203 protein-coding genes and 1 riboswitch (1 of these 204 cut by a window edge) are annotated in these 230686 nt (G+C 67.8%); of the genes, 88 read left to right on the top strand and 115 right to left on the bottom strand.

The features are described from left to right. The 7 genes from pap to ING98_09465 all read right to left on the bottom strand — a co-directional run. On the bottom strand, positions 1-1139 hold the 5' portion of the coding sequence (pap, locus tag ING98_09495; GenBank protein MCA3102097.1) for a polyphosphate:AMP phosphotransferase. It extends 358 nt beyond the left edge of the window; 1139 of the gene's 1497 nt are visible here — the first part of the coding sequence; the start codon lies at positions 1137-1139; the stop codon falls past the left edge of the window. Between the two features lie 72 nt (positions 1140-1211). After that, the gene (locus tag ING98_09490; GenBank protein ID MCA3102096.1) at positions 1212-1664 is read right to left on the bottom strand and encodes a histidine phosphatase family protein; all 453 of its coding nucleotides are present in this window, start codon (positions 1662-1664) and stop codon (positions 1212-1214) included. Positions 1665-1685: 21 nt separating this feature from the next. After that, positions 1686-3311: a CHAD domain-containing protein gene (locus ING98_09485; GenBank protein ID MCA3102095.1), complete on the bottom strand. Its 1626-nt coding sequence runs from the start codon at positions 3309-3311 to the stop codon at positions 1686-1688. A gap of 32 nt (positions 3312-3343) precedes the next feature. Then, entirely contained in the window at positions 3344-5473 is a 2130-nt protein-coding gene (ppk1, locus tag ING98_09480) for a polyphosphate kinase 1 (GenBank protein MCA3102094.1), read from the bottom strand. Positions 5474-5535: 62 nt separating this feature from the next. Further along, positions 5536-5808: an oxidative damage protection protein gene (locus ING98_09475; GenBank protein ID MCA3102093.1), complete on the bottom strand. Its 273-nt coding sequence runs from the start codon at positions 5806-5808 to the stop codon at positions 5536-5538. 129 nt (positions 5809-5937) lie between these two features. After that, complete coding sequence (argA, locus tag ING98_09470; protein MCA3102092.1) at positions 5938-7266, bottom strand: amino-acid N-acetyltransferase; 1329 nt, start codon at positions 7264-7266, stop codon at positions 5938-5940. Continuing rightward, the gene (locus ING98_09465; GenBank protein MCA3102091.1) at positions 7263-8084 is read right to left on the bottom strand and encodes a 16S rRNA (uracil(1498)-N(3))-methyltransferase; all 822 of its coding nucleotides are present in this window, start codon (positions 8082-8084) and stop codon (positions 7263-7265) included. The genes argA and ING98_09465 overlap by 4 nt, the downstream gene beginning before the upstream one ends. Before the next feature lie 171 nt (positions 8085-8255). On the opposite strand from ING98_09465, the gene ING98_09460 reads away from it, so the two are divergent. Genes ING98_09460 through ING98_09450 form a run of 3 tightly spaced genes read left to right on the top strand, consistent with a single transcriptional unit; the run spans position 8256 to position 12061 of the window. Then, positions 8256-9089 carry an inositol monophosphatase family protein gene (locus ING98_09460; protein ID MCA3102090.1) on the top strand — a complete coding sequence of 278 codons (834 nt, stop codon included), beginning with the start codon at positions 8256-8258 and terminating at the stop codon, positions 9087-9089. 52 nt (positions 9090-9141) lie between these two features. Beyond that, positions 9142-10563 (top strand): Trk system potassium transporter TrkA, encoded by a 1422-nt coding sequence (gene trkA / locus ING98_09455; protein MCA3102089.1) that lies wholly within the window; start codon positions 9142-9144, stop codon positions 10561-10563. A gap of 40 nt (positions 10564-10603) precedes the next feature. Then, complete coding sequence (locus ING98_09450; GenBank protein ID MCA3102088.1) at positions 10604-12061, top strand: TrkH family potassium uptake protein; 1458 nt, start codon at positions 10604-10606, stop codon at positions 12059-12061. Between the two features lie 82 nt (positions 12062-12143). On the opposite strand, the gene ING98_09445 is transcribed toward ING98_09450, so the two are convergent. After that, on the bottom strand, positions 12144-13076 hold the full coding sequence (locus ING98_09445; protein MCA3102087.1) for a TRAP transporter substrate-binding protein: 933 nt from the start codon (positions 13074-13076) through the stop codon (positions 12144-12146). 226 nt (positions 13077-13302) lie between these two features. Here ING98_09445 and ING98_09440 point away from each other — a divergent pair, with 226 nt between their 5' ends. Genes ING98_09440 through ING98_09430 form a run of 3 tightly spaced genes read left to right on the top strand, consistent with a single transcriptional unit; the run spans position 13303 to position 19320 of the window. Then, positions 13303-16488: an efflux RND transporter permease subunit gene (locus tag ING98_09440; protein MCA3102086.1), complete on the top strand. Its 3186-nt coding sequence runs from the start codon at positions 13303-13305 to the stop codon at positions 16486-16488. 37 nt (positions 16489-16525) lie between these two features. Then, entirely contained in the window at positions 16526-17845 is a 1320-nt protein-coding gene (locus ING98_09435; protein MCA3102085.1) for an efflux RND transporter periplasmic adaptor subunit, read from the top strand. Further along, positions 17842-19320, top strand: a complete 1479-nt coding sequence (locus ING98_09430) for an efflux transporter outer membrane subunit (GenBank protein MCA3102084.1) — start codon at positions 17842-17844, stop codon at positions 19318-19320. The genes ING98_09435 and ING98_09430 overlap by 4 nt, the downstream gene beginning before the upstream one ends. Positions 19321-19332: 12 nt before the next feature. Here the strand turns inward: ING98_09430 and ING98_09425 are convergent, their stop codons facing one another. The 12 genes from ING98_09425 to ING98_09370 all read right to left on the bottom strand — a co-directional run bounded on the left by ING98_09425 (position 19333) and on the right by ING98_09370 (position 33445). After that, positions 19333-20313 (bottom strand): hypothetical protein, encoded by a 981-nt coding sequence (locus ING98_09425; protein MCA3102083.1) that lies wholly within the window; start codon positions 20311-20313, stop codon positions 19333-19335. 18 nt (positions 20314-20331) lie between these two features. After that, positions 20332-21252, bottom strand: a complete 921-nt coding sequence (locus ING98_09420) for an arginase family protein (protein ID MCA3102082.1) — start codon at positions 21250-21252, stop codon at positions 20332-20334. Between the two features lie 73 nt (positions 21253-21325). Continuing rightward, positions 21326-22321 carry a tripartite tricarboxylate transporter substrate binding protein gene (locus tag ING98_09415; protein MCA3102081.1) on the bottom strand — a complete coding sequence of 332 codons (996 nt, stop codon included), beginning with the start codon at positions 22319-22321 and terminating at the stop codon, positions 21326-21328. 111 nt (positions 22322-22432) lie between these two features. After that, positions 22433-23842, bottom strand: a complete 1410-nt coding sequence (locus ING98_09410; GenBank protein ID MCA3102080.1) for an MmgE/PrpD family protein — start codon at positions 23840-23842, stop codon at positions 22433-22435. Positions 23843-23884: 42 nt separating this feature from the next. Beyond that, positions 23885-24838, bottom strand: a complete 954-nt coding sequence (locus tag ING98_09405) for a tripartite tricarboxylate transporter substrate binding protein (GenBank protein ID MCA3102079.1) — start codon at positions 24836-24838, stop codon at positions 23885-23887. Between the two features lie 76 nt (positions 24839-24914). Beyond that, positions 24915-26084, bottom strand: coding sequence for an NADH:flavin oxidoreductase/NADH oxidase (locus ING98_09400; GenBank protein ID MCA3102078.1), 1170 nt, complete (start codon positions 26082-26084; stop codon positions 24915-24917). Between the two features lie 88 nt (positions 26085-26172). Next, positions 26173-27147 (bottom strand): tripartite tricarboxylate transporter substrate binding protein, encoded by a 975-nt coding sequence (locus ING98_09395; GenBank protein MCA3102077.1) that lies wholly within the window; start codon positions 27145-27147, stop codon positions 26173-26175. A 52-nt stretch (positions 27148-27199) separates the two neighbouring features. Next, positions 27200-28762 (bottom strand): NAD(P)/FAD-dependent oxidoreductase, encoded by a 1563-nt coding sequence (locus tag ING98_09390; GenBank protein MCA3102076.1) that lies wholly within the window; start codon positions 28760-28762, stop codon positions 27200-27202. 373 nt (positions 28763-29135) lie between these two features. Next, positions 29136-30644, bottom strand: coding sequence for an AMP-binding protein (locus ING98_09385; protein ID MCA3102075.1), 1509 nt, complete (start codon positions 30642-30644; stop codon positions 29136-29138). Positions 30645-30961: 317 nt separating this feature from the next. After that, complete coding sequence (locus ING98_09380) at positions 30962-31375, bottom strand: hypothetical protein (GenBank protein ID MCA3102074.1); 414 nt, start codon at positions 31373-31375, stop codon at positions 30962-30964. Between the two features lie 36 nt (positions 31376-31411). Continuing rightward, entirely contained in the window at positions 31412-31855 is a 444-nt protein-coding gene (locus tag ING98_09375; GenBank protein MCA3102073.1) for a hypothetical protein, read from the bottom strand. Positions 31856-31975: 120 nt separating this feature from the next. Further along, positions 31976-33445, bottom strand: a complete 1470-nt coding sequence (locus ING98_09370) for a deoxyribodipyrimidine photo-lyase (GenBank protein MCA3102072.1) — start codon at positions 33443-33445, stop codon at positions 31976-31978. Between the two features lie 120 nt (positions 33446-33565). Here ING98_09370 and ING98_09365 point away from each other — a divergent pair, with 120 nt between their 5' ends. From ING98_09365 to ING98_09330, 8 genes are all read left to right on the top strand, one after another. Next, on the top strand, positions 33566-34132 hold the full coding sequence (locus ING98_09365; GenBank protein ID MCA3102071.1) for a YqgE/AlgH family protein: 567 nt from the start codon (positions 33566-33568) through the stop codon (positions 34130-34132). Next, positions 34125-34550, top strand: a complete 426-nt coding sequence (gene ruvX / locus ING98_09360) for a Holliday junction resolvase RuvX (GenBank protein MCA3102070.1) — start codon at positions 34125-34127, stop codon at positions 34548-34550. Before ING98_09365 ends, ruvX begins: the two co-directional genes overlap by 8 nt. Next, positions 34547-35116 carry a bifunctional pyr operon transcriptional regulator/uracil phosphoribosyltransferase PyrR gene (gene pyrR / locus ING98_09355; GenBank protein ID MCA3102069.1) on the top strand — a complete coding sequence of 190 codons (570 nt, stop codon included), beginning with the start codon at positions 34547-34549 and terminating at the stop codon, positions 35114-35116. The genes ruvX and pyrR overlap by 4 nt, the downstream gene beginning before the upstream one ends. Before the next feature lie 44 nt (positions 35117-35160). Continuing rightward, positions 35161-36117, top strand: coding sequence for an aspartate carbamoyltransferase catalytic subunit (locus tag ING98_09350; GenBank protein ID MCA3102068.1), 957 nt, complete (start codon positions 35161-35163; stop codon positions 36115-36117). Between the two features lies 1 nt (position 36118). Next, complete coding sequence (locus ING98_09345) at positions 36119-37447, top strand: dihydroorotase (GenBank protein MCA3102067.1); 1329 nt, start codon at positions 36119-36121, stop codon at positions 37445-37447. Positions 37448-37467: 20 nt separating this feature from the next. Next, positions 37468-39546 carry a M3 family metallopeptidase gene (locus ING98_09340; protein MCA3102066.1) on the top strand — a complete coding sequence of 693 codons (2079 nt, stop codon included), beginning with the start codon at positions 37468-37470 and terminating at the stop codon, positions 39544-39546. A 26-nt stretch (positions 39547-39572) separates the two neighbouring features. Next, positions 39573-40304, top strand: a complete 732-nt coding sequence (locus tag ING98_09335; GenBank protein MCA3102065.1) for a glutaredoxin family protein — start codon at positions 39573-39575, stop codon at positions 40302-40304. Between the two features lie 67 nt (positions 40305-40371). After that, a complete protein-coding gene (locus ING98_09330) occupies positions 40372-41220 on the top strand; it encodes a serine protein kinase RIO (GenBank protein ID MCA3102064.1) in 849 nt (282 codons plus the stop codon). Positions 41221-41260: 40 nt separating this feature from the next. On the opposite strand, the gene ING98_09325 is transcribed toward ING98_09330, so the two are convergent. Next, on the bottom strand, positions 41261-42076 hold the full coding sequence (locus ING98_09325) for a formate/nitrite transporter family protein (GenBank protein ID MCA3102063.1): 816 nt from the start codon (positions 42074-42076) through the stop codon (positions 41261-41263). Positions 42077-42329: 253 nt separating this feature from the next. Here ING98_09325 and ahpC point away from each other — a divergent pair, with 253 nt between their 5' ends. Next, positions 42330-42893 (top strand): peroxiredoxin, encoded by a 564-nt coding sequence (ahpC, locus tag ING98_09320; protein ID MCA3102062.1) that lies wholly within the window; start codon positions 42330-42332, stop codon positions 42891-42893. Between the two features lie 159 nt (positions 42894-43052). Continuing rightward, a complete protein-coding gene (gene ahpF, locus ING98_09315) occupies positions 43053-44633 on the top strand; it encodes an alkyl hydroperoxide reductase subunit F (protein ID MCA3102061.1) in 1581 nt (526 codons plus the stop codon). A 59-nt stretch (positions 44634-44692) separates the two neighbouring features. On the opposite strand, the gene ING98_09310 is transcribed toward ahpF, so the two are convergent. From ING98_09310 to ING98_09300, 3 genes are read right to left on the bottom strand one after another with little or no spacing between them, the layout of a single operon-like run. Beyond that, on the bottom strand, positions 44693-46675 hold the full coding sequence (locus tag ING98_09310) for a Gldg family protein (protein ID MCA3102060.1): 1983 nt from the start codon (positions 46673-46675) through the stop codon (positions 44693-44695). A 12-nt stretch (positions 46676-46687) separates the two neighbouring features. After that, positions 46688-47458: an ABC transporter permease subunit gene (locus ING98_09305; GenBank protein MCA3102059.1), complete on the bottom strand. Its 771-nt coding sequence runs from the start codon at positions 47456-47458 to the stop codon at positions 46688-46690. Then, a complete protein-coding gene (locus ING98_09300; GenBank protein ID MCA3102058.1) occupies positions 47455-48444 on the bottom strand; it encodes an ATP-binding cassette domain-containing protein in 990 nt (329 codons plus the stop codon). The genes ING98_09305 and ING98_09300 overlap by 4 nt, the downstream gene beginning before the upstream one ends. 301 nt (positions 48445-48745) lie before the next feature. On the opposite strand from ING98_09300, the gene ING98_09295 reads away from it, so the two are divergent. The 4 genes from ING98_09295 to ING98_09280 all read left to right on the top strand — a co-directional run bounded on the left by ING98_09295 (position 48746) and on the right by ING98_09280 (position 53542). After that, positions 48746-49711: a tripartite tricarboxylate transporter substrate binding protein gene (locus ING98_09295; GenBank protein MCA3102057.1), complete on the top strand. Its 966-nt coding sequence runs from the start codon at positions 48746-48748 to the stop codon at positions 49709-49711. Between the two features lie 1213 nt (positions 49712-50924). Further along, positions 50925-51347 carry a hypothetical protein gene (locus ING98_09290; protein MCA3102056.1) on the top strand — a complete coding sequence of 141 codons (423 nt, stop codon included), beginning with the start codon at positions 50925-50927 and terminating at the stop codon, positions 51345-51347. 543 nt (positions 51348-51890) lie between these two features. Beyond that, complete coding sequence (locus ING98_09285) at positions 51891-52739, top strand: GIY-YIG nuclease family protein (GenBank protein ID MCA3102055.1); 849 nt, start codon at positions 51891-51893, stop codon at positions 52737-52739. Between the two features lie 65 nt (positions 52740-52804). After that, positions 52805-53542, top strand: coding sequence for a hypothetical protein (locus ING98_09280; protein ID MCA3102054.1), 738 nt, complete (start codon positions 52805-52807; stop codon positions 53540-53542). Here the strand turns inward: ING98_09280 and ING98_09275 are convergent. Both ING98_09275 and ING98_09270 read right to left on the bottom strand, forming a co-directional pair. Beyond that, the gene (locus tag ING98_09275; GenBank protein MCA3102053.1) at positions 53503-53733 is read right to left on the bottom strand and encodes a transposase; all 231 of its coding nucleotides are present in this window, start codon (positions 53731-53733) and stop codon (positions 53503-53505) included. The genes ING98_09280 and ING98_09275 overlap by 40 nt on opposite strands. Positions 53734-53928: 195 nt before the next feature. Beyond that, the gene (locus ING98_09270) at positions 53929-55455 is read right to left on the bottom strand and encodes an IS3 family transposase (GenBank protein ID MCA3102052.1); all 1527 of its coding nucleotides are present in this window, start codon (positions 55453-55455) and stop codon (positions 53929-53931) included. A 99-nt stretch (positions 55456-55554) separates the two neighbouring features. Between ING98_09270 and ING98_09265 the strand changes: the two genes are divergently transcribed. From ING98_09265 to xth, 3 genes are all read left to right on the top strand, one after another. After that, on the top strand, positions 55555-56565 hold the full coding sequence (locus ING98_09265; GenBank protein ID MCA3102051.1) for an IS21 family transposase: 1011 nt from the start codon (positions 55555-55557) through the stop codon (positions 56563-56565). After that, positions 56562-57347 (top strand): AAA family ATPase, encoded by a 786-nt coding sequence (locus ING98_09260; GenBank protein MCA3102050.1) that lies wholly within the window; start codon positions 56562-56564, stop codon positions 57345-57347. Before ING98_09265 ends, ING98_09260 begins: the two co-directional genes overlap by 4 nt. A 731-nt stretch (positions 57348-58078) precedes the next feature. Further along, on the top strand, positions 58079-58843 hold the full coding sequence (xth, locus tag ING98_09255; GenBank protein ID MCA3102049.1) for an exodeoxyribonuclease III: 765 nt from the start codon (positions 58079-58081) through the stop codon (positions 58841-58843). Between the two features lie 54 nt (positions 58844-58897). Here xth and ING98_09250 read toward each other — a convergent pair whose 3' ends face one another. From ING98_09250 to glnA, 5 genes are all read right to left on the bottom strand, one after another. Next, positions 58898-60490 carry a malate synthase A gene (locus tag ING98_09250; protein MCA3102048.1) on the bottom strand — a complete coding sequence of 531 codons (1593 nt, stop codon included), beginning with the start codon at positions 60488-60490 and terminating at the stop codon, positions 58898-58900. Positions 60491-60590: 100 nt separating this feature from the next. Then, positions 60591-61994 (bottom strand): nitrogen regulation protein NR(I), encoded by a 1404-nt coding sequence (gene ntrC, locus ING98_09245; GenBank protein MCA3102047.1) that lies wholly within the window; start codon positions 61992-61994, stop codon positions 60591-60593. 7 nt (positions 61995-62001) lie between these two features. Then, positions 62002-63192 carry a PAS domain-containing protein gene (locus ING98_09240; GenBank protein ID MCA3102046.1) on the bottom strand — a complete coding sequence of 397 codons (1191 nt, stop codon included), beginning with the start codon at positions 63190-63192 and terminating at the stop codon, positions 62002-62004. A 79-nt stretch (positions 63193-63271) separates the two neighbouring features. Then, positions 63272-63787 (bottom strand): DUF4124 domain-containing protein, encoded by a 516-nt coding sequence (locus ING98_09235; protein MCA3102045.1) that lies wholly within the window; start codon positions 63785-63787, stop codon positions 63272-63274. Between the two features lie 204 nt (positions 63788-63991). Continuing rightward, complete coding sequence (gene glnA / locus ING98_09230) at positions 63992-65404, bottom strand: type I glutamate--ammonia ligase (protein MCA3102044.1); 1413 nt, start codon at positions 65402-65404, stop codon at positions 63992-63994. Between the two features lie 361 nt (positions 65405-65765). Between glnA and ING98_09225 the strand changes: the two genes are divergently transcribed. Beyond that, positions 65766-66224 carry a rhodanese-like domain-containing protein gene (locus ING98_09225; protein ID MCA3102043.1) on the top strand — a complete coding sequence of 153 codons (459 nt, stop codon included), beginning with the start codon at positions 65766-65768 and terminating at the stop codon, positions 66222-66224. A gap of 34 nt (positions 66225-66258) precedes the next feature. On the opposite strand, the gene ING98_09220 is transcribed toward ING98_09225, so the two are convergent. Further along, positions 66259-67056, bottom strand: a complete 798-nt coding sequence (locus ING98_09220; GenBank protein ID MCA3102042.1) for an undecaprenyl-diphosphate phosphatase — start codon at positions 67054-67056, stop codon at positions 66259-66261. Between the two features lie 437 nt (positions 67057-67493). On the opposite strand from ING98_09220, the gene ING98_09215 reads away from it, so the two are divergent. The 6 genes from ING98_09215 (at position 67494) to ING98_09190 (ending at position 81076) form a co-directional block, all read left to right on the top strand. Then, positions 67494-71129 (top strand): DEAD/DEAH box helicase, encoded by a 3636-nt coding sequence (locus ING98_09215; GenBank protein MCA3102041.1) that lies wholly within the window; start codon positions 67494-67496, stop codon positions 71127-71129. Between the two features lie 303 nt (positions 71130-71432). Further along, a complete protein-coding gene (locus ING98_09210) occupies positions 71433-72599 on the top strand; it encodes an efflux RND transporter periplasmic adaptor subunit (protein ID MCA3102040.1) in 1167 nt (388 codons plus the stop codon). A 7-nt stretch (positions 72600-72606) separates the two neighbouring features. Continuing rightward, a complete protein-coding gene (locus ING98_09205) occupies positions 72607-75783 on the top strand; it encodes a multidrug efflux RND transporter permease subunit (protein MCA3102039.1) in 3177 nt (1058 codons plus the stop codon). Then, positions 75780-77153, top strand: coding sequence for an efflux transporter outer membrane subunit (locus ING98_09200; protein MCA3102038.1), 1374 nt, complete (start codon positions 75780-75782; stop codon positions 77151-77153). Before ING98_09205 ends, ING98_09200 begins: the two co-directional genes overlap by 4 nt. Before the next feature lie 221 nt (positions 77154-77374). Beyond that, positions 77375-79072, top strand: a complete 1698-nt coding sequence (locus ING98_09195) for an aspartate-alanine antiporter (GenBank protein MCA3102037.1) — start codon at positions 77375-77377, stop codon at positions 79070-79072. A gap of 1029 nt (positions 79073-80101) precedes the next feature. Beyond that, positions 80102-81076 carry a tripartite tricarboxylate transporter substrate binding protein gene (locus ING98_09190; protein ID MCA3102036.1) on the top strand — a complete coding sequence of 325 codons (975 nt, stop codon included), beginning with the start codon at positions 80102-80104 and terminating at the stop codon, positions 81074-81076. A gap of 40 nt (positions 81077-81116) precedes the next feature. Here the strand turns inward: ING98_09190 and ING98_09185 are convergent, their stop codons facing one another. Further along, entirely contained in the window at positions 81117-82133 is a 1017-nt protein-coding gene (locus ING98_09185) for a haloacid dehalogenase-like hydrolase (GenBank protein MCA3102035.1), read from the bottom strand. 158 nt (positions 82134-82291) lie between these two features. Further along, positions 82292-84160: a phosphomethylpyrimidine synthase ThiC gene (gene thiC / locus ING98_09180; GenBank protein MCA3102034.1), complete on the bottom strand. Its 1869-nt coding sequence runs from the start codon at positions 84158-84160 to the stop codon at positions 82292-82294. A 99-nt stretch (positions 84161-84259) separates the two neighbouring features. Then, a riboswitch (TPP riboswitch) is annotated at positions 84260-84374 on the bottom strand. A 114-nt stretch (positions 84375-84488) separates the two neighbouring features. On the opposite strand from thiC, the gene ING98_09175 reads away from it, so the two are divergent. From ING98_09175 to ING98_09160, 4 genes are all read left to right on the top strand, one after another. After that, complete coding sequence (locus ING98_09175; GenBank protein MCA3102033.1) at positions 84489-85142, top strand: protein-L-isoaspartate O-methyltransferase; 654 nt, start codon at positions 84489-84491, stop codon at positions 85140-85142. Continuing rightward, a complete protein-coding gene (locus ING98_09170; protein MCA3102032.1) occupies positions 85142-85465 on the top strand; it encodes a sulfurtransferase in 324 nt (107 codons plus the stop codon). The genes ING98_09175 and ING98_09170 overlap by 1 nt, the downstream gene beginning before the upstream one ends. A 42-nt stretch (positions 85466-85507) precedes the next feature. Continuing rightward, complete coding sequence (locus ING98_09165; GenBank protein ID MCA3102031.1) at positions 85508-86131, top strand: 5-formyltetrahydrofolate cyclo-ligase; 624 nt, start codon at positions 85508-85510, stop codon at positions 86129-86131. A 65-nt stretch (positions 86132-86196) separates the two neighbouring features. Then, positions 86197-87195 (top strand): tripartite tricarboxylate transporter substrate binding protein, encoded by a 999-nt coding sequence (locus tag ING98_09160; protein ID MCA3102030.1) that lies wholly within the window; start codon positions 86197-86199, stop codon positions 87193-87195. A 45-nt stretch (positions 87196-87240) separates the two neighbouring features. Here ING98_09160 and ING98_09155 read toward each other — a convergent pair whose 3' ends face one another. From ING98_09155 to ING98_09145, 3 genes are read right to left on the bottom strand one after another with little or no spacing between them, the layout of a single operon-like run. After that, a complete protein-coding gene (locus tag ING98_09155; GenBank protein ID MCA3102029.1) occupies positions 87241-88257 on the bottom strand; it encodes an NADPH:quinone oxidoreductase family protein in 1017 nt (338 codons plus the stop codon). 41 nt (positions 88258-88298) lie between these two features. Then, the gene (locus ING98_09150) at positions 88299-92450 is read right to left on the bottom strand and encodes a translocation/assembly module TamB domain-containing protein (protein MCA3102028.1); all 4152 of its coding nucleotides are present in this window, start codon (positions 92448-92450) and stop codon (positions 88299-88301) included. Next, positions 92450-94252: a BamA/TamA family outer membrane protein gene (locus ING98_09145; GenBank protein ID MCA3102027.1), complete on the bottom strand. Its 1803-nt coding sequence runs from the start codon at positions 94250-94252 to the stop codon at positions 92450-92452. Before ING98_09145 ends, ING98_09150 begins: the two co-directional genes overlap by 1 nt. 357 nt (positions 94253-94609) lie before the next feature. On the opposite strand from ING98_09145, the gene ING98_09140 reads away from it, so the two are divergent. Continuing rightward, positions 94610-96037, top strand: coding sequence for an MATE family efflux transporter (locus ING98_09140; GenBank protein MCA3102026.1), 1428 nt, complete (start codon positions 94610-94612; stop codon positions 96035-96037). Positions 96038-96113: 76 nt separating this feature from the next. Here ING98_09140 and phnE (ING98_09135) read toward each other — a convergent pair whose 3' ends face one another. Genes phnE (ING98_09135) through phnC form a run of 3 tightly spaced genes read right to left on the bottom strand, consistent with a single transcriptional unit; the run spans position 96114 to position 98766 of the window. Beyond that, positions 96114-96950 (bottom strand): phosphonate ABC transporter, permease protein PhnE, encoded by an 837-nt coding sequence (phnE, locus tag ING98_09135; GenBank protein ID MCA3102025.1) that lies wholly within the window; start codon positions 96948-96950, stop codon positions 96114-96116. A gap of 4 nt (positions 96951-96954) precedes the next feature. Beyond that, positions 96955-97854, bottom strand: a complete 900-nt coding sequence (gene phnD, locus ING98_09130) for a phosphate/phosphite/phosphonate ABC transporter substrate-binding protein (protein MCA3102024.1) — start codon at positions 97852-97854, stop codon at positions 96955-96957. 48 nt (positions 97855-97902) lie between these two features. Continuing rightward, positions 97903-98766 carry a phosphonate ABC transporter ATP-binding protein gene (gene phnC / locus ING98_09125; GenBank protein ID MCA3102023.1) on the bottom strand — a complete coding sequence of 288 codons (864 nt, stop codon included), beginning with the start codon at positions 98764-98766 and terminating at the stop codon, positions 97903-97905. A 61-nt stretch (positions 98767-98827) separates the two neighbouring features. On the opposite strand from phnC, the gene ING98_09120 reads away from it, so the two are divergent. Next, positions 98828-99835 (top strand): hydroxyacid dehydrogenase, encoded by a 1008-nt coding sequence (locus ING98_09120; GenBank protein MCA3102022.1) that lies wholly within the window; start codon positions 98828-98830, stop codon positions 99833-99835. 103 nt (positions 99836-99938) lie between these two features. Here ING98_09120 and ING98_09115 read toward each other — a convergent pair whose 3' ends face one another. The 6 genes from ING98_09115 to ING98_09090 form a co-directional block, all read right to left on the bottom strand. Beyond that, positions 99939-100613, bottom strand: coding sequence for a DinB family protein (locus ING98_09115; GenBank protein MCA3102021.1), 675 nt, complete (start codon positions 100611-100613; stop codon positions 99939-99941). Between the two features lie 104 nt (positions 100614-100717). After that, the gene (locus ING98_09110) at positions 100718-101116 is read right to left on the bottom strand and encodes a RidA family protein (GenBank protein ID MCA3102020.1); all 399 of its coding nucleotides are present in this window, start codon (positions 101114-101116) and stop codon (positions 100718-100720) included. Positions 101117-101159: 43 nt separating this feature from the next. Continuing rightward, a complete protein-coding gene (locus tag ING98_09105) occupies positions 101160-101852 on the bottom strand; it encodes a DUF1989 domain-containing protein (GenBank protein ID MCA3102019.1) in 693 nt (230 codons plus the stop codon). 53 nt (positions 101853-101905) lie between these two features. Further along, entirely contained in the window at positions 101906-102940 is a 1035-nt protein-coding gene (locus tag ING98_09100) for a tripartite tricarboxylate transporter substrate binding protein (GenBank protein MCA3102018.1), read from the bottom strand. Positions 102941-103022: 82 nt separating this feature from the next. Continuing rightward, positions 103023-104258, bottom strand: coding sequence for a hypothetical protein (locus ING98_09095; GenBank protein MCA3102017.1), 1236 nt, complete (start codon positions 104256-104258; stop codon positions 103023-103025). A 20-nt stretch (positions 104259-104278) separates the two neighbouring features. Further along, entirely contained in the window at positions 104279-104707 is a 429-nt protein-coding gene (locus ING98_09090) for a hypothetical protein (GenBank protein MCA3102016.1), read from the bottom strand. Positions 104708-104949: 242 nt separating this feature from the next. Here ING98_09090 and ING98_09085 point away from each other — a divergent pair, with 242 nt between their 5' ends. The 5 genes from ING98_09085 (at position 104950) to prmC (ending at position 109790) form a co-directional block, all read left to right on the top strand. Continuing rightward, positions 104950-106206: an MFS transporter gene (locus tag ING98_09085; protein MCA3102015.1), complete on the top strand. Its 1257-nt coding sequence runs from the start codon at positions 104950-104952 to the stop codon at positions 106204-106206. A gap of 30 nt (positions 106207-106236) precedes the next feature. Next, entirely contained in the window at positions 106237-106389 is a 153-nt protein-coding gene (locus ING98_09080; protein ID MCA3102014.1) for a hypothetical protein, read from the top strand. A gap of 188 nt (positions 106390-106577) precedes the next feature. Further along, positions 106578-107831, top strand: coding sequence for a glutamyl-tRNA reductase (locus tag ING98_09075; protein MCA3102013.1), 1254 nt, complete (start codon positions 106578-106580; stop codon positions 107829-107831). 10 nt (positions 107832-107841) lie between these two features. Further along, entirely contained in the window at positions 107842-108924 is a 1083-nt protein-coding gene (gene prfA / locus ING98_09070; protein MCA3102012.1) for a peptide chain release factor 1, read from the top strand. 2 nt (positions 108925-108926) lie between these two features. Further along, positions 108927-109790, top strand: coding sequence for a peptide chain release factor N(5)-glutamine methyltransferase (prmC, locus tag ING98_09065; protein ID MCA3102011.1), 864 nt, complete (start codon positions 108927-108929; stop codon positions 109788-109790). 43 nt (positions 109791-109833) lie between these two features. Here prmC and ING98_09060 read toward each other — a convergent pair whose 3' ends face one another. Further along, positions 109834-110883 (bottom strand): hypothetical protein, encoded by a 1050-nt coding sequence (locus tag ING98_09060; protein MCA3102010.1) that lies wholly within the window; start codon positions 110881-110883, stop codon positions 109834-109836. 119 nt (positions 110884-111002) lie between these two features. Between ING98_09060 and ING98_09055 the strand changes: the two genes are divergently transcribed. Genes ING98_09055 through ING98_09045 form a run of 3 tightly spaced genes read left to right on the top strand, consistent with a single transcriptional unit; the run spans position 111003 to position 113480 of the window. Beyond that, positions 111003-111905, top strand: coding sequence for a phosphate/phosphite/phosphonate ABC transporter substrate-binding protein (locus ING98_09055; GenBank protein ID MCA3102009.1), 903 nt, complete (start codon positions 111003-111005; stop codon positions 111903-111905). Positions 111906-111912: 7 nt separating this feature from the next. Continuing rightward, positions 111913-112764, top strand: a complete 852-nt coding sequence (gene phnE, locus ING98_09050; protein MCA3102008.1) for a phosphonate ABC transporter, permease protein PhnE — start codon at positions 111913-111915, stop codon at positions 112762-112764. After that, positions 112761-113480 (top strand): ATP-binding cassette domain-containing protein, encoded by a 720-nt coding sequence (locus ING98_09045; protein MCA3102007.1) that lies wholly within the window; start codon positions 112761-112763, stop codon positions 113478-113480. The genes phnE (ING98_09050) and ING98_09045 overlap by 4 nt, the downstream gene beginning before the upstream one ends. Here ING98_09045 and argH read toward each other — a convergent pair whose 3' ends face one another. Next, positions 113481-114944 (bottom strand): argininosuccinate lyase, encoded by a 1464-nt coding sequence (gene argH, locus ING98_09040; protein ID MCA3102006.1) that lies wholly within the window; start codon positions 114942-114944, stop codon positions 113481-113483. 30 nt (positions 114945-114974) lie between these two features. Here argH and ING98_09035 point away from each other — a divergent pair, with 30 nt between their 5' ends. Beyond that, a complete protein-coding gene (locus ING98_09035; protein MCA3102005.1) occupies positions 114975-116102 on the top strand; it encodes a histidine kinase in 1128 nt (375 codons plus the stop codon). Beyond that, complete coding sequence (locus ING98_09030; GenBank protein MCA3102004.1) at positions 116102-116869, top strand: response regulator transcription factor; 768 nt, start codon at positions 116102-116104, stop codon at positions 116867-116869. The genes ING98_09035 and ING98_09030 overlap by 1 nt, the downstream gene beginning before the upstream one ends. Positions 116870-116969: 100 nt before the next feature. Here the strand turns inward: ING98_09030 and ING98_09025 are convergent, their stop codons facing one another. The 19 genes from ING98_09025 to bchI all read right to left on the bottom strand — a co-directional run bounded on the left by ING98_09025 (position 116970) and on the right by bchI (position 136752). Next, on the bottom strand, positions 116970-117881 hold the full coding sequence (locus tag ING98_09025; protein ID MCA3102003.1) for a polysaccharide deacetylase: 912 nt from the start codon (positions 117879-117881) through the stop codon (positions 116970-116972). An 88-nt stretch (positions 117882-117969) separates the two neighbouring features. Further along, positions 117970-118680 (bottom strand): carotenoid 1,2-hydratase, encoded by a 711-nt coding sequence (locus ING98_09020; protein MCA3102002.1) that lies wholly within the window; start codon positions 118678-118680, stop codon positions 117970-117972. Positions 118681-118811: 131 nt separating this feature from the next. Then, on the bottom strand, positions 118812-120437 hold the full coding sequence (gene crtI, locus ING98_09015) for a phytoene desaturase (protein ID MCA3102001.1): 1626 nt from the start codon (positions 120435-120437) through the stop codon (positions 118812-118814). Then, positions 120430-121104 (bottom strand): spheroidene monooxygenase, encoded by a 675-nt coding sequence (locus ING98_09010; protein MCA3102000.1) that lies wholly within the window; start codon positions 121102-121104, stop codon positions 120430-120432. Before ING98_09010 ends, crtI begins: the two co-directional genes overlap by 8 nt. 131 nt (positions 121105-121235) lie before the next feature. After that, a complete protein-coding gene (locus ING98_09005) occupies positions 121236-122612 on the bottom strand; it encodes a photosynthetic reaction center cytochrome c subunit (GenBank protein MCA3101999.1) in 1377 nt (458 codons plus the stop codon). Then, a complete protein-coding gene (locus tag ING98_09000) occupies positions 122612-123589 on the bottom strand; it encodes a photosynthetic reaction center subunit M (protein ID MCA3101998.1) in 978 nt (325 codons plus the stop codon). Before ING98_09000 ends, ING98_09005 begins: the two co-directional genes overlap by 1 nt. A gap of 27 nt (positions 123590-123616) precedes the next feature. Continuing rightward, a complete protein-coding gene (locus ING98_08995; protein ID MCA3101997.1) occupies positions 123617-124441 on the bottom strand; it encodes a photosynthetic reaction center subunit L in 825 nt (274 codons plus the stop codon). Positions 124442-124627: 186 nt separating this feature from the next. Beyond that, the gene (locus tag ING98_08990; protein ID MCA3101996.1) at positions 124628-124816 is read right to left on the bottom strand and encodes a light-harvesting protein; all 189 of its coding nucleotides are present in this window, start codon (positions 124814-124816) and stop codon (positions 124628-124630) included. 12 nt (positions 124817-124828) lie between these two features. Next, complete coding sequence (locus ING98_08985) at positions 124829-125017, bottom strand: hypothetical protein (GenBank protein ID MCA3101995.1); 189 nt, start codon at positions 125015-125017, stop codon at positions 124829-124831. 54 nt (positions 125018-125071) lie between these two features. Continuing rightward, a complete protein-coding gene (locus tag ING98_08980) occupies positions 125072-125215 on the bottom strand; it encodes a light-harvesting protein (protein MCA3101994.1) in 144 nt (47 codons plus the stop codon). 193 nt (positions 125216-125408) lie between these two features. Beyond that, entirely contained in the window at positions 125409-126899 is a 1491-nt protein-coding gene (bchZ, locus tag ING98_08975) for a chlorophyllide a reductase subunit Z (protein MCA3101993.1), read from the bottom strand. Then, complete coding sequence (gene bchY, locus ING98_08970) at positions 126896-128497, bottom strand: chlorophyllide a reductase subunit Y (GenBank protein ID MCA3101992.1); 1602 nt, start codon at positions 128495-128497, stop codon at positions 126896-126898. Before bchY ends, bchZ begins: the two co-directional genes overlap by 4 nt. Before the next feature lie 4 nt (positions 128498-128501). Further along, positions 128502-129515, bottom strand: coding sequence for a chlorophyllide a reductase iron protein subunit X (locus tag ING98_08965; GenBank protein MCA3101991.1), 1014 nt, complete (start codon positions 129513-129515; stop codon positions 128502-128504). After that, a complete protein-coding gene (gene bchC, locus ING98_08960) occupies positions 129512-130450 on the bottom strand; it encodes a chlorophyll synthesis pathway protein BchC (protein MCA3101990.1) in 939 nt (312 codons plus the stop codon). Before bchC ends, ING98_08965 begins: the two co-directional genes overlap by 4 nt. Before the next feature lie 125 nt (positions 130451-130575). Further along, positions 130576-131721 carry a methyltransferase domain-containing protein gene (locus tag ING98_08955; GenBank protein MCA3101989.1) on the bottom strand — a complete coding sequence of 382 codons (1146 nt, stop codon included), beginning with the start codon at positions 131719-131721 and terminating at the stop codon, positions 130576-130578. A gap of 80 nt (positions 131722-131801) precedes the next feature. Further along, complete coding sequence (locus ING98_08950; protein ID MCA3101988.1) at positions 131802-132695, bottom strand: polyprenyl synthetase family protein; 894 nt, start codon at positions 132693-132695, stop codon at positions 131802-131804. Positions 132696-132832: 137 nt separating this feature from the next. Next, a complete protein-coding gene (locus ING98_08945) occupies positions 132833-133753 on the bottom strand; it encodes an alpha/beta fold hydrolase (protein ID MCA3101987.1) in 921 nt (306 codons plus the stop codon). Then, the gene (locus ING98_08940; GenBank protein MCA3101986.1) at positions 133750-135669 is read right to left on the bottom strand and encodes a magnesium chelatase subunit D; all 1920 of its coding nucleotides are present in this window, start codon (positions 135667-135669) and stop codon (positions 133750-133752) included. The genes ING98_08945 and ING98_08940 overlap by 4 nt, the downstream gene beginning before the upstream one ends. Before the next feature lie 3 nt (positions 135670-135672). Further along, positions 135673-136752 carry a magnesium chelatase ATPase subunit I gene (gene bchI / locus ING98_08935; protein MCA3101985.1) on the bottom strand — a complete coding sequence of 360 codons (1080 nt, stop codon included), beginning with the start codon at positions 136750-136752 and terminating at the stop codon, positions 135673-135675. A gap of 141 nt (positions 136753-136893) precedes the next feature. Between bchI and ING98_08930 the strand changes: the two genes are divergently transcribed. Further along, on the top strand, positions 136894-138264 hold the full coding sequence (locus ING98_08930; GenBank protein ID MCA3101984.1) for an MmgE/PrpD family protein: 1371 nt from the start codon (positions 136894-136896) through the stop codon (positions 138262-138264). 30 nt (positions 138265-138294) lie between these two features. After that, the gene (locus tag ING98_08925; GenBank protein MCA3101983.1) at positions 138295-138804 is read left to right on the top strand and encodes a YbaY family lipoprotein; all 510 of its coding nucleotides are present in this window, start codon (positions 138295-138297) and stop codon (positions 138802-138804) included. A gap of 25 nt (positions 138805-138829) precedes the next feature. Here the strand turns inward: ING98_08925 and ING98_08920 are convergent, their stop codons facing one another. Next, positions 138830-139816 (bottom strand): tripartite tricarboxylate transporter substrate binding protein, encoded by a 987-nt coding sequence (locus ING98_08920; protein MCA3101982.1) that lies wholly within the window; start codon positions 139814-139816, stop codon positions 138830-138832. Positions 139817-139995: 179 nt separating this feature from the next. Here ING98_08920 and ING98_08915 point away from each other — a divergent pair, with 179 nt between their 5' ends. From ING98_08915 to ING98_08895, 5 genes are read left to right on the top strand one after another with little or no spacing between them, the layout of a single operon-like run. Then, a complete protein-coding gene (locus ING98_08915) occupies positions 139996-140493 on the top strand; it encodes a hypothetical protein (GenBank protein ID MCA3101981.1) in 498 nt (165 codons plus the stop codon). Positions 140494-140498: 5 nt separating this feature from the next. Further along, on the top strand, positions 140499-141023 hold the full coding sequence (locus ING98_08910) for a CinA family protein (GenBank protein ID MCA3101980.1): 525 nt from the start codon (positions 140499-140501) through the stop codon (positions 141021-141023). 43 nt (positions 141024-141066) lie between these two features. Continuing rightward, positions 141067-142137 (top strand): amidohydrolase, encoded by a 1071-nt coding sequence (locus tag ING98_08905; GenBank protein ID MCA3101979.1) that lies wholly within the window; start codon positions 141067-141069, stop codon positions 142135-142137. Further along, positions 142134-143108 (top strand): zinc-binding dehydrogenase, encoded by a 975-nt coding sequence (locus ING98_08900; GenBank protein ID MCA3101978.1) that lies wholly within the window; start codon positions 142134-142136, stop codon positions 143106-143108. Before ING98_08905 ends, ING98_08900 begins: the two co-directional genes overlap by 4 nt. Before the next feature lie 2 nt (positions 143109-143110). Beyond that, the gene (locus ING98_08895) at positions 143111-143887 is read left to right on the top strand and encodes a Sir2 family NAD-dependent protein deacetylase (GenBank protein MCA3101977.1); all 777 of its coding nucleotides are present in this window, start codon (positions 143111-143113) and stop codon (positions 143885-143887) included. A gap of 22 nt (positions 143888-143909) precedes the next feature. On the opposite strand, the gene ING98_08890 is transcribed toward ING98_08895, so the two are convergent. From ING98_08890 to ING98_08845, 10 genes are all read right to left on the bottom strand, one after another. Continuing rightward, positions 143910-144338 carry a RidA family protein gene (locus tag ING98_08890; GenBank protein ID MCA3101976.1) on the bottom strand — a complete coding sequence of 143 codons (429 nt, stop codon included), beginning with the start codon at positions 144336-144338 and terminating at the stop codon, positions 143910-143912. 48 nt (positions 144339-144386) lie between these two features. Beyond that, positions 144387-145400: a tripartite tricarboxylate transporter substrate binding protein gene (locus tag ING98_08885; GenBank protein MCA3101975.1), complete on the bottom strand. Its 1014-nt coding sequence runs from the start codon at positions 145398-145400 to the stop codon at positions 144387-144389. Between the two features lie 2 nt (positions 145401-145402). After that, complete coding sequence (locus tag ING98_08880) at positions 145403-146353, bottom strand: 2-hydroxyacid dehydrogenase (GenBank protein ID MCA3101974.1); 951 nt, start codon at positions 146351-146353, stop codon at positions 145403-145405. Between the two features lie 3 nt (positions 146354-146356). Further along, positions 146357-147196: a cupin domain-containing protein gene (locus tag ING98_08875; GenBank protein MCA3101973.1), complete on the bottom strand. Its 840-nt coding sequence runs from the start codon at positions 147194-147196 to the stop codon at positions 146357-146359. Positions 147197-147230: 34 nt separating this feature from the next. After that, positions 147231-148202, bottom strand: coding sequence for a tripartite tricarboxylate transporter substrate binding protein (locus ING98_08870; protein ID MCA3101972.1), 972 nt, complete (start codon positions 148200-148202; stop codon positions 147231-147233). Between the two features lie 202 nt (positions 148203-148404). Continuing rightward, positions 148405-149400 (bottom strand): MBL fold metallo-hydrolase, encoded by a 996-nt coding sequence (locus ING98_08865; protein ID MCA3101971.1) that lies wholly within the window; start codon positions 149398-149400, stop codon positions 148405-148407. A gap of 195 nt (positions 149401-149595) precedes the next feature. Next, entirely contained in the window at positions 149596-150870 is a 1275-nt protein-coding gene (locus ING98_08860; protein ID MCA3101970.1) for an MATE family efflux transporter, read from the bottom strand. A gap of 77 nt (positions 150871-150947) precedes the next feature. Next, a complete protein-coding gene (locus ING98_08855) occupies positions 150948-153944 on the bottom strand; it encodes an FAD-binding protein (protein MCA3101969.1) in 2997 nt (998 codons plus the stop codon). 19 nt (positions 153945-153963) lie between these two features. Next, a complete protein-coding gene (locus ING98_08850) occupies positions 153964-154671 on the bottom strand; it encodes a DsbA family oxidoreductase (GenBank protein MCA3101968.1) in 708 nt (235 codons plus the stop codon). Continuing rightward, positions 154671-155357: a GntR family transcriptional regulator gene (locus tag ING98_08845; GenBank protein ID MCA3101967.1), complete on the bottom strand. Its 687-nt coding sequence runs from the start codon at positions 155355-155357 to the stop codon at positions 154671-154673. The genes ING98_08850 and ING98_08845 overlap by 1 nt, the downstream gene beginning before the upstream one ends. Before the next feature lie 333 nt (positions 155358-155690). On the opposite strand from ING98_08845, the gene ING98_08840 reads away from it, so the two are divergent. The 3 genes from ING98_08840 to ING98_08830 all read left to right on the top strand — a co-directional run bounded on the left by ING98_08840 (position 155691) and on the right by ING98_08830 (position 159632). After that, positions 155691-156905: an aminotransferase class V-fold PLP-dependent enzyme gene (locus tag ING98_08840; GenBank protein MCA3101966.1), complete on the top strand. Its 1215-nt coding sequence runs from the start codon at positions 155691-155693 to the stop codon at positions 156903-156905. A gap of 24 nt (positions 156906-156929) precedes the next feature. Then, a complete protein-coding gene (locus tag ING98_08835; GenBank protein MCA3101965.1) occupies positions 156930-158486 on the top strand; it encodes a sulfatase-like hydrolase/transferase in 1557 nt (518 codons plus the stop codon). A gap of 120 nt (positions 158487-158606) precedes the next feature. After that, positions 158607-159632 carry a tripartite tricarboxylate transporter substrate binding protein gene (locus ING98_08830; GenBank protein ID MCA3101964.1) on the top strand — a complete coding sequence of 342 codons (1026 nt, stop codon included), beginning with the start codon at positions 158607-158609 and terminating at the stop codon, positions 159630-159632. Between the two features lie 9 nt (positions 159633-159641). On the opposite strand, the gene ING98_08825 is transcribed toward ING98_08830, so the two are convergent. Next, positions 159642-160100 carry a hypothetical protein gene (locus ING98_08825; protein MCA3101963.1) on the bottom strand — a complete coding sequence of 153 codons (459 nt, stop codon included), beginning with the start codon at positions 160098-160100 and terminating at the stop codon, positions 159642-159644. 165 nt (positions 160101-160265) lie between these two features. Between ING98_08825 and ING98_08820 the strand changes: the two genes are divergently transcribed. The 8 genes from ING98_08820 to ING98_08785 all read left to right on the top strand — a co-directional run bounded on the left by ING98_08820 (position 160266) and on the right by ING98_08785 (position 168768). Further along, positions 160266-161276: a tripartite tricarboxylate transporter substrate binding protein gene (locus tag ING98_08820; protein MCA3101962.1), complete on the top strand. Its 1011-nt coding sequence runs from the start codon at positions 160266-160268 to the stop codon at positions 161274-161276. 157 nt (positions 161277-161433) lie between these two features. Further along, positions 161434-162420 carry a tripartite tricarboxylate transporter substrate binding protein gene (locus ING98_08815; protein MCA3101961.1) on the top strand — a complete coding sequence of 329 codons (987 nt, stop codon included), beginning with the start codon at positions 161434-161436 and terminating at the stop codon, positions 162418-162420. A gap of 129 nt (positions 162421-162549) precedes the next feature. Beyond that, entirely contained in the window at positions 162550-163407 is an 858-nt protein-coding gene (locus ING98_08810) for an oxaloacetate decarboxylase (protein MCA3101960.1), read from the top strand. A 31-nt stretch (positions 163408-163438) separates the two neighbouring features. Next, positions 163439-164398, top strand: coding sequence for a tripartite tricarboxylate transporter substrate binding protein (locus tag ING98_08805; protein ID MCA3101959.1), 960 nt, complete (start codon positions 163439-163441; stop codon positions 164396-164398). 17 nt (positions 164399-164415) lie between these two features. Further along, positions 164416-165486, top strand: a complete 1071-nt coding sequence (locus tag ING98_08800; GenBank protein MCA3101958.1) for an isocitrate/isopropylmalate dehydrogenase family protein — start codon at positions 164416-164418, stop codon at positions 165484-165486. Positions 165487-165703: 217 nt separating this feature from the next. Beyond that, positions 165704-166717, top strand: coding sequence for a tripartite tricarboxylate transporter substrate binding protein (locus ING98_08795; GenBank protein ID MCA3101957.1), 1014 nt, complete (start codon positions 165704-165706; stop codon positions 166715-166717). A gap of 25 nt (positions 166718-166742) precedes the next feature. After that, positions 166743-167750, top strand: a complete 1008-nt coding sequence (locus ING98_08790; protein MCA3101956.1) for a tripartite tricarboxylate transporter substrate binding protein — start codon at positions 166743-166745, stop codon at positions 167748-167750. Positions 167751-167787: 37 nt separating this feature from the next. After that, entirely contained in the window at positions 167788-168768 is a 981-nt protein-coding gene (locus ING98_08785) for a tripartite tricarboxylate transporter substrate binding protein (protein MCA3101955.1), read from the top strand. Here ING98_08785 and ING98_08780 read toward each other — a convergent pair. Continuing rightward, positions 168755-168928, bottom strand: coding sequence for a hypothetical protein (locus ING98_08780; protein MCA3101954.1), 174 nt, complete (start codon positions 168926-168928; stop codon positions 168755-168757). The genes ING98_08785 and ING98_08780 overlap by 14 nt on opposite strands. Positions 168929-168999: 71 nt before the next feature. Then, positions 169000-169185: a hypothetical protein gene (locus ING98_08775; protein ID MCA3101953.1), complete on the bottom strand. Its 186-nt coding sequence runs from the start codon at positions 169183-169185 to the stop codon at positions 169000-169002. Between the two features lie 46 nt (positions 169186-169231). Here ING98_08775 and ING98_08770 point away from each other — a divergent pair, with 46 nt between their 5' ends. Then, complete coding sequence (locus tag ING98_08770) at positions 169232-169789, top strand: YaeQ family protein (GenBank protein MCA3101952.1); 558 nt, start codon at positions 169232-169234, stop codon at positions 169787-169789. Between the two features lie 8 nt (positions 169790-169797). Here the strand turns inward: ING98_08770 and ING98_08765 are convergent, their stop codons facing one another. The 9 genes from ING98_08765 to ING98_08725 all read right to left on the bottom strand — a co-directional run bounded on the left by ING98_08765 (position 169798) and on the right by ING98_08725 (position 178077). Continuing rightward, positions 169798-171654 carry an ABC transporter ATP-binding protein gene (locus ING98_08765; GenBank protein ID MCA3101951.1) on the bottom strand — a complete coding sequence of 619 codons (1857 nt, stop codon included), beginning with the start codon at positions 171652-171654 and terminating at the stop codon, positions 169798-169800. Then, positions 171651-172868, bottom strand: coding sequence for a DUF3426 domain-containing protein (locus ING98_08760; protein ID MCA3101950.1), 1218 nt, complete (start codon positions 172866-172868; stop codon positions 171651-171653). The genes ING98_08765 and ING98_08760 overlap by 4 nt, the downstream gene beginning before the upstream one ends. 10 nt (positions 172869-172878) lie before the next feature. Continuing rightward, entirely contained in the window at positions 172879-173790 is a 912-nt protein-coding gene (gene prmA, locus ING98_08755; protein ID MCA3101949.1) for a 50S ribosomal protein L11 methyltransferase, read from the bottom strand. A 13-nt stretch (positions 173791-173803) separates the two neighbouring features. Next, a complete protein-coding gene (accC, locus tag ING98_08750; protein MCA3101948.1) occupies positions 173804-175165 on the bottom strand; it encodes an acetyl-CoA carboxylase biotin carboxylase subunit in 1362 nt (453 codons plus the stop codon). 6 nt (positions 175166-175171) lie between these two features. Beyond that, positions 175172-175624 (bottom strand): acetyl-CoA carboxylase biotin carboxyl carrier protein, encoded by a 453-nt coding sequence (locus ING98_08745; GenBank protein ID MCA3101947.1) that lies wholly within the window; start codon positions 175622-175624, stop codon positions 175172-175174. Positions 175625-175637: 13 nt separating this feature from the next. Next, positions 175638-176165 carry a type II 3-dehydroquinate dehydratase gene (gene aroQ, locus ING98_08740; GenBank protein ID MCA3101946.1) on the bottom strand — a complete coding sequence of 176 codons (528 nt, stop codon included), beginning with the start codon at positions 176163-176165 and terminating at the stop codon, positions 175638-175640. A 67-nt stretch (positions 176166-176232) separates the two neighbouring features. Then, complete coding sequence (locus ING98_08735) at positions 176233-176754, bottom strand: TlpA family protein disulfide reductase (GenBank protein MCA3101945.1); 522 nt, start codon at positions 176752-176754, stop codon at positions 176233-176235. A gap of 32 nt (positions 176755-176786) precedes the next feature. Further along, positions 176787-177161, bottom strand: coding sequence for a divalent-cation tolerance protein CutA (locus ING98_08730; protein MCA3101944.1), 375 nt, complete (start codon positions 177159-177161; stop codon positions 176787-176789). A 13-nt stretch (positions 177162-177174) separates the two neighbouring features. Beyond that, on the bottom strand, positions 177175-178077 hold the full coding sequence (locus ING98_08725; protein ID MCA3101943.1) for an NAD-dependent epimerase/dehydratase family protein: 903 nt from the start codon (positions 178075-178077) through the stop codon (positions 177175-177177). A 29-nt stretch (positions 178078-178106) separates the two neighbouring features. Here ING98_08725 and ING98_08720 point away from each other — a divergent pair, with 29 nt between their 5' ends. Next, positions 178107-179144 carry a CDP-6-deoxy-delta-3,4-glucoseen reductase gene (locus tag ING98_08720; protein ID MCA3101942.1) on the top strand — a complete coding sequence of 346 codons (1038 nt, stop codon included), beginning with the start codon at positions 178107-178109 and terminating at the stop codon, positions 179142-179144. Between the two features lie 16 nt (positions 179145-179160). On the opposite strand, the gene ING98_08715 is transcribed toward ING98_08720, so the two are convergent. From ING98_08715 to bchF, 19 genes are all read right to left on the bottom strand, one after another. Further along, complete coding sequence (locus ING98_08715) at positions 179161-180195, bottom strand: hypothetical protein (GenBank protein ID MCA3101941.1); 1035 nt, start codon at positions 180193-180195, stop codon at positions 179161-179163. Positions 180196-180265: 70 nt separating this feature from the next. Then, positions 180266-181504, bottom strand: coding sequence for a heme biosynthesis protein HemY (locus ING98_08710; GenBank protein MCA3101940.1), 1239 nt, complete (start codon positions 181502-181504; stop codon positions 180266-180268). Beyond that, complete coding sequence (locus tag ING98_08705; protein MCA3101939.1) at positions 181501-182799, bottom strand: uroporphyrinogen-III C-methyltransferase; 1299 nt, start codon at positions 182797-182799, stop codon at positions 181501-181503. The genes ING98_08710 and ING98_08705 overlap by 4 nt, the downstream gene beginning before the upstream one ends. After that, the gene (locus ING98_08700; protein ID MCA3101938.1) at positions 182796-183599 is read right to left on the bottom strand and encodes a uroporphyrinogen-III synthase; all 804 of its coding nucleotides are present in this window, start codon (positions 183597-183599) and stop codon (positions 182796-182798) included. The genes ING98_08705 and ING98_08700 overlap by 4 nt, the downstream gene beginning before the upstream one ends. Further along, positions 183596-184534 (bottom strand): hydroxymethylbilane synthase, encoded by a 939-nt coding sequence (gene hemC / locus ING98_08695; GenBank protein ID MCA3101937.1) that lies wholly within the window; start codon positions 184532-184534, stop codon positions 183596-183598. Before hemC ends, ING98_08700 begins: the two co-directional genes overlap by 4 nt. Before the next feature lie 166 nt (positions 184535-184700). After that, on the bottom strand, positions 184701-185804 hold the full coding sequence (locus ING98_08690; GenBank protein MCA3101936.1) for a phytoene/squalene synthase family protein: 1104 nt from the start codon (positions 185802-185804) through the stop codon (positions 184701-184703). A 34-nt stretch (positions 185805-185838) separates the two neighbouring features. Then, positions 185839-187434 (bottom strand): phytoene desaturase, encoded by a 1596-nt coding sequence (locus ING98_08685; GenBank protein ID MCA3101935.1) that lies wholly within the window; start codon positions 187432-187434, stop codon positions 185839-185841. A 7-nt stretch (positions 187435-187441) separates the two neighbouring features. After that, on the bottom strand, positions 187442-188275 hold the full coding sequence (locus ING98_08680; GenBank protein ID MCA3101934.1) for a DUF3623 domain-containing protein: 834 nt from the start codon (positions 188273-188275) through the stop codon (positions 187442-187444). A 39-nt stretch (positions 188276-188314) separates the two neighbouring features. After that, positions 188315-189382 carry a magnesium-protoporphyrin IX monomethyl ester (oxidative) cyclase gene (gene acsF, locus ING98_08675; GenBank protein ID MCA3101933.1) on the bottom strand — a complete coding sequence of 356 codons (1068 nt, stop codon included), beginning with the start codon at positions 189380-189382 and terminating at the stop codon, positions 188315-188317. A 16-nt stretch (positions 189383-189398) separates the two neighbouring features. Next, positions 189399-189905, bottom strand: a complete 507-nt coding sequence (locus ING98_08670; GenBank protein MCA3101932.1) for a photosynthetic complex assembly protein PuhC — start codon at positions 189903-189905, stop codon at positions 189399-189401. A 30-nt stretch (positions 189906-189935) separates the two neighbouring features. Further along, positions 189936-190661 (bottom strand): PH domain-containing protein, encoded by a 726-nt coding sequence (locus tag ING98_08665; protein MCA3101931.1) that lies wholly within the window; start codon positions 190659-190661, stop codon positions 189936-189938. After that, positions 190658-191419 carry a photosynthetic reaction center subunit H gene (puhA, locus tag ING98_08660; GenBank protein ID MCA3101930.1) on the bottom strand — a complete coding sequence of 254 codons (762 nt, stop codon included), beginning with the start codon at positions 191417-191419 and terminating at the stop codon, positions 190658-190660. The genes ING98_08665 and puhA overlap by 4 nt, the downstream gene beginning before the upstream one ends. A gap of 51 nt (positions 191420-191470) precedes the next feature. Continuing rightward, positions 191471-192937 (bottom strand): BCD family MFS transporter, encoded by a 1467-nt coding sequence (locus ING98_08655; GenBank protein MCA3101929.1) that lies wholly within the window; start codon positions 192935-192937, stop codon positions 191471-191473. After that, positions 192934-193662, bottom strand: coding sequence for a magnesium protoporphyrin IX methyltransferase (locus ING98_08650; protein MCA3101928.1), 729 nt, complete (start codon positions 193660-193662; stop codon positions 192934-192936). Before ING98_08650 ends, ING98_08655 begins: the two co-directional genes overlap by 4 nt. Positions 193663-193679: 17 nt before the next feature. Beyond that, complete coding sequence (locus ING98_08645; GenBank protein MCA3101927.1) at positions 193680-194606, bottom strand: ferredoxin:protochlorophyllide reductase (ATP-dependent) iron-sulfur ATP-binding protein; 927 nt, start codon at positions 194604-194606, stop codon at positions 193680-193682. A gap of 66 nt (positions 194607-194672) precedes the next feature. Continuing rightward, positions 194673-198596, bottom strand: coding sequence for a magnesium chelatase subunit H (locus ING98_08640; protein ID MCA3101926.1), 3924 nt, complete (start codon positions 198594-198596; stop codon positions 194673-194675). Beyond that, positions 198568-200235, bottom strand: a complete 1668-nt coding sequence (locus ING98_08635) for a ferredoxin:protochlorophyllide reductase (ATP-dependent) subunit B (protein ID MCA3101925.1) — start codon at positions 200233-200235, stop codon at positions 198568-198570. The genes ING98_08640 and ING98_08635 overlap by 29 nt, the downstream gene beginning before the upstream one ends. Positions 200236-200242: 7 nt before the next feature. Then, a complete protein-coding gene (locus ING98_08630) occupies positions 200243-201541 on the bottom strand; it encodes a ferredoxin:protochlorophyllide reductase (ATP-dependent) subunit N (protein MCA3101924.1) in 1299 nt (432 codons plus the stop codon). Next, the gene (gene bchF, locus ING98_08625; GenBank protein MCA3101923.1) at positions 201538-202071 is read right to left on the bottom strand and encodes a 2-vinyl bacteriochlorophyllide hydratase; all 534 of its coding nucleotides are present in this window, start codon (positions 202069-202071) and stop codon (positions 201538-201540) included. The genes ING98_08630 and bchF overlap by 4 nt, the downstream gene beginning before the upstream one ends. Before the next feature lie 192 nt (positions 202072-202263). On the opposite strand from bchF, the gene ING98_08620 reads away from it, so the two are divergent. The 6 genes from ING98_08620 (at position 202264) to ING98_08595 (ending at position 208885) form a co-directional block, all read left to right on the top strand. Further along, positions 202264-203391, top strand: a complete 1128-nt coding sequence (locus tag ING98_08620; protein ID MCA3101922.1) for a cobalamin B12-binding domain-containing protein — start codon at positions 202264-202266, stop codon at positions 203389-203391. A gap of 34 nt (positions 203392-203425) precedes the next feature. Beyond that, a complete protein-coding gene (ppsR, locus tag ING98_08615) occupies positions 203426-204853 on the top strand; it encodes a transcriptional regulator PpsR (protein ID MCA3101921.1) in 1428 nt (475 codons plus the stop codon). A 109-nt stretch (positions 204854-204962) separates the two neighbouring features. Then, positions 204963-205853: a chlorophyll synthase ChlG gene (gene chlG, locus ING98_08610; protein ID MCA3101920.1), complete on the top strand. Its 891-nt coding sequence runs from the start codon at positions 204963-204965 to the stop codon at positions 205851-205853. After that, a complete protein-coding gene (locus tag ING98_08605) occupies positions 205850-207253 on the top strand; it encodes a BCD family MFS transporter (GenBank protein MCA3101919.1) in 1404 nt (467 codons plus the stop codon). The genes chlG and ING98_08605 overlap by 4 nt, the downstream gene beginning before the upstream one ends. A gap of 61 nt (positions 207254-207314) precedes the next feature. Continuing rightward, positions 207315-208592 carry a geranylgeranyl diphosphate reductase gene (locus ING98_08600; protein ID MCA3101918.1) on the top strand — a complete coding sequence of 426 codons (1278 nt, stop codon included), beginning with the start codon at positions 207315-207317 and terminating at the stop codon, positions 208590-208592. A gap of 68 nt (positions 208593-208660) precedes the next feature. Next, positions 208661-208885 carry a hypothetical protein gene (locus tag ING98_08595; GenBank protein MCA3101917.1) on the top strand — a complete coding sequence of 75 codons (225 nt, stop codon included), beginning with the start codon at positions 208661-208663 and terminating at the stop codon, positions 208883-208885. 16 nt (positions 208886-208901) lie between these two features. Here the strand turns inward: ING98_08595 and ING98_08590 are convergent, their stop codons facing one another. The 5 genes from ING98_08590 to purE all read right to left on the bottom strand — a co-directional run bounded on the left by ING98_08590 (position 208902) and on the right by purE (position 213362). Next, the gene (locus tag ING98_08590; protein MCA3101916.1) at positions 208902-209702 is read right to left on the bottom strand and encodes a sulfite exporter TauE/SafE family protein; all 801 of its coding nucleotides are present in this window, start codon (positions 209700-209702) and stop codon (positions 208902-208904) included. Continuing rightward, entirely contained in the window at positions 209699-210742 is a 1044-nt protein-coding gene (locus tag ING98_08585; GenBank protein MCA3101915.1) for a threonylcarbamoyl-AMP synthase, read from the bottom strand. Before ING98_08585 ends, ING98_08590 begins: the two co-directional genes overlap by 4 nt. Next, positions 210743-211624, bottom strand: a complete 882-nt coding sequence (locus ING98_08580; GenBank protein ID MCA3101914.1) for a phosphoribosylaminoimidazolesuccinocarboxamide synthase — start codon at positions 211622-211624, stop codon at positions 210743-210745. 65 nt (positions 211625-211689) lie between these two features. Continuing rightward, positions 211690-212865, bottom strand: a complete 1176-nt coding sequence (locus tag ING98_08575; GenBank protein MCA3101913.1) for a 5-(carboxyamino)imidazole ribonucleotide synthase — start codon at positions 212863-212865, stop codon at positions 211690-211692. After that, the gene (gene purE / locus ING98_08570) at positions 212862-213362 is read right to left on the bottom strand and encodes a 5-(carboxyamino)imidazole ribonucleotide mutase (GenBank protein MCA3101912.1); all 501 of its coding nucleotides are present in this window, start codon (positions 213360-213362) and stop codon (positions 212862-212864) included. The genes ING98_08575 and purE overlap by 4 nt, the downstream gene beginning before the upstream one ends. A gap of 191 nt (positions 213363-213553) precedes the next feature. Here purE and ING98_08565 point away from each other — a divergent pair, with 191 nt between their 5' ends. Continuing rightward, positions 213554-214933, top strand: a complete 1380-nt coding sequence (locus ING98_08565; protein ID MCA3101911.1) for an MmgE/PrpD family protein — start codon at positions 213554-213556, stop codon at positions 214931-214933. A gap of 61 nt (positions 214934-214994) precedes the next feature. Beyond that, the gene (locus ING98_08560) at positions 214995-215954 is read left to right on the top strand and encodes a tripartite tricarboxylate transporter substrate binding protein (protein ID MCA3101910.1); all 960 of its coding nucleotides are present in this window, start codon (positions 214995-214997) and stop codon (positions 215952-215954) included. An 81-nt stretch (positions 215955-216035) separates the two neighbouring features. Here the strand turns inward: ING98_08560 and ING98_08555 are convergent, their stop codons facing one another. After that, positions 216036-217409, bottom strand: a complete 1374-nt coding sequence (locus ING98_08555; GenBank protein MCA3101909.1) for an MmgE/PrpD family protein — start codon at positions 217407-217409, stop codon at positions 216036-216038. A gap of 231 nt (positions 217410-217640) precedes the next feature. Between ING98_08555 and ING98_08550 the strand changes: the two genes are divergently transcribed. The 14 genes from ING98_08550 (at position 217641) to ING98_08485 (ending at position 230173) form a co-directional block, all read left to right on the top strand. Then, complete coding sequence (locus ING98_08550) at positions 217641-218606, top strand: tripartite tricarboxylate transporter substrate binding protein (GenBank protein ID MCA3101908.1); 966 nt, start codon at positions 217641-217643, stop codon at positions 218604-218606. Positions 218607-218616: 10 nt separating this feature from the next. Next, complete coding sequence (locus tag ING98_08545; GenBank protein MCA3101907.1) at positions 218617-219993, top strand: MmgE/PrpD family protein; 1377 nt, start codon at positions 218617-218619, stop codon at positions 219991-219993. A 22-nt stretch (positions 219994-220015) separates the two neighbouring features. Then, positions 220016-221728 carry an acetolactate synthase catalytic subunit gene (locus tag ING98_08540; protein ID MCA3101906.1) on the top strand — a complete coding sequence of 571 codons (1713 nt, stop codon included), beginning with the start codon at positions 220016-220018 and terminating at the stop codon, positions 221726-221728. An 82-nt stretch (positions 221729-221810) separates the two neighbouring features. Next, a complete protein-coding gene (locus ING98_08535) occupies positions 221811-222806 on the top strand; it encodes a tripartite tricarboxylate transporter substrate binding protein (protein ID MCA3101905.1) in 996 nt (331 codons plus the stop codon). A 1-nt stretch (position 222807) separates the two neighbouring features. Then, positions 222808-223212, top strand: a complete 405-nt coding sequence (locus tag ING98_08530) for a hypothetical protein (GenBank protein MCA3101904.1) — start codon at positions 222808-222810, stop codon at positions 223210-223212. Between the two features lie 23 nt (positions 223213-223235). Beyond that, positions 223236-224012 carry a molybdate ABC transporter substrate-binding protein gene (gene modA, locus ING98_08525; GenBank protein ID MCA3101903.1) on the top strand — a complete coding sequence of 259 codons (777 nt, stop codon included), beginning with the start codon at positions 223236-223238 and terminating at the stop codon, positions 224010-224012. Positions 224013-224049: 37 nt separating this feature from the next. Beyond that, positions 224050-224730 (top strand): molybdate ABC transporter permease subunit, encoded by a 681-nt coding sequence (gene modB / locus ING98_08520; GenBank protein ID MCA3101902.1) that lies wholly within the window; start codon positions 224050-224052, stop codon positions 224728-224730. Continuing rightward, on the top strand, positions 224727-225416 hold the full coding sequence (locus ING98_08515; GenBank protein ID MCA3101901.1) for an ATP-binding cassette domain-containing protein: 690 nt from the start codon (positions 224727-224729) through the stop codon (positions 225414-225416). Before modB ends, ING98_08515 begins: the two co-directional genes overlap by 4 nt. Before the next feature lie 48 nt (positions 225417-225464). After that, positions 225465-226145, top strand: a complete 681-nt coding sequence (locus ING98_08510) for a cupin domain-containing protein (protein ID MCA3101900.1) — start codon at positions 225465-225467, stop codon at positions 226143-226145. Positions 226146-226243: 98 nt separating this feature from the next. Further along, on the top strand, positions 226244-226642 hold the full coding sequence (locus ING98_08505) for a VOC family protein (GenBank protein ID MCA3101899.1): 399 nt from the start codon (positions 226244-226246) through the stop codon (positions 226640-226642). 4 nt (positions 226643-226646) lie between these two features. Further along, positions 226647-227117, top strand: a complete 471-nt coding sequence (locus ING98_08500; GenBank protein MCA3101898.1) for a cupin domain-containing protein — start codon at positions 226647-226649, stop codon at positions 227115-227117. A gap of 72 nt (positions 227118-227189) precedes the next feature. Beyond that, the gene (locus ING98_08495) at positions 227190-228182 is read left to right on the top strand and encodes a tripartite tricarboxylate transporter substrate binding protein (GenBank protein ID MCA3101897.1); all 993 of its coding nucleotides are present in this window, start codon (positions 227190-227192) and stop codon (positions 228180-228182) included. Positions 228183-228227: 45 nt separating this feature from the next. Next, positions 228228-229241 carry an amidohydrolase gene (locus tag ING98_08490; GenBank protein ID MCA3101896.1) on the top strand — a complete coding sequence of 338 codons (1014 nt, stop codon included), beginning with the start codon at positions 228228-228230 and terminating at the stop codon, positions 229239-229241. Beyond that, positions 229241-230173 (top strand): 2-hydroxyacid dehydrogenase, encoded by a 933-nt coding sequence (locus tag ING98_08485; GenBank protein ID MCA3101895.1) that lies wholly within the window; start codon positions 229241-229243, stop codon positions 230171-230173. Before ING98_08490 ends, ING98_08485 begins: the two co-directional genes overlap by 1 nt. Positions 230174-230686 lie beyond the last annotated feature (513 nt).

The raw sequence follows: 230686 nt of genomic DNA, 5'->3' as shown, positions 1-230686 counted from the left end.
ACCCGCTCGACCAGCACGCGCCCGTACCATGAGCGGTCGAACAGCGCGAAGCGCCCGCGCCGCGGCAGGTCGCGCCAGAAACGCCACAGGTAGGGATGCGCGCGTTCCTCCTCGTTCGGCGCACCGACCGGTATGCCGTGGTAATAGCGGGCATCGAGCGCGGCGGTGATGCGGCGGATCGCACCACCCTTGCCGGCCGCGTCGCTGCCTTCGAACACCACGACGGCCGCGCGCTTGCGGAACTTCACGTCGCGCGACAGCCGGTTGAGCTGGCCCTGCAGCAATGCGAGCGCCGGCTCGTAGACCTCGCGCGTCATCGGCTGGTCGAGCTCGAGCATCGACAGCACGTCGCGCCGGTCGATCGCGGGCAGCCTCGGGGCAGGCTGCGCGGTGGGGGTGGGGGTGGCAGACGGCGGGTTGGTGCCTGGCCCGTCCAGGCGCTGGCGCATCGCGGCGAGCAGCGTCTCGCCGACGGTCAGCGCGCGGTAGCACTCGTCGACGCCCTCCACCACGATCCACGGCGCGGCCGGGGTGGAAGTCCGCCGCACCAGCAGTTCGGACACCTTGCGGAAGCGGTCGTACTTGTCGAAGCGGTGCCAGTCTTCCCGGGTGACCCGCCAGCGCGTCAGCGGCTCTTTCTCGAGCGCCTTCAGCCGCGCCTGCTGGTCCTTCTTCGACAGGTGGAACCAGAACTTCAGCAGCAGCACGCCCTCGTCGGCGAGCATCCGTTCGAACCGCTCGATTTCCTGCAGCTGCTGTTCGAAGCGGTCGCTGCCTGTACGCCGGTACACCCGGTCGAGCACCGGCTGCGAATGCCAGGCACCGAACAGCATGCCGATGCGGCCGTTCGACGGCAGCACCCGCCAGAAGCGCCACATGCGCGGCCGCTCGGCCTCTTCGTCGGAGGGCGCGCCGAATGCATGGGTGTCGATATGGCGCGGGTCCATCCACTCGTTGAGCAGGTTGACCGTCTCGCCCTTGCCCGCGCCGTCGACGCCGCCGACCACGATCAGCACCGGAAAGCGCTTCAGTGCGCCGAGGTCGAGCTGGGCCTGCAGCAGCGCGGCCCGCAGCGCGGGCTCGCGCTGGCGGTACTCCTCGCGGTCGATGCGATGGCCAACCTCGGCGGATTCGAACATGCGGCGCTCCTCTGCTACCGGGCAGCCCTGCCCGATGCGGCCGATGTTACGCCGGCCGCGCCTGCCCGATGCTCAGAGCAGGTCGGGCGACATCGCGACCCGCAGCGACGTCTCGCCGCCCGCGTCGCGTTCCCGGTACGAGATCCACCACAGTGCGCCCTTGCGGATCGTCCAGCCAGCGGGCTCGCCGGCGAGCACCGTCGCGGCCACCGCGCCCAGCGTCGGCTGGTGGCCGACGACGATCACGGTGCCGCTGCCGTGCGGCCAGTCGACCGCCGCCAGCAGCGACGCGTACGAGGCGCCCGGGTCGAGGTTCGCATCGACCTTGAACCTGTCGGTCAGTGCGCGCGCCGTGTCCTGCGAGCGCCGGGCGCGCGAGCAGAGCACCTTGTACTTGTCGGGCAGCCGTGCCTCGAGCCAGGCGGCCATCCGCTTGGCCTGCCGCTGCCCCTTCGAGGTGAGCGCACGCGCCAGGTCGTTGCTGTCGTCTTCGGCTTCGGCATGCCGCCAGAGGATCAGGTTCATCGTGTCAGGGCTCCTTCGTCGTCACCAGAACCGGTCGGCTTCGCGAAACCGGTTCCACGCGCGGTCGGCATCGTCGAGTACGGCCGTGCACAGGCCGAGGCGCCATCCGGACAGCAGGGCCAGCCCTGCCTCGTCGATCGCACCGTCGAACGGACCGCCCGTCCCGCCCGCAACCAGCGCTTCACCCGTCGCCATGTCGTTTAGGATCCCGAGCGATTGTTGCAGCCATGCCATCGCAGCCAGGTAGGTACCGGCCGCCTTCTCCGACTTGCCGCCCTGCAGGCTGGTGAACGACTCGGCCGCGTAGCGCAGCTTCTTCACCGCGATGCGCAGTTCATGGCGCGCCTCGGCATCCAGCCCGGACGGCCTGCCGCCGATCGCGACCACCGCGCGATGGCGGCGATCGAGCGTGCCCGCCGCGAAGCGGCGGATGCCGGACTTCTGGCGCCGCCCCTCGGCGTGCTCCGCGGCATCCCGACCAGGATCCGCCTTCGCGGGGCCTGGCTTCGCAGCGACCGCCACGACCGCCACGGCGGGTGCGGCGGTAGCGGCAGCAGCGGGCGCGGGCGCAGCCCGCCAGGGTGCACTGTCGATCCAGCGCAGCAGGTGCAGCACGAACGCCGTGTAGCCGGGCGCCGACAGCGCCGCGGCGGCCTGCTGCCGCGCCTGCCGGCGCAGCGTGTCCAGGCGTTCGAACGCACCGGCCAGCCGCGTCGCATGGCCAGCCGCCGCGAGCGGCGCCAGCGTGCCTTCCTCGAACACGTCGAGGTCGCGGGCGGCACCCAGCGCCGAGGCGAGCCGCCGCGCCTCGGTCGAGATGCCGTCGCTGCATGAACGCGGGATCGCGCGCCGGAACGTCACCAGCGTGGAGCGCATCCGGCGCAGCGCGACGCGCGCCTGGTGCACGTACTCCGGGTCATCGCCCAGGCGCGCGCCAGCCGCGTTGCCCTGCAGCTGCGCCAGGCAGTTGAGCATCACAGACACGAATGCCTGTTCCGCCGTCGCTTCGCCATCGAGCTGCAGCTTCGGTGCGCGCATCGGTGCGCGCTTCGTACCGGTCGACAGCATGAATCCGCGGGCGGCCTTGCTGCGCGGCTCGGGCATCAGCGCATGGTCGCGGTTGAGTTCGAGTGCGAAGGCGTACAGCCCGTCGACCGGGCCGCCCTTGAGTTCGAGCTCGAGCTCGAGGATCGGGTCGCTGCGCTCGCCCGCGATCACGTTGCCGCGATCGATCGCGAGCTCGATCGACGTTTCGCCATGGTCGACCAGCGCGCTCGCGCGGGTGAAACGGGTCTCGAAGACAGGGGCCAGGGCCTCGCGATTGCGCGGCTTCGCGAACCAGTCGGCGAGCGGGGTATCGGCGAGCACGTCCAGGTCGAGCACCGCGCGCGGCACCGTCCATTCCCATTCGCCGCGCCGGTGCTCGGGCCCGTCGGGCAGCTCGCACTTGAAGGTCTGCACCCAGCGCCGGCCGACCCGGCGCAGGCGCAGGCCTGCCCGGCGACCGGCAAGCGCGAAGTCGGGTGTGTCGAAGTAGATGCTCGACAGCGGCTGGCGGCGCAACCCGGCAGCGACCCGCGGCTCGGCGAGGATCGCACGCGCGCGTGCGGCGTCGAGCTGGAAGCGCAGTTCGGTTTCGATAGCCATCGGGCCTCCGCGCGCCGCGCCCGGCCGCCGCGCTACCGGCCCGTGTCCGGCAGTGGCGACTGCGCGAGCTCGGCGAGCAGGGCCTGTTGCGCGGAGTACGGCCGCGCACGCGATGCGCTGCGCCGGCGGTAGACGCCGTCGCCGTTCATCTCCCAGGACTGCAGGTTGTCGCGCAGGTACGGCCGCAGCGCCTCGGCGATCATCCGGCGCTTCAGGCGCAGGTCGAGGATCGGCACGCAGATCTCGACGCGGCGGAAGAAGTTGCGGTCCATCCAGTCGGCGCTCGACAGGTACACGTTGTCCTTGCCGCCGGCATGGAACCAGAAGATGCGCGAATGCTCGAGGAAGCGGCCGAGGATGGAACGTACCCGGATGTTCTCGGACAACCCCGGCACGCCCGGGCGCAGCGCGCACACGCCGCGCACGATCAGGTCGATCTTCACGCCGGCCTGCGAGGCCTTGTACAGGGCCTCGATCGTCTGAGGCTCGAGCAGCGCGTTCATCTTCGCGACGATCTGCCCGCGCTTGCCGGCCCGCGCGGCCTTCGCCTCTTCGTTGATCGCCGCGACGATGTTCTCCTGCAGCGTGAACGGCGCCTGCCACAGGTGGTGCAGCCGGCTCGCCCTGCCCAGGCCGGTGAGCTGCTTGAAGGTCTCGTTCACGTCGGAGCAGATCTGCTCGTTGCAGGTGAACAGGCCGAAGTCGGTGTACAGGCCTGCGGTGCGCACATGGTAGTTGCCGGTCGACACGTGCACATAGCGGCGCAGCACGCCCTCTTCGCGGCGCACCACCAGCGACATCTTGGCATGCGTCTTGTGGCCGACGACGCCGTAGACGACATGCGCACCGGCCTGCTCGAGCTTCGAGGCCCAGCCGATGTTGGCCTCTTCGTCGAAGCGCGCGAGCAGCTCGACGATCACGGTCACTTCCTTGCCGCTGCGGGCTGCCGCGACCAGAGTCTCCATCAGCACCGATTCGTTGCCGGTGCGGTAGATCGTCTGCTTGATCGCCACCACCGCCGGATCGGCCGCCGCCTGCCGGACGTAGTCGACCACTGGCGCGAACGACTGGAACGGATGGTGCAGCAGGATGTCGCCGCGGCGGATCGCCTCGAACACATCGGCGCGGCGCACCAGCGTGCTCGGCACGCCCGGCGTGAACGGCTTGAACATCAGGTCGGGACGGTCGACCCAGTCGGGCACCTGCATCAGCCGCACCAGGTTCACCGGGCCAGGCACGCGGTAGATGTCGTCCTCGCCGAGGTTGAACTGCATGCGCAGGAATGCGGTCATCGCCTCGGAACAGTTGTCCGCGACCTCGAGGCGCACCGCGTTCCCGAAGTGCCGCTGCGGCAGCTCACCCTGCAGCGCGATGCGCAGGTTCTTCACCTCTTCTTCGTCGACGAACAGGTCGCTGTTGCGCGTGACGCGGAACTGGTAGGAACCGAGCACCTGCATGCCGGCAAACAGCTCGCGCATGTTCGCGTGCAGCACCGCCGACAGGAACACGAACCCGTTGGGACAGCCGGCCACCTGCGGCGGCAGCCGGACTACCCTCGGCAGCACGCGCGGCGCCTGTACGATCGCCGCGCCGGACTTGCGGCCGAACGCGTCCTTGCCTTCGAGCTCGACCGCGAAGTTGAGCGACTTGTTCAGCACGCGCGGGAACGGATGCGCCGGGTCCAGGCCGATCGGCGTGAGTACGGGCATCACCTCGCGGAAGAAGTACGCGCGCACCCATTCCTGCTGGGCGGGCGTCCACTCGCTGCGGCGCAGGAAGCAGATGCCCTCGGCGGCGAGCCCGGGCAGCAGTTCGTCGTTCAGCAGCCGGTACTGGCGCTCGACGATTTCATGCGCACGCTGCGCGACCAGCGGGAACAGCTGGCGCGGCGCGATGCCGTCGGGTTGCGTACCCACGGCGCCGAGGGTGATCTGCTCTTTCAGGCCGCCGACCCGGATCTCGAAGAACTCGTCGAGGTTGCTCGACACGATGCACAGAAAGCGCAGCCGTTCGAGCAGGGGGTTCTTCCGGTTCTCGGCCTCTTCCAGCACGCGCGCGTTGAACGCGAGCAGGCCGAGCTCGCGATTCAGGAAATGTTCCGGCGGAGGCTGGCGCTTCTTCTTCACCGCAGCGGTGCTCAAGTGGCGCGCTCGTCCAGTCATGGAGAACTCGGAGGGTATGTCAATAGGATTTCAGGCTGATGACACGGCACCGGCGCAAGGTATCAGCCCGCCGGCGGCACGTAGCCCTGGACCTCGTCGGCACCGGCGCCGAAGAAGTGCTCCTCCATCTGCGTGGCGAGGTACTTGCGCGCCTTCGGGTCGGCCAGGTTCAGGCGGTTCTCGTTGACCAGCCGCTTCTGGTGCTCGAGCCAGAACTGCCAGGCTTCCTTGGACACGCTGTCGAAGATACGGTGGCCGAGCGCGCCGGGATACGGCGGGAAGTCGAGGCCCTCGGACTCGCGGCCGAGCTTGATGCATTGGACGGTACGGGGCATGGGTACTCTCGGGGACCTGCGGGATTGCCTGCCAAGTGTAATCGCCGCGCGGCCCTGGCGGACGGCGGCGCGCCCCGGGCGCACCCCAGGCACGCCGATCGGGCCGACGAATGTCCGCCCGCTGGCCTGCTACAGCGACTTCATGAACACCTTGGAGCGCCGCTGCCAGTTGTAGAGCTGGCGCCGCTCGGCCGGCAGCTCGCTGACATCGACCTCGTGGAAGCCGTTCTCGACGAACCAGTGCGCGGTGTGGGTGGTCAGCGCATAGAGCTTGTCGAGCTTCTGGGCGCGGGCGCGCGCCTCGATGTGCAGCAGCAGTGCCTCGCCATGTCCGGCATTGCGGTGGTCGGGATGCACCACCAGGCAGGCGAGTTCGGCCGCGCGCGCCGCCGGGAACGGGTACAGCGCGGCGCAGCCGATCAGCCGCCGGTCGTGGTCGATCACGGTGAAGTAGCCGATCTCGCGTTCGATCCGCTCGCGGCCGCGCTTGACCAGCGTGCCCTCGGCCTCGAGCGGCGCGATCAGTTGCAGCACCGCGCCGACATCGTCGATACGCGCCGGACGCAGCCGCTCGAGCGAATCGCGCGAGATCATCGTGCCGATGCCGTGGTGGGTGAACAGTTCCAGCAGCAGCGCGCCGTCGACATGGCGGCTGACCAGGTGCGCGCGCGCGACGCCGCGCCGGCAGGCGTCGATCGCGGCCGGCAGGAAACGTTCGATGTCGGTACCGCGCCCGACCTTCGACTTCTTCGTGCGCGCGATCCAGGTCTCGGCACTGGACAGGGTCAGTTCGCGCAGCAGCCGGCCGCGGCCGCGCTGCACGCCCGGCCCGTCGATCATGAAGATCAGCTTCTCGGCGGCCAGCGCGGTCGCCACCGAGGTTGCCACGTCCTCGACGGTGAGGTTGAATGCCTCACCGGTCGGCGAGTAGCCGAGCGGGGAGACCAGCACGATCTCGCCGGCATCGAGTCGGCCACGCAGCGCCGGCACGTCGACCTTGCGCACCGCGCCGGTGTACTTGAGATCGATGCCCTCGTACACGCCGCGCGGGCAGGCGACCACGAAGTTGCCGCTGGCGACGTTGACCGCGGCGTTGGCCATCGGGGTGTTCGGCAGCCCGGTCGACAGCAGCGCCTCGATCTCGATGCGTACGATCCCGTTGGCCTGCTTGACGCAGCCCATCACCGCGTCGTCGGTCACGCGCAGCCCGTTCGCGTACTGTGCCTCGATGCCCTGCTGCGTCATCAGCACCTCGAGCTGGGGACGCACGCCATGCACCAGCACCAGCCGCACGCCGAGGCTCGCCAGCAGCGCGACATCGTGCGACAGGTGCACGAGCTGCCCCTCTTCGACGACCTCGCCGCCGAAGGCGACCACGAAGGTCTTGCCGCGGAACGCGTGGATGTACGGCGCGGCCGCGCGGAACCAGGTGACGAACGAGGGAGGCGATGTGTTCATGTCGTGGCGGGGATCGAGGCCTGGCGGGGGTTGGGAGGAACCGGCGGTGAGAAGTCGTCGACGATCGCGCGCAGCGCGGCCAGCGCCGCCAGTGCGGCGGTTTCGGTCCGCAGCACCCGCGGCCCGAGCGTTACCGGACGGTAGCCTGCCGCGCGCGCCAGCGCCGCCTCGACTGGCGAAAAGCCACCTTCCGGCCCGACCAGCAGCACCAGCGATCGTGCCGAGACGCCCGCAGGATTGGCAAGCAGCACCGCCAATTCCTGAGTGAGCGAACGCTCACCTTCGGGGTCGAGCACGCACAGCAGGGCTCCGTCATCATGCGGGCCGGCGCACGCCGCGTCCAGCGCCATCACCGGGCAGACCTCGAGCAGCCGGTTCAACCCGCACTGTTCGCTCGCCGACACTGCCAGCGCCTGCCAGTGGGCAGCCCGTTTCGCGGCCCGTTCGCCGGACAGGCGCACGACGCTGCGCTCGGCCAGCACCGGAGTGAACCGGCGTGCACCGAGTTCGACCGCCTTCTCGACCACCCAGTCCATCTTCTCGGTGGCGACGACCGACTGCTGAACATGTACGTCGATGCGCGGCGCGCGGTCGCCCGCGTGGAACGCGCCGAGCAGCACCTGTGCCGATCTGCCACGGCCGGCCTCGAGAACCGCTTCGTATTCGCCGCCATGGCCGCAGAACACGGCGACCGGCTGCCCTTCACGCAGGCGCAGGACGCGCAGCGCATGATGCGAGGCATCTGGCGGCAGCTCGACCCGGGTGCCGCGGGCGAGCCCGGGGACGGCCTGCGGGCAGTGAAACCGGGGCGTGAGCATCCGTATCCTGGGGTCGGGTCCTGGGGTCGAGACAGGCCGCTTGCAGCGGGACCGCTCCAGCACAATGGTAGAGTCGTCGGATTCTACACACCCGCCCGCGGCGCACGGCCCGATCCGCGCCGCAGCGTCTGCACCCATCGTATCCATCGCACCATCGCCGTGACTTCACCCATGCCCGACCCGGCCGCTCCCCCCGCCAACCGGCCGTCCGCGCTGCTCGCCGCCACCGTGGCGGTGGTGCGCGATGTCGCGGCCCGCGAAGTGATGCCGCGCTTCCTGAACACCCGGCAGTCGCGCAAGGTCGATGGCAGCGTGGTGACCGAAGCCGACATCGCCGCCCAGCATGCGCTGGCACCGCTGCTGCGCGAACTGGTCGACTGCGGTTTCGTCGGCGAAGAGATGACCCACGCCGAGCAGCAGGATGCCTGGGGCGACGGCGCGCAGACGCTCTGGTGCGTCGATCCGATCGACGGCACGTCCAACTTCACCGTGGGGCTGCCCAGCTTCGGCATCTCGGTCGCGCTGGTGCGCGCGGGGCGGCCGGTGCTCGGCGTGATCTACGACCCGGTCGCCGACGAGGCGTTCCAGGCCGAAGACGGCTGCGGCGCGTGGCTGAACGGCACGCCGCTCCCGCTGCAGCGGCGCACGGTCGCGCTGCGCCAGGCGATGGCCGGCATCGAATTCAAGCGCCTCGACCGGGCGCTGGCCGCCCGGCTGACCGCGAAGGCTCCCTATTGCTCCCAGCGCAACTACGGTTCGAGCGCACTCGAGTGGTGTTATGCGGCAGCCGGCCGATTTGACGTGTATCTTCACGGCGGTCAGAAGCTCTGGGACTACGCGGCGGGATGGCTGATCTTTCGGGAAGCAGGCGGGCTCTGTGCATCGCTCGACCACGACGACTTCTGGGGCGGCGAGGTCTGGGAGAAATCCGTGATCGCGGCACTCGACCCCACGGTGTTCGAGGAGTGGAAGGGATGGCTGCGCGCGAACTGGCCGGCGGCCTGAGCTACCGCAGGGCGGCAGCCCCTTCCGGGCACATTCAGGGAACGTACGTCCGATGAAGATCGTCATCCTCGGCGCCGGCCAGGTCGGTTCGACCGTCGCCGAAAGCCTCGTCTCCGAGGCGAACGACATCACCATCGTCGACATGGATGGCGACCGGCTGCGCAACCTCGCGGACCATCTCGACCTGCGCACCGTGGAGGGCAACGCGGCGCACCCGTCGATCCTGCGCGCCGCCGGGGCCGACGACGCCGACCTGATCCTGGCGGTGACGCAGAGCGACCAGACGAACATGGTCGCCTGCAAGCTAGCCGCCACGCTGTTCCATGTGCCCACGCGCATCGCGCGCATCCGCTCGCAGGACTACCTCGGCCACCCCGAGGTGTTCGAAGGCGACAACTTCGCCATCGACGTCACGATCTGCCCGGAACAGATAGTCACCGACTACATCACCAAGCTGATCGAGTTCCCGGAGTCGCTGCAGGTGGTCGACTTCGCCAACGGCCGGGTGCGGCTGGTGGCGGTGAAGGCCTTCACCGGCGGCCCGATGGTCGGCCACCCGCTGTCGGATATCCGCAAGCACATCCCCGAGGTCGACAGCCGGGTGGCCGCGATCTTCCGCGGCGACTCGCCGCTGATCCCGACCGGCGACACGGTGATCGAGCATGGCGACGAGGTGTTCTTCCTGGCCGCGCGCGAGAACATCCGCACGGTGCTGCGCGAGCTGCGCCGGATGGACCGGCCGGTAAGGCGGGTGATGATCGCCGGTGGCGGCAACATCGGCTCACGGCTGGCAAAGGCGCTCGAATCCAGCTACCAGGTGAAGCTGATCGAACTGAACAAGCGCGCCGGCGAGCGCCTGTCCGAAGAACTCGACAGCACGCTGATCCTGATCGGCGACTCCACCGACGAAGAGCTGCTCGAGACCGAGCACGTCGGCGAGATGGACGTGTTCTGCGCGCTGACCAACGACGACGAGAACAACATCATGTCCTCGCTGCTCGCCAAGCGCATGGGGGCGCGGCGCGTGATCACCCTGATCAACCGCAGCGCCTACGTCGACCTGGTGCACGGCGGCCAGATCGACATCGCGATCTCGCCGGCGAACACCACGATCGGCGCGCTGCTCGCCCATGTGCGCCGGGGCGACTGCGCCGCCGTGCATTCGCTGCGCAGGGGCGCGGCCGAGGCGCTGGAAATCATCGCCCACGGCGATACACGGTCGTCGAAGGTGGTCGGCCGCAGGGTCGAGGACATCGCGCTGCCCAGGGGCGCGACCATCGCGGCGATCGTGCGCCGCGCCGTGCCGTCGAGCGACGACGAGATCGCCTGCCCGATCGGCGCTGACGACACGGTGATCATCGCCCACCACGACACGGTGATCGAGAAGAACGACCACGTGATCGTGTTCGCGGTATCGAAGCAGCTGGTGCCGAAGATCGAGAAGCTGTTTTCCGTCGGGGTAGGCTTCTTCTAGGATGGCCAGGCTCCGCTCGCCGGACTTCGCCGCCAGCGAACTGCGGCGCAACCTTTCGGTCGTCAACGCGCTGGGCGTGGTGACGCTGATCTTCGGCGCCACCATGGCCTTCCCGCTGCTGATCTCGTGGTGGACCGGCGATGGAGCCGTATTCGCATACGACGTCGCGATGCTGGTGACCTGTAGTGTCGGTGGCATCGCATGGCTCGCCACGTCGCGATACAAGCGCGAGCTCGAAGTGCGCGACGCCTTCCTGCTGGTGGTCCTGGTGTGGACCGTGCTGCCGGCCTTCGCGACGCTGCCGCTGCTGCGCACGATCGACGGGCTCAGCTTCACCGACGCCTACTTCGAGACGGTTTCCGGCATCACGACCACGGGCGCGACAGTGCTCACGGGCCTGGAGAATCTGCCGGTGTCGATCAACGTCTGGCGCACCCAGCTCGTCTGGATGGGCGGCATGGGCCTGATCGTGCTCGCGGTCGCGGTGCTTCCCCTGCTCGGCGTCGGCGGACGACAGCTGTTCAAGGCGGAGACACCAGGGCCGATGAAGGACACCAAGCTCACGCCGCGCCTGGCCGAGACCGCCAAGGGCTTGTGGCTGGTGTACGGCCTGGTATCGGCCGCCTGCATGCTCGCCTACTGGCTGGCCGGCATGCAGCCACTGGACGCGATGATGCACATGTTCTCGACCATGGGGCTGGGCGGCTTCTCCAGCTACGACGCGAGCTTCGGCGCCTTCGACTCGGTGGCGATCGAGGTGGTCGCGATCGTGTTCATGCTGGTGGCAGGGATCAATTTCGCCACCCATTTCGGCGCGTTCCGGGCGCGTTCGACAACGCCCTACCGCCAAGACGCGGAGGCGCGGCTGTTCCTGATGGTCACGCTCGGCAGCGTGCTCGCGATCGCGGTGTATCTGTGGCAGAAGCAGGTCTATCCGGACTTCGCCACCGCGCTCCGGTTCGCGGCATTCAACACGGTGTCGATCGCGACCACCACCGGACTGGTGAACGCCGACTATGCGCAGTGGCCGATGATTGCCGGCCTGTGGATGCTCTTCCTGTCGAGCTTCTGCACCAGCGCCGGATCGACTGGCGGTGGCATCAAGATGGTCCGCGCAGCGATCCTCTACCAGCAGGTGTATCGAGAGTTCATCCGGATCCTGCATCCGAATGCGTACACACAGGTCAAGTTCGGCGGCACCGTGGTGCCGAACCATGTCGTGTTCGCGGTGCTGGCCTTCCTGTTCGTCTACATCGCGATCATCGTCACCCTCACGCTGGCGCTTGTCGCCAGTGAACTCGACGTGGTGACAGCGTTCACCGCAGTGGTCGCGAGCGTGAACAACACGGGCCCTGGCCTGGGCGAGGTCGGCCCGGCCGGCAACTACCAGGGCCTGACCGACTTCCAGACCTGGGTCTGCACCTTCGCCATGCTGCTCGGCCGCCTCGAACTGTTCACCCTGCTGATCGTCTTCACACCCGTCTTCTGGCGCAAATAGAAACCCGGGTCTGACCCCGGGGTCAGACCCCAGCGTCTGCCACCGGACCTCGGGGGCTGACCCTGGGGTCAGACCCGGAAGTTCAGGAGAGCCAGGCGAGGATCCTGGGGTCGAAGGCGCTGCGGTGGCGGGCGATCACGGGTTCGGCGGCGTCGATGAAGGCCTGGCGTTCATGCGCGGTGGGTACGATCACTTCGTTCTTCGCCGGGTCTAGCTGGGACAGCACGAACGCGTCCTCGGCGCCGGCCAGTTCGCGCTGGTAGACCGTCGCCTCGCGGGCGGCTTCGAGCACGGCCTGCTGCACGTCGGCGGGCCAGCCGTTCCATACCCGCGCGTTCAGGATGAACGCGGTGCCACCGAACAGGTGGCCGGTCAGGGTCATGTAGCGGTGGTAGTCCTGCACGCCGAAGTTGTAGGTGTTGGTCAGGGGATTCTCCTGCGCATCGAAGCGCGGGCCTGCGACCTGCTCGACGAACTCCTTCACGTCGACCGGGATAGGAACGAAGCCCAGCGCGGCGAACAGCTCTTCGTGCAGCGCGCTCATCTGGGTGCGGATGGTCAGCCCCCGGCAGTCGGCCGGCGTGCGGATCGGGCGCACCTTGTTCGACAGGTGGCGGAAGCCGTTGTCCCAGAGGCCGAGCAACCGCACGCCTGTATTCGCATGCATGCCGGCCTCGAGCAGCGCACCGAGTTCGCCGTCGAACGCCGCATGCACCGTCGGCCGGTCGCGCACGATGAACGGCAGCTCGAGCGCGCCGAACTCGGGCACAGGCCGGGTGAAGCGCACCGACGAGATGTAGCAGGCCTCGAGTTCGCCGCTCTCGACCATCGACGGCAGGTCGCCGGATAGCCGCCCGAGGTCGAGCACGTTGCCGATGAGTTCGAACTGCACGCGATCCTCGCCCAGGCGCGCGATGAGCCGTTCGCCGAAGCGCCGTGCCGCCTGGTTGTGGATCGACGCCGGCATCTGGTAGCCGCCGAAGCGGATGCGGATCGGTGTGTTCGACTGCGCCATCGCAGCCTCCTCTCGTGTGGTGTACGCGCCGGGTTGACGAACTGCAAGCAATGGATGCTATCGCAAAGCGATGAGCTGCCCGACGCAGCCATGCGCCGAGGAAAGCGTGCGTTCCCCGGAGCGTTGGGTCTAGAATGCCCCGGTGAACGAACCGACGCCTGCCCCAGCCCCCTCGACCTTCTCCGTCGTCGGGCTCGCGCTCAGGCGGCCGTACACGTTCATCGTGATGGCGCTGCTGATCCTGCTCGCCACACCGTTCGTCCTGCGCAACATGGCGACGGACATCTTTCCCGAGATCGACATCCCGGTGGTCAGCATCATCTGGACCTACAACGGGCTGTCGGCACAGGAGATGGGCCAGCGCGTGGCCAACACCACCGAGCGCGGCCTGACGACCACCGTCAGCGACATCGCGCACATCGAATCGGTGTCGCTCACTGGCGTCTCGGTGCTGAAGATCTTCTTCCAGCAGGGTGCGAACATCCAGACCGCGCTCGCGCAGGTGGTGGCGGCGGTGCAGCCGCAGGTGCGCCAGCTGCCCCCGGGCATCACGCCGCCGCTGATCATCAAGTATTCGGCCTCGAGCATCCCGGTGGTGCAGCTCGCGCTGTCGAGCCCGACGCTGCCCGAGCAGGCGGTATTCGACGCCGCGGTGACCCAGCTGCGCCCGCAGCTGGTGACCATCCCGGGCGCGGCGATCCCGTTCCCGTACGGCGGCAAGATCCGCGTGGTGTCGGTCGACCTGGACATCCCGGCGCTGCAGGCGCGCGGGCTCGCGCCGGCCGACGTGGTGAATGCGGTCAACGCCCAGAACCTGATCCTGCCGGCCGGCACCGCGAAGTTCGGCGACACCGAATACAGCGTGAAGATGAACAGCTCGCCGGATGCAATCACCGGGCTGGGCGAACTGCCGGTGCGCACCACCGGCGGCACCACGGTCTACCTGCGCGATGTCGCAGCGGTGCGCGACGGCTTCTCGCCGCAGACCAACGTCGTGCGCCAGGACGGCAACCGCGGCGTGCTGCTGTCGGTGCTGAAGAACGGTGGCGCGTCGACGGTCGACATCGTGAACGACCTGCTCGCGATGCTGCCCAAGGCGGTGAAGATCCTGCCGGAAGACATCAAGGTCACGCCACTGTTCGACCAGTCGGTGTTCGTCAAGGCGGCGGTGAACGCCGTGGTGGTCGAGGCGCTGATCGCCGCCGGCCTCACCGCACTGATGGTGCTGCTGTTCCTGGGTAACTGGCGCAGCACGGTGATCATCGCGATGACCATCCCGCTGTCGATCCTGGCCTCGATCATCATGCTGCACATCCTGGGCGAGACGCTGAACCTGATGACGCTGGGTGGCCTCGCGCTGTCGGTGGGCATCCTGGTCGACCAGGCGATCGTGACGATCGAGAACATCGAGCGCCACCTGCACCTGGGCAAGCCGCTGGAAGAGGCGATCCTCGTCGGCGCCGGCGAGATCGGCGTGCCGGCCTTCGTCGCCACGCTGTGCATCTGCATCGTGTTCGTGCCGATGTTCTTCCTGTCCGGCGTCGCGCGCTTCCTGTTCGTGCCGCTGGCCGAGGCGGTGGTGTTCGCGATGATCGCGTCCTACATCCTGTCGCGCACGCTGGTGCCGACGATGGTGATGCTGCTGATGCGCGATGTGCACGGCAGGGCTGAGCCCGCCGGCGCCCGGCCGAGCCTGCTGCAGCGGGTCTACCGCGGCTTCGACCAGAGATTCGAGCATGTGCGCCGCGCATACACCATCACGCTGTCGGCCGCGCTGGCCTCGCGCAAGACCTTCGCCGTGGTGTTCCTCGGCTTCTGTGCGCTGTCCTGCCTGCTGTTCCCGTTCCTCGGCCAGGACTTCTTTCCGTCGGTCGACGCAGGGCAGATCCGGCTGCACCTGCGCGCACCCACCGGTACACGCATCGAGCAGACCGCGCGCATCGCCGACCAGGTCGAGACGGCGATCCGCGAGATGGTCCCGCCGGAAGAGCTCGAGACCATCCTCGACAACATCGGCGTGCCCAACAGCGGCATCAACCTGTCCTACAGCAACGCCGGCACCATCGGCACCTTCGACGCGGAAGTGCTGATCGCGCTGAAGAAGGGCCACCGGCCTACCGACGAGATCATCAGCCAGTTGCGCCTGGAACTGCCGAAGCGGTTCCCCGGCGTCGAGTTCTTCTTCCAGCCTGCGGACATCGTCACCCAGATCCTGAACTTCGGCCTGCCGGCGGCGATCGACATCCAGTTCTCCGGCGCACGCATGGAGCAGAACGCGGCGCTGGCCGGCGAACTGGTGAAGTCGATCCGGCAGATCCCGGGCGCAGTCGACGTGCATGTGCACCAGCGGCTCGACAACCCGGCCATCGACCTGCGCATGGACCGCGCGCGGCTGCAGCAGGTGGGCATGACCGCCTTCAACGTCGGCCAGAACGTGCTGATCTCGCTCTCGGGCAGCGCGCAGACAGCCCCGGCGTTCTGGCTCAACCCGGCCAACGGCGTGGTGTACAGCGTGCAGATGTCGGCGCCGCAGTACAGCATCGATTCGCTCGACGGCCTGCTCAACATCCCGGTCGGTGCAGCAGGCGTCGGCAGCCTGGCCGGCAGCGCACCGCAGGTGCTGGGCAACCTGGTCGAGGCGCGACCGGGGCGCAGCCTGTCGATCGTCTCGCGCTACAACCTGTCGCCGGTGGTCGATGTCTACGTGAGCGTGCAGGGCACCGACCTGGCCTCGGTCGCGCGCCAGGTCGAGAAGAAGGTCGATGAGATCCGTCCGAAGCTGCCGCGCGGCAGCGACGTCACGATCCGCGGCCAGGTGCTGACCATGCAGGAGTCGTTCCTCGGCCTGGGCGTGGGCCTGGCGATGGCGATCGTGCTGGTCTACCTGCTGATCGTGGTCAACTTCCAGTCGTGGACCGACGCCTTCATCATCATCATGGCGCTGCCCGCGGCGCTCGGAGGCATCGCCTGGATGCTGTTCATCACCGGCACCACGCTGAGCGTGCCGGCGCTCACTGGCGCGATCATGACGATGGGCGTGGCCACCGCCAACAGCATCCTGGTGGTGTCGTTCGCGCGCGACCGGCTGGCGGCCGGGGTGCCGCCGCTGTCGGCGGCGCTGGAGGCCGGTGCCACCCGCATCCGCCCGGTGCTGATGACCGCGCTGGCGATGGTCATCGGCATGGTGCCGATGGCGCTGGGCATCGGCGAAGGCGCCGAGCAGAATGCGCCGCTCGGCCGCGCGGTGATCGGCGGCCTGCTGCTCGCCACCGTGTCCACGCTGTTCTTCGTGCCGGTGCTGTTCGCCGACGTCCACCAGCGCATCGCCCGGCGCAAGGCCGCGCGCACCGGCACCGGCAACGCGGCCGGCGATGCCGGGCCGCCGTCTTCGCCCGCGCCAGTCGGCACCTGACCTGCAGCGGCATAGCGACACACGGAGCCTCGTCTTCATGCCTGAACAACGCCACCACGACCTCGCGATACATCCGATCGAGGACACCGACCCCGCCGACCTGATGCAGCGGCGCGCGGTCGTCCGGCGCGGCAAGTGGCTGGCCTTCATCGTCGTGCTGCTGCTCGCGGTGGGCGCCGGCCGCGCGGTGGTGATCCGGAACACGAACGCCAGTGCGCTGGAAGCCAGCATCGCCGACCTGTCCAAGGTCTATGTGCGGGTGACCCAGCCGAAGACCTCGGACGCCGGCCAGACAGTGACCCTGCCCGGCACGCTGCAGGGCTACACCCAGTCGCCGATCGGCGCACGCGCCAGTGGCTACGTGAAGCGCTGGCACCGCGACATCGGCAGCCGGGTGAAGGCCGGCGACCTGCTCGCCGAGATCGACACGCCCGAGATCGACCAGCAACTGATCCAGGCGCTGGCCGCGCGCGAACAGACCGCCGCCAGCCTGGCGCTCGCCACGAGTTCGCTCGAACGCTGGGAGGCCCTGCGCCGGAAGGACGCCGTCTCGCAGCAGGAACTCGACGAGCGGCGTAGCAACGAGGTGCAGGCCCGCGCCAATCTGGCCGCCGCGGATGCGAACATCGTGCGGCTGCGCCAGCTGGAGAGCTTCAAGCGGGTGGTCGCACCGTTCTCCGGCGTGATCACCCGGCGCAGCGTCGATGTCGGCGACCTGATCGACGCTGGCGGCGGTGCCGCCCGTGCGCTGTTCGTGCTGACCCAGACCGAGACGCTGCGCGCCTTCATCTCGGTACCGCAGAGCTACGCGCACCTGGTGCGCGCCGGCCAGGAGGTGAAGGTCACCCAGATCGAGTTGCAGGGCCGGGTGTTCGCCGGCAAGGTGGTGCGTACCTCGTCGGCGATCGACCCCGCCACGCGCACGATGCAGGTGGAAGTGAACCTGCCCAACCCGGACGGCGCGCTGATGCCGGGCGCGTTCATCCAGGTCGCGCTGCCGCTGAAGGCGAGCCAGGCGACGACGGTCGAGACGAACACGCTGATGTTCCGTGCCGAAGGCGTGCGGGTCGCAGTGGTCGGCGCCGATGGCGTCGTCAAGCTGCGCCCGGTGCGGATCGGCCGCAACTTCGGTCCGACGGTCGAAATCCTGGAAGGCATCACGACGGGCGACCGGGTCGTGATGAACCCGTCCGATTCGATCGGCGAGGGCGACAAGGTGACCATCGTCACGGTGCCGCCCGGTGGCCGTGACGGCGCGAAGGGCGCCGCCGGCAAGGGTGCGCCCGACAAGGCGACCGGCAAGGATGCGGAGAAGGCAGCCGGCAAGGGCACGGCGCAGGGGCAGCCGAAGTCATGAGAACGGTGCGTCGCCGACCGGATCGACTGCGCCGGCGCACGCTGCTCGCACTGGCCGCGCTGCTGCCCGGGTGTACCGCCGGCCCTGACTACAGGCGCCCGGCGCTGGCGATGCCCGAGGGCTGGAAGGTCGAGGCGCCGTTCCGTGCAGGCACGCCGGATGACGGCGCAGCGAAGGGCCCGTGGTGGCAGCGCTTCGGCGATCCGACGCTCGACGACCTGCAGGGCCGGGCGATGCGCGACAGCGCCACGCTGGAGATCGCCGCCGCGCGACTCGCGCAGACCGGCGCGCTGCTCGAGACCGCGCTGTCGGCGCGTTACCCGCAGGTAGCCGCTGCGCTGCGCGACCAGCGGCTGCGCATCTCCAGCAACCGGCCGCTGACCAACTATGCACAGCGCCAGTTCACGACGGTGCAGGACGACTACCTGGCCGTGCTCTCGGTGTCCTACGAGGTCGACTTTGCCGGCCGGGTGCAGCGATCGATCGAGGGGGCGCGCGCCAATGCGGCGCAGTCGGCTGCCGACTTCGAGAATGCGCGCCTGCTGCTGTCGGCCGATCTCTCCACGGCCTATTTCAACCTGCGCGCGGTCGATATCGAACTGGACGTGCTCGCGCGCTCGATCGCCCTGCAGCAGCGTTCGCTGTCGCTCGCACGTTCGAGGCATGAACTCGGTGCGGCGTCGGGCCTGGACATCGCGCAGCAGCAGGCGCTGGTCGACAGCACACTGACGCAGGTCGACCTGCTGCGCCGGCAGCGCAGCCAGTTCGAACACGCGATCGCGACGCTCACCGGCACGCCGGCACCGCTGTTCTCGCTGCCGCCGCAGGCGCATCCGCTCAATCCGCCAGTGGTTCCGATCGGCGTGCCATCGGACCTGCTCGAACGGCGTCCCGACGTGGCGGCCGCCGAGCGCGCGATGGCCGTGGCCAACGCGCAGGTGGGTATCGTAGAGGCTGCGTTCTATCCGAGCATCGTGCTCGGCAGCACCTTTGGCGGACAGAGCCGCGACCTGTCCAGCCTGTTCACGGTACCCAGCATGGTCTGGTCGATCGGCGCGAGCCTCGCCCAGCCGATCTTCGACGGCGGACGCCTGCGTGGGCTGTCGGCGAGCGCGCAGGCTGGCTACGACATCGCGGTCGGCAACTACCGGCGCGTCGTGCTGACCGCGATGCAGGAGGCCGAGGACGGCATCCTCGGCCTGGCTGCGCTCGAACGCGCGCATGCGCAGGCGCTGAAGGCAGTGGCCAGCGCCAACCGGGTATTCGACATCGCGACCGCCCGCTACGAGGGCGGCATCGCAACCTCGCTCGACGTGATCGTCGCGCAGCAGTTGCAGCTCAACGCAGAACGGCTGGCGGCACAGCTGCTCGGCCAGCGCATGCTCGCCTCGGTGTTCCTGGTGAAGGCGCTCGGCGGCGACTGGCAGGGGTTCGAAAAAGCCGCGTCCAAGTCCGTCCCCACGTCTACCCCCTGAGGCTGCGCCCGCTCAGGCGATCGGCAGGCCCGGCACGGTCGCGCGGCACAGTTCGTCGTGCAGCGCGACCACCGGCGCCACCGCCGGATCGACCGCGCCACCGCCCACGGTCGTGACAAATCGGCAGGCCGCGAAGGCCGCGGCCTTCGCTTCGTAACCATCGATCCATGCCGTGCGCGCCGGCAGCCGCGCGGCATCCACCGGCCACACGCCGGGCCGCGGCCGCAGGCGGTCTTCGATGCCGATGCGCCACGGCTTGGCGGTCACGCGCGCACGGAAGCAGCGCTGGTTCAGGCACATCCGCACATAGACCGGGTCGGCATCGACAGCCTGGAAGAACTTCAGCGCCTCCGGGTCGGCGGGGTCGAAGGTGCGATGGGTCGCGATTACCCGCAGCCCGGCCGGCGTGCGGTAGGTACGCAGGTTCCATCCAGGGTTCGCCGCAAGGAAGCATTCGATCCGGTGCAGCGCGGCCGGCTCCGGGCCGCCGCGCCACCGCACATACAGGCGCACGGCGAACGCAGCCAGCGGCGCGAACACCACCAGCGACACCGACAGCAGCAGGCCGAACAGCAGCCATGACTGCTGGACCAGACCGGCGCACACCGCGCCCAGCGCGAGCACCGCCAGCAGGACCAGGCTCGCCCGCCAGGGCGAGCGTGCCTCGAAATCGATATCCGCGAACAGCACGTCGGGCACGTTCAGGCAGCGTGCGCCATAGCTGTTGCGGGTGACCACCACGCGGCCCTGGCGGCCGGTGATCTCCTCGCGGATCGGCACGCCTGCCGCGCCGTTGTACGGCATCTTCGGTTCGCGCTTCGGAAGCGGCTCGCCGGCGACGATGCGCTGCATCGCTTCCGCCGCGCGCGCATCGGCCATCGCCTGCGCATCGTCCTGGCCTGCATCGGACCAGCCGAAGCGGCGCACCGTGACCTGCCGGTCGCCGGCACGCTGCTGCACTCGGGCCTCGGCCCAGTAGGCGGGTACGATCATGGTGTGCTCAGCCTGTCCTCAGGCGCCAGCCAGTTCGAAGCGGCGCACCTCGCCGGGGAACCGGCGCGCGGCCACCAGCATCATGCCCTCGAACATCATGTTCGCCGCCAGGAACGCCGCCATGCCGGACACATCGTGCGGCGGGCTCACCGTGTTCACGTCGACCGCGACGATGTCCAGGCCGTGCAGCCGGCGGAACATGTCGATGCCCTCGCGCGCAGACAGGCCGCCCCAGCTCGGCGCACAGACACCGGGCGCACACGACGGGTCGAACGCATCCATGTCGAGGCACAGGTAGACCGGCCGGCCTTCCAGCTTCTGCCGCAGGTCGGCCATCACCGCCGGGATGCCGCGTGCCATCAGCTGGTTCATCGTGACGATGTTGTAGCCGAGCTCGTTCGTGTGACCGAAGCCACCGGGCCGGAACACCGTGCCGCGCACGCCGACATGCCAGCTGTTGGTGGTATCGACCAGTTCCTCGACCGCTGCATAGTGGAACTGCGTGCCCGCGTTGTGTTCGTCCGGCCCGGGCGGCAGCGCGCTGTCGGTATGCGAATCGATGTGCAGCACCGCCATGCCGCGGTGGCGCCGGCCGACCGCGCGGATCACCGGCAGCGAGATGCTGCCGTCCGCACCCATGGTGATCGGCACCGCGCCACCGTCGACGATCGCGCCGACCGCGGCCTCGATCTGCGCGAACGCCGCATGCGTCTTCGACGGCACCAGCTTCACGTCGCCCACGTCGACCAGGCCGAGCTTCTCGGCGACCGGGAAGTCGGCGAACTCCGGGTTCCAGTGGCGCATCAGCCGCGACTGCTCGCGGATCGAGGTCGGGCCCTGGCGCGCGCCGACGCGGAACGCATGCGTACCCACGTCGAAGGGGATGCCGAGCACCGCCGCATGGGCACCGGCGATCTCGGTCGCGTAGGGCACGCCCATGAAGGTGTTCGGGCCGCTGCACAGATCCTTCAGCGACACGGACGATGGGGTATTCGATTTCGGGTCGTTCAACTCAGTCTGCCTTGATGTTCGCTTCGCGCGCGATGCGCCGGAAGAGAGCCAGGTCGCCCTCGATGATCTTGCCGAACTCGGCCGGGGTGCTCGACTTCGGGTCGACCGCCAGCGTCGGGAAGCGCTCCTTCGCTTCGGGCGTGGCCACCACCCGCACCAGTTCGGCATTGATCGACTGGATCACCGCCTTCGGCGTCGCACCGGGGGCGATCACGCCCCACCAGTGGTCGGACACCATGCCCTTGATGCCCAGTTCGGCGAAGGTCGGCACATCCGGCTGCGACGGATGCCGGCGCAGGGCGGCGATCGCCAGCACCTGCAGCTTGCCCGCGCCGGCCAACGCTGCGGCCGAGGCGAAGGTCGAGAACACCGCATCGACCTGGCCACCGGCGGCATCGGCCAGTGCCGGGGCGGAGCCCTTGTACGGCACGTGCACGATATCGACGCCTGCAGCCCGCTTGAACAGCTCGACCATGAAGTGGGTGGTGGCGCCGTTGCCGCCGGAACCGATGGTCACCTGCCCCGGCTTCGCGCGGGCAGCCACGGCCAGCGACTGCGCATCGCGATGCCGGCCGCGACCGCTGAACAGGTACTGCGCCGAGGTGCCGAGCAGGCCGACCGGCGCGAAGTCCTTCACCGGATCGTACGGCAGGTTCTGCAGCACGCTGGAGGACGCCGGGAACGCGGTGTCGGCAAGCAGCAGCGTGTAACCGTCGGGATTGGCCCGCGCCACCACTGCATTGCCGATGGAGGTGCCCGCGCCGGGCCGGGTGTCGATGATCACCGGCTGGCGCAACGTGTCGGTGATACGCGCGCCGACGATACGGGCGATCACGTCGGAGCTGCCGCCGGCGGAGAACGGTACGACCATCCGTACTGGCCGGTCGGGCCAGGCCTGCGCGGCCGCGGCAGGCAGGTACGACGTTGCGCACAGCACGGCTGCGGCCAGTGCAACCCGGGCGCGGACGCCCTTCCATTGACTATAGTGTCCGAGCACCGCTGTGCCTCGCCTGCGACCGTTGGAAGCGCCGAGTATTGCGCGCAGGGCGCGGCCGGGCAAGGCGCCACGGCAGCGGCCTCCCGATTTCTCTCGTTGATTCCTCATTGTTCAAGCGGTCGCGCAGAGGGACCGAACGAGCGGCTGAAGGCTCGCGGCGTCTTCGAGAATGCCGACCTGCTCGATGCTGGCCTTGACCTGCACGGGATCGAGGATGCCGGTGCAGCACTCCTCGTACTTGCCTGCAATGTCGCCCCACGTGGCTGGCTGCTCCGGCCAACCGCGGGCGGATGACCGCGCAACGGACAGTCGCCTGCCATCCTTGAGGCTTACTGAAAGTCGCATTTCCCCCCAGTTGACGCCGCCGGTCCACGCACCGTGGTGATGTTTCAGATCGGCTGGGACTCGAACGTCCACCCGGCGCATCAGGGCTTGTACGTCGGCAGAGCGCACACGTTGATCCGTATACTGATCGAGTCCGGCCTTTCGATCGATCAGCGCGATCGCCATGCTGTAGGGCAGGCAGAAGCGGGCCTTGTGCCCGTCATCTGCCTCGCGGTATGAACCCAGCTTCATGGCCTGGGTCGTGCATTCAAGTTCGATGCGTTCGACCTGTTCGGGCAACAGGTCATGCGCCTGCGCGAGATCGACCATCCCGTCGATTGCCGACGAGGCGGCTGTGTGGCCGGGATGCATCCGGACGACGGTCGTGTTGTCTGCGAGCTCCCATGCTTGACCAAGATCCTGCGCCATCTTTTCCAGGCTGTAGTTGCCCGCGCCGTTGAAGGTTTCGGCCAGTCCGAACCGGACATGGCCATCGATGCCGTCGTCGACGCCTTCAATGGCATCCGGGTCGACCTTGAATCCGCGACTGGCCAACAGCGCAGAGAAGATCCCGCAACGAACGGCATGGCCCACATGAAAGGCCTTGCCCATCGAGCCGACGTTCTTGCGGATGCCGGATGCCTCCGAGGCCGTGATCCCGAGTGCCATCCTGGTTTGCATGACGTCAAGGCCGAGCAGGCGGCAACTGGCAGCGGTCACGCCGAAAGCACCGAGCAGACAGGGCGAGTGCCAGCCTCGATCGAACAACTGGGAACCCAGCCCCTTGGAAATGTGCGTCGCGACCTGGAAGCCGATCACGAAGCCTTCGAGCATGCGTCGGCCGGTCAGTCCGGCGTATTCAGCGACGGCCAGTGCGCCGGGTACGAGTGACGCGCTGAGATGCGTCACCCTGCGCGTGTAGTCGTCGTACTCGAGCGCGTGTGCGGCGACGCCGTTGACAAATCCGGCGAGCTCGACCGACGTGCGGTCCGGGCGTCCGATCAGGGTCACCTGGGCGTGGCCACCGAGCAGGCTCGCCGTATCCCTTGCAATCCGTGCGGAGTCATGCCGTGACCCAGCTACGGTCACGCCCAGGGTATCCAGGAAACGCAGCTTCGCCGAAGCGATCGCCGCCGGGGGAATGGACCCGGCAGGCGTTTCCACTATGAACTGTGCAAGCTTTTCGGTTACACCCATGATTGTTCCCTCTCGGCGTCCATTTGCTGCTCGACTGCGGGGTCATTCGGCCTTCATGCGAACCGAACGGATCACGGCCCCCCACTTTTCGTAGTCATTCCTGATGAAGGCAGCGAGTGCCGCAGGCGTTCCTCCGCCGGGCTCGGCCCCGTCGGCCGCCAGGCGCCTTCTCATGTCATCGGTGCCCACGACCCTGTTCAGTTCGGTGTTGAGCCGCTCGATGACAGGTGTCGGAAGGCCCGCCGGGCCCGACACCGCCCACCATTGAATGGATTCGAACCCGGGCAGCCCAGACTCGGATACGGTGGGCACGCCCGGTTCCAGTTCCATCCGCTTCAGGCTGGTGACAGCCAGCGCCCGCAGCCTTCCAGCACGCACCTGAGGGGCCACGCTCGAGTACGCCGCGGTCAGCAGGGTCACGTGTCCGGCAACAGTGTCGACGACAGCCGGCGCGGCGCCCTTGTACGGGACGTGCAGCATCTTGATACCGGCGCGCTGGGCAAACATTTCAGCGGTTACGTGAATGATGGTGCCCACGCCGCTCGAAGCGAAGCTCATGGCGCCGGGACGCGCGTTCGCCATCGCGATGAAGTCCTTTACGTTCTTCACTGGCAGCGAGGGCGGCACGACGATCATCTGCGGCGAAGAGGCGATCAGGGCAATGGCAACGAAACTTGCGACCGGGTCGTAGGGGACCTTGTTGATGTGGGGATTGATCGACATCGGACTGGTCGAGGAGACCAGCAGGGTGTAGCCGTCAGGCGCCGCTCGCGCGACGTTGTCCGTACCGATGGCGCCCCCGGCACCCGAGCGGTTGTCGACGATCACCTGGATTGCCAATGCCTCGCTCAGCTTCTGTGCGGTCAGGCGCCCCATGATGTCGATGGCGCCACCCGGCGGAAACGGCACCACGAGCCGAATCACCTTTTCCGGATAGGTTCCGGCTTGCGGCATTGCTGCGGTCGGCAGCAATGCAACGGATACGACTGCAGCCATCGGAACCACGATCCTTGCTGCTTTCTGCATCGGGCACCTCAAATGTGTTCGTGTGCGCGGAGCATGGGATCCGCGATCACTCCACCGATTGACTGGCGTTTCCATCGATGCCCCACTGCCACGTGGAAGGCCTCGTGCCCGCCCGGCTGGAAGCCCGTTTTCCAAGCCAGTAGGCCAGAGACTCGCCGACGCCTGCAAACGGCGATTCGATGCCGAGCTTCTGTGCGGCGTCTATTGGCCAGTTCGGGTTGTGAAGGAACTCGCGTCCCAGCGCGGTCAGGTCCGCGCCACCGGAACGGATGATCTCGTCTGCCTGATCCGCATGAATGATCAAGCCTACTGCCATGGTCTTTACGCCCGCGCCATTACGGATGGCACGGGCGTATGGCACCTGATAGCCATACCCCGGCGCCTCACCGGTTGCTGCGTCGGACATCCCGCCGGCGCTGCAGTCAATGACATCGACGCCGTATTCCTTCAGCACGCCTGCCACCTTGACGCTGTCCTCGATGCTCCAGCCGGACTCGTCGACGGCCGATACGCGCATGAAGAGGGGCTTGTCTTCCGGCCAGGACTTGCGAACCGCACGGACCACTTCGATGGCGAACCGCATGCGCTTTTCCGGTGATCCGCCATATTCGTCGGTGCGTTGATTGGCGACCGGCGACAGGAACTGGTGTATCAGATAGCCGTGGGCGCCATGCAACTCCAGCACCTGAAAACCGGCTTCGAGCGCTCGGCGTGCGGCCTGTTCCCAGTGTGAAAGCGATTCCTGGATGTCGTCATGCGTCATCTGGCGCGGCATGGAGTACCTGTCGGAGAACGCAATCGCGCTGGGGGCGATCAATTCCCACTCCTCGCCATGGTCGACGCCCGGGCACTGGGCCATCGGCATGCGACCCTCCCATGGCACGCTGCGGCGCGCCTTGCGTCCGGAATGGCCGAGTTGTATGCCCGCCACCGCGCCGTTCTTCCTGATCAGGTCGGTGATCCGCTTCAGCGGCGCGATGAAATCGTCCTTCCAGAGACCCAGATCGCGCGGCGTCGAACAGCCGCGTGGATCAACCTTGGTCGATTCGACAAACACCAGGCCAGCGCCGCCCGCGGCAAACTTTCCGTAGTGCATCAGGTGCCAGTCGTTGACGTGACCGTTGTCGGCGCAATACTGCAGCATCGGTGAAACCACGATGCGGTTCTTCAGCGTGATGCCACGGATCGTCAGCGGCGAGAACAATCGGGAGTCCATGTCTTCGATTCCTTGGGTCACACTGATCCCTGGCGTGCTGCGTGTGGTTGAACGTGAGGGCGCCCGGGGCAATACAGGCAGCAACGCTTCACTCGGGCTTTATCCCGGCGGACTTCACGACACGCGTCCATTTGGCGATCTCGGCTTCGAGGAAGGGCTTCATGGCGGTGAGCGGCATGTCGAACGGCACCGCACCCATGCCGGCAAGGCGCTGCTGCGCGCCTGGCGTCTGCTTCATCTGCGTCACCAGCGCGTTCAGCCTTTCGACGACGCTTGCAGGCGCTTTCGACGGCGCCACCATGCAATAGAACAACAGGCTTTCGTAGCCTGGAAGTCCGCTCTCGGCAATTGACGGCGTGTCCGCAAGGCTGGGGGTGCGGTTGAGGGTCGCTACCGCGACAGCACGCAATCGGCCCGATTGGATGTGCGGCAATGCCGCCACCACGTTGCTGAATGCAAGCTGCACGTGTCCACCCACCAAAGCCGCCAGCGCCGGCGCATCACCCTGATAGGTAACCTGGAGCATGTCGATGCCTGCCATCTGCTTGAAGAGCGCCATGTTCATGTGGGAGCTCGAGCCGATGCTGGAAGTACCGTGCGTGAGCGCACCCGGCCGCGCTTTCGCCATCTTGATGATCTCGCTCACGGACTTTGCCGCGAATGAAGGATGCGAAACCAGCACGCCGGGTACATGCGCGACCATTGCGACCGGCGCAAAATCACGGATCGGGTCGTACGGCAACTTGCCGTAAAGGGCCATGCCGGTGGTCAGTACGCCGCTGTAGGTGAAGAGCAGCGTGTAGCCGTCGGGAGAGGCTTTCGCCACGGCAGCCGCCGCGATCTGGCCGTTCGCGCCGCCGCGATTGTCCACGACGACCGGCTGTCCCAGAGAGTCCTCCATCCCCGACTGGAAGAGTCGACCCAGCATGTCGGTGGCTCCGCCGGGTGGCGACGGAATCAGCATCCGCACCGGCCTGGAAGGATAGGACTGTTGCGCATGGGCGGCGAGACCTGGCCACTGGCAGGCCAGCAGGATGAAAATGATTCGAGTCGAAGTCTTCATGCGGGCCCTGATGACGTTGAAATGGTCTGTCCTGCCGTCGCCCCGAAAGCCTTCACTTCGGGACGAGCCCTTCCTCGATTGCCTTGATCTGCAGCGCCACGAAGCGCGAGAAGATCCGGCAGTTGGAGAAACTTCCCCCTGCGAACCACAAGCCTTCCTGCGATGTGCGCTTCCACATGTTGTTCATTTCGCCGTCTGGCCCCAGCCCCCACACGGGACCGATCTTTTCTGCAATGGCTTCGCCCAGAAGCTTCTTCACGACGACCTGCTGCGGCTCGAAGCCGGTGCCCAGGACGATCAGGTCCGCCGGTACCAGGGAGTTATCCTTGAGCAGGGCGCCGCCGGGCGCGAAGCGTTCGATACGCTCGAACTGCAGCAGGCCGACCTCGCCCTGGACGATCAGCTGGGAGCATCCGCCGTCAAGGTTGTAGCCCCCGTATCGCGTCCGTATCAGCATGTTGTGACCGAGGTGGTCATCGCCGTCGTACCACTTGAACCCGCGCGCGATCAGGCCGTCGATGAGCTTCCGGTCGAACTCGACCATGCGGGCGGTCATGGTCTTGAGGATGCGCTTCAACACCGGCAGGGTGTTGATGGCCACCAGCAGGTCGCCATCGTCGAGCGGAACGCCGTCATAGACGGCGTAGGTCAGTTTCGCGCTCGGATTGATGCTCAACACCATGCTTGGACCGCGCTGGATGAGCGTGGTCTGGACGCCGTTGGCGTGCAGGTCCTGTGCGATGTCATGCCCGCTGCTGCCGGTACCGAGCACCAGCGCCTTCCTGCCACGCCAGTTGGCACCATTGCTGAATGCGCTGGTGTGCATCAGGTCGCCCTTGAAGTCCCTGAGGCCTGGCAGGTCGGGGATGCTCGGCTCGCCGACCAGTCCGTTGGCGAAGACCAGGTGCTTTGGCCGCAAGGTGCGCTCGCGCCCATCCGTCGTGTTGCGTACCACGACAGACCATCTGCCTGCCGCATCATCGTAGCTGCCACGAGCCAGTTCGGCGCTGGTCCAGAAGTTGATTTCCATCGCCATGACGTAAGCCTCGAACCACTCGGCGAGCATGTCCTTGGGGAGGTACACGGGCCAGTTCGGCGGGAACGGCATGTAGGGCAGATGGTTGAATTCCGTGGGATTGTGCAGCGCGAGAGAGTGGTAACGCGTCCGCCAGCAATCGCCGACCCTCGCAAGACGGTCGATCACCAGGGTGTCGACAGAAAGATGACCCAGCGTTGCGGCCACGGTCAGCCCTGCCTGCCCGCCGCCGACCACCAGCACAGTGGGCTCGCGGTCGATGTACCGCTCACTCGCGATGCGCTGGTCTTTCCAGTTGGTGCCTCCGAAATTGCGTGAATAGGCCGCCCCGGTCGGACGACGTTCACCGATCTTTTCCTCGAACCCCTTGAGCTCATGCAGATTGGTCATGAGCTGGAAGGCCCTGGTCGGGTCGCTGGCCGGAAGGCGGACCACGCCGAAGCCACGGCCCACTGCGGTCTCGTATCGGAAGATGCCCTCGAATACTTCGGCACCGGCGCGCAGCACCACCCTGGGCGGTGTGCGCTCCGCCGCGATGACGAAATTGCGCGCCTTCGTGGCGGGCTGCCTGGACATCATCAGGGCAGCGATGGCGGCAGGGCCCTCGCAGGGCGTGATGCTCCATGTAAAGCCAAACAGGTCGCGCCAGTGGCTGTCCAGCCCGAACAGCGCAGCGATGGAGGCCTCGCTGTCGCCCTGCAGGGCGACATTGAGCCGTTCGAGCCAGCGCTCGACGTGAGCCTCTGCCGACTGCGCAGCAGGTGCGGGAACCGCAGACTGACTGATGATGCCTCCTCCGTTTAGCCTTCAGGTGACGTCAGGCGCCACTGCTGCGCCGGTACGAATCGACCGGTCGTTGATGTTGCCCGGGCCGGACTGCATCGCCCGGCTTTTTAGGGAACGCTATTCTGGGGGAAACGACGGCTTTCCGCACATCGCTGTCCAGGCTCGATCATGGCTCCCGCGCCGTCTCGTGATTCAGCGCCGCATTCGCGATGTCGCGCAATCTTGCCTTCTGGATCTTGTTGCCGTTCGCGCTCGGGGTGACCGGGAACGCCTCGATGGGCAGGATGTGCTCGGGCACCTTGTATTTCGCGATGCGCTGCGCACAATGCGCGATCAATGCCGAGGCGTCGACCGTGGCGCCCTCGCGTGCGATGACGAACGCCACGGGTCGCGTACCACGTGGCCCGTCTATCCCCACGACCTGGCTCGTGAGCACCGCAGGATGTTCGTCGAGCACGGCCTCGATCTCGAGCGGATTGACCAGGAACCCGGCCAGCCGCATCACGTCGCCCATCCGCGCCACAAAGATGAAGCTGTTGTCCCCGGTCGTGTAACCCAGATCGCCGCTTTTCAGGTAGCCGTCAGCCGTAAAGGCGGCGGCCGTCGCAGCCGGGTTCGCGTAGTACTCGGACATCATGCTCGGCACGTGGAATTCGAGTTCGCCGCGGACGCCGTGGCCGAGAATCGAACCGGTTTCCGGATCGCGCGCACGGACACGCCCCTCCGGCGCGATCAGGGTTCCGCCCCCGAGTTCCCGCTCTGCTGGAGGTGCATCGTGGGGGTGGCGCGACAGAAGCGCCTGTACCTCGCTCATGCCATAGGTACCCATCAGCGTGAGGCCGCGTGCCTGCGCAGGCGCCGCCTGCCCGCCGCGCGCACCAATCACCATCCGCACGCTCGGGAAAGGCACTGCCTCCGTGGTGGTTGCAAGCAGTTGCGCGACGATGTCGCCGACCGCCGGGAAGTGGGTGATGCGATGGTCGCGAATGGCCTGCGCCGCGGCCCGCGCCTCGAACGTTGGCAAGAGGATGAGCGGACGACCGGCCGCTAGCGCGGCAGTCGCCATGCACAGGCCCATGACACCGCACATCGGGATGGTGAGAAGTACGGCAGCGCCCTCGGCGTCGAAGCCGAATGCACCTGCCATGGCACCGGCATGGTGGGCAATGGATCGCTGCGCATGCAGAACGAACTTGGGCGCTCGAGTGGTGCCGGAAGTCGTGAAGATGATGCAGCCAGAGTCTGGCGCCACGCCCTGCGCCGGATACTCGGGCCGGCGCGCAAGGTCATGGTAATGCTTCACCGGAAGCCCGAGCAGGGACGGGCGCGCAGGGGCTTCGGGCGACTCGTCGTAAGCCACGATCGAGGTCAGTCCAGCCAGTGCGCCGGGCGGAATGTCGGACAGGATGCCGGCGAAATCGATCTTGCGAAAGCCCGGCCAGAACACCAGCAATTTCGCACCTGAGCGGCCGACGATGTCGGACACCTCGCTGCTCTTGAAGCGCGTATTCACCGTGACGACGACTGCGCCGATCTGCGCGCAGGCGAAGAAGCAGGCAAGCCAGGCCGGAACGTTGGGCAGCCACAGTGCCACGCGATCACCCGGTCCGATGCCGAGCTCGACAAATCCCTGTGCGACGCGCCGGCTTTCTTCCGCCAGGTCGCCCTGGCTCATCCGACGTTCCCCATATATCAGCGCGGGCGTATCCGCTCCGACCGTACCGCGATGGGAAAGCAATTCCGTCAGGGATGAAGACATGGTGCGTGGCTCCGCGAGTCCGGCACGAGCCGCCCCCGCTGGCCGGCTCGCACGTCTGTCATGCTGGTTTCTCGGAAGGTCGTTTTACATGAATGCGCCCGAGCCAGCGCAGACGGGTTCTGCACGAACATGTTGGCGTAACTCGGGTCAGAGTCACTTTTCCACTCGATGAACCGAACACTGCTTCCTCGCGGCCCCACCGGTAGCCTCGTGTTTTTCCTTGCCGGTCGGCCTCAGGCTTCCCGCGGCACGCCCAACGTGTCGAGCGCCGCGGTGAAGCGCCCGACGTCACCGACGCAGTACGCCGGGACGAGCCACTCATCCTTGCCGGGACCGCGCAGGTGGATCCAGTCCTGGGATTCGGTCCACGGCGTCCGGCGATAGCTTTTCACGTCCGCGACCGGTATTCGCTTTTCCCAGCGACCGGCGAAGAAGAAAAGGCCCTCGCGGTCGATCCGGCTGCCGCTGCGCCGGCCGAGCACGAAGAACCCTGCAGCGAACAGCGTCGAGAACAGCGCCACGGCGAGGAATCCTGGCGGAGCACCGTACGACCAGCCCACCCAGCTGATCGCCGCGCCGAGGATGGCCGCCACGGCCACGATCGGTCGGCGCGTCGACTCGGCGTGCTGGTAGAGAAGCGCGGGCATCAGGGCTTCCTCCCGGGGCCTCGATCGGGCTTGCACTTACCGCCCCATGCCGCGTGTCGCCCAGAGCGGCGGCACGAACAGCATCAGGAAGCCCGCGTTCAGCAGAGCGTTCTGCCAGTAACCGGACAACAGGGAGTAGGACGTATCGGCCACGAACCATGCGCCGACCGAGCCGGCAACCAGGACCCAGGCATCCCGGGAACCCTCGGCGAACAGCGTCCGCGTCACATGGAACAACGCGCACCCCCAGCCGACCAGCACGCCACCGATCACGGCATGGGCAAGGGATACATAGCCGGCCGCTTCCGCGCCGAACCTGTCGATGTACCCCGGGGAGCCGAACACCAGCAGCGAGAAGGCTCGCCGCGTCAGGCCAGGGGCGATCACCATCACCATGCCGAAGAGGATGACCAGGGCCGAGGCCGCAAGCAGCCAGCGGACCCAGAAGCGTGGAGGCCGGCAGGCAATGTCGCGGTTCATCAGCGTGTCTCGGTTAACCACCTGGCGGACAGGAAGATACGCTGGAAACATGCACCCCGAAAGACCGGGGGCAGCATCGCGGTGGGCTGGCAGGGGCGCTTGAAGGAACTGTCCGCAGCCTCACCCCTTCACCGCCTTGTACAGCGCCAGCGCCTTCAGCCGTCGCTCGGCGTGGTCGACCACCGGCAGCGGATAGTCGCGGCCGATCGTGCAGCCGGCCATCTGCTGCTCGAGCGCCGGCATCGTCCACGGGGCGTGGATGTACTTCGCCGGTACCTTCGCCAGCTCGGGCAGGTAGCGGCGGATGAACCTGCCCTCGGCATCGAAGCGCTCGGACTGGCTCACCGGGTTGAAGATGCGGAAGTACGGCTGTGCATCGCAGCCGGTCGAGGCCGCCCATTGCCAGCCGCCGTTGTTGGCAGACAGGTCGAAGTCGTTCAGGTGCTCGGCGAAGTAGCGTTCGCCCTGGCGCCAGTCGACCAGCAGGTCCTTCACAAGGAAGGAGGCGACGATCATGCGCAGCCGGTTGTGCATGTAGCCCGTCTGGTTGATCTGGCGCATCGCCGCGTCGACGATCGGGTAGCCGGTGCGCGCCTCGCACCATGCGGCAAACAGCGCCGGGTCATCCTCGAACGCGAGGCGGTCGTACTCGCGCTTCCACGAGCCGCCCACCACGTGCGGATGCTGGGACAGGATCATGAAGTAGAAGTCGCGCCAGACCAGCTCCGACAGCCATACCCGCGCGCCTTCGCTGGTACCGCCCCCGGCCGCCGTTCGCTCGTATGCGAGGCGCGCCAGTTCGCGGATCGACACCGTGCCGAAGCGCAGGTGCACCGACAGGTAGGACGGACCCTTCACCGACGGGAAGTCGCGCCGCTCGTGGTAACCGTCGATACGCGTCAGGAACGCATCGAGCAGCGTGCGCGCGCCGCTCTCGCCGGTCGGGATCTCGAGCGCGGACAGGTTCGTACGCTCGAAACCGATCGCCTCCAGCGGCAGATCGGACGGACGACGCGCGCCGGCCAGCGGCGGCTGCAGTTGCCCGGGCGCCGGCGCGAAGACCGCCTCGGCCAGTTCGCGCGCGCCGGACTCGCCGAGCTTCTTCAGCCATGCGTTGCGATAGGGCGTGAACACCCCGAACACGGTGCCAGCCCCGGTGAGGACCTCCCGGCGCTCGAACACGACCTGGTCCTTGCGGGTCTCGAACGCGACGCCAGCCGCGGCCAGCGCCTCGGCAACCGATCGGTCGCGTTCGATCGCTTCCGGTTCGTAGTCGTGGTTGGCGAACACCGCCTGCACGCCGAGCTGTCGCGCGAGCGCCGGAATCGCCTCGCGCGCATCGAGGTGGCAGGTGATCAGCCCGCCGCCGGCCGCCGCCAGGCGCGCGTCCAGCTCCAGCAGGCTCTGGCCGATGAACTCGACCCGCCGGTCGGCGCGCGACGGCAGCCGGTCGAGGATGGCGCGGTCATGCACGAACGCGCACCAGACCCGCCGTGCTGCCGCGAGCGCCGCGCAGAGCGCTGCATTGTCCCCCGTACGCAGGTCACGGCGAAACCAGAACAGGGCGCTGTCGAGCGTTCTCACGGGCATCGGCGGGCGGCGCTGCGGACGGGCAGCCGCCGTCGCACCGGATCGCACCATAGGCAAAGGGATCGAATTGTGGCGGGCCGGTACGGCGATTACAATCGTGACTCCGCCCGACCACGCCCAATGCCCATCGAACCGATCAACCTGACCGGCCACTTCCTGATCGCCATGCCCGCCATGGCCGATCCGAATTTCTCGAAGACGGTCACCTACATCTGCGAGCACAACGAGAAGGGCGCGCTCGGCGTGGTAGTCAATCGTCCGACCGACATGACACTGCAGGGGCTGTTCGAGCAGGTCGACATCCCGCTCGAATCGCCGCAGCTGCGCGGGCTGCCGGTGCATTACGGTGGCCCGGTGCAGGTCGACCGCGGCTTCGTGCTGCACAAGCCGATCGGCAGCTGGCAGTCGACGCTGCAGGTGCGCAACGACATCGGGCTCACGACGTCGAAAGACATCCTGACCGCGCTCGGCCAGGGCGAAGGCCCGACGCAGGTGCTGATCACCATCGGCTATGCCGGCTGGTCCGCCGGCCAGCTCGAGAACGAGATCCGCCAGAACGCCTGGCTCACCGTGGCCGCCGACGCCAGTACGCTGTTCGATACGCCGCCGGAAGGGCGGATGTCCGGGGCGCTGGGGCTGCTCGGCATCGACCTCTCGCGCCTGTCTGAGCAGGCCGGCCATGCATGAGGCTGCTACCGGCACCGTGCTGGCGTTCGACTACGGCACGCGACGCATCGGCGTTGCAGTCGGCGATCTCGGGCAGCGCTCGGCCCATCCGCTGACCACCATCGACGCCAGCGACCGCGCCGCTTCCGAAGCGAAGATCACCGCGCTGGTCGAGGAATGGCGGCCGGCCCGGCTGGTGGTCGGCGTGCCGCGGGCCCTCGACGGTACGGAACACCAGATGACGCGCTCGGCGCGCGCGTTCGGCCGGGCGCTGTCGCGCAGGCACGCGCTGCCGGTGGACGAGATCGACGAACGGCTGACCTCGGTCGATGCCGAGGCGATGCTGCGCGAGGCTGGTGTCGACCGCCTGCGCCGCACTGGCCTGGTCGATGCACACGCCGCCTTCATCATCCTGCGCGACTTCCTCGAGGCCCGATGAGTACCCAGCCCACCTTCCCGTCGGTCGATCCGTCGGCGCTGCCGGCAGTCGACACGTTGATGGATGCGCTGGTCGAGCAGATCCGCCCGCAGGTCGATCCGGCCCGGTGCGGGATGGTCGGCATCCACAGCGGCGGTGTCTGGATCGCCGAGCGCCTGCACCGGATGCTCGGCCTCGCGCTGCCGCTGGGCACCATCGACGTCGGCCTGCATCGCGACGACCTCGAGACCTCGGGGCTGCGCATCCGCATGCGTGCATCGATGATCCCGTTCGAGGTCGCCGGCGCCGACATCCTGCTGGTCGACGACGTGCTGCACACCGGGCGCACGATCCGCGCAGCGATGAACGAACTGTTCGACTACGGGCGCCCGGAGCGCATCCGGCTGGCGGCACTGCTCGACCGCGGCGGGCGCCACCTCCCGGTCGCGGCGACCTTCCTCGGCGCACATGTCGAGATCGAGTCCGGCCGCGAGATCGTGCTCGACCGCTGCGCCAGCGGCGCGCATGCCGACACGCTGCTGCTGAAGGTGCAACAGCGCAGCGGGCCGCGCGAATCTGCCACCTGACGCGCCACCCCATACATCCACGGATCCGCAGCGCCACGCACAGGATGACCATGACCCGCAACCCACAGCTCGATGCGCACGGTGCGCTCAGGCACCTGCTGTCGATCGAAGGCCTGCCACGGGATGTGCTGGTCAACATCCTCGACACCGCAAGGCCGTTCGTCAGCGTCACCGAGCGCGAGGTGAAGAAGGTGCCGGTGCTGCGCGGCAAGAGCGTGTTCAACCTGTTCTTCGAGAACTCGACGCGCACCCGCACCACGTTCGAGATCGCCGCCAAGCGGCTGTCGGCCGACGTCATCAACCTGAACATCAACGCCAGCTCGGCGAGCAAGGGCGAATCGCTGCTCGACACGATCTCGAACCTCTCGGCGATGGATGCCGACATGTTCGTCGTGCGCCATGCGCAGAGCGGCGCGCCGTTCCTGATCGCGAGCCACGTCCGCGAAGGCATCAGCGTGATCAACGCCGGCGACGGGCGCCACCAGCACCCGACGCAGGCGCTGCTCGACATGTACACGATCCGCCACTACAAGGAGTCGTTCACCGGGCTCACCGTGGCGATCGTCGGCGACGTGCTGCACTCGCGGGTCGCACGCTCGCAGATTCATGCGCTGTCGATCCTCGGCGTGCCCGAGATCCGCGTGGTCGGCCCGAAGACGCTGGTGCCCGACGCGTTCTCGCGGATGGGCGTGCGCGTGTTCAACCGGATGGAAGCGGCGCTGAAGGGCGTCGACGTGGTGTCGATGCTGAGGCTGCAGAACGAACGCATGGACGGCGGCCTGCTGCCCAGCGCACAGGAGTACTACAAGAGCTATGGACTCACTGCCGAACGGCTCGCCCTGGCGAAGCCCGATGCCATCGTGCTGCATCCGGGTCCGATGAACCGCGGCGTCGAGATCGAATCGAGCGTCGCCGACGGCTCGCAGTCGGTGATCCTGCCGCAGGTGACCTTCGGCATCGCGGTGCGCATGGCTGTGATGTCGATCCTCGGGGTAGGCTGAGATGGCGCATCCTGCAGCAGCGCCTCTGGTGATCCACGGCGGCACGGTGATCGACCCGGTCACCAGCCGCGAATACCGGGCCGACCTCACGATCGACGGCGGCGTCATCCGCGCCGTGGGTCGCGTGCCGGACGGCTTCGGCGACGCGCGCCGGATCGATGCCACCGGGCTGATAGTCTGTCCCGGTCTGGTAGACCTCTCGGCACGGCTGCGCGAGCCCGGCTACGAGTACAAGGCAACGCTCGAGTCCGAACTCGCTGCGGCGGTCGCCGGAGGCGTCACCAGCCTCGCCTGCCCGCCCGACACCGATCCGCCGCTCGACGAGCCCGGCCTGGTCGAGATGCTGAAGTACCGGGCCCAGACACTCGCGCTGTCGCGCGTGTATCCGATCGGTGCACTGACCCAGGGCCTCGGGGGCGAACGCATCACCGAGATGGCCGAACTCACCGAGGCCGGTTGCGTCGCGTTCTCGCAGGCAGACCATCCGGTCACCGACACGCGCGTGCTGATGCGCACGATGCAGTACGCGGCGAGCTTCGACTTTCCGGTGTGGCTGCGGCCGCAGGAGCACTTCCTGGCGCGCGGCGGCGTCGCGCACAGCGGTGAAGTTGCGACCCGGCTCGGGCTGCCCGGCATCCCTGTGTGCGCCGAGACGATCGCGATCGACACGCTGGTCACGCTGGCCCAGCTGACCGGTGCGCGGCTGCACCTGTGCCGGCTGTCGAGCGCACGGGCGGTCGAGCAGGTACGCGCCGCGCGTGCGAGCGGCCTCGCGCTCACCTGCGACGTGGCGATCCACCACGTGCACCTGTGCGACATCGATATCGGCTATTTCGATGCGCACAGCCACCTCGTACCGCCGCTGCGCAGCTTGCGCGACCGCGCTGCGCTGCGCGCAGCGCTCGCCGATGGCACGATCGACGCGGCCTGCTCCGACCACACGCCGGTCGACGAGGACGCGAAACAGCTGCCGTTCGGCGAATCCGAGGCGGGCGCGACCGGCCTGGAGCTTCTGCTGCCCCTCACGCTCAAGTGGGCCGCCGAACAGTCGATCGATCGCCCGACCGCGCTTGCCCGCATCACCACCGACCCGGCGCGCATCCTCGGCCTGCCCGCAGGCCGCATCGAGGCCGGCGCCAGGGCCGACCTCTGCCTGTTCGACCCGCTCGAAGACTGGATCGTCGGCCCCAGCACCCTCGTGAGCCAGGGCAAGAACACACCGTTCTCCGGGCTTCCGATGTCGGGGCGTGTCAGGCACACCGTTGTCGGCGGCGAACTGGTGTTCTCGCGCGCACGGAGCAACGTGACGACCTTGCCGCGTCGGCCGTGACGCGCAGACTGCAGGAGCACATGATGGACAATCCCCTCCTCGACCAGTCGGGCCTTCCCCGGTTCGGCGACATCCGCGTCGAGCATGTCGGTCCCGCGGTCGAAGCGTTGCTGGCCCGCAATCGCGAAGAGATCGCGAAGATCGCGGCAGACCCCGCCGAACCGCGTTGGGACACCTTCGCCGCGCCGCTCGAGGACGCGTCCGACCGCCTGCGCAGGGCCTGGGGACTGGTCGGCCACCTGAACGCCGTCATGAACAGCCCGGAACTGCGCGAGGCCTACAACGGCAACCTGCCGCGCATCACCGAGTACTACACCGAGATCGGCCAGAACGAGTCGCTGTTCTCGAAGTTCAAGGCGCTCGCGGCCAGCCCGGGGTTTGCGGAGCTGTCGCCCGCCCGGCGCAAGGTGATCGAGAACGAGATACGCGATTTCCGACTGTCCGGCGCGGAACTGCCGCCGGCGCAGAAGCAGCGCTACCGCGAAATCAGCGAGCGGCTGGCGACGCTGTCGTCGCGCTTCTCCGACAACGTGCTCGATGCCACCAACGCGTTCTCGCATTACGAAACCGATCATGCTGCGCTGGCCGGCCTGCCAGACGATGCGGTCGAGGCCGCAGCCGAAGCGGCGAAGGCGGAGGGGCGCGAAGGCTACCGCTTCACGCTGCAGGCGCCCTCGTACATGCCGGTGATGCAGTATGCCGACGACCGGAGCCTGCGCGAACGCCTGTACCGCGCGTACGTGACCCGTGCGTCCGAGCACGGCAACCCCGAGTGGGACAACAGCCCGCTGATCGGCGAGATCCTCGCACTGCGCCATGAACTCGCGAAGCTCCTCGGCTTCCCCGACTTCGCAGCCCTCTCGCTCGCGGCCAAGATGGCGGATTCGGCCCGGCAGGTAGACGATTTCCTGGGCGAGCTTGCCGCCAAGGCCCGTCCGTTCGCCCTGCGCGACCTCGCGCAACTGCGCGCGTTCGCCGCCGAACGGCTGGGCATGCAGGAGCTGCAGTCCTGGGACCTCGCCTATGTATCCGAGAAGCTGCGCATCGAACGTTATTCGTTCTCGGACAATGAAGTGAAGCAGTACTTCCCCGAACCGCAGGTGCTGCCTGGCATGTTCCGCGTCGTCGAGACGATCTACGGGCTCACCATCACCGAACGCGACGCACCGACGTGGCATCCGGACGTGCGATTCTTCGAGGTTGCCGATGCGTCCGGAAATCCGGTCGGCCATTTCTATCTCGACCTCTACGCGCGTGCATCCAAGCGCGGCGGTGCGTGGATGGACGACGCGATCGCCCGGCGCCGTGTCTCCGGCCAGGTGCAGTTGCCGCTCGCCTACCTCACCTGCAACTTTCCCGCGCCGGTGCCCCGGGCGGACGGCACGCCGCGTCCGGCGCTGTTCACCCATGACGACGTGGTCACGCTGTTCCACGAGTTCGGCCACGGACTGCACCACCTGCTCACCGAAGTCGATGAGCTGTTCGTCTCTGGCATCAACGGCGTCGAATGGGACGCGGTCGAGTTGCCCAGCCAGTTCATGGAGAACTTCTGCTGGGAGTGGGACGTGCTCAAGCATCTGACCCGGCATGTCGACACGGGCGAAACGATGCCGAAGGCACTGTTCGACCGGATGCTTGCGGCGAAGAACTTCCAGGGCGGGCTGCAGACGCTGCGCCAGGTCGAGTTCGCCCTGTTCGACATGCGCATCCATGCCGCAGCCACCGCAGAAGGCGGCATTGCGCCCCAGACCGTGCTCGAACAGGTCCGGCGCGCGGTTGCCGTGATCCAGCCGCCCGAGTTCAACCGCTTCGCGCACGGCTTCTCGCATATCTTCGCCGGCGGGTATGCTGCCGGCTACTACAGCTACAAGTGGGCGGAAGTGCTGTCGGCCGACGCCTACAGCCTGTTCGAGGAGCGCGGCGTACTCAACCCCGAGATCGGCGCACGCTTCAGGGACGAAGTCCTGGCAAGGGGCGGCAGCCGTCCGGCCCTCGAATCCTTCGTCCGGTTTCGTGGCCGCGAGCCGAAGATCGACGCACTGCTGCGCCACGGCGGCATGGACGAAGCGGCGTCGACCGGGCCGGCGACGACAGCCTGACAACCCAACCGCAGCAGGAGAACGCGATGCACAGGAACAGGACGGACATAACCGTGCGCCTCCCCCGGTGCCGCAGGCTTGCCCGCGCATCGGCCCCGGCGATGATGGTCGCCGGCGCCCTCCTCCTCGGCCTGTCGACCCTGCCCGGAGAGGCCGCGGCGCAGCAGATCCGCTGCTGGACCACCGACAGCGGCTCCCGGGAATGCTCGGACATGCCGCCGCCACCGGCTGCCAAGGCCATCAACGAAGTACGCGGGCGTGCCGGTCGCATCGAGGGCCAGGAATCCTTCGCACAGCGTCAGGCAAGCGAACGCTTCCCGGTCACGCTGTGGAGCAACGATTGCGGCGAACCATGCACCAGCGCGCGCAAGCTGCTGGCGAGCCGAGGCATACCGTTCACCGAACGCAACCCGTCGCTGCCGGCGCTGCAGGAAGAATTCAAGCGGGTGACCAAGGGCCAGATGCAGGTGCCGCTGCTGATCGTCGGCACGGCCATGCTGGTCGGGTACGAGGAAGGACAGTGGAACTCGACGCTGGATGCAGCGGGCTATTCGCGAACCCCGGGGCCGGCACGGCGACCGGCCGCGCCGCCAACGGCACAGCCGCAGCCCGCTTCGCCGCCGGCGCCCACGACAGGTCCCGGCGGCGCGATCCTGCCGCCACAGGGGCTCTCGCCCGTGCCGGGAAGCCCGGGAGGACCCGGCACACCGCCCGTCTCGCCCGCAGGGCCTGCCGGAAGCGGGGCGATTCCGCGCTGAGTGCGCCCACCGGCGCTGCCCGGCCGGGCATGTGCCAGGCACAGCCCCCGCGGCGCACAATAGGGGCATGAAGACACCCAAGAGACTCGAGCCCCTCATCGAAGAGGGACTGATCGACGCGGTCGTGCGCCAGTTGATGAGCGGCAAGGAAGCCAACGTCTATGTCGTGCGCAGCGGCGACCAGACCCTGTGCGCGAAGATCTACAAGGAAGCCACCCACCGCAGCTTCCGCCAGGCCGTCGATTACACCGAGAACCGGCGCGTGAAGAGCAGCCGACAGGCGCGGGCGATGGCGCGCGGCACGCGCTTCGGCCGCGAATCCCAGGAAGCCGCCTGGCAGTCTGCCGAAGTCGATGCACTGCACCGGCTGTTCGCCGCCGGCGTGCGCGTACCGGCGCCGCGCAACTTCTGCGACGGCGTGCTGCTGATGGACCTCGTGTCGGACGGAGACGGAAATGCGGCACCCCGGCTCAACGACGTCGTGTTCACCGAGGACGAAGCGCGGATTCACCACCAGTCGCTGCTGCGCGAGGTGGTACGCATGCTCGGCGCCGGCATCATCCACGGCGACCTGTCCGAATTCAACATCCTGCTCGCCAGCGATGGCCCGGTCATCATCGACCTGCCCCAGGCGGTAGACGCCGCCGGCAACAACCATGCGAAGCGGCTGCTGATCCGCGACGTGGTCAACCTGCGCAACTTCTTCGGTCGGTTCGCCCCTGCGCTGATGACGACCGACTACGGCCACGAGATCTGGGACCTCTACGAACGCGGCCTGCTCACCCCGCAGGTAGAACTCACCGGACACTTCGAAGGCGATCTCGGCGAGGTCGACATCGATGGCGTGATGCGCGAGATCGGCGACGCGCTGGCCGAGGAAGCGGCACGTCGCCTGCGTCTGCAGACCCAACACTGACCGGATTCGATGGCCACGGCATCGACCTGCCCGTGCCGGATCAGCGCCGATCGACACGCTCCGGGCTGCCTGGCGTGCGCAGGTACACCACCCAATAGATACCCGCCACCAGCACTGCACCCCCGACGACATTGCCTGCAATCACGCACAACAGGTTGCCCGCGATGTCCGCGACGGAGAGCGGCGCCCCCAGCAGCAGTGCCAGCGGGTACAGGTACATGTTGGCAACCGAGTGCTCGAAGCCGGACGCCACGAACGCCGTGACCGGGAACACGATCGCCACGGCCTTGTCGGCCACGCTGCGCCCGCCCATCGCCATCCACACCGCCATGCACACCAGCGCATTGCAGAGCACCGCGCGGAAGAACGCCTCCACCAGGGGCAATTGCGCCTTCGCGGTCGCGATCTGCACCGCTGCGGCGCCGACCCGTCCGTCGTTGAGCCCGGCGTGCCCGGACAGCCAGACCAGGCATGCCAGGACCGCAGCGCCGACGAAGTTGGCGACGCACACCACCGCCCAGTTGCGCAGCAGTGCGCCCGTACCCACGCGTCCGCTGGCCCATGCCATCACGATCAGGTTGTTGCCGGTGAACAGTTCGGCGCCGGCTACCACGACCAGCAACAGCCCGAGTGAAAACGCGAGACCACCCAGCAGCCGCGATACGGCGAATCCCGGAGAAGGATCGCTGGCCACCAGCGTGAACATCATCGCACCGAGCCCGATGAAGGCACCGCCGAGCAATCCCAGCAGGACCAGCGTGGGCAATGGCAGCCCGACCTTTTCGACACCGACGGCGCTGACGCGCTGGGCGATCTCGCGTGGCGAGTAGGCGTCCAGGCCGAACAGGGCATTCATCCCGGCCCCGGGCGGGACATGGTTGCGGCATCGGCTGGCCTGCCGGAACGGACAACGCACTGCCGTTGCACGATACGCCGGCCTCGGGGCACACTCCGCCTCGCCATCCGGTCCGACACGATAGCCAGGCTCAATCGGACCGATTCGGACATTCAATTGGTCTGCTGGTTGTCCAGCCGGTAGCATACGTCTACTGTTTTGCCGGTACACGCTTTTTCCGCAACGCTTCATAACCACCTCACGGAGGTATTCCATGTCGCTGATCAACACCCCGGTCAAACCTTTCAAGGCCACCGCGTTCCACGACGGCAAGTTCGTCGACGTCACCGAGCAGTCGCTGAAGGGCAAGTGGAGCGTGTTCGTGTTCTACCCGGCTGACTTCACGTTCGTCTGCCCGACCGAACTCGAAGACCTGGCCAACCATCACGAGACGTTCAAGAAACTGGGCGTCGACGTCTACGGCATCTCGACCGACACCCATTTCGCCCACAAGGCCTGGCACGACACGTCGGATGCCATCAAGAAGGTCAAGTACGCGCTGATCGGCGACCCGACCGGCACGATCACCCGCAACTTCGAAGTGATGATCGAAGAAGCCGGCCTGGCGCTGCGCGGCACCTTCGTGATCAACCCGGACGGCGTGATCAAGCTGTGCGAGATCCACGACAACGGCATCGGCCGCGATGCGTCGGAACTGCTGCGCAAGGTCAAGGCTGCCCAGTACGTGGCATCGCACCCGGGTGAAGTGTGCCCGGCGAAGTGGCAGGAAGGCGCCGCGACCCTGAAGCCGTCGCTGGACCTCGTCGGCAAGATCTGACCGACCCCTTCCCCGGCAGCGCGGCCACCCGCCGTCCTTCCGGGGAACCCTGCGGCGAAACTGCCGCCTGTTCCGTCCGCCGCCGGGGTTGCGCGATCCGCACCCCTGCGATGGCTCGGGACCTGCTGTCCCGAATTCCACCCAAAAGGTACCGACATCATGCTGGACACCGACCTCAAGACTCAACTCAAGGCCTACCTCGAACGCCTGACCCAGCCGATCGAGCTGGTCGCCTCGCTCGACGATCGCCCCGCATCGCAGGAGATGCGCGAGTTGCTGGAGGAAATCGCCAGCCTGAACGACAAGGTCAGTACCCGCTTCGACGGCAGCGATGCACGCCGCCCCTCGTTCTCGGTCAGCCGCGTCGGACACGACATGGGCGTGCGGTTCGCGGCCATCCCGATGGGCCATGAGTTCACCTCGCTGGTGCTGGCACTGTTGCAGGCCGGTGGCCATCCGCCGAAGGTCGAGGCGGAGATCATCGAGCAGATCCGCTCGCTGGACGTCGAGCTGAAGTTCGAAACCTACATGTCGCTGTCGTGCCATAACTGCCCGGACGTCGTCCAGGCACTGAACCTGATGGCCGTGCTCAACCCGAAGGTGCACCATGTCGCGATCGACGGCGGCCTGTTCAAGGACGAGGTCGAGTCGCGCCAGGTCATGGCAGTTCCGTTCGTGTACCTGAACGGCGAGCCGTTCGCCTCGGGCCGGATGGAGATCGCCGACATCCTGGCCAAGGTCGACAGCGGCGCCGCGGCGCGCGACGCCGCACGCCTGGGCGCCAAGGAGACCTTCGACATGCTGATCGTCGGCGGCGGGCCCGCCGGCGCGGCCGCGGCGGTCTACGCCGCACGCAAGGGTATCCGTACCGGCATCGTCGCCGAGCGCTTCGGCGGCCAGACGCTCGACACCCTGGGCATCGAGAACTACATCTCCGTGCTGGAGACCGAAGGACCGAAGTTCGCCGCGGCACTGGAAGCGCACGTTCGCCACTACGGCGTCGACGTCATGAACAGCCAGCAGGTCGTGTCGCTGGAGCCGGCCGCGCAGCCGGGCGGCCTCGCCAGCGTCGTGCTGGCCAATGGAGCCGCGCTCAAGGCACGTTCGGTGATCCTGGCCACCGGCGCCCGCTGGCGCAACGTCAACGTGCCCGGCGAGGCCGAGTACCGCAACAAGGGCGTGGCCTACTGCCCGCACTGCGACGGCCCGCTGTTCAAGGGCAAGCATGTTGCAGTGATCGGCGGTGGCAACTCCGGCGTCGAGGCCGCGATCGACCTCGCCGGCGTGGTGGCGCACGTGACGGTCGTCGAATTCGCCGACCAGCTGAAGGCCGATGCCGTGCTGGTACGCAAGCTGAACAGCCTGCCCAACGTGACGGTGCATACCAGCGCCCAGACCACCGAGATCACCGGTGAAGGTGGCAAGGTGAACGGCCTGAAGTTCACCGATCGCCGCAACGGTGAGCAGCACACGGTCGAACTGGCAGGTGTGTTCGTGCAGATCGGCCTGGTGCCCAATACCGAGTGGCTGAAGGGCGTGGTCGAGCTGTCCAAGTACGGCGAGATCGTGGTCGATGCCAAGGGCGCGACCAACGTCCCGGGCATCTTCGCCGCAGGCGACGTGACGACCGTGCCGTTCAAACAGATCGTCATCGCGGCTGGCGAGGGTTCGAAGTCGGCGCTGTCGGCGTTCGACTACCTGATCCGTACCCCGACGGTCGAACTCAGCGCGGCGGCGTGACCGGCTCCGCCGGTCCGCGCCACGATCGTTGAACCGGCGGGAGTCCCGCCGGCGCAGCCTCAGCGCCCGAGCCTGCGCCGGCGGATAGCGAACAGTCCCAGCCCGGCGAAGGCCACAACCGCCGGCATCAGCGCGATGTTGGCCACCTTGGTGACCAGTTCCAGCCGATCGGTCTCCAGGCGCAGCGTGCGCCGCAGTTCCTTCAGCTGCGCCTTGGTTTCGGTCGACTTGCGCTGGAAGGCGTCGATCTCGGCCTGCTGTTCCGCGCTGGGCGTGAAGGCCGAGCCGGGTGCGCGGGACCGCTGAAGCTTCTGGAGCCGGTCCTGGGTCTGGATCAGGTCGTCCTCGAGTTCCTTGATCGCGCCGAGGTATTCCTGCTGGGCACGCTCGGCGATCTCCAGCGGCACGGTCAGCGGCCGCGAGAAGGCAGCACGGCTGCGCAGCGCGCCGAGCGCGGTGTCGCCGGCGAATGCCTCGACCAGGCTCTGCAGGAAGTCGAGGTTGCCGTTGATCGGCACCCGCACCTGCTGGCCGAACGACTCCTGGATCTGCACCACCACGCCGTCGGCAAGCATGTCGATGTCGGAGACCAGCACGACCTGTGCGTCCGCCGTCGCCTTGCCCAGGTGGGCGGCCGGATCGGCCGGGGTCGGCGGCGCCGGCGCAGGTTCGGCCGCCGCACCGTCGCGCAGCGGCACGGGCGCGATCGCCTCGACCTTCGGTGGGCCGTCCGGGAACGCCGTCGGAAAGCGACCGACCAGGCGCAGTGCGAGTGCATGCGCCTTGCCCGAAGGCTGGAAGCCGCGCGCGGCATCGACACCGGTCAGCGTCGCGATGATCGGGTCGATCAGCATCGAATTCGGAGAGGTGCGCAACAGCGTGTTGGCGGTCAGGCCGGGCACCGCCTTGCCTTCGATCGGAGCGAACCAACCGGGGAACGGGATGGTGAGCGCGCCCACCTGCCCGATCACCAGGTCGTCCTTGTTCAGCGCGTCACCCTGCACGTTGAGCAGGGTCGGCATGGCGCGACCGTTCTGGTTGCTCGCCAGCGTGAGGTCAGCCACGATCTTGCCGGTCGGCATCGTGTAGCCCCAGGCACTCAGCAGCTTCTGGAACGTCGACTCGCTCGCGGTGTTGCCAGCCAGCGGATTCTCGAGGTTGCGCTGCTGGTCGAAGAACGCATACGGATCGACGAATGCGATCAGCCGGCCGCCGCGCAGCACGAACTGGTCGATTGCATACTCGCCTGCCTCGGACAGGTCGCGCGGATGGATCACCAGCAGTACCTTGACCTCGTCCGGGATGCGCGTGCTCTCCATCGGCACCGGCCGCACGTCGAAGTTGCGCTGCAGCTCCTGGATGGCGATCCACGGACCGGTGGGCAGCCGGCCGAGCATCAGCTCCATCGGACGGCCGAACACCGGGATCGCGCTCATCACGCCAATCACCGGCCGGCGCTCCTGCATCACCTGCGCGATCGCGCGCGTGATGTCGTACTCGAGCAGCCGCTCGCGTTCCGGCGAGAGCACCGGGATCGCGACCGCATGCGAGGTCTTCGCGGCGTCCCCTTTCGGCGCCGTTCCCTTCGCAGCATCACCCTTGGCAGCATCGCGTCGCTCGATGGCGAGCCCGAGGTAGAACTTCTCCTGGTTCGGCGTCACCTGGGCATCGATGCCGTCGCGCGTCGCGGCGTCCTCGGCGTCGGAATCGGGCTCGGGGTTCAGGCGCTCCAGCACCAGCCGCCCGCCGGACGCCGCCACGTACTCGGCCAGCAGGTCCTGCACGCGCTTGGCGAAGGTGTTGAGCGCCACCGGCACCGAGGTGTCGCCGCTCTGCGTGTAATAGAAACGGATCACGACCGGCGCGTCGAGCTTCGACAGCACCTGCCGCGTGCCGTCGGACAGCGTGTACACGCGCCCTTCGGTGAGGTCGAGGCGGGCCGGCACGGCCGACAGCACGACATTGAGGACCACCAGCGCGACGAACAGCAGCGCCAGGCCGGCGGGGGACATCAAACGCTTCACGAGGTTTCCGGAGGCCATCGTCACATTCCTTCAGCCGGCCCGCAGGCCGCGCACGATCACCGCATTGCCGAACAGCGCGAAGCCGATCACCGACAGGAAGAACCCTACGTCGCGCAGGTCGATCACGCCCCGCTGGAGCGCGTCGAAATGCGTCATCACCGAGAACGAGGCGACCGCGTTCACCACTGCGGGGCTGGTCCATCGGGTGAGCAGATCGGTCACCGGGCTGTAGCCGGCGATCACCAGCAACAGGCACAGCATCACCGAGAGGATGAAGCTGACCGCCTGGTTGCGCGTCATCGCCGAGGTCATCGAGGTGATCGCGAGGAAGCTGCCGGCGAGCAGCAGGCTGCCCAGGTAGGCAGTGAGGATCGCGCCATTGTCAGGCGAACCGAGTACGTTCACCGTGATCCATACCGGGCAGGTCAGCGCGAGCGCGATCGCGAGGAAGATCCACGATGCGAGGAACTTGCCGATGATCACCTGCGGCAGCGTGACCGGCAGCGTCAGCAACAGCTCGAGCGTGCCCAGCCGGCGCTCCTCGGACCACAGGCGCATGCCGACCGCGGGCACCAGGAACAGGTACATCCACGGATGCCAGGTGAAGAACGACACCAGCGACGCCTCGGCGCGCTCGAAGAAGCGGCCGATGGTGAAGGTGAGGAAGCCCGCCATCAGCAGGAAGATCACCAGGAACACATAGGCGACCGGGGAACCGAAGTAGCCCGACAGTTCACGCCGGACGATACCGGAGATGTTGGAGACCGCGGACCCGTGCTTCACTGTAGCCTGGCCGTTCATTGCGCCACCGTATCGGGGAGGGTGATCGAGCGGAACACGTCTTCCAGGCGTCCTTCTTCGGTCGACAGCGCCTGCACCTGCCAGCCGCCTGCCTGCGCTGCCTGGGCGACTGCGACGGTCAGCGCGGCACCGGCCGCGCCGATCGCGCCGTTGTCCCCGCGCTTCGGATAGACGCGCACCGTAAAGCGCCCCTCCGCCACAGGATCGGCACCGGACAGCAGCTCGGCCCGCTCGGCGCCGGGCAGTTGCCCGAGCTGCGACACGGCCGTATCCGCCGTCCCGGCCCCGGCGAGCGTCACCCGCACGCAGCCCGCAGTCGCGGAGCGTGCCTTGAGTTCCGCCGGTGTGCCGTTGGCGACCACCGATCCACGGTCGATGATCACCGCGCGCGTGCACGCAGCCTCGACCTCTTCGAGGATATGGGTCGAGAACACGATCGCCTTGCGCTCGCCCATCCGACGGATCAACTCGCGCGCCGCATGCTTCTGGTTCGGATCGAGGCCGTCGGTCGGCTCGTCGAGAACCAGCACGTCGGGATCGTGCAGGATCGCCTGTGCCAGGCAGGTGCGATGGCGGTAACCCTTCGACAGCGTGTCGATCGGCTGGTGCAGCACGCTCTCCAGCAGGCAGGTCTCGACCGCGCCATGCACTGCGGCCTTCTTCGCGCTGCCCGACATGCCGCGCAGGTCGGCGATGAACGACAGGAAGCCCTGCACCGTCATGTCGGCATAGGACGGCGCGCTCTCGGGCAGGTAGCCGATCAGCGCCTTGGCACGGATCGGGTCGACCGCCACGTCATGCCCGCCGACCGTCACCCCGCCCGAGGTGGCCGGATAGAAGCCGGTGATGATGCGCATCGTGGTCGACTTGCCGGCGCCGTTCGGACCGAGCAGGCCGAGCACTTCACCGCGCTCGACGGTAAACGAGATGCCGTTCACGGCGCGCTTGGCGCCGAACTGCTTGACTAGATTCTCTACCCGGATCATCGGCTGTTTTTCTGGTGGGTGGGGCAACACGGCAGAGCGCCAGCGCATGGGACCCGCGCAACGCGCCAAAGTTCCGCGCACGGGAGGGACCGGACGCGATTATCGCCCGGCGCGGCGCCGCACGGGCGTGGCGTGCCAGGGCAGACCTCAGCATGGGGCCGATAGTGACATGGCATGGCGTTTGCTGCCGGGTTACAGTGGTCAGCAGCCGCCTTGTCCATGCGCCCTCGCGCAGGAGGTTCAGTACGCCATGTGTCTGCTTGCCAGGAATTCCTTCCGCCGGCATCCCCTCCACCCCGCGATGGCGCTGCCGCTCGCGGCGCTGGCTGCATCCCTGTCCGTTCCGTCTGCCGCGCACGGGCAAGCTGCCGCTTTCCCTGCGAAGCCGCTGCGCCTCATCGTTCCGGTGGCACCGGGCGGGGGCATCGATCTCGTCGCACGCGCCGTCGCACCGCGGCTGGCGGAAGAACTGGGACAGGGCGTGATCGTCGAGAATCGCGCCGGCAATGCGATGGTCACCGGCACGGCGGCCGTCGCCAAGGCTGCACCCGACGGGCATACGCTGGGCGTCAACAACACCAATCTCGCCGCCATCGCGGCGCTGCGGCAGAGCCTGCCCTACGACACGCTGCGCGACCTGGCGCCGATCTCGCTTCTGGCCACGCAGCCCAGCGTGGTGGTCGTGCATCCATCGCTGCCCGTGAAGACCATGGGCGAACTGGTCAATCTGGCGAAAGCCCGGCCCAACCAGATCACCTACGGCTCTGGCGGCATCGGCACCAGCATCCACCTTGCGGCAGCCTTGATAGGCGTCAGCGCGGGCATCGAAATGCTGCACGTGCCTTACAAGGGCGCAGGGCCTGTGCTGGCCGATCTGGTCGGCGGACACTTGCAGGTGGCGGTGCCGACCCTGGGCTCTGCGCTTCCGTTCGTCTCCACCGGTCGCCTGCGGGCGCTCGGGGTCACGACCACGCAGCGCCTGGCAGCCTTGCCGCAGGTGCCTACGGTCGCCGAGTCGGGCCTGCGCGGCTACGAGTACACGACCTGGTACGGACTCACCGCGCCGGGCGGCACGCCCGCCCATGTCCAGGCTGCACTGCACGCGGCGGTGGCGCGCACGATCGCCGATCCGGGCGTCAGTGCCGGGCTGGTCAGGCAGGAGCTGCAGCCGATGACGAACACGCCGGCCGAGTTCGCCACGTTCCTGAAGGCCGAAGTCGACAAGTGGGCAAGGGTCGTCCGGCTGGCGAAGATCCCGGTGGAATGATCGAAAGGAGTACGTCCGGGGATAGCCCCGGATATCCGTGCGCTAGCGCGTGAGTACCGACCCGATCCGGGCATTCCCCGCCGATGCGAGGACTACGAACCGGAGCCGATGGATACCGGCTGCTGGCCGGCGTCGATCCGGTGGCCGGGACTGGTGCCCGAGGGGGATAGAAAAAGTCGACTCACTCAAATGCAGGAACCCGATCATCCACCTTCGCAAGAACACAAAGCCCTGTTTCCTGCCCCGTATGCCCGCGAGAGGTCCGACCATGCTTCCCAAAGCCGTCAGAACCCGCGTGAATCGACTGTCGCACGCTGCCGGTATCAGCCATGCAACCGAGGTCAAGGCGCGCTTGTGCGCCGATCTGGCACGTCTGCGTGAGGGTGGAGCTAGCCATGTGGCGCTACTGGCACATATCGAGGCGTTCGCGCGTGCCGAGGGTGGCGCCAGGCGCAACTGCGAGCGTTGATAGAGCTATCACGCGCGCGAGGGCGCTGACTGCCGTCTCACTTTGCGACCCGATGCGACCCGAGCTGGTCAAGCAGGGCCGGTTGCCTGCCGGTTGCAGAACGGTACGCGCCAGTACGCGCGCGTACTCGTGCGTGCGCGAGGGCATGACGGGAGAAATAAAGGCCAGCAGCCACGCAGCTAGAAAAGGATCTGATCGTCCGGTAATGTGCCGGATCTATCACCTGCCGTGAAGACCATATGCGAACCGCGATAGCCGTCCTGCTGATGCTGCTGGCGATGCCGGTGGGGGCAGCCGAGGCGCAGAGATGGGAGGTCTATGCGACTACATCTGAGAGTTCGCACTACCTTGACCCGGAGACCTTCCGCGTAACGGGTCACACGCGGCGAATCTGGCTACTCGTTGATTACTTCAAGCCCCGAGGGGAAGTACGTTCGGGCCGAATGTTAATGGAGCTCGACTGCAAGGAAGGCCGCAGTCGATTCCTATCTTCAGCCGTGCTTTCAGGTCAGATGGGACAGGGGCGAGTTGTGGCGAACGCTGATAGCGCTACCGATTGGCGATTTGTACCCCCATCCACGCCAGAAGAGTTGCTGCAAAAACTACTGTGTGCCGCGAAGGTCGGCCGTGGCGACAAGTGACCCCGCCTCAAACCCGCAGGCCGGGGGCGTCTAAATAGGGGAGCACTCGCACCGTCGCTAGCGTTTCACCGGGGCCGGTTCGCTGATCAACTGTGGAGAGGCTATGAGCGAGGTTATGCGTGGGATATCGCCCTATCTTGCGGTGCTAGCCCTGTTGGTTGCTACGGGCGCTGCAAACGCGCAGATCGAATTTGAAGGCATCCCCTCCGTCGTCGTCGAAGTGCAAGAAGGTACAACTCGATCGGTCGAAGTGGCCAGTTCGCGCGTAAGTGACCTGAAGGTCAGAATCGTTAAGGAAGGTGGCAGGTACATCTGGGCGAGTCGGAACAATTTGGCGATGAACAAGACAGAATCTGGTGTGTACATCACATACACGGCAACAACCGGAGTCGGCTATGTCCGAGTACTGAATCCGATGATGCGGAAGTTGCTTGAATCCCTGCCGCCTGAGCAACGTGCGAAGGAATTCGTCTACATGGAGCACATGGTCAATCGCCTGGGCTCAATCACATACTTCGGCCGTTGAGCGGTGCCGTCTCTCTCTTAAGAAACACCCTTCATGAATCGCCCTGGATTTTGCGAAGGCCCCCGCTCCCCTCTCTGCCAGTGATCGGCCCCATCGATCAGCGCAATCCGCTCAGCGCGATCGGCCCGCAGCCTGCGCTGCCGCAGGGGCGCTCTTAGCCTGGATCATCGAAGGCTTCGTGAAGGGAAAGGCGGGCGACTAGAGCGAAGGCGGACGGTCCGGTAACCTGCGAGATCTATCGCCTGCCGGGAAGATCAGATGAAGCTCGCAACTACCACCGCGCGCGCGTTCGTGGCGCTCGCGCTCTGTGTGCTGTCGTTTAGTGTGGCAGCACAATCGCCCCCCCGATAGCTACCGGAAACGGTCTGCTCACAAAGTCCGGACTTTCCGGGAAATTTAGTACCGGATAAAAACCTGGTCGAACGGGAGAAAGAAACGATGCCACAACCACTTACGCATGCGTTGGGCTACGATGTCAGGGAGTCTGCACCGACGTTATGCAGCAGTTCCTGCCCCCCTACGACACGTTAGACGACGTCAGATATGCCATCGGCAACCATCAAGCTCTTTCTCGTTCACGGCGATCCAAAGCGTCTCCGAACAGCGGAACTGTCGAACTGGACTGGAAAAGCCGTATCTGGCCCACGGACTCAGTTCGATGGCGTTCTCGCTCGCGAGGAGTCGGACAAGTCGGGCATTTACTTTCTGACAGGAACAGACCCCGAAACCGGAAGGCCAGCGATCTACATCGGCGAGGCCGAATGTATCCGCGACCGAGTCAAGAATCACAACGACAAGGACTTCTGGAGTCAAGTCACGTTTTTCGTCAGTAAGGACGAGAATCTGACAAAGGCGCATATTCGGTACTTGGAAGGCCAGCTGCTCACTTTGGCCAAGACGGCCGGCCGTGCGGTGGTGATCAATACTCAAGGCAGCGGATCCAAACTGCCCGAGTCAGATCGAGGCGAAATGGAAGTATTCCTCGAAAAGATCAACCAGCTCCTTCCGGTATTGGGCATTGAGCTGCTTGTGCCGATGGCGGGGTTGAAAACGCCCGACGCCCCAACAAGCAAACTCCTATACTGCGAAATCAAGGGGTTGAAAGCCACTGGGTTCCGAAGCGCTAATGGGTTCCTAATTCAAAAGGGTTCGGAAGCGGTCGCGTCGGAGCGCCCATCTTCCGAGAAATGGCCATGGACTCGCAATCTCCGACAGAAGCTGAAGGATGATGGCGTCCTCACCGCCAACGAGGATCGCTTGCTCTTTACAAGAGACATTGAGTTCGGTAGTCCGAGTGCAGCCGCCGCCGTTATTCACGGAGGCCACGCCAATGGACTCACGGCATGGAAGGATGCGAGTGGAAAGACTCTCAAAGAACTCGAGGTCGTCTAACAACCGGTCGCAACGGACGGCCCACTGCGCGGCCTACCGCTGAACCGCAGCGTTAGGCCACTCGAATGCCGAATTGCCGCATATGTGCCGTCACATCGGGGTTTGTCAAGGCGCACATTATCCCCGAGGCCTTCTTTCGCGAGTTGCGCGAAGGGGAAGTTGCGCCCCTGCTTCTGGCGGGGGCCAAGGGACACCCTCCGGAGAAGGCTCCGATCGGAGTCTATGACAAAAATTTACTTTGCTCAGTCTGCGAATCGAAGTTCCTTCGGTGGGATACCTACGGCATTGAAAAGCTCCTTACGAGGTTCGATGACTACTTCACGCCGCTGGAGAGTGAGGGTAAGACCATAGCCCACGAGGCAGCGGTAGTTGACAAGCTTGCGGTTCTCGACTTTCTGGTTTCGGTACTGTGGCGCGCTTCCGTCTCCACTCACAAGTTCTACAACACCGTGAATCTCGGACCCTATGAGCAGAAGGTGCTCTCCCAGATGCTCCTTAATCAGGGACATGCACCCGACTCCTTTGACGCGGTCTTGTCTCGCTGGGTAGACGATGATGACGAGACACTTCCCACGACTGGTTTGATGAATCCCCACCGCGAAAAGTGGGGCGGGATAAACGCGTATCGGCTGTACCTGGGCAAGATCGTCGCTTACATTAGGGTCGATCAAAGGCCGTTCTCGGAACCGTTCGCACACCTGTCACTGCGTGCGGCGGGTCCTTGTCGAATTATCAGTAGGCATCTTGCTACTTCCAAAGACCTTCAGGCAATGCGCAAGACACTCCTTGTCAGCATCGAGTAGATCAGCCGCACGAGCTTGTGGGCTAAAGCCGCGATTGCGTTGCCCGGACACAGGCCCATCCAGCTCGCGAAATGCTTGTCGCTGGGGAAGCGCGACATGTCGGCACCGGTCTCACTGATGGCGGCACGGGCTGTGATTACATCGATTCCGTCGATGCGCGTGAGTGGGACAGTCTTCGCATTCTGTCCCACTTCTGGTGCCTACATTCGTGGTTAGGACTGCAGGGCGAGAGGCGCAAGCCTGCAAACAAGAGCGGGACAAGCGAGAGCGCTGGGGAACCAGCCCTAGAGAGCGCTAGCAATCATTGCCTGGGCACGCTCGAATACTAGCTGTTAGCGCCGAAGTAATACTGACCCACAGGGGGTGCGGCAGAAAACTTGGACTGGTTAGACAGCGATCCCCAGATACTTGCGGTGCTCCACTGGGCTGCGTGAGCCGAGCGACATCTTGATCCGTGCCTCGTTGTACCAGCGGATGTAAGCGTCAAGCGCCGCCATGAACTCGTCGACCGTAGCGTTCAGCCAGTCCCTGGCGTAGAACAGCTCGTTCTTCAGCCGGCCGAAGAAACCCTCGCATGCGGCGTTGTCGGGCGAGCAGGCCTTGCGTGACATCGAGCGCACGAGACGCGCGTCGGCGATCCGAGTGAGCCAGCCAGGCCAGCGGTAGTGACCGCCGCGATCGGAATGCACCACGGGCCGGTCGTTGCTGGCGATGACGGTGTCGATCGCCGCGTCCAGCATCGTGTTGACGAGCTCGGCATCAGGTCGAATACCCATCGACCAGCTAACCACCAGCCCGTCGAAGCAATCGATCATCGGTGAGAGGTAGACCTTGCCGGCCGCGATTTGGAACTCCGTGATGTCGGTCAACCACTTCTTGTTAGGTGCACTGGCGGTGAAGTCCCGGTTCAGGAGGTTGTCTGGCGCCGGACTGATCTCGCCCATGTACGAGCCATAGCGCCTGCGCTTGTGCAAGACCGGGATCAAGCGCTCTTCCTTCATCAGGCGTCGGACGACCTTCTCGGAGATGGTCACCGACTGTCTGGCGAGCGTGGCATGCATCCGGCGCGAGCCATAGCAGCGGTAGTTGCTCTGGAAGATGTCGGCCATGACACAACGAACGGCAGCGTACTTGTCGGCGAGCGCAAGCCGACCCCGGTGATAGAAATAGGAGCTGCGTGGCAGTTCGAGCTCCGCCAGCAGGTCGGCCAGCGCGTGCGTGGATCGCAGGGCATCAACCAGCTGGGTCTTCTCCCGATTCGTCAGGAGTTGCTGATCGATGCCCAGTTCTTTTTTTAGCAGTTCGTTAGCCTTCTTCAAGATGTCCTGCTCGAGCTTCAGGCGCTTGACGGCTCGTTGGAGGCGTTCGACCTCGCATTCGAGTTCATTACGCTCCGAGCTTGGCGCCGGATTCTGGGGTTTCATGGATGCCAACGCCTCGTTGCTGAGTAGCTGATTCTTCCAGTTGTACAGCGAAGGCCTGGAGACACCAAGCTCCTGGGCCACCGCCTGGGCACTTCCTTGCCGCAGGCACAGCGCCATGACTGCAGACTGCTTCGCCTGCGATGACAGCGCTTCGTGGGCTTGCCCCACCCTCGGGCGTACTTCGGGATGAGCATCCCGGATCCAGCCGGCGAGCAGCGACCTGGACGGGTAGCCGAGCGCCTTGATCGTGAATGCCAGGCAGCGTCCGTTGGCGGCAAAGTGATCTACTGCCAGCTGCCTCTGCGCCAGGGTGTACTTCGGCTCGCGGACGTACCCCGTGGGCAAGTCCTGACGCTGCTCGTAGGCCTGGTGCCAGGCCTTGAGGGCGTTTTTCGTCGGATAGCCGAGCTGGCGGATGGTCAGGCCGGCGCGCTTGCCCAGCTTGATGTAGAGCTGAACAGCTCGCAGTCTGTCGTCGCATGAGTACATGAACTACCCCTGAAGGTAGTCCAAGAAATCGTCCGCACCCCCACATCGCCGAAGTAAAACTGACCCACCTGGGCAAGGATGGCGGCAAGGAGGCCGCCGATGTTGACCCAGGAGCAGGCAGTGGAGATTCGAGTGTTGGCAAGACGAGGCGTCGGTCTACGGGAGATCGCTCGGCAGATGGGGTGTTCGCGCAATACGGTTCGCCGGTACCTGCGTGATACGGGCGCGGCCCGGTACAAACCGCGTACGGCGCGCGGGACGAAACTCGACCCATTCAAGGAGTACCTGAAGCGCCGAGTCGAGGCAGCCAGGCCGGACTGGATTCCGGCGACGGTACTGCTGCAGGAGATCCGGGAACTTGGCTATGGAGGCGGAATCAGCCAGGTGAAGGTGCATATTGCGACGCTGAAACCGGCATCCGCGCCTGAGCCGGTGCGGCGGTTCGAAACCGAACCCGGCCAGCAGATGCAGGCCGATTTCACGATCGTTCGGCGTGGCTCCGATCCGCTGTTGGCACTGGTGGCGACGATGGGCTACAGCCGCGCCGCTTTCGTTCGGTTCAGCCAGCACGAGGACGCAGCGGCGCTGGTGGACGCATTGCGGGCGGCCTTCGACTACTTCGGCGGCGTGCCGGAGCACGTTCTGTTCGACAACGCCAAGACCGTGGTGCTCGAACGCGATGCGCATGGTCCAGGACTGCACCGGTGGAACCCGGAGTTGATGAAGCTTGCCGACGAATGTGGCTTCGCGCCGCGGCTGTGTCGTCCATATCGGGCGAAGACGAAGGGCAAGGTCGAGCGCTTCAACCGATACCTGAAAGGAAGCTTCCTGGTTCCGCTGGCAGCACGGCTGAAGGCCGACGGCCTTCGGCTCGATGTCGTGACGGCGAACATGGCTGTACTGCGCTGGCTGCAAGATGTTGCCAATGTTCGCGTTCATGCCACCACGGGTGCGATTCCAGCCGTTCGGCTGGTCGAGGAACAGCAGGTGATGCTTGCCCCGCCGCGCTTGATCGCGCCGCCCGTTGTCGCTGTTCGGCGGGCCATTCCTGTCGAGAGTCTCCAGCATCCGCTGTCGGTCTACGACGAACTGCTGGCGGTGCTCGCATGAGCCTGCAGGAGGAGCGCATCAGCGGTTTGTGCGACAGCCTGAAGCTCAGTGGAATCGGCACGCAATGGAACGCTGAGGCACAGGCAGCTGCACGAAACGAGGCGAGCTTCGCGGATTTCCTTGAGCGCCTTCTCGAGGCTGAGAACGCGGCCCGGGATCAACGACGAGTCTCCACGTTGACGAAGCTGGCCACGATGCCGGTGATCAAGACGCTGGAGACGTTCGATTGGAAGGCAGCTGCCGGCGCGCCTAAAGCCCAGATCATCGAGCTCAGTCACGGCACGTACATCGAGCGCGCGGAGAACATCGTGCTCATCGGTCCGTCTGGCGTGGGCAAGACGCACCTCGCCCTGGCCTTTGCGCACCGGGCCGTCCAGGCAGGGATCAAGACGCGCTTCATCACGGCTGCGGATCTGATGCTGCAGCTGGCCGCCGCGCACGGGCAAGGACGGCTGAAGGAGTACTTCAATCGCGCCGTGCTCGGCCCGCGGCTGCTGATCGTCGACGAGATCGGGTACCTGCCCTTCGGGCGGGACGAAGCCAGCCTGTTCTTCAACGTCGTGGCAAAACGCTATGAGCGCGGCAGTATGGTGCTGACCAGCAACCTGCCATTCACTCAGTGGGCGAGCACCTTCGCCGATGACCAGACGCTCGTCGCGGCCATGCTCGACCGACTGCTGCACCACGCGCACATCGTGAAGATCACCGGCGAGAGCTATCGGCTGAAGGACAAGCGCAAGGCCGGGGTGACGGCTCGGAAGGAGGTGGAGGCCGCCGGGTAGGCGGAGGACTGAACAGGCCGCCCGGGTGGGTCAGTTTTACTTCGGCGTTTCCGCGAAAAGTGGGTCAGATTTACTTCGGCGTTGACACTAGCCACGGGAAGATCACATGAGGAACGGAATTGCTGTCCTGCTGATGCTGCTGGCGATGCCGGCGGGAGCGCAAAAGTGGGTGGAGGGTTCTAGAACCGATCAAGTTGGTATGTACTTTGACCCGGAAACTATCCGTGTGATCGGCCACCTTCGGAGGGTCCAGCTCTTGGTCGATTTTACGCACCCACCTCAAGTTGGCCAGGCGCGTTCATTTCGCGTGCTACAAGAGTTCGACTGCAAAGAGGGACGTTACCGTCAGCTTACATTCGCAGCCTTCTCTGGTCAGATGGGCCTCGGGGGGCTTATGCGTACATCCGATGAGGCTGACTCTTGGAAGTTTGCAATCCCTGGAACCGCTCTCGATGAGCTTTTGCGTGGGTTGTGCGCTATGGAGAAGTAGCCCTCCGCCCTGTCGAACCTTCAGGCTGGGGGGGGGCGAAGTACAGGCGGCTGCGGGCCGAACACGACGCGCACGTCGGCGCGGCGCTGGCCGGCATGGCGGCGGTTAGCTGTAAAGCCGTATCGATGGCCTGCCCGAGCTGTAGGCCGCCGGGCACAATGGTGGGAAGCGGTGAGACTTTGTGTAGCCAGACAATGTACCATGATCGTAGATATATGATTAGCAAAGGATTGTTAGACTAATGCGGCTTGCCACCTGGAACGTCAACTCCCTCAACGTGCGCCTGCCGCATGTGCTCGACTGGCTCGCCACCCACCAGCCCGATGCACTGTGCCTGCAGGAGACCAAGCTCGAAGACCCGAAGTTCCCGGTCGCCGCGATCGAGGCGGCAGGATACAAGGTCGTTTTCTCCGGGCAGAAGACCTACAACGGTGTTGCGATCCTGTCGCGCAGCGAGCCGACCGGCGTGGTGATGGGCATCCCGGGCTTCGACGACCCGCAGAAGCGGGTGATCTCGGCCACCGTCGACGGCGTACGGCTGGTCTGCGCCTACGTGCCCAACGGCGAGTCGGTGGAATCGGCGAAGTACCCGTACAAGCTCGACTGGCTCGCGCGGTTCACCGCGTGGCTGCAGCAGGAACTGGCGGCGCATCCTTCGCTCGCCGTGCTGGGCGACTACAACATCGCGCCCGACGACCGCGACGTCCACGACCCAGCGGGCTGGGCGGGCAAGGTGCTTTGCAGCGAACCGGAGCGCGAGGCGTTCCGCGGGCTGGTCGCGCTGGGCCTGGCCGATTCGTTCCGCCTGTTCGACCAGCCGGAGCGCAGCTGGAGCTGGTGGGACTACCGCATGAACATGTTCCGCCGGAAGCTCGGGGTGCGCATCGACCATGTGCTGCTGTCGCCGCCGCTGGCGGCACGCTGCCGCAGCTGCACCATCGACAGCGCACCACGCGCGGCGGAACGGCCGTCGGACCATGCGCCCGTGGTCTGCGAGCTGGCCTGACCGGGGTGGCGCTGGCCGATGCCGTCGGCCCACGGCTGCAACCGGCTCGCGGCTTCAGTCGATCAGTTCGTACGCCGGCAGCGTGAGGAACTCGTTGTAATCGCCCGTGCACATCTGCTCGAACATCGCGGCCGCCTCCGGGTATCGGCCCGCAGCCCAGGCCGCATCGCCGAGGTAGACCTTCACCTTCGGCAGTTCCTCGGCCACCAGCGCCTTGACCATCCCGGCGGTCACCTTGCGGCCGTCGTCGAGCACGCCCTTCGGTGAGCGGATCCACTGCCAGATCTGCGAGCGCGAGATCTCGGCGGTAGCGGCATCTTCCATCAGGTTGAACACCGGCACGCAACCGTTGCCGGCCAGCCAGGCGCCCAGGTACTGGATGCCGACCGACAGGTTGTTGCGCAGGCCGGCCTCGGTGATCGGAGCCGAGGGCTGGAAGTCAAGGAGGTCCTTCGCGCTGAAGTTCACCTCGGGCAGCTGCTTCGTGTACTGGTTTGGCGTCGGCATGTACTGGTCGAACACCGCCCTGGCGATCGGCACCAGGCCGGGGTGCGCAACCCAGGTGCCGTCGCAGCCGTCGGTCACCTCGCGCAGCTTGTCGGCACGCACCTTCTCCATCGCCGCATCGTTGGCGGCCGGGTCGTTCTTGATCGGGATCTGCGCCGCCATGCCGCCCATCGCCGGCGCGCCGCGCCGGTGGCAGGTCTTGACCAGCGTCAGCGCATACGCGCGCATGAACGGCGCGGTCATCGTCACCTGGGACCGGTCGGCCAGGCAGAAATCCTTGTTGACCCGGAACTTCTTGATGCAGGAGAAGATGTAGTCCCAGCGGCCGATGTTCAGGCCCGCCGAGTGGTCCTTCAACTCGTACAGGATCTCGTCCATCTCGAACGCCGCGGGGATGGTCTCGATCAGCACCGTGGCCTTGATGGAACCGTGCGGCACGCCGAGCGCCTGCTGGGCAATCGTGAAGATGTCGTTCCACAGCCGCGCCTCGAGGTGGGACTCCATCTTCGGCAGGTAGAAGTACGGTCCCGACCCACGCGCCAGCAGCTCTCTTGCGTTGTGGAAGAAGAACAGCGCGAAGTCGAAGATGCCGCCGGACACCTCGGCGCCGTCGATACGCAGGTGCTTCTCGTTCATGTGCCAGCCGCGCGGGCGCGGCAGCAGCACCGCGGTCTTCTCGTTGAGCGCGTACGACTTCCCGCCCTGGGCGAAGGTGATCGTGCGGCGCACGGCATCGCGCAGGTTCACCTGCCCTTCGATCATCATCTCCCAGCGCGGGCAGTTGGCGTCTTCGAGGTCGGCCATGAAGGTCGACGCGCCGCAGTTGAGCGCGTTGATCACCATCTTGCGGTCGGTCGGCCCGGTGATCTCGACGCGCCGGTCGAGAAGGTCTGCCGGCTGGGGGGCGATGCTCCAGTTTCCTTCGCGGATCGCCTTCGTCTCGGGCAGGAAGTCGGGCAGCACCCCGGCGTCGAATTCCTTCTGGCGCGCGTCGCGCTTCGCGAGCAGCTCCTGCCGGCGCGACTCGAAGCTGCGATGCAGTTTCGCGACGAACGCGAGCGCGTCTGGCGAGAGTATGGTCTCGAACCCGGGCAGGATCGGGCCACGAATCTCGATGCCTGCGGGGACCTGTATGCTCATGGACGGACTCGCGTGTCGGTTGGTCGAGAAAAAAGACATCACAGCCTAGCTGAGCGCCAGGCCAGTTGCAACGCGCCCGGGATGTCCGGACGATCCCGGCTCAGCCAGCCGCCGGCGCCTTCTCCTCGAGCCCGAGTTCCTGGATCTTGCGCGTCAAGGTGTTGCGTCCGAGGCCGAGCAGCGTCGCTGCCTCGATCCGCCGTCCCCCGGTGTGCTGCAGCGCCTTGACGATCAGCGTGCGTTCGAAATCGCGCGACAGCTGGTCGATGATCCCCTGCTCGCCACGGCCGAACGACTGCTCCACCTCGCGCTCGAGCGCGAGCAGCCAGTTCTGCTCGGCGCTGGCTGTCGTCTCGCCGCGCAGCTCCGGCGGCAGGTCGTTCACCTCGACATTCATGCCGGGCGCCATCACGCTCAGCCAGTGGCAGAGGTTCTCGAGCTGGCGCACGTTGCCGGGGAGGTCCTGCGCGGACAGGTGGCGCAGCGCGGCTTCTGACAGCCGCTTCGGTTCCACGCCCAGTTCGCGCGCGCTCTTCAGCAGGAAGAACCTGGCGAGCAGCGGGATGTCCTCGCGCCGCTCGCGCATCGGCGGCAGCCGCAGGCGGATCACGTTCAGCCGATGGTAGAGGTCTTCCCGGAACAGGCCCTGCTTCACGCGCTGCTCGAGGTCCTGGTGGGTCGCGGCGATCACGCGTACGTTCGCCTTGATCGGCTGGTGCCCGCCGACGCGGTAGAACTGCCCGTCGGACAGCACGCGCAGCAGGCGCGTCTGCAGTTCCGCCGGCATGTCGCCGATCTCGTCGAGGAACAGCGTGCCGGCATCGGCCTGCTCGAAGCGGCCACGGCGCATTGCCTGCGCGCCGGTGAACGATCCGCGCTCGTGGCCGAACAGTTCGGACTCCAGCAGGTCCTTCGGGATCGCCGCGGTATTGATCGCGATGAACGGCTTGGTGGAGCGCGGGCTGTGCCGGTGCAGGGCCCGCGCGACCAGCTCCTTGCCGCTACCCGACTCGCCGGTGATCAGCACCGTGGCATGCGACTGCGAGAGGCGGCCGATCGCGCGGAACACCTCCTGCATCGACGGCGCCTGCCCGAGGATTTCTGGCGTGGAAGTGGTCTCTTCGGTGCTCTCGGTCTGCCGCACGCTCTCGTCGATCGCGCGCCGGATCAGTTCGACCGCGTGGTTGACGTCGAACGGCTTGGGCAGGTATTCGAACGCGCCGCCCTGGAACGCCGCCACCGCACTCTCCAGGTCCGAGTAGGCAGTCATCACGATCACCGGCACTTCGGGATGCTCGGCCTTGATCCGCTGCAGCAGGTCGAGCCCCGACGCACCCGGCATCCGGATGTCGCTGACCACCACCTGCGGGACGGAGCTGTTCAGCGCGGTGAGCGCGTCCTGCGCGGAGGCGAAACTCTTGTACTCGATGCTCTCGCGCGTGAGCGCCTTCTCGAACACCCAGCGGATCGACTTGTCGTCATCGATGACCCAGACAGATTTCATGGTCTCTTCACTTGGCTGCATTGGAATGGGATAGGCCCGACGGATCCCCGCGCGGCCCTGTGCCGCCTTCGTCGCCGAGCGGAAGGGTCACGGAGAAGCAGGTGCGGCCGGGCGCGCTGTCGAATTCGATGGTGCCGCAGTGCTGGCTGACGAAGGTCTGGGCAAGCGTGAGGCCGAGCCCGCTGCCGCCCTCGCGCGCCGACACCAGCGGATAGAACACACGCTCGCGTACCGACTCCGGGATGCCCGGGCCGTTGTCGATCACCTGCAGCGTGATCGCCTGCCGATAGCGACGGCGCGCCAGCGTCACCGAACGCGCGATGCGCGTACGCAGCACGATCTGGCCCTGCCCGCTCATCGCCTGCGCGGCGTTGCGCACGATGTTCAGCACCGCCTGCAGGATCTGCTCGCGGTCGCCGGTGAGCAGCGGCAGACTGGTGTCGTAGTCGCGTTTCACCACGAGCCCGTCGGGATACTCGGCGAGCATCACGCTGCGTACCCGCTCGATCACCTCGTGGATGTTCAGAGCACCCACCTGCGGCAGGCGATGCGGCGTGAGCATGCGGTCCATCAGCGACTGCAGACGGTCGGCCTCGTGCATCACCACGCGCGTGTACTCGCGCAGGTCCGCGCGGTCGAGCTCCGCGTCGAGCAGCTGCGCGGCGCCCCGGATGCCGCCGAGCGGATTGCGGATCTCGTGCGCCAGGTTCCGCACCAGTTCGCGGTTGGCCTGCGTCTGGTCGAGGATGCGTTCCTCGCGCGCCGCCTTGATCTGCTGGGTGATCGGACGCATTTCGAGCAGGTAGCCCACGTCGCTCGAAGCTTCCCCCGGCAGGTCCACCGGCATCACCGAGCAGATCAGGTGGTGCCGGTCCGCGCGGCCCACCGCACTGAGCTTCACGTCGTAGTCGGAATACCCTGCATTGTTCGTGCGAGCGGAATCGAGCGCGGCAGCCAGCGCCTCGTCGCGGGTGAACACATCATCGAGTGCCTGTTGCAGCATCAGGTTGCGCGACAACCCGAACAGGTTCTCCGCGGCCGGGTTGGCGTAGCGAATGACGAATTGCTCGTCGACGATCAGCACTGCCGTGACGAGCATCTCGAGGCCTGCGAAGGCTGCGCCCGCGCGAAACGATCCGAGCGTCGAGTGCGCTTCGCTCACGGGACCGCCAATGCGTTTCTGGATTGACGTCCGCATGCCGTCATGGTCAGCAAGAAGCGAGCCATGGCAAAGGGGCACCATCCGGGCCGCCGCGCTGCCGCAGGGCCAGCCACGCCTACTTCATGACGGCGAGCTGGCGCTGGATCTCGGCGATGTTGCGTTCGTGCCTCGAAACGGCGTTCTGCAATTCGCGCAGACGGGGATCCGGTCGATCGGCGCTGGCAGGTCCCAGCGCGGCGATCTGCCGGCGTGCATCCTCGAGCAGCCGCTGCTCGCTCGACAGTTCGCGCTCGACGATCTGTCGTGCCTTCAGGTCCCGATCGCGCTGCTCGCTGCGCTCGACGCGCGGGAAGTTCTCCGGCCCGGGATTGCCGCGCGGCGTAGCGGCAGGCGATTCCGTGCGCGGACGTGCGGTGCCCGCTCCGGGCGGCGATGCACCGGCGCCTGGAGCGGCCCGCTGCGCCGACCCGCCCCCCGGCGTCTCCCGGTAGAGCAGGGTGCATTCCTTGAACCTGCGCGACGGACTGTCGGTGAACGTGACCAGGCCGTCGGTGTCGATGCACCGATGGATGTCGGCCCTCGCCATCGCGGGCAGCCACAGCGGTATGGCGACAAGCACCATCGTCAACATCGCCGCCCGCCGGGTCGTCCCCGGCGCAGGGGCGCTGGAATGCCATCTCATCCGGAAATCCCGATCGCGCAGCGCAAATGCGCAGCCGGGCGGAGTCTAGATGACGCGGTGGGCAACCGCAACGAGCCATCGTACCCCCCTCAGTACAACGGGGCGAGTCGCCTCGCCCCGTGCACGCTCGAACTGCCTGCAGGAAGGACCCGGTCAGCAGCTGTAGTACATCTGGAACTCGACCGGGTGCGTCGTCATGCGGAAGGTGGTCACTTCTTCCATCTTCAGCGCGATGTACGCATCGATCATGTCGTTCGAGAACACGCCGCCCCGGGTCAGGAACTCGCGGTCCTTGTCGAGGTAGTCGAGCGCCTGGTCGAGCGACGAGCACACCGACGGCACGTTCTTCGCCTCTTCCGGCTCGAGGTCGTACAGGTTCTTGTCGATCGGGTCGCCCGGGTGGATCTTGTTCTGCACGCCATCGAGGCCGGCCATCATCATCGCCGCGAATGCCAGGTACGGGTTGGCGGTCGGATCCGGGAAGCGCACCTCGATGCGGCGGCCTTTCGGGTTCGACACGTACGGGATGCGGATCGATGCGGAACGGTTGCGGGCCGAATAGGCCAGGTGCACCGGCGCCTCGAAGCCGGGGACGAGGCGCTTGTACGAGTTCGTGCCCGGATTGGTGATCGCGTTCAGCGCACGGGCGTGCTTGATGATGCCGCCGATGTAGTACAGCGCGAACTCGGACAGGCCTGCGTAGCCGTTGCCGGCGAACAGGTTGATGCCGTCCTTCCAGATGGACTGGTGGACATGCATGCCCGAGCCGTTGTCGCCGACGACCGGCTTCGGCATGAACGTGGCGGTCTTGCCGTAGCCATGCGCGACGTTGTGCACGGTGTACTTGAGGATCTGGATCCAGTCGGCGCGCTGGACCAGCGGGGCGAACTTGGTGCCGATCTCGCACTGGCCGGGAGCCGCGACTTCATGGTGATGCACTTCGACTTCGACGCCCTGCTCTTCGAGCGCCAGGCACATCGCCGAACGCAGATCCTGCAGCGAGTCGACCGGGGGAACCGGGAAATACCCGCCCTTGACCGCCGGGCGGTGGGCCCGGTTGCCACCTTCGAACTCATGGCCGCTGGCCCACGGTGCTTCTTCGGACACGACCTTGCACATGGCACCGGCCATGTCGACATGCCAGGTGACCGAGTCGAACACGAAGAATTCGGGTTCGGGACCGAAGTAGGCGACATCGCCGATGCCCGTCGACTTCAGGTACGACTCGGCGCGCTTGGCGAGCGAACGCGGATCGCGGTCGTAACCCTTGCCATCGGAAGGCTCGATCACGTCGCAGGTGACGATCAGGGTCGGTTCGTCGGTGAACGGGTCCATGCGGGCGGTGGACGCATCGGGCATCAGCAGCATGTCGGACGCCTGGATGCCCTTCCAGCCGGCGATCGACGAGCCGTCGAAGGCATGGCCGTCATCGAACTTGGCGAGGTCGACCGTGTGCGACGGCACCGAGACGTGCTGTTCCTTGCCGCGGAAGTCGGTGAAGCGGTAGTCCACGAACTTCACATCGTGGTCTTTGATCATTTTCAGTACGTCATCGGCAGTGGCCATGGTTCTCCTCGTTTCCTCGTCGTCGCTTGCAGCATGAAGTGAGTGTGATACGAAATGCGCGTGCGGCAGATGTGTGGCTGCGGGATACCCTCGCAGCATGAAGCGTGCCAAACCCGATCCGCATTGAAATCATTTCAAAACAGGGCATTAACGCCCGGGCGCTATGCTCGCGCATGGCAACCGCATCATAACGGTGCGCCGGCGTCGATTATGCACGCTTCTGGTGCATTGAATTCGCTGCAGGGCCGGGCGAGCCGGTACCGGGACGGTCGGCAGCCCTTCCTGCACCGAAATCGACCGGAGTAGACTGCGCGAAGCCGCGGCCCGATGACCGCCGCGGGACCTTCCCTCGGAGCAACCCATGACCCTTCCAACCATCGATGCGCTGCGCGAGCGGGCACGCGAGCGTGCCCGCGCACTGGACGTCCCGTACGCCGGTTGCCTGGAACCCGCCGAAGCCTGGATGCTCCTCCAGCATGATGCCGTGGCACGGCTGGTCGACGTCCGGTCGCGCGCGGAATGGGAGTTCGTCGGCCGCGTCCCGGGCGCGGTCGAGATCGAGTGGAAGAGCTGGCCGGGAATGGTCCCCAATGCAGCCTTCCTCGACACGCTGGCCGGGAAGGTCGACCGCACCGCGCCGCTGCTGTTCCTCTGCCGCAGCGGCGGACGTTCGCACGATGCCGCGCTGGCAGCCACCGCGGCCGGATTCACCGCCTGCTACAACGTGCTGCAGGGATTCGAGGGGGACCGCGACGATGCGGCACACCGCAACACCCTGGGCGGCTGGCGCGCCGCGGGGCTGCCCTGGAGCCAGGGCTGAGGAACACGGGCAACGCCGGGCACCCTGGCCGTCGCTACAGGAAGTACCACAGCACGACCAGTCCGAGCGCGATCCGGTACCAGCCGAACGGCGCGAAGCTGTGCCGCGAGACGTAGGCAAGCAGCGCCTGCACCGTCACCAGCGCCGTGATGAACGCCGCCACGAAGCCTGCGGCGAACGCACCGGCGTCGTCCCAGGACAGGATGGCGGCATTCTTGTAGAGGTCATAGGTCACCGCGGCGGCCATCGTCGGCATCGCGAGGAAGAACGAGAAGCGGGTCGCGGTCTCGCGCGACAACCCGACCAGCATGCCGCCGATGATCGTCGACCCGGCGCGCGAGGCGCCGGGGAACAGTGCGACGCACTGGCAGAGCCCGACCTTCAGCGCATCGAGCCAGGTGAGATCGTCGATGTCGCGCACGCGCGGCTGGCGCGGCCGTGACTCCACCCACAGGATGACCACGCCGCCGACGATCAGCGCAACGGCCACCGTGACCGGCGAGAACAGATAGGTCTTGATCACGCCGTGCAGCACCGCGCCCATCACCATGGCCGGAATGAACGCGATCAGCACGTTGGCCACGAACCGGCGCGCCGACGGATCGCGGCCCAGGCCAGCGGTCACTTCGAACAGCTTGTCGCGATAGGCCACGCACACCGCCAGGATGGCGCCCAACTGGATGAAGATCGCAAACGCCTTGCCGCGGGCATCGTTCAAGCCGAACATGTCCTGGGCGATGATGAGGTGGCCGGTACTCGAGACAGGCAGGAACTCGGTGAGTCCTTCGAGGACGCCCAGCATGACCGCATGCCACAGACCAAGAAATTCCACCGTCGACCACTCCCTGAATTCAACCGGGGGCGCGACGGCGTCGGCGACGCCGTCGGCTGAGGGAATGGTACACAAGGGGGGCTGGTCTTCCCGGTCGGGCGCGGTTACAATGAATCGTGTCCGAGGAATCCTTCCGGACCACACCAACAACATGCGGTGATCGAACTGCTCCCGCGTCGCCAGTCCGAACGGCGTGCGTGCAGTGCGAAACACGCGGAAGACCCCGCAGTCGAAGCAGCGTCCGCTGCGGGTTTGCAATTCGCTGTCCAACCTCAGAAACGCGGTACGCCGAAACCCGCCCGGCGATCCCGCCTGATCGCGCCCACGAACTGGGCGCATCGAACCCTCCAACGCAGTCCTTCGCCACTCTGCCTGCCTTGCCGGGCAGGCGCCGGACGACTGTACCGAGACGACCACGGAACGAACGGATCAACTGCATGGCATTGGTGCTCAAGCTGTTGCGAGCGAATTTTCGCGATCGGGACTGGCAGCGCGGCCAGGGATACCAGCGAACCCGGCGCGTCACGCGCTGTGAGGTCACCCAGGGCGACGATGGCCATGCGGCCATCGACTCCGAGGTCCACGGTTCGGCATCGAACACCTACCAGCAACAGGTCAGGATCACGCTCGAGAACGGCAAGCTCCTGGTCGCCGGACAGTGCACCTGCCCGGTCGGCCAGAACTGCAAGCATGTGGCTGCCGTCTGCATGCACGCGGCCCGCCAACTCGCCCAGAGCTTCGGTCTGCCTGGCCGTGCCGACCGGATCGCCGCGATGCTGCCCGGCGCGGGCGCCGACGAGGCGGGCTTCGACGTCGACCTGTCGCTGGCCGGCATGGTTGCTGGCGCGGGTGTACCGGCACCTGGAACGCAACCGGGTGCCCTGGCCGGTACGCCGCCCGGATCGCAGGCACCGGCCCAGCGCGAACCTGCGTCGCCGCGCGACAGCGCCGCGCGCGAGGCACAACGCGAGGCACAGCGCGAGGCACAGCGCGAACAGCGCGAGATGCAACGCGAAACCCAGCGCCATGGCGGCAACAGCAAGGAGTCCGCAACCGACGTGCGGCTATGGCTCGACCGCCTGACCCATACCCACGAGGCCAGCCTCGGCGAATCCAACGGCTACCCGCCCCAGGTGCGCGAGCGCATCGTCTATACGCTCGCGCCCAGCTTCGTCCCGGGCGGACGCACCGCGCTGCTGCGAGCATTCCAGCTGCGCTTCAAGAAGGACGGTGGCCGGGCCAAGCCGACGCCTTATCCGCTCGCCCAGCTCGCGGTCAGCGATGCCCGCTTCGTGCTCGGCATCGACCGCGAGATCGGCCGGCTGGCACCCGGACGCGGTCCTGCGGCACAGGGCGTACGCCTCGACGAACACGACAGCGCGGCGCTGCTGCGCTGGCTGATGGCCACCCGCCGTTGCTACTGGGAGCAGGCCGGGCGCGGCCCTGCGCTGCGCCCGGGCCCCGCGCGCAAGGGCACGATCAGCTGGGAGGCCGATGCCGCCGGCGTCCAGGAATGCCTGATCACGGTCGAGCCGCCGGCACCGGTGCTGCCGCTGACGCCGCCGCAGTACGTCGACCTGAAGACCGGCGAATGCGGCCCGATCGACTGTGGCGTACCCGACGAGTTGTCGGGTGCCCTCGCGCAGGCGCCACGCATTTCGCCCGAGACGGTGGCACTGGTCTCCGAGACGCTGTCGAACGTGGTGAATGGCCACGCAGTGCCCCTGCCGGCCGCCATCGAGGTGCGGCCTCCGCCCGACCTCACGCCGACGCCGGTGCTTACCCTGATCAGCCTGTCGCAGCCGACCACACGCCTGCGCCAGGGCGGCGAATTCCACTGTGCGCGCCTGACCTTCCGCTACGGCCCGGAACTGAACGGCACGCACGCCGGCAGCGGCGCGAATGCGCGGCTGGACAGCGGACGACCCAGCGGGCGCAGCGGTGCCACCCGCGGCCGCGGTGACCCACGCCGGACCGCACCGCTGAATCCGGCATTCGAGAAAGCCACCGCCGCGCAGATGCGCCAGGCCGGCTTCATCTCGGCAGAGAAGGCCTACGGTCCGATCCTGCCGTCGAAGCTGCGCAAGAGCTTCGCGCTGCCGCGCGACGCCGACTGGATCGAAGCGATGAAGAACCACCTGCCGCGCTGGCGCGAGGAAGGCTGGCAGATCACGATGGAGTCCGGCTTCGCCTACGACCTGGTCGAGGTCGACGAGTGGTACGGCGAAATCGAGGAAGGCCGCCCGGGCCAGGACTGGTTCGGGCTCGACCTCGGCATCGAGGTGGCCGGCGAGCGCTTCTCGCTGGTCGACCTGCTGCTCAAGGCGCTGCGCGAGCACGGCCCGAACTTCTTCGAGCCGGTCGACGAGAGCGATGCCGGCAAGCCGATCCTGCTGCCGCTGCCCAACGGCCGGCGCGTGATGCTGCCGCGCGAGCGGCTGACCGCCATCGTCGCGCTGCTGCAGGGGCTGTTCGGTGCCGGGGATTCCAATCTGCCCCCGAAGACGCTGTCGCGCTATGACGTGGGTCGCCTCGCCGCGCTCGACTCGGCGCTGGCGCTGCGCTGGCATGGCGGCGAGCGGTTGCGCGAGATCGCCTCGCGCCTGGCTGGCTTCCGCGGCGTCGAGACGGTCGAACCGCCGAAGGGCATGAACGCGACCCTGCGCGGCTACCAGCAGGACGGTGTCGGCTGGCTGCAGTCGCTGCGCGAATACGGGCTGGCCGGCGTGCTCGCCGACGACATGGGCCTGGGCAAGACCCTGCAGACGATCGCCCACCTGCTGATCGAGAAGGAAGCTGGCCGCCTGACCGAACCGGCACTGGTAGTCGCGCCGACCAGCGTCATCCACAACTGGGCGGCCGAGATGAAGAAGTTCGCGCCGTCGATGAAGGTGCTGGTCCTGCACGGCAAGGACCGCGCGGAGGATTTCGACAAGATCAAGTCGTCCGACCTGGTGATCACCAGCTATGCGCTGTTGCCGCGCGACGAAGAGGTGCTGCAGAAGCAGCACTGGCACATCGTCGTGCTCGACGAGGCTCAGAACATCAAGAACGCGAAGACCAAGGCGGCCATCTCCGCCTGCGCCCTGGAGTCGAGCCACCGGTTGTGCCTGTCGGGCACGCCGCTGGAGAACAACCTGGGCGAACTGTGGTCGCTGTTCCGTTTCCTGATGCCGGGCTTCCTGGGCGACGAGGCGAAGTTCAAGGTCGCCTACCGTACGCCGATCGAGACGCACGGCGATGGCGAGCGCGCGGCACTGCTGGTGAGCCGGGTGCGGCCGTTCCTGCTGCGCCGGACCAAGGACCAGGTGGCTTCCGAACTGCCGCCGAAGACCGAGGTCGTGCGCGAAGTCGAGTTCCAGCCGGTGCAACGCGACCTGTACGAGACGGTACGCGCCGCGATGGACAAGCGGGTGCGCGACGAGATCGGCAAGGTCGGCATGGCCAAGAGCCGCATCGTCGTGCTCGACGCGCTGCTCAAGCTGCGCCAGGTCTGCTGCGATCCGCGCCTGGTCTCGGCCAAGGGTGGCGGGTCGGCGCTGGCAAAGGAGGACGTCGGCATCGAGCAGTCGGCCAAGCTCGCCACGCTGATGGAGATGATCGAGGAGCTGATGAACGAACGCCGTCATGTGCTGGTGTTCTCGCAGTTCACCAGCATGCTCGAGCTGATCGAGGCGGAACTGGCGGCGCGCAACTACAAGTGGGCCAAGCTCACCGGCGAGACCGTCGACCGTCAGGCCGAGGTCGAGAAATTCCAGGGCGGCAAGGTGCCGATCTTCCTGCTCTCGCTCAAGGCGGGCGGCGTCGGCCTGAACCTGACCGCGGCCGACACTGTCATCCACTACGACCCCTGGTGGAACCCGGCGGCCGAGAACCAGGCTACCGACCGGGCACATCGCATCGGGCAGGACAAGCCGATCTTCGTCTACAAGCTGATCGCCGCGAACTCGGTCGAACAGAAGATCATGGACATGCAGAAGAAGAAGGGCGACCTGGCGGCGATGATGCTCGACGGCGCCGACGCCGGCTGGAAGGCGCTGACGTCGGACGACCTGGTTTCGCTGTTCAGCTGACCGGGCTGATGACCCAGGACACCACCCGCCGGGTACGTTTTCGCAACGCGTAGCTGTGTCATGAACGAGTTGATAGACTCTCGTTCGAATCGTCGTGGACTGCTCGGTCAGCATTGTCGGCTGCAGAAATCGACATGGCGATGACCTGGCTGCACGCCCCACTCTCTGCCCAACGAGGCTTCACCGATGCGTTTCCCTGCCCCGATGATTGCCGTCCCGGTCGCCATGGGTAAACGCAGCGCTGAACGCGGACCCGATCGCCGGCGCACTGACGCTCCGTCCATCGAGGCCAGGCTTGCGGCAGTGGTCCGACGCTTCGCAGCGTGCGCACTGCTGCTCGGCGTCGCGGCATGCGACAAGCCCGCAGCACCGTCCGCACCGCCGGTGCCCGAGGTCGGTGTGATGCAGGTCAGCAGCCGCACCACGCCGCTCACCGCCGATCTGGTCGCCGACATCCGCGCCTATCGCGAGGTGGAACTGCGCCCGCGCGTCAGCGGCATCATCGAAAAACAGCTGTTCCAGCCGGGGCAGCTCGTGCGCGAGGGCCAGACGCTGTTCGTCATCGACGCGCGGTCGCTCGATTCGGCAGTGGCCGACGCGCAGGCGAAACTGGTCGAAGCAGAGGCGCAGCTCGATCGTGCGAAGCAGGATGTCGCGCGCTACGAGCCGCTGCTGGTGGACGACGCCATCCCGCGGCAGACCTACGACCAGGCGGTATCGGCGGTCAAGCAGGCGGCATCGGTCGTCGATTCACGCAGGGAAGGCGTCACCCGTGCACGCATCGATCGCAGCTATGCCGAGGTGAAGGCACCGGTGAGCGGTCAGATCGGCCTGCAGAAGGTCGAGGTCGGCGGCCTCGCAAGCGCCGGACAGACAGTCCTTGCAGTCGTGTCGACGCTCGATCCGGTATTTGCCTATGTGAGCGTGCCCGAGGCGGAGTACCTCGCCTTCGCGCGCCGGATCGCAGCTAACCAGCCAGACGAGCGGCTGCGCAGGCAGCTGCCGGTCGAACTCATCCTGTCCGACGGCTCGAAGTACGAGCAGACCGGCCGCTTCGACTTCGCCGACCGCGAGGTGAACTCCACGACCGGCACGCTCACGCTGCGCGCAGTCTTCGCCAACCCCGGCGATCTCCTGCGCCCGGGCATGACCGGCCGGGTGCGCGTCGTCTACGAGGTGGCGAAAGACGCGATCGTCATCCCGCAGAAGGCAGTATCGGAGTTGCTTGGTCGGGCGTTCGTCAGCGTGGTGCTTGCCGACGGCAAGGTCGAGCAGCGGCCGGTCGTTACCGGCGATCGTATCGGGGATCAGTGGCTGATCCGCGAAGGCCTGAAGGCGGGCGACAACGTGATCGTCGAGGGGTTGCAGAGGGCGCGTCCAGGCAGCACCGTGAAGCCGATGCCGCTGGCGGCGGCCGGTGGTGCTGGTGCGGCCGCGCCGGGTGCGGCTGCGACCGCCGCGAAGAAGTAGCGCCGCCATGGTCCGTGTCTTCATCGACCGCCCGGTCCTCGCGATCGTGATCGCGCTGGTCATGACCATCGCCGGCGCGGTCGCCGGCCTGAGCCTGCCGATCGCACAGTTCCCGCAGATCACGCTGCCGACGATCCGCGTCAGTGCAGCCTACCCCGGCGCGAACGCCGAGGTGGTCGAGCGCGCGGTGTCGCAGGCGATCGAGAAGCAGGTCAACGGCGTCGAGGGCATGCTGTACATGTCCTCGAGTGCGGCCGGCAACGGTGCCTATGCCCTCGACGTGACCTTCGGCCTCGATCGCAACGCCGACATCGCCGCGGTGCAGGTGCAGAACCGGGTATCGCAGGCCAATGCGCAGTTGCCGTCCGAGGTGCTGTCGGCGGGCCTGTCGACGACCAAGAGCACGCCCGACGTGCTGATGTACGTGGCGCTGTTCTCGCCCAACGGCACCTACGACGAGCTGTTCGTCAACAATTACCTGTCGATCAACGTCGTCGAGGCGATCAAGCGGATCAAGGGCGTCGGCACCGTGCAGGTGTTCGGGTCGGAGTTCGGCATGCGCATCTGGCTGCGCCCCGACCGGATGTCGCGCCTGGGCATCACGCCGGCAGACGTCTACCGCGCGGTGCAGGAGCAGAACGTGCAGGCACCGGCAGGCCAGATCGGCGCCCAGCCGTCGCCGCCGTCGCAGCAGTTCCAGTACGGCCTGCAGGTGCGCGGGCAGCTCGAGCAGGCCGACGAGTTCGCCAACATCATCATCCGCGCGCAACCCGACGGCTCGGTGATCCGGGTGAAGGACATCGGGCGGGTCGAGCTGGGCTCGAAGGATTACTTCTTCAGCACGCGCTACAACGGCAGGCCGGCCACCGCGTTCTCGATCAGCCTGACACCGGACGCGAGCGCGATCGAGACCTCGGCGCTGATCAAGGCGCAGCTGCAGGAACTGGCCTCCGCCTATCCGGCGGACCTCGCGCACGAGATCGTGATCGACAACACGATCTTCGTGAAGGCCTCGCTGGAAGAGGTGGTGCACACGTTCGTGGAGGCGCTGCTGCTGGTGCTGGTCGTCGTGTTCCTGTTCCTGCAGAGCTGGCGTGCGACGGTGATCCCGATGATCGCAGTGCCGGTGTCGCTGGTGGCGACGTTCGCGGCGTTCGTGCTGCTCGGCTTCACCATCAACACGCTCACCCTGTTCGGCATGGTGCTGGCGATCGGCATCGTCGTCGATGACGCGATCGTGGTGGTCGAAGCAGTCGAGCACCACATGCACGCCAACGGACTGTCGCCGCGCGACGCGACGATCAAGGCGATGGAGGAAGTGACCGGCCCGGTGATCGCGATCGCGCTGATCCTGGCGGCGGTGTTCGTGCCGGTAGGCTTCCTCGGGGGTATCGCCGGCGTCATGTACCAGCAGTTCGCGATCACCGTCGCCGTATCGACGCTGCTCTCGGCGGTAGTCGCATTGACGCTGACTCCGGCGCTGTGCGCGCTCCTGCTGCAGCCGAAAGACCACCACGCAAAGCCCGGCCTGCTCGGGCGCTTCTTCAACGGCTTCAACACCGTGTTCAACGCGATCACCGAGCGTTATGGTGCCGGTGTCGCGCGTGCGATCCGCTCCAGCGTGCTCGTGCTGCTGGTGCTCGGCATACTCATCGGCACCGCAGTCGCGCTGATGCAGAAGGTGCCTGGCGGCTTCGTGCCACCGGAAGACCAGGGGTACTTCTTCGCCGCGGTGCAGCTGCCGCCGGCGGCATCGCTCAACCGCACCCTTGCGGTGACGGCCGACCTGCAGAAGCTGATCGATGCGACGCCGGGCGCCGAACGCTCGCTGATCATCAACGGCTACAACCTGCTCACCGGCAGCGTGCAGTCCGACAGCGCGCTGGTGGTGATCGCGCTCAAGCCGTGGGAAGAGCGTACGACGCCGGAACTCGGCCTGCGCAGCATCATCCGCGATTTCTACACACGGGCGCAGGGGCTGCGCGACGCTACCGTGCTGCCGTTCAACCCGCCGCCGATCCCCGGCATGGGCGCGACCGGCGGCTTCTCGTTCAAGCTGCAGGACCGTGCCGGTAACACACCGCAGGACCTGGCGCGCGTTGCACAGGAATTCACCGATGCCGCGCGCAAGCGGCCCGAGATCGGCAGCATCTATTCGAAGTTCGATCCGCGCACGCCGGCGATCCGCCTGGAGATCGACCGCGAGAAGGCGAAGAAGCTCGGCGTACCGATCAACGACATCTCGACCGCGCTGCAGACCTTCCTCGGCGGCGTCAACGTCAACGAGTTCTCGCGCTTCGGCCGCAACTTCAAGGTGTCGCTGCAGGCCGAGCCAGAGTTCCGTGCCGACATCAAGTCGCTCGGCCTGATGTACGTGCGCAACCAGAAGGGCGAGATGGTGCCGCTGTCGACGCTGATCGTGCCGTCGCCGATCAGTGCACCGACGGTGATACAGCGCTACAACCTGTTCCGTACCGCCGACATCGGCGGCGATGCGGCACCGGGCTACAGCTCGGGGCAGGCGCTTGCCGCGCTCGAGCAGGTAGCCCGCGAGGTGCTGCCCACCGGCTATGGCTTCGAGTGGTCCGGCATCAGCCTGCAGGAGAAGGCTTCGGCCGGGCAGGCGCCGGTCGTCTTCGCCTTCGCGATCGTGTTCGTGTTCCTGTTCCTCGCCGCACTGTACGAAAGCTGGACGGTGCCGTTCGCGGTGCTGTTCGCGGTGCCGCTGGGCATATTCGGCGCGATGCTCGGCCTGTTCCTGACCGGGCTCACAAACAACATCTATGCGCAGATCGGCATCGTGCTGCTGATCGGCCTCGCGGCGAAGAACGCGATCCTGATCATCGAGTTCGCAAAGATGCGCCGCGACCAGGGCGCAGATCCGGTCAGCGCGGCGATCGAGGCCTCGAAGCTGCGGCTGCGGCCGATCATCATGACCTCGTTTGCGTTCATCCTGGGGGTGGTTCCGCTGATCCTCTCCAGCGGTGCGGGTGCGGCGTCGCGCGTATCGATGGGCATCACCGTGTTCAGCGGGATGCTCGCCGCGACGCTGCTGGCGATCTTCTTCGTGCCGGTGCTGTATGTCACCGTCGAGCGGCTGGTCGCGCGCTTCGGCGGCAAGCGCCGGGCAGGCGGCGCGGCGACCGCGCTGCCCGCCGGTGCACAACGCGGAGCCTCTGAATGATGCGTGCCCCAGGCGCGGTCGCACTCGCGATGTTGCTCACTGTCGCGGGATGCAAGGTCGTCGGCGACGATTACGCGCGTCCCGCGGTCGACGTTCCCGGCGCCTTCCGTGGACCCGCTGCGGCAGGCGACTCCCTGGGCGAGGCCGACTGGCGCAACGTGTTCACCGACGCGCAACTGCAGGCGCTGGTCGAGCAGGTGCTCGCCGGCAACCTCGACCTGCAGTCCGCGGCAGCGCGCGTGCGCGAGGCGCAGGCAACCCTCGCGCTGGTGCGTTCAGAGCGCCTGCCGCAGGCATCATTGGGGCTGAGCACGCAGGTGGTTCCACGCAACCCGGGCGACGCGCTCACTTCGCGTTTCCTCGCGGCGGGTCTGCTGTCCTGGGAGATCGATCTCTGGGGCCGCATCGAGCGCCGGGTCGAGGCGAGCGGAGCGGATCTCGCCGGACAGCGCGCAGCGGCGGCGGGCGCGAGCGTGTCGCTGGTGGCCGAGACCGCCAGCCGTTACTTCGAACTGGGCGGCGCGCGCGAGGTACTCGACGCCACCGAACGCAGCGCGCAACTGCAGCGCGATGCACTGCGCCTGATGCAGAGGCGCAACAAGGCCGGCATCGTGTCGGCAGCGGAAGTGCGGCAGGCCGAAGGACAGCTCGCCTCCACCGAGGCCCGGCTGCCCTCGATCCAGCGCCAGATTGCGGCACTCGAGAACGTGCTGGCGCTTCTGCAGGGACGTCCGCCCGGTCCGGGCCCCGCGCTGCCTGCGGTTCTTCAGTTGCCCGCGGCACTGCCGGCGGGGCTGCCGTCGTCGATGCTCGAACGGCGGCCGGACCTGCGCCAGTCGGAGCAGCGGATGGTGGCGGCCAATGCGCGCGTGGGCGAGGCGAAGGCGCTGTTCCTGCCCAGCCTCTCGATCACTGGTGCCTTCGGTGCGATCAGCGGCCAGCTCGACCAGTTTTTGCGGGGTGGCACGCAGGACGTGGCCTCGCTGGGCCCGAACGTCTCGCAGGCGCTCTATGCGGGCGGTGCGCTGGTGGCAAACCGCGATGCGGCTGTCGCGCGCAGCGAGCAGGCCGTGCTCGCCTATCGCTCGGCCGTGCTCAATGCACTGCGCGAGGTGGCAGATGCACTGACCGCCTACGACCGCAGCGGCGCGGAATTCGAACAGCAGGCCAGGCGCGCAACCGCAACCCGAGAGGCGCTGCGCCTGGCCGACCGACGCTTTGCTGCTGGCGTGGTCAGCTACCTCGAAGTACTCGATGCACAGCGGCAGCTGCTCTCTGCCGAGACCGAACTGGTCAATTCGAAGCTCAATCGCCAGCTCGCGCTGGTACAGGCCTATCGCGCGCTCGGCGGAGGTTGGGAGAGTCGCTGACCCGGGCGAGGGATGGCACGGAAGTTCCGTGCCGTCCGTGCCAGCTGAGCTGGCCAGCCTGACAAGTCGTACTCGGGCCGCACAGGATCGTCAGATACGTTTTGGCCCAGGTCGTTGGCGAGTAACTGCAGCAGCGGCTCGCCCGGCGGCGGCCTTGCGCTGTTCTGGCAGTCATACTATCGTCTGCGCGCCGGGAAGCAATTAACCCCCGCGGAGCCCCCATGGACGTACTGGCCGCGACGCTGCGCACACACCCGGAGATCGCAGTTTTTCTCGCGATCGGGCTGGGCTACTGGATCGGCCGTTTCAGCGTGCGCGGCGTAGGCTTCGGCCCGGTCACGGGTTCGCTGATTGCCGGGCTGCTGGTGGGCTACGCGGTCGAGGTCCCCGTGGCCGACACCGCGAAGCAGCTGCTGTTCCTGCTTTTCATGTTCGGGATCGGCTACTCGGCCGGGCCGGGGTTCGTGCGCGGCCTTCGCGATGCGGGCTGGCGCTGGGCGGTGCTGGGCAGCGTGATTCCGCTCGCCGGCCTGCTCACCGCCTGGGCGATGGCGAAACTGCTCGATCTCGAACTGGGCTACGCCGTCGGCATGATGTCGGGCGGCTTGACCGAATCCCCGGTGATCGGCACGGCGAGCGAGGCGATCCGTGCGCTGCCGATCTCGGCGGAGGAGAAGTCGCGGCTGATCGCGCAGATCCCGGTGGCCGACGCCCTCACCTATCTCTTCGGCACGATCGGGGTGATCGTCTTCTGCGGCTATGTCGGCCCGTGGCTGCTGCGGGTGGACCTGCGCGCCGACGCCCGCCGCCTCGAGGCGGCGATGGGCCTGTCGCGCGAGGCGGATGGGGTCGACTCCGGCTGGCGGATGTTCGCGATGCGCGCCTACCGGCTTGAGCCGCGCCATCGGGTGGTCGGGCTTCCGGTGGCCGAGGCCGAGCGCAGCGCGGCACCCGCACGCCTGTTCATCGAGCGCATCCGTCGCGACGGCGAAGTGATCGACGCGCAGCCGGAGACAGTACTGCGCGCGGGCGACGTGGTAGCAGTGATCGCCGCCCGCGAGACCATGGTGCGCCTGCTCGCCGGCGTGGCCGAGGAAGTCCACGACCGCAGGCTGCTCGACGTTCCGGTCGCCACGCGCGACGTGGTGCTCAGCCACGCCTCGGTGGTCGGCCGTTCGGTGGCGGAACTGCGGGCCGAGACCACCGCCTTCCGCGGCGTGTTCCTGCAGGCGATCCGGCGCGCCGGGCGATCGCTGCCGGTCGCGCCACAGACCCGCCTCGAACAGGGCGACGTGATCACGCTGCACGGACTCGCGCCCGCGGTCGATCGTATTGCGAGTCTCGCAGGCGAACCCGCGCGCTCACCGCGCGGGGCCGACTTCGTCGCGCTCGGACTGGCGATCGGCGCCGGGGCGCTGGCCGGCGTGCTGCTCTCGCTCCCGGTCGCCGGGCTGCACATCGCGCTGGGCAGCAGCGTCGCGGTGCTGCTGGTCGGGCTTGCGCTCGGCTGGCGCAACGCGCAGCACCCGGGTTTCGCGCACATCCCGGCCGCGGCGATCGAGTTCATGAAGTCGCTGGGCCTGTCGGCCTTCGTGGCCATGATCGGCCTCAAGGCCGGACCGGTCTTCGTCGACGCGATCCGCGAGATCGGACTGTCCGTGTTCCTGGGCGGCATCGTGGTCACGCTGGTGCCGCAGTTCGTGGGACTGCTGGTCGGGCGCTACCTGCTGCGCATCGAGCCGCTGCTGCTGCTGGGCGCGCTGGCCGGCGCGCAGACCATGACCGCCGCGCTCGCAGCGGTACAGGATCGCTCCGACAGCCCGGTCGCCGTGATCGGCTACTCGAGCACCGTCGCGTTCGGACACATCCTCATCTCCATCGGCGGCACCGTGCTGGTGTGGATGCTGCACGCCGGCTGAGTACTTCGATGCACGAAGATCGCCGCAGGCTCGCGCACGACACGTCCCCGACGACCCGCGCATCGACCGGCGCCGTGATCGCCGAGTGAGCGCGCCTCGCGGCGCGCCCCTCGGCGGTGGCATCACGCGCGGTGGCAGATCTCGGCGCCCTTGGCTCGCAGAACGCCCTTCCTCGTGTAGTTGTCGATGGCAAGGGTCCGGAAGCGAGGCTCCTTGCAGTCGAACTCGAAGAGCATCCGTCCACCCTGCAGCACGTGCGGGGCGGCGCTACGTGGGCGCGGTTTGCGCTCGGGTCGATGGGCTGGGGATACCAGGCGTTGTCACGTCCTGGGGTCCGGTGGGGTAGCGAGGGCGATTGCTGCGTATGCGGGCGCCTGATCCAATAAGCGGCGAAAGCCGCCCGAGCCGGATCACGCAGTTGAAGGCCGAGCACGGGCGTCGCCATGCGCAGATCCCCGCACGCTGTTCGAACGAGCGGCATCGAGAACAGGCGCGCGCCTCCGGGACCGGGACTCACGCGACGCATGCCTGCGACGCTCAGTCGAGGAACGAGTGGCTGCGCCTTGCCGTCACGCTTGCTGCGCTCCAGCATCTGATGCTTCGCATCGAGGCGTTGCGCACAGCGCGACGCTCCCCCCGCAATCAGTAGCACTCGAATATGAAGTGCGGAGGTCATTGTAAAGGCCTTGCTGGCCAGTTGCTTCGCGTAGAGGGCGGGGGTCAGGCCGGTGAACCGGCACTCGTTCAGGCATTCATCGCGAAGGCGCCCGTTGAAGAATTCGACTTACGCGTTCCGGTCCGGCATCCCGGGGTCGATCAGCTTCAGCAAGACCTGGTTGCGGCAGGCCCAGTCGAGCATCGCTTTCCCCGTGGACTCCCTGCCGTTATCGGTGCGCATGACGATCGTTTCACAGGTCGCGTCATCGACGACCGCGAGGCACTCGAGGAATCGCGAGATTGACAGAAGCCCGCCCCGGCGGAGTATCCTGATCCGGGGCGTCGGCAGCCCAACGCACGGAGGAGGGGTCCATGAAGCGACGGGTTCTCTGCGTAGCATCGATGACGGCGGCACTGGCAGCGGGCGCGGTCACAGCGCAGCCCGCCTATCCGGTCAAGCCGGTGCGGCTGGTGGTGGGCTTCGCGCCGGGGGGAAGCGTCGACGTGCTCGGGCGTCTCTTCGCGCAGCGATTCGCCCAGACCATGGGCCAGCAGTTCGTCGTCGACAACCGACCGGGCGCCGGCGCCAATATCGCGGGCGACCTGGTGGCCAAGAGTCCGCCCGACGGCTACACCCTGCTGGTCGGCAATGCCGGAGGGTTGGGCGGCAACCTCGCGATCTACCGGCGCATGCCCTACGACCCGTTCAAGGACCTCACGCCGATCGCGCAGATGGTCACCCAGGGCAACATCCTGATCGTGCATCCGTCCGTGCCCGCGAAGACAGTGAATGAATTCGTCGCCATCGCCCGACGCCGGGCCGGCGCGCTCAATGCGGGGACGGCCGGCAACGGATCGTCCCAGCACTTCACGCTGGCCATGTTCAACGCGCTGGCCAAGGCGCAGATGGAGCATGTGGCCTACAAGGGAGGCGCTCCGGCGATGGCCGATCTCATGGGCGGGCAGATCGACGCGATGTTCCAGACCATCCCCGAGGCGATGCCGTTCATGAAAGACCGTCGCATCCGGCCGATCGCGGTGACCATGGCCACCCGCTCGCCCGCGCTGCCCGACATCCCGACCCTCGCCGAGGCCGGGCTGCCAGGCTACGAGTTCGAGGGTTTCATGGGCCTGGTCGGCCCCGCGAGCCTGCCGCGCGAGATCGTGCAGCGGCTCAACACCGAGGTGAACGCTGCCCTGCAGGACCCGGCCACGCACAACCGGCTACGCGAATACGGCTTCGGGCTGGCGGGCGGAACGCCGGAGCACCTGACGAGCCGCATGCGCTGGTACACCGACCTCAGCCTCAAGACGGCCAAGTGGGCAAACATGCAGCTGGTCGACTGACCTCGCGCGGCTGAGGCGCGTGCGGTAGCGTGGGGCGGCGTCAGCGTGCCGGGACGGGATAAACGGCCTTCCAGTCGTCCTTCATGCTGAGGATCAGCCAACCCCGCTTCGGACCCTCGTCGAGGCCGCGGCGCAGTCTGCCGATATGCGAATCCCGGTCATACGCGAACTCGCGAACCGCATCGTCGTGATGGACGATTGCCGCCAGGCGCGGACCCGTGCCCGCAGTCGTCCACTCCAGCATCTCGAAATCGCCGTCCGAGTTGCCGAAAGCCATGACCGGCCGTCGACCGATGAACTTGTTGATGGCGAGCGGCTTGCCGGCCTTGTCGTCGATGAAATCGAGCTTCGGCTCGCGCACGATCACCGGCTTGCCGTCGCGCAGTTCGTACCTGGTGGCGATGGTCGAGCCGATCACCTGCTCGGGCGGCACACCGTAAACCTCCTCGGCGAACACGCGCATGAACTCGATGCCGCCGCCGGAGACGATATAGGTCTTGAAGCCGTTCGCGCGCAGGTAGGCGAGCAGTTCCAGCATCGGCTGGTAGACAAGCTCGGTGTAGGGACGATTGAGCGTCGGATGACGCGCCGTATTCACCCACTGGCGTACGCTGGCTGCGAATTCATCGGTGGTGGTGCCGGCATGGGTGGCCATGATGAGCTCCATCAGGCCACGCTCACCGGTGGCAGCGACCGCCTTGATGTCACCCTCGAGCACGCCTTGGAACGGCTGCGTGGTCTTCCACTCCGGATGCTTCGGTGCGAGCGCCTTGACCCGATCCATGGCGAACGCCAGCTGGAAGTACACCGGCTGCTCGGACCAGAGCGTCCCGTCGTTGTCGAACACGGCGATACGCTCCGCGGGCGGGACATGGTTGCGGGAGCGCGGGTCGGTGGCGCCCTCCACGAACGCAACGATGCGGGCTTTGGCGGCACCGTCCTTCCAGGACGACAGCCCCTCGGCAGCCTGCGAAGCCGGAACGGCAAGGCCGAGAGTCAAGCCGAGCGACGAAGCCACGGTCGCGCAGAGGGCGCGGAAGGGCGTGTTGCGGATCATGACGATGTTCTCCGAACGACAGGGGCTGAAAAAAGGGCCACATCCTTTTGCAGAATGCGGCCCCATCCACCGGGACTGATGTACCGATCAACTCGTCAGCGACCGGCGCCGTGATCGCCGAGTGAGCACGCCTCGCGGCGCGCCCCTCGGCTGTAGCATCACGCGCGGTGGTAGATCTCGGCGCCCTTGTCCTTGAACTCTTCCGACTTCTCCTGCATGCCCTTCTCCAGCGCTTCGGTCTCCGAGACGCCCAGGGTGGCGGCGTATTCGCGCACGTCCTGGGTGATCTTCATCGAACAGAAGTGCGGGCCGCACATCGAGCAGAAGTGGGCGAGCTTGGCGCCTTCCTGCGGCAGGGTCTCATCGTGGAACGCCTTGGCGGTGTCGGGGTCGAGGCCGAGGTTGAACTGGTCGTCCCAGCGGAACTCGAAGCGCGCCTTCGACAGGGCGTTGTCGCGCACCTGCGCGCCGGGATGGCCCTTCGCCAGGTCGGCCGCATGGGCGGCGATCTTGTAGGCGATGATGCCGTCCTTGACGTCCTTCTTGTCCGGCAGGCCGAGGTGCTCTTTCGGCGTCACGTAGCAGAGCATCGCGGTGCCGTACCAGCCGATCATCGCCGCGCCGATCGCGCTGGTGATGTGGTCGTAGCCTGGTGCGATGTCGGTGGTCAGCGGCCCGAGCGTGTAGAACGGCGCCTCCTTGCAGTACTTCAGCTGGAGGTCCATGTTCTCCTTGATCAGGTGCATCGGCACATGGCCGGGGCCCTCGATCATGGTCTGCACGTCATGCTTCCAGGCGATGTCGGTGAGTTCGCCGAGGGTCTTCAGTTCGCCCAGCTGCGCATCGTCGTTCGCGTCGTAGTTCGAGCCGGGACGCAGGCCGTCGCCGAGCGAGAACGACACGTCGTACGCCTTCATGATCTCGCAGATGTCCTCGAAGTGCGTGTAGAGGAAGTTCTCCTTGTGGTGCGCGAGGCACCACTTCGCCATGATCGAACCGCCGCGCGACACGATGCCGGTCATGCGCTTGGCCGTCCACGGGATGTAGCGCAGCAGCACGCCGGCGTGGATCGTGAAGTAGTCGACGCCCTGCTCGGCCTGCTCGATCAGCGTGTCGCGGTAGATCTCCCAGGTGAGCTCCTCGGCCTTGCCGTCGACCTTCTCGAGCGCCTGGTAGATCGGTACGGTGCCGATCGGCACCGGCGAGTTGCGGATGATCCACTCGCGCGTCTCGTGGATGTTCTTGCCAGTCGACAGGTCCATCACCGTGTCGCCGCCCCAGCGGATCGACCAGGTCATCTTCTCGACTTCCTCCTGGATGCCGGAGGTCACCGCCGAGTTGCCGATGTTGGCGTTGATCTTCACCAGGAAGTTGCGGCCGATGATCATCGGCTCGCTCTCCGGGTGATTGATGTTGGCCGGGATGATCGCGCGCCCGCGCGCCACTTCATCGCGCACGAACTCGGGTGTGATCTGCTTCGGCAGGCTGGCACCGAACGATTCACCCGGGTGTTGCCGGCGCAGCATCTCGGAACAGCCGTCGAGGCGCTGGGTCTCGCGGATCGCGATGTATTCCATCTCGGGGGTGACGATGCCGCGCCGTGCATAGTGCATCTGCGACACGTTCATGCCGGGCTTCGCGCGGCGCGGCAGCCGCTTCAGGTTGAAACGCAACTCGGCCAGCTTCGGGTCGTCCAGGCGCACCTGGCCGTAGACCGAGGTCGGGCCGCCGAGGCGCTCGGTGTCGTTGCGTTCGTCGATCCAGGCCTCGCGCACCGGCTTCAGGCCGGTGCGGATGTCGATCATCGTCGTCGGGTCGGTATACGGACCGGAGGTGTCGTACACGAACAGCGGCGGGTTGACCTCGGCGCCCATGCCGGCCGGCGTGTCCGACTGCGAGATCTCGCGCATCGGCACCTGGATGTCCGGGCGCGAACCGCCGATGTACACCTTGCGCGAACGCGGGAAGGGCTGCGTCGCGGCCTGGTCGACCTGGGCCAGTTCGTTGACGAATTTCGGATCGTTCATCGCTCACTCCCGGTATGGATTCGTATCGTCGGGAGACGCTGCATGAGCCGGGCGACGATCCGACCGTGCACAGGCGGGCACGGCAGCGGAGACGGTCGGTGTGGCGACGCAACGCTTCCCTACGGCGGCATGACCCGCATCAGGTTCGAAGGGTATCTCTCACCGGCGACCGAAAGTGGCACGCAACCACCGGGCCGGACCCCCAACGTGTGGTTGAACGCTACTTGATCGAGCCCTCGATTGCAAATGCCGCGCCGCCGCCCGGCCGGCCGCGCGGAGGGTGCATGTTAATATGTGGCTCCTCCACACCTCGCAAACCGGCATCCGGATGGACTTCGAGCAAGCCCGCTTCAACATGGTCGAACAGCAGGTCCGCACCTGGGATGTGCTCGATCCTGCGGTGCTGGGGCTGCTTGGCACGATACCTCGGGAGCTTTTCGTCCCGGAGGGCCGCCGGGAACTCGCGTTTGCCGACCTCGAACTGCCGATCGGCCACGGCGAGGTCATGCTGGCACCGAAGCTGCAGGCGCGCATCGTCCAGGAAGTGACCGTCGCCCCGACCGATCGAATCCTCGAGATCGGTACCGGCACTGGCTACCTGACCGCCCTTCTCGCGAAGCTGGGTGCTGCGGTGACCAGCGTCGAGATCCATGACGACCTCGCGGCAGCCTCGCGCGCGCGCCTGGCCGGACTGGGCATCGATAACGTACGGATCGACACCGGCGACGGCGCGCACGGCTGGGACACCGCGCAAGCGTATGACGTCATCGTGCTGTCGGGCTCGCTGCCGATGCTGCCCGACACCCTCCAGAAACAGTTGAAGCCCGGCGGCCGGCTGTTCGCGATCGTCGGCGAGCGGCCAGTGATGTCTGCCCGGCTGATCGTACGCGAGGGCGAGCATGCATTCACCGGGGTCACGCTGTTCGAGACCGTCGTCGATTCCCTGCGCAATGCGCCGCAACCTGGGAGGTTCGTGTTTTGATCGAGCCGCTGGCACCCGCCGAACTGAAGTCCTGGCTGGACGATGAAACCCGGAAGTCCCCGGTGATCATCGACGTACGCGAACCGTGGGAACACGCGCTGGTCAAGGTCGACGGCACGCTCCATATGCCGATGCAGGCCGTGCCCTCGCGGGTCGGCGAACTCGATCCGGAGCAACCGCACGTGCTGATGTGCCACCACGGCATGCGCAGCTATCAGGTCGCACAGTTCCTCAAGAACCAGGGCTTCGACCGGGTCTACAACCTGACCGGCGGCATCGATGCCTGGGCCGAGGAAGTCGAGCCGGGGCTCGCGCGTTACTGAGGGACGTCCGGGCTCCGGAATGCCCGGGATGAAGACACCCCGATGAACGAAGATTCGCTGCACGAGCGACGTTCGGCCATGAAGTCGGCCCTGCGCGAACGCGTGCTCGCGGCGAGGGCGGCACAGGACCCGGCCCTGCGCGCCGCCAACGGCGCTTGCATCGTCGATCATCTGTTGCGACTGCCGTCCGTGTTCACCGCACACACGCTCTGCGCATACGTAGGGTTCGACACCGAAATCGACACGGCCCCGTTCCTCGCCACGGTGCTGGCGCAGGACAGGCGCCTGCTGCTGCCGCGGGTGGTCGAGGCCGAATCGCGTGCGCGCCGCCACCTTGTGCTGCATCAGGTCGGGGACATCGATCGCGACACGCGCCCGGGACGCTGGGGTATCCGGGAGCCCGACCCGGCGCGCTGCCCGGCGATCGATCCGCTCGAAGTCGATCTGGTCCTGCTGCCAGGCGTCGCCTTCGACCGGCGCGGCGGACGGCTCGGCTACGGCGCGGGCTTCTACGACCGGCTGCTGACCCGGCTACGGACCGACTGCGTGCGCGTGGCAGGCGCATTTTCGCTGCAGGTAGTTGCCGAGGTGCCGCTCGAACCCCACGACCAGCGCTTCCAGTGCCTGGTCACCGAAGCGGGTGAAGTGCCGCTGACGAACCAGTAACCTTTACTGGCCGTCGGCCGCGCGGCGGGGTATTCTTCGGCCCCCGCGACGTACACGAGGCCGTCATGACCCCGAAGAAGACCACAGACCGGATCCAGACAGCCGTTACCGCCGCACTGGCCGCAGCCGCGCTGCTCGGCGCGGCCGGCGCCACCTGGGCCGCGGACGCAGCCTACCCGACGCGGCCGATCCGCATCATCGTGCCGTTCGCGCCGGGGGGCGGCAACGACATCGCCGCACGTTTCGTCGCACAGATGTTCCAGGATTCGTTCGGCCAGCAGGGCCTGGTCGACAACCGTCCGGGCGCCGGCAGCACGCTTGGCACCGCGATCGCCGCCCAGGCAGTACCCGACGGCCACACCATCCTGGTCACGCACAACGCGATGGCCATCAACGAGAGCCTCTACGCAAAGCTGCCCTACAGCGTGCGCGACTTCGCCCACGTCGCGCTGATCGCCGAGACCACCAACGTGCTGGTGGTACACCCGTCGATGAACGTGAAGAACGTGAAGGATCTCATCGCGATGCTGCGCGCGAAGAAGGGCGCGTTCAACTACGCGAGTACCGGCGCGGGCGGTACCTCGCACCTGGCCGCGGAATACTTCAAGCAGCTGACCGGCACCGACATGGTCCACGTGCCTTACAAGGGCACCGGCCCGGCGCTGTCCGATCTGGTGGGCGGTTCCACCCAGTTCATGATCGCCGCAGCGCCGGGTACCCTTGGCTTCATCAAGGGCGGTCGCCTGACGGCACTGGCGACCACCGGCGTGAAGCGCTGGGCGCAGCTGCCCGACCTGCCGACGCTGTCCGAGGCCGGCGTCCCGGGTTACCAGTTCGACACCTGGTACGGCGCGCACGCGCCGGCGAAGACGCCACGCTACATCGTCAACCGGCTCAACGCCGAAATCAACAAGTCGCTGCAGGTGCCGGCGCTGCGCGCCCGGCTGGTCGACTCCGGCCTCGACCCGTCGCCGTTGTCGCCGGAGGCGTTCACGACGTTCGTGCGCAGCGAGACGGAGCGGATGCGCAAGATCATCCAGGCATCGGGCGCGAAAGCGGAGTAAGCCGCCAGGCCCTGCCTTCGGCAGCAGGCCGGAGGCAGGGGCAGGTCATCGTTCGATCTCGAGTACCACCTTGCCCAGGCTCGCGCGCGCCTGCAGCGCAGCCATCGCCTCGCGGTAGCGTTCCATCGGATACGCGTGCGACACATGCGGCTTGAGCCGGCCCTTCACGGTCCAGGCAAACAGCTCGTCCATCATCGCCTGTACCTTCGGTGCGCGCTGCGCACGCTCGTCGGCCAACCCCCAGCCGGCATGCGCGCCGAAGTAGAAACCGTGCAGTACGATGTTCTTGACCAGAAGCAGGTTGGCCGGCACCTGCTGGATCTGCCCCTGCGCAAATCCGATGATCAACATGCGGCCGTACTGGGCACAGGAACGCAGGCAGGCATCGAACACCGGCCCGCCGACCGGGTCGAACACCACGTCGACACCGCGCCCGCCGGTGAGCTTCTTGACCTCGTCGCGGAAGCCGTCGGTCGGCAGCGCGATGTCCGCGCCCTGCGACAGCGCGAACGCGCGCTTCTCCTCGGTCGATGCAACCGCGATCACGCGCGCACCCAGTGCCTTGCCGACCTGCACCGCGGCGATGCCCACCCCACCGGCTGCACCGGTGACGAGCAGGGTCTCGCCTGGCATCAGGCGCGCGCTCCAGACCAGCGCGCCATAGGCGGTGCCGTAGGACAGCGGCAGGTGCATCGCCGCGCGCGGATCGGTGCCGTCGGGCATCGGATACACGGTGTACTCGGCCACCACGACCTGCTGCGCATAGCCGCCCCAGTCGAGGGTCGCGGCCACGCGCTGGCCCGGGCGTATCCGGGTGACGGCCGAACCCACCTCGGTCACGATGCCGATGCACTCCGTGCCGGGCACGAACGGCAGCGGCGGCCGGCGCTGGTACTTGCCTTCGACCATCAGGCCGGTGGCGAAGCTCACGCTGGAATACTCGGCGGCGATGCGCACCTCGTCTGCGGCGAGCGGGCCAGGTGCCGCGGCTTCCTCCAGCCGCAGGCCGTCCCACGGGCCGAAGGCGTGGCAGACGAGCGCCTTCATCCGGTCTTGCTCCATCACTGCGTCCTTTCCTCGGCCAGCGGCCGGTCGATGCGCGTTCAGCGCAGGGTGCGAGTGTAGAAGATGCCGAAGCCGCTGACTGCGCCCGCTTCCGCGCGCAACGACACGAAGCGGCGCAGTTCCAGCTCCACGCGCAGCAGGTAGGTCGCGGTGGTCACCGCCTGTTCGTAGGCGATGTAGACGCGGTCGGACAGCCGCTTGCCGACCGTCAGCACCTGTCCGGCGATCGCACCGGTGCTGCTGTTCCCGATGCCGATGTTGTCCAGCCCGAAGGCTTCCGCGATCCGGCGCGTCATCGGCACGCCATCGCCGCCCATCATCGAGCCGGCGATGCCCGCGACCATGGCGACATCGGCCTGCGAAGCACTCTCCAGGCCGCGCCCGAGCACCAGCCAGGACAACTGCTCGCCCTGGCTCATCGGCGGATTGGACGTCGTGCGCACGCGCAGCGCGCGCACGGTGCCGGTGATCTCGACGCCGATCTCGACCGACGGCAGCCGGCGCAGCGCCACCACCTCGATGCCCGGGTTATCGATCGGGCCGTTGAACACCAGCTGTCCGCGCGAGATGTCCAGCCGCTGGCCGAACGCGGCGAAGGTGCCGCGCTCGGTGGCTATGTTGCCGACGGCGCGCAGCGCGCCATCGTCGGCGGACGCGATCCGGATCTTCCCGGTGATCAGCGTATCGAGGCCGCTGCCGACCACGCGGAACGCGTTGCCCAGGTCGAGGTCCAGGCGCACGGCCAGCGGGCTGCGCACCGGGCCGGCGGCCGGCTTCACGCTGCGCCCGACCACCACCACGTCCTCGCCGAGCACGGTGCGGGTGGAGCGGCCGAACTCGATGTAACCCTCGCGTGCGACCACCTGTCCGGCCAGAACCATCCGGTTCTTCTCGGCCGCGAGCGTGCCCGAGCCGTCGACCACCAGGCGCCGGTCGGGCCGCGACAGCAGCGTCATGCGGTCCGCGCGCCAGGCGAGCGTGGCCGCGCTGATGCCTTCGCGCAGCGACACGCGTCCCTTCGCGCTGAACGTGCCCTCCCCGGCAACCGCCTCGAGCTGGACGATATCGAGCACGCCGTCCGCCAGGCGGGCATCGAGCCGGCCGTCGCGCAGGGCCACGCCGATCTGCGGTGCATTGAAGCGCAGCCGCTCGCCGCGCAGGCTGCCGGAGAGCTGTGGCTTCGATGGCGTTCCGGTAGCCTCCAGGCGGGCCGTCAGTGCGCCATCGATGTCGGCGAAGGCACCGACGTACCGCTCGAACGGCTTCAGCGTGCGGATCGCGAGGTCGGCGCGCAGCACCATCGGCGACGCCATCGACAGCGCGGGCGAAGGCTCCAGCGCGAGCGTTGCGGTGGCTTCGCCCAGTGCGCTGCCCTCGATCCGAGCCTGCGCCTGCAGACGGTCGTCGACGAAGCGCGCGTCGAGTTCGACCCGGCTCAGGCCGAGGGCGAACGGTGGATTGCCGCGCAGCGCGACATCGCCGTCCTCGCGCCGCAGGGTCAGCGTGCCGTTCAGCCGGGGCGTCGAGGCCAGCGCCCACTGGCCGCCGATGCGCAGGGTCGAGTCGTAGCCCGGTCCGGAAGGTGTCGCGGTCTTCGGGTGCGGGCTCGCCGCGATCGTGCTCACGTTCGTCTTCGCCTTCGCCGCTGCAGCCGCATTCCCCTTCGCGGCTGCGCCTGCCTGCCCTGGCGCAGCGCCGGGTGCGGGCGCGGGCGACGGCGACACCAGCAGGTCGACCAGCCCGCCGGCAGGGAAGGCCGACAGCGAACCGCGGGTGGCGAGGCGTCCCGGTTCCCAGCGCAGCTCATCGACCTGCACGCGGCCTTCGCCGACCTGCAGCCGTGCCGGGGCCAGCATCGCCAGCACCGGCGACAGCTCTAGCGCGGCCGGGGCCGCGAGCTGCACCGGGTAGCGGCCGTCGTTGCGTGCTTCGGCCAGGCGCCCGGCCCAGCGCGGGCGTGCCGCCGACGGCGTCGTCGTCAGCCCGCCTTCGAGCAGCAGCTTCGCGTCCACGTCGTTGCCTCGCAGTGCCAGCGACAGCGAATGCACGGTGGTGGTGCCACCGAAGCGCAGGTTCGCCTGCGACAGGGCTGCACTGGCGATCGTCAGTGCACGCGCGTCCAGCGCGACATCGAAGCGTGGCGGGTTGCGCGACAGGTCGGCATCGCCGGTCCCACCCAACTGCGACACGGCCTGCCCCGCATACGACAGGCGGCTGCCCTTCAGGCTGAACTTCGCCACCGGTGCGCGCAGGTTTCCGGTGAGGCTCGCCACGGCACTGAGCTGGCCGGCGGCGCCAGGCAGGAACAGCGACGGCTCGTTCGCATCGAGCACGACCTCGAGCACGCTGGCCGGCGTGCCGTTGGAGCCGGTCGCGCGCAGCGTGTTGCGGCCGGACGACAGCAGGATGTCCGCGTCTTCGATGCGCTCGGCGGAGAACTGGCCACGCACACGGCCGCGCAGCGCGAGCATCCGTGGCGAGGGTTCGACCGCGGTCGGCGCGGACAGCGAGATCCGGCTCGGCGCCAGCGTCGCGTCGATGCGCGCCTGCCAGGACGGCTGCAGGCGTCCCCGTGCAGAGACGGTGGCGTTGATCGAGGCCGGCGGCACGCCCGCCTTCGCGGCCGCCGCCGCGCCCGGCGCCCCGGTCGCCCCGGCTGCCGCCATGAAGCGCGAGGGATCGAAGGCACGCAGCTGGAGCTCGCCCTCGAACGCCCGTTCGCCGTCCAGACGCATCCGTGCGCGCCCGCTGGCCTCGCCGCCGTCGCTGCCTGCAGCGCCAGCTGCCGCCGCCACCGCACCTGCACGCAGCAGCAGGCGGTCGAGGACGATCTCGGGACCGATACGCTGGCCCACGGCTTCGAGATGCAGCGAGCCGGCATCGGACGCAGTGGCTGCGACAGTGGATGCAACGGTCGCGTTCGGCGCAACCGCGCCACGATGGCTGCTGCCGCGCTGGTCGAGGGCGACATCGAAGCGCTGGCGCTCGGGCGTCAGCGCGAGCCCGACCTTGCCCGAGAGCCGGGTCGGCACCAGGCGTGCGTCGAGGGCCTTCAGGTCGAGGCCGGCGACGGACAACTGCCAGGTAGTGTCGAACGCCGGGTCCTTGCCATCGACCGGCAGCGCGACCGTACCGCGCCCCTCGACGCTGCCGCCACCTGCCAGCGCCACACGCAGCGGTGCCAGCACCCCCCGCCGCGCAGACGGTTCGAACTCGAAGCCGGCATCCAGTCCGGTCACCGGGATGCGCCCTGCGCCGACCTCGCCCGGCAGCCGGTTAACCACGCGCACGCGGCCGCGTACCGGTACGCCGCTGGCAACGCGCGCCTCGACCTCGACATCGAGGGCGGTACGCGGCGCACCCTTCGAGACGACCGCCGCATCGATGCCTTCCGCTGCCAGTCGCAGCGAGGGCAGCATCGTCGTCGAGAACGGTGCGACCGTGGCGGTCACCCTCGCCTTCAGCCATTCGCGCGCAGCGTTACCGGCCAGCGTGCCCTCGACGCCCACTTCGGCCAGCCGTCCGCCGAGCACGGCCTCGGCGCTGCCCAGCGCATCGGCCGAGACCCCGAGCTTCGCCGCGAGCGCGAACGGCGCGCGCGCGTCGATGCGTCCACCGAGCGTAAGCACCACAGTACCCGCTTCGGTCGGGCCGACAAGCCCGGGCATGCGCACGCTGAACGCGTCGACCTCGTGCCGGTCCGGCCCGCCGCGGTAGGCGAAATCGAGGCCGGCCAGTTCGATCGCCGTGGTGCCGCTGCGCCAGGACAGGCGATCGACCGTCGCACGGTCGACGCGCACCTCGATCGGCAAGGCCAGGCTTTGCGGTTCGACCGCCGGCTCGTCCGATGCCGGCCGCTCGATGCCGGCCGTGGCGATCGCGATGCGGTCGAACACCAGCTGCCGGTTCCACAGCGCGGCCAGCGACGGATCGATCTGGACGCCAGTGAGCGTCGCGCGCGTGCCGTCGACCTGTTCATAGTCGATGCGCGCTGCGCCGATCGCAGTGAACAGCGAGCCGGACAGGTCGGTGAACACGAGCCGGCCACCCGCCTGTTCGACTGCCGCGGACAGTTGCGAGGCCGCCCACTGCAGCGCGCGCGTCGAGCGGGCGAACAGCCCGACGCCGACCGCCATCGCCAGCAGCAGGAGCAGGGCCCCGAAGGCAATGCGACGCACGCGCCTGCCCATCAGAAGTTCACCCCCAGCGACAGGTGAAGCCGGACTTGCTCGGACTTCTCGCCATAGGCGATGTCCACGCGCACCGGACCGAGCGGCGTGCGTACCCGTGCGCCGAAGCCCGCGCCCTGCGCCGCGTCGCGCAGGTCCGACACGCGGTCGCCCGCGTTGCCCGCATCATAGAACGCGGCGATGCCCCAGCGTTCATTGACCCAGCGCGTCGCCTCGACGCTGGCCAGCGCATACATGCGGCCGCCGGTGACCGCCGCGCCCTTTTTCACGCCGATGCTCTGGTAGGCGTAGCCGCGGATCGAGGTATCGCCGCCGGTGCGGAACAGGAAACTCTCGGGGATGCCGTCGGTGGTGCTGGAAACGACCGCGCCGCCCTCGGCGCGCACCATCACCGTCGCCGTGCGGCCCAGCGGGATCCAGTGCGCGACCTGCGCAATGCCACGTCCGAAGGTGCGGCTGGACAGCCCGGGCGGCGCCGCACCTGCCTGCACCGACCAGTTCGTACCCCTGTTGGGCGAGAGCAGGTCGTCTGTCATGCGCCGGGTGTAACGGTACGCGCCGAACAGCGCATGCACTGTGTCGCTCGAGCTGCCGTCGGGCTGCTGCTGCTGCAGGTGGGCGCCCAGGCTCCACTGCGGCTGCCGCCGCTCGTCGATCGCGGTACGGTTGAAGGTGAAGCTGCCCTCGCGCTGGAACAGGCCGGAGATATCGCTCTGGTCGAACTGCAGCAGGTACGCGTGCTGCCATCCGTCATCGCGCGCAGGCAGCGCGATCGACGAGGTCGCCCGGGCGGAGCGGCTCTCGACGCGTGCATCCGAGCGCCAGCGCCAGCCGCGTTCGAGGAAGTCGTTGTCGGTGTAGCCGAGTTGCGCGCGGTACAGGGTGTCGGTGCTGTAGCCGACGCCCGCTTCGATGCGGCGCGAGTTGGCCTCGATCACCGACACGCGCACCGGCGCGGCCGCGGCGTTCGCCGGGTCGTCGTCCATCTCGACCTGCACCGCCGAGAAGTAGCCAGTGGCCGTCAGACGGCGCTGGAACTGCAGCAGGTCCCGCTCGTCGAACGGGTCGCCGGGTACGAAGGTCGCCAGGTTGCGCACGATCGAAGCTGGATGGCGCGACAGGCCACGCACCTGGATCTCGCCGAAGCGGAACGGCGGGCCGCTGTCGAGCTCGACCTCGAGTACGGCGCTGTCGGTCTGCGGATCGATGGTCGCCCGGCTGCGTTTCAGGCTGGCGCCGGCGAAGCGGTCGGCGGCCAGCGATTCCACCGCCAGCCGCTTGCCGTTGTCCCAGTCGACCTGGCGGAAGCGTGCGCCCTGCGGCAGCGGCCAGCGCTCCAGGATGCGGTCACGCTGGCGGGCGACGCGGGCCGGGTCGGCAATCACCGAGCCGACGATCGCGATGCGTACCTCCGACACGCGCGTGGCCGGGCCGGAATCGACCTGGAAGCGCACGGTCCATGGCCGCTCGTCGCCGGCGATCGAGCGTTCGATCACCGGCGCGAAATAGCCCTCGGTGGCGAGGGTCTCGACCAGCTGCGCCTGGGCCTCGGCCACCAACCGCTCCAGCAGGTCGCGGTTCATCCCTTCGTAGGTGCGCCAGCGCAGCAGGTCGAGGTCGGCACGCAGCAGGCCGCCAAGCGGGTACGGCGCATCGATCTCGACGCGGTAGGCGTCGGACTGCGCCGCCAACGGCGCATCCTGGGCATGGGCCGCACGCATCGCGACGGTCGGCAGGAGGACGGGCAGCAGCATCCAGACCGCCGCCACGAGTACGGCAAGGCTGCCCCACCGACCGCTCATGCGCGTCCCGCGTCCAGCGACGTACGCTGCGCCATGGCGAACGGCGGCGCCGGCGGGTACACTTCGCGACCTTTTGGTCTTCACTGACGGGAACCCAGCATGATCACTCACTACACGGTAGGCATCGCGGTGGCAGTCGTCGCCGTCGTCATGGTCGCGATCATTGTGTTCGGCGCCCGTTCGCCCCATGGGCATGACGATCACCACTGATTGCCCATCGTTTCGAGACTCTGACGACCGTGGACCTGCCGCGCTGCGCGCGGACCGGAGATCCGCGGAGGGATGGTAGCCGACGGCGCGCTGGTCGACCGCCGTCGATGCAGCTGAATATCGAGGCGTCCTCGGGACGGTGCAGCGATGGCTGAGCTCGCGCCAGCGACGAAGCCGGTGCGCCCGGCCAGCCGCCGCGATGCCGATGGCCGGGAACGCGTCGACTATCGCGCAGTCGCCCTGCTCGCCGCGCCGCTGTTCGCCAACAGCGCCGTGCAGGCCGCGCTGAACCTGACCGACACCTGGTACGTCGGCCGACTGTCGACCGATGCCACGGCGGCGATGGGTGCGATCCACTGGCTGATCCTGGGCGCGATCTTCCTGCTCGGCGGCGTCGGCATGGGCGTACAGACGCTGGTCGCGCAGAACCAGGGCGCCGGGCGCCACCATGAGGCCGCACGCTCGCTGTGGACAGGGCTGTGGGTGGCGCTGGCGATCAGCCCGTTGTTCGTGCTGCTCGCGGCCTGTGGCACGCTGGTGCTGCGACCGTTCGCGCTGGCGCCGGCCATCGAGTCGCTGGCTGTCGACTACTGGTGGCCGCGGCTGCTCGGCGCACCGCTGGCGGTCGCGCTGTGGGCTGTGTCGGGCTTCTTCAACGGCATCGGGCGCACCCGGGTCACGCTCGGCCTGATGCTCACCGTCGCGCTGCTCAACGCGCCGCTGAACGAACTGTTGATGTTCCGGCTCGGCTGGGGCATCGCCGGTGCCGCATGGGCAACCAACATCGCGCTCGCCTGCGGCATCGTGCTGGCGCTCCTGCTGTTCCTGTCGAAGCGGGTGCGCGACGAGTACGGCTCGCATCGCGGCTGGCAGCCGGAGCTGCACCGCATCGGCGCGTTGCTGGTGCTGGGGCTGCCGATCGGCGTCGCGATCTCGGTGGACGTGCTCGGCGCAGCGCTGTTCCAGATCATGCAGGTGCAGCTAGGGCCAGTCGACGGTGCGGCGACGCAGATCGTGATGATGCTGACCTCGATCGCCTTCATGCCGGCGGTGGGCATCGGCATCGCCGGCACCACGCTGGTCGGACAATCGATCGGCGCTGGCGACCGCGACTGGGCCGCGCGCGTGGGCAATGCGACGATCCGGTTGTCGGTCGCCTACATGGGCGTGGTCGGCGTGGCGATCGCCGCATCGGGCCCGTGGCTGATCCCGCTGTTCGTCTCGAGCAGCGACCCGAACTTCGCGGCCACCGTCGCGCTCGCCACCTCGCTGGTCTGGATCGCCGCGATCTACCAGGCCTTCGATGCGCTACACCTGGGCAGCTCGTTCTGCCTGCGCGGCGCGGGCGACACCCGCTTCCCGGCCATCGCGCTGCTCGTGCTGTCCTGGGGGCTGTTCGTCCCCCTCGCGCACACACTCACCTTCGCACCGGGGCAGGGCTGGATCGACGGCCTGCCGCAGTACGGCCTCGGTGCCACCGGCGGCTGGATCGCCATCACCGCCTACATCAGCCTGCTCGGCATCACGCTGCTGCTGCGCTGGCGCTCCGGCGCCTGGCGCCGTATCCAGCTCTGAAGCCCGGTCCCGACACGAGTGCCTGATGCCTGACCCTGGGGTCAGACCCCGGGGTCTGACCCCAGGGCTACCGGGGCTACTTGAGGCGGCGGCGGAGGGCCATGCCGATCGCATCGACCACGGTGACGCAGACCAGGATGCAGATCAGGATCGCCGACACCTGCGGGTAGTCCATGATGCGCAGCGACGAAAGCAGTTCGGTGCCGATGCCGCCGGCACCGACCGCCCCGAGCACCACCGATGCACGGAAGTGGTACTCCCACCGATAGATCACGGTGTCGGCCATCTGTGGCAGCACCTGCGGCAAGATCGCGTGCACGATGACCTGCACCGGCGTTGCGCCGGCGGCGCGTGCCGCTTCGATCGGCTTCGGATCGACGTGCTCGATCGACTCGGCGAAGAACTTGCCGATCATGCCGATCGAATGCAGGCCCAGTGCGATGACGCCGGGCAGCACGCCGAAGCCGACCGCCGCAACGAGGATGATGCCAAGGATCAGTTCCGGCAGCGACCTGAAGAGATTGAGCAACAGGCGCACCGCATGGCAGGTGCCGCGCCCGGGCGTCGTGTTCGTCGCCGCGAGGAAGGCGAGAGGCAGCGAGAAGATGACGGCAAATGCCGTTCCCGCGACGCTCATCGCGAGGGTGTCGAGCAGAGGCCGCACCCACGCCACCCAGCGGGTGAAGTCCGGCGGCATCATCTCGGAGCCGATCTGTGCGATCGCCGGAATGCCTTCGGCGAGACGCTCCAGATCGAACAACCCGGTCAGCCAGAACGAGCCCGCCACCAGCGCCACCAGCGCCGCCACCCTGAGCAGCAGGCGCCGTTCGCGTGCGCGGTCGCCGTCGAGCCACGCGTCGAGGCGATCACCCGCCCCCGTGGTGGCGGCGGCAACGTGGGTCGAATGCTCCATCGTCCTACTGCTGCTTCGACAGATCGAGGTTCAGGACCTTCGCCGTCTCGCGCAGCACGTCGTAGGCCTTGTCGTCGGTGCCGGCGAACCCGGTCGCACGGAAGTTCTTCAGCAGCGCCGCATCCTTGAGGTCGAGGAACGCACGGCGGATCTGCTCCTTCAGCTTCGGGTTGAGGCCGCTTTGCATCACCATCGGGTAGTTCGGAATCGGCCGCGACTCTGCGAGGATGCGCAGCTTCGACCCGTCGAGCTTGCCGGACTTCACCAGTGACTCGAAGATGGGACGCGACAACGCGCCGAGCGGCACCTTGCCGGTCTCGACCGCCCGCGCGACGGCATCGTGCGTGCCGAGGTGGATCACCTTGTAATCGCGATCGCCGACCAGCCCCTGCTCCTGGATCAGCGCGCGCGGTGCAAGGTGGCTCGAGGTCGATGCCGGGTCACCGTAGCCGACGTTGAGCCCGCGTGCCTGTGCGATCGACTTCAACGGCGAGTCGGCCAGCGTGATGAACACGCTCGTGTAGGTCGGGCTGCCGCGTGCGTCGAGGCCGACGGCGAACGGTTCGATGTTCGGTGCGCGCGAGCGCGCCAGCACGTACGAGAACGGCCCGAAGTAGGCCACGTCGATGCGGCCGAAGCGCATCGCCTCGATCATCGAGGAGTAATCGGTGGTCACCACCACGCTGACTTCACGGCCGAGCAGCTTTTCGAGATGCAGTTCGAGCGGCCGTGCGTTCTGGATGATCGTCGATGCATTCTCGTCGGGCAGAAGTGCCAGCCGGATCGTCTTCGGATCGGGGTTGACGCTCTGCGCATGCAGCAGGGAAGGCGTGGCGCCGGCGAGTGCGAGCGCAGTCGCGGCGGTTGCGCGGCGAGCGCGATACAGGAAGAGGCGGCGGTCCATGCGGTGCTCCGGGAAGGATGATTCTGGAAATGTAGCCAGGGCAGGCGGTCAGGCCACGGCCTGTAATGCGTGGCTGTCGATCTCGCGCGCAGCCTCGCTCGCCGGGGCGGTGTGTTCGCCGGCGGCAGGCGCCGCTCCGGCGCCGTAGATCGCCGACAGTGCCGCGCCGTCGAGCCGGTCTGGCGGGCCGTCGAATACGACCGATCCGGCACCGATGCCCACCACACGATCGGCGAACCGCCGCGCGAGATCGACCTGGTGCAGGCTCACGATCGCGGTGATGCCGTCGGCCTTGCAGATCGAATGGATGAGGCCGAGCACGCGCATCGAGGTCGCCGGATCGAGGCTCGCGACCGGTTCGTCGGCAAGCATGATCCGGGGCTGCTGGGCCAACGCCCTCGCGATACCCACGCGCTGCTGCTGTCCGCCCGAAAGTTCATCGACACGCCTGAGCGCGCAGTCGAGCAGACCGACGCGACCAAGACAGTCGAGCGCGATCCGCTTGTCGGCCAGCGGCAGCGGCCACAGTGAACGCAGCGTCGAGTGGTAAGAGAGGCGCCCGGTGAGCACGTTCTGAAGCGTGGTGAGCCGGCCGATCAGCTGGTGCTGCTGGAACACCATCGCACAGCGCTGCCGATGGCTGCGCAGTGCACGGCGCGGACGGATATCGCCGATGCCAGCGACATCGATCGTGCCCGACGTCGTGCGTACCAGCCCGTTCAGCGAACGCAGCAGCGTCGACTTGCCGGCACCCGAAGGGCCGAGGAGGACCACGAAGTCGCCCGGCGCGAAGCGCAGGCTGGTCGAGCGCAGGCCAACGGTGCCGTCCGGATAGACGACTTCGATCGCGTCGAGCGACAACGCGAATGGACCGTGCGACGGCGGGATGGATGAGAAAGCATTTGAATGCATCCGCACGGTTGTAACAACCGTGTGTGATCTTCTGATGACACTTCAACTACGGTTCCACTCGATGCCAACACAGTCCAAGCCTACCGTCGTCGTCGCCAACTGGGTTCACCCGGAGGTGCGTTCCCTGCTGGAACAGCATGCGCGCGTCATCTGCAACGAGACACGCGAGCCGTGGCCCGCGCAGACACTGGTCGAGGCCTGCCAGGGCGCCGACGCGCTGATCGGCTTCATGACCGAAACGGTCGACGATGCATTCCTCGCGGCCTGCCCGTCGCTGAAGATCGTCGCTTGCGCGCTGAAGGGCTTCGACAATTACGATGTCGCCGCCTGCACGCGGCGCGGCGTATGGATCACGATCGTCACCGATCTGCTGACCGCACCTACCGCGGAACTGACGGTCGGCCACCTGATCGCGCTCGGCCGGCACATGCCTGCCGGCGACCGGCTGGTCCGCTCGGGACGCTTCGAAGGATGGCGGCCCACGCTCTACGGTACCGGATTGGACGGCAGCACGATCGGACTGATCGGCGGCGGCGCGGTCGGCAAGGCAGTAGCGCGCCGGCTGGCCGGCTTTCGCGCGCAGCTGCTCTACTGGGACAAGGCCCCGCTGTCACCGGACCAGGAGGACGCCTTGCGCCTCACCGCAACCAGCCTCGACGAACTCGCGGCGCGCAGCGACTTCGTCTGCGTGTGCATTCCGCTCAACGCGGAATCGTTCCACCTGGTCGGTGACACCTTCCTGTCGCGCATGCGGCCGGGCGCACTGCTGGTGAACACCGCACGCGGCTCGGTCGTCGACGAGGAAGCGGTCGCCGACGCGCTCGAGTCAGGCCATCTCGGCGGCTACGCCGCAGACGTGTTCGAGATGGAAGACTGGGCCTTGCAGGACCGGCCGCGCAGCGTGAACGCGCGCCTGCTTGCGATGCCCGATCGGACTTTCTTCACGCCGCACCTCGGCTCTGCCGTCGAGCGCATCCGCCGCGACATCGCGATGCAGGCCGCGATGGACGTAGTCGAAGTGCTGAACGGTCGCCGGCCGCCGCACGCGATCAACCAACCCGCAGCCTGAGACCGGCCCTGAAATCGGTGAAATCGGGGTCTGACCCTGGGGTCTGACCCTGGGGTCTGACCCCATTCCGATTCCCATTCCGATTCCGACCCCGATTCCGGCGTCAGCCCCAGACGGCGACGGGCATCGGAAGGCCCTGCAGTTCGCGGTCGCGCGTCGGCCAGTCGGCCTTGCCGCCGTGGCGTTCGATCACGTCGGCGAGCTGGCGGGCGTGCTGGCCGCTGTGCCAGGTCTGGCGCTCCAGGAAGGCATGGAGCTCGACCTTGCCCTGTGGCGTGTCGACCTCGCCGGCACCGCTGCGCTGCGCTGCATCGGCCGCCTGCCACCACTGTTCCAGCCGGCCGATCACGCCATCGCCATACGTGCGCGCGATGCTGCCATCGGGTACGCCGCCGGCCGGGAAGCGCATCGACACGCCGACCCAGTCGATCTCGCGCCCTTCGACGCACTCGATGAAGCCATCCCCGATGCCGAACACATGCCAGGCGAGCTCGCCCAGCGTTCCCGGCCGGCCCTCGATCGGCGGCTCGCCGATCGCCTGCGGCGGCAGTTGATCGCACAGCCGCTGGGTACTGCGCAGGATCGCCGTCCAGCGCTGCATCAGCACCTCGGGCGCGAGCGGTACATGCACTTCCAGCGTGACGCCGACGAAGCGCGCGACATCGGCGAGCTGCTGCCCGAACACGAACTCACTGCCGCGCGCCAGCACGGGCAGGTTGCGAACGCCGAACGCATGCAGCGCGGCAAGGTCGGCCGGATCGCGCCGGATGTCGGCCACCCGGTACGGGATCTGGTGTCGCGAAAGAAACTCTTTCGCCCGGAGACAGCTGCTTCAGCCGGGCTGGACGTAAAGCACGTAACCCGGCTCGGTCGACGCGGCACTCATGCGACCGCCGCAATGACCTGCACTTCGATCTTGGCTGCCGGCTCGGTGAGGTGGTTGATCTCGATCATCGTGCTGGTCGGCAGGTTGTCGCGCCAGAACTCCTCGCGCGCGGCGACGATCTCGCGGAACTCGCGCATGTCGGTGGTGAACACCGTGGTCCAGACGACGTCGGCCATCGTCGCACCTGCAGCCTCGAGCGCGATCTGGATGTTGCGCAGCACCTGGCGCGACTGCTCGAGCATGCTGTTGCCGCCGACCATCTGGCCGTCCTCTCCGCGCGCGAGCTGGCCGGAGATGAAGATCATGCTCTTGGGCTGGTCGACCCGGACGAAGTGGTTGTAGACGGTGGCCCGCATGTGCTTGTGGCCCGGCGGATTGCCGCGGGTGATCGGCATGGTTCGCTCCTCGTTCGGTGGTTGCGTGGGTCGCGTCGCGCGCTCAGCGCCCGGACTTCGAATAGATCTCGACCTGCACCGGCGTCGGGTTGTAGCCGCACGCCGGGTTGTACTTCTGCGGGCAGTTGGAGATCACCGCCAGCACGTCGGTGAGCGCCTCGACATCGACGAAGGCGCCCGCTTTCGACGGGCTGTCGGAGATCGCCATGTGGCCGTCGGCGCCGATCGGCACGCTCATGAACCAGTTGACGTTGGCGACCACGTCGGGCTCGCCCATGCGGAACTTGCCCAGCTCGTGCAGGAAGTTCGAGCGGCAGCTGTGGGTGCGGCGGTTGTAGCGCAGCTGGTTGATCTCGACGCTGCAGCAGCCGCCGATGGTGTCGTGGTTCGGGCAGTTGGACGCGAGCACTTTCATCAGCGGCGTCGCGTACTCGCCGTAGAGCACGGTGCCGGTGTTCAGGTACAGGTTCTCGGCCATCTTCATCGTGTTGGCCGCGTTGTAGCGGTCGCGCGTGTCGTTGGCGTTGTAGCAGAGGAAGTCGACTGCCTGCTGGCCCTCGATGTCGATGAAGCGCACCACCTGCCCCTCGAGCAGCTTAGAACCCCATGAACCACCGGCGTCGACCAGGATCGAGGACACCAGCCGGTAGCCGCGCGGTGCGGCGATCTTCGGTACTGTCGGCCTCGGGAAGCCCGCCGTCCCCGGCGCCTTCCTCGCTGCGTTTGCCTTTGCCATAGCGGCGCTCCCCTTCGCTGTCCTTGACGTGTGCTGGTTGACGCGTGCGCGTACTACTCGGGCTTGATGCCGGCCGCCTGGATCAGCCTGATCCACTTGCGCTGCTCGGCCAGCACCAGCGCGCTGAACTCGGCTGGCGTGTTGCCGACCGGATCGAAGCCGAGCTCGGCCAGCCGCGCCTTGACGTCCGCCGCGTTGAGCACCTTGATCGTCTCGTCGGCCAGCCGCTTGACCACCTGGCCAGGCGTGCCGGCCGGTGCGAACAGGCCCTGCCAGTTGAGCGCTTCGTAGGCTGGCAGGCCGAGTGCCTCGGCCACCGTCGGTACGTCGGGCAGCGTCGCGCTGCGCTTCGGGCTGGTGACGCCCAGCGCGCGCGCCTTTCCGGTCCGGATGAACGGCAGCGCGCCCTGGGTGCCGGACACCATCACCGGCACCCGCCCGGCGAGCAGGTCGACCAGCGCCGGCCCGCCACCCTTGTACGGCACATGGGTCAGTTCGACCTTCGCCAGCACGTTCAGCAGTTCGCCGCCGAGGTGCTGCATGCTGCCGATGCCGGAGGATGCGTAGTCGATCTGTTTAGGCTTCGCGCGTGCGATGTCGACCAACTCCTTCATCGTCTTCGCCTGGAACGACGGCGTGACCAGGATCACGTTGGGCGAGGTCGTGAGCTGGGTGATCGGTGCGAAGTGCTTCACCGGATCGAACGGTGCGTTCTTCGTCACCAGCGGCGCGGTGATCGTGTCGATCGCCGACAGCAGGATCGTGTAGCCATCGGGCGTAGCCTGGCGCACCAGTTCGGCGCCCAGCATGCCGGCGGCACCGGGACGGTTGTCGACGACGAAGGTCTGGCCGAAGTTCTCGGAGAGCTTCTGCGCAGTGAGCCGGCCGATCGAGTCGGAACCGCCGCCGGGCGACTGCGGGATCACCATGCGGATCGGCCGCACGGGAAAGGGTGCCTCGGCGGCCTGCACAGGCGCGGTAGCGGCGAGGGCGGCGGTGGACAGGACCAGGGCGACCGCGAAGGCGTCTTGCCGGTGGCGGGAACACGGGTCAGGTACGCGGACGAACGCTTTGGACGACACGGACATCGAAACTCCCTGCGACTCGGATCTCGGTGGAACATGGACTATACCGGCGGACGGCGTGGCGTGACCCGCACGGCAGCAGGCGTCAGGCCGAAAGGTTCATGTCATCGCAGTCGGCCACCAGCTTGCCGATATGCTCGCGAAAGTTGAAGAACCCGCGTGCAGCATGCGGCCACGCGGCGGCGTCCCAGCGCCGCTGCCACTGCACCAGCGCGATGCCGTGCGCATCGAGCGCAGGGCCGAGCGCATCCAGCACCGGCCGCATCGGACCGACGCAGGCGTGCGGCGCGACCACCTGCCGCAGGCCGTGCGCGCGCGCCCAGTCGACACATTCGACGACCGAAACGGCGACGGCATGATCGGGTTGCAGGCCGGACGCGGCCGTCCAGCGCCGGCCGGCGTCTGCCAGCGCCCCCGCACGAAACGCGCGCGCCACGGTGCCCGCAGGCAGCACGCCCCGCGCGTCCGGCGCATCGAGGAAGGCAGCCGCCGTCCAGTCGATGCCGGGACTGGCGGCGAATGCCGATTCCGGATGCAGGTCGTCGACGGTCAGCAGCAGGCCGGCAGGCACGCCGGGCTGCGGCCGCACGGATGGCCGCAGTGGCTGCCGCTCGAACGGGGCGTCTGCAGGCAGCGGCGCCGCGCCTTCGTCGAGTTCGCCGCGCGGGTCGAACCGGCCATCGCTGTACTCGGCGATGTTGGCGGCCCGCGCGAGATAGTGCTTGCCGCGGGTCTGCAACCCGCCGACCCAGCGCCACGACAGCGTGTTCGAGGCAGGGTCGCCATCGGCGAGGTGGCGCAGGAACCAGTCGGCGCCCAGTTCCCACGGCAGCCGGAGCGTGAAGATCCAGATGCTCGCCGTCCACATCCGTGCATGGTTGTGCAGATAGCCATGGCCGGCGAGCTCCGCGGCCCAGGCATCGAAGCAGGCAATGCCGGTGCGGCCCTCGACCGCCTGCCGGTAGCGCTCCGCCAGCGCGGCATCGCGGTCGAGACGGTCGACGAGCCGATCGAGGCCGCTGTGGTAGCGCGCCCACGCATCGGGATGCTGCTCGAACCAGCCTTTCCAGTAGGTGCGCCAGCACACCTCCTGTACGAACTTCGCGCAGGCCGACGGCGCATGCCGCTTCAGGACGGCGGCGACCACCTCGGGCTCGGTGACCAGGCGATGCCGGATCCATGGCGACAGCACCGACACGTTGCCACGCGCCTGCGGCCCGTGGTCGTGGTTGCGCCGCGCCGCGTAATCCCTGCCGGCATGCGGCAGGAACGCTTCCAGGCGCGCCAGTGCCTCCGCGCGCGACGCAGGTCCCGGCACGATGCCCTCGGGGCGCAGGATGCTCAGGCCGTACCGAACAGCGTTGCCGGCCGGAAATTCATCAGGATGCCGAGCGAGATGCCGGTCAGCACCATCAGTACCGAGCTGTTGCCGGTGAACATGTAGAAGCCGATGCCGACATACATCGGCAGGCTGCCCGCCATCGCGCCGGTGAGCATCCAGATCTGCGCCGCCTGCAGGTCGTCATGGCTCTCCGGGTCGGGCCGCGGCGTGCGATAGCGGAACTGGTTCCACTTCTGGTAGACGAACAACGTCGGCAGCGCGAGCGCACCACCGACAACCAGCGCCATCGTCGCATACCGCTGGTACGCTTCGTCGAGGTTGGTCGGCCCGATCCACATCACCAGCAAGGCCGCGACCACGTTGCCTAGCAGCATCGCCAGCCAAAGCCACTCGACCTTGTTCACGTTGCGCTGCGCTTCTTCACTCATGTCTTGCCCCTGATGGCTGGCTGTCGTCTGCCATCGGCGTCCGGTCGCGATGGCAGTTGCACGCTGGTGTTACCTCAGATCGCACCTGGCCCGGATCAGTAGCGCATCTGTCCACGCACCGGGCGGATTGTAATCACGACGGACCGGCCTGCCATCGATTCGCAGGGGCAGACCCTGCTTGCTACACTGCTGACACTGTCGCGGGCGACTTACACGCGCCGCGGCGCCGGGAGCATTGAGCGATGAGCCAGACGGCCTCGAACGAAACCGTTGCAAAGAAGACCTCGCTGCAGGCGGGTGCCGTGACCGTGCTGGTCTGCGGTGCGATCGTGATCACCCTCGGGATGGGTGTGCGGCAGTCGTTCGGTATCTTCCTGAAACCGGTCACCACCGACCTGGAGATCGGGCGCCAGGTGTTCGGCCTGGCGATCGCGCTGCAGACCCTGCTGACCGGGCTGCTCGGACCCGCCGCCGGCATGCTGTCGGACCGTTTCGGCCCGAACCGGGTGATCGCAGCCGGCACGTTGATCTACGGCCTGGGGCTGGTGCTGGCCGGGCTCGCGCAGGGGCCGAACAGCCTGGTGCTGACCCTGGGCGGCGTGGTCGGGCTGGGCATGAGCCTGCTCACGCTGCCGGTGGTGCTGGGCGCGGTCGGGCGGGTAGTCACGCCGGCCCAGCGCGGGACCGCCTTCGGACTGGTCACCGCGGGGGGGTCTTTCGGGCAGTTCGCGATGGTGCCGGGCGCGCAGGCGCTGGTCTCGGCATTCGACTGGCAGACCGCGTTCATGCTGCTGTCGATCGCGATGGCGGTCGCCTTTGCCGTGTCGTTCGGCCTCGCCCACAAGGCGAACGCAGGCGGGACGGTACCTGCGGCCGGCGAGGACAGCAGCGCCTGGGCGGCGCTCGCGCGCGCCGGAAGGCATCCCGGCTACTGGCTGCTGACGCTGTCGTTCTTCGTCTGCGGCTTCCACGTCTCGTTCGTCGCGACCCACCTGCCGGCCTACCTGGCCGATCGCGGCATTTCGGCGGCGGTGGCGGCCAACGCCCTGGCGCTGATCGGCCTGTGCAACATCTTCGGCTCCTACCTGTTCGGTGCCGCCTGCTCGCGCTACGCGAAGAAGCACCTGCTGTCGGCGATCTACGCCGGCCGGGCGCTGCTGTTCGTACTGATACTGGTGCTGCCGATGACACCAGCGCTGGCGCTGGCCTTCGGCGCGGCAATCGGGTTCCTGTGGCTGGGTACCGTCCCGCCGACCTCCGGCCTGGTGGCCCAGCTGTTCGGTACGCGTTACCTGGCCACCCTGTTCGGCGTAGTGTTCATGAGCCACCAGATCGGCGGCTTCCTCGGCGCCTGGTTTGCCGGGTACCTGTTCGACAGCACCGGGTCGTACAACATCGCGTGGATGATCTCGATCGGGCTGGGCGTGTTCGGCGCGCTGGTGCTGCTGCCGGTCGCCGAGCCTTCGCCGGCCACGCTGCGCGCAGCCGGTGCCGGCTGAGCCGCCGCAGCACCGCTGTATACTGTAGCGATGGACAGGATCACCGATTCCGCCATCGCCCCGGTCGTGCCGCACCGCACGGCCCTGCTGGTGCTCGCCGCTGGCGGGCTGATCGCGTTTGCTGCCTGGCAGGTCACCGGCGTCGCGATGTTCCTCGAAGCACTGGGCGGCACCTGCCTCTAGCGCCCGCCCGGGTACCCTGCCGGGACCGCAGCGGGAAGCCGGCACCAGCCTGCGACGACATTCCGACCGTCGGCCTCGACGAATTTCCGGGTGTTGTACTTTCCCATTGACACTGAGGTGTGTTAACTTCTCTTGACACGCCGGACATTGCTGATCGTCCCGCCCCCTCGCCAACCGGTTCCCGATTCATGCAACTCTACGCAGTCGGCATCAACCACCAGAGCGCACCGGTCAAGGTACGCGAGCGGGTCGCATTCAACGGCGAAACGATGCCCGAGGCGCTGCGCAACCTGGTCGAGACCGGGCCCGTCTCGGAAGCGGCGATACTCTCGACCTGCAACCGGACCGAGATCTACTGCAGCACGAACGATCCGCAGTACGCGACCGGCTGGCTGGCCGACTACCACAAGCTCGAGCGCGACACGCTCAAGCCGTACGTCTACACGCTGCCGTCGCAGGACGCGGCGCGCCATGCATTCAGGGTTGCCGCCGGGCTCGACTCGATGGTGCTGGGCGAACCGCAGATCCTCGGCCAGCTGAAGCAGGCCGTGCGGTCGGCCGAGAATGCCGGCACCCTCGGTTCGCTGCTGCACAAGCTGTTCCAGCGGACGTTCTCGATCGCGAAGCGGGTACGCTCCGAAACCGAGATCGGCGGCAGCTCGGTGTCGATGGCGGCCGCCGCGGTCGCGCTGGCCGAGCGCCTGTTCCCGTCGATCGCCGAGCAGCGCGTGCTGTTCATCGGCGCCGGCGAGATGATCGAGCTGTGCGCCGCTCATTTCTGCGCACGCAAGCCGCGCATGGTCAGCTTCGCCAACCGTACCCAGGCCCGTGGCCAGCTGCTGGCCGAACGCCATGGCGGCAATGCGATGGGGCTGGCCGACCTGCCCGACCGCCTGCCCGAATACGACATCGTCATCACCTGCACCGCGAGCCAGCTGCCGATCATCGGCAAGGGCCTGCTCGAACGCACGCTCAAGGCACGGCGACGCAAGCCGGTATTCATCGTCGACCTGGCGGTGCCGCGCGACGTCGAAGCCGAAGCTGCACGCATGGACGACGTGTTCCTGTACACCGTCGATGACCTGGGCGAGATCGTCAAGCTGGGCCGCGAATCGCGCGCCGGCGCCGTCCACGATGCCGAAGCGATCATCTCGCTGGGCGTATCCGACTTCATGCACTGGGTATCGACGCGCGAACTGGTGCCCACCATCCGCGCGCTGCGCGACGAGGCCGAACGGTCGCGCCAGCGCGAGGTCGAGCAGGCGATACGGCGGCTGACGCTGGGCGACGACCCGAAGCTGGTGATCGATCGCCTGTCGCGATCGCTGACCAACAAGCTCCTGCATGCACCGTCGCACGCACTGAACAACCTCGGCGAGGGCAGCCGCGACGAACTCGCCCAACTGCTGTCGGGACGCGTGCGCGCCGGCGACCGCTCGTAGCGGCACCTCGATGAACCCGAGCATCGCTGCCAAGCTCGCGCAGCTCGCCGATCGGCTCGACGAGGTCAATGCGATCCTCGGTCGCGCAGACGCGACGGACAACCTCGACCAGTACCGCCGACTGACGCGCGAGCGCTCGGAACTCGAAGTCGTGGTCGACCTCTACCGTCAGCACGGTGCGGTCGGCCAGTCGCTGCTCGAGGCCGAGGCGCTGCTGTCCGACCCCGACATGCGCGAACTGGCCGAGACCGAACTGCGCGAGGGCCGCGAGCGCCTCACCGTACTCGAGCAGGAGCTGCAGCAGGCCCTGCTGCCGAAGGATCCCAACGACGAGCGCAACCTGTTCCTGGAGGTGCGCGCGGGTACCGGCGGCGACGAGTCAGCACTGTTCGCCGGCGACCTGTTCCGGATGTACGTGCGCTATGCCGAACGCAGCGGCTGGAAGGTCGAGGTCATCTCGCAGAATGCCGCCGAGCTCGGCGGCTACAAGGAAGTGATCGCCAAGATCATCGGCCACGGCGCCTATTCGAAGCTGAAGTTCGAGTCGGGCGGGCACCGGGTGCAGCGCGTGCCCGCGACGGAAACGCAGGGTCGCATCCACACCTCGGCCTGCACGGTCGCCGTGCTGCCCGAGGCGGACGAGGTGAGCGATGTCGTGCTCAATCCGTCCGAGCTGCGCATCGATACCTACCGGGCTTCGGGCGCCGGCGGACAACACATCAACAAGACCGACTCGGCCGTGCGCATCACCCACCTGCCGACCGGTATCGTGGTGGAATGCCAGGACGACCGGTCGCAGCACCGGAACAAGGCCCAGGCCATGTCGGTGCTCGCCGCGCGCATCAAGGACGTACAGGTGCGCTCGCAGCAGGCGAAGCAGGCGGCAGAACGCAAATCGCTCGTCGGCAGCGGCGACCGGTCCGAGCGCATCCGCACCTACAATTTTCCGCAGGGACGCGTCACCGACCACCGGATCAACCTCACTTTGTACAAGATCGACCAGATCATGGACGGCGACATTGCGCCGCTCGTGTCGGCGCTGGTCGCCGAGCACCAGGCAGAGCAGCTCGCCGCCATGTCGGAGGCCGCCTGACCATGTCCAGTTACCCGGCTTCGTCCTCGTTCCCCTCGCTGACCTACAGCGACGCGCTGACCCTCGCCTTGCGTGGCCATTCGCTGGATGCGGTCGACGCGCGGCTGCTGCTGCAGCACGTGACCGGGGCGACCTTCGCGCAGATCGTGTCCTATCCCGGCCGCCAGCTCGGCCCCGTCGACCGGATGCGCTTCGAATCGCTGATCGAGCGGCGCGCCGCCGGTGAACCGATCGCCTACCTGCTGGGCGAACGCGAGTTCTACAGCCGTGAGTTCGCCGTCACGCCCGCAGTGCTGATCCCGCGACCCGAGACCGAAGGCCTGGTCGATGCGGCATTGTCGCGCCTGCCGGTGCAAGGCCGGCCCGAAGTGGTCGACCTCGGCACTGGCAGCGGCTGCGTCGGCATCACGCTGGCGCTGGAGCATCCCCAGGCATACGTGCTGGCGATCGATGCGTCGGCAGACGCGATCGATGTCGCCCGCCGCAACGCCGCCGCTCTCGGATGCACCAATATCGACTTCGTGATCGGCGACTGGCTGCAGGGCATCGAAGGAAAGCGGCTGGCGATGATCGTCGGCAACCCGCCCTACATCGCCGCGGCCGATGCCCACCTCGACCAGGGCGACCTGCGTTTCGAGCCGCGCTCGGCACTGACGCCGGGCGACGACGCACTGGCGGCCGTGCGCAAGATCATCGTGCAGGCGCCAGCCGCCCTCGCCGACGGCGGCTGGCTGATCCTCGAACACGGCCATGACCAGGGGCCGGGCGTGCGCGAGCTGCTGACAGGACATGGCTTCACCGAGGTATTCAGCGACCGTGACCTGGCCGGCCATGAGCGCATCACCGGCGGGCGAATGCGCCACTGATCCACCCCGCGATCCGGCAGGTCTCCGGGATGTCCTTCGACGATCAGGCGGGCCCGTTCTGGCTGACTGCAAGTCGGTCGGCCTGTGCCGGATCGAACGCCGGTCCGTGCACGATGCGCTGCCAGTACGACCGGTGCGCATCGCTGCCCTCCGGCCAGGCCTGGCGGAAATGTCGCATCCATGCGTCCGCGGGCCAGTGCAGGTCGACCGCGTGTACGTGGACGCCATCTTCCCCCTGGTTCTCTTTGCCCCCCGCGGGCGCGGTGCCGCACAGCCGCGTGCCGTAGCGCGCCGCGAACGGCGGTGGACGAACCGAGATGCGAGTGATCAGCCCGCCGGTTTCACCCCGAAAGTTCGGCATGCCAGCCGCACCGTTGTTGATGGCCAGAACCGGCGCGCCGGACTGCGCATGCAGCCACTGCACGACCGGCAGGCAGGTATGGGTGCTGGCGACGATGTCGATCGCCGCGCCACGCGCGATATCGGCCATCGCGCGGCAGTTCAGCGGATCGCGCAGGCTTTCTTCCGAAAGCGACCAGCCGGACAGTGACTGCAGGTCTCCGTGCACGACTGCGATGCGCCGTGCGCCGACCTCCGCGACCACGAACCTCGGCAATGCGGCGAGCCGATCGCGCACCTGCGGAAACTCGAGGGCGGTTCTACGCAAACGCCGAAGGATGCGGTTCGATCGCTCGACGTCCTCGGTACCGACCGAGTCCGGGTAGGCGCACCCGCAGCCCGCGCCGCCATCTTCGCCGGCCAGCTCCGTTTCGACATTGCCGCGCAGCGCAGGATGACGGGATACCCGCTCGTCGATCGATGCAAAGGTAGCGGCATCCGTGTCGAACCAGTGGAAGTCGCCGTTGAACAGCAGCACTGGCGGCTCGGCCTCGGCCGCCGCGAGCGCCTCGACCGCATCCAGTGCGAACGGATTGCCGTACAGACCGCCGATCACGTAAAGCACGCGCGCCTGGATGCTGGCGGATTGCGCAAAGACCGCTGGCAGATAACGATAGGCGATCGGACAGATGCGGCCGGGGGCGGTCGACTCGGTGGCGCCGGTGACATTCGCTTCTGCAGCAGCGGTATCCATGCCTGGGCATCCTACCCGATGCATCCGCCAGCCGGGGGCCACGTATCATGATGCGCAGCCGGACGAGCCGGCGCGATCTGCCGCGATCCAGCCTGAAACATGACCCAACCTTCCCCATGATGATCGATACCGCCGGTGGCCGCCGCCGCTTGCTGCACACCCTTGCCGCGCTCGCCGCCGGCTCGACGGCCACGCTTGCGCATCGGGCGTCCGCCCAGCCTCGCCGGCGCCTGCGTTTCGGGGTGGGACCTTTCCTGCCGACGCCCGACGACTCGCGCCGCGCGTTCGCGCCGCTGTTCGCGCACCTGGCGAAGCAGCTCGGCGCATCGGAGCACACACTGGACGTCACCACCGACTGGGCCGGCCTCGCCGTGGCGATGGCCACCGGCAACCTCGATGCCGCATGGATGGGCCCGTGGGGCTACGTGCTGGCGCACCACGCGTCCGGTTGCCAGGCGATCGCCACCGTGCGCTACGACGATCGCCCGGTCTACAACGCGATCATCGTCGCGCGGCCCGGCCTGCCGATCACGACCTTCCCGGACGACACGCGCGGGCTGTCGATGTCGTTCGCGGACTCCGGTTCGACTTCCGGCTGGCTGGTGCCGACCTACTTCGCGCGCGAAGTCTGGAAGATCGACCCGAAGACGTTCTGGAAGTACAACGAAGGCGCATCCCACCCCGGCAACCAGATCGCGGTTGCCTCGGGCCAGGTCGACCTCGCCACCGACTTCGACCGTAACCGCAATGCGATGATCGCCTCGGGCCGCATCCGGCCCGAGCAGACTCGCATCGTCTGGACCTCGCCCGACCTGCCGAACGATGCGATCGCGGTGTCGAAGGCAATGCCGGCCACCGATGCGGACAGGATCAGGGCCGTGCTGGCGGCGATCGGGCCGGCGGAGGCCAGGGCGCTGCTGCCTGCCCGCTACACCGGCTTCAGTCCGGCCACGCATGCAACATATGCCACCATCGAACGCGCGGGCATCGCGGTCGGGCGCCTGAAGAAGCTGGCGGCCTGAAACAGCCATGCCATCCCGGCCGCCGACACCGCAACCTGCGCGCCCCATCTCTCCCAATGTAGCCGCCGCCTGCGATGCGCTGGAGGCACGATCGCGCGGAGGCTGGCGCTGGCTGAAGCTCACCCTGCTTGCCGCCGGCATCATCGGTTTCTATGCATTGTGCGCATGGCTCGCCCGGGTCGACCTGCTGCGGCTGTTCGAAGGGCTACCGAAGCTCGCATTCTGGATCAGCCAGGCCTGGCCACCCGCGATCGGCGAGCTGCCGGTGATCCTGCTGCGCACCGCCGAGACAATCGCCATCGCGGCACTGGGTACCACGATCGCGGTGCTGCTGGCGCTGCCCACCGCGGTATTCGCCAGCCGGAACATCACGCCGCTGCGCTGGGCCTACCATCCGGTACGCTGGCTGCTCAATGCATTGCGCGGCATAGATTCCTTCGTGTTCGCGTTGATCCTGGTCGCGGCGGTGGGCCTGGGTCCGTTCGCCGGCATGCTCGGCGTCGCCCTGCATACCTGGGGCAGCGCGGCCAAGCTGTTCGCCGACCATGTCGAGAGCGCATCGCTCGATACTGTCGAGGCGATGCGTACCACCGGTGCGACGCGCTCCACCGCGCTGGTCTATGCACTGGTACCCCAGCTCGCGCCGGTCACGGCCTCGACCGCGCTGTACCTGTTCGAGTTCAACGTGCGTGCCTCGATGGTGCTGGGCGTGGTCGGTGCCGGCGGTATCGGCCAGGAATTGAAGAACAGCATGGACCTGCTCGACTTCGCGCGGCTGGCCACGATCCTGGCGGTGATGCTGCTGGTGGTCACCGTGATCGACCAGGCGAGTGGCGCGTTGCGGGCGCGGCTGAAATGAACGATCGATTCCTGGCTCCAGCCCTCGCCTTCGACCGCGTCGGTCATCGCTACGGCGACCATGCAGCGCTCGACGATGTGAGCTTCTCCTGCGCGCCAGGCGAATTCATCGCACTGCTGGGCGCCAGCGGGTCGGGCAAGACCACGTTGCTGCGCGGCGCCGCTGGCCTGCTTGCCTTCGACCAGGGCGCCGTGCGCTCCCCGGGCAGCGGCGACCGGCGCACGATCGCGATGGTGTTCCAGTCGCACGTGCTGATCGATCGGCTGTCGGCGCTGGACAACGTCCTGGCTGGCCGCCTCGGATACAACCCGCGCTGGCGTGGCTGGCTGCGCCGGTTCAACCGGGATGACCGGCTGCTCGCGATCGACTGCCTCGACCGGGTCGGGCTGCTGTCGCATGCCGCGCGGCGCGTGGACACGATGTCGGGCGGGGAGCGCCAGCGGATCGCACTGGCACGCGCGCTCGCCCAGCAGCCGGCGGTGCTGCTGGCCGACGAGCCAGTCGCCAGCCTCGACCCGGAGGCTGGCGCGACCGTGCTGCGCCTGCTGCGCGACTGCTGCCGCGAGCGGCAGGCTGCGGTGGTCTGCAGCCTGCACCAGCCCTCGCTGGCACTCGAGCATGCCGACCGGGTGGTGGCCCTGCGCAGCGGGCGCGTGGTGCTCGACGCGCCGTCCTCCGCGCTGGATGCTGCAGCGCTGGCCGCGGTCTACCGCTGATCAGATCCGGTTGCGTGCCGCGGCCAGCGCCGCACGCACTGCCGATGGCGCGGTGCCGCCGGCATGGCTGCGGCTCGCCATCGAGCCTTCGACGGTGAGCACGGCATAGACGTCTTCGCCGATCGCCGGCGAGAACGCCTGCAGGTCGGCCAGCGGCAGGTCGGGCAGATCACAGCCAGCCTGCTCCGCATGGCGCACCGCGCGCGCGACCGCCTCGTGCGCATCGCGGAACGGTACGCCCTTGCGCACCAGGTAATCGGCGAGGTCGGTGGCGGTGGCGAACCCCTGCTTCAGTGCCTCGCGCATGGCATCGGGCTTGACCCGGATGCCGCCGACCATGTCGGCGTAGATGGTCAGCGTCATCAGCAGCGTGTCGACGGTGTCGAACAGCGGCTCCTTGTCTTCCTGGTTGTCCTTGTTGTACGCGAGCGGCTGGCCCTTCATCAGGGTGAGCAGCGCCACCAGGTGGCCGTTGACCCGGCCGACCTTGCCGCGCACCAGCTCCGGCACATCCGGGTTCTTCTTCTGCGGCATGATCGACGAGCCCGTGCAGAAGCGGTCCGCGAGGTCGATGAACGAGAAGCGCGGGCTCATCCAGAGGATCAGTTCCTCGGAAAATCGCGACAGGTGTGTCATCGTCAGGGAAGCGGCGGCGCAGAACTCGATCGCGAAGTCGCGATCGGATACGGCGTCGAGCGAGTTCGCGCAGATCGAATCGAAGCCGAGCTCGCGCGCGACCCGCTCGCGGTCGATCGGGAAGCTGGTGCCGGCCAGCGCAGCCGCGCCGAGCGGCAGGCGGTTCACCCGCTTGCGGCAGTCGGCGAAACGCTCGCGGTCGCGCGCGAGCATCTCGAAATACGCCATGAGGTGGTGCGCGAACGAGACCGGCTGCGCGACCTGCAGGTGCGTGAAGCCGGGCATCGCCGTCTCGACATGCTGCGTGGCAAGCCCGAGCAGCGCGGACTGCATCGCACGCAGTGCACCGTCGATCGCATCGATCGACGCGCGCAGCCACAGCCGGACATCCGTGGCGACCTGGTCGTTGCGCGAGCGGCCGGTATGCAGCCGCTTGCCGGCATCGCCGACCAGTTCGGTCAGTCGGCGTTCGATGTTGAGGTGCACATCCTCGAGGTCGAGGCGCCAGGTGAACCGGCCAGACCGCACCTCGTCGAGGATCTGCGCCATCCCGCGCTCGATGTCGGCGAGGTCGTGCGCCGACAGGATGCCGCAGCCGGCGAGCATCCGTGCATGCGCGAGCGAGCCCTGGATGTCGTACTCGGCAAGTCGCTTGTCGAAGTCGACCGAAGCGGTGTAGCGCTTGACCAGTTCCGATACCGGCTCGTCGAATCGACCGGACCAGCTGCTGCCACCGCTGATGCCGCCGATCGTGTCTCGCGCGGGAGCAAGGCCCGCCTGGTTTGCAGGCTGGACGGCGCCGGGTGTGTCTGGAATCTCGGGTTGCATCGGGCGCAGTCTGGCGTCGACAATAGAAGGATGGAAGGCCGTTCGAGTATAGGCGAAAACCCCGCCCCCCCTGCCCGGACGGAGGCTGCGCGCCATGCCTCGGGCACCGCGCGCAGCGGGGCCCAGCTGCCCGACTTCCGCAACCTCGGCGTGCTGTTGCGCATCCTGCTCGGTGTCAATGCCGCCTCCCTCGTGGCCGCGCTGCTCAAGACGCAGACCTTGTCGGCGATGGGCGAGACGCTGATCGAGGTCTCCGCGCTGGTGCAGCCGGCAATGTTCCTCACGCTGCTGATCCTCGCCGCCGCGCAGCCCCTGCTCGACCGTGTCCGCTACGAGTTCGGCGTGGCGGCGGTACTGCTGACCGCGATGGGCGTGACCGCGGCATTCAACCTGCTGGACGGGGGGATGATGGGCCCTGTCGGCGACACGCTGCCGCGCCACCTGTTCTGCACGATCATCACCGTCTGCATGCTGCTCGCATGGTTCGACCTGCGCAGCCGCGCGCTGTCGCCGGCACTGGTCGAGGCGCGGCTGCAGGCGCTGCAGGCGCGCATCCAGCCGCACTTCCTGTTCAACAGCCTGAACGCCGTGCTGTCGTTGATCCGTGCCGATCCCCGACGGGCGGAGCACGTGCTGGAAGACCTCGCGGACCTGTTCAGGGCATTGATGGCCGACAGCCGCGCGTTGTCGACCTTCGCCAGCGAAGTGGAGCTCGCACGGCAGTACCTCGCGATCGAGTCGGTGCGCCTCGGCGACCGGCTGCGCGTCGAGTGGGACATCCAGCAGATGCCGGGCGAGGCTCGCCTGCCGACGCTGATCCTCCAGCCCCTGCTCGAGAACGCGGTCTATCACGGCATCGAACCATCGATGGCGACCGGGACCGTAGTGATCCGGATCTTTCGCGCCGGAAACGAAGTGCACACGCTGCTGTCCAATCCGGTGCCGGCGGGCGGCGAGCGCAAGCAAGGCAACCGCATCGCGGTCGACAACATCCGGGAACGCCTGCAGTTGTTCTTCGACGCCGAGGCGCGCATGCGCATCCGGGAGCATGAAGGCCGCTACGAGGTGAGCATCCGCGTGCCCTACACCGACACCGACCGCCGGGCCTCGCCCGGGGCAGGTACTCCACCAACCTCAGGCCAGACCGGGGATCGATGATGAGCATGCCTTCCGAACCGCTGCTGCGCGTGGTGATCGTCGACGACGAGGCACCCGCGCGCAACCGCCTGCGCGACCTGCTGGTCGACTGCGCAGCTAAGGTGCCCCTGGAGATCGTCGGTGAAGCCGCCAACGGTCGCGAAGCCCTGGAGTTGCTGCAGGGCCAGGATGCCGACCTGGTACTGCTCGACATCCGGATGCCGGAGATGGGCGGCGTCGAACTCGCCGAGCACCTGCTCAAGCTGCAGCACCCGCCGGCGGTGATCTTCATCACCGCGTACGAGGAATACGCAGTGAAGGCGTTCGAACTCAATGCGATCGACTACCTGCTCAAGCCGATCCGCGCCTCGCGGCTGGCCGAAGCGCTGCTCAAGGCACGTTCGATCGTACCCCTGCGCGCGGATCTCCTGCGCGGGCTGTCGGACGCACCGCGCCAGCATCTGTCGGTGACCGAGGGGGGCAAGGTCTATCTGGTGCCGATCGCCGACATCGTGTATTTCAAGGCAGAACTGAAGTACGTGACGATCCGGACCGCGCAGCGCGAGTACCTGATCGAGGAGTCGCTGACGCGGCTGGAACAGGAGTATGCAAAACGCTTCGTCCGCATCCATCGCAACTGCCTGGTCGCGCGCGATGCGATCGTCGGCTTCGAGCGACTGTCCGGTGCCGAGACGGATGCACACTGGGTGGTGCTGCTCAGGGGCCTGGCCGACAAGGTGGCCATCTCGCGCAGGCAGCAGCACATCGTGCGCGACCTCTCGCGCTAGCCGTACAGCGCGCAGGGAGGGGTGGGGTCAGGTCTTGAGTTTTGCACTGAAGCAAAATTCAAGACCTGACCCCACCCCCGGTTCAGGGCTGGCGCGCGCGTCACCCGGCCGATAGCTGCACCGACCCGGGCAACGTACGGTAGTAGCGCGCGATGTCGCGCGGCAGCGGCCACCAGACGCCTTCGCTGTTCGCGCGCATGTGTTCGAGCGCGCGGCGCAGGTGCACGATGCGGAACGGCTGGCCGACGATGAAGGTATGCAGCGACATGCCGAACACCAGCGGCGCCTTGCGCGAGCGGCGCTTCATCTCGTCGAACTGGTCGATCAGCATGTCCGCGTACTGCTCGGCGGTGTGGCGCCGGCCGACGATCGCCGGCTGGTCGTTCAGCTCTATCGGATAGGGCATCGACAGCAGCCGCCCCTGCCGCCCCGCACTGCCCCCTTTCATCCAGAACGGCTGCTCGTCGCAGGTGCCCCAGTCGAGCACGTATGAATAACCGTTGTCGACCAGGTGGTCGGGCGTCTGCAGGCTGGGCGTGAGGTAGGGCGACAGCCAGCCCTCCGGCCGGACGCCGTCCGCGCGGGCCATCATGTCCGTGACCTCGCGTGTCATCCGCGCCTCCGCCTCGGGCGACATGTCGATCGGACGCTCGGTACCGTTCGAGATGCCGTGGCCGATCATCTCGTCGCCGCGATCGCGGTAGCGGGCGACCAGCTCGGGGCTGTGCTCGTAGTTCTCCGAGTTGACGATGACGCCGACGTTGATGCCCAGCTCATCGAACAGCTCGGCCAGGCGCCAGCCACCGACCCGGTTGCCGTACTCGCGCCACATCCAGCTGCGCTGGCTCCAAGGCTTCGTCTCGCGATCGAGATCGATCCCGCCACCGGCGCCGAACGGGAAGTGCTCGACGTTCACGGCAATGTAGACGGCCAGGCGCTTGCCGTCTGGCCATTCATAGGCGGGGCGCATATCGATGCCTGAATAGGGATAGCGGTCGTGAGAAGGCAGCATGGCGGCAGATCCTGGGTGTAGGGGATAGTGGGGTCAGGTCTTGCCTTTTGCATCTTCGATGCAAAAGGCAAGACCTGACCCCACCCGTTCAGCCGGTGCGCGGCATTCGCCAGGGCAACATCAGCTGTACCGCGGTCGAGGTCAGCCGGGGTACGTTGAGCGTCTCGTGCATCGAAACCACCGTTTCACCAAGCAGCCCGGAGGACAGCACCGAGCGCACGTAGAAGGGCGTGTCCTCGAGCGTCTGCGTCACGGTTGCCTGGGTGCCCGGGTCGGTGCGCATCGTGCGCCCGATGCGCCAGGCTGTCCTGGGCAGGGGCTGCCGGGGCGGCGGCTCGAAGGATTCGACCTTCGCATCGCGGTCGAAGCGCAGCGCGAGTACCCGGTCTGCACCGACTTTCTGCCGCACATCGTAGATCACCGCGGTGCTGCCATCGCGAAGGCTGGCACGCGACCAGTCCCATTCACGGAATGGCCGCTCGATCGGTTCGTCACCCTCATTGCTGTCGAGGTAGCCGTGCCCGGACCAGCTCATGCCCGGGCGGTCGAAGCGCGCCTCGACCGTGGCCGCCGGTGCGATCGGTCCCCAGCGGTGGCGTCCGCCATCGTCGAGCGTGGTGACGAACGGCGAGAGCGCGTGCGGATGTACCCGTACCCGTCCGCGCACCCGCTGCGGCAGCGGCACGCCCACCTCGTCGATGTCGATGGTCAGGCAGTTGCCGTCCCACTCGAGCCGGCTCGGGCCGACCGTGAACGAGCCAGGCGTGCGCTGCACCGAGCGCCGGCGCCGCTCGGTCATCGTCCAGCGCCTGCCGGCATCGCCGTAGAGCGCCACGTTGATCGAGCAGTAATGTTCCGGGTCCGCCGCCCCCTTCGACAACGCACGCCGATAGTACGGCGAGAAGACGCTGCCGACGAACGCGATGATGGTCAGGCCATGGCGGCCGTCGTCACTGAGCGCGTCGACATACCACCAGAGATAACCACCCGTGTCGACCGGCTGGTCGAACCGAGGTGCCCCAGAAGCGTCGCGGCCGCCAGCTGCCCGGACATCGCCGCCATCGGTACGCCCGGCCCCGGATGCACGCTGCCCCCCGCAAGATAGAGCCCTGGCAGGCGACTGCTCGACCCCGACCGCTTGAACAGGGCCATCCATCCCTGCGTCGCCCGTCCATAGAGCGAGCCCCCGGTCGCGGGGAACAGCCGCTCGAAATCGTGCGGTGTCGTGCGGACCGTGCTCGCCGGATCGATCTCCAGCTTCAGGCCACAGTGGGAAAGCAGCGCCTGCATCCGGTGTTCGCATGCATCGATCTCCGAGGATTCGAGGGGGCGGGTATCGCCGGTCGCCGGTGCATTCACCAGACAAAGCAGGCGCTCGCGACTGCCGGGCACCGGTGCCCGCGCCATCCCGGCCGCGCGGTCCTGCGCGCAGATGTAGACGGTCGGCTTCGACGGCAACCGGCCAGAGCCGAAGATGTCGCTGAACTCCGATGCGTAGTCGTCATCGAAGAACACGTTGTGGTTGTCGAGCGGAAAGCCAGCCGTGCGTGCATGCATCGACCAGGTCACCGCCGACAGCGAGCGAGCGGCGTGCGGAACGCGATCGACCGAGCCCGACACCGCCTCGCCGAGGCAGCCGCTGGCCAGCGCATGCGCGTCGCCGTTGAACACGACGCTTTCGGCATCGATCCGTTCATCGCCGGCCAGCACCACGCCGCAGGCCCGGCCACCGCGCACGAGTATCTCGTCGACTGCCGTGCCGTATCGGAACGTCACACCACGCTCGGCCGCCAGGGTGGCGATCGCGCAGGCCAGGCCGTGCATGCCGCCATCGACCGACCACACGCCGTCCATCTCGACCTGCGCGACCAGCAGCAGGGTGGCCGGTGCGCTCCAGGGCGAGCTGCCGCAGTAGGTTGCATAGCGGCCGAACAGCTGACGCAGCCGCGGATCGACAAACTGGCGCGCCAGCTTGGAAGCCAGCGAGGTGAACGGACCGAGCTTCACCAGTTCCTTCACGCCGCGCATGCCGAGCGAGCTACCCATGCCGACCAGGCTGGGTCGCGACGAGCGGATGTAAGGCCCTTCCAGCGCGTCGTAGACGTCGCGAGCCTGCCGGCAGAATGCGCGGAACCGCTTCGCCTCGGCAGCGCCAGCGAAGTCGCCGATCGCATCGACCGACCGTTCATGGTCGGCGAACAGGTCGAGCCGGCTGCCATCGCGCCAGGCGTGGCGTGCAAGCACCGGCAGCGGCGAGAGCTTCAGCCGCTCGTCGAGCGAGGCCCCGGCGCCGGCAAAGATCTGCTCGAACACCCAGCGCATCGTGAATACCGTGGGTCCGGAATCGACCGATGCACAGCCGGCCTCGACCCGGCGCATCTTGCCGCCGGGAGTTGCCGCACGTTCGACGACGGTCACCTGCACGCCGGCACAGGCGAGCTGCAGCGCGGTGACAAGGCCTCCGATGCCGGCGCCGACGACCACCGTGCGATGGTCCTTCAGGGCGCGGCCATGTTCGATGCCACCAGGCACGGAAGGCAGTGAACCATCAGGCATAGGTGCGCCCCTTCCAGGTACCGCGCAGGGCTTCAGGCACGAATCGTACGAACATCGACTCTGAGAAGTAGCCACCTTCGCGCGAGGCCCGGATCGCTTCCATGTGCGCTCCGGTACGCGCATAGCCATCCATCGACGCGATGCTGTCCCAGACCGTGAAGGTCGCCTGGCGCAGCAGCGGCGCCTCGCCGAGCCCGACTGCGAGCAGGCAACCGTGGGCATCGGCAAGCGAGCGTTCCGCCGGGGGCGCCTTGCTCCAGAACTCGCGCGCATGACGCGGGCGAATCGACGCGCGCGTGAGACCGGCAATCGGTCCGTCCTGCGGTGGTTGTGCCACTGGCTCGAAGCGGACGCCGTCCCAGCTGCCACGGCACGAGAACGCACGCAGCCGTACTTCGAGGTATTCGCGCGCATGGTCCCGGTAGGCCTGCACCAGCGCGGACCGTTCCAGGAAGTCGTACGCCGCGGCGGGACCGTCGAACAGGCAGAGCAGCCCCTGCCGCGAGGCGCTCGGCTTCAGTCCAAAGCCGCCTTCGAAGCCACTGCCGAGCACCTTGGCGAAACGCACGCCGGGCTGGCCTCGTACCGCGCTGCGTCCGAACGCGAAACGGCCGTATCCCCAGAGCCGGGAGGCGGGCCGGATATCCGCCAGCACGACCACTACCACGGGTTCGGCGGGCTGCGGGCGATCGGCGCACTGGCCGGCGGGGATCTGCGCATTCCCCGGGACGGCACCAGCTTCCCGCACCGCTGGACCGGCCGCCGCCGAGGGCAGCGACCGGTGCAGCGAGCCCGGGTTCACCTTGCAGCGACCAGGTCCACACGCCGCGAGTTGGCGTCGGCACCGCCGATCACGAACTCGGGCTTGCGCATGTCGATGCGGGCCACCGGCACGCCAGCCGCGGTCAGTGCATCGCGCACCGCCACGGCGCGGTTACGCGCCAGGTCGAGGTTGGCCTGCGGGTTGCCAGTGCGGTCGGTGAAGCCGGACAACGCGATCTTCACCGAGGCATCGGCCATGGCCGCCTTGGCCGCCTTTCCGATCTCGGCCTTCGCCGCAGCCGAGAGGTCGGACCTGCCGGTGTCGAACAGCACGCGGCCGAGCACGCCTGGCGGCGGCGCCGCCGCGCGGGGTGCACCCGTCGCGCCGGTAACCCTGCCCAGTTGCGGGTAGTCACGCAGCATGCTCACCCCGTACAGCGGCTTGTAGGCTCCCTGGTGGCAGGTCGCGCAGTTCACCTTCGCGACATCGCCGGTCGGGCCCAGCCGCCCGGCCGGGAATACCGGCGTCAGCGGCTCGATGTACGCGGTGTTGATCTCGCGAGCCATCCTGATGCCGTGCCAGGCCGTGACGCGTTGCGGGGGCGCACCTTCCCATTTCGCGAAGTTCTGCGTGTTGTGGCAGTAAGTGCAGTTCACGCCCAGTCCGTCCGACATGTGCATCATCAGCGAATAGGTGAACTCGGCCTGCTTGATCGACGAGCGGTTGCCAGTGGGCAGCGCAGTCGCCCCGTTGTTCCGGATCTCCTTCGGGTCGCTCGACAGGTAGTCGCGCAGCGCGTCGTAGGGCAGCGATGCGAGGCCGACGTTCGCCGCAGCCTTGTTCTGGCCAGCGTCATTGCCGAGGGCGCGCGTTGCCTGCGGATGCAGCGGCGACCGGTACCAGACTTCCGCCGGGTTGTGGTTGCCACGGTGGCAGGTATAGCAGGTCACGCCGGTCTGGGACACGTGCGCAGTCCAGCGGCTGTTGATCGCCTGCGTCATCTGGATCATCCGGCGTGCGACGACCTTCGTGTACATCGAGTCGGAGGAGAAGTCCTCGCCCGGCGCATGGCAGTACGAGCACTGCTCGTTCGGAGCGACCCATGCACTGATCGCCACCATCAGCCGGGTGAACTCGGCAGCCGACACGTCGCCGAGCACCTGGACGTTCTTGTACACATCCCGTGCGCGTGGACCGTCGGCCGGCACCGCCGGCAGCGGATCGGGCACGACGTTCTTGTACGTCTCGGGGATCAGGATGCGCGGGTTGTAGACCTGCACCATGCCGGTGCCGCGAAAGCCGTGCTGGACGGTGTCCACCGGCGGCCGCTCGCAACCCGAGAGCAGCGCACTGGCGGCGATCGCCGCCGCGGCAAGGCAGATCCGGCGGATGTAACCGCTGCTGGACTTCATCATTTCACCCCCTGGATCAGCGTGGCCGGGTCGACGACCGCCGGGAACACGGCCGGGTACATCGGTGCGACACCATGCTTGACCGCCCACAGGTACCAGTTATCCACGACAGTCCCGGTGAGCAGGATGCCGATGCCACCGACCAGCGGGCACAGCACTGCGAACCACCATGCCCAGCGATGGATCGATTCCATCGTGGCGTTGAAGCCCATCGTCCAGCGCCAGAACAGCGCCGCGCGCTCCGAGGCCGTGCCCCGATCGACGATCTGCTCGATCTCGCGCTCGCCGCCGAAACGGGTGACGGCGAGGATGGTGCCGCCATGCATCGCGAACAGCAGCGCCGAACCGTAGAGGAAGGCGATGGACAGCGCATGGAACGGGTTGTAGAACAGGTTGCCGTAGCGCAGCGAGAACGCGGCGGTCCAGTCAAGATGGGGGAAGATACCGAACGGCACCGCCTCGCCCCAGCTGCCCATCAGCAACGGGCGGATGAAGCCCAGCACCAGGTACAGCCAGATCGCCGCCGCGAATGCCCAGGCCACGTGCGTGCCCATGCCCAGGGCACGGGCACGGGTATACATGCGCGCCCACCAGAGCAGCAGCGACACGGTCAGGAAGAAGCCCGCCATCATCCACCAGCCACCGTCGTTCAGCGGCGGCAGGCTGAGCCCATAGCTCGGCGGCGGCGGTTCCAGCGCGAGCCAGAACAGTTGCCGGACGAACTGGATCGGGTCCCAGTTGACCGAGGCCAGCATGTTGAAGCCGATGATCCAGAACGCCAGCAGCCCGCACATCAGCGAGGCGAGGCCCAGCCCGCCCAGGTAGATCGGGCCGATCTGTGCGTTGCCGATGCGGCCCAGGAGATGGACGATCATCGGCTCGCCGGTGCGCGGGCTGTTGCCCTTGCCCAGCGGCACGCCGTGCGAAGCAGGCCCGGTGGGCTGGATCTGCGTGAAGATGTTCTGATAGTAAGACATGCGTGTCTCCTCGCTTCTCGTTTTCGCCTACGACCAGATCGGCAGGTTGAGCCACCAGCCCCACCACTCGGGCCAGCCACGCGTCCAGAACGGGCCACTGATCACGATGCACACTGCGCTCCAGAAAACCGCCGCCAGGGCGAGGAACAGGCCGAGCCTGTGGATGCCCAGCGTACCGATCGAGTAGCCGATCGTGTCGCGGAAGAAGGTGTCCTCGTGTTCGGGGGTCTTGACGGCCTCGCCCTTCGGCGGGTTGGTGGCCGACAGCACCAGCGCGCCGTGCAATGACAGGGCGAACGTGCAGGTGAAGAAGAAGCTGACGGCGATCATGTGCGCCGGGTTGTAGTGGAAGTGCAGGTACTGGTAGCCGACGTTCGACACCCAGTCGAGGTGGCTGAAGATGCCGTAGGGAAATCCATGTCCCCAGGCGCCGAGCAGTAGCGGACGCACAACCACCAGCGTGACGTAGGCGCCGATCGCGAAGGAGAATGCGAAGGGTACGTGGTAGCCCATGCCGAGCTTGCGGCAGATTTCGACCTCGCGCAGCGCCCATGAACCGAAGGCACCTATCGCGCAGACCGTGATCAGCTGCCACAGCCCGCCCTCCAGGAGCGGTGCCAGGCCCAGCCCGTACTTGAGGTCAGGCGGCGCGATATTGATCTGCCAGAGGTTCCAGGTCGGGCCCTGCGAGGCCCCCCAGAGGATCAGTGCGGTGCCGAGGATGCTGAAGAACATCGTCGTCACACCGAAGAAGCCGACGTAGAACGGCCCGATCCAGAAATCGAAGAGGTCGCCCCCGACGAGCGTGCCGCCACGGACACGGTACTTTCGTTCGAAACTCAGCATTGCCATCTTGGGTCCTCCCGCCGTGCGGCGCCTCGTTGCGCCATCGCGGTCGAAATCGATATCGGGGTCAGGTACGAATAACGCCGGTACTGCAGGGCCTGAGGCCCTCCTTCTGCCCAGGTCGGCGGACGAGGCCCGGCAAGCCGCACCGGTGCCTCGCCCCCCTGGGGTACAACGTGCTTCTGCTGCGTACTACTTCGGTGTTGCCGCCGGCATCGGCGCGTTCTGCGTGGTTGCCGGCCCTGCCTTCGGACCGTCCAGCCAGTTGAACTTGTTCGTGCTCAACAGGATGAGATGGATCATCGCTGCCAGCGAGAACAGGAAGACACCCTGGATGACCATGGCCCGCAATGGGTCGTACAGACGCCAGATTCTCCACATGAGTTCTTTCTCCTAAAGTAATTGCGACATGAAGTTGTAGACCGCCACCTTCACGCCGTCATTCAACGACTCGGCACCTTCAGCCCCCGGAAGCCAGGAACGCCAATGCCAGCCCAACTTCTGCGCGACGAGGGCGATCGCGAGAATGGTCGCGAAGCTCACCGCATAGATGATCTCGAAGGACTTCGAATCGCCCTTCATGATCCTCTGCACGGAACCTGCGGTCAGGTCGGTCATCGTTATTCCTTTCTGGATCTAGAACCAGGGACGCCAGGCCCAGACCAGGATGTGGGCCACCACGGCGACTGCCGTGAAACCGATCATTCCCTGGATGTAGAACTGGTGGAACTCCTGTGCCTCGCTGTCCGTGAGGCCGGAGATGGAGCTTCGTTCAGCCATTTGGTGATACCTCCTGATGACGGCTGTTACCGCAGGCTTTCGGGGCCTGCGGCGGGACCGCCGCGACACTTCGTCGCGGCGAACACTTCCGTCCGGTACGACTGGACAGAATCGGTCGCAACGCGCGCCGCGCCGAACGGGCGCGTGCGCGTCGAAAAACGTGTTTTGCTTGCGGGGCGGACCATGCACGCAGTCATGCCGGCTCCTGCGCTGGCGTCAGGGCAGCCAATGCCGGCGCCGGACGGACCCTTGCGTCGTCGCCCTGCACGCGCGCAAGCGTCACGCGCGACTCGCCTGCGTGGCGCGTATTGCGCTCGACCTCGTCGCGCAGCTGCTTGGCCGCCGAGATGCGCACCAGCACCGGGAACGCATCGACGCGCTCATCGAACGCTGCCTTTGCATCCTCGTCCCAGGCCAGCTCCGCGTGCAGCCGGGCCGGCGTCGCATCGACCCGGTCGAGATCCGTACCCAGCGGAATCATGTGGAAGAGCGCGTCGAAGAGCGCGTTGCAGACTTCCTGCACCAGGTAGGTCGCGCCGCCGTAACCCATGAAGGGCGTGCCAGTGTGGCGGCGGATGATCGCGCCCGGGAACGAGGCCGGTATGTAGGATGCTTTCGCGCCCATCTCGGCGAGGTACATGCGTTCGTTGAAGCTGCCGAACATCACGAGCGGCGTCTTCTCGCGCACCATCTGGCGTACCGCCTCGTTGTCCGTCTTGGCGCCGGCCTTGCGCGAAACGGCGAACGTGCACGGCAGACCGAGCTCGCCTTCGAGGAAGTGGCGGATGCCACGCGTGTAGGTCTCGTTGGCCACTACGGCGAAACTCGCGGTGCCGAAGAAGTCCTGAGTCACCGAGCGCCAGAGGTCCCAGATCGGCTTGATCGTCGTGTGCTTCTCGCGCTCGATGAACGGCTCGGGATCGAGCCCGAGGAGCTCGCCGAGGGAGCGGAGGAACTTCGTCGTGCTGTGCAGGCCGATCGGTGCCTGCAGGTACGGCCGATCGAGCGCTTCGCACAGCAGGCGCCCGAACTCTCGGTACATGCAGATGTTCACGTCGGCATCCACCAGGCGGCGTACGTCGGCGAGGTGGCTTCCCAGGGGGAACACCATGTTGACTTCGGCGCCGATGCCCTCGACCAGTCGCCGGATCTCGGCGACGTCGCTCGGCGAGTTGAACATGCCGTAGCTCGGGCCGAGAATGTTCACGCGTGGCTTGTCGCCTTCCTTCACCGGACGGCGCTCCGGCATGGTGCCGCGCTTGGAAGCGTATTCGGTCCAGAGCCAGTACATCGCGCGGTTTGCGCTCTGCCACTGGTCCTCATCGATCGTGCGCGGCAGGAAGCGGGCAATGCCGGTCCCCTCGGGCGTCACGCCACCGCCGATCATCTCGGCGATCGAGCCGGTGACGACCACCGCCGGCAGGTTCGGGTCGAGTACCGCGTGGGCGCGCTTCATCGCGCCTTCGGTGCCGTGCTGGCCGAGTTCCTCCTCGGCCAGCCCGGTGACAACGATCGGCAGCTCGTGCGGCGGCAGTGCGTCGGTGTAGTGCAGCACCGAGGTGACTGGCAGGTTCTCGCAACCGACCGGGCCATCGATGACAACCTGAAGGCCCTTGATCGCGGCGAACACGTACACCGCACCCCAGTAGCCGCCTGCGCGGTCATGGTCGAGGATCAGGCTCATATCAGCCCGGCCTCCTCGGCCTTGCGCTGCTTGGCCAGTTTGGCCAGGTTGCGCTTCTGCTGCTCGCGGAACTCCGGGCGGTCCTGGGGAACGCCGTCCTGCGCCTGCCACACGCCGGCGGCATGGCCTTCACCGACGCCGTCGAAGAACGCTTTCATCTCGTCGAAGCGAGCCTTGTTGCCGAGCGCCGCATTGACCACGGTCGCCAGCGAGCCTGCGCCCGCCGGTCCCATCAGCGGCCGCGCCGAAATCAGGTTGGTGAAGTAGAGCGCCGGAATGGTCGCCTGCTTGGCCGCCTGGACGACCGGCGTGGTGCCGATCGCGAGATCGGGCTTGAATTCGCGCATCGCCGCGAGGTCCTGTTCGAGCGAGGCCCGATACTGGACGTGCACGCCACGGGCTTCGAGCCACTGGCGATCTGCATCGCTCCACGGCGTGCGCGGGCAGGCAGTTCCGACGTAGCGCAGGTCCGCGCCGCTTTCCACCAGCAGTCGGCCGACCAGCAGTTCGGAACCTTCGTAGCCGCTCATCGTGATACGGCCCTTGATGGGCATCTTCGAGAGCGCGCCGCGGATCATGGGCAGGATGCGGTTCTTTGCCGCGTCGATCTTCGCGCGTGGTACGTTCACCGATTGCCCGATCGCCTCCAGCCACGCTTCGGTACCGTCATGGCCGACCGGCGCAGAACCGACGATCGGCCGCCCAGCCGCCTCGAACTCGCGGATGCTGGCGGTATAGAACGGATGGATCGCGGCGATCACCGAACCGTCGAGCGCGGCGTACAGCTCGCGCCATTCGCGGGTCGGAACCACCGGGCCAGCGGCCAGGCCCATCGGCTCGAGCATCATGCCGATGCTCATCGGGTCGGCCGGGAACATCTCGCCAAGGAGGGTCACCGTCGGCACGCCGCTGCGCGCACCGGGCTGGTGGTTGCGCGGCGCCTGCACCGGGCCAGTCTCGGCCTCGGCACGCGCGAACCGCAGCATGGCACCGGCCAGCACATCCTTCGCTTCGGCATGGGTCGGCACGCCGAAGCCCGGTACGTCAATGCCGATGATGCGCACGCCGTCGATTTCCTTCGGCAGCAACTGCAGCGGCACGCCGCTCGCGGTCGGCACGCACAGGTTGATGATCACGATCGCGTCGTACAGGGTGGGATCGGCCAGCTTGAACACCGACTCGCGGATGTCCTCGAACAGCTTGCCGGTGACCAGCGTCTCTGAGTTGAACGGCACGTAGCCGACCGTGCGCCGTGCGCCGTAGAAGTGCGACGTGAAGGTGAGCCCGTAGACACAGCAGGCCGACCCCGAAAGCACGGTCGCGGTGCGGCGCATGCGCAGGCCGACGCGCAGGCTGCCGAAGGCCGGGCACATCGACTGTGGCTGATCGTGCGGACCCTTCGGATAATCGAGGGCGTACTGGTCGAGCGCGCCACCCTTGCCGGCGGCACGCGCCGCCGCTTCCATCGTGTCCTTGCCACCGTGGCAACCGGCACCGTCAACCGGTGCCACCGCCGCGCCGCGCGGATGCAGCGTGACCGGGATGGCGGCAGGCGCGGGCCGTCCCGGGTCGGCGGGCTTGGGCTGGAAGGTATCCATCGGCTCAGGCTTCGTCGTAGACCACTTCGAGGGTCTTCTTCTCGACCGTCTCGCGACCGAGCATGTCGGCGACAGTCGCCGGCTGCATCACATAGTCGCGACCGGTGATCTCGCTGCTGAACAGCGAGAGCAACTGGTCCTGGCTGAGCGGCTTCGGCCGTACCGGCGGCGCGCTGGCGACATTCGACGCGAGGTTCTCGAACACCGGAGCCCACTGGGTGCCGGGGCGACCGATGATTTCGTAGTTGGCGCTCTTGCGGCGGATGTCGTCGTTGGCCGGGATCGAGGCGAGTACCGGGATGCCGACTGCCTCGGCGAACTTCGCCGCTTCACCGGTACCGTCTTCCTTGTTGATCACCAGGCCGGCGACGCCCACGTTGCCACCGAGCTTGCGGAAGTACTCGACCGCCGAGCAGACGTTGTTCGCGACATACAGCGACTGCAGGTCGTTACTGCCGACGACGATGACCTTCTGGCACATGTCGCGGGCGATCGGCAGACCGAAGCCGCCGCAGACCACGTCGCCGAGGAAGTCGAGCAGCACGTAATCGAAGCCCCAGTCGTGGAAGCCGAGCTTCTCGAGGGTCTCGAAGCCATGAATGATGCCGCGGCCACCACAGCCACGGCCGACTTCAGGGCCACCGAGTTCCATAGCGAAGACGCCGTCGCGGATGAAGCAGACGTCGCCGATCGAGACCTGTTCGCCGGCCAGCTTCTTCTTCGAGGAGGTCTCGATGATGGTCGGGCAGGCCTTGCCGCCGAACAGCAACGAGGTCGTGTCGCTCTTGGGGTCGCAGCCGATCAGGAGTACTTTCTTGCCCTGCTGGGCCATCATGTAGGACAGGTTGGCCAGCGTGAAGCTCTTGCCGATGCCACCCTTGCCGTAGATCGCGATGATCTGCGTGTCCTTGGTCGCAGGGCTGGTCGAGACCGCATCAGGCTCGATCGCCGCCTCTGCGCGAAGCGCGTTCTTCATGGCGAACTGCACGACCGATGCGGCGGTATTGGTGGAGCTCATTGCACGTCTCTCCAGTCGAGAATCATCTTCAGGCAGGAAGCGTCGGTGAACGCGGTGCGGTAGGCCGACGCGGCATGCGCCGCCGGCACGCGGTGGGTGATCAGGCCGTCGAGCGACAGGCGGCCCGAGGCGAGGAGGTCGGTGACTGCAACCAGGTCGGCGGGCTTCCATTCCGCCGCGACCCGCAGGCGGGCTTCGCGCATGAATGCAGGTGCGAATGCGAACTGCAGCGGTGCGCTGTAGAAGCCGGCGAGCACGATCTCGCCGCCGGCGGCCAGGCGCATCACCAGCGTGTCGAGCAGCTTCGAGTCGCCACTGACATCGTAGATCGAGCGGTAATCGCGGCGCTCGTCGGACGCGGGATCGATCACCGTGTATCCGTCGGCACCTTCGCGCCGCGCGGCGTTCGTCTCCCAGACCACCGGAGCGCCACCCGCAGCCACGGCCAGGCGCGCGAGCAGGCGGCCGAGCACGCCATGGCCGACGATCAGGTCGGGCAGCACCGCGTTCGGCGCTGCCAGGGCATGCTGCGCGGTAGCAGCAAGGGCGAGCAGCACCGCGCCTTCGCCGAGGTTCTCCGCGACTGGCGTCGTGCGCGACCCGGTGACCACCAGCGTCGCCGCGGCACCGCCGAACAGGCCACGCACTTCGCCGAAGCAGCGTGCGCCAGGCACGAACACCCGCTCGCCGACGCGGCGGCCCGAAGACGCGCCCGCTTCCACGATCTGGCCGACGGATTCGTAGCCGGGGACCAGCGGATAGCCGAGGCCCGGAAACTGGGGCATCTCGCCCAGCCAGAGCAGTCGTTCGGTACCGGTACTGATGCCGCTCCATTCGATGTCGACCACGACATCGTCGTCTCCAGGCGCAGTGAGGGCGAGTTCGCTCAGAACCAGCTGCTGCGGCTTCTCGAGCACGACTGCCAACGCGTTCATGCGCCGTTCCCCACTGATCACTTGCCACCTCTGCATCGTCTGAGCCTGGCCGACCTCGGCGCGTTACGCCGGGACCACCCGCGACGTGTCAGATTACTCTGACGACATTTAATGTCAAGTGTCATTTACAGCGCTTTTCGGTCGTCGAGCCTCGGGCGCGCGACCAGCAGCCCGGTCTGCAACGGACTCGGCGTGGGCACGATGCGCACGTCGGTGAACCCTGCCTGCTCGAGCAGGCGCTCGAAATCGGCGGGTGCACGCGAACGCCCGCGCCCCATTGCCATCAGGTAGAAACCGAAATACGCCGCCCCCATCGGCTCGGCACCGCTGGTACCGGCCATCGGCTCGGCGATCAGCAGCGTGCCGTCGTCCGGGATGGCCCGCCGCACTGCGGCAAGCAGCTCCAGGACCGTCTCGTCCGGATGGTCGAACAGCACCCGGACCAGCGTGATCAGGTCTGCACCAGCCGGCAGCGCATCGCGGCGGAAGTCGCCACCGACGGCCGTTGCCCGGTGCGCGAGCCCGCTGGTGGCAAACCGGCTGGTCGCGCGGTCGGCGACCGCCGGAAGGTCGAACAGCTGCAGCGAGATCGACGGGACTTCGGCTGCAACGGCACACACGAAACTCCCGTCGCCACCGCCGACATCGAGCAGCCGGCGATGACGGTGCAGCGGCCAGGCAGCGAGGATCTCGCGCGTCACCAGCGGTTGCGAATCCGCCATCAGCCGGGAGTATTCGGCGACCTGTTCCGGCCCGAGGGCTGCAGCATCGGGGTTGCCGGCATAGGCCCAGTAGCGGCCCAGCTCGGTCCGGTCGCGGTCGCCACGGAGCAGTGCGACCGGGTCGCGCAGATCGGCGTAGAGCAATGCGTGGTGTTCGATCATTGCCACGACGCCCGGGTTGCCGACCAGCGCCGCGCCGAGCACGCCCAGGCCGTAGCGGCCGTCACTGCGCTGCTCGATCAGCCGCAGCGAGGCGGCAGCGGCGAGCAGGCGGTCGGTCGCATCCTGCGGCAGCGACAGGCGCTGCGACAGGGCGCGGGCATCGAGTGGCGACACCTGCAGGATGCCGAACAGGTCGAGCCGCACGCAGGCCAGCAGGACCTGGGAATAGACGAAACCCGCGCACAGGTCGAACAACTCGCGCGCACGGCGGCGCGCGAAAGGGCGCGTCAGCGGGAACGATGCCGCCCAGCGCTGGAATCGTTCGCTCGAGACCAGCCGGTCTCGCGTGGCGAGCCATCGATCGGCCCAGTTCAATGCGGCATCCATGCAGCGTGCGTCCGTTCAGGCAGTCGTCGATGCGTGCGGTCGGTGCGTACGGCAAGCCCCTCGAACCGCACGCCGGCCGGTCAAGCAGCGCGTTGCGCGAGTTCCGACGGCAGGAAGCGCTGGGCTTCCATCTGGATCACCGCCTTCAGGCCGGCGGCGCCCGAACAGGCGGGGATCGAATCGACCGCTTCGGCGATCAGCCGGTCCAGATGGGCCACCGCTGCGGTGACGCCCATATGGGCGACCGAGTTCGGACGGCCGAGCCGCTTGTCCTGGCCGATCGGCTTGCCCAGTTCGGCCTCGGTCGAACAGACGTCGCGGATGTCGTCGGCGACCTGGAACGCCTCGCCAAGGCGCTCGCCCAGCTTGCGCCACGGCAGCGATTCATGACCGGCCGCTTCCGCACCCGCCATCGTCGCGGCACCGAACAGTGCGCCGGTCTTGGCACGCTGGTACTCGGCCAGCGCGACATGCGATTCGCATTCCCAGGCCTGGCCGGCGACGATGCCCGATGGCATGCCGACCGCACGGCCGATGATGTTCATCAGCGGCCCCAGACGGCGCGGCGCGGCGCCGCAACCGCGGGCCAGCGTCTGGAACGCCAGCACGATCAGCGCATCGCCGGCGAGCACCGCCAGCCGCTCGCCGAACGCGCGATGCACCGACGGCTTGCCCCGACGGGTCGGCGCATCGTCGAAGCAGGGCAGGTCGTCATGCACCAGCGAAGCGCAGTGCAGCAGTTCGATCGCGGCCGCGGCCGACTCCGCGATCTCGGGGTTGTCTTCGCCGCAGGCGCAGGCGACGGCGAGGGTGAGCCGCGGGCGGATCCGGGCACCACCGGGGAACACCGAATAGCGGATCGCCGCCGCCAGGCGCGGCGGGCAACCAGGCTCCTGTGCCTGCGCCACGGCCACTGCAAGCGATTGCTCGATGGCGCAGGACAGCGCCTGCTCGATTCGGTTCATCGGGTCCATTTCCGCTCCTCGGGGATCATTCGGGCACTGGCCGGACGTCCTCCCTGCGGATTCATGGCTTTCGCTACGACACCAATCCGTCAGGCTGGGTTGTCATCCAGAGTGTCACGTACTGTAGACATGTTGCCCCCGCTGCGTCAATCGGAATCTGGAGACGTCCCGGCGAGCATCGACCGCAGGTGCCCAGCCACCTCGGCGGCCCGCTCTTCATGGGCCAGATGGCCCAGCCCGTGCATTTCGACGATGCGCGTTCCAGCCACGCGATCACGGATACGCAGCGCGTCTCCCGGACGCACGGTACGGTCGCGCGTGCCGACCAGCAGCAGCAGCGGGCACGGCAGCCGCGGCAGGTCGCGTTCGAGTGCGTTCAGGTCCCAGCTGGCCATCATGCGCAACACCCCCGCGACATGACCGGGATTGCGCACCAGCCGTTCGTACAGGGCGAGACCTTCGGCATCGAGGATCGAACCGGTGCTGCGGATCATGCGCTCGGTCGCCGCCCCACCAGCCGCACGCCATGCAAACAGACGAGGTACCAGGGAACTCGCCGCCAGCATTTTCGCCGCCGGCAGGAAGAACTGGCCGGCCAGGCCCTGCAGCGGCAACAGCGCGGCATTGATGCCGGCCAGCACCCGAAGGTCGAGCAGCCCGTCGATGCACATGCGTGCGAGCACCGCCGCCCCGGCCGAATGGCCCAGCGCCCATTCCGGCCGCACACCGAGCGACAGGTGCAACCGCTCCAGCAGCTGCGACAGCGACGCGGCCATTCCGGGCAGCGACAGGTCGGCATCGGCGGGCGTACCGGTGAACCCATGGCCTGGCAAGTCGGGTGCGATCACGGTGAAATGCTCGGCCAGCAGCGGTGCCAGCGAGCGCCATGAATGGCTCGCCGCGCCGGTGCCGTGCAGCAGCAGGATCGCCGGCCGTCCCGGCGACGGCTCTCCGAGCACCTGCACATGCCAGTGCAGCCCGCCGCACTCGACGAAGCGGCTCGCAACACGGTTCGGCCAGTCGGCGCCCTCGGTCTCCCAATCGAGCGCCGCGCGGGCCACGGTCATGGGGCGCGGCCCGGACGCGGCCGCGCCCCCGTTTCGATCGCCACCACCTGCTTTACTGCACCCGACAGCGCGGCGGAATCCGCGTACGGCAGCGCCAGATAGCGTGCGCCCATCGCAGTGGCGATCTTCTCCGCCGCGGGCTGCGGCCGCGGCCCGGTGTCGATCAGCAGCGCCTGCACCCCGCAAAGGCGCAGTTCGGTCGCCGCCTGCAGCGCGTCGGCCTGCGCACGCTCGCGATCGGGCTTGCCATCACGAGCCAGGTTGCCGCGGCCGTCGGTGATCATGATCAGCACGGCGCTGTCGCCCTTGCGCCGTACCGAATCGGCCAGCACGCGCGACGCATCGATGCCTGCCGCCAGCGGCGTGCCCCCGCCACCCGGCAGCCCGGCGAGCGAACGCTTCGCGCGCGTGAGCGAACGCGTCGGCGGCAGCACGATCTCGGCACCCGGACCCCGGAAGACGATCAGCGCGACCTGGTCGCGCCGCACATAGCAGTCGGCCAGCAGCAACTCGACCGCGCCCTTGGCTTCGGCCAGCCGGTTCAGCGCCTGCGATCCGGACGCATCGACCGCGAAGATGGTCGTCGTCTGCGCGCGCTCGCGGTAGCGCTGCACCCGGAAATCGTCGCGCCGCACGTCGATGCGCCCGGCGTGCGCGGCACCGCTGGCGCACGACGCCTGGCGCTTGCGCTCGCGCAGGCGCAGCGGCTGCCATGGCGCGGCCGCACGCAAGGTATCGACGAGTGCCAGCCGCTGTCCGCTGCGCGGATCGCCAGGCCGCGATCCCGCCGGCCGGCCGCGGCGCTGCCCGCGCTGCATCGCGCCGGAACGGCCGCCAGCCGAACGCGCGCTCTTCGGCTGCAGGCCGGCCTGCAGGAGCGCGAGCAGTCCGCCCGGGATCGCGGCCTTCACCGCGTCGAGCACACGATCGTCGAGCGGCCGGTCGTCCGCCGGCGTGTCTTCATCCGGCGGAGGTTCCTCGTCACGCGCATCTTCCGGTGGCGGCGGTGGCGGCGGGTCCTCCGGCGGCGGCTCGGCTTCAGCTTCGGTTTCCGGATCTGCAGGTATCCGGGTCGCCCGTGGCGCCAGTACCAGCCGGGCCGCCAGCGTCGCGTCTGCCTCGACCACATGGTCGCGCCCGTCCAGGGCTGCCGCCGCCCTGGCGGCACGCACCGCGGCGATGGTCGTGCGCGGGGAGTCGACGCCCAGCGCCAGCGCCGTTGCGCACAGCGCCTCGAGCAGTGCGTCGTCGAGCACTACCGACGGCAGGAGCTCGCGCGCCGCCGCAACGCCTTCCCGATCGGGCGGCGGTTCGATCGCCTCGCGCAACGGCAGGTCGCCGAGATCGACCAGGAACGCGAGCCGTTCGACCAGCGTTGCCGGCACCGACTCGTCGTCGTGGGCGCTCTCGTCCAACGCGACCACGCCGAAACGGGTTGGCAGCAGGGTGCTGAAGCCGTCGCGCTCGATGCGGATCTCGCCATGGTCCAGCGCAGCGGCGATCTTCGCCGCGACCCCGGTCTCGATGCGCTCGGCCATCGCCACCAGCGCGACGCCGCCGTCGACTTCCGCAAGCAGGCCGCGCTCGGCCACTGGCCGGCCGGCATTGAGCGTCGCCGCGAGGTCGAGGCCGCCGAGCAGCCGGCCATCACCGATCTGCAGCGGGACACGCCGCACCGGCGCCGATGGCGGCAGCGCCTCGCGCAGCGCGTGCAGCCAGCGATCTCGCACCGGGCCGGCGCGCGCGCGCAGCAATACCCCGCCCAGGCCGTGGGGATCGACGGCAAACAGTGCCAGCGCATCCATCGAATCGGCCCATGGACTGCGTGCTGCCGGACGGGACGGTGTGCCATCCGGGGAAGGCGCGCCCGCCTGGCCGGGAACGGCGGTGCGCGGCGCCTGCGCCGGCCCGGGCATCGCTCAGGCCCCGAAATGCTCGGCGATCGCGCGTTCGATCCGGCTCGCCGACCCCGCGTCCTCGAGCGGATTGCGCCGCAGGCGGTGCCGCAGCGCAGGTGCCGCGACGCGCTTCAGGTGACCGTCGTCGACCGCCCGGTCGCCCTCGAAGGCGGCCAGCGCACGCGCCGAGCGCATCAGCGTCAGTTCACCGCGCAGGCCGTCGGTGCCCAGCGCCATGCACAGCGCGGCGGCCTGCTCGAGCACGCGGTCGGGTACATCGACCTCGGCCAGGTGGCCGCGCGCCGCCGTGAGCCTGCGCCGCAGCTTCGCGTCTTCCTTCTCCCATGCGGCAATGAACGCCACGGGATCGCGCTCGAAGGTATCGCGCCGGCGCACGACCTCGATGCGCGTGGGCAGGTCGGTCGGCGTCTTGACCTCGACCGACAGCCCGAACCGGTCGAGCAGCTGCGGGCGCAGCTCGCCTTCCTCGGGGTTGCCGCTACCCACCAGCACGAAGCGCGCCGGATGTCGGATCGACAGCCCCTCGCGCTCGACCACATTCTCGCCGGAGGCGGCGACGTCGAGCAGCAGGTCGACCAGATGGTCTTCCAGCAGGTTCGCTTCGTCGATGTAGAGAAAGCCACGGTTCGCGCGCGCCAGCAGCCCGGGCTCGAACGCCTTCTGCCCGTGCGCCAGCGCCCGCTCGAGGTCGAGCGCACCGACGACACGGTCTTCGGTGGCGCCCAGCGGCAGGTCGACGACCGGCACCGGCACCGCATGGCTCCTGGGCCCGGCGGCAGGCTTCGCCACGCCGGCCGCCTTCGACTTCGACCTGGACGCGGCCGCAGGCTTGTCCGCCGTGCCGTCACATGCGCCGCACAGGCCGGCCACCTTCGCCGGATCGCAGCCGTACGGGCATCCGACCACAGCGCGCATCGTGGGCAGCAGTGCCGCAAGTGCCCGCACGGCCGTCGACTTGCCGGTGCCGCGATCGCCGAAGATCAGTACCCCGCCGACCGAAGGGTCGACCGACGCGATCAGCAGCGCGAGCTTCATCTCGTCCTGGCCGACGATCGCGGAAAACGGAAACACTGCAGCCATGCGCGGGCCCTGATCCTGTCGGTTGGTGGCCCGGCATTGTAGAGCAGCACCGCAGCAGCGGCCACGGCGACCCGGTGGCTTCGCCACGGACCGCCGCAATGAAGTGCATCATTGCCCGGCCAAGACAGCTTCTTCCACGCCATGAGTCCATCGGAAACGCTATCCGCACGCATCGCCGGACATGTCGCCGGGCTGCAGTACGACCACCTGCCGGCCAGGATCGTCGACCATGCGAAACTGATCATGCTGGACACGCTGGCGGTGGCCTGGGCCGGCTCGGATGCGCCGGGCTGCCGCGAGGTACACGGGCTGTTCGCCGCCGATGGCGGCGCGGCGCAGGCGACCTGCTGGGCGTTCGGTGGAAAGCTGCCGGCGGCGGAGGCCGCCTTCATCAATGGCGGGACGGCAGCCGCGCTCGACTACGACAGCTTCGGGCGCGACGCACCGGTCCACACCAACATCGTGATCCTTCCGGTGGCGCTGGCGATGGCCGAATGGCTGCGCGCGCCGGGGCGTGACTTCCTGTGCGCCCTGGTCGCCGGCAACGACCTGGTGTGCCGGATCGCCGGATCGTTCGCGCTGCCGCATCGTGGCTTCGCCTATACCTCCGTGGTCACCGTGCTGGGCGCCGCCGCAGCTGCCTCGCGGCTGATGGGGCTGGACGCCACCACGACGCGGCATGCCCTCGGACTCGCGTTCCAGCAGGCGGGCGGTACCCAGCAGGCGAACCTCGAGCCTGCGCTCGCGAAACGGCTGCTGTCGGCCTTCCCCGCGCGCGCCGGCATCCTGGCTGCCCGGCTCGCCGCTCGCGGCATCACCGCGCCAGCAGAGATCTTCGAGGGCAGGCTCGGCTTCCATGCGCTCTACCAGCCCGGCGATCCGCAGCGCATGCTGGATGGGCTGGGCGAGCGCTTCGACAGCGACGCGGTGTCGATCAAGGGCTATCCGAGCTGCAGCTGCAACCACACGGCGATCGCCGGCATGCTGGAACTGGTCACGCAGTACGGGCTGACGGCGGACGACATCGCATCGGTCGAGGTCGCCGCCAGCCCGTACATCGCACAGCTGGTCGGCGCACCCTACGAACCGGGCGACGATCCGCAGGTGAGCGCCCAGTTCAGCATCCGCTATTCGATCGCCTGCGCGGTGCTGCGCGGGCGCCTCGGGCTGGCCGAGATCGAACCGCAAGCCGCGTTGGACCCGGCACTGCGGAGCTTCGCCGCCAGGGTGAGCGTGCGGCCGGAGCCGTCGTTCACCGGCACGCGGGCACCGGTCGTGCTGCGCGTGGCGAGCCATCGCCACGGCCTGCTCGAGCGCAGGGTCGACCATGTCCCGGGCAGCGCCGAGGCGCCACTGGGACCTGCGGCCATCGATGCGAAGTTCGACGAATGCTTCGCGCGCGGCGTGCAGCCGCTCGACCCGGCGCGCACGCGGATGCTGCGCGAACGGGTCGCCGGGCTGGAAGCCATCGACGACCTGTCGACGTTCTTCGATGGCATCTGCGCCGACTGAACGGACAACCCCGACCGAAGGAAGATGACCATGGCCATGCCTGTCCCCCGCAACGCGCGCACCGACCGGTGCCGCGGCGCCCCCGCCAGCGCCGCCGCCGCACTGGCCGCCCTGCTGGCCTTGGCGGTCGCAGGCTGCGCAGCGCCTGCGGTACCCGCAGCACCCGCGTCCGCCCCGACGGCCGTCTCCGGCGCCAGGCCGACCACCGCAGCCAGCGTGACCGGCACGGCTACCTACCGGGAACGCATGGCCCTGCCGCCCGATGCCGTGTTCGAAGCGGTCATCGAAGACATCTCGAAGGCCGATGCGCCGGCGGTCGTCCTCGGCCGGACCCGGGTGGCCTCGGTCCAGGTACCGGTGTCGTTCTCGATTGCCTACGACCCGGCGAAGCTCGACCCGCGCGCACGCTACTCGGTGCGCACTCGGATCCTGGTGGAAGGCCGTCCGTGGTTCACCTCGGACACCGTCCATCCGGTGCTGCGCGACGCCGGCGACAGCCGCGTGGATATCGTGATGCGCCGGGTGGCTTCGGCGCCCTGAACCCGGCGCCGCCGCAGCCACTATCTCAGGTAGGTTTCAACCCGACCTGCCTGGCGATCTTTCCCCAGACCTGCATTTCACGCCGGATGAATGCGTCGAACTCCGCAGGCGTGTCACCGACCGGAATCGCGCCCTGGGCACTGAGCCGTTCGGAAAGCTCCGGCGACTTCACGATGCGGGCGATCTCGCGGCCGAGCCGGTCGAGTGCTTCCCTGGGGATCTTCGCTGGTGCGAAAACGCCGTACCACTCGTAGGTGTCGTACTTCGGCAGGCCGGATTCGGCGAAGGTCGGGGTGTCGGGCATCCCGGGCGAGCGCTTGGCGGCCGTGGTCGCGATCGCCTTCAGCCGTCCGGTCTTGATGTGCTGGAGCACGCCGGGCGGGCCGCTGATCAGCAGCTGGATCTGCCCGGCAATCAGGTCGGCGATCGCCGGGGCACCGCCCTTGTACGGGATGTAGGCCATGTCGATGCCCGCCATCACCTTCAGCATCTCGACCGACAGGTGGCCGGAGGTGAGCTGCCCGGGCACGCCGTAGTTGAGCGCGCCGGGGCGCGACTTCGCGTACGCGATGAATTCCTTGAGGGTCGAAGCCGGCACCGACGGATGCACCGTCAGTACGCCCGGCACGATCACCATGTTCGACACCGGGGTGAAATCACGCAGGGTGTCGTAGGGCAGGTCCTTCATCACGAACGGGTTCACCACATGCGGGGTCAGCAGGGTGCCGACCGTGTGGCCGTCGGGCGCGGAGCGCGCGATGATGTCGCTCGCGATCACGAAGGCCCCCCCTGGCCGGTTGTCCACCAGCACCGGCTGCCCGACCGACTCGGCGAGGCGTTGCGCGACCAGGCGCGAGATCAGGTCGTTGGTGCTGCCGGGCGGGACGGCGACGATCCAGCGCATCGGCCGCGACGGAAACGCCTGCGCCGATACCGACTGCGCGATGGACAGTCCGGACAGGGCCAGGGCCGACACTGCAAGCATGGCGGTACGCGAAAACGGGTTGGGCATTCACTCCTCCTTGCTCCTCGGACTGGACTGTCCGGAAGCTGTATGCCAGTGGATCCGTGGCGCGATCGCGCCGGACCTCATGTCGTGTGTGTGTGCATCGGGACCGTACCCGATGCCGGAACGGAATGTACCAAGCGCAGCGCAGGCCGTACACTTCGGGTTCCACGGCCCGATCCAGGATGCCAGTGCATCGAGACACGCCCAGCGCATCGCGCGACCCGTTCGCCACCGGCGAGATGGGCGTGCCGGCCATCCTGCGCACCGCGTTCGGCGGCCGTTTCGTCGGCGTGATGGAACTGTCGCGCGACGACCGCGGCTTCTCGCTGATCGCCGCGCCGACCCGCTGCATCCGCCGCGGTGACGTGCACGAACTGATCGTCACCGACGAAGCCACTGCGGCACCCGGTGCCACGGTGCAGCGCTGCCGGTTCCTCGGCTTCGTGGCGTTCGAAAGCGCTGGCGTACTGGTTCGCGGCGACGCCATTGCCGTCGACGGCCGCGAGGTCGGCACGGTGGCCGGCTTCGACGAGTGCCACTTCCCGAACCACCTGAACATCGTGCTGCAGGCCGGGCATGCGCGCACGGGCGTCCAGCTCGGGCTGCGGCCGGGCGCGCTGCTGCAGGTACGACCGCGCAGCGGCAACCACCTGGCGGATATCCCCGCCGACACGGACTGAACATGATCGAACCCCTGATGCAGCACGCCGGCCGGGTGGCGGTGCAACTGAAGGCCCGCGGCCAGACGATCGCCGTCGGCGAATCGGCGGCCGGCGGGCTCATCACCGCAGCACTGCTGGCCGTGCCCGGGGCATCGGCCTACTGCCGCGGCGGGCTGGTGATCTATACCCGCAACGCACTGCTGTCGCTGAAGGCGGTCGACCTCGATCGGCTGGCCACGATGCGCGCATCGACCGAAGCCTATGCTTGTTTCGAGGCGCAGACCCTGCGCACCCACTTCGAGACCGACTGGGGCCTGGGCGAGACCGGCGCGGCCGGCCCCACCGGCAACAAGTATGGCGACGCCGCCGGCCATGCCTGCATCGCGGTCGCCGGGCCGGGCCTCGGCCCGTCGACCGGCACGATCGGCGAACGCTCGCGCACCCTCGAGACCGGCAGCACCGACCGTCTGCGCAACATGCAGGCGTTCGCCGCCGCCGCGCTGCTGCTGCTGGCCGAGACACTGGAAGGCCTGCCACCCGCGCGCTGAACACCTACGTTCGACGACGACGTCGACTTAACCAGGAGGAAACATGGAACGCACGATCACCGAACCTTCACCCGACGCACGGCGCAGGCGGCTGCTCGGCGGCCTGGGAACGTTGTCCGCGCTGGGTACGGCCGGGCTGCTCGCCGGCTGCGAAACGACTGCTGGCACCGGCACTGCCGCCGCACCGCACCGCATCGACGTACACCATCACATGGTGCCGCCGGCGTATGCCGAAGACCTGGTCAAGCGCGGCGGGCCGCGCCCGGTCAAGTGGTCGCCCGCGATGTCGATCGAGGACATGGACCGCAGCGGTATCGCGCTGTCGCTGACCTCGCTGGTACAACCGGCCGTCTGGTTCGGCGATGTCGCGCTCGGCCGCAGGCTCGCCCGCGAGAGCAACGAGTACGCGGCGAAACTCGCGATCGACTACCCTGGCCGCTTCGGCACCTTCGCCACGCTGCCGCTGCCCGACCCGGAAGGTTCGCTGAAGGAGATCGCCTACTGCCTCGACGTACTCAAGGCCGAGGGCTTCTGCCTGATGACCAGCTACAACGGCCGCTACCTGGGGCATGCCTCGTTCACGCCGGTGCTGGAAGAACTCGACCGGCGCGGCGCGGTCGTCTACACCCATCCGCTGACCGCCGACTGCTGCCGCAATGTCGTGCCCGGACTTCCCGACTCGGCTATCGAGTACGCCACCGACACCACGCGCACGATGGCCAGCCTGATGTTCAGCGGTGCGGCCGCGCGCTTCCCGAACATCAAGTGGATCTGGTCGCACAGCGGCGGCACCGCGCCCTTCCTGCGGTCGCGCTTCCAGTACCAGGAGCAGACGATGAAGGACGCGAAGCGGGTGCTGCCCAATGGCGTGATGCACGAGCTCGCGAAGTTCTACTACGACATGGCCCAGGGCAACCATCCCGGAGCGCTCGATGCGCTCGGCAGGATCGCGCCGGTCTCGCAGTATCTGTACGGCACCGACTTCCCGTATCGCCTCGGCGACGAAGTGAACAAGGGGCTCGCCGCCTATCCGTTCACCGCTGCGCAGCGCATGGCCATCGACCGCGGCAACGCGCTGCGCATCATGCCGTCGCTCAAGGGAAAGCTCGCATGAAGTCCTGCTGGATCGTCACCCGTGACCACAAGGCGGTCATCGAATACCGCGAAGTGCCCGTGCCGCAACCGAAGCCGGGCGAGGTCATCATCGAGGTGCATGCCTCGGCACTGAACCGCGGCGAACTGGTGGTCGGCGGCGCGGTGCACGGCGGGCCGGAGAAGATCGGCGGCAACGAGGCGGCCGGCATCGTGCATGCCATCGGTGCCGGCGTCACGAACTGCAAGCCTGGGGACAAGGTGTTCGGCCGTTCGCGCGGCGGCTTCGCCGACTACGCGACCCTCGACGCCGCGCAGGTGATGCCGATGCCGTCGCGCCTGAGCTGGCAGCAGGCGGCAGCGATCCCGATCTCGTACATCACCGCCTACGAGATGCTCTACCCGCCGTACGGACGGCTGGCGAAGGGCGAATGGCTGCTGATCACCGGTGTATCGTCCGGCGCGGGCGTGGCCTGCGTGCAAATGGCGAAGCTGCTCGGCGCGAAGTCGATCGGCACTTCGGGCTCGGCCGCCAAGCTGGAACGGATCAAGGCGCTCGGCCTCGATGTCGCGATCAACACCCGCGGCGCCGACTTCGCGGCGAAGGTGATGGAAGCCACCGGCGGCCATGGCGCCGACCTCGCGGTCAACCTGGTCGGCGGCACGCAGTTTGCCGAGTGCGTGCGTGCGGCGGCACGCAAGGGCCGGATCGCCGTGGTCGGCTATGTCGACGGCGCGCTCAGCGCCGAGATCGACCTCGGCGCGGTGCATGCCGGCCGGCTGGAGATCTTCGGCATCTCGAACGCGAAGCTGACCCGGGAAGAGAAGGCGGCGGCAGCGGCCGGCTTCGCGCGCGACGTGATGCCGGCGATCGCCGCCGGTGCCTTCGACCCGGTGATCGACCGCGAGTTCGGCTTCGACGAGATCCCGGCCGCGCGCGACTGCATGGAGTCGAGCGCGATGGTCGGCAAGATCGTGGTCCGGGTGCGCTGAGCATGCCGGCGCCATCGCGGGCCGGCAGTGCCGTATCCCTCGCGCAGGTACGCGCGTGGATCGATGCCGCGTCGAAAGTGACGGTGCTCACCGGCGCCGGCATCTCGACCGAATCCGGTATCCCGGACTTCCGCGGTCCACAGGGCGTGTGGACCACCAATCCCAAGGCAGAGAAGCTGTCCGATATCCGCTACTACGTCGCGGACCCGGAAGTACGCCGGCTGGCGTGGCAGAACCGTCTCGCGCATCCGGCGTGGCTCGCCACGCCGAACCGCGGCCACCAGGCGCTGGCTGCGCTCGAGGCCCGCAGCAAACTGCATGCGCTGATCACGCAGAACATCGACGGCCTGCACCAGAAGGCGGGTAACTCGCCAGGCAAGGTGATCGAGGTACACGGCACCGTGCTGTTCGTGGCCTGCCTGCAGTGCAACTGGCGCGGCCCGATGGCCGAGGTCGCCGAACGGCTGCGCGCTGGCGAGGAAGACCCACCCTGCACCGAATGCGGCGGCATCCTGAAGAGCGACACGATTTCGTTCGGCCAGTCGCTCAAGCCCGGGGTGATGGAGCGCGCGATGCGATGCGCCCAGGAATGCGACCTGATGCTGGCGGTCGGCTCGACGCTGCAGGTCTACCCGGTGTCGGGCGTGGTGCCGGTCGCGAAGCAGTTCGACGCGAAGCTGGTGATCGTGAACGCCCAGCCGACCCCGTTCGACGACATCGCCGACGCGGTGATCGCCGGGTCGATCGGCGAGGTGCTGCCGGCGATCTGCGGCGGCTGAGGCAGGACGCCCTGCCTCAGGGTCAGGGCTTCCTGTCCGGGATCACCGCCCAGCCGTCGATCTCCAGCAGCATCGTCGGCACGACGAAGCCCGACACCTGCACCGTCGTGCTGCACGGCAGGTCGTCGCCGAAGTACTCGTGGATGAGTTCGTTGACCTTGTCCTGGTCGTCGATGTTCTTCAGGTAGCGGGTGATCTTCACGATGTTGCGGAACTCGCCGCCCGCCGCCTCGACCATGCGCTTCATCTTCTCGAGCACCATGCGCGCCTGCGCACCGGCATCGTCGGGCAGCACCCACTCCTCGGGTACGTGCGGATGCTTGTGGTCGGGCTTGTGCGGACCCATGCCGGACATGAACAGCAGCGAGCCGCCCTCGATCTTGATCGCCGGCACGTAGGGCGTTCGGTGTTCCTTGTGCATCTCCCAGGGGAGGATGGTCTCGCGCTTCATCGGTGTCTCCTTCGTTCGCTTGGTCGATCGCGCAGCACGGCCGGGCCGCTACTGCACCTGTATGTTCGCATCGCGGACCACGCGGGCCCAGCGCTGCGTATCCGCCTGCACCAGCGCGGCAAAGGCCTCGGCACTGCCGGCGCGTGCGACCGCGCCGCCCTTCTCGATCGCAGCCACCGTCGCCGGGTCGGCGACCGCCTCGCGCACGACGGCGTTCAGGCGCACCAGCCTCGCCGGTGCGATGCCGCGCGGCCCGAGGACGCCCAGCCATCCCTGCACGACGAAGTCGCGCACGCCGGACTCGGCGACCGTGGGCACCTCGGGCAGCAGCGGCGTGCGTGCGGGACCGGTCGTCGCCAGCACCCGGACCTTGCCCGCCCTGACCTGCGGCACCAGGACGGACTCGATCTCCACCACCATCGGGATCTGCCCGCCGACCAGGTCGCTCACCGGTGCCATGCCGCCCTTGTAGGGCACATGCAGCAGCCTGACCCCGGCCATCGCCGACAGCAGTTCAGCCACCAGATGCTGGCCCGAACCGACGCCGCCGGTCCCGTAGCCGAGCGTGCCCGGCTTCGCCCGCGCCGCTGCAAGCAGGTCTGCCAGCGTGGCATGCGGACTCTGCGTCCCCACCGCCAGCGCATAGGCGAAGAAGCTGACCGTGGAGATGGCGGTGAAGTCCTTCACCGGGTCGTACCCGGCGTTCGGGTTGAGCGCCACGCCGGTGGTGAAGCCGGTCGGCGCCATCAGCAGCGTGTAGCCGTCAGGCGCGGACTGGCGCACGAGGTTGAAGGCGATCGCCCCGCCCGCGCCGACCCGGTTGTCGATGACCACTGGCTGGCCGAGGCTCTCCGACACCCGGCGGCCGACGATGCGCGCGGTGAGGTCGACGTTGCCGCCCGCGCCTGCGCCGACCACCATGCGCAGCGGACGCGACGGCCAGGCGGCATCGGGCTGGGCGTGGACGACGGATGCCAGCGAAGCCGACACGCACGCGAGGGCCACCACGGCGAGCCTTGCCTGTCCGCACTGGCCGTTCGAGGCGCTCCGCGGGCGCTGCATCGCTAGACGACCCTGTTCACGACCGGCTGCCCGGCGAAATGCCGGCGCAGGTTCTCGAGCTGCCGTTCGGCCATCGCCCGCCGGGTCTCGACGGTATAGGTGCCGACGTGCGGCGACAGCACGACGTTGTCGAGTTCGAGCAGCCTGCGGTCGATGCGCGGCTCGTTGTCGAAGGTGTCCAGGCCGGCCCCTGCGATCTTCCTGTCCTGCAGGTACTGGATCAGCACCGGCTCGTCCACCACCGACCCGCGTGCGACGTTCACCAGGTAGCCGCCGGGCCCGAGCGCATCGAGCACCTCGGCGTCGACCAGGCGCTCGGTCTGCGGGCCGCCCGGCACCCCGAGTACCAGCACGTCGGCGTTGCGGGCCAGCGTGAGCAGGTCCGGATCGTACGGGTAGTCGACACCCGGCTTCGGCTTCCGGTTGTGGTAGCGCACATGCATGCCGAAGGCACCTGCACGCTTCGCGACCTCGATGCCGATGCCGCCGAGGCCGAGGATGCCGACCGTCTTGCCGCCCAGCGAGGTCGCCGGCGGGAAGGTGCCGGGCGCGGTCCACAGCCCCGAGCGGACGAAGTGGTCTGCATACAGGTAGCGGCGCATCACGTTGAGCATCAGCGCCATCGCGGTGTCGGCCACGCATGCCTCGACGATGCCGACCACGTTCGCCACCACGACACCGCGCGCCTTCGCCGCGACCAGGTCGATCTTCTCGGTGCCGTCGCCGTAGTGCGAGATGATCTCGGCCTTCGGAAGGGCCGCGATCAGCCCGGCGTCGACGCCGCCATGGGCGAAGGTGGCGATGCCGCGCACCGTCGGCGCCACGCGCGCCAGAAAGGCGGCACGGTCCGTGGGGTCCGTGGCTTCGTACAGGCGGTGGCAGGTGTATTCCGCCTCCAGCATCTCCATCGCCGGCGACGGGATGCGGGTGGTGAGGACCAGCTCGATCGGCATGCGTCAGACGTCCGTGGTGGTTTCGACCCGCGCGAAGCTGTGCGCACGGATCTCGCGCGCAGGCTTCCCGCCCTGGATGTTCTTTCCGGTGGGCAGCCAGGTGCAGGCCTTCTCGGGATGCACCCACACCGTGCGCGCACCGGCCGGCACGAAGAACTCGGCGAAGGTCATGCCCGAGGTGTCCCCGCTGCGCAGCGAATGCACCTCCTGATCGTCATAGTAGACCACGTCGCCGGCACGCACCTTCAGCGCACGGTCTCCGGCGAAGGCCATACCGCCGCCCTCGAGGAAGTACATGAAGTGCGCCGCACCGAGATGGTAGTGCTTCGGCGCTTCGGTCCCGGGCGGGTACAGGATCATCTCGCCCTTGATCGCCTCGGTGCCGAACAGCGCCGGCGTCGCAAGGTAGATGCGCTTGCGCGCATCGTGCTGCGACTCGAGCAGCGGTTCGTCTTTCCAGTTGACGATGCGAAAGCCTGGCGGCCGCGAGGTGAACGCCGGGTCGAGCCCGGCGGCATCGGGCACGCGCGCCCAGAGGATGGACGCCCCGGCTTCGGCGCGGATCGATCCATCGAAGCCCGGCGGCAGGAAGACGACGTGCGCATCGGAAAGCACCTGCGCCTGCCCGCTGCCGTCGAGCACCAGCGAACCCGACAGCACCTGCAGCCACTCGAGGTCGGCAGCGCCGACCGACACCGGCATCGTCGTGCCGGGGTCCAGCGCCAGGCAGCCCAGCTCGAAGCGTATGCCCGGCACGGTACGCGGGTGGAGCAGCACCCGGCGCTGCACGCCCGGGGCGACCGCCTCGGGCACCACATCTTCGACATTCAGGTGGACTGCCATGATCTCCTCCGTGTGTTGCGCTGGATGACTTCGCCTACCTCGGCGCCCGGATGGCGGCCGCGACCGCTGCCCAGCGGGCGTGCTCGGCGTCCAGGAACGCCCCGTACTGCGCCGGGGTCGATCCCACCGTTTCCACGTTCTGCGCGTCGAGCCGCTCCCGCACGTCGGGCCGCTGCAGGACCGCGGCGATCTCCGCCGACAGGCGGACCGTCCATTCGGGTCGAGTACCGGCGCGCATCGACAGGCCGCTGAACCAGTTGCCGAGGTCGACCGCGCCGAAGCCTGCCTCCGATACGGTCGGGACCTCTGGCAGCAGGCGCGAGCGCTGCGGCGATCCGATGGCCACGACACGGACGGACCCGGCGGACAGCTGGGCCGCCATGTCGAGCTGGGTAGTCAGCATCATCGCAAGGCGTCCGCCGGCGAGGTCGGTGAGCGCCGGCGCGGAACCCTTGTACGGCACATGCACCAGGTCGAGCTTCAGCTGCTGGGCCAGCAGTTCGGTCGCCATGTGGCCCAGCCCGCCCGCGCCCACCGAGCCGTAGGCCAGCCGGCCCGGCTGCGCGCGCGCCATCGAGACCAGATCGCCGAAGGCCTTCGCCGGGGAATCGCGCGGCACCGCCACCAGCATCGGGGCGCGCGACAGCAGCGATACCGGTACGAAATCCTTCTTCACGTCGTAAGGCAGCTTCTGCTCGGTGTACGGCGTGATCACGAACGGCGGTGCGGCCAGCAGCAGGGTCGTGCCATCGGCGGGCTGGCGCGCGACGTAGTCGGTACCGATCACGGCACTCGCGCCTGGCCGGTTGTCGACGATCACCGGCTGGCCCAGCCGCTCGCCCAGCCCCTGTGCGACCAGCCGCGCCTGGATGTCCGACGAACCGCCCGGAGGATAGGGCACCACGACGCGCAGCGCTCGCACGGGCTCTACCTGCGCGACGCAGACGGTAGCCGACAGCGCCAGCAGCACCGCACCGGTCATTCGCAACCGCATCGAAGTTCGCATCGTGCCTCCGCAGGGCGCCTTCCAAATGCTGCACCGACAGTATCCGGACGCTTGCGTCAGCGGTCAATGTGGAGCCCGCTCCTCGGAACGACCAACCCGCCTGCTGCAGGTACGCCTCCTGTTCCGGCGTCGACGTGCGTCCCAGCAATGATCCCAGGACATCGTCGATCATCGCCGCTACTGCACTCGACCCCGCTCCCGGTCAGGCGCCGAAGGTGAACCGGCTGCCGACGTTCGAATGCACCAGTTTCTCGGGCATCCGCTCGCGCAGCATCTCGATGAACGCCGTGCCAGTGCAGTGCATCGGCACGATCACGTCGGGATTGATCGCCTCCATCTCCTGCAGCGTGGACTGCAGGTAGGGCAGCGGTGCCATGCCGAGGTGGAAGCCGCCGACAACCGCATGCACCCGGTCGACGTTCGCCGCGGCCATCGCGCTGCGCACGGTGTTGATGATGCCGGTGTGCCCGCAGGAAGAGATGACGACCAGCCCGCGCCCCTTCACGATGTAGCAGGTCGCATGCTCGTCCTCGTGCTGGTCGCGCACCAGCTTGCCGCCGCGCTCGGCTTCCGTGTAGTGGTCGTCCTGCACCAGCGTGCCGCCGGTGACCTGCTCGAACGAGTTGCGCTCGATGTAACCGGAGGTGAACGGCCCGTCCAGCGCGAGCGGCTTCGGGCAGCAGACGGTATCGACGCGGTGCGCGCGCAGCGACACCTGGTCGATCGCGCCCCACGAGATCGGATCTTCGCCGCGCTTCTCGGTGATCCACTTCTCGCGGAATACGGTGTCTCCACCGACGAACAGCGCGAGGTCGTCGCGCATCCGGCTGCGGTGCTGGTGCACGAAGCCGTCGAGCCCGCCGAAGTGGTCGCGGTGGCCGTGGCTGAGGATCAGCCCGTTGATCTTCGCCGGGTCGATGTCGAGCAGGTCGAAGTTGCGGTTCAGGATCTCGGGCGTGTAGCCGAAGTCGAGCACGTACTGGGCCTTCGCGCCGGCGATCGACGAGGACAGGTGCAGCGACAGCCCCCACTCGGCCGCGAAGGTCGACAGCTCACGGCCCGGGATGCGTCCGAGGTGCTCGATGCCGACCATCGGGTGCATGGCCTTCGGAAGGAATCGTTCATAGCGTGAGTCGACCAGCACGCGTATCGTCAACTCATCGACGACTGGTGCTTCGAACGGAACCATGCTGTCCAAGGTGGTGCTCCTTGCGAATGTCGCGGACTGTCAGCCAGCGTAAGCTGGCGGGGGGGCTGCGTCAACGACTCGCCCCCTGCGCGTCCCCACGCGGCCCCACACGGCCTGCCAGTGCACAACGGCTGGCCGCGACCTGTCCGCTGATCGCCTCCAGCCACGGCAGGCCGGCGGAATCCGGTCCGTGCGACCCGCGCGCTATCCGATGCACCTGGACACGCGCGGCAGGTACAGATGCAGCAACAGCCCGCGCACTCCCAGGAATGTCGCGACCGCCGCCCACAGTCCCGCGTTTCCGAACAGCGGCAACGCCAGCTGCAGTACGGCCAGGTAGCCGACGAACGCCACGATCACCGTGTTGCGCATGATCCGGGTACGTGTCGCGGCCAGGTAGACGCCGTCGTACATGAAGGCCCACACCGACACCAGGGGGATCAGTACAGGCCACCAGAGGTAGTCGGCTGCCGCAGCCCGCACCTCTGGCAGGCTGGTCATCAGCGCAATGATCGCGGTGCCGAGCAGCGCATAGACCAGCGTGTTGACCAACGCGACTGCGCCGGCCCACAGGAACACCAGGCGGCGGCCATGTCGGAAACCGGCGGCGTCGCGCCGGCCGACCGCCTCGCCGAGGATGGTCTCGGCCGTGTGCGCGAAGCCGTCGAGGCCGAACGACGTGAACACCAGGAACAGGTAGAGCACCTGGTTTGCGGCGAGCGTCAGGTCCCCGAGCTCGGCGCTCTTCGCCATGAAGATCGCGCCCACCGAGACGATGCACAGCGTGCGCAGCACGATGTCGCCGTTGATGGCCACCATGCGGCGCAGGCGCGCCCGGTCGAGCAGCGGGCTGGCGGCGCCGCCGGCCGGCAGCCCGCGCAGGGTAAGCCGCACGTAGAAAACGCCGAGCGCCAGGCCGGCGTACTCGGCGATAACGGACGCGACCGCCACTCCCGCCACGCCCATGCCGAAGCCGAACACCAGCACGAGGTCGAGCGACACGTTGACCGCGTTGGTGAACAGCTGGATCACCAGCGGCGCACGCACGTTGCGCAGTCCGTACATCCAGCCAATGATCGCGTAGGTGCACAGCACCGCCGGCAGCGCCCAGACACGGATCAGGAAGTACTGACGCGCGTACTGCTCGACCTGCGCACTGGCCTCGATGGCGTGGAAGGCGAGCGCGGCGATCGGCCCCTGCAGCGCGACCATCGCGCAGCCGGCGGCCATCGCCAGCAGCAGGGCCCGCGCCAGCATCATGCGCACCTCCGCATGGTCGCCCGCGCCGCGGGCCTGCGCGGTCGGGCCGGTGGTACCCATGCGCAGGCAATTGAACAGGTGGTAGATGAAGTTGAACAGCATCGCGCCGATGGCGACCGCGCCGATGTAGTGCACTTCATCCAGGTGCCCGACCACCGCAGTGTCCACGGCGCCGAGCAGCGGCACCGAGAGGTTCGCGAGGATGATCGGGCCGGCCATCGCCCAGACCTGGCGATGGGTGACCGGCAGCGTCGAGCCGATGGCCTCGCCGGGCGCAGGCCCGGCCGCTGGCGCGGTCAGCGGCCGCCCCCCGTTGCCAGTGCCCGCTCCAGCACGCGTGCCACATGCACCGCCCCGCGCTGCGCACCGTCACGGATCTGATGCCGGCAGCTGGTGCCGTCGGCGACGAGCAGTGCATCGCCGGCAGCCGCACGCATCTTCGGCAGCACCGACAGTTCGCCGATCTTCATCGACGTCTCGTAGTGCTCGGCCTCGTAGCCGAAACTGCCGGCCATGCCGCAGCAGGTCGCCTCGATCGTCTCCACCGACAGGCCCGGCACCAGCTTCAGCACCTGCTCGACCGCCGGCATGGCGTCGAATGCCTTCTGGTGGCAGTGGCCATGCAGCATCGCCTTCGTCTGCTCGATCGCCTTCAGCGGCAGTTGCAGGCGGCCGGCCGACAGTTCGCGCGCGAGGAACTCCTCGAACAGCAGGGCAGCAGCCCCCACCGGTGCTGCCTCGGCCTTGGGCAGCATCGACTGCCACTCGTCGCGCAGTCCCAGCAGGCACGATGGCTCGAGGCCGACCACCGGCACGCCGCGCTCGACATACGGCTTCAGCGCATCGAGCGACCGCCGTGCCTCGGCCTTTGCCTCGTCGACCAGGCCGGCCGACAGGAAGGTGCGGCCGCAGCACAGCGGCCGGTCACTGTCGGCAGCCTTCGCCGTGTGCACCGTGTAGCCGGCCGCCCGCAGCACCGCAATCGCCGCACGGGCGTTCTCCGGTTCGAAGTAGCGGTTGAACGTATCGACCAGCAGCACGACCTCGCGTCCTGGTTGCGGCGCAGCGGTCGCGGCCGAGCCGTCGGCTGCGGCCTCGCGATCATGGAAGGGCCGGCGATGCCAGGTCGGCAGCGAGCGCCTCGCGCTCAGGCCGGTGAATTTCTCCGACAGGGTGGCCGCACCGGGCAGCGCGTTGCGCAGGTTCATCAGCGCGGAGAAACGCGAGGCGAGCGGCGCATAGCGCGGCAGGAAGGCCACGAGCCGGTCGCGCAGGGTCAGGCCGTGCTTCTTCTTGTAGTGGCCGAGGAACTCGACCTTCATCTTCGCCATGTCGACGCCGGTCGGGCACTCGCGCTTGCAGCCCTTGCACGACACGCAAAGCTCCATCGTGCGGTACATCTCTTCCGAGGTGAACGCGTCGGGACCGAGCTGGCCGGAGATCGCCAGGCGCAGCGTGTTCGCGCGGCCGCGGGTCAGGTGCTGCTCGTCGCCGGTCGCGCGATACGATGGGCACATCGTGCCCGCGTCGAACTTGCGGCAATGCCCGTTGTTGTTGCATGCCTCGATGGCCTTCGAGAAGCCGGCGCTGCGTGCGCCGGGCGCGGTCGCGTCTTCGGTCGCGTCGCTCCAGTCGAGGGCGGTGTCGATCGGGTCGGCCGCATAACCGGGCTTGAAGCGGTACAGCGTGCGGTCGTCCTGCTTCGGCGGCCGCACGATCTTGCCGGGATTGAGCAGCCCGCGCGGATCGAACAGGTCCTTCACTTCCTCGAACGCGCGGGTGAGCTTCGAACCGTAGAACGGTTCTATCCACTCCGAGCGTACAAGCCCGTCGCCATGCTCTCCGGAGTAGGCGCCCTTGTATTCGCGCACCAGCGCCATCGCCTCATCGGCGATCGCGCGCATCTGCACCGCACCCTCGCGCCGCATGTCGAGGATCGGCCGCACATGCAGGCAGCCCACCGATGCATGTGCATACCAGGTGCCGGTGGTGCCGTTGCGGTGGAACACCTCGGTGAGGCGCGAGGTGTAGTCGGCCAGGTGTTCGAGCGGCACCGCGCAATCCTCGATGAACGACACCGGCTTGCCGTCGCCCTTCATCGACATCATGATGTTCAGGCCCGCCTTGCGTACGTCCCACAGTTCCTTCTGCAGCTTCGCGTCGGTGATCTCGACCACGCCGCCCGGCAGGCCGAGCTGGTCGGCCATCAGTTCGCCCAGCTGCTTCAGCCGGCGCAGGTTCTCGGCCTGGTTCTCGGGCGAACCGTCGCCGGCGAACTCGACCAGCAGGATCGCGTCCGGGTCGCCCTTCACGCAGCGCTCGACGATCGGAAGGAAGGCAGGGTTGGAGCGCGCGAGCGCGATCATCGTCCGGTCGACCGCCTCGACCGCGACCGGGCCGAGCTTGACGATGTGCTGGGCTGCGTCCATCGCCTGCCGGAAGGTCGGGAAGTGGCAGACGCCGAGCGCCTTGTGCACCGGCAGCGGGGAGAGCTTCAGCTTTATCCGGCGCGAGTAGGCCAGCGTGCCCTCGGACCCGACCAGCAGGTGCGCCATGTTGAAGCCGGGCTGTACCAGCCGGTTCAGGTTGTAGCCGGCGACGTTGCGGATCACGTCCGGATAGCGGAACGCGATCTCTTCCAGCTCGCGCTTTACGATTCCCTGCACCCGGTCGACCAGCCCACGGTAGACCGGATGCGACGGCGCGGATTCGTCGAACATGAATGCATCGCCGGCTGCGGTGATCGCCTCGACTGCGAGCACGTTGTCGACCATGTTGCCGTAGTGGATCGAGCGCGAACCGCAGCTGTTGTTGCCGGTCATGCCGCCGATGGTCGCCTGCGCGCTGGTCGACACGTCGACCGGATACCAGAGGCCGTGCGGCTTGAGCCATGCGTTCAGGTGGTCGAGCACGATGCCCGGCTGCACCCACACCGTGCGCGCCTCCTTGTCGAACTCGAGCACCTGGTTCACGTGGCGCGACAGGTCGATCACCAGTGCCGCGCCGACGGTCTGGCCGCACTGCGAGGTGCCGCCGCCGCGCGGCATCACAGGGATGCCCTGGTCGAGCGCGATGCGGAAGGCAGTCTCGGCATCGCGCTCGTTCCTGGGGATCACCACGCCGACCGGGTCGACCTGGTAGATCGACGCATCGGTCGAGTAGCGGCCGCGCGAGAAGCGGTCGAACAGCACCTCGCCTTCGATCTCGCGCCGCAGCAGGTCGGCGAGTGCGCCGTCGCCGCGGCGCGGGTGGAAGTGGACGGTGAATTCCCCAGGTCGTGCAGGCGCGTTCATTCGAGTGTCGTGTCCGTGTTCAGGCCGGCCGTGCCGGCTCGGTGTCGTCGGGCTTCGTGCTGGCGATCATCGCGTCGACCAGGGTCTGCGCTTCCTGGGCGCCCGATACCGCATAGCGCCGGTTGAAGATGAAGAAGGGCACGCCTTCGACGCCCATGCTCCGGGCCTGCCGGTCGGCGCCGTCGATCGCGCGCAGCGCTTCGGGGTCGGCCAGGTGTGCGCGGGCACGCGTCGGATCGAGGCCGGCACCTTCGGCGACCGCCACCAGCGTGCCGGTGTCGGTGAGGTCGCGGCCGTCGATGAAGTAGGCGCGCATCATCGCCTCCTTGACCCCGGGCTGGACGCCAAGCTCGCCGGCAAGCGCGATCAGCGCATGCGCGGCCTTCGTGTTCGGCTGGCGCAGGATACGGTCGAATTCGAAGTCGATGCCGACGCTCCTGCCGACGCCGGACACGCGGGCGTAGACATCCGCGCTGGAACGGCCGCCCCATTTGCGTGCGACATAGTCTGCCCGCGGCATGCCCTCGGGCGGCAGGTCCGGGTTCAGCTGGAACGGATGGAAGCTGACGTTCGGTGCCGGTGCGTCGGGCCGGGCCCTGGCATACAGCTCGAGTGCCGCTTCCAGGCGGCGCTTGCCGATGTAGCACCACGGGCAGACGACGTCCGAGACCACCTCGATCGTCAGCGGTTCCATTGCATCGGCGTTGCCGCCGGTATCAGCATCCATCAGCCAGCCTCCGGTTTGACCTGCTGGGCGTCGAGCGCATCGAGCACCATCACCAGCTTGTGCGCGAGGTGGTCGCGCAGGATCGAGCCCAGGCGCGCGCCATCGCGTGCGCCCAGGGCGTCGAGCATCGTTTCGTGTTCGCGTACGGCCTGCCGCCAGCGTTCGCCGGACAGGTTCGCCATGTAGCGCACCCGCTGCACCTTCGCGTTCAGCGCACGCCAGGACTGCACGAGGGTCGCGTTGCCGGTGAATTCGACCAGCCGCGCATGGATGTCCTGGTTGCAGCGGAAGTAGGCCGCGAGGTCGCCACGAATCTGGTGCAACGCCATCTGGTAGTGCAGCGCACGGATCTCCGCGACCTGCGCATCGGTGGCCTGCGCGCAGACCAGTTCCCCGGCCAGCGCCTCGAGAGCGCCCAGCACCAGGAAGACCTCGCGCACGCGCGGCGCATCGATCAGCGCTACGAACGCACCCCGGTTCGGCTGCAGTTCGACCAGTCCCTCCGATGCGAGGAACTTGATCGCCTCGCGCAGGGGCGTGCGCGAAATGCCCAGCCGCTCGGCCAGCACCCGCTCGTTCAGCTTCATGCCGGGCGCGAGTTCACCCTGGATGATCATGTCGCGCAGCCGATCGATGCCGGCCACGTGCAGCAGGCGGCGCTCGACAGGGAGGGGAACGGTATCCATGATCCAGAAGCTATCCCGATTGCATGCAAAATGCAATCCACCCCAAATCCGGGTCAGACACACATTCCCCCGGCGGATAGCTGGGGGCTGACCCTGGGGTCTGACCCCAGGGCCTACCGATCCCGCGGTCTACCGAGCTTCGGAACCAAGCGCGAACCCCCCGTGCTTGGATCAGAAGCTGGGGTCAGACCCCGGGGTCTGACCCCGGGGTCTGACCCCAGCTTCCGGCCGGCCTCTGGAAATCGGTGTCTGAAGCGGGCTCTGGGTTGACTTTGCATACAATCTTGCCTACTGTCCGTGTTCCCATTCCGTAGTTCGTTCGAGGAGAGTTCGATGCCCACCCCCGCCGGCCGCCACTTCCTGCAGATCCCGGGGCCGTCGAACGTACCCGACCGCGTCCTGCGCGCGATCGACCGGCCGACGATCGACCACCGCGGGCCGGAGTTCCAGCAACTGGGGCTCGCCGTGCTGGCCGGGCTGAAGACCATCTTCCGTACCGAGCACCCAGTGATCATGTTCCCGGCCTCGGGCACGGGCGGCTGGGAGGCCGCGCTGGTGAACACGCTGTCGCCTGGCGACAAGGTGCTGATGTACGAGACCGGCCATTTCGCGTCATTGTGGAAAGCCATCGCCGAACGGCTGGGGCTGGTGCCGGAATTCCTGGCGGTGGGCGACGACTCCTGGCGCCGCGGTGCCGACGCGGCGGCGATCGAGGCACGCCTCGCGTCCGACCGGAAGCACGAGATCAAGGCGGTCTGCGTGGTGCACAACGAGACCTCGACCGGCGTCACCTCGCATATCGACCAGGTGCGCAAGGCGATCGACCGCGCCGGCCATCCGGCGCTGCTGATGGTCGACACCATCTCGGGGCTCGGTTCGATCGACTACCGCCACGACGAATGGGGCGTGGACGTCACCGTCGCGGGCTCGCAGAAGGGCATGATGCTGCCGCCCGGGCTGTCGTTCAATGCCGTGTCGCCGAAGGCGCTCGAAGCAGCGAAGGCCTCGAAGCTGCCGAAGTCGTTCTGGAGCTGGCAGGAGATGCTCGGACCGAACCGCAACGGCTTCTTCCCGTACACGCCGTCGACCAACCTGATGTACGGGCTGCGCGAAGCGATCGCGATGATGCACGAAGAAGGGCTCGACAACGTGTTCGCCCGCCACCAGCGGCATGCCGAAGCCACCCGCCGCGCGGTGCGCGCCTGGGGCCTCGAGATCCAGTGCCTGAACGAGGACGAGCACTCGCCGGTGCTTACCGCCGTGCGCATGCCCGAGGGCTGCGACGAAGCCGCCTTCCGCAAGGTGGTGCTGCAGCACTTCGACATGTCGCTTGGCAGCGGCCTGGGCAAGGTCACGGGCAAGGTGTTCCGCATCGGCCACCTCGGCGACTTCAACGACCTGACGCTGGTCGGCACGCTCGCCGGTGTCGGCATGGGGCTGGAACTCGCCGGCATCCCTCACGACAAGGGCGGCGTGACCGCCGCGATGAACTACCTGGCCGAAGCACACAAGGCCGCACCAGTGGGCACCTTCGTCACCCGCAGCTGAGACCGCGCCGCGAAAGACATCACGATGGCCGCCACCCCGCCCCGCAATACCGATGCACGTCCGCTGAACGTGCTGTTCATCACCTCCGACCAGCAGCGCGGTGACTGCTTCGGCTTCGAGGGACGGAAGGTCAAGACGCCCCACCTCGACCTGCTCGCGCGCCAGGGCACCCGCTTCTCGACCTGCATCACGCCGAGCAACGTCTGCCAGCCGTCGCGCGCATCGATCCTCACCGGCCTGCTGCCGATGAACCATCGGGTCTGGGACAACGGGGTGGACCTCGATCCGGCGATCGGCGCAGCCGGCTTCGGCGGGCGCTTCGCGCAGGCGGGCTACTCGACCGGATTCATCGGCAAGGCGCACTTCTCGACCAAGCACACCTTCGAGCCGACCGGCACGCCCGAGTGCGAGTTCAGCATGAAGGATTACCCGCCTGGCTGGGTCGGTCCCTACATGGGCTTCGAGCATGTGGAACTCGTGGTCGAGGGACACAACCGCACCCTGCCGCAGAAGCCGCCCGGAGGCATGGCCTACGAGCGCTGGTACTACGGCGACGGCCTGGGCGACTGGAAGAACACGCTCTACGAAACCCACCTTGCACCGGATGTCGGCGCCGCGCAGACCTGGCATTCGGCACTGCCGCCCGCCTTCCACAACTCGACCTGGGTCGGCGACCGCACGATCGAATTCATGCGCGAGAACAAGGACAAGCCCTTCGTCTGCTGGGCCTCGTTCCCCGACCCGCACCATCCGTTCGATGCGCCCGAGCCCTGGAGCCGGATGCACCATCCGGACGAGGTCGACCTGCCCTTTCATCGCACGCGCGACCTCGAGCGCCGCCCGTGGTGGCACAAGGCCAGCCTCGAAGGCCAGCCGCAGCTCACGCGCCCGGACATGCTGGCCCACCGCGCGAAGGGCTCGCGCGTACCGGCGCAAACCGACGAGCAGCTCCGGCACATGATCGCGAACTACTACAGCATGATCTCGCTGATCGACCACAACGTCGGCCGGATGATGATCGCGCTGCACGACATGGGCCTCGCCGAGAACACGCTGGTGATCTACACCACCGACCACGGCGACTGGCTCGGCGACCACGGCCTGATCCTCAAGGGCCCGATGATGTACGAGGGGCTGCTGCGCGTGGGCTACATCGCCCGCGGCCCGGGTATCCCGATGGGCAAGGTCGTCGACGACCCGGTCTCGACGCTCGACACCGCAGCCACGCTCTACGACTACTGCAGCATCGACGCCGGCCGCGAACTGCAGGGGCACAGCCTGCGCCCGCTGATCGACGGCACAGGCAGCCGCGACTTCGCCTACAACGAATGGAAGCTGCACCCGTCGCGCACCGGGCTCGCACTCGACCTGCGCTGCGTGCGCACGAAGACCGCCAAGCTCACGCTGGAGCTCGGCTCCGGCGCCGGCGAGCTGTACGACCTGGCGAACGATCCGCACGAGATGGACAACCTGTTCGGCAATCCCGACCGCACGGTACTGCAACGGCAACTGACGGACATGGCGATGAGCCGCCCCGGGGACTGGCAGGAGCCGTTGCCTGAGCCGGTGGGGATGGCCTGACTGCACCGCGCAGCATCGGCGCAGTCGGTCGCTGTCACGGAGAATTCAAGGCGACCGGGATATGATCCCCGCGCGGCCACAGCATCGTCGGTGCGCATTGGTCAACGTCTGGAGTGGTTCATGAAGAAGCCGGGCCTCCGCACCGCTGTTCGCACATCCAGCCGACGCCAGTGCGCGCGCCAGGTTTTCGCCGGCCTGCTGCTCGGCTCAGCGTTGCCGGGGCTGATCGCAGCACAGACCGCCGTCGCGCAGACAGGCTTCCCCGCGAAACCCATCCGGATCGTGGTGCCGGCGGTACCCGGCGGTGGCACCGACATCCTGGCGCGCCTGCTGAGCCCGCGACTGACCGAGATCTTCGGCCAGAGCGTCGTCGTCGAGAACCGCGGCGGCGCCTTCACCAACATCGGCACCGAGTTCGTCGCCCGGTCGCCCGCGGATGGCTACACGGTGCTGATCGCGAGCACCCCGCACGCGATCAACCCGACGCTGCTGCCGAAGCTGCCGTTCGATCCGATCAACGACTTCACCATGATCAGCCAGCTCGCGCTGACGCAGAACGTGCTGGTGGTGCATCCGTCGCTGCCGGTGACCAGCGTGAAGCAGTTCATCGCGCTCGCCCGGGCCCGGCCGGGGGCCCTGACCGCCGGTACCTCCGGCGGCAACTCGGCCTATCTTGCGGTAGAGATGCTGAGGTCGATGGCGAAGATCGACATCGTCAACGTCGCCTACAAGGGCGCAGGCCAGGCGCTGAACGACACCGTGGCCGGCCATGTACAGTTCCAGTTCAACACGGTGCTCGCCGCGATGCCGTTCATCCAGAACGGACGCCTGCGCGCGATCGGTACTTCCGGCTTCAAGCGCGCCGGTTCCCTGCCCGACGTCCCGGCGGTGGCGGAGACCGTCCCCGGGTTCGAGTCGAGCGGCTGGTACGCACTGATGGGGCCGGCCGGCATCCCGCGCGACGTCGCCCTGAGGCTCCATGACGGTTTCGCCAGGGCGCTGCGTATTCCCGACGTCACCAGGAGGCTGTCCGAGATGGGCGTCGACGTGGTCGCGGGCACACCCGATGAACTGACCCGGCTGATGCCGCTGGAGATAAAGAAGTGGGGAGCCGTGGTGAGGAGTTCGGGGGCGAAGGCCGAATAGGCCACCGGGCTACGCCTGGAAAGCCCGATACTTCTCCGTTGCCAGCAGGCGACCGATCTCCGCCCTGAGCGCGGCGATGTCCTCCGCGCGCAACGGCTCGAGATCGCCCATCTCGGCCATGAAGGCCTCGCGCGTCGGCGGAAACGACAGGAAGTGTCCCCACGGCTGGCGCCTCGCACCGCGGGCACGGCCGTACAGGTGCACATGCAGCTCATGGCGCCAGTTGCCGTTGTCCTGGTAGTTGATGCGCCCGATGTCGATTCCGTGGCGCGTGAGTACCGTCTTCATTGCCTCGCCCGCGACCATCGTGAGCTTCACCAGCTCGATCGCCTGCTCGCGGTTGAGGTGCGTGCGGTCCTCGACTGCCTGCCTGGGGTTGATGATGATGTGCGCGCCGTCACCGCGTGCCACGTGCGGATGGTCGGGCGCGATGATGTCGAAGTGCACCGCTTCGAAAATCAGAGCCATGGCTGACGGGTTCCTGCCTGTTGGCCGAGTGGCTCGATTGTCCGCGCAGCACGTGACCCGAGGCAAGGCCCTGCCAGGTCGGCATCGTCGAGTGGACAGTCGGCACGAAAGGGGTATCGTCGTGTAGCACCGCCGTTCGAGCGGCACCCAGGAGGAAACCTGCACATGTTCCGGTTCCAGACGCCGTGTGGCATTTGCACCGGCATGCTCGCGGCAGCTGCCACCCTCGCGCTGCTGTCGGCCCCGGTGGCCGTCTTCGCCCAGGCAACCGGCAAGGGTCCCGGCGGCTACCCGATCCGTCCGGTCCGACTGCTGGTTCCGAACGTACCTGGCGGCACCACGGACATGGTCGCACGGCTGATTGCTCCCCGGCTCGGCGACGAGATCGGCCAGCCGGTGGTGATCGACAACCGGGGCGGAGCGGCCGGCCTGATCGCGCGCGACATGGCGCTGCGCGCGCCGGCCGATGGCTACACGCTTCTGCTCAGCAACCAGGCGATCGTGATCGCGGCGGTACTGAACGAGAAGTCCGGCGGCGACCTCGCGCGCGAATTCAATACGTTCGCATGGATCGGCGTCGCGCCGAACATCCTGGTCGCGCATCCGTCGGTACCGGCGAAGACGTTGCCCGAGCTGGTGACGCTGATGAAGTCGAAGCAGCTGAGCTTCGGCTCTGGCGGCATCGGCAGCGCGACCCACATGGGCATGGAACTGTTCTTCCACCTGTCCGGCACCAGCGGGCTTCACGTGCCCTACAAGAGCGCCGGACCGGCACTGACCGATACCGTGTCCGGCCATGTACAGTTCCTGCTCGCATCGCTGCCCAGCGCGCTGCCCTACATCCGGTCGGGCAAGCTGCGCGCCTATGGCGTCGGCAGCGCACGGCGCTCGCGGGTCGCACCCGACATCCCGACGCTCGCGGAAGCGGGCGTGCGCGGCTATCTCTACGAGACCTGGTACGGCATGTTCGCACTGTCCGCGCTGCCGCGGCCGATGGTGCAGTGGCTGAACGCAGCGGTGAACCGCGTGCTCATGGAACCTGCGGTGATCGCCCGGCTTTCCGACGGCGGCATCGAGCCGGGGAGCGAGACACCCGAGGCATCGCAGAAGTTCTTCGTCGAGGACGTGGCCCGGTGGCGACGGCTGATCCGCGACACCGGCATCAAGGCGGAATAGCGTGGGCCGTACGCGAAGCGCCGGTCGTTGACCGGTCGATGCACGATGGCATAATCCCCGGCCCGATCACGGTTGGGCAGCGCATCGCAGAGTGCGCATCCCGGCCGGTCACGAGCCGATGCCGGACAGGGACGGCCGGCGCCCTGGAGGAATGGAAATGTCACGAGCACTGTCCGCCGCAGGCCTGGCCGCCGCCTGCACGTTCGCACTTGGCGCCATGCCGGCGTTCGCGCAGGGCAAGGGCCCGGGTGGCTACCCGCTGAAGCCGATCCGATTCCTCGTTCCGTTCGCCCCCGGAGGCACCACCGACCTCGTTGCCCGGCTGGTGTCGCAGCGCCTGAGCGACGAGCTCGGCCAGCAGCTGGTGGTCGACAACCGCGGTGGTGCCGGCGGCACGATCGCCGCCGAGATCGTCGCGCGCTCCGCTGGCGATGGCTACACGCTGAAGATGAACCACCAGGGCATGACCTTCAACGCAACGCTGTATCCGAAGCTGCCGTTCGACACGGCGAAGGCCTTCGCGGCGATCGGCCAGGTGGGGATCACGCCGAACGTGCTGGTGGTGAACACCGCCGTGCCGGCGAAGACGGTGAACGAGTTCGTGGCGCTCGCGAAGAAGGGCGGCAACATCCCGTTCGGGTCCGGCGGCATGGGCAGCTCCGCCCACCTCGCCGTAGAGTTGTTCATGCTGCAGACCGGCGTGAAGATGCTGCACGTGCCGTACAAGGGCGCCGGCCCGGCGCTCGCCGACACGATCGGTGGCCAGGTCCAGATGATGATCGCGACGCTGCCAGCGGCATCCGGGCACATCCGGGCCGGCAAGCTGCGCGCGCTCGGCATGTCGGGCGTGAAGCGTTCGCCCGCGTTTCCCGAGATCCCGACCATCGCCGAGTCCGGCGTGCCGAAGTACGACTACGACACCTGGTACGGCATCTTCGGGCCGGCCTCGCTGCCGCGCACGATGGTGACCTGGCTCAACCAGACGCTGAACCGGGTGCTGGTCGAACCCGACCTGCGCAAGCGGCTGGCCGACAGCGGCCTGGAGGTCGAGACCAGCACGCCGGAACAGATGCAGAAGACCGTGGTCGAGGACATGGCCCGCTGGGGCAAGGTGATCCGCGAAGCGAACATCCGCATCGATTGACACGACCGTCGACGACCGTCGACGGCCCTCGACGGCCCTCGACGGCCCCGGGCGAGTCGGGCATCCTTCGGGCCTCGGCCGCCGGGCAATGGCGGCGACAATTGCGATGGCGACGGCAGAGGACTACAGATGAGTCAGGCAACCAAGCTGCGCGAGATGCTCGCGCGTCCCGGCATGATCGTGGCACCGGGCATCTATGACGGCATGTCGGCACGGCTGGGCCGCATGGCCGGCTTCGAGGCGCTGTATGCCACCGGCGGCGGCATCGCCCGGTCGACGGGCGTGCCCGACATCAACCTGATCGACCCGGGGCACATCGTGCAGCGGCTGTCCGAGATCTGCGACGCGGTCGACTGCCCGGTGATCGGCGACGCCGACACCGGCTATGGCAACGCGCTGAACGCCTATCGGGTAATCCGCCAGTTCGCACGCATCGGCCTGGCTGGCGTACACCTGGAAGACCAGACCTTCCCGAAACGCTGCGGGCACCTGAACGACAAGTCGATCGTCAAGGCGAAGGACTTCGTGCCGGTGCTCAAGGCGGCGAAGGATGCCGACCCGGACATCGTGATCATCGCCCGCACCGATGCGATCGCGGTCGAGGGCTTCGATGCTGCAGTCGAGCGGATGAAGCTCTACGACGAGGCCGGCGCCGACGTCCTGTTCATCGAGGCACCCACCACGCTCGAGCAGATCGAGCAGATCCCGACGCTGTTCTCCAAGCCGCTGCTGATCAACATGTTCTTCGGCGGCAAGACGCCGCTGGTGTCGGCGCCCGACCTGGAACGCATGGGCTACAAGATCGAGATCATCCCGTCAGATGCGCAGCGTGCGGCGATCCGTGCCATGCAGCGCGTCTTCGCGGTGCTCAAGACGCATGGCGAGGCATCGGCGATGGCCGATGACATGGCCTCGTTCGATGAACGCGAGCAGATCGTCGCGACCAAGGCGTGGTTCGCGCGCGGCGCGGGCTATGAGGGCAAGTAGCGGCGTGGCGGCGACCGGCTCCATGCGGGCGTTGCACAGTACTGTCGCGCTTGCCGCCGCCTGTGTGGCTGCGGCGGGCAGTGCCTGGGCGCAGGCCTGGCCGGCGAAGCCGGTGCGCATCGTTGTCCCGACGACGCCGGGCGGCTCCGCCGACACGCTGACCCGGGTGCTCGCCACGCGAATGACCGAGTCGCTCGGCCAGCAGATCGTCGTCGAGAACCGCGCCGGATCGGCGGCGATCGTGGGCACCGAAGCGGTCGCACGCGCCACGCCCGACGGCTACACGCTGCTGATGGCCTGGGGCAGTCACGTGATCAACCCCGGGCTGTACGGCAAGCTGCCCTACGACACGCTGAAGGACTTCACCCCGATCGTGCAGGTTGCGGTGCAGCCGCTGATGGTCATGGTGCATCCGTCACTGCCGGCGAAGACGCTGCAGGCGTTCATCGCCTTCGCGAAGAAGCAGCCCGGCCGCATCACCTATGCGACCGCCGGCACCGGCAGCGGCGGTCACCTCGCCGGCGAACTGTTCGCCAGCGTGGCCGGCTTCCGCTGGACGCCGGTGCCCTACAAGGGCATCCAGCCGGCGATGACCGACCTCATCGGCGGCCATGTCGACGCCGCCACCGGTACGATGGTGGCGGGGATCTCTCACGTGCGCAGCGGCAAGCTGCGCGGCCTCGCCGTGACCAGCCTGAAACGCTCGTCCGGCGCACCGGACATCCCGACGATGGCCGAGAGCGGCCTGCCGGGGTTCGAGGTCTACACCTCGTACTATCTGCTCGGCCCGGCCGGCACGCCGCGCACGGTGGTCGACCGGATGAACGCGGAAGTGGTGAAGGCCCTGCAGCATCCCGAAGTGAAGGAACGGCTGGCCCGCGACGGCGCCGACGGTATCGGCGGCACGCCCGAGCAGCTGCAGGCGCACCTGATGTCCGAGATCGCACGCTGGACGAAGGTGATCCGTCAGGCGGGCGTGAAGGTCGATTGAAGCGAGCGGAAGGCACGATGCTCACACTGGCAGTACTCGAAGGCGACGATATCGGGCGCGAGGTCGTGCCCGAATGCGTGAAGGTGATGCGCGAGGCTGCGGCCGCAGTCGACCTGCAGATCGACTGGAAGCCGATGCCGATCTCGCGCGCCGGGCATGCGGCCGCCGGGCACACCGTCCCGCCGGGTACGCTCGAGACGCTGGCCACCTACGACGGCTGGGTCCTGGGCCCGATCGGCCACCGCGAGTACCCGAAGGGCGACCCGACCTGGCTCAACCCGCACCCGCTGTTCCGCACCCACTTCGGGCTGTTCGCCAACTACAAGCCGTTCCGCTCCTACCCGAACCTGCCTTCGGTGCACAAGGACATCGACCTGCTGTTCCTGCGCGAGACCACCGAGGGCTTCAAGGTCGATGGCAACCTGTTCATGGGCTACGGCGAGTTCATGCCGACAGAGGACAGCGCGATCGGCATCTGCGTCACCACGAAGCTCAAGAGCCGGCTGATCGCCGAGGCGGCGTTCGAGGCCGCTGCCCGGCGCCCGCGGCGCAAGGTGACGGCGGTGCACAAGAACACCGTGTACCGCTATGGTGACGGCCTGTTCGCCGACGAATGCCGGAAGGTCGCGGCGCGCTTCCCGGAGGTCGAGTTCGAGGAAGTCATCGTCGACACCTTCGCGATGAGGTTGGTGATGAAGCCGCAGCAGTACGACACGATCGTCACCACCAACCTGTACGGCGACATCCTGACAGACGAAGCGGCCGGGCTGGTCGGTGGCCTCGGCCTCGCGCCGGGCGTGAACGCAAGCGAGACGTTGGCGATGGCGCAGGCAACACATGGCTCGGCACCGGATATCGCAGGCCGCGGCATCGCCAACCCGTACGCGATGATCATGTCGGGCAAGCTGCTGTTCGAGTGGCTCGCGGGCAAGCGCAGCGAGCCGAAGGCTGCCCGGGCGGCCGGATTGATCGAAGCGGCAATGTCCGCAGTCATCGCAGAGGCCGCACAGCTCACACCGGATCTCGGGGGCAGCGCGAGCACCCAGGCGATGGGTGATGCGGTCGCCCGCGCGATCGGCACCGCCTGATAACGGCGGAAAGTCCCCGGGCTGCCGTATCGAGGTCGGTCGGACAGCCAACGGGTGCCGTCACGCGAGGGGCCGCAAGCAGGTTTACCGCGCCGTAAGTCTGTGCGTTGTGCTAATTTCACGCACAACCTGACAGCCCTGCCTGTCGAGGCGTCTTTCCACGGAACGTCTTTCCACGGAACGGATACCCACCAGGCCAATCGGAGGAGCAGCAACGATGTACACCCCGCGTATCCAGCGCCGCAAGGCGATCCTCGCCAGCGGCGCCATCGCCGCGCTGACCGCAATCGGTTCAGCCGCCACGCCAGCCCTGGCCCAGTCCCAGGCATCCAACTGGCCGCAGCGTCCGGTTCGGGTGATCGTACCCAACGGACCAGGTGCATCGAGCGACCAGCTGGCCCGCGTGCTGGCGATGAAACTGGGCGAAGCGGTCGGCCAGCAGTTCGTCGTGGACAACCGCCCGGGCGCCGGCGGCATCATCGGCATGGAGATCACCGCGCGCGCCGTGCCGGACGGCTACACGCTGATGGCGACCTCGACCGCGAACCACGTGATCGCCCCCCAGTTGCACCGCAAGCTCGGGTTCGACGTGTTCAAGGATTTCGAGCCGATCATGCTGTACGGCACGACGCAGAACGTCCTGGTCGTGCATCCATCGATGCCGGCGAAGACGGCGCAGGAACTGCTCGCGCTGCTCAGGGCCAACCCGGGCAAGTACAACATGGCCTCGGCAGGCTCCGGTGCGCAGAGCCACCTTGCAGGCGTGCAGTTGATGCTGGCGGCGCGCACCGACGCGACCCACGTACCCTACAAGGGGGGCGGCGCATCTGTCGCAGCGGTGATCGCCAACGAATCGCAGTTCACCTTCACGCCGATCGCGGCCACCATCCCGCACATCCGCTCCGGGCAGTTGCGCGCACTGGCCACTGCCGGCGCTGCACGCAGCACCCAGTTGCCCGACCTGCCGACACTGGGCGAAGCGGCGCTACCCGGCTTCCAGTCGACCGGCTGGGTCGGCATGATGACTCCGCGCGGCACGCCCAAGGCGGTGAACGAACGGCTCTATTCGCTGATGATGCAGGTGATGAAGCAGGCCGATACCCGCGAGCTGATCGTGCGCGCCGGTGCCGACCCGGTCACCAGCACGCCGGAGGAGTTCGGCAAGTTCATCCGATCGGAGTACGAGAGCTTCCGTGCGGCCGTGAAGGCGGCGAAGCTGGTCGCGGAGTAACGCGGCCCGCCCGGGCCGCAATCGCATGGAACAGGCATCGGGCAGCGGCGCGCGCATTCGCGTCGGGCGCATTCGGCTGGCCGCCGTCGCGGCGATCGCGTCCCTGGCATGCCCGGCCGGGGCCGACGCACAGGGGTGGCCCCAGCGTCCGGTGCGCATGATCGTGCCGGAGGGTGCGGGCTCGTCGGCAGACACGATCAGCCGCGTATTCGCACTTCGCCTGGCGGATCTCCTGGGCCAGCAGGTGGTGGTGGACAATCGGCCTGGCGCAGGCGGTATCGTCGGCATGGAGATCGCTGCGCGGGCGGTGCCGGACGGCTATACGATCCTCGGTACCGCGACCGCCACGCAGGTCATCGCGCCGCTGCTGCAGAAGAAGCTGACCTTCGATCCGTTCAAGGACGTGGTGCCGGTATCGTTGCTGGCGATCACGCAGAATGTCCTGGTCGTGCATCCGTCGGTCGCAGCGAAGTCTCCGAAGGACCTGATCGCCCTGCTGAAGGCAGCCCCCGGCCGGCTGAACATGGCATCGGCGGGTGCAGGCTCGCAGAGCCATCTGGCAGGCGTACGGTTCCAGATCGCCAGCGGCACCGAAGCAGTCCATGTGCCGTACAAGGGCGGCGGTGCATCCGTGACTGCCGTGGTCGCCAACGAAGCCCAGTTCACGCTGACGCCACTGGCCGCCACGCTGCCCTTCATCCGCTCCGGCCAGCTACGTGCGCTGGCGACAGCCGGACCGAAGCGCACCGCGCAGCTGCCGGAACTTCCGACGATCGCCGAGTCGGCGATGCAAGGCTTCCAGTCGACCGGCTGGGTCGGGCTGATGGTGCCGCGCGGAACGCCCCAGCCGATCGTGGATCGGCTCCATGCCCTGGCTACGGCCGTAATGAAGCAGCCCGAGACCCAGGACTTGCTGGTACGCGCTGGCGCCGATCCCGCAAGCAGCACGCCGGCGGAGTTCGCGAGCCTGATCCGCGAGGAATGGACACGGTTCCAGGCTGCGATCGCCGCCGCGAAGCTCGCGATCGAATAGCACACGTCACCCGGTACACCCGAGGAAGGAAGCAGACATGTCGATCGACCTTCGCATGCGCAGCGCGCTGGCACTGGGCATCGTATCCGCGGCAAGTCTCTGCACGCCGTGCGCGGCGCAATCGTTTCCGACCGGGCCGGTGCGCTTCATCGTACCCTTCGCTGCAGGCGGCACCTCCGACATCCTGGCGCGGCAGATCGCGCCCAAGCTGTCCGAGGCGCTCGGCCAGCCGGTGCTGGTCGAGAACCGCGCGGGTGCGAATGGCAACGTCGGCGCGGAAGTCGTCGCGCGCGCCACGCCGGACGGCCAGACGCTGCTGCTGGCAGACCTGGGCGCGATCGCGATCAATCCGTCCGTCTACAAGCAGTCATACGATCCGGTGCGCGACCTCGTCGGCGTCACCATGGTCGCCTATTCACCGCACCTGCTGGTGGTCCATCCGTCGGTGCCGGTGCGCACCGTGAAGGAGCTCATCGCCCTCGCCCGCAGCCGGCCGGGACAGCTCAACTTCGCCACCTCGGGCGTCGGCGGGCCACCACACCTGGCCGGCGTTGCGTTTGCGCAGGCCACCGGCTCGAAATGGGCCTTCATTCCGTACAAGGGCGGCGCGGCCGCGCTGATCGACGTGGCCGGCGGGCACGCCGACCTCACGTTCAACGGCATGCTTGCAACCTTCCCGTACGTGAAGGGCGGGCGGCTGCGGCTGGTCGCGGTGTCCGGCGCAAAGCGCTACCCGACGCTGCCCGACGTGCCCACCGTTTCGGAGTCGGGCGTCCCCGGGTTCGAGACCGGCTCGTGGCAGGGCATCCTGGCCGCCTCGGCGAGCCCGCGCGCCGCACTGGACCGGTTGTCGACGGACATCGCCCGCATCCTGAACGTACCCGAGATGCGCGAGTACCTCGGCCGCCAGGGTGCAGAGGTGTCGACGATGAAGCCCGAGCAACTGTCCGCCTGGATGAAGACCGAGGTCGCGAAGTGGGCCGAGGTCGTGCGCAAGGGCGGCATCAAGCTGGAGTGAGGCTGGCCGTCGGCCATTTCCATTCACGGATCTCCGGCATGTCCTCGCCATGCTGGCGGATGTACGCATGGCGGTCGGTCACCTCCATCACCGGCTTGCCGGCCCATTTCCAGATGGCGGTGCCGGCGCTGCAATGGCACGCCGCATCTTCCCCCGACAACCGTTGCGGCTACATCTGTCTGCCGCAAACGATCACGTTCACCCGGTTGCGCGAACGAAGGCAACGGTCGGTCACACGCAACGGCGGGTTGCAGAGCAGGTAGATCTGCCCGACCGGCAGGTCATTGACCGCTCGCCACCACGCGCCGAGCCGTCAGCGGGCGCGGCACCCGGCTTGCCGGCCGCGCGCGCCTGCTTCATCTGCCCCATAATCTTCGTGCCCTTGAGTCGGGCAAGGTCGGTGGCTTTCATCGCCATGGTCGTATCTCCCTCAATCCTGGTTTCATCTGCATATGGCGGGTGCATGGCCCTGAAGTCCACGGTGTTCAAGGCGGAGCTGCAGGTGAGCGACCTCGACCGCCACCATTACGAGACTCATGCGCTGACGCTTGCCCGCCATCCGTCCGAGACCGACGAGCGCATGATGATGCGCGTGCTGGCGTTCGCACTCAATGCCGACGCAGCGCTTTCGTTCGCCGGCGACGTGAGCGCCCAGGACGAACCTTCGCTCTGGATCAGGGACCTCACCGGCTCGATCCGGCTGTGGATCGAGGTCGGGCTGCCCGACCCGAAGCTGCTGCGCAAGGCGGCGGGACGCAGCGAGGCGGTGACCGTGTATGCCTACGGGCGCGGCGCCGATCTCTGGTGGGCGAGTGCGTCACAGCACTGCGCGCAAGTCGATCGGCTGACCGTCTGGCACATCCCTCAGGTGACCAGCCTGCGCCTTGCGGCGCTGGCCAGGCGCTCGATGCAGTTGCAATGCCTGGTCCAGGAAGGCGACATCACATTCTCGGATGCATCGGATTCGGTCGGCGTCGAACGCATCCTGCTCAAGGCTCCGACGGCACGGATGGGCCGCTAGCTAGCCAGTCACGACGGCAGTGTCCGCTGTTCCTGCTGCGCCCACAACCCTGCATACACGCCACCCAGTGCCAGCAGCTGCGCATGGGTCCCGGCCTCGACGACGCGGGCACGATCGAACACGACGACATGGTCGGCGCGTGCGGCATCGCGCAACTGGTGGGTGACCAGCACGGACGTACGCCCGCCCGAGACATCGAGCAGCGTCTGCATGACGGCACGCCCGGTGGCCGGGTCGAGTGCACTGGTCGGTTCATCGAGCACCAGCAGCACGGGTTCGCGCACCAGCGCACGTGCGATCGCGATGCGCTGGCGCTGTCCGCCCGAGCAGGTGTCGCCCGCCACCATCGTGCCGTAACCCTCCGGCAGGGAATCGACCCAGGACGCGATGCCGGCAGCCCGCGCCGCTGCCACGACCTGCGCGTCGGTTGCATCGAGCCGTCCCGCCCGGATGTTCTCCGCGATCGTCGCGTGGAACAGCAGGCTGTCCTGGAAAACCGCACTGACCCCGAACCAGTAGGCCTGCAGGTCCGCCTGCGCGAGGTCCTGCCCGTCGACCAGCACGCGGCCGGCCCGGGGTGTCTGCAGGCCGAGCAGCAGCTGCAGGGCAGTGCTCTTGCCGGAGCCGCTCGCACCGACGAACGCGGTCATGCGCCCGGCTGCGATCTCGAACGTCGCATCGCCGAGCTGGTCGGCCGGCACGGAGGCGGTGTCGGCTGCCGCATCGCTGGCATATCGGAAGCTCACCTGCTCGAACGCGATCGCGGGCGGCTGCTGCAGGCTCATCGCGCGCCTGTCGCCTTCGCCCACGGCGCGATCGGCAACACCGGGGACAGGGACGGCCCGTGCCGGCACTGGCCCGGCCGGCATCCCGAGCAGCTCCGTGATCCGGCGCATGCCAGCCGACGCACCGATGAGCCCCGGCATCGCCGCGGTGAGCGAGTAGGTATGGGTAGCCAGGCTGGAGAACAGCAGGTAGAACGCGATCAGCCCGCCCGGCGTCATGTCGCCACGCACGACCATCCAGCAGCCGAGCGCCAGCACCACCAGGTCGATCAGTTCGATCGCGATCCACGGCACGCGATGGCTGAAGTAGCTGAACACGTTGTAGCGCAGCGATGCGGTGATGATGCGCTGGTTGTGCACATCGAACCGCTGCGCCGCGAGCACGTTCAGGCCGAACACGCGCAGCACGATCTGGTTCGCGAGATTCTCCTGCAGGTGCGTGGCGAGGCCACCGACCGCAGTCTTTGCCGCATAGCTTTCGCGCGCGGCCAGCGGCGTGAGGAAGCGCGGGCCGATCAGCGCCAGCGGCAGCAGGGCGATGCCGGCGAGCGCGAGGCGCCAGTCGCTCCACAGCAGCAGCCCGAGCGCGATCACGACGCCACAGGCTGCCGTCGCCACGTAACCGAGGGACCAGAGCGCCGGTTCGACGCTGCCGGCATCGCTGGTGATGCGCGTGATCAGGTCGCCATGCGTCGACGTGCGCAGCCTGGACAGGGGCAGGCGCTGGGTGTGTTCGAACAGCCGCGCCCGCACCTCGCCCGGCACCGATGCGCACAACTTCGCCTGGAGATACTCGTGCAGCAGCGCAGCGCCACCGGAGACGACGGCCGCCACCAGCAGCAGCACCAGGATCAGTACGACCAGCCCGCCATCGGCCTTCAGCAGCGCGTCATCGACGAGCGTGCCGAACGCCTTGCGCTGGCCCAGCTGCAGCCCGAGCTCCAACGCCATCAGCAGCCCGATCGTCGCGAGCTGTCCTCGATGCGGGCGCAGCAGCGGCGCGAGACCGCGCCACAGGCTGCCGGCCCAGCCGAAGCCTGCAACCTCTTGCGCGGGGGCCGCCGGCGCGCGGTCGGTCACGGATAGAAGAGATACAGCCGGTAGCCGACCGGGCGTAGCTCGGTAGTGTCGAGCGTCAGGCGTATGGAGAACTCGTCGCCGGCACGCAGCCCCTTGCGCTCCGGATTGCCGGCAGGCAGGTACTGGTCGGGAAGCAGCACCCTGCGCGCCAGCGGACGGTCCTGTGCATCGGTCAGCGTGACTTCGATCGCCGGGAAAGCGACATCGATCGCAGCCCGGCTGCGCACCGACGCGGCGAGCTGGATGAGGTTCGGCTTCGCCGCGTCCACCGCCTGCAGGTCCGAACTTTCGATCACCAGCTGTTCGGCGGCCTTCGGCAGGCCGACCTCGCAGCGGGCGATCCGGCAGAGATTCTCGAGCAGGGCCCGGCTGGCGGGGTAGTGCGCGGCAATCTGCGTACGATATGCATGCACGACCTGCCCGGCCAGCAGCACGGCGAGCAGGATGGACGCAACGATCCAGGTCGCGCGGTAGCGTCGCAGCACGACGCACAGCAGGGCGAGCAGGGCCGCCGCGAGAGCGACCGGGTATTCGCGCAGCAGCGTCGCTGGCGACAAGCCCGTGACGAGCGCGGCCAGGGGTGCTGGCAGGCGGTCGCCCGCCAGCAACAGTACGGCCACCGCCACAGCCAGGAGGAGGCCGGCGGTGATGCCGACCACGCGCATGCGGCTGGCCGCGGACGTCGTGGCCGGCGGCGCTGCCGGACCGACAGAATAGTCGGTCAGCTCCGGCGCGAACTGCGGCGATGGGTCGACGACATCGCCGGAGCGCGGCGGCTGCGGTTGCGGTTGCGGCTGCGGCCGTGCATCCGCCGTGACGCGCGGCATTTCGTCCGTTGTCCCGCTCCCCTGCAGCGATCCTGCATCAGGAAGATCCAGCAGGTGATCGACCGCCATCGGTGCGTTCGACGACTCTGCGCCGACCCGCAGGGCCGGGACATCGGGCGTCCACTCGGCGACGCGCTCGCCACCGGGCGTATCGCGCAGGGTGCCGGCCCTGGCCGGGGCATCCGGCGCTCGGGCGGCGTCCTGGACCACCCCGGGCTCGGATGCCTTCAGTGCCGCATCGGCGACCGTGGTCAACGAGGGAAAGGCGTCGAACACCGTGCCGCAGCTGCCGCAACGCACCTGCCCGCCGGACGCCTGCAGCTGCGCCGGGGTGACACGGAACATTGTCAGGCAGGCCGGGTTCGAGCAGCGGGTGACCAGTGCCATGGGTCCGTCCTCAGCGCACGCGCATGCCGGCGAGCAGCGCCCAACCGTCCAGGGTGCGCACGGTCATGAGTTCGCAGCCGGGGGCGTAGACCTCGGCGATCTGTGCCGCCTGGCTGTCGAGCAGGCCAGCCAGCGCGATCATGCCGCCTGGCCGGACCTGTGCGGCGAGCAACGGCGCCAGCGCCATCAACGGCCGGGCGAGGATGTTGGCGACCACTACGTCATACTCCGCCGCGTCGCCGGCATCGTCGGGCAGACAGAAGGTCGCACCATCGATGCCGTTGGCGATCGCATTGGCCGCGGCGGTGGTCACGGCTTCGGGATCGATGTCGATACCACTGACCTTCGCGGCACCGAGCCTTGCTGCGCCGATCGCGAGCACACCCGAACCGCATCCGTAGTCCAGCACCGATTCGCCACCGCGCAGCGTCGCGGCCAGCCATTCGAGGCACAGTCGCGTGGTGGGATGGCTTCCGGAGCCGAACGCACGCCCTGGATCTATCACCAGGTTGATCGCGGCGGGGTCGGGCGGCTGGTGCCAGGTCGGCACGATCCAGAGCCGGTCGGTGATGCGAATCGGCTCGAACTCGCGCTGGGTGAGCGCGACCCAGTCGGCATCCTCCACCGTGCGCGTACCGCTCATGGCCGAAGGATCGATCGCGCATTCGGCGAGCGCCGGCCCGACGAGCGCCTCGGCCTGCGCCGCATCCTCGAACAGTGCGGCGAGACGCGCGCGCTGCCAGCGGATCGGCCGCAACGGCTCGTTCCATTCGCCGGGCTCGTCGAACACCGCCTGTTCTTCGGGCGTGCCGGCCAGCGCATCGCCGACGTCGACCGCGAGGGCTCCGGCCTCCAGCAGCGCATCGCCGAGCAGATCGGCCTGCCCGGGCGTGACTTCGAAGGTGACGGCGGTCAGCGGCATGGCGGGCGCCCGGTCAGCCGGCTTCGCCCTTGCGGTGCTTGCCCACCTTCTCTTCGAGGTAATGGATGTTCGAGCCGCCCTGCATGAAACGGGCATCGACCATCAGGTCGCGGTGCAACGGCAGGTTCGTCCGGATGCCGTCGACCACCATCTCGGAGAGCGCGCTTCGCATCCGCGCGATCGCCTGGTCACGCGTATCGCCGTAGGCGATCAGCTTGCCGATCAGCGAGTCGTAGTGCGGGGGCACCACGTAGTTGTTGTACACATGGGAATCGACGCGAATTCCCGGCCCGCCCGGCGGATGATAGAAGGTGATGCGCCCGGGCGAAGGCACGAAACTGTAGGGGTCCTCGGCGTTGATCCGGCACTCGATCGCGTGCCCCTTCGGCACGATGTCGCGCTGGCGCAGGCCCATCCGTTCGCCGGCGGCGATGCGGATCTGCATCTGCACGATATCCACGCCAGTGATCATCTCGGATACCGGATGCTCGACCTGCACCCGGGTGTTCATCTCGATGAAGTAGAACTGACCGTCCTGGTACAGGAACTCGAACGTACCCGCGCCCCGGTAGCGGATGCGCTTGCAGGCCTCGATGCAACGGTCGAAGATGCGCGCCCGGACGCGATCGCCGATCAACGGTGCCGGCGCTTCCTCGACGATCTTCTGGTGCCGGCGCTGCATCGAGCAGTCGCGGTCGCCCAGGTGCACCGAATTGCCGTGCTCGTCGGACAGCACCTGCACCTCGACATGACGCGGGTCTTCCAGGAACTTCTCGAGGTAGACATCGGCCTGGCCGAAGGCCGCCTTCGCCTCCGAGCGGGTCATCGTCACGGCGTTCAGCAACGCCGCCTCGGTATGCACCACGCGCATCCCGCGGCCGCCGCCGCCGCCCGCCGCCTTGATGATCACCGGATAGCCGACCGACCGCGCGATCTTCACGATCTCGACCCCGTCCTCGGGCAGCGCCCCCTCGGACCCGGGCACCAGCGGCACGCCGGCCTTCTTCATCGCGGCCTTCGCGTTCACCTTGTCGCCCATCAGCCGGATGGTCTCCGGCCGTGGCCCCACGAACACGAAACCGCTCTGTTCGACCCGTTCGGCGAAATCCGCGTTCTCGGACAAGAAGCCATAGCCGGGGTGGATCGCCTCGGCGTCGGTCACCTCGGCCGCGCTGATGATCGCCGGTATGTTCAGGTAAGAATGGGTGGGCGAGGCCGGACCGATGCACACCGACTCGTCGGCCAGACGCACGTACTTCGCGTCCGAGTCGGCTTCGGAATGCACCGCCACGGTCTTCACGCCGAGTTCCCGGCAGGCGCGCTGGATGCGCAGTGCGATCTCGCCCCGGTTGGCGATCAGGATCTTCTCGAACATCCCGGGCTACCCGATCACGAACAGCGGCTCGCCGTACTCCACCGGCTGGCCGTTCTCGACCAGGATGGCCTTGATCGTCCCGGCAGCGTCGGACTCGATCTCGTTCATCAGCTTCATCGCCTCGATGATGCAGAGCGCCTCGCCGGCCGCGACCGACTGGCCGACGTCGACGAAAGCCTTGCCACCGGGCGAGTTCGACCGATAGAAGGTACCGACCATCGGCGACTTCACGACGTGTCCGTCCGGTGCAGCCGCCGGCGCGGCCGCTGGCGGCGCAGGCTGGGCCGCCACCGGCGCCGGCGCGGCGACGATCTGCTGCGGCTGCTGCATGACGATCGGCTGCGTACCGGGCAGCGTGCGTGCGATGCGTACTTTTTCTTCGCCCTCGGTGATCTCGAGTTCGGCGATCCCGGACTCCTCGACCAGGTCGATCAGCTTCTTGAGCTTGCGCAGGTCCATCCGGCTTACCCCTTCATTGTTCTGGAATCAGCGCCGCGATCGCGTGATCGAGCGCTGCGCGGTAACTGCCCGCGCCGAGCCCGGTGATCACTCCGACGGCGATGTCGCTGAGGTACGAGTGGTGGCGGAACGCCTCGCGGGCGAACACGTTGGACAGATGGACTTCGATGAACGGGATCGCGACCCCCGACAGCGCATCACGCAACGCGACGCTGGTGTGCGTATAGGCACCCGCGTTGATCAGGATGTAGTGGACCCGCTCGCGGCCGGCCTGCTGGATACGGTCGACCAGTTCGCCTTCATGATTGCTCTGGAACGTGGCCACCTGCACGCCGGCCGCCTGGCCGCGGTCGACCAGCGAGCGGTCGATTTCCGCCAGCGTGGTCCTGCCGTACACGGCGGGTTCGCGGGTACCGAGCAGGTTCAGGTTGGGACCGTGCAGGACGAGTACCGATTTCGCACGCAGCGGCGATACGCCGCCCCGTGCCGGACGGTATGCGGGCGACGCGCGGGACGCGGCAGACGACACGGGCTTGGTCATGGGCGCGCAGTGTGCCCCCGGTAGCGGGATCTGTCCAGTTTTCCTGCGATCTGCGGGGATTCCCCGACTACAGCAGCTTTTCGATGATCGGCGCGAGCGTGGCTTCCGTGTAGATGCCAGCCCGTCTGGCGACGATCTTCCCGGTGCGGTCGAATACGACGGTGTAGGGCAGCAGATCGCCCTGGTTTCCCGCCTTGCGCGCAAGGTCGAAGACCGACATGTCGCCGACCAGCAGCGGATAGTTCACGCCGATCTCGGCTGCGAAGCGGCTGACCCGCTCCGGCTTGTCGATGGCAATGCCGACAAAAGTGAGCCCCCGCTTACCGTACTGGTCCTGCATCTTGACGAAGTGCGGCATCTCTTCGCGACACGGGACGCACCAGGTCGCCCAGAAATTCGCGACGATCACCTGCCCTTTCCACTGCGAAAACGCCTGCGGCGTACCTGCCGGATCCGGCAGGGTGGTCGCGAAGAAAGTCGCGGCCGCCTCGGCCATGCCCGGAACATCGCGGCCGGCGCCATCGCGCCAGTAGCGCAACGCGAACAGACCCCCGGCCATCCCGGCGCCGGCTGCAGCGATCGCAGTCATGCCGAGGAGTGCGCGGCGACGGAATACGGGGTTCATCGATTACCTGCCTGGGGCATTACTTCGGTTTTCCGGTCATCATCTGCATCGATCGTCTCCGAAACGACCCACTGGAGATAACCGGGCAGTGCATGCGTCACGGGAATGGCCACGATCTCCGGCAGGGCGTACGGATGCAACCGGCGCAGTTCGGTCTCGACGGCTGGATACCGGGCGCTGGTGGTCTTGATCAGTACCGGTATCTCCCGCGCCTGTTCGACAGCGCCCTGCCAGCGGTAGACCGACTCGCAGCCGGACTGGATGCTGACGCACGCGGCCAGCTGGCCCTCGACGAGTGCGCGCGCGAGGACACCGGCCGCCTGCGCATCGGGCATCGTCGTCATCACCAGCAGCATCTCGGCCCCGCCCATCGATGTTCCCCGTTCAGGCCACGGCGCGCGGGACGATCCCGGCTACCCGCGCAGCCTCTGCCACGCCTGCATGCACCGTAGGATAGCGAAGACCGATCCGCAGTTCCCGTTTCAGGCGGCCGTTCGTCAGTTGCCGGGACTCGCGCATGAACGACAGCAGCGGCGCCGAGATCTCTGCCTCCGCCTGCGTGCGGCTGATCCGCCGCGGACGCGTCAATCCGAACTGATCGGCGACGAGATCGAAGTAGTCGCCCATCCGCATCGCGCTGTCGTCGCCGGTGTTGAAGATGCGGCAGGGCCGCCCGGCAACCAGCGCGCGGACGACGATATGTGCCAGATCGTCGGCATGAATATGGTTCGAGAACGAGTCTTCTTCGGCGCAGATCGCCGGCGTTCCCTGCCGAAGACGCGCCAGCGGCAGCCGGTCGGCGGCGTAGATGCCAGGTACCCGAAGCACGGAAACCGTCACCCGGCTGCGCCGTCCCCAGCACCGCAGGCGGTCTTCCGCATCGGCTCGACGGACGGCGCGCGGGCTCGAGGGCCGGATCGGGCGTGTCTCCGGCACCGCTTCGCCGCTGCAGTCGCCATAGACCCCGGTGGTGCTCAGGTAGACAAGGCGCTGTGGTAGATTCTGCGCGCATGAAAGGGCCGCGATCAGGTCCCTGGTGCGCGTATCGACGAGGCCCTCTCCGGGCGGGGGAGCGCTGTGCAGTACGTCATCGGCAAGGCCGGCCAGCAGCCGGAGCGAATCCGGGCGATCGAGATCTCCCCGGATCGGCACGACGCCCATGGCACGAAGCATCCGTGCGCTGGATTCGCCGCGCGCGAGCGCAAAAACCGTCGAATACCGCGATTTCAGGACGGGCAGTGCTCTTCGGGCGACATCTCCGCAACCGATGATCAATAATCGCTTCATCAAGGCAGTGTAGCGGATACCCCGGCACGATGACCCAGCAGACCTACCCGACGATCACCCTCCAGCCCAGCGGTCACATCTTCACCGTCGAACCTGGCGAAACCGTGCTGGAAGCGGCCATGCGCAACAGCCTGCAGCTACCCTATGGCTGCCGCAACGGTGCCTGTGGCAGCTGCAAGGCGAAGATCGCCTGTGGCACCGTCGATCACGGCGCGTACCAGGCCGCGACACTTACCGACGACGAAAAGGCGGCCGGCAAGGTCCTGCTCTGCTGTGCGAAACCCCTCGGTGACCTGACCCTGGAAGTTCGTGAACTGGACGGCATCGGCGGCGTACGTGTACGCATCCTGCCGTGCCGGGTGGCGAAGATGGAACGCCGGGGCAGCACGATGATGCTGTTCCTGAAGCTGCCGCAGAACGAACGCTTGCAGTTCATGGCCGGGCAGTACATCGATTTCCTGCTGAAAGAGGGCAAGCGGCGCAGCTTTTCGATGGCCAATGCGCCGCACGACGACGAGTTCCTGCAGCTGCACATCCGTGACTACCAGGGCCTGTTCTCGGGCCATGTTTTCAACAAGATGAAGGAACGCGACATCCTCCGGCTGGAGGGTCCGTTCGGCAGCTTCTACCTGCGTGATTCCGACAAGCCGATGGTGCTGCTGGCAAGCGGCACCGGCTTTGCGCCGATCAAGTCGATCGTCGAGCACTGCATCAAGACCGGGGTCAAGCGCGACATGGTGCTGTACTGGGGCAACCGCACGCGCGCGGACATGTACGCGCCGGAGCTCCCCGAGCAGTGGTCGCGCGAGTTGCCCGGCTTCCGCTTCGTCCCTGTGCTGTCCGACGCGACGCCCGACTGCGCGTGGACCGGTCGTACCGGATTCGTGCACAAGGCCGTGATGGAAGATCTCCCCGACCTGTCCGGCATGCAGGTCTACGCCTGCGGTGCGCCGCCGATGGTCGATGCCGCCCGCCGCGAATTCAGCGCGCTGTGCGGGCTGCCGGAAGACGCATTCTTCGCCGATTCGTTCACCGTGAACGAGCCGGCGACGATCCTCGCCGGCTGAGCCACGGCGGCGCCACTCACGCCATCGGCGGCAGGCGCTCGATCGCGGTCAGGATGCGCGGCATCAGGTAGATGCGGCCACGTGCGCGGCCGGTGACTTCGCGCAACCAGCCCTTGCGTACCAGCGCCTGCAGCAGCACGCTCGCGGTCGACTGGGCACGACCGATCGCGACGCTCGCGCGCGGCAGCGTCGTGTACGGGTTCACCATCAGGCTGTCGATCAGCGCGGGTGCGTTGGCGATATCGCGCGCTTCCCGGTGCAGCGACTCGCGCAGGCGCAGCAGGTCGCCCACATGGATCAGCGCACTGCGCGCGGCGGCACGCACGCCGAGCAGGAAGAACTCCAGCCACGGCTCCCAGACACCTTTGTCCAGCGCGGTACGCAGCCGCGCGCGGTAGCGCACCCGATGCGCATACCAGTAGGCGGACAGAAACCAGAGCGGGGTGGCCAACTGCCGGCGCGACACGAGGTACAACGGCACCAGCGCCCGTGACAGCGGTCCGTGCTGCGCCTCGAACGGACGCAGCGCTTCGAACTGCGCATGCAGCAGCGCCGAGCGCACCAGTGGCGGCATCCAGATCCGTTCGTCGGCGGCAAAGTGCTCCCAGGCCTCGAGTGCGATACGCATTGGCGCCGGCAGGGGTTCCGGCACCGGCAGGGCGCCCGGCGCGAGCCGCGCGTCGTCGCTGCCGTCATGACCGGATTCGAGCCACTGGCGGGTTTCCTCGACCAGCGCGAGGTCGAACGCCGCATCGCGCAACCGGACGCGTCCACGCCGCAGCACCGAGGCCGAGCGCCAGAGTGCCACCGCCTGCGCGGCGCGCGGACTGCGTTCGTCGACGCCCCCGATCTGCGCGAGGTACAGGTCCGACAGCCGCGCATCGATGCCGGCCAGCCGGCAGGAATACATGGCCTCGATCGCAAGGCAGGCGGGCACCAGCAGGCGCGTGTCCGGTGCGCGATCGCCCACCAGCGAGAGTTCCGCCAGCGCCGCTTCGGCCTCGGTGAGCAGCACGACCAGCTCAGCCTCCATCGCCAGCGCGGGGGGCAACGGCTCCGGCACTCGCTGCCGCCGCTTCACTGCGCGGGTGCCTGCACGGTCGGGACGCACATCGCGGCGGTCAGAGGGATGCGCGGCGGCGCCCGCCGGTCACGGCATCGAGCGCGCGCAACGCGAGCGACAGCGCCTGTTCACGGTGGCTGGCTGCAGCCTCCTGATGGTTGAGCGCCTGATGCAGGCCAGCCAGCGCCAGGTGCGCGGAGTAGGTCGGTTCGATCGACAGGCTGGCCTCGAGGTGGCCCTGCGCCCTGGCCAGCAGGCCGGCGCGGATGCACAGGCGCCCGAGGCTGAGCAGCAGCATCGCATCATTCGGGTGGCTGGCGAGCCAGCCTTCGCAGCGCTCGATGCGCAGCGCAGTGTCGTCGTTGCCCGTCGCAACGGCGGCCGGATCGGCCACCGCCGATTCGGAGTATTGCAGTACCAGCGCGCTGTCCCACTGCGCATCGAGCGCGCGCTCGATGATCGCTCGCGCGCTGGCGGCATCGCCATGCCGCCCGAACAGTTTCGCCGCAGTGAGTGCTACCCCCTGATCGCTGCGCACCCGTTCCGGAATCTGCCGCCAGGCCTCCTGCGTGGCGTCACGGTCGGCCGAGCGTGCCTTCAATGCCTCGCTGGCGACCTGGCGCTCGTACTGATCACGATCGGCTGCGGACAGCGCATTACGCTCGGCCAGCCGGTCGATCAGCCGTGCGGCCGCATCCCACTGTCCGATCCGCACCCGCAGCCCCAGCTCAAGGCGCAGCGCAGCCGTATGCGGCGCGGGCAGGGTACCCAGCACTTCGAGCGCATCCGCCGGCCGCCCTTCGGCGGCAAGCCATTCGGCCCTCGCCATCAGGCGTGCGGTCGGATCGTCGGCGTCGTGCCGGGCCGCTTCGCCTGCCAGCCGGTCGCGCTCCTCCGGCTGGCGCAGCTCATGGGCCGCGCGCGCGCCGATCATCGCCGACACCGCCGGTGCGATACCGGCGGCCAGCGCCTCGGTCGCATGCGTCTTCGCCTTGCCGAAGCGCCCTCCCAGGTAGGCCCGCATCGCAGCCGCGAGTGCGGTCGCCCCGCGCTCGCGCTGGCCGCGCGCGCGCCACTCGCGTACCTCGCCCGGCAGGCCGGCAAGCCGGCTGCCAGCGCGCAGCAGCAGGTAGCCGAGCGCGAACACACCGGCGGTCACGGTCAGCGCGAGCCCGACCGAGAGCTCGACCCGGTATGGCGGCACCACGATCAGCACGTAGCCCGGGCTGTAGCGCAGCACCGCGGCCAGCAGCACCGCCAGCAGCGAGAGCGCCAGCAGCCAGCCCAGCGCCTTCACTGGCGACGGTCGCGGCTGACGCGCAAGGTGCGCACCGCTTCTATGCTGGCGCCGATCTCCGGCAGGTCGATCCGTACCTGTGCGCGCTCGAGTTCGTGCAGCGTCTCGGCCAGAGCCACCGTCGCCGGGTCGCGCGGATCGAAGTAGCGTGCCACCCAGGCGCGCGATGCGGCGATGTCGCCGCGGAACCCCGGCTCGTCGCGCGCGAGCAGCGCATGCCGTGCGCTGAGCAGGCGCAGGCGCAGGTTCTCGCGCAGGAACCACGACTGTTCCGGCGAGATCAACGGGAGCACGTCGGGATCGATGCGGCGGATGCTGGCGAGCTGGCGGAAGTCCGCCTTGAACTCGGCCCAGATGCGCGCGAGCGTCACCCGCCATCCGGCCACGGCAGGGGTGGCGTTCGCGGCTGCGGCCGCTGACGTCGACGTTGACGTTGACGCTGACGTTGACGAGGTGGCGTCCGGACTGCGGGAATCGCCCCCGGGCCTGCCCTCCTCCCGTGCGGATGCCACAGTCGAGGTGCCGCCGGGCAGCGTCGCGAGGGTATCGATGCCAGTCACCGCCCGGTCGAGGCGCATCGCAATGCCGGTGGTGTCGACCAGCGGGACCCGCTGCAGGCGCTCTATGTCGGCTGCGAGCGCCCGTCGCAGTGGCGCGAACTGCGCGCGGTCGATCAGTGCCAGGCGCGCGTCGGCGCTCTGCAGCGCGATCAACGCGACGCGCACGTTGCCCGCCAGCACCAGCTGCTGATTGGCCGCGATCAACGTCTGCTCGATCTCGGCCAGCGCCGCCTCGTCGCGCCCACGCGCGAGATCCTGGTACAGCGCCTCCAGGGCAAGCTGCTGGCTCTGCGATTCGGCCAGTTGCGACTGCACCGCATCCAGCGCGACTTCCATCTCGCGCACGGTACGCTGTGCACCCTGGGCCATTGCCTGGGTCTGGCGGCCGAGGTCGTCGGCGCCAGCCAGCCGCTGCGCAAGTTCCTGGCGCAGCGCGTTACGGTCGCGATGGCCGTCCCAGGCCAGGAAGCCGAGCAGCGCCACCGCCGCTCCGAGCACGCCGAGCGCGATGTCGCGGTTGCGCGTCGACACTGCCAGCACAGAAGCCAATGGCAGAGGCGACGGCGCGGGCTCGCCGGCCGCGCCAGCGCTGGTGCCGGAGGCCGGCACAGGCGCCGCCCGGATCGGCGACTCGGTCGCTGGCGGCGCTCCCGGCCCAGGCTCCGCCTCGGCTTCGTTCGCGGGTCGGGCGGCGAGCGGGTCGATCGCGCCGGGCGTAGGCTCTAGTCGGCTCATCGCACACCGCCACCCGCCGCAGCGGTCGTTGCATGCCCGGCAGCGAACGCTGCGAGCGCATCCAGCACCCCGCTGTCACCACCGGCGGTCTCAACCACGGATCCGAATCCGGCCCGGCGCGCGGTCTCGGCGATCCGCGCATGCGGCACGAAAAACGAGCATCCGGTAAGCGCGGGGGGCTGCGAGCCGGCGCGCGACAGCATCGCGCACAGGTTGCGCAAGCCTTCGCTGCTGGTGACCACGATCGCGTCGAGCCGCCCGCCGCGCACCCGGTCGATCAGCGTGGCTGCATCGGCAGCCGGCGCATGCCGGCTGTAGCACTCTGCGTACTCGACCGTTGCACCCCGGGCGCGCAGAACGTCGGCCATCAGTTCGCGGCCTTCCTGGCCCCGGAAGATCACGGCCCGCCGTCCCTGCAGGTCGGCGAGCGCGGGCAGTGCCAGCAGCGCCTCACTGTCGAAACGTTCGGTCGGCGCCAGCACGCGGTGGAGGCCCTGCCGCGCCAGCGCCCGCTGCGTACCCTCGCCGATCGCGGCAATCGACCAGCCGTCAGGTAGCGGGCGGCGCGCGCGGATGCGCTCGATCGCACGGTCGACCGCGGTCGGGCTGGAGAACATCGCCCAGTCGAATGCGTCGAGCCGGTCGATCAGTGCGTCGAGCGCTGCCGGATCCGGTGGCGGACCGATCTCGATCAGGGGAAACACGAAGGATTCACCACCGGCGGCATCGATCGCTGCGGCAAGCCGGCCCGACTGTTCGAGCGGCCGGGTCACCGCCACCCGGAGCCCGTTCAGGTTCACGACAGGGCGGCGAGGATCTCGGCCGCACCGAGCTCGGTCAGCCGCTGGGCGAGCGACTGCCCGAGCGCTTCACCTGTCTCCGGCGGACCACTGACCCGGTCGCTGACCATGCGCTTGCCATCGGGGCTGGCGACGAAGCCGCGCAATTGCAGCGTGCCGTCGATGATCTCGGCAAAACCACCCAGCGGCACGGTGCAGCTGCCGCCCAGCGCGCGCGACATCGCCCGTTCGGCACGCACGCAGGCGGTCGTGGTGGGATCGGCCAGCGCCGCGAGCGCAGCCTGCAGCGCCTGGTCTGCGCTCCGGCATTCGATGCCGACCGCGCCCTGGCCGACGGCCGGCAGGCTGTCTTCGGTGGTGAGGAAGGAGGCGATGCGGTCGGCGAGCCCGAGCCGCTTCAGCCCCGCCGCCGCGAGGATGATCGCCGCGTACTGACCTTCGTCGAGCTTGCGCAGGCGCGTCTGCACGTTGCCGCGCAGGGGCTGCACGTCGAGGTGCGGGAACCGGGCACGCAGCTGGCTTTCGCGACGCAGGCTGGAGGTGCCGACCACGCTGCCTTCGGGCAGGTCGGACAGCTTCTCGTACCGGTTCGACACGAACGCGTCGCGCGGATCCTCGCGCTGGAGGATGGCCGGCAGCATAAAGCCGTCCGGCAGCCACATCGGTACGTCCTTCATCGAATGCACCGCGATGTCGGCGCGCGATTCGATCATCGCCTGCTCGAGTTCCTTCACGAACAGGCCCTTGCCGCCGATCTTCGACAACGAGACGTCGAGCACGCGGTCACCTTCGGTCGTCATGCCGAGGATGCTCACGGCGATGCCGGGGTAGCGGTCGCGCAGCCTGGCCTGGACGTGTTCAGCCTGCCACATCGCGAGCAGGCTTTCGCGTGAAGCGATCACGATCGATTCGACGGGCGGAGCGGAAGCAGTCATCGGTAAACGGACACGCAAGAACGGGGCGGATGCCGTCGATGGTAGCACCGCCGACCCGGGCGGCACCCCGATGGATGACCCTCGCGACCAGCGCTGGTTCGCCCCGGGGCAGGATCCCGTTCCAGCGCGCGCCGGAGCAGGGGCCCGGCTTCGTTCCCGGCGCGGTTCAGCTCCTTGCCGCAGCCAGCCGGTCGCGCTCCCGCAGGCGTTCGCAGAGTTCGATCACCCACACCGCCCGTTCGTAGAAAGAATCGGGGGCGGCAGTGGCGCGCAGTGCCGCGGGCTCGACGGCGTGCTCGACGAGGTAGCGGATCGCCTCGACCATGACCGGCGCCTGTTCATCCGATGCGCCCGGCAACGGCCGCTGTGACGTGGCTCGGGCCAGCATCGCGCGGGTGATCAGCCAGGTCTTGCGGCTGGTCGACACCACGGCCCGGCGCGTCAAGCTGTCCAGGCCGTTACGCTCGACCTCGCGCCCGATCTCGGCATACACCAGACGAGCTGCCATGATCGCCGCCCGGCAGTCGCGCGGCAGTTCGGCGATGCCCTGCTCGGCGCGCTGGTAGAGCGTGTCGGCGAGCGCGAGCAGGCGCGCGACCACACGCCCGATGCCGGGCACGAACGACGGCTGCCGCAGCCAGGCCTGGGGATCGATGCCTTCCTCGCGCAGCCATTCGCGCGGCAGGTAGAGACGGCCGTTACGGGCATCCTCGCCGACGTCGCGCGCGATGTTGGTGAGCTGCATGGCGACACCGAGCTCGCAGGCGCGGGCCAGTGCCGTGCGGCTGCGCGTTCCCATCAGGATCGCCATCATCGCGCCGACGGTACCGGCCACGCGCGCGCAGTAGTCCTCGAGCTGGCCGATGGTCTCGTAGCGACGGCCTTCGGAGTCCCAGCGGAAGCCCTCGATCAACGCATCGAGCAGCCCGCGCGGCAGGTCGAAGCGGTCGACGACCACGGCGAGTGCCCGATCGGATTCGTACGACTGTGGACGACGGGCGTAGATCGCATCGAGCCGCGCGTCGAGCCGTTCGACGGCGGCTGCCGGATCGTCGGCGAGATCGATGGCGTCATCGGCCACCCGGCAGAACGCATAGAGGGCGATGGCCGGCGCGCGCACGCGAGCCGGCAGCACGCGGGACGCAGCAAAGAACGATTTCGAGCCGCCGCGCATCAGAGCTTCGCAGGCAACCAGATCGTCTGCGGCTGCGGGCGGTGCGCCGGAGGCAGGTCCTTCGTCGGCGGTGGCGAACGCAACCCTGTCAGCCATCGCACCGTGCACTTCGGCGGGAACCATCGCGGTATCAGGCATGGACCCTCGCAATCCGGTCTGGGTCGGGCACTACCGAGTCGAGCGCCTTGGCCGACATCAGTACACCCGGGACACCGGCCCCGGGATGCGTCCCGGCGCCAACGAGATAAAGATGCTGTACGTCTTCGCTGCGGTTGTGCGGCCGGAACCAGGCGCTCTGCAGCAGCACGGGCTCGAGGCCGAACGCCGCACCCTTGTACGAAAGGAGGCGGTCCTGGAAATCCTGGGGCGTCGTGATGCGCGAGGTGACGATGTCGCGCTCGAAACCCGGCAGCACGGTGCGGTCGAGCAGTTCGGCGATGCGCGAGCGATAGGTCTCGGCGAAGGCCGGCCAGTCGGTGCCGCTGTCGAGATGCGGAACGGGCGCCAGTGCATAGAACGCATCGCAGCCGGGCGGTGCCATCGATGCGTCGGTGGCGGTGGGCCGGTGCAGGTACAGGCTGAAATCGTCCGCGAGCTTGTGCTTGCGGAAGATGTCGTCGAGCAGTTCCTTGTAGCGCGGGCCCAGCAGCATCATGTGGTGAGGCACGTCGGGGTAGGTTCGCTTGACGCCGAAGTACCAGACGAACAGGCTCATCGAGTAGCGGCCGCGATCGATCCGGCGGTCGGTCCAGTGCCGGCGATGCTGTGGCTCGACCAGGTGGCGATAGGTCCAGGCCATGTCGGCGTTGGACACGACGATGTCCGAACGAAGCCGCTCGCCACCCTCGAGTTCGACCCCGGTCGCGCGGCCGCCCTCGATGGAGATGCGCTTCACCTGCGCACCATAGCGGATCCTGCCGCCGCGCCCTTCGAACAGCCCGACCAGACCGCGAACCAGCGAGCCGGTACCGCCCATCGCCCAGTGCACGCCGGCACGCCGCTCGAGGGCGTTGATGAGGCTGTACACGCAGGTCACGGAGAACGGATTGCCGCCGATCAGCAGCGTCTGCAGGCTGAACGCGGCCTGCAGGCGAGGGTCCTTCAGGTAATGCGCGACCATCGAGAACATCGTGCGCCAGCCGCGCATGCGCACCAGCGACGGCACCGCGGCAAGCAGGGTGCCGACGTTGTCGTAGGCCACGCTGCCCAGTTCCTCGAAGCCCAGGCGGTAGCAATGCTCGGCTTCCACGATGAAGCGGTCATAGCCATCGGCGTCGCCCGGGCTCAGGCGAGCCACCTCCGCACGCATCTTCACCGGGTCGCCGCTGTAATCGAAGTGGGTACCGTCGACGAAGCGGATCCGGTAGAACGGATCGAGCGCCTTCAGTTCGACGTCGTCGGACAGGCGCCGGCCGCACATCGCCCACAGTTCTTCGAGCATGAATGGGGCGGTGACGATCGTCGGCCCCGCGTCGAAGGTAAAGCCGTCCTGCCGGTGCACGTAGGCGCGGCCGCCCGGCGCATCGAGCTTCTCGAGCACGGTCACCGCGTAGCCGCGGCAGGACAGCCGTACCGCGGCAGCCAGCCCGCCGAAGCCGCTGCCTATCACGATCGCGGTCGGCGCCCCGGCTGGTACCGGGGTACCGGGCAGGACAAGCCCGGGCCCGTCGGGTGCGAGCGGCGTCTTGACGCCGCCGGTGGCGGCACGGGCAAGGAACGATTTCATCGGCTCTTCAATCTGCTGTCTTCAGCGGCAGGGGGGCCAGATCGATCCGGCCGATGGATGAAGGCGGCGCGGACTCGGGCTTGCGCCGATTGCGCATCGCCCATTTCCAGAGGGCCGTCGACGACAGTGGCAGCACCATGAACCAGTGTTCGAGGATGGCCAGCGAAAGCAGCGTCGCGGCAAGCACGTTCTTCGCCACATCGAAGCCGGGGGTGTAGGGCATCGCGGCACGAGCCCAGAGGACGGCGGCAAGCGCGGTCGCAGCGGTCACCGCCACCGGGAACAGCAGGTTGACGGACCGGCGCGCGAAGTAGCTGTCGATGTGGCGCATCTTCTCGGGCAGGAAGTCCTCGCCGCGGTTGCGCACGCCGAGGAACAGGTTGAGCTTGGCCGACAGGCGCATCGCCCACAGGATCATGAACGTCCACGTCCCGGTCTGGTTCGGTGCATCCAGCGTGACCACCACCACCGCCACGCCGGCCGCGAGGATGAACAGCTCGTGGTGCAGGATCGCACCCACGGCATGGCGGAAGCGCTGGTAATCGCTGGCGCCCGGTGGCGAGGGCTCGCGGCGGGGCCCTGTCACGAAGCCCATCAGGAAGGCGACCTCGATCCAGCCCCAGACCAGCACTGCGCTGGTGAACGCACAGTACGCGCCCGCGACCGTCGGGTCATAGGCAGTCTGCGAAAGTGCATACAGCGCGGCAATGCCGACGATCGTAGCGCCCGCCATCGACCAGCGATAGGTCGACACAGGCAAGCCGTCGAGCCAGACGATCAGCCCGGTGGTGAACCACCAGACGAACATGGCATACAGCGCGGGGAGGATCAGTTCAGTCATTCAGCACGAGCCTTGCCGGTCGATCGGGCGCTGGCGCGCCTACCAGGCCGGTGCCATCAGGACCCGGTCGGGCATCGCATTGCGCTTGACCGGGAGAAGGTAGAGGCGCGCGAACATGCCAGCTGCACGGACCGCGCACGCCGCCTGCTTGACCTTGCCGAGCAGCCCGCCCTGCGCCTTCGCGCGCTCGTTGGCTGCGCTGATTCGGCACAGGGCCTCGAGCCCGCTTCGGAAACGCGGGTCATCGATGTCCAGTTCGATCGGGAATACCTGCCGGGCGATCTCCGAGGTGATCCGGAACACCTGGAAGTCGTACTCGGTCGAGTCGAGGCCGAGCGCGTGGTGCAGTTCTTCGCGGGTGTGGTCGCGCACGTACATCGTCGCGTACACCGCGACAAGGAAGAAGCGGATCCAGAGCTTGTTCAGGCCGGTCAGCAGCTTCGGGTCGGCGCGCATCAGAAGCGCGAGCGACTCGCCATGGCGGAACTCGTCGTTGCACCAGCGCTCGAACCATTTGAAGATGGGGTGGAACCGGTGCTCGGGATGGCGCTCGAGCTGGCGGAAGATCGAAATGTAGCGGGCGTAGCCGATCTTCTCGGACAGGTACGTCGCGTAGAGGATGAACTTCGGCCGGAAGTAGGTGTACTTCTTTTCGCGCTTCAGGAAGCCGAGGTCTACCGCGACGCCGAAATCCTTGAGCGACATGTTGATGAACCCGGCATGGCGCGACTCGTCGCGGGCCATGTAATGCATCAGCTTCTTGATGTCCGGGTTGGTGACGTTCTTCTCGATTTCCTTGTACAGCACGCAACCGGAGAACTCGGAGGTCACCGACGAAATCAGGAAATCGAGGAACTCGCGCTGCAGCGGGTCCGGCAGGTCGCGGATCTCGGAGGTGAACTCGGGCGTACGCTTGAAGTGGTCGATGTTGTTGTCGCCCTCGAACTCCAGCATCAGCTTGTCCCATTCGGCGCGCACCAGCGAGACGTCCATGCGGTTCATCGCGTCGAAGTCGGTGGTGTAGAAGCGCGGGCTGAGCATCGTGCTGACTTCCGCCAGGCGGGTCGCTTCGAGGCCGGAGGTGATGACGGGTGCTGTGGTTTCCATCGTAGGTCTCCTGGATTTACGGGCGCACGGGCTGCGTGGCCAGGGGTGCGCTCTGCGGCGGCGCGACGTCGCGCGCCGATGTCCCGTTGTCGGCAAGCAGGCGGGCGAACACCCCGGCGTTGGTCGGGCCGAACGACTCGAGGTCGATCCGGGCACCGGTGGCGTTGTCGATCAGGGTAAGGCGTCCGTCCTTGCGGCCGATCAGCTGGAACGGAATCTCGGGGCCCAGCCCATGCGCCTTGCGCTCGCGCGCCATCGCGCGCAGCGTCCCGCGCAGGAAGCCCTGCTCGCCGGTGAACGACTCGATCACCCGACCGGTTGCGGCATCGATCACGGCGACACCGCCTGCGGGGGTATCTTCGAAGCGCAGGTCGCGGGTCACCACCGCTTCGGCATCCGGCACGCGCATGTCGATGCCCGATACGCGGACGGCCGTGACCGCGACCAGGGACACCGCCAGCAGGATGCCGACGCCCACCAGCGCACCGCGCGGGACCTGGTCATGTACGGAGACTTCGCTCATTCGGGGCAGCCTGTTCGTGCGGTTCTGGGATCAATGCGCCGGCAGGGCGCCAGCGGTGCCGACTTGCGGCGCCGGGGTCCGGCGCGGTGCGGCGGCGGCAGCCTGTATCGCCACAGGCGCCGTCGTGGCTGCGCTGCCGGTGGCGGCGGCACCGGTGGCCGCCGACCAGGCCTGTACCAGCAGCCCTGCGACGGCAGCCGCATCGGGTACGCTGCGCAGCATCGGCTCCGGGTGCCTCATGCGCCACGGACGGGCATGCGGCCAGAGGTTCAGGTAGCCGATGTGGTCGGACGCCGGCAGCAGCACCGCGATGTCCCCGCTGCCGTCCCGGTCGAGCCGCAGGTCGGCGTTGCGCAGGGTGCGCAGCGGCAGGTTGAAGGTCAGCGTGAGCACGATGCCGATGCGCATCACCAGCCGCTTGTCGGTCAGGGTGTAGACCGTTGTCCGGCTGGTCATCCAGGCAAGCGAAGCGAGCATGGCCAGCGCGAACAAGGGAACGGGCGCGAGCCACAACAGATCGATGAGGGCATCGCCGACCGCCGCGCCGTCCGACACCAGCAGCACGCCGCGCAAGGCGAGGATCAGCGCGAAGTACACGGCAAGCTTGCGCACATGGAACACGCGCAACGCCACCCCACGCCATTGCGGCGATGCCTGCCAGAGGATGCGCTCGGAGGCGGGCAACGGCTCCGGCAGCCCGAACTGCGGCTCGAGTTCGTGCTCGTGCCCGTTGTATGCGTCGCGGCTGTTGCTCATAGCAGGGCTTCCGCGCGGTCGGGAGTCGCGTACAGGGTGCCCGCGCCGTAGAACGCGCTGATCTTCTCGTCCTCGAGCATGGTGATCAGGTCGGGATGGCGCGTCACCGGTGCCTGCGCGATCTGTGCACCGAGTACCGCCTCGACCTTCACGCTGTCGCGGCCGATGCGTACGAACAGCATGGGGATCAGCACGTTGCGTGCGGCACCCGGCACTTCGATCTCGAGGAAGCGGAAAGCCATCTCCATGCGGTCGACCCAGAGATCCTTGACGACACCACCGGCCACGCCGTCGGCACCGATGACCTGCATGCCACGCGGATCGCGGTCCTGGCGCGCGATGGCGAAGCCTTCTGCCGTGCGCAGCGGAACGATCTTCGGCTTGCCGTGTTCGTCGGGCTCGGGTACGTCGGCACGCTGCGCGTAGGCACCGGGACCGACGCCGGCCAGCAGCGGATTGCCGGTCGGCACCAGCGGCGCGCCGATCCACGAATGGTTCGGCTCGGCACTGATAGCCGGTTCCTTCTTGTCCGGATTCGGCACGACGACCGTCGACCCGTCCGCCATCAGGTAGGTCTTCGGATCCGGTACCGGCCAGCCGGTGATGGTGCCGCGCGAGTGGCCGTCGGTCTCCATCGGATAGCCTTCGCGATGGTTCTCGCGGATCAGGTAGTAGATCAGGCCGAAGAAGAATGCCCAGAACATATACAGCACGAGCTGCGCGACGTCGACGTATTGCGTTATGGCGCCGGTTCCCATGTTTCGCTCTCCTTGTTGCGGACGTTCCGCTTCGGGTGATGACTGCTTCGATCAGCCGGGCAAGCCGGCCATTCCGAACTTCGATGCCGCCTCGCGGCGGGTTTTGCCAACCGGCCGGACGAGGGGCCCGAGCGCGATCAGCGTTGCAAACAGCAGATAGATCTCGATGTGCCAGACGAAGCTGTATCCGGTGGTGGTGCTCATCAGCGCCTCGCCCAGAAGGCCCTGGGTGGCGACATACGAGACCACGTCCCGGATCGCGCCGCCGAGTGCGATGGCGACCCCCGCGCAGGTCGCTTGAACGGCACCCCATGCGCCGAGGGCGAGGCCGACATGCTCGCGGCGCTCCATGCCCATCGCCGCGCACAACGTGCCGACCGCGAACAATCCGCCTCCGAATCCGATCAGGAGGGTGCCCGCCCGGAACAGCAGCGGGGACTCGAGCGGCGCCGAGAACACGACGGCGGCGAACGCCGGAAGCCCGAGCACGGCACCGAAGGCGGCCACGCGCATCGCGTCCGCGCCGCGGGTCAGCACACGAGCGGCCAGCGCGAAGGCGGCGAGGGAGCCGCCGGCGAGCACCGCGGTCAACCCGGAGGTGGCACCGACCGACAGATTCAGCACTTCGGCACCGTAGGGTTCGAGCACGATGTCCTGCATGTTGAACGCCATCGTGCCCAGGCCGACGGTCCACAGGAAGCGGCGCGCCTGCGGCTGCGCGATGAACATCCGCCAGGTCGCGCGGAAGCCGGGCGCATCGGCCGTGCGGTCGCGGTTGCGGCCCGGATCGCGCGGCTCCTGCTTCCACAGGGCGACAACGTTCAGCAGCACGCTGAGCACCGCAGCACTCTGGATCACCTGCACCAGGCGGGTCTCGGAGAAGTTCGCGAGCGCCACGCTGTAGACGACGCCGGCACCGACCATGCCCGCCAGCAGCATCACGTACATCAGTGCGACCACGCGCGGCCGGGTCTCCGCCGACGCAAGGTCGGTGGCCAGCGCGAGGCCGGCGGTCTGGGTGGTCTGTACGCCGGCCCCGACCATCAGGAACGCCGCCGCCGCACCGATGTGGCCAAGCCAGATCGAACCCGGCTCGCCGCGGCCGGTCAGGAGCAACAGTGCGAACGGCATGATCGCCAGCCCGCCGAACTGGAGGCACGAGCCCATCCAGACATACGGCACCCGGCGCCAGCCGAGCGCCGAGCGATGGGTATCGGATCGGAAGCCGACCAGGGCGCGCAACGGTGCGACCAGGACCGGCAGCGACACCATCAGCGCGACCAGCCAGGCGCCCACGCCCAGTTCGACGATCATCACCCGGTTCAGCGTGCCCACCAGCAGCGCGATCGCGATGCCGACGGAAACCTGGAACAGCGACAGCCGCAGCAGTCGCGACAGGGGCAGGTCTGCGGTCGCCGCATCGGCGAACGGCATGAAGCGCGGCCCGAGCGTCTGCCAGTTCGGCGCGAGCTTTCGGCTCAGGCCGTAGGCACGCTGGGCGAGCGACGCGGAAGTCATGCGCGCACCAGCTCCATTGCCTGGGAAATGTAGAAGCTTCGGGAGATGCGCCGGGTGCGGCCGTTCTGCCAGCCGGCAAGTGCCGGATCGGTCGCCACCGCACGGCGCAGGCGCCGTTCGGATACCGGCTCGATCATCGGCGATCGGTCGCCGCGCGGGAACAGCTTGCCGACGCCGATCAGCATGGTCAGCAGCGGGGTACGCGGTGCAAAAGTGAACACCATCGACCTCGACGTGCGCTCGGCCAGTGCCGCCAGGACCGAGATGACGTCGTCGTTGTCGTAATGGATGACCGAATCCATGCCGACCACATGGTCGAACGAGCCGAGCGCCGGGTCGAGCATGTCGCCGGAGCGGAAGTCGATCGTGCCACTGCCACCGCCGGAGCGGTTTCGTTCGGCGATATCGGCCGGCAGGCGCTCACGGGCCAGGCCGACCAGCGTCGGCGAGAGGTCTATTGCCACGACTTCAGCGCCACGGCGGGCGGCTTCGACTGCGAGTGCGCCGGTGCCGCAGCCGGCGTCGAGCAGCCGGCGTCCGGTCAGGTCTGCCGGCAGCCAGCCGAGCAGGGTGCTGCGCATCTCGTCGCGTCCGGCACGCACTTTAGCCCGCACGCCGCTCACCGGCGCATCGGAGGTCAGCCGCGCCCACGCCTGCACCGCGGTTCGATCGAAGTAGGTCTCGATCTGTCCGCGCCGCTGCTGGTAGGAACTCGCAAGGCTCATGGTCGTCTCGCCCTCGGTCAATCGAAGCCGAGCAGATCGAAGATGTCGCGGTCACGCATCGGCGTGGCGACCAGCGGATCGGTGCCCTGCCAGAGCTGCGCGGCCAGGCGCAGGTACTCCTGCTGCACCGCTTCGACTTCGGGCGTGGCGTCCATCTCGAAGAGGGTCGACTTCTTCAGGCGGCTCTTGCGGATCACGTCGAGCGCCGGAAAGCGCGCCATGGTCTTGAGGCCCACGACGTCGTTGAACTTGTCGATCTGGTCGGTCGCATCGCTGCGGTTGGCGATCACGCCGCCGAGCCGCACGTTGTAGTTCTTCGACTTCGCCTGGATCGCGCCGATGATCCGGTTCATCGCGAAGATCGAATCGAAGTCGTTGGCGGTGACGATCAGCGCACGGTCGGCATGCTGCAGCGGCGCCGCAAAGCCGCCGCAGACCACGTCGCCGAGCACGTCGAAGATCACCACGTCGGTGTCCTCGAGCAGGTGGTGTTCCTTCAGCAGCTTCACGGTCTGGCCGACCACGTAGCCGCCGCAGCCGGTGCCGGCCGGCGGGCCACCTGCCTCGACGCACATCACGCCGTTGTAGCCCGGGAACACGAAGTCTTCAGTGCGCAGTTCCTCTGCATGGAACTCGACCGACTCGAGCACGTCGATCACGGTCGGCACCAGGCACTTGGTCAGGGTGAAGGTCGAGTCGTGCTTGGGGTCGCAGCCGATCTGCAGCACGCGCTTGCCGATCTTCGAGAACGCGACCGAGAGGTTGGACGAGGTCGTGCTCTTGCCGATGCCACCCTTGCCGTATACCGCGAACACCTTCGCGGTACCCAGCTTGATGTTCGGGTCCATCTGCACCTGGACGCTACCCTCGCCGTCGGCACGCGACGGTACGGTCTTCGAGTTGCGTGTCTTGAGTGCGCTCAGCGGTACGGTGACGGTGTCCATGGATTCCTCTCCTCCTGCGGGCCCCAGGGCCCGCGCTGCGTGCGGGTTGTTTGCTGCCGGCCCGGGTCAGGCCGCTGCGCCGAGGCCTATGCCTTCGACGCGGTCTTCGAGTTCCTCTCCGGCGCGGCGCAGTGCATCGAGCGTCGCTTCATCCGGCTGCCAGTAGCTGCGCGCATGCGCCTCCAGCAGACGATTCGCCACCTTCGCCGAGGCGGTCGGGTTGAGCTGCGCGAGGCGTTCGCGCATCTCGGGGTCGAGCAGGAAAGTCTGGGTGATCTGCTGGTACACCCAGGGTGCCACCTGGCCGGTCGTCGCGGACCAGCCCATCGTGTTCTTCACATGCTCTTCGATCTGGCGAACACCTTCGTAGCCATGCTGCAGGAGGCCTTCGTACCATTTCGGATTGAGCATCCGGGTGCGCGCCTCGAGCGAGACCTGCTCGGCCAGTGTGCGCACCACGCCGTCGCCGCGTGTCTGGTCGCCGATGTAGACCGGCACGGCATGGCCGCCCTGCGCGCGCTGCACCGCCTTGCTGATGCCCCCCAGCGTGTCGAAGTAGGTGTCCTGCGTGGTCACACCCAGTTCGACCGACTCCAGGTTCTGGTAGGTCAGCGCGACATCGGACAGCACGCTCTTGAGCAGCGCCGCCTGCGGCACCGGCCGGCCGCTGCGCCCATAGGCGAAGCTCTTGCGCCGGGTGTAGGTCTCGGCCAGTTCGTCTTCGTCTTCCCAGCGGCTGTTGTCGATCAGGAGGTTGACGTTGGACCCGTACGCGCCGTCGGCGTTGCTGAACACGCGCAGCGCGGCGGTCTCCAGGTCGCAGCCGTTGGCCTTCTGGTAGGCGACTGCATGCCGGCGCACGAAGTTGAGGTCGTCCGGCTCGTCGGCCGAGGCGGCCAGGAACGATGCCTCGGCCAGCAGCCGCGTCTGCAGCGGAAGCAGGTCGCGGAAGATGCCCGACAGGGTCATCACGACGTCGATGCGCGGACGACCGAGCTCGGCCAAAGGGATCAGTTCGGCACCGGTGAGGCGACCGTAGCTGTCAAAGCGCGGGCGGGCACCGATCAGGGCGAGCGCCTGGCCGATCGGGGCACCCTCGCTCTTCAGGTTGTCGGTACCCCAGAGCACCATTGCGATGGATTCCGGGAACGGGTTGCCGGCATCGATGTGGCGCGCAAGAATGCGCGCTGCCTGCCGCGCTCCGTCCTGGACCGCGAACGTACTGGGCAGGCGGAACGGATCGAAGCCATGGACGTTGCGGCCGGTCGGCATGATCCCCGGCGTGCGCAGCAGGTCACCGCCGGGAGCCGGGCGCACGAAGCCACCGTCCAGAGCGTGGACGATCGCCGGCACTTCGTAGTCGCGCGCGAGCAGCTGGTCGGTCACCGCCAGTTCGCGGTAGAGCGTCTCGACCGCGATGTCGGCATCGGCGGTCACCTTCAGTGCCGCCGCCACGCTGCGGTCGATGATCAGGCGGTCGGCCGCATCGGCGTCCTTGCCGGCCTTGCGCTGGTTGGGTCCTGCCTCCCGCACCATCGCCTCGAGCGCGACGCGCGAGGGATGCGCACCATGTGCCGCTTCGGCCACGGCCATCAGCAGGTCGACGCGCTCGGCTTCGGACGGCACCTGGCCGACGACATGCAGCCCGTGCGGTATCCAGGTCTGTTCGAGTTCCAGCACCTGCCGTCCGAGGCGCGTGATCTCGGACTCGGCACTTCCGAGCCACTGCGGCTCGGCGGGCGCGAGGTCGAGCCCGGCAGCCTGGGCCTGAATCAGCGTCGCCAGGTCGGCGGCCTGCACAGCCGCTTCCGGCGGCAGCGCGCGCCACTGCTCTATCGAGGCCTTCAGGTCGACCAGGCCGCGGTACAGGCCCGCATTGGCCACCGGCGGCGTCATGTAGCTCAGGAGGGTGGCGGCTGCACGGCGCTTGGCGATCGTGCCTTCCGACGGGTTGTTGGCGGCATAGAGGTACAGATCGGGCAGTTCGCCGAGCAGGCGGTCGGGCCAGCAGGCAGCCGACAGGCCGCTGTGCTTGCCCGGCATGAACTCGAGCGCGCCGTGGGTACCGAAGTGCAGCAGTGCATGCGCGCCGAAGTCCTCGCGCATGAAGCGGTAGAACGCCGAGAACGCATGCGTGGGGGCGAATCCCTTTTCGAACAGCAGGCGCATCGGATCGCCCTCGTAGCCGAACGAGGGCTGCACGCCGACAAACACGTTGCCGAAGCGCTCGCCCAGCACGAAGATCGAGGCGCCGTCACTCTGTGCGCGGCCCGGCGCGGGGCCCCACTGGCGCTCGATCTCGTTGAGGTAGCGCTCGCGCTTCACATGGTCGTCCGCGCTGATGCGTGCGTGCACATTCGCGTCGGCGCCGAAGCGCTGCGCATTGCCATGGATGATCCTGTCGCGCAGCTCGTCGACGCTCGCCGGCAGCTCGACCGTGTAGCCGGCCTCGCGCATGCCGCGCAGCGTGTGGTGGAGCGATTCGAACACGGCGAGGAAGGCTGCCGTGCCGAGGTTCGCCGCGTTCGGCGGGAAGTTGAACAGCACGATGCCGACCTTGCGCTCGCTGCGCGCAGTGCGACGCAGGGCGACCAGCTTGCCCACGCGTGCCGCCAGCCGCTCGGCACGCTCGCTGCAAACGTGCATGTCGCGCGACTGCTCGGTGGTGGAGAACGTGCAGTGCCGGTCGCAGCCGTTGCACGGCTGGCCGGACGCGCTGGAGCGGCCGCCGAACACCATCGGGCCGGTCGCCCCGTCGATCTCCGGGATCGCGACCATCATCGTGTTCTCGACCGGCATCAGCCCGCGCTCGGACACCGCCCACTGCTCGAGGGTCTGGAACTCGACCGGGTGTGCAGCGACGTAGGGGATATCGAGTTGCGCGAGCATGTCCTCGGCGGCGCGCGAATCGTTGTAGGCCGGGCCGCCGACCAGCGAGAAGCCGGTGAGGGAGACCAGAGCATCGATCGTCGGGCGCCCATCCTGCATGAAGAAGGCTTCGATTGCCGGGCGCGCATCCAGGCCGCTGGCGAAGGCCGGCACCACGCGCAGGCCCTGCGCCTCCAGCGCAGCGATCACGCCATCGTAGTGCCCGGCGTTGCCGGCGAGCACGTAGGACCGCATGATCAGGACGCCGACCGTACCCGACTTGCCGCCCGTCCTGGGCAGGCCCGCCGTGGAGTCGGAGATGCGCCCCTTCATCCGCGGATGGTAGACGCCGGTCTCAGGGTACTCGCAGGGGGCGAGCGGGTTCACGCGGCCGCGCAGGATGGTGCGTGGTCCCTCGGCGTATCGGTCGACCAGGTAACGCACCATGTTCACGACGTTGTCGTCTGAACCGGCAAGCCAGTACTGCAGGGTCAGGAAGTACGCGCGAACGTCCTGTGCCGTGCCCGGGATGAAACGCAGGATCTTCGGCAGCCGGCGCAGCATCTTCATCTGCTGCGCACCGCGCCCACCCGCGTTGGCGCGGTTGTTCTCGCCATCCTTGCCCGCGCTCGATCCGCGCAGCTTCTTCAGCAGGGCCATCGGGCCGCTGGCTGGCTTGCTCATGTCGAAGCGCCCCACTCGGGTGAGCTTCATCACCTCGCCGGCAGACATGCAGACGATCATCGCGTCGCAGCTTTCGCGGCGCGCGGCGAGCGCCGGCATCACCATCCTGATATGGTCTTCCATGAACATCATCGTCACGATGACGATGTCGCCCTGCGCGATATCCGCGTGGCAGCGCTCCAGCGCCTGCGGGTCATCGCCCCACTCGGAGGCTGCATGCAGCGAAAGCGCCAGCCCGGGCAGTTCCCGGCGCAGGATGTGCTGCGCGCGCTCGGTGACGCTGGCGAGGTGGCTGTCGAGCGTGACGATCACGACACGCACCGGCACGGCTGCACTGGTGCGTGCCTCGGCCGAGACACGCGCGTTGGCGCGGCCTTCGGCGATGAGTGACAGGCGCGTAGCGCGCCCTTCAGCGACCAAAGTGGGCTTTAGCTTCATAGAGCGTCTCGACCGTGATCTGGGCCAGCCCGCGCTCGCGGGCGAAGCGTTCGGTGTTCCGGCGTGCCTTGCCGCGCACGAAGAAAGGAATCTTCTTCAACTCGAGCTCGCCGGCACCGGTCCAGACCGGGTCGGCTTCCGCGACGGCTAGCGCGATGTCCCCGGCGGCAGGTGCGCCGACTGCGGCGTGCGCTGCCGCATCCGGCACGGCAGGCTGCACGTCCGCCACCGCGACACTCGCCGCCGCGCCTGCCGGCCGTGCGACGGCAGGCAGGTGCGACGGCTTCGCGCCGTCGTTGAACTCGAAGTCGTCGCGGAACATCTGCAGCAGGTGTTCCTCGAGGCCCATCACCAGCGGATGAACCCAGCTGTCGAACAGCACGTTCGCGCCTTCGAAGCCGAATACCGGGCTGTATCGTGCCGGTACATCCTGTACGTGGATCGGCACCGATATGACCGAACAGGCGATGCCCAGCCGTTTGGCGATGTGGCGCTCCATCTGCGTGCCGAGCACCAGTTCCGGCGCGCAGTCGCCGATCGCCTTCTCGACTTCCAGGTAGTCGTCGGTGATCAGGGCGTCGACGCCGTAGAGCTTCGCCGCCTCGCGAACCTCGCGCGCGAACTCGCGGCAGAAGGTGCCGAGGCCGACGACGGTGAAGCCCATCTCTTCGGACGCGATGCGCGCCGCCGCCACGACGTGGGTCGCGTCGCCAAAGACGAACACCCGCTTGCCGGTCAGGTAGGTCGAGTCGACCGAACGGGCATACCAGGCCATGCGCGACTGCGACCCGGCGAGCGAAGCCACGCCCGGGTGTTCGCGCGACAGCACCGGGTCGGCGCTGACACCAGCCAGCGCAGCCACTTCGGCGACGAAGGCCCGGGTGCCATTGATGCCCATCGGCGTGGTCCTGGCATACGGCATGCCGAAGGTACGTTGCAGCCACGACGACAGCGTGCGCGACACTTCCGGATACAGGCAGACATTGAAGTCGGCGTCGGGCAGGCGCTTGAGGTCGTCCGGCGAGGCGCCCAGCGGCGCAACCACGTTGACGTCGATGCCGAGCTCGCCGAGCAACCGGGTGATCTCGACGACGTCGTCGCGGCAACGGAACCCGAGCACCGTCGGCCCGAGCAGGTTCGCCTTCGGACGCACGCCCTCGGCGCGCGCCGCGCGCACGGCACCGGGCGCGGGGATGCGGTCGGCGAGCAGTGTTCGCGCCAGCTGGTAGAAGGTCTCTGCAGCGCCCCAGTGTTCCTTCTTCGAGTACGCCGGCAACTCCAGCGGCACCACCGGGACCGGCAAGCCGAGCGACTCTCCCAGATGGCCGGCCTGATCCTGCAGCAGCTCTGCCGTGCACGATTCACCGACCAGCATCGCCGTCGGCTGGTAGCGCTCGAACGCCTCGGCGACGGCAACCTTGACCATGTCGGCGGTGCTGCCGCCGAGGTCGCGCGCCTGGAACGTGGTGTAGCTCACCGGCGGACGCTTGTCCTGGCGCTCGATCATCGTGAACAGCAGGTCGGCGTAGGTATCGCCTTGCGGTGCATGCAGCACGTAGTGCACGTCGCGCATCGAGGTGGCGACGCGCATCGCACCGACATGCGGGGGGCCTTCGTAGGTCCACAGGGTCAGTTGCATCGCGGGCTCAGACAGTCAGTCGGCTGCGCCGCTCTAGCGGGCGCACGAAAACTTCGGCGAGGTCCGCGGCCTGGTCGTAGCCGTGGATCGGAGTGAACACCAGTTCGATCGACCATTTCGTGCTCAGGCCCTCGGCCTCGAGCGGGTTGGCGAGGCCCAGCCCGCAGACGGTGATGTCCGGGCGTGCGGCACGGACCCGCTCGAGCTGCAGGTCGAGGTGCTGGCCTTCGGACAGGACGAAGTCCTCAGGCAGCAGGTCGAGCTCGGCGGCGACCATCTGCCGGTCGAGGTAGGGCGTACCGACCTCGACCAGGGTCATGCCCATCTCGCGCGACAGGAAGCGTGCGATCGGAATCTCGAGCTGGGAATCGGGCATCAGGAACACCGATTTCCCGGCGAGGCGCGGACGATAGCGTTCAAGCGCGCGGTTGGAACGTTCGATCAGCGGCCGGGTGACCTCGTCGAACCGGTCCTTCGCGACGCCCCAGGCAGCTGCCGCCGCGGCGAGCCAGGCGGTGGTGCCCTCGGCGCCCAGCGGATATGGCGCCTGGATCAGCTCGGCACCGCGCGCACCCAGCGCACGCACGGTCTCGCCGTTGAACGGCTGCGCCAGCAGGAGCCGCGTGCCGGCACCCACCGACGGCAGATCCGCAGCGCGGCGGGCCGGGAAGAAGGCGACCGGGCCGATACCCAGCTGCTCGAGTACCCGTCGGAACTGGTCTTCGACCACGTCGGCGACGCATCCGACCACCAGCAGCTGCGACGCGTCGTCCTTCGGCAGCACCGGAACCATCGCGCGCAGTGCCGCGTCTTCACCCTGGGTGAAGGTGGTCTCGATGCCGGAACCGGAGTAGTTCAGCACGCGTACCTTCGGAAACAATTGCGCGTTCAGGCGCTCGGCAGCCTTCGCAAGATCTAGCTTGATCACTTCGGACGGGCAGGATCCGACCAGGAACAGCGTGCCGATGTCGGGGCGACGGGCCATCAGTTCGACGCAGATGCGGTCGAGTTCGTCGTTGGCGTCGGCCAGGCCGGCCAGGTCGCGATCGCTCAGGATCGCGGTGCCGAAGCGCGGCTCGGCGAAGATCATGACGCCGGCAGCCGACTGGATCAGGTGCGCGCAGGTGCGCGAGCCGACGACCAGGAAGAAGGCGTCCTGCATCTTCCGGTGCAGCCAGACGATTCCGGTGAGTCCGCAGAACACCTCGCGCTGGCCGCGCTCGCGCAGCACCGGGATCGTGCGTTTCGCCGGCGCAGCGGACGCACATCCGGCCTGCGACAAGGGCAGGACGCTGAGGTCGGTCATTTCGCCAGACTCCCAGCTACCGTCATCGATCCGTGCTGAGTGAGCGATTGCTCACCCTCTTTCGCAGCCTGCATGCGCGCGGCGCGCAACTTCAGGACAAACTGGCCGGCATTGATCACGTAGGTGACGTAGGCAACAAGCGCCAGCAGCATCAGTTCGCGCGGGCCGAGCGCACCGGTAGCCAGCGCGACCAGGTAGGCCGTGTGCAGCGCCAGCACGGCCATGCTGAATACGTCTTCCCAGAAGAACGGGCGGGCAAACAGATACACGCCGAACACGACCTTCTCCCAGATCGCGCCGGTGATCATGATCGCGTAGAGGGTCAGGGTCTTCACGACGATCGAGACCACGGCGATCTCGTAGCCCTCGCCGGTGGCCAGGTAGCGCAGCACCAGGCCGAGGCTCACCAGGAAGACCAGGAACTGGACCGGGGCGAGCACGCCCTGCACCAGCGTCCACGGAGACGCGTCGCGGCGGCGGCGCTCCTCGGCGGTGTACAGACCGGCAGTCGTGTGGACGAGCGCGCTCATGCTTCGACCCGCCCCCCGTCCCCTGCTTCCCGCATCTGGTTTCTCCGCGTCTGGATGCCCGGTTCCGGGCGCTGTTTAACGGCAATCTAGACGCGTCGCAATGCGATGTCAACTTTTAGTTACGTCTAAAGTGCTTGACAAGTGTAAAGCCGATTTGTTCTCATTTGACCTCTCGCGCCACTGGCGTATCGTGTGGGTTCCGGATCCAGCATTCGTCCGGCCCGAACGTCGGGAAGAAACCCGTTCGCTCGACAGAATAATCAGCCCGGACAGGCAGCGTCTCGTGAACTGGACACTGTCGGTATCGACGCTGAAACATCGTCGGAAGTGGGTTCCCGTGATGGGAATGGGCAAATACCGTTGCGCGGCCTTGATCGGACTGCGCGGGTGCGAGAGACGGAGGGGTCGATGACAGGCGCGCGAAGTGACGACAACGATCGGGACTACGAAGGCGGGCAGGTGCGGGAGCAGGTCCATGCGGGCGAGGCGTTCGACGTACTGTCCCGCCATGGGTCGGGATCGACCGACGCCAGCGAACGACGTATCGCCGGCCTGGTGCGTACCATCGAGGGGGAAATCATTCCCCGCCTGATGCTCGCCCACGCCGCCCGCGGCCAGGAACTCGTCTCCGCGTCCGGTGCGTCCACTCGCCAGATAGAGTCCGAACAGGTAGACGCGCTGGTCCACGCCGTGATGACGCAGGACACGGAAGCGGCGCTTCTTCTGGTCCGCGCGCTCATCCACGGGGGAGTGTCGCTGGAATCGATCTACCTCGACCTGCTGAGCACGGCGGCACGCAGGACCGGCGAGATGTGGGAAGCCGATGTGTGTTCGTTCACCGACGTGACGATCGGTCTGTGGCGGCTGCAGGAAGTCATGCACGAGGTAGGCATGGCAAATGCGATCCCGCCGCGTACGGCAGAGCCGCCGCATCGCGTACTGCTGCGCCAGACACCCGGCGAACAGCACAGTTTCGGACTCAACATGGTGGCGGAGTTCTTCCGCCGCGCCGGCTGGCAGGTTCACGACGACTCCAGCGAGGCAGGGACGGATCCGGTCGACAACGTACGCGGCCGCTGGTTCGACGTCGTCGGACTTTCATTATCGGGAGAACGTCACCTCGACGTGCTCGCGACCACGATTCACGCGATCCGCAAGGCCTCGCGCAACCGGGGTGTCGGCGTGATGGTCGGCGGCCCATTGTTCATCGAGCATCCCGACTTGGTTGCACGTGTGGGCGCCGATACCACCGCCAATGACGGACGTCAGGCGGTGCTTCAGGCGCACAGCATGATCGGGTTGCTTGCCCGTTGCGGATAGTGCAGCAGGGCGGCAGTTCCAGGGAGTCTTGAACTTGGCAGTCGAGGCAGCACGGCAGTTCCGGTCTCCGAAACGTTCCCTTGGCGAACTCGACGCCGAGGCGGCGGCAGCGCTCATTGCGGTCGCGACCGATGTCGCGCTGGTGATCGACGTCGGCGGGGTGATCCGCGACCTGGCCGTGGGCAGCGACGAACTCGCGGCCGAGGGCTATGCCGACTGGATCGGCCAGCCGTGGGTCGACACGGTGACCGCAGAAAGCCGCCGCAAGGTCGAAGAGATGCTGCGCGATGCCGGCAGCAAGGCACCGGCCCGGTGGCGCCACGTGAACCAGACGTCGAGCCGCGGCGACGAAATGCCGATGCTCTACTCGGCCGTCCAGGTCGGAACCAAGGGACGGGTGATCGCGGTCGGCCGCAACCTGCGTTCCATCGCCACGCTGCAGCAGAAGCTGCTCGACGTCCAGCAGTCGATGGAACGCGATTACCTGCGCCTGCGCCATGCCGAGACCCGCTACCGGCTGCTGTTCCAGATGGCTGCCGAGGCCGTCCTGATCGTCGACGCCGGCACGCAGCGGGTGGTCGAGGCCAATCCGGCTGCGGCGCAACTGCTCGAGGAGACCGCGCGCCGGCTGGTCGGCCGCCCGTTCCCAGAAGGTTTCGATGCACCCAGCACGCAGGCCCTGCAGTCGCTCCTCGCGGCCGTGCGCGCCGCAGGCAGCGCTGACGAAGTTCGCGTGCGGCTGCTGGAAGGCCGGCGCGAGTTCATGGTCAGCACGTCGATGTTCCGCCAGGACAACGCGTCACTGTTCCTGGTCCGTCTGTCCCCCATAACCACCGAATCGGGAGGTGGTCCGATGCCGCGTGCACAAACCAGGCTGTCCGACATTGTCGATACTCTTCCCGACGGTTTCGTGGTCACGGACGTCGAAGGGCGCATCCTGACCGCGAACCGTGCCTTCCTCGACGTGGTACAGCTCGCCACCGAAGAGCAGGCGCGCGGCGAATCGATCGAGCGATGGCTGGGGCGACCCGGCGTCGACCTCAACGTGCTGCTCGCCAACCTCAAGCAGCACGGCTCGGTGCGCATGTTCGCTACTACGCTGCGTGGCGAGTACGGTACGAACACGGAAATCGAGATCTCGGCGGTGTCCGCGCCGAACACGGAGCCGCCCTGCCTCGGGTTCACGGTGAGGAACATCATGCGCCGTCCGGTGGCAGAGAACCGCAGCAACCATTCGTTGCCGCGCTCGGTCGAGCAACTGACTGAACTCGTCGGCCGGGTCTCGCTGAAAGAACTGGTGCGCGAGACCACCGACGTGATCGAACGCCTGTGTATTGAAGCCGCGCTCGAGCTCACCGGCGACAATCGCGCCTCGGCCGCCGAAATGCTCGGGCTGAGCCGGCAGAGCCTTTACGTGAAGCTCCGGCGCTACGGATTGGGCGACCTGGCACCGGATGCCTGAGTTTCGGGAATGGCGGAATCCCGACATTTCCCGAGGTTGTCGATCAGGTTTACAGTAGAGCTGTAAATTAAAGTTGACTACTCGCGCCGCCACTTGTAGTGTGCTGGCGATGAATGCGCCTGCGCCCAGAGCGGTCCTGGAACTGCTCAAGCCGATCACCTGGTTCCCCCCGATGTGGGCGTTCGGTTGTGGCGCCGTATCGTCGGGAATGCCTGCATCCGGCAAATGGCTCACGGTCGCCGCAGGCATCCTCCTGGCCGGTCCGCTGGTCTGCGCGACGAGCCAGGCGGTGAACGACTGGTTCGACCGCCATGTCGACGCGATCAACGAGCCGAACCGCCCGATTCCGTCCGGCCGCATCCCCGGCCAGTGGGGCCTGTACATCGCGATCGTCTGGACCCTGCTGTCGCTCCTGCTCGCCTGGTGGCTCGGCCCGCTGGTGCTCGCAGCCGCCTCGATCGGGCTGGTCCTGGCATGGATGTACAGCGCACCGCCGTTCCGGCTGAAGCAGAATGGCTGGTGGGGCAACAGCGCGGTTGCACTGAGCTACGAAGGCCTGCCGTGGATCACCGGGGCTGCCGTGATGCTGGCCGGCGCCACGCCCGACCTGCGGATCTTCGTGCTGGCCGCACTCTACAGCTTCGGCGCGCACGGCATCATGACCCTGAACGACTTCAAATCGGTCGAGGGCGACCGTCAGATGAAGCTCGGCTCGCTGCCGGTGCGCCTGGGGCCGGAACGCGCGGCGCGCCTCGCCTGCGTCGTGATGGCGCTGCCGCAGTTCATCGTCGTCGCGCTGCTGTTCTCCGGCTGGGGCCAGACGCATCACGCGGTGATCGTCTCGATCTTCCTGGCGGTGCAACTCGCGCTGATGGTCCGCCTGCTGAAGGATCCACGCAAACTGGCACCCTGGTACAACGCGACCGGGGTCAGCCTCTACGTCCTGGGCATGCTGGTCAGCGCCTTCGCGCTGCGCCACGGGCTGCCTGATCCCGTATGAACGCGACCGCAGGCAACGGACTCGGCTGGCTGGGCATCGCCCGGCTCGGACTGGTACAGACCGCATTGGGTGCGATCGTCGTGCTCACCACGTCGACGATGAACCGGGTGATGGTGGTCGAACTCGCGCTGCCGGCGATGCTGCCCGGGGCGCTGGTCGCGATGCACTATGCCGTGCAGCTGCTGCGTCCGCGCCTGGGCTATGGGTCCGACGTAGGCGGCCAGCGCACGCCGTGGATCATCGGCGGCATGGCCCTGCTCGCGCTGGGCGGCATCAGCGCATCGATCGCCACCGCACTGATGGCCACCCATCAGGGCATGGGTGTCGCGCTCGCGGTGGTGTCCTTCCTGATGATCGGCATCGGCGTCGGCGCGGCCGGCACCTCGCTGCTGACGCTGCTGGCCAAGCAGGTGGCGCCGGAGCGGCGCGGTGCCGCGGCCACCATCGTCTGGATGATGATGATCGTCGGCTTCATCATCACCGCCGCCACCGTCGGCCACTTCCTCGATCCGTTCACGCCGATGCGGCTGGTGACGATCACCAGTTGCGTGGCGGCGATCGCCTTCCTGCTGACGCTCGCAGCGGTACACGGCATAGAGGCCCGCCCCGGCGCGATCGTGTCGGGCAACGCGGCAGCGGCGCCGGGCAGCGCGCAGACGCCGCAGGCTTTCCGGGCAGCGCTGGCCGAAGTGTGGGCCGACACCCGGGCGCGCCGCTTCACGGTGTTCGTGTTCATCTCGATGCTCGCCTTCAGCGCGCAGGACCTGATCCTCGAGCCGTTCGCCGGCCTGGTGTTCGGCTACACGGTGGGCGAGTCGACCAGGCTTGCCGGCGTCCAGAACGGCGGCGTACTGCTCGGCATGATGCTGGTGGCGGTCGCCACCACGCTCGGCAAGCGCGGCCGCCGCTTCGGTTCGCTCGCGGCCTGGACGGTCGGCGGCTGCATCAGCTCGGCACTCGCCCTCGCGCTGCTGGTGGTCGCGGGCCATGTCGGCGGCGACTGGCCGCTGAAGCCGACGGTGTTCTTCCTCGGCGCCAGCAACGGCGCCTTCGCGGTGGCCGCGATCGGCTCGATGATGGCGCTGGCCGGGGAGGGTCCACCGTCGCGCGAAGGTATCCGCATGGGACTGTGGGGCGCCTCGCAGGCGATCGCGTTCGGGGCAGGTGGCTTCGTCGGGGCCATGCTCTGCGACCTGATCCGGGCCGCGACCGGATCGGTGGTCACCGGCTACACGACGGTGTTCGCGATCGAGGCCGTGCTGTTCATCTTGGCCGCCATTCTCGCGGCACGTATCGGCATGACGGCCAGCGCCGCTTCGACTGCAGTACCTGCGCAGCAGGCCCAGGGGTTCGAGGGCGGGCTTGCGCACGCATTGAAACCCGGACTGAACGGTCGATGAACCGTGCGTCCGCCAGCTGTTTTCTCAACGATCGACTGACGATCCCGAGGGGAGTTTCAAGATGATTGGCTCGCACGAGACGGCATCCAGGGCAGCGCGCGTCGCGTCTGCAACGGCCTGGGCGGTGGCACCGCAGCAGGCGAATTACGATGTAGTCGTGGTCGGTGGCGGGCCCTCGGGCGCCACCGCGGCGGCCGACCTCGCGCGCAAGGGCCGTTCGGTGCTGCTGATCGACCGCGCCGGCCGCATCAAGCCGTGCGGCGGCGCAATCCCCCCGGCGCTGATCCGCGAGTTCGAGATCCCCGACTCGCTGCTGGTCGCCCACGTCACCTCGGCGCGAATGGTGTCGCCGAGCAACCAGGAAGTCGACATGCCGATCGAGGATGGTTTCGTCGGCATGGTCGACCGGGATGTCTTCGATGAATGGCTGCGCGAGCGTGCCCGCGCCTGTGGTGCAGAGCGTGTGACCGGTACCTTCGACCGCATCGATCGTGGCACCGATGGCGTCGCGGTCGTGCACTTCCGTACAAAGGGCGATGACAAGTCCTCGCCGACGCACGCAGTGCGCGCACGCGCCGTCATCGGCGCCGACGGTGCACAGTCGGTGGTTGCGCGCACCGCACTGCCGGACGTGGCACCGGCACCGTACGTCTATGCGTACCACGAGATCGTCCGTTCGCCGGTCGGGGCGGATGCGGCGGCGGCGCCAAAGTTCGACCCCGCGCGCTGCGACGTCTACTACCAGGGCAAGCTGTCCCCTGACTTCTACGGCTGGGTGTTCCCGCATGGCGAGACCACCAGCGTCGGCACCGGCACTGCCCTGCGCGGCTTCTCCCTGCGCAACGCGACCAGCGCGCTGCGCGACGCGGCAGGCCTCGGCGGCGCGATGGTCGTGCGCCGCGAGGGCGCACCGATCCCGATGAAGCCGATGAAACGCTGGGACAACCAGCGCGACGTGGTGCTTGCCGGCGATGCGGCCGGCGTGGTCGCGCCCGCGTCCGGCGAAGGCATCTACTACGCGATGGTCGGCGGCCGCTTCGCCGCCGATGCCGTGCAGGCCTTTCTCGAGACCGGCCGCGCATCCGAACTGGCTGGTGCACGCAGGCGCTTCATGAAGGCCCACGGCAAGGTGTTCTGGGTGCTCGGCATCATGCAGAAGTTCTGGTACAGCTCCGATCGTCGGCGCGAGCGCTTCGTGTCGATCTGCCGCGACAAGGACGTGCAGAAGCTGACCTGGGAGTCGTACATGAACAAGAAGCTCACGCGCAAGAAGCCGATGGCCCATGTGCGCATCTTCTTCAAGGACCTGGCGCATCTGCTGGGGCTGGTGCGCGCCTGAATACCGGCATCGGCTGGCTCGACCACTGGATCACCAGCGGCGGCGCGATCGACTGGATCCTCGGGGCGATGGTGCTCGAGGTTGCAGTCCTCCTCGCTTACCGTTCCTGCACCGGGCGCGGCCTCCCAGCCGCGCAGGTGTTCACCGCAGTCGGCGCCGGTGCCGGTCTGTTCCTCGCGCTGCGCTTCGCGCTGGCCGATCCGTCCCAGACCGGGCCGATCGCGCTGTTCCTGATGGTCGCGCTGGTCGCGCACCTGATCGACCTGCGCGTACGGTGGAGCAGCCGGCCGTGAGCGAAAGCGCGACGCGTCAATCGAAGCCGTAGCTGAACATCATCTTCAGGGCCAGCCCGGTCAGCAGGACCGCGAACATCCGGCGCAGCACTACCACCGGCAGTCGGTGCATGAGGCGCGCACCGATCGGGGCGAAGACCATGCTCGCCGCCACCAGCGCCGCCAGCGCGGGCAGGTAGACGAACCCCAGCGAGCCTGCGGGCAATCCCTGGACCGGCCATCCGCTGATCACGTAACCGATCGTCCCGAACACCGCGACCGGCCAACCGATCGCCGCGCCAGTGCCGATCGCGGCGCGCACGGCCACGCCGCAATAGACCATGAAGGGCACGGTCAGGAAGGCGCCGCCCGCCGACATCAGTCCGCAGACGATGCCGATGCCGAACATCCAGAAGGTGAGCCAGGCGATACCCGGCAGCGCGCGGGCAGCCTGCGGCCGAGAACTGCGCAGCAGCTGGGCGGCACCGACCACGGCGATCACGCCATACGAGATGGCCAGCGTGCGCTGGCTGAACCAGCCACTCGCGGCGCTGGCCGCGAAGGAACCGAGCAGTATCCCGGGCACCATGCGCCTGGCCACCGACCAGTCGACCGAGCCCAGCCGGTGATGTTCACGCACGCTGGCAAATGAAGTGAACACCATCGAGGCCATCCCGGTGCCCAGGGCGAGGTGCACGATATAGCCGGGCGCCAGCGACTGCGCCGAGAACAGCGCCGACAGGATCGGGACCAGCGTCATGCCGCCACCGAGGCCGAGCAGGCCGGCGAGCAGCCCGACCAGTGCGCCGGAGAGCAGGTAGGCGGCGATCCAGATCATCGTCGGCGGCCGGGGGCGGGGACGGACGCGGCGTATGCGCCGTCGGGGCGGTCGGCGGCGGCGCGCAGCAGCCGGTCGTGCACCGCGCTCCACTGGACGTCGAGCGGCGGCTGTTCGACCACGATCACGTCGGTACCGGGTGCATCGAGTGCTCGCAGCACGGCGTAGAGGTCGTGCGCATAGGCCACCGCATCGACCGGCGCCCGGTGCCAGCGCGGCGCGCCGGGCGCGGCATCGAACAAGGGTTCCCCCGCGGTGCGCGCGAGCACCGCCACCGACTTGCCGTCGCTGCGGAGGAAGCGCGCGACCTCGGCGACCAGGTCGGGTTCCACCAGCATCACCTGCGCCTGCGGCGCGTAGTGCGAGGCAAGCGTGCCCGACGCGCGCGGCGACCTTGCATCGGGTGCGGCCGGCGGCTCGCCCAGTGCATCGGTCAACGCATCGATGCCGATCGCGCCCGGGCGCAGCAGGACCGCGCGCCCGCCGGACACGTCGACGATCGTCGATTCGATGCCGACGTCGCTGTCGCCACCGTCGATCACCGTGTGCAATGCGTCGCCGAACTCGTCGACTACATGCGCTGCCCGGGTTGCGCTCAGCCGGCCGAAGCGATTGGCCGACGGCGCGGCGATGGCACCGCTGCCCACCCGCGCGAACGCCTGCAGCAGCGCGAGCGCGACCGGATGCGAAGGCACGCGCAGGCCGATGGTGTCCTGGCCACCGGTCACGACCGTGTTCACATGCGGCGCACGGCGCAGGATCAGCGTCAGCGGCCCGGGCCAGAAGCGTTCGGCGAGGCGCCGCGCGAGGGGCGGCATCTCGGCGGCCCAGGCCTCGGCCGCGTCGGCCGAGGCGAGGTGCACGATCAGCGGGTGGTCTGCAGGTCGCTGCTTCAGCGCGAACACGCGGGCGACGGCCTGCGAATCGGCCGCGTCCGCGCCGAGGCCGTAGACCGTCTCGGTGGGGAACGCAACCACCTCGCCTGCTGCCAGCGCAAGGGCGGCCTTTTCGAGCGCCTCGGTCGTGGCCGGGACGATCATCTAGCCTGCGAGCAGGCGCAGCGCCTCGCGATACTTCTCGGCCGTCTTCGCCAGGATTTCGGGCGGCAGCTTCGGCGCAGGCGGGCGCTTGTCCCAGTTCACGCTCTCGAGCCAGTCGCGCACGAACTGCTTGTCGAACGCAGGCGGGCTGATGCCGGTACGGTACTCGGCCACCGGCCAGAACCGCGACGAGTCCGGCGTCAACGCCTCGTCGATCAGCCACAGTCCGCCATCGGCATCGGTACCGAACTCGAACTTGGTATCGGCGATGATGATGCCGCGGGCCAGCGCATGGGCCGCGGCCTCGCGGTACAGCGCCAGCGAGACCTCGCGCACCTTTGCCGCCATCGACGCGCCGATCGTGCGCTCGACTTCGTCGAAGGTGATGTTCTCGTCATGCTCGCCCTTGGGCGCCTTGCTGGCGGGCGTGAAGATCGGCTCGGGCAGCTTCTCGGCCTGGGCCAGCCCGGCCGGAAGCTTCACGCCACAGATCGAGCCGGTCTCCTGGTAGTCCTTCCAGCCGGACCCGGCGACATAGCCACGCACCACCGCTTCGACCAGCAGCGGCGTGAGCCGGCGCACCACCATCGCGCGGCCGGCGACCTGGTCGCGCTCGGACGGCGCGACGACCGACAGCGGATCGTCGGGGAGCAGGTGGTTGCGGATCACCGGGGCAAGCCGATGGAACCAGAACGTCGACAACTCGGTGAGCACCTGCCCCTTGTCCGGGATCGGGTCGGGCAGGATCACGTCGAACGCGGACAGGCGATCGGTCTGTACCACCAGCAGCCGGTTCGCGTCGATCGCATAGAGGTCGCGCACCTTGCCCCGGTGCAGGAATTCGAGGCTCTTCAGCGAGGATTCGGCCAGCGGTTTGCTCATCGGTATCAGGCCTTCAAGGCTCGGGGTCCGGGGGGTGCCAGGCCGATGGCCGGGCGGTCAGGCGGTCAGGCCAGGGTGTCCGACGGGATCGGTTGCGCCGGCTGCGCCAGCGGCTTGAGCCGCTCGCGGATGCGCAGCGCCTGCGCGAGCGCCTCGTCGAGCGAGTCGGCAAGAACGGTGTAGTGTCCCATCTTCCGACCGGCGCGTGCTTCCCGCTTGCCATACAGGTGCAGCTTGGCGCGCGGATGCGCGAGCACCGCCGACCAGTCGGGTTCGCCACCGGCATGCAGCCAGGCCTCGCCGAGGATGTTCACCATCACCACCGGCGAATGCAGCGAGGTGTCGCCGAGCGGCACGCCGGCCAGCACGCGTACCTGCTGTTCGAACTGCGAGGTGACGCAGGCGTCGATCGTGTAGTGGCCGCTGTTGTGCGGACGCGGCGCGATCTCGTTCACCAGCAGACGGCGATCGTCGAGCACGAAGAACTCGACGCAGAGCACGCCCCGGTAGTCGAGCTTCGCGGCGAGCGCGACCGCGTTCTCGCGCGCCTGGGCGGCGAGCGCGTCGGATACCCGCGCCGGCACGATGCTCACGTCGAGGATGCCGCGCTGGTGGTGGTTTTCCGCCACCGGAAAGGTACGCACTTCGCCATCGAAGCCGCGGGCGACGACCACCGACAGTTCGCGCGCAAGTGGCAGCCAGCGCTCGAGCACGCAGGCTTCGCCGCCAAGCGCCGTCCATGCGGCGCGCGCCTCGTCCAGGCTGCGCACCCGCGCCTGACCCTTGCCGTCGTAGCCGAAGCGGCTGACCTTCAGCACACCGGGCACCAGCGCGGCGGCCTCGCTGCCATCGAGGTCGGCAAGGGAGCGCACGACCCGGAACGGCGCGACCGGGAAACCGTTGTCGCGCAGGAACGACTTCTCGGCGATCCGGTCCTGCGTGACCGCGACGCTCTCGGCCGCAGGGCTCACCACGCAATGCTGCGCGAGAAAGCGCAGGCTGTCGGACGGCACGTTCTCGAATTCGGTCGTCGCACCCGCGCAGGTGGCTGCCAGTTCGCGCAGTCGTGCATCGTCGAGATAATCGCCCTGCAGGTGGCGGTCGGCGACGGTGCCGGCCGGGCTGTCCGCGCCGGGATCGAGCACGGTCACCCGGTAGCCCATCGACTGCGCGGCCATCGCGAACATGCGCCCGAGTTGCCCGCCGCCGAGCAGGCCGAGCGACGCACCCGGGTTGATCATTGCTGCGCCGGCGGCAGCGTCATCGCCTCGACCTTGCGCCTGAGCGCATCGCGGTAGGCGTCGAGCTTCGTGCACAGGGCGGCATCGTTGCCTGCCAGGAGAGAGACCGCGAACAGCCCCGCGTTCACCGCGCCGGCTTCGCCGATCGCGAAGGTCGCCACCGGGATCCCCCGCGGCATCTGCACGATCGACAGCAGCGAATCCTGGCCCTGCAGATGGCGCGACGGCACCGGCACGCCGAGCACCGGCACCGTGGTCTTTGCCGCCAGCATGCCGGGCAGGTGCGCGGCGCCACCGGCACCGGCGATGATGCAGGCGAGGCCGCGGCCGCGGGCGCTCGCCGCATAGTCGAACATGGCGTCCGGCGTGCGGTGCGCGGACACGACCTTCGCCTCGTGCGGCACGCCGAACTCGGCCAGCACCGCCACTGCATGCTGCATCACGTCCCAGTCGCTGTCGCTGCCCATCACGACGCCGACCAGCGGAGAAACCTTCATCCCGGGGTCTTTCGGCAAAAGCCGGATTCTAGTCCCGTGGCGGCCTGCGGTGGCCTGCAAACTGCATGGCAGCGCACCCACCGAGTGCCGGAGGCGGCGCAAGCCAACGCGATGGGTTGGCTATACTCGATGCACGGGCCCGACGATCCCGCGCCCAGCGGGGCGCGCGGCCGGGACCGGAGGAGAAGCCGTTGTCGACGATCGTCGAGCAGTTGAGCAGCTACGCAGCCACGCTGCGCTACGAAGACCTTCCTCCAGAGGTGGTCGAACAGGCGAAACGGCTGATCGTGGACACGATCGGCTGCGCCCTCGGGGGCTTCCACAGCGAGCCGGCCTCGATCGCGCGCGACATCGCGGACACCGTCACCAGCAGCGAGCCCACGACCATCATGGTCAGCGGGCGGCAGACCAGCCCCGACCTTGCAACCTTCGCCAACGGCGTGGCCATCCGCTACCTCGACTTCAATGACGGCTACACGAGTACCGGTGAGTCCGGGCATCCGAGCGACAGCATCGCAGCGGTACTGAGCATCGGCGAGCGGTTCCGCCGCAGCGGCCGCGATGCGATCACCGCGACAGTGCTCGCATATGAGGTGTTCTGCCGCGTCTGTGATGTACAGGACCTGAAACCGCTCGGCTTCGACCACACGACCGTCGGTGGGCTCGCCAGCGCGGCTGCCGCCGCACGCCTGTCGGGCTTCGACGCGCCATGCATCGCGCAGGCGCTGAACCTGCACGTCGCGCCGAATGTCGCGCTCTACCAGACACGCATCGGCAACGTCTCGATGTGGAAGGGCTGCGCGTATGCGAACGCGAGCCGCAACGCCGTGTTTGCGACGATGCTCGCCGCACGTGGCATGACCGGCCCCTCGCCGGTCTACGAAGGCGTCGGCGGCTACTTCAAGGCGGTGACGCGCAAGCCGTTCGAACTGCCGGTGATGGGTGGAAGGGACGGGCAGCACGAACACCCGTTCAAGATCATGGAATGCAGCATCAAGCACTTCCCGCTCGGGCAGTATTCGCAGACGGTCGTCGAGGCAGCGCTGCAGCTGCGCGATCGCATCGGTAACCCGCAGGATATCGTCGAGATCCGTGTGGAGACCGTCAGCACCGCAGTGCGCCTGATGGCCGACGACCCGCAGAAGTGGGAGCCCGAGACGCGCGAGTCGGCCGACCACAGCATGCCGTACACGGTCGCGATCGCGTTCCTGCATGGCGAAGTCGGCGAAGAGCATTTCGAGGACCGCTACCTGCACGACCCCGCCGTGCGGGCATTGACCCGGCTGGTGAAGGTCAGGGAGTCCGATGAGGCCAACCGACGCATGCCTGTGGCAATGCTGTGCGAGATGACGGTGGTGATGCGCTCGGGTGCGACGCACGAGGCGGCGGTCGAGTACCACCGCGGCCACTACATGAATCCGATGTCCGAGGCCGAAGTGGAACGCAAGTTCCGCGGGCTGGCCGACGGCGTGTTACCGGCCGCCAAGGTGGACTGCCTGCTCGAGCGCCTTTGGACGCTCGAGCAGGCACATGATATCGGCGAAGTTATACGAATGACGATCGCCACCTGAGCGATCGCAGGCAACCGGAGGATTGATGATGTCTGCCCGCCGCTCTGCAGGACTCGCTGCAATGTTCGCCGTCGCCGTCCACGCCACCTGCGTCGGGCTGTCTCCGGCGCTGGCGGCCGACAGCTGGCCCGCGCGCCCGATCCGCCTGGTGGTGCCGTTCCCGCCGGGCGGCGGTTCGGATGCCTCCGCCCGCATCCTCGTCCCGAAGCTCGGCGAGGGAACCGGGCAGCAGTGGGTGGTCGACAACCGGGGCGGGGCGGCCGGCAATATCGCGACCGATATCGTGGCGAGCGCGGCGCCCGACGGCCATACGGTACTGCTGGGCTTCGCGACCGCGCTGACCGTGAACCCGACGCTGTACCCGAAGCTGCCGAATATCGAAAAGACGCTGCAGCCGATCACCAAGTACGCCTCGGCACAGTACGTGCTCGTCGTGCATCCCACTGTCAAGGCCGGTTCGCTGGCCGAGTTCGTCGCGCTGGCGAAAGCCGCGCCGGGTCGATTCAACTACTCGTCAGCCGGAGTCGGCAGCCCGCTGCACCTCGCAGCAGAGATGTTCAGGTTCCGGGCTGGCGTGGACATCGTGAACGTAGCCTACAAGGGCGGCGGCCCGGCGGCGGCGGCACTGCTCGCAGGCGAAGTGAACCTGTTGTTCGGAAGCGTGCCGGCGACGCTGCCGCATGTGCGGGCCGGCAAGATGCGCGCGCTCGCGTCGACCGGACCGCGCAGGCTCGCGCTCGCACCGGAGCTGCCGACGATCGCCGAAAGCGGCTTCCCGGGGTTCGATGTCACCGCCTGGTACGGGCTGCTCGTGCCGGCAAACACCCCGAAGGCAGTGGTCTCGCGCATCTTCGACGAGACCCTGAAGGCGGTGAAGCCGGCCGATGTCGGCGAGGCACTCGGCAGGCAGGGCCTCGAAGTAGAGACCAGCCGCAGCCCCGCGGCGTTCGCCGCCGAGATCCGCACCGAGACCGCGGCTTGGGCGAAGGTGATCAAGGCGGCGAACATCAAGGCGGAGTGACCGCCTGATGTTGTCTGGGGCACGGCACCGGCCGACACACGCGGCACAGGCCGCCTGCCAGCCTGGTGCCGCAGCAGCGGCTCAGGCGGCGTAGAGTTTCCGCAGCTTGCGCACGTTGTCCAGCCGGTCGATGTTCCACAGGGTGTCGAGCAGTGAACGGGCACGCCGTTTGCCCAGCACCGGCACCAGCAGGTCGAGGGCCTTTTCCTCTTCCTCGGCCCGGGTCAACGGGTTCTCGAAGCTGCCCTTGGCAGCCAGTGTCTTGTGCTTCAGCACCCGTCCGTCCTTCAGCTTCACCTCCATCACGCAGCGCCAGCGCCGCTGCACGTCGGTGAGCTTCGGATCGCCGACTGCCTTGACCCGCTTGCGCATCGCCAGCACCTTCGGATCCTTCATCCGCTCGAAGCTGTGCGCGGATGCGAAGGTCACGCCACCATCGACCAGCATCACCGACAGCAGGTGCTGCACCGAGATGTCCGGCATCTCGCGGTTGTTGACGATCTCGAGTTCCTTGTCGGGCATGAAGGCGACCAGTTCGGCGACGTCGTCGGCCCGGATGCCGTGCTGCGCGATCAGGTCGCCGAGCACCTGCAGCGGGCCCTGGATCGGCCCGCCCACCGGCCAGCGCTTGATGCTCGCGCGCATCACTTCATAGTCGGTACCGAGCCCCTTCACGAGCAGGCGACGGTCGCTCTCTTCCGCGAAGGTGAAGAAGAAATCGCGCTCGCCGGAGAAGATATCCTCGACGCCTGTCCAGCCATTGGAAACCATCAACGCGGCGGCGGTGCCATTGTGCGCCGGCATGCCGCCCATCGCGTACGCCTTCTCGATGTGCTCCGGGTCGCGGAACATCGTGTACATGCCGGCTGCCTGCTGGCCCATGTAGGAAAGCATGTAGCGAACCTGCCTGGCATCGAGCCCGAGCATGGCTGCCGCAGCCGCGGAGGCGCCGAACGCCTGGCCGAACGCACCGGCATGATGACCGGATCGCAGGAACGGCATCGGCCGCAACGACAGCAGCAGTCGCGAGCAGATGTCGTAGCCGAGGATCACCGAACGCAGGAAGTCCTTGCCCGAACGTGCGTCGCGCTCGCCGATCGCGAGCGCTGCCGGCACCACGCTGGTACCCGGATGCGTCAGCGACGGAGGGTGCGTATCGTCAGTCTCGTCGGCGTGACCGAACATGCCGTTGGCAAGTGCCGCGTTGAGCACCGAGGTGACGATGCCAGTGCCGATCACGCCAGCCTGGGCATGCCCACCCAGGGACTGCACATGCGTGATCGCCGCCTCACCCGGCAGCAGCCGCGACCCGGACACCATCGCCGACATCGTGTCGACCAGATGGATCTTCGCGTGTTCGACCGCTTCGCGCGGCGGCGCCTTGCGGATAGCGCCAGCGATGTAGCGGCTCAACTCGAGCATCAGCGGCGAGACGGATTGTTCGACTTTTCTCATCGGGGCGGCCATGGCAGTTAGGGGAACGGAACACGAGTCTAGCGGAAGCCTCGTAGCCCTTTGGGCGATAATCCAGCGATAACGCACTTCACATCGAACGCAAGGGCCGCGAAGCCGCACTGCAGCATGGAGGAAGAGATGCAACAACGCCTTGCAGCCCTTGCATCGGGCAGCGGCCCCGCCGCCCCTGCGGATGCTTCTGGCGGCGCTGCCCTACGGCGCGCCGGTCGCATGATCGTCGGCGCACTCGCCGCCGTCATGCCGATACAGACCGCGGTCGCGCAAGCCCCCGTCGGGCGCGACTGGCCCACTCGAACGTTGCGGCTCGTCGTGCCGTTCCCGCCCGGCTCCGGCGTGGACATCGTGTCGCGGCATGTCGCGCCGCGCCTGTCGGAGGGCCTCGGCCAGCCGGTCGTCATCGACAACCGGGGCGGTGCCGGTGGCGTGGTGGGCGCGGAAGTGGCGGCGAAGTCGCCGGCCGACGGCTACACGTTGCTGATGGGCACCGCCGGTATCCTCACCGTGGTTCCGGCCCTGGCCAAGGTCAACTACAACGTGCAGCGCGACTTCGCTCCCGTGTCGGTCGTGGCCTCGGTGCCGAGCGTGCTGGTGGTACACCCCTCGTTGCCAGTGAAGACGGTGCGCGACCTGGTCGCGCTGGCGCGCGTGCGGCCGGGGTCGATCAACTACGCGACCACCGGTAACGGCACGCTGCCGCACCTGGCAGCCGAGTTCCTGCGCCTGCGCGCATCGATCGACATCGTGCATGTACCGTACAAGGGCAGTGCACCGGCGATCACCGACCTGCTCGGCGGACAGGTCGAGATGTTCTTCGCGAACATGCTGTCGGCGATGCCGCATGTCACCAGCGGCCGCCTGCGCGCGGTGGCGGTGTCGAGCGCAAAGCGCTCGGCCGTGCTGCCTGCAGTGCCGACGATGATCGAAGCCGGCTATCCGGATTTCGAGGCAAGCACCTGGTTCGGGTTGCTCGCACCCTCGGGGGTGCCGGCCGAGATCGTGCAGCGCCTGCATGCCGAAGTGGTGAAGCTGCTCGCGGGCAGGGAACTGCAGCAACGGCTTGCCTCGGAAGGTGCCGTGGCGGTCGGCAACACGCCGACGGAGTTCGCGGCCTACATCCGCAGCGAAACCGAGAAATGGACGCGCGTGGTCAAGGCCGCGCAGATCCGCGCCGAGTGAAGGGCACGAGATGAACGACATCACACGCACGCTGGCACGCTTCGTCGTCGACAGCACCCCGGACGCGGTGCCGGCACCGCTCTACCACGAAGCCACGCGTGCGCTGGTCAACTGGATGGGCTGCGCGATCGGCAGCGCGCAGACCGACACCGTCGGCAACGCGTTGCGCGGACTGGCTCCGTGCTTCGGGCCGCCGGTGGCGACGCTGTACGGCCGCGAGGAGAAGGTCGACATGCTGCATGCGGCACTGCTGAACGGCATCAGCTCGCATGTGCTCGACTACGACGATACGCACGCCCGCGCGATCCACCCGAGCGCGCCGGTATGGCCAGCGCTGCTGGCGATCGCGAGCGCCTGTGCCGCTGGGGGCGATCGGCCGGGGTCGCTGCCCGGCGTCGGGCCGGTCAGCGGGCAGCGGCTGCTGCATGCGTTCGTGCTCGGCGTCGAGACCGAGTGCCGCGTCGGGCTGTCGGTGTTCCCGGAACACTACGAGATCGGCTGGCACATCACCGGCACTGCGGGCATCTTCGGCGCGGCAGCAGCAGCCGGCAAGCTGCTCGGCCTGGACGAGAAGCAGATGTGCTGGGCGCTGGGCATCGCAGCGACGCAGTCCTCCGGGCTGCGCGAGATGTTCGGCTCGATGTGCAAGAGCTTCCACCCCGGCCGGGCCGCACATGGGGGGCTGATGGCCGCACTGATGGCGAAGCAGGGGTTCACCAGTTCCGAGCAGGCGATCGAGGCGAAACGCGGCTTCGCGCATGTGATGTCGACGAAGTTCGACCCGTCGGTGATCACCGAGCACCTGGGCGAGACCTGGGAGCTGGCGAACAACATGTACAAGCCGTTCGCCTGCGGGCTGGTGATCCATGGCGTGATCGACGGCTGTATCCAGCTGTCGACCGAGCATGCGCTCACCGCGGACATGATCGAGTCGGTCGACCTGGTGGTGTCGCCGATCGTGATGGAACTCACCGCCAAGAGATTCCCGAAGACCGGCCTCGAAGGCAAGTTCAGCGTCTACCACGCCGCCGCGGCCGCGCTGGTACACCGCGCCGGTGGCGAAGCGCAGTTCGGCGATGCCTGCGTGAACGACCCGGTGGTGCACGGGCTGCGCGAGAAGGTGGCCACGACCGTCGATGCCGCGATTCGCCGCACCGAAGGCAAGGTCACGGTGAAGCTGCGCGACGGGCGCGTGCTGTACCGGCATGTCGAGCATGCGCTGGGCACGCTGCAGCATCCGATGTCCGATGCCGACCTCGAGCGCAAGTTCCGCGCGCTGGTGGTGCCGCCGCTGCCCGACGGCAAAGCCGACGCGATCCTCCAGGCCTGCTGGTCGATCGGCAACGCTGCCGACGCCGGCACCACCCTGGACACTGCCATACGATGATGCACTGCCGGAGCCACTGAACATGCACAGCCTGCCCACCCCCTGCGGCGCACACCTGGTCGCCCGCGCACTGAAGCGGCACGGTGTCGAACTGATGTTCGGCCAGAGCCTGCCGTCCGCGCTGTACCTCGTCGTGCCCGAGAACGGCATGCGCCAGATCGCCTACCGCACCGAGAACGCCGGCGGCGCGATGGCCGACGGCCATGCACGGGCGTCGGGCAAGGTATCGGTGGTCACCGCGCAGAACGGGCCTGCAGCCGCGCTGCTCGCACCCGCCCTGGCGGAAGCCCTCAAGGCCTCGGTACCGATCGTGGCGATCGTGCAGGACGTCCGCCGCACGCAGACCGACCGCAACGCTTTCCAGGACCTCGACCACTTCGACATCTTCCGCGGTTGCAGCAAGTGGGTGCGCCGCATCCCCGAACTGTCGCGCATCGACGACTACATCGACATGGCCTTCGTCGCGGCGGCAAGCGGACGGCCGGGCCCGGTAGTGCTGATGGTGCCGCAGGACCTGCTGACCGAAGCGCTGCCGCAGATGCCCGCCGAGCAGCGGCGCGCATCGCTGGGCACGTATCCGCTCGACCGTTGCAGCGCAGACCCCGCACTGGTCGAGCAGGCCGCCCGACTGCTGGCCACGGCCCGGGCGCCGCTGATCGTCGCCGGCGGCGGCGTACATCTGTCCGGCGCGCAGGCGGCGCTTGCATCGCTCCAGCAGTCGGCCGGCATACCGGTGGCGACCACGGTGATGGGCAAGGGTGCCGTCGACGAGACGCATCCGCTGTCGCTCGGCGTGGTCGGCTACTTCATGGGCACGCGCAGCCGTACGCGGCACCTGCGGCCACTCATCGACCAGGCGGACGTGATCCTGCTGGTGGGCACCCGCACCAACCAGAACGGCACCGACTCGTGGACGCTGTTCCCGAAGTCAGCGCGGTTCATCCATGTCGATGTCGATGGTCTGGAGGTCGGTCGCAACTACGAGTCGCTGCGCCTGGTCGGCGATGCACGCCTCACGCTGCAGCAGCTCGGCGAGGCCGTCGCCGCGCAGGACCTCACGGCGCGCCGGCAGGCGACCGCCGGCGCGGCGCAGGCGATCGCCGAGGGACATGCCGCCTGGCGCGAAGAGGCTGCCGCGCACCTCTCGTCTGCCGCCACGCCGATCCGCCCCGAGCGCCTGATGCAGGAACTCGACCGGGTGCTGACACCCGAGTCGGTCGTGGTGAGCGACGCGAGCTACGCCCCGATCTGGGCAGCCAACTTCCTCACCGCGCGCCGCCCCGGCATGCGCTTCCTCGCCGGCCGAGGGCTGGCCGGGCTGGGCTGGGGATTTCCCGCAGCGCTGGGTGCGAAGCTCGCGCAGCCGGCCAGCGAGGTGTTCTGCCTCACCGGCGATGGCGGCTTCGCGCACATGTGGTCCGAGCTGGAAACCGCGAAGCGCATGGGCATCAAGGTCACCGTGATCGTGCTGAACAACCAGATCCTCGGCTACCAGTGGCATGCGGAAGACGTGCTCTACGGCGGGCACACCGATGCCTGCCAGCTGGCGCCGGTCGACCACGCGGCGATCGCGAAGGCCTGCGGCTGCAACGGCATCCGCGTCGAGACCGCGGATGCATTCGCACCGGCGCTGCAGGCTGCGCTGGCGTCGGACACCACGACGGTGATCGACGTGGTGACGGACCCGCGTGCGTTCCCGCCGATCACGCTGTTCGAGGGCAAGCTGGAAGGCTGAAACCTACCGAAGGAGGAGAGAGATGCCGAGGTACTGCAACGGACAGTCCCGGCCGTCGATGATGCGCGATCGCCTCGAGCGCATGTGCATCGTGCGGACGGGTTTCCTGATGGCTGTCGCAGCGCTGGCTTCGCTGCCCGCGCTGGTGCCTGAAGCATCCGCGCAGACGGCCGCATCGAAGGCGTACCCGGTGAAGACCATCCGCATGGTCCTGCCTTTCCCGCCTGGCGGCGCGACCGACATCATGGCGCGCCGCATCGGGCAGAAGCTGTCGGAACGCTGGGGACAGCAGGTGCTGATCGAGAACCGCGCCGGTGCCGGCGGCAACATCGCCACCGAACTGGTGGCCAAGGCCGCACCCGACGGCTACACGCTGCTGTTCGCGGCCAGCGCACAACTCGCGGTGAACCCGTCGCTCTACGGCAAGGTGCCGTTCGACCCGGTCAAGAGCTTCGCACCGGTGACGCTCGTCGGCAGCGTGCCGAACATACTGGTGGCGCACCCGTCCCTGCCAGTGCGCTCGCTCAAGGAGTTCATCGCGTTCGCGAAGGCCCGCCCTGGCCAGCTCAACTATGCGACGGCCGGCAGCGGCTCGACCGCGCACCTGTCCGTGGAGCTGCTGAAGATCCGGACCGGCATCGACATTGTGCATGTGCCCTATCGCGGCGCCGCGCCCGCAGTGAGCGACCTGCTCGGCGGGCAAGTACCGCTGATGATGGTCAGCATGCCCTCGGTGATCGGCCATGTGAAGGCCGGGAAGCTGCGTGCGATCGGCATGACCGGGGCGAAGCGTTCGGCGGCCGCCCCCGAGGTCACGACCTTCGCCGAGACGCTACCGGCGTTCGAATCCAGCGCGTGGTACGGCATGCTGGCGCCAGCCGGCACCCCGGCGGAGATCGTCGACCGGCTCTTCGAGGAGACGGCGGCGATCCTGAAGATGGCCGACGTACGCGAGACCTTCTTCGGCCAGGGCATCGAGATCATCGGCAGCACGCCGGCGGAGTTTTCCGCCATCATCGAGTCGGAACTGACCAAGTGGGCAGCCGTAGTGCGTAAATCGGGCGCGAAGGTGGATTGAGATGACAGGCAAGGCACAGAAGGTCGTGCGGGTTTACATGGGCGAGGACAGACGGTCTCACTTCGAGGACGTGCAGGTGCCGATGGGCGAATTCCGCCTCGGCACGCTGTTCTCGTACAAGACCGAGATGGCCGGGGTGAGCGGCGTGGTGTTCCGCGAGAATCCGCTCGACGGCTCCCCAGACTTCCACACACCGCCGCGGCGGCAGTTCGTGATCACGCTGGTCGGCGCGGTCGAACTGCAGGTGGGCGACGGCAGCACTCGCGTGTTCGGCCCCGGCGACGTGCTGTTCGCGGAGGATGTGGAAGGCGAAGGCCACTCGGCGCGCGAACTGCTCGGGCCACGGCGCAGCCTGATCCTGCCGGTGCCGGACGCGTTCGACTTCAGGGCGTGGGTCGGGGGTTGAGCCGAACGGTGCCCGGGCGTCTGATGGCGCGCTTCCGGCTGCGCATCAGCGCCCGCGCGCGGGTGCCTCTGCTGGCGCTGCTGGCGCTGCTCGCCAGCGGCCCGGCGCTGGCGGCGGAGCTCACCGTGTCAGCGGCGGCAAGCCTGAACAACGCATTCCGTGAACTGGCGCCGTCGTTCGAGGCGCAGAACCCGGGCACGCGGGTGGTGTTCAACTTCGCGGCATCGGACGCGCTGCTCGCCCAGGTGGCGCGCGGCGCCCCGGTGGACGTCTTCGCATCCGCAGACGAACAGACCATGGATCGTGCCGGTCAGCAGAAGCTGCTGGTTGCCGGGTCCCGCCGCACGTTCGCCCGCAACGGGCTGGTCGTCGTGGTACCCGCCGACGCGAAGCCGCGGCCTGCAGCGCTCGCTGACCTCGGCCAGCCAGCGTTCCGCCGCATCGCGATCGGCAGCCCGGCCACCGTACCGGCGGGGCGCTATGCGCGTGCCGCGCTGGAAGCGGCAAAGCTGTGGACGGCGATCGAGCCGCGCGTGGTCTTCTCCCAGAACGTGCGCCAGGCGCTGGACTATGTCGTACGTGGCGAGGTCGACGCCGGCTTCGTCTATGCAACCGATGCAATGATCCTCAAGGACAAGGTACGCGTCGCGCTCGAGGTACCGACCTCGACGCCGATCCTGTATCCCGCAGCCGCGATCGCCGGCAGCGTCAACGCGGAGCTCGGACGCCGCTTCGTCGATTTCCTGCTGTCACCGCCAGCGCAGGCCGTGCTCGCGCGACAGGGCTTCCTGAAGCCATGAACCGCGCACGCGCGCCTGTACGAGGGACACCGAACTGATCACCGCACCCGACCCCGCTGTCTGGATCACCCTCGGCCTCACGCTGAAGGTGGCCGCGTGGGCGACCGGCATCAACCTGGTGCTGGGCACCGCCGTCGGCTGGCTGCTCGCGCGCAAGGCCTTCCCCGGCCGCGAACTGGTGGACGCGATCCTCACGCTGCCCTTCGTGCTGCCACCGACCGTGCTCGGCTACTACCTGCTGGTGCTGATCGGCCGGCGCGGCTGGCTCGGCGGGTGGCTGCACGACACCTTCGGCATCAACCTGATCTTCACCTGGCAGGGCGCGGTGATCGCCGCGTCCCTGGTCGCATTCCCGCTGGTGCTGAAGGCGGCACGCACCGCATTCGAAGCGGTCGATCCGCAGCTCGAGCAGGCCGCGCGGGTGCTCGGCCTGGGCGAATGGGCGGTGTTCTTCAGGGTGACCGTCCCCCTGGCCTGGCCCGGCATCCTCGCCGGCACGCTGCTGGTGTTCGCCCGCTCGATGGGCGAGTTCGGCGCAACGCTGATGGTCGCCGGCAGCATCCCGGGCAAGACGCAGACGCTGTCGATCGCGGTGTACGAAGCCGTGCAGGCCGGGCAGGACTCGATCGCCAACACGCTGGTGCTGATCACCTCGATCACCTGCATCGTCGTGCTGCTGCTGGCCGGGCGGCTGGCACCGTCGGGAGCGCGCCGATGAGCTTCAGTGTCGACATCGCGAAATCGATCGGCGGTACACGCCGCCGCTTCGAGCTGCGCGTGGCGTTCGAGACGACCGCCCGGCGCACCGTGATCTACGGCCCGTCCGGTGCCGGCAAGAGCCTCACGCTGCAGGCGCTGGCCGGCCTGCTGGTGCCCGACCGCGGCCGCATCCTGTTCGGCGGCGAGACACTCTTCGATGCCGGCGCGCGGGTACATGTCCCGGCGCGGTCGCGCCGTTTCGGCTACCTGTTCCAGGACTATGCGCTGTTCCCCGGGCTGAACGTCCGGCAGAACGTCGCGTTCGGCCTGTCGACCGGGCTGCGCAATCCGCCAGGCGATGCCGGTGGCGCCGCGGTCGAGCGCTGGCTGGATGCGCTGCAGCTGCGCGAGGTCGCGCTGCAGCGTCCGGCCGAGTTGTCCGGCGGTCAGCGCCAGCGCGTGGCGCTCGCCCGCGCGCTGGTCAACGAGCCACGCGCGCTGCTGCTCGACGAACCGTTCTCGGCGCTCGACCCGGAACTGCGCCAGCGCACGCGCGGCGAACTCGACCGGCTGCTCACGGCCATCGGCATCCCGATCGTGATGATCACGCACGATCCGGACGACATCGAGTGGTTCGGCGAACAGACGCTGTACCTGCGTGATGGCGGGATACAAGACCGCGCATCTCCGCCCGGAGCACCCTGAATCGATGGAGAATGGGACCCTGTACTTCACCCGATTCGGACGCCTGCCATGCAGATACACGCAGACCTGACCCGGCGCGTCGCGATCGACACCCGCACTCTCGAATGGGTTGCTTCGCCGTCGCCTGGCGTGCAGCGCAAGATGCTCGACCGCGACGGCGGCGAGGTGGCGCGTGCGACCTCCATCGTCCGCTACGCGCCGCGGTCGTGCTTCCCGACGCACCGGCATGACTTCGGGGAGGAGATCTTCGTGCTGGACGGCGACTTCCAGGACGAAGCCGGTACCCATGGTCCGGGCACCTTCATGCGCAATCCACCGGGTTCGAGCCATGCGCCCGGCTCGGCCGGTGGCTGCATGCTGTTCGTGAAGCTGCGCCATGTGCACCCCGAGGACCTGCAGCAGGTGGTCATCGACACCACGACCACGCCATGGCGGCAGGGGCTGGTCGAAGGCTTGAGCGTGCTGCCCCTGTGCGAGTTCCGCACCGAGCACACGGCGCTGGTGCGCTGGGCACCCGGTACCCGCTTCCAGGCGCACCGGCACTGGGGCGGCGAGGAGATCTACGTGATCGACGGCGTGTTCGAGGATGAATACGGACGCTATCCGGCGGGCAGCTGGCTGCGCAGTCCGCACCTGAGCCAGCACCGCCCGTTCAGCGCGCAAGGCTGCACGATCCTGGTGAAGACCGGGCACCTGGTCGATGCTCGACACGGCGCGGCGGCAGGATAGCGATGACCGCGTGAGCCTGGTCGGTGCCCATTGCGCACCCCCGATGGCAACGGCATCATGCCCCAGCGCGCTGAGCGCAACAGACAGAAAGGATGAACATGCCCGCAGCAAGCCTCTCTTTCGACCACGCCCATGTGATCAGCCCCGACCCGCAGGGCACCGCCGACTGGTATATCGACCGCCTTGGCGGCAAGGTCGAGCGTTCGGTCGAGATCGCGGGCGCGCCGCAGATCTACCTGTCGTTCGGCGGCGGCGCGATGATCATCGTTCGCGGCCAGCGTCCCGGCGAGGCCGCTGCCGACAAGACCGACCTGCAGTGGGGCATCGACCACTTCGGCATGCGCGTGACGGGCGACTTTGACGCGCTGTGCACCGAGCTGCGTACCAAGGGCGTGAAGTTCCTGCTGGAGCCGAAGGTGATAAACCCGACCACCCGCATCTGTTTCATCGAGGCCCCCGATGGCGTCAGCGTAGAACTGCTCGAACGAAAGGACTGAAGCCATGACCGTAGAAGTCAAACCCACGCTGCGCGTGATCAACGAAGCCGACTTCCCCGGAAAGCGGGGCGTCACCGACGGACAGACCTACCAGCGGCTGATCGGCTGGCCCGGCGTGCAGGATACCGACCGGGTACGCATCGGCCGCGCCACCTACAAGCCTGGCACCTACGAGCAACTGCACTGGCATCCGATCGAGGCCTGCTACTACGTGATCGCCGGTCATGCGACGGTGCGCAACTTCAACGGCGAAGAATTCGAGGTCGGTCCCGGCTCGATGATCTACGCGCCTGCGGGCATCGCCGGTGCGCACGAGTGGGAGGTAAAGGAATACCTGGAACTGCTCGACATCCGCGCCACCAACGAGACCGATCGCAAGATCCAGTACACGGTCGACAAGGAGACGAAGCGCTCGTACATCGACCTGGAAGACCTGCAGTACCGGGAAGCGATCAGCTTCAAGTCGCACTACTAGCCAAGGCTGTCCATCCCCACGCAAGATGTGGCGCGCCGCCTCGCAGAGGGCTGCGCGCCCGGAGGAGGTTTCATGAAGCACGCGCGTTCGAACGGCCCGACGGCACTGCTCGGGCTGATGTCGCTGGCGACCCTCGCCACGTTGGCCCTACCGGTCCACGCCCAGGGCCAGTACCCGAACCGTCCGATCCGGATGATCTCGCCCTTCCCGCCAGGCGGCCCGACCGACCTGGTCGGCCGCCTGGTGTCGTCGCGGCTCGCCGAGAACCTCGGCCAGCCGCTGGTGATCGAATCGCGCCCCGGCGCGAGCGGCAACGTCGGCCTGGAACTGGCCGCACGCGCCGCACCGGACGGCTACACGATCGTGCTCAGCTCACCGGTGATCGCGCTGAGCCCGCTGATGTACACCAAGCTCAACTACGACCCGCAGAAAGACCTCGCACCGATCGCGCTGGTCGGCGCGGTACGCAACGTGCTGGTCGTGCATCCGTCGGTGCCGGCGAAGAACCTGAGGGACCTGGTGCAGATCGCGCGCAAGTCTCCGGGCCGCCTGAACTACGGCTCCGGCGGGGTTGGCACCACCACACACCTTGCACCCGAGCTGCTGAAGAGCCTCGAGAAGCTCGACATCGTGCACGTGCCCTACAAGGGCTCCGGCGTCGCGCTCGGCGCGCTGGTCGGTGGCGAGACCGACATGCTGGTGGTCGCCGCGCCGGCGGCCGTGCAGCAGATCAACGCCGGACGGGTACGCGCGCTGGCCGTGCTGATGCCCGAGCGCTTCAGCGATCTGCCGAACGTGCCGACCTCGAAGGAGTCGGGCTTCCCGAACTTCGAGATCAGCGTCTGGTACGGCATGCTGGCACCGACCGGCACCCCGCGTGAGATCATCAACCGGCTGAACGCCGAACTGGCGAAGGCCGTGAGCGCACCGGACATGAAGCCCAAGTTCGCCAGCGCGGGCGTCGAACCGATGACCAGCACGCCCGAGGAATTCGGCGCGTTCATCCGCAGCGAATCGAAGCGCTTCGCCCAGGTGATAAGGGACGCGGGCATCAAGGGCGACTGAGCGCCGATCACACACCACCATCGAACGAACGACTGGAGTCGCAGCATGAAGGGCAACAAACCGCCGGTGATCGACATGCACAGCCATGTGCTTCCCAGGGCCATGGTCGAGGCGATCCGCCAGCGGCCGAGCGACTTCGGCATGACGGTGCGCGGCACTGGCGCCGACGAGGCGCTGGTGCGTGACGACAACCACGGCTCGCCGCTGTTTCCCGAGTTCCATGACGTCGAAGCCAAGATCGCAGGCATGGACCGCAAGGGCATCGACATCTCGGTGCTGTCGGTGACGCCGGTGGTGTTCTTCTACTGGCTCGACGCCGACAAGGGCCTCGATGCCGCGCGCGTGCTCAACGACGGCATCGCCGCGATGGTGGCCTCGCGCCCGACGCGCTTCCGCGGCATGGCGACGCTGCCGATGCAGGATGTCGATGCCGCAGTCGCCGAACTGGAGCGCGCGACGCGCGAGCACGGCTTCCGCGCGGTCGAGCTCGGCTGCCGCATCAAGGGCGACCTGGTCTCGGATGCCAAGTTCCGCCCGGTGCTCAAGCGCGCGGCAGAACTCAAGGTGGCAGTGTTCGCCCATCCGTACATCGCCGGCGCGCTGCCCAAGGACCTCTGCAACTACTACCTCGGCAACACCCATGGCCTGCCGTTCGACACGGCGCTGATGGCCTCGCACCTGATGCTCGACGGCACGCTCGATGCACTGCCCGACCTCGACTTCATCCTCGCCCATGGCGGCGGCCACCTGCCCTACCAGTTCGGCCGGCTCGACCACGGCTACCAGGTACGCAAGGAAGCCAAGGCCAACACGTCGAACCCGCCCGAGTCTCAGCTGCACCGCTTCCGCTTCGACTCGCTCACCCATGATGTCGAGTCGCTGCGCTTCCTGATCCGCCGTGTCGGCGCCGATCGCGTGATGATCGGCACCGACGCGCCGTTCGACATGGCCGAGGACGATCCGCTCGGCATGCTGGCGCAGGTCGACGGCCTCACCGATGCGCAGCGCGAGCGCATCCTGTCGCTGAACGCCCTGGAAGTGCTCGGCGAGAAGCCCTGATGCCGGGCGCAGCACGGCCCGAACTGCTGGCGATCGCACCGGTCTACCCGCCGGCGCTCGCCGAGGCGGAGACGTTCTGCACGCTGCACCGGCGCTGGCTGCTGCCCGATGCCGATGCCTTCCTGCGCGAACACGGCACGCGCATCCGCGTGCTGGTGACCACCGGCGTGCGCGGCTTCACGGCACGCGACCTCGATGAACTGCCGAATCTCGGCCATGTCGCCTGCTTCGGCATGGGCCACGGCACGTTCGACCTCGCCGCGGCGACGGCGCGCCGCATCACCGTTAGCAACACGCCCGACTGGACCGACGAGGCGGTAGCCGATGTCGCGCTCGGGCTGATGATCGGCACGATGCGCCGCCTGTGCGAAGCCGACCGCTTCGTGCGCGCCGGCCGCTGGGCAGAAGGGCCATTCCCGATGAGCACCGACCTGCGCGGCAAGACGGTCGGACTGGTCGGGCTGGGATCGATCGGCCGCGCGGTCGCGCGCAGGGTCGAGGGCTTCGGCATGAAGGTCGTGTGGCACGGGCCTTCACCGAAGGCAGATGTGCGCTGGCCGTACTTCCCGGCGCTGGTGTCGATGGCCGAAGCGGTCGACTGCCTCGTGGTGTGCTGTGCCTCGACCGCAGCCACCCGGAGGCTGGTGGATGCGCGCGTCCTGGCCGCGCTCGGCCCGCAGGGCTTCCTCGTGAACGTGAGCCGCGGCGCCGTGGTCGACGAAGCGGCACTGATCGAAGCACTGGCGTCGGGCGTGATCGCCGGGGCCGGGCTGGAAGTGTTCGAGGACGAGCCGCGGGTACCGGCGGAACTGCGCGCCATGGATCAGGTGATGCTGGTGCCGCACATCGGCTCGTCGACGCGCGAGATACGGGCGCACCGGCAGGCGACGTTCATCGGGAACGTGAAGGCCTTCCTCGGAAGCGAGGCGTAAACACTCGCCTGACTGCAAACCCGCCTGTGCATTGAGCATTTGCACACGCATCCGGCCACGGACGGGTCACCCGCAGCCGTACGCGGACGTACACGCTGGTGTTTTCGGCCTGGCTGCAGATGGCGGCGATCTTGCCGGTGATACACGAAGAGATTTCCACCCCGGTCTGCAGCCCGGGCACCTGATACAGCAAACTGGCGGACCTCAACGTGGGGAGCGGCAGCGTGCTGGTTTTCAGGGCTGGATTATTCGCGGAGATAACCAGCATAATTTGCGTAAGGTGCGGAAGAGAAGGGCGAAAACCGGTGCTTGCGATGCCGATTTATGGAGACAGTCGGCTGCGATAAAGGGCAGTTTTGTCTCCCTACAACACGTTAGAGCGCAATGATCACCAGCCTGCTCATTTTGCTGCCGCTACTTGCCGCGTCGCTGTACGCGTTCTTTCGTTTTGCACCGTCGCACGCAGACAACCTGCGCGTATGATTACGTGCCGGTCAAAAGGAGCGTCCTCAT

Source organism: Rhodocyclaceae bacterium, assembly GCA_020248265.1.
Classification (GTDB): domain Bacteria; phylum Pseudomonadota; class Gammaproteobacteria; order Burkholderiales; family CAIKXV01; genus CAIKXV01.
The sequence above is the reverse complement of the archived record's forward strand: the minus strand, read 5'-3'. Positions and strand labels throughout refer to the sequence as shown.

Excerpts from the sequence above, each read along its gene's own strand:
- modA (MCA3101903.1), top strand. The coding sequence starts at position 223,236 with ATGGCGCGCTTCCGGCTGCGCATCAGCGCCCGCGCGCGGGTGCCTCTG.
- phnD (MCA3102024.1), bottom strand. The coding sequence starts at position 97,854 with ATGGACCGCCGCCTCTTCCTGTATCGCGCTCGCCGCGCAACCGCCGCG.
- ING98_08995 (MCA3101997.1), bottom strand. The coding sequence starts at position 124,441 with ATGGCAATGCTGAGTTTCGAACGAAAGTACCGTGTCCGTGGCGGCACG.
- ING98_08560 (MCA3101910.1), top strand. The coding sequence starts at position 214,995 with ATGTTCGCCGTCGCCGTCCACGCCACCTGCGTCGGGCTGTCTCCGGCG.
- phnE (MCA3102008.1), top strand. The coding sequence starts at position 111,913 with ATGCCATCCCGGCCGCCGACACCGCAACCTGCGCGCCCCATCTCTCCC.
- ING98_09370 (MCA3102072.1), bottom strand. The coding sequence starts at position 33,445 with ATGCCCGTGAGAACGCTCGACAGCGCCCTGTTCTGGTTTCGCCGTGAC.
- ING98_08500 (MCA3101898.1), top strand. The coding sequence starts at position 226,647 with ATGACCGTAGAAGTCAAACCCACGCTGCGCGTGATCAACGAAGCCGAC.
- ING98_09300 (MCA3102058.1), bottom strand. The coding sequence starts at position 48,444 with ATGATCCGGGTAGAGAATCTAGTCAAGCAGTTCGGCGCCAAGCGCGCC.
- ING98_08885 (MCA3101975.1), bottom strand. The coding sequence starts at position 145,400 with ATGCAGCGCCCGCGGAGCGCCTCGAACGGCCAGTGCGGACAGGCAAGG.
- ING98_09155 (MCA3102029.1), bottom strand. The coding sequence starts at position 88,257 with ATGGAGCAAGACCGGATGAAGGCGCTCGTCTGCCACGCCTTCGGCCCG.
- ING98_08650 (MCA3101928.1), bottom strand. The coding sequence starts at position 193,662 with ATGAGCCTTGCGAGTTCCTACCAGCAGCGGCGCGGACAGATCGAGACC.
- ruvX (MCA3102070.1), top strand. The coding sequence starts at position 34,125 with ATGCATGAGGCTGCTACCGGCACCGTGCTGGCGTTCGACTACGGCACG.
- ING98_09165 (MCA3102031.1), top strand. The coding sequence starts at position 85,508 with ATGAACGAAGATTCGCTGCACGAGCGACGTTCGGCCATGAAGTCGGCC.
- bchC (MCA3101990.1), bottom strand. The coding sequence starts at position 130,450 with ATGAACGCGTTGGCAGTCGTGCTCGAGAAGCCGCAGCAGCTGGTTCTG.
- ING98_09350 (MCA3102068.1), top strand. The coding sequence starts at position 35,161 with ATGACCATGACCCGCAACCCACAGCTCGATGCGCACGGTGCGCTCAGG.
- ING98_08490 (MCA3101896.1), top strand. The coding sequence starts at position 228,228 with ATGAAGGGCAACAAACCGCCGGTGATCGACATGCACAGCCATGTGCTT.
- thiC (MCA3102034.1), bottom strand. The coding sequence starts at position 84,160 with ATGAACGATCCGAAATTCGTCAACGAACTGGCCCAGGTCGACCAGGCC.
- ING98_09140 (MCA3102026.1), top strand. The coding sequence starts at position 94,610 with ATGGCTGAGCTCGCGCCAGCGACGAAGCCGGTGCGCCCGGCCAGCCGC.
- ING98_08760 (MCA3101950.1), bottom strand. The coding sequence starts at position 172,868 with ATGGCACTGGTCACCCGCTGCTCGAACCCGGCCTGCCTGACAATGTTC.
- ING98_09405 (MCA3102079.1), bottom strand. The coding sequence starts at position 24,838 with ATGGCTGCAGTCGTATCCGTTGCATTGCTGCCGACCGCAGCAATGCCG.
- ING98_09105 (MCA3102019.1), bottom strand. The coding sequence starts at position 101,852 with ATGGCAAAGGCAAACGCAGCGAGGAAGGCGCCGGGGACGGCGGGCTTC.
- ING98_08485 (MCA3101895.1), top strand. The coding sequence starts at position 229,241 with ATGCCGGGCGCAGCACGGCCCGAACTGCTGGCGATCGCACCGGTCTAC.
- ING98_09310 (MCA3102060.1), bottom strand. The coding sequence starts at position 46,675 with ATGGCCTCCGGAAACCTCGTGAAGCGTTTGATGTCCCCCGCCGGCCTG.
- ING98_08580 (MCA3101914.1), bottom strand. The coding sequence starts at position 211,624 with ATGAGCAAACCGCTGGCCGAATCCTCGCTGAAGAGCCTCGAATTCCTG.
- ING98_09145 (MCA3102027.1), bottom strand. The coding sequence starts at position 94,252 with ATGAGCGGTCGGTGGGGCAGCCTTGCCGTACTCGTGGCGGCGGTCTGG.
- ING98_09410 (MCA3102080.1), bottom strand. The coding sequence starts at position 23,842 with ATGGGTGTAACCGAAAAGCTTGCACAGTTCATAGTGGAAACGCCTGCC.
- ING98_08985 (MCA3101995.1), bottom strand. The coding sequence starts at position 125,017 with ATGAAGGGCGATTCGAAGTCCTTCGAGATCATCTATGCGGTGAGCTTC.
- ING98_09060 (MCA3102010.1), bottom strand. The coding sequence starts at position 110,883 with ATGGATACCGCTGCTGCAGAAGCGAATGTCACCGGCGCCACCGAGTCG.
- ING98_09235 (MCA3102045.1), bottom strand. The coding sequence starts at position 63,787 with ATGTTGACGATGGTGCTTGTCGCCATACCGCTGTGGCTGCCCGCGATG.
- ING98_09380 (MCA3102074.1), bottom strand. The coding sequence starts at position 31,375 with ATGCCCGCGCTTCTCTACCAGCACGCCGAGTCGACGCGCCGACCGATC.
- ING98_09290 (MCA3102056.1), top strand. The coding sequence starts at position 50,925 with ATGAGCGAGGTTATGCGTGGGATATCGCCCTATCTTGCGGTGCTAGCC.
- acsF (MCA3101933.1), bottom strand. The coding sequence starts at position 189,382 with ATGGAAACCACAGCACCCGTCATCACCTCCGGCCTCGAAGCGACCCGC.
- ING98_09055 (MCA3102009.1), top strand. The coding sequence starts at position 111,003 with ATGATCGATACCGCCGGTGGCCGCCGCCGCTTGCTGCACACCCTTGCC.
- ING98_08900 (MCA3101978.1), top strand. The coding sequence starts at position 142,134 with ATGAAGTCCTGCTGGATCGTCACCCGTGACCACAAGGCGGTCATCGAA.
- prfA (MCA3102012.1), top strand. The coding sequence starts at position 107,842 with ATGAACCCGAGCATCGCTGCCAAGCTCGCGCAGCTCGCCGATCGGCTC.
- ING98_09285 (MCA3102055.1), top strand. The coding sequence starts at position 51,891 with ATGCCATCGGCAACCATCAAGCTCTTTCTCGTTCACGGCGATCCAAAG.
- ING98_09430 (MCA3102084.1), top strand. The coding sequence starts at position 17,842 with ATGAGAACGGTGCGTCGCCGACCGGATCGACTGCGCCGGCGCACGCTG.
- accC (MCA3101948.1), bottom strand. The coding sequence starts at position 175,165 with ATGTTCGAGAAGATCCTGATCGCCAACCGGGGCGAGATCGCACTGCGC.
- ING98_08845 (MCA3101967.1), bottom strand. The coding sequence starts at position 155,357 with ATGGATACCGTTCCCCTCCCTGTCGAGCGCCGCCTGCTGCACGTGGCC.
- ING98_09390 (MCA3102076.1), bottom strand. The coding sequence starts at position 28,762 with ATGATGTCCAGGCAGCCCGCCACGAAGGCGCGCAATTTCGTCATCGCG.
- ING98_09195 (MCA3102037.1), top strand. The coding sequence starts at position 77,375 with ATGGACGTACTGGCCGCGACGCTGCGCACACACCCGGAGATCGCAGTT.
- purE (MCA3101912.1), bottom strand. The coding sequence starts at position 213,362 with ATGAAGGTTTCTCCGCTGGTCGGCGTCGTGATGGGCAGCGACAGCGAC.
- ING98_09205 (MCA3102039.1), top strand. The coding sequence starts at position 72,607 with ATGGTCCGTGTCTTCATCGACCGCCCGGTCCTCGCGATCGTGATCGCG.
- ING98_09440 (MCA3102086.1), top strand. The coding sequence starts at position 13,303 with ATGGCGCTGCTGATCCTGCTCGCCACACCGTTCGTCCTGCGCAACATG.
- argA (MCA3102092.1), bottom strand. The coding sequence starts at position 7,266 with ATGAACACATCGCCTCCCTCGTTCGTCACCTGGTTCCGCGCGGCCGCG.
- ING98_09075 (MCA3102013.1), top strand. The coding sequence starts at position 106,578 with ATGCAACTCTACGCAGTCGGCATCAACCACCAGAGCGCACCGGTCAAG.
- ING98_09085 (MCA3102015.1), top strand. The coding sequence starts at position 104,950 with ATGAGCCAGACGGCCTCGAACGAAACCGTTGCAAAGAAGACCTCGCTG.
- ING98_09005 (MCA3101999.1), bottom strand. The coding sequence starts at position 122,612 with ATGAAGTCCAGCAGCGGTTACATCCGCCGGATCTGCCTTGCCGCGGCG.
- ING98_09345 (MCA3102067.1), top strand. The coding sequence starts at position 36,119 with ATGGCGCATCCTGCAGCAGCGCCTCTGGTGATCCACGGCGGCACGGTG.
- ING98_09185 (MCA3102035.1), bottom strand. The coding sequence starts at position 82,133 with ATGATCCGCAACACGCCCTTCCGCGCCCTCTGCGCGACCGTGGCTTCG.
- ING98_08550 (MCA3101908.1), top strand. The coding sequence starts at position 217,641 with ATGATCGTCGGCGCACTCGCCGCCGTCATGCCGATACAGACCGCGGTC.
- ING98_09485 (MCA3102095.1), bottom strand. The coding sequence starts at position 3,311 with ATGGCTATCGAAACCGAACTGCGCTTCCAGCTCGACGCCGCACGCGCG.
- ING98_08770 (MCA3101952.1), top strand. The coding sequence starts at position 169,232 with ATGGCCCTGAAGTCCACGGTGTTCAAGGCGGAGCTGCAGGTGAGCGAC.
- ING98_09490 (MCA3102096.1), bottom strand. The coding sequence starts at position 1,664 with ATGAACCTGATCCTCTGGCGGCATGCCGAAGCCGAAGACGACAGCAAC.
- ING98_09395 (MCA3102077.1), bottom strand. The coding sequence starts at position 27,147 with ATGAAGACTTCGACTCGAATCATTTTCATCCTGCTGGCCTGCCAGTGG.
- ING98_09325 (MCA3102063.1), bottom strand. The coding sequence starts at position 42,076 with ATGAATGCCCTGTTCGGCCTGGACGCCTACTCGCCACGCGAGATCGCC.
- ING98_09270 (MCA3102052.1), bottom strand. The coding sequence starts at position 55,455 with ATGTACTCATGCGACGACAGACTGCGAGCTGTTCAGCTCTACATCAAG.
- bchI (MCA3101985.1), bottom strand. The coding sequence starts at position 136,752 with ATGGCTGCAGTGTTTCCGTTTTCCGCGATCGTCGGCCAGGACGAGATG.
- ING98_09265 (MCA3102051.1), top strand. The coding sequence starts at position 55,555 with ATGTTGACCCAGGAGCAGGCAGTGGAGATTCGAGTGTTGGCAAGACGA.
- ING98_08665 (MCA3101931.1), bottom strand. The coding sequence starts at position 190,661 with ATGAGCAACAGCCGCGACGCATACAACGGGCACGAGCACGAACTCGAG.
- ING98_09225 (MCA3102043.1), top strand. The coding sequence starts at position 65,766 with ATGACCCTTCCAACCATCGATGCGCTGCGCGAGCGGGCACGCGAGCGT.
- ppk1 (MCA3102094.1), bottom strand. The coding sequence starts at position 5,473 with ATGACTGGACGAGCGCGCCACTTGAGCACCGCTGCGGTGAAGAAGAAG.
- ING98_09460 (MCA3102090.1), top strand. The coding sequence starts at position 8,256 with ATGCCCGACCCGGCCGCTCCCCCCGCCAACCGGCCGTCCGCGCTGCTC.
- ING98_09375 (MCA3102073.1), bottom strand. The coding sequence starts at position 31,855 with ATGAACCGCGACATTGCCTGCCGGCCTCCACGCTTCTGGGTCCGCTGG.
- ING98_08875 (MCA3101973.1), bottom strand. The coding sequence starts at position 147,196 with ATGGCAGTCCACCTGAATGTCGAAGATGTGGTGCCCGAGGCGGTCGCC.
- bchZ (MCA3101993.1), bottom strand. The coding sequence starts at position 126,899 with ATGAGCCTGATCCTCGACCATGACCGCGCAGGCGGCTACTGGGGTGCG.
- ING98_08555 (MCA3101909.1), bottom strand. The coding sequence starts at position 217,409 with ATGAGAAAAGTCGAACAATCCGTCTCGCCGCTGATGCTCGAGTTGAGC.
- ING98_08895 (MCA3101977.1), top strand. The coding sequence starts at position 143,111 with ATGCCGGCGCCATCGCGGGCCGGCAGTGCCGTATCCCTCGCGCAGGTA.
- ING98_08980 (MCA3101994.1), bottom strand. The coding sequence starts at position 125,215 with ATGGCTGAACGAAGCTCCATCTCCGGCCTCACGGACAGCGAGGCACAG.
- ING98_08510 (MCA3101900.1), top strand. The coding sequence starts at position 225,465 with ATGCAGATACACGCAGACCTGACCCGGCGCGTCGCGATCGACACCCGC.
- ING98_09330 (MCA3102064.1), top strand. The coding sequence starts at position 40,372 with ATGAAGACACCCAAGAGACTCGAGCCCCTCATCGAAGAGGGACTGATC.
- ING98_08930 (MCA3101984.1), top strand. The coding sequence starts at position 136,894 with ATGAGTCCATCGGAAACGCTATCCGCACGCATCGCCGGACATGTCGCC.
- ING98_09295 (MCA3102057.1), top strand. The coding sequence starts at position 48,746 with ATGGCGCTGCCGCTCGCGGCGCTGGCTGCATCCCTGTCCGTTCCGTCT.
- chlG (MCA3101920.1), top strand. The coding sequence starts at position 204,963 with ATGAATGCGCCTGCGCCCAGAGCGGTCCTGGAACTGCTCAAGCCGATC.
- ING98_08775 (MCA3101953.1), bottom strand. The coding sequence starts at position 169,185 with ATGGCGATGAAAGCCACCGACCTTGCCCGACTCAAGGGCACGAAGATT.
- ING98_08925 (MCA3101983.1), top strand. The coding sequence starts at position 138,295 with ATGGCCATGCCTGTCCCCCGCAACGCGCGCACCGACCGGTGCCGCGGC.
- ING98_08605 (MCA3101919.1), top strand. The coding sequence starts at position 205,850 with ATGAACGCGACCGCAGGCAACGGACTCGGCTGGCTGGGCATCGCCCGG.
- ING98_08950 (MCA3101988.1), bottom strand. The coding sequence starts at position 132,695 with ATGGACCCGATGAACCGAATCGAGCAGGCGCTGTCCTGCGCCATCGAG.
- ING98_08575 (MCA3101913.1), bottom strand. The coding sequence starts at position 212,865 with ATGATCAACCCGGGTGCGTCGCTCGGCCTGCTCGGCGGCGGGCAACTC.
- ING98_09035 (MCA3102005.1), top strand. The coding sequence starts at position 114,975 with ATGGAAGGCCGTTCGAGTATAGGCGAAAACCCCGCCCCCCCTGCCCGG.
- ING98_09045 (MCA3102007.1), top strand. The coding sequence starts at position 112,761 with ATGAACGATCGATTCCTGGCTCCAGCCCTCGCCTTCGACCGCGTCGGT.
- phnE (MCA3102025.1), bottom strand. The coding sequence starts at position 96,950 with ATGGAGCATTCGACCCACGTTGCCGCCGCCACCACGGGGGCGGGTGAT.
- ING98_08920 (MCA3101982.1), bottom strand. The coding sequence starts at position 139,816 with ATGCCCAACCCGTTTTCGCGTACCGCCATGCTTGCAGTGTCGGCCCTG.
- ING98_09000 (MCA3101998.1), bottom strand. The coding sequence starts at position 123,589 with ATGTCTTACTATCAGAACATCTTCACGCAGATCCAGCCCACCGGGCCT.
- ING98_09160 (MCA3102030.1), top strand. The coding sequence starts at position 86,197 with ATGACCCCGAAGAAGACCACAGACCGGATCCAGACAGCCGTTACCGCC.
- ING98_08585 (MCA3101915.1), bottom strand. The coding sequence starts at position 210,742 with ATGATCGTCCCGGCCACGACCGAGGCGCTCGAAAAGGCCGCCCTTGCG.
- ING98_08795 (MCA3101957.1), top strand. The coding sequence starts at position 165,704 with ATGTACACCCCGCGTATCCAGCGCCGCAAGGCGATCCTCGCCAGCGGC.
- ING98_09465 (MCA3102091.1), bottom strand. The coding sequence starts at position 8,084 with ATGCTCACGCCCCGGTTTCACTGCCCGCAGGCCGTCCCCGGGCTCGCC.
- ING98_08890 (MCA3101976.1), bottom strand. The coding sequence starts at position 144,338 with ATGAAGCGCGAGACCATCCTCCCCTGGGAGATGCACAAGGAACACCGA.
- ahpC (MCA3102062.1), top strand. The coding sequence starts at position 42,330 with ATGTCGCTGATCAACACCCCGGTCAAACCTTTCAAGGCCACCGCGTTC.
- ING98_08870 (MCA3101972.1), bottom strand. The coding sequence starts at position 148,202 with ATGCGAACTTCGATGCGGTTGCGAATGACCGGTGCGGTGCTGCTGGCG.
- ING98_09175 (MCA3102033.1), top strand. The coding sequence starts at position 84,489 with ATGGACTTCGAGCAAGCCCGCTTCAACATGGTCGAACAGCAGGTCCGC.
- ING98_08840 (MCA3101966.1), top strand. The coding sequence starts at position 155,691 with ATGCCCACCCCCGCCGGCCGCCACTTCCTGCAGATCCCGGGGCCGTCG.
- ING98_08820 (MCA3101962.1), top strand. The coding sequence starts at position 160,266 with ATGTTCCGGTTCCAGACGCCGTGTGGCATTTGCACCGGCATGCTCGCG.
- ING98_09100 (MCA3102018.1), bottom strand. The coding sequence starts at position 102,940 with ATGTCCGTGTCGTCCAAAGCGTTCGTCCGCGTACCTGACCCGTGTTCC.
- aroQ (MCA3101946.1), bottom strand. The coding sequence starts at position 176,165 with ATGACCAAGCCCGTGTCGTCTGCCGCGTCCCGCGCGTCGCCCGCATAC.
- ING98_09150 (MCA3102028.1), bottom strand. The coding sequence starts at position 92,450 with ATGGGCAGGCGCGTGCGTCGCATTGCCTTCGGGGCCCTGCTCCTGCTG.
- ING98_08730 (MCA3101944.1), bottom strand. The coding sequence starts at position 177,161 with ATGGGCGGGGCCGAGATGCTGCTGGTGATGACGACGATGCCCGATGCG.
- bchF (MCA3101923.1), bottom strand. The coding sequence starts at position 202,071 with ATGAGCGCGCTCGTCCACACGACTGCCGGTCTGTACACCGCCGAGGAG.
- ING98_08825 (MCA3101963.1), bottom strand. The coding sequence starts at position 160,100 with ATGGCTCTGATTTTCGAAGCGGTGCACTTCGACATCATCGCGCCCGAC.
- ING98_09240 (MCA3102046.1), bottom strand. The coding sequence starts at position 63,192 with ATGCGGACGTCAATCCAGAAACGCATTGGCGGTCCCGTGAGCGAAGCG.
- ING98_08495 (MCA3101897.1), top strand. The coding sequence starts at position 227,190 with ATGAAGCACGCGCGTTCGAACGGCCCGACGGCACTGCTCGGGCTGATG.
- ING98_08515 (MCA3101901.1), top strand. The coding sequence starts at position 224,727 with ATGAGCTTCAGTGTCGACATCGCGAAATCGATCGGCGGTACACGCCGC.
- ING98_09305 (MCA3102059.1), bottom strand. The coding sequence starts at position 47,458 with ATGAACGGCCAGGCTACAGTGAAGCACGGGTCCGCGGTCTCCAACATC.
- glnA (MCA3102044.1), bottom strand. The coding sequence starts at position 65,404 with ATGGCCACTGCCGATGACGTACTGAAAATGATCAAAGACCACGATGTG.
- xth (MCA3102049.1), top strand. The coding sequence starts at position 58,079 with ATGCGGCTTGCCACCTGGAACGTCAACTCCCTCAACGTGCGCCTGCCG.
- ING98_09250 (MCA3102048.1), bottom strand. The coding sequence starts at position 60,490 with ATGAGCATACAGGTCCCCGCAGGCATCGAGATTCGTGGCCCGATCCTG.
- ING98_08505 (MCA3101899.1), top strand. The coding sequence starts at position 226,244 with ATGCCCGCAGCAAGCCTCTCTTTCGACCACGCCCATGTGATCAGCCCC.
- ING98_08655 (MCA3101929.1), bottom strand. The coding sequence starts at position 192,937 with ATGACTTCCGCGTCGCTCGCCCAGCGTGCCTACGGCCTGAGCCGAAAG.
- ING98_08815 (MCA3101961.1), top strand. The coding sequence starts at position 161,434 with ATGTCACGAGCACTGTCCGCCGCAGGCCTGGCCGCCGCCTGCACGTTC.
- ING98_08790 (MCA3101956.1), top strand. The coding sequence starts at position 166,743 with ATGGAACAGGCATCGGGCAGCGGCGCGCGCATTCGCGTCGGGCGCATT.
- ING98_08940 (MCA3101986.1), bottom strand. The coding sequence starts at position 135,669 with ATGCCCGGGCCGGCGCAGGCGCCGCGCACCGCCGTTCCCGGCCAGGCG.
- ING98_09445 (MCA3102087.1), bottom strand. The coding sequence starts at position 13,076 with ATGGCGCAGTCGAACACACCGATCCGCATCCGCTTCGGCGGCTACCAG.
- ING98_08880 (MCA3101974.1), bottom strand. The coding sequence starts at position 146,353 with ATGCCGATCGAGCTGGTCCTCACCACCCGCATCCCGTCGCCGGCGATG.
- ahpF (MCA3102061.1), top strand. The coding sequence starts at position 43,053 with ATGCTGGACACCGACCTCAAGACTCAACTCAAGGCCTACCTCGAACGC.
- ING98_09280 (MCA3102054.1), top strand. The coding sequence starts at position 52,805 with ATGCCGAATTGCCGCATATGTGCCGTCACATCGGGGTTTGTCAAGGCG.
- ING98_08945 (MCA3101987.1), bottom strand. The coding sequence starts at position 133,753 with ATGACCGTGGCCCGCGCGGCGCTCGATTGGGAGACCGAGGGCGCCGAC.
- ING98_08635 (MCA3101925.1), bottom strand. The coding sequence starts at position 200,235 with ATGCAACTGACCCTGTGGACCTACGAAGGCCCCCCGCATGTCGGTGCG.
- ING98_08530 (MCA3101904.1), top strand. The coding sequence starts at position 222,808 with ATGACAGGCAAGGCACAGAAGGTCGTGCGGGTTTACATGGGCGAGGAC.
- ING98_08745 (MCA3101947.1), bottom strand. The coding sequence starts at position 175,624 with ATGGACCTGCGCAAGCTCAAGAAGCTGATCGACCTGGTCGAGGAGTCC.
- ING98_08800 (MCA3101958.1), top strand. The coding sequence starts at position 164,416 with ATGCTCACACTGGCAGTACTCGAAGGCGACGATATCGGGCGCGAGGTC.
- prmA (MCA3101949.1), bottom strand. The coding sequence starts at position 173,790 with ATGCCGCTGACCGCCGTCACCTTCGAAGTCACGCCCGGGCAGGCCGAT.
- argH (MCA3102006.1), bottom strand. The coding sequence starts at position 114,944 with ATGCAACCCGAGATTCCAGACACACCCGGCGCCGTCCAGCCTGCAAAC.
- ING98_09190 (MCA3102036.1), top strand. The coding sequence starts at position 80,102 with ATGAAGCGACGGGTTCTCTGCGTAGCATCGATGACGGCGGCACTGGCA.
- ING98_08535 (MCA3101905.1), top strand. The coding sequence starts at position 221,811 with ATGTGCATCGTGCGGACGGGTTTCCTGATGGCTGTCGCAGCGCTGGCT.
- ING98_09435 (MCA3102085.1), top strand. The coding sequence starts at position 16,526 with ATGCCTGAACAACGCCACCACGACCTCGCGATACATCCGATCGAGGAC.
- ING98_09020 (MCA3102002.1), bottom strand. The coding sequence starts at position 118,680 with ATGACCGAGCGGCGCCGGCGCTCGGTGCAGCGCACGCCTGGCTCGTTC.
- ING98_09260 (MCA3102050.1), top strand. The coding sequence starts at position 56,562 with ATGAGCCTGCAGGAGGAGCGCATCAGCGGTTTGTGCGACAGCCTGAAG.
- ING98_08785 (MCA3101955.1), top strand. The coding sequence starts at position 167,788 with ATGTCGATCGACCTTCGCATGCGCAGCGCGCTGGCACTGGGCATCGTA.
- hemC (MCA3101937.1), bottom strand. The coding sequence starts at position 184,534 with ATGACTGCTTCCGCTCCGCCCGTCGAATCGATCGTGATCGCTTCACGC.
- ING98_08670 (MCA3101932.1), bottom strand. The coding sequence starts at position 189,905 with ATGAGCGAAGTCTCCGTACATGACCAGGTCCCGCGCGGTGCGCTGGTG.
- ING98_09420 (MCA3102082.1), bottom strand. The coding sequence starts at position 21,252 with ATGGGCGTGCCCTACGCGACCGAGATCGCCGGTGCCCATGCGGCGGTG.
- ING98_08965 (MCA3101991.1), bottom strand. The coding sequence starts at position 129,515 with ATGAGCTCCACCAATACCGCCGCATCGGTCGTGCAGTTCGCCATGAAG.
- ING98_08685 (MCA3101935.1), bottom strand. The coding sequence starts at position 187,434 with ATGAAATCGTTCCTTGCCCGTGCCGCCACCGGCGGCGTCAAGACGCCG.
- ING98_09365 (MCA3102071.1), top strand. The coding sequence starts at position 33,566 with ATGCCCATCGAACCGATCAACCTGACCGGCCACTTCCTGATCGCCATG.
- ING98_08540 (MCA3101906.1), top strand. The coding sequence starts at position 220,016 with ATGCACAGCCTGCCCACCCCCTGCGGCGCACACCTGGTCGCCCGCGCA.
- ING98_08955 (MCA3101989.1), bottom strand. The coding sequence starts at position 131,721 with ATGGATGCCGCATTGAACTGGGCCGATCGATGGCTCGCCACGCGAGAC.
- ING98_08630 (MCA3101924.1), bottom strand. The coding sequence starts at position 201,541 with ATGACCGACCTCAGCGTCCTGCCCTTGTCGCAGGCCGGATGTGCGTCC.
- ING98_08720 (MCA3101942.1), top strand. The coding sequence starts at position 178,107 with ATGACCCAGCAGACCTACCCGACGATCACCCTCCAGCCCAGCGGTCAC.
- bchY (MCA3101992.1), bottom strand. The coding sequence starts at position 128,497 with ATGGATACCTTCCAGCCCAAGCCCGCCGACCCGGGACGGCCCGCGCCT.
- ING98_08855 (MCA3101969.1), bottom strand. The coding sequence starts at position 153,944 with ATGAACGCGCCTGCACGACCTGGGGAATTCACCGTCCACTTCCACCCG.
- ING98_08680 (MCA3101934.1), bottom strand. The coding sequence starts at position 188,275 with ATGACTGAACTGATCCTCCCCGCGCTGTATGCCATGTTCGTCTGGTGG.
- ING98_09120 (MCA3102022.1), top strand. The coding sequence starts at position 98,828 with ATGCCAACACAGTCCAAGCCTACCGTCGTCGTCGCCAACTGGGTTCAC.
- prmC (MCA3102011.1), top strand. The coding sequence starts at position 108,927 with ATGTCCAGTTACCCGGCTTCGTCCTCGTTCCCCTCGCTGACCTACAGC.
- ING98_09400 (MCA3102078.1), bottom strand. The coding sequence starts at position 26,084 with ATGGACTCCCGATTGTTCTCGCCGCTGACGATCCGTGGCATCACGCTG.
- ING98_08640 (MCA3101926.1), bottom strand. The coding sequence starts at position 198,596 with ATGAAGCTAAAGCCCACTTTGGTCGCTGAAGGGCGCGCTACGCGCCTG.
- ING98_08915 (MCA3101981.1), top strand. The coding sequence starts at position 139,996 with ATGCCAGTGCATCGAGACACGCCCAGCGCATCGCGCGACCCGTTCGCC.
- ING98_09025 (MCA3102003.1), bottom strand. The coding sequence starts at position 117,881 with ATGCTGCCTTCTCACGACCGCTATCCCTATTCAGGCATCGATATGCGC.
- ING98_08590 (MCA3101916.1), bottom strand. The coding sequence starts at position 209,702 with ATGATCTGGATCGCCGCCTACCTGCTCTCCGGCGCACTGGTCGGGCTG.
- phnC (MCA3102023.1), bottom strand. The coding sequence starts at position 98,766 with ATGCATTCAAATGCTTTCTCATCCATCCCGCCGTCGCACGGTCCATTC.
- ING98_08850 (MCA3101968.1), bottom strand. The coding sequence starts at position 154,671 with ATGGATGCTGATACCGGCGGCAACGCCGATGCAATGGAACCGCTGACG.
- ING98_09340 (MCA3102066.1), top strand. The coding sequence starts at position 37,468 with ATGATGGACAATCCCCTCCTCGACCAGTCGGGCCTTCCCCGGTTCGGC.
- ING98_09200 (MCA3102038.1), top strand. The coding sequence starts at position 75,780 with ATGATGCGTGCCCCAGGCGCGGTCGCACTCGCGATGTTGCTCACTGTC.
- ING98_09080 (MCA3102014.1), top strand. The coding sequence starts at position 106,237 with ATGGACAGGATCACCGATTCCGCCATCGCCCCGGTCGTGCCGCACCGC.
- ING98_09335 (MCA3102065.1), top strand. The coding sequence starts at position 39,573 with ATGCACAGGAACAGGACGGACATAACCGTGCGCCTCCCCCGGTGCCGC.
- ING98_09215 (MCA3102041.1), top strand. The coding sequence starts at position 67,494 with ATGGCATTGGTGCTCAAGCTGTTGCGAGCGAATTTTCGCGATCGGGAC.
- ING98_08905 (MCA3101979.1), top strand. The coding sequence starts at position 141,067 with ATGGAACGCACGATCACCGAACCTTCACCCGACGCACGGCGCAGGCGG.
- pyrR (MCA3102069.1), top strand. The coding sequence starts at position 34,547 with ATGAGTACCCAGCCCACCTTCCCGTCGGTCGATCCGTCGGCGCTGCCG.
- ING98_08990 (MCA3101996.1), bottom strand. The coding sequence starts at position 124,816 with ATGTGGAGAATCTGGCGTCTGTACGACCCATTGCGGGCCATGGTCATC.
- ING98_08600 (MCA3101918.1), top strand. The coding sequence starts at position 207,315 with ATGATTGGCTCGCACGAGACGGCATCCAGGGCAGCGCGCGTCGCGTCT.
- puhA (MCA3101930.1), bottom strand. The coding sequence starts at position 191,419 with ATGGGAACCGGCGCCATAACGCAATACGTCGACGTCGCGCAGCTCGTG.
- ING98_09090 (MCA3102016.1), bottom strand. The coding sequence starts at position 104,707 with ATGAGTGAAGAAGCGCAGCGCAACGTGAACAAGGTCGAGTGGCTTTGG.
- trkA (MCA3102089.1), top strand. The coding sequence starts at position 9,142 with ATGAAGATCGTCATCCTCGGCGCCGGCCAGGTCGGTTCGACCGTCGCC.
- ING98_08830 (MCA3101964.1), top strand. The coding sequence starts at position 158,607 with ATGAAGAAGCCGGGCCTCCGCACCGCTGTTCGCACATCCAGCCGACGC.
- ING98_08860 (MCA3101970.1), bottom strand. The coding sequence starts at position 150,870 with ATGGCCGGCCCGATCATCCTCGCGAACCTCTCGGTGCCGCTGCTCGGC.
- ING98_09030 (MCA3102004.1), top strand. The coding sequence starts at position 116,102 with ATGAGCATGCCTTCCGAACCGCTGCTGCGCGTGGTGATCGTCGACGAC.
- ntrC (MCA3102047.1), bottom strand. The coding sequence starts at position 61,994 with ATGAAATCTGTCTGGGTCATCGATGACGACAAGTCGATCCGCTGGGTG.
- ING98_08545 (MCA3101907.1), top strand. The coding sequence starts at position 218,617 with ATGAACGACATCACACGCACGCTGGCACGCTTCGTCGTCGACAGCACC.
- ING98_09425 (MCA3102083.1), bottom strand. The coding sequence starts at position 20,313 with ATGATCGTACCCGCCTACTGGGCCGAGGCCCGAGTGCAGCAGCGTGCC.
- ING98_08690 (MCA3101936.1), bottom strand. The coding sequence starts at position 185,804 with ATGGCTGACAGGGTTGCGTTCGCCACCGCCGACGAAGGACCTGCCTCC.
- ING98_08725 (MCA3101943.1), bottom strand. The coding sequence starts at position 178,077 with ATGAAGCGATTATTGATCATCGGTTGCGGAGATGTCGCCCGAAGAGCA.
- ING98_08735 (MCA3101945.1), bottom strand. The coding sequence starts at position 176,754 with ATGACTGCGATCGCTGCAGCCGGCGCCGGGATGGCCGGGGGTCTGTTC.
- crtI (MCA3102001.1), bottom strand. The coding sequence starts at position 120,437 with ATGCCTGATGGTTCACTGCCTTCCGTGCCTGGTGGCATCGAACATGGC.
- ING98_08645 (MCA3101927.1), bottom strand. The coding sequence starts at position 194,606 with ATGGACACCGTCACCGTACCGCTGAGCGCACTCAAGACACGCAACTCG.
- ING98_09475 (MCA3102093.1), bottom strand. The coding sequence starts at position 5,808 with ATGCCCCGTACCGTCCAATGCATCAAGCTCGGCCGCGAGTCCGAGGGC.
- ING98_09385 (MCA3102075.1), bottom strand. The coding sequence starts at position 30,644 with ATGAGCCAGGGCGACCTGGCGGAAGAAAGCCGGCGCGTCGCACAGGGA.
- ING98_08595 (MCA3101917.1), top strand. The coding sequence starts at position 208,661 with ATGGTGCTCGAGGTTGCAGTCCTCCTCGCTTACCGTTCCTGCACCGGG.
- ING98_09110 (MCA3102020.1), bottom strand. The coding sequence starts at position 101,116 with ATGCCGATCACCCGCGGCAATCCGCCGGGCCACAAGCACATGCGGGCC.
- ING98_08705 (MCA3101939.1), bottom strand. The coding sequence starts at position 182,799 with ATGAGCCGACTAGAGCCTACGCCCGGCGCGATCGACCCGCTCGCCGCC.
- ING98_08835 (MCA3101965.1), top strand. The coding sequence starts at position 156,930 with ATGGCCGCCACCCCGCCCCGCAATACCGATGCACGTCCGCTGAACGTG.
- ING98_08810 (MCA3101960.1), top strand. The coding sequence starts at position 162,550 with ATGAGTCAGGCAACCAAGCTGCGCGAGATGCTCGCGCGTCCCGGCATG.